This window comes from Bacillus sp. RSS_NA_20 (genome assembly GCF_020165915.1).
In the GTDB taxonomy this organism is placed as follows: Bacteria; Bacillota; Bacilli; order Bacillales; family Bacillaceae; genus Bacillus; species Bacillus altitudinis.
Map to the genome: position 1 here is coordinate 113,941 of NZ_JAIUKW010000005.1, position 230,686 is coordinate 344,626.

238 protein-coding genes, 1 pseudogene and 4 riboswitches (2 of these 243 running past the window's edge) are annotated in these 230,686 nt (G+C 40.9%); of the genes and pseudogenes, 194 read left to right on the plus strand and 45 right to left on the minus strand.

Annotated features, from left to right (window positions below; all coding sequences use genetic code 11):
- Nucleotides 1–58, plus strand: partial view of an anti-sigma factor domain-containing protein gene (locus LCD32_RS06135; protein WP_224563201.1) — the 3' portion only. 1,136 nt of this gene lie to the left of the window's left edge; only the last 58 of its 1,194 coding nucleotides appear in the window; the start codon falls outside the window, past its left edge; the stop codon is at nt 56–58.
- A gap of 39 nt (nt 59–97) precedes the next feature.
- Here the strand turns inward: LCD32_RS06135 and LCD32_RS06140 are convergent, their stop codons facing one another.
- Entirely contained in the window at nt 98–292 is a 195-nt protein-coding gene (locus LCD32_RS06140; RefSeq protein ID WP_008346135.1) for an alpha/beta-type small acid-soluble spore protein, read from the minus strand.
- A gap of 124 nt (nt 293–416) precedes the next feature.
- Nucleotides 417–1,133, minus strand: coding sequence for a DUF1836 domain-containing protein (locus LCD32_RS06145; RefSeq protein WP_057079628.1), 717 nt, complete (start codon nt 1,131–1,133; stop codon nt 417–419).
- A gap of 279 nt (nt 1,134–1,412) precedes the next feature.
- On the opposite strand from LCD32_RS06145, the gene htpX reads away from it, so the two are divergent.
- The 5 genes from htpX to LCD32_RS06170 all read left to right on the plus strand — a co-directional run bounded on the left by htpX (nt 1,413) and on the right by LCD32_RS06170 (nt 4,764).
- Complete coding sequence (gene htpX, locus LCD32_RS06150) at nt 1,413–2,312, plus strand: protease HtpX (protein ID WP_008346130.1); 900 nt, start codon at nt 1,413–1,415, stop codon at nt 2,310–2,312.
- A 143-nt stretch (nt 2,313–2,455) separates the two neighbouring features.
- Nucleotides 2,456–3,802 (plus strand): TrkH family potassium uptake protein, encoded by a 1,347-nt coding sequence (locus LCD32_RS06155; RefSeq protein ID WP_007498761.1) that lies wholly within the window; start codon nt 2,456–2,458, stop codon nt 3,800–3,802.
- 98 nt (nt 3,803–3,900) lie between these two features.
- On the plus strand, nt 3,901–4,428 hold the full coding sequence (locus LCD32_RS06160) for a DUF421 domain-containing protein (RefSeq protein ID WP_019743078.1): 528 nt from the start codon (nt 3,901–3,903) through the stop codon (nt 4,426–4,428).
- A complete protein-coding gene (locus tag LCD32_RS06165) occupies nt 4,425–4,589 on the plus strand; it encodes a hypothetical protein (RefSeq protein ID WP_008346124.1) in 165 nt (54 codons plus the stop codon). The genes LCD32_RS06160 and LCD32_RS06165 overlap by 4 nt, the downstream gene beginning before the upstream one ends.
- Nucleotides 4,582–4,764, plus strand: coding sequence for a hypothetical protein (locus LCD32_RS06170; RefSeq protein ID WP_058213829.1), 183 nt, complete (start codon nt 4,582–4,584; stop codon nt 4,762–4,764). Before LCD32_RS06165 ends, LCD32_RS06170 begins: the two co-directional genes overlap by 8 nt.
- Nucleotides 4,765–4,797: 33 nt before the next feature.
- On the opposite strand, the gene LCD32_RS06175 is transcribed toward LCD32_RS06170, so the two are convergent.
- The gene (locus LCD32_RS06175) at nt 4,798–5,817 is read right to left on the minus strand and encodes an acyltransferase family protein (protein WP_058213828.1); all 1,020 of its coding nucleotides are present in this window, start codon (nt 5,815–5,817) and stop codon (nt 4,798–4,800) included.
- A gap of 293 nt (nt 5,818–6,110) precedes the next feature.
- Here LCD32_RS06175 and LCD32_RS06180 point away from each other — a divergent pair, with 293 nt between their 5' ends.
- From LCD32_RS06180 to LCD32_RS19240, 3 genes are all read left to right on the plus strand, one after another.
- The gene (locus LCD32_RS06180) at nt 6,111–8,306 is read left to right on the plus strand and encodes a PAS domain-containing sensor histidine kinase (protein ID WP_035392271.1); all 2,196 of its coding nucleotides are present in this window, start codon (nt 6,111–6,113) and stop codon (nt 8,304–8,306) included.
- A gap of 1 nt (nt 8,307) precedes the next feature.
- Complete coding sequence (locus LCD32_RS06185; RefSeq protein WP_035700525.1) at nt 8,308–8,799, plus strand: methylated-DNA--[protein]-cysteine S-methyltransferase; 492 nt, start codon at nt 8,308–8,310, stop codon at nt 8,797–8,799.
- Between the two features lie 89 nt (nt 8,800–8,888).
- Entirely contained in the window at nt 8,889–9,023 is a 135-nt protein-coding gene (locus tag LCD32_RS19240; RefSeq protein WP_263485674.1) for a hypothetical protein, read from the plus strand.
- Nucleotides 9,024–9,047: 24 nt separating this feature from the next.
- Here the strand turns inward: LCD32_RS19240 and mtnA are convergent, their stop codons facing one another.
- Together mtnA and mtnK are read right to left on the minus strand one after the other, a co-directional pair.
- A complete protein-coding gene (gene mtnA / locus LCD32_RS06190; protein ID WP_007498751.1) occupies nt 9,048–10,109 on the minus strand; it encodes an S-methyl-5-thioribose-1-phosphate isomerase in 1,062 nt (353 codons plus the stop codon).
- Nucleotides 10,110–10,115: 6 nt separating this feature from the next.
- Nucleotides 10,116–11,309, minus strand: coding sequence for an S-methyl-5-thioribose kinase (gene mtnK / locus LCD32_RS06195; RefSeq protein ID WP_224563219.1), 1,194 nt, complete (start codon nt 11,307–11,309; stop codon nt 10,116–10,118).
- A 79-nt stretch (nt 11,310–11,388) separates the two neighbouring features.
- A riboswitch (SAM riboswitch) is annotated at nt 11,389–11,552 on the minus strand.
- Between the two features lie 163 nt (nt 11,553–11,715).
- On the opposite strand from mtnK, the gene LCD32_RS06200 reads away from it, so the two are divergent.
- The 6 genes from LCD32_RS06200 (at nt 11,716) to LCD32_RS06225 (ending at nt 16,752) form a co-directional block, all read left to right on the plus strand.
- The gene (locus LCD32_RS06200) at nt 11,716–12,906 is read left to right on the plus strand and encodes a pyridoxal phosphate-dependent aminotransferase (RefSeq protein ID WP_191218883.1); all 1,191 of its coding nucleotides are present in this window, start codon (nt 11,716–11,718) and stop codon (nt 12,904–12,906) included.
- A gap of 44 nt (nt 12,907–12,950) precedes the next feature.
- A riboswitch (SAM riboswitch) is annotated at nt 12,951–13,052 on the plus strand.
- Nucleotides 13,053–13,151: 99 nt separating this feature from the next.
- Nucleotides 13,152–14,369, plus strand: a complete 1,218-nt coding sequence (gene mtnW, locus LCD32_RS06205; protein ID WP_224563222.1) for a 2,3-diketo-5-methylthiopentyl-1-phosphate enolase — start codon at nt 13,152–13,154, stop codon at nt 14,367–14,369.
- On the plus strand, nt 14,370–15,065 hold the full coding sequence (locus LCD32_RS06210; RefSeq protein ID WP_206116157.1) for a 2-hydroxy-3-keto-5-methylthiopentenyl-1-phosphate phosphatase: 696 nt from the start codon (nt 14,370–14,372) through the stop codon (nt 15,063–15,065).
- Nucleotides 15,029–15,661: a methylthioribulose 1-phosphate dehydratase gene (locus LCD32_RS06215; protein ID WP_224563225.1), complete on the plus strand. Its 633-nt coding sequence runs from the start codon at nt 15,029–15,031 to the stop codon at nt 15,659–15,661. Before LCD32_RS06210 ends, LCD32_RS06215 begins: the two co-directional genes overlap by 37 nt.
- A 16-nt stretch (nt 15,662–15,677) precedes the next feature.
- On the plus strand, nt 15,678–16,208 hold the full coding sequence (locus tag LCD32_RS06220; protein WP_008346104.1) for a 1,2-dihydroxy-3-keto-5-methylthiopentene dioxygenase: 531 nt from the start codon (nt 15,678–15,680) through the stop codon (nt 16,206–16,208).
- Nucleotides 16,209–16,509: 301 nt separating this feature from the next.
- Nucleotides 16,510–16,752 carry an aspartyl-phosphate phosphatase Spo0E family protein gene (locus LCD32_RS06225; RefSeq protein ID WP_008346101.1) on the plus strand — a complete coding sequence of 81 codons (243 nt, stop codon included), beginning with the start codon at nt 16,510–16,512 and terminating at the stop codon, nt 16,750–16,752.
- A gap of 51 nt (nt 16,753–16,803) precedes the next feature.
- On the opposite strand, the gene LCD32_RS06230 is transcribed toward LCD32_RS06225, so the two are convergent.
- Nucleotides 16,804–18,303, minus strand: coding sequence for an ATP-binding protein (locus LCD32_RS06230; RefSeq protein ID WP_008346092.1), 1,500 nt, complete (start codon nt 18,301–18,303; stop codon nt 16,804–16,806).
- Nucleotides 18,304–18,507: 204 nt separating this feature from the next.
- Here LCD32_RS06230 and LCD32_RS06235 point away from each other — a divergent pair, with 204 nt between their 5' ends.
- Nucleotides 18,508–18,963 (plus strand): MarR family winged helix-turn-helix transcriptional regulator, encoded by a 456-nt coding sequence (locus tag LCD32_RS06235; RefSeq protein WP_003211701.1) that lies wholly within the window; start codon nt 18,508–18,510, stop codon nt 18,961–18,963.
- 184 nt (nt 18,964–19,147) lie between these two features.
- Here LCD32_RS06235 and motB read toward each other — a convergent pair whose 3' ends face one another.
- From motB to LCD32_RS06250, 3 genes are all read right to left on the minus strand, one after another.
- Nucleotides 19,148–19,915 (minus strand): flagellar motor protein MotB, encoded by a 768-nt coding sequence (gene motB / locus LCD32_RS06240; RefSeq protein ID WP_024719648.1) that lies wholly within the window; start codon nt 19,913–19,915, stop codon nt 19,148–19,150.
- The gene (gene motA / locus LCD32_RS06245; protein ID WP_008346088.1) at nt 19,908–20,702 is read right to left on the minus strand and encodes a flagellar motor stator protein MotA; all 795 of its coding nucleotides are present in this window, start codon (nt 20,700–20,702) and stop codon (nt 19,908–19,910) included. The genes motB and motA overlap by 8 nt, the downstream gene beginning before the upstream one ends.
- Nucleotides 20,703–21,265: 563 nt before the next feature.
- Entirely contained in the window at nt 21,266–23,371 is a 2,106-nt protein-coding gene (locus LCD32_RS06250) for an ATP-dependent Clp protease ATP-binding subunit (RefSeq protein ID WP_224563226.1), read from the minus strand.
- A 245-nt stretch (nt 23,372–23,616) separates the two neighbouring features.
- Between LCD32_RS06250 and LCD32_RS06255 the strand changes: the two genes are divergently transcribed.
- The 6 genes from LCD32_RS06255 to LCD32_RS06280 all read left to right on the plus strand — a co-directional run bounded on the left by LCD32_RS06255 (nt 23,617) and on the right by LCD32_RS06280 (nt 27,749).
- Nucleotides 23,617–24,657 carry a membrane protein gene (locus LCD32_RS06255; protein ID WP_041092377.1) on the plus strand — a complete coding sequence of 347 codons (1,041 nt, stop codon included), beginning with the start codon at nt 23,617–23,619 and terminating at the stop codon, nt 24,655–24,657.
- A 75-nt stretch (nt 24,658–24,732) separates the two neighbouring features.
- A riboswitch (PreQ1 riboswitch) is annotated at nt 24,733–24,777 on the plus strand.
- 158 nt (nt 24,778–24,935) lie between these two features.
- Nucleotides 24,936–25,592, plus strand: a complete 657-nt coding sequence (queC, locus tag LCD32_RS06260; RefSeq protein ID WP_008348090.1) for a 7-cyano-7-deazaguanine synthase QueC — start codon at nt 24,936–24,938, stop codon at nt 25,590–25,592.
- Nucleotides 25,593–26,033, plus strand: coding sequence for a 6-carboxytetrahydropterin synthase QueD (queD, locus tag LCD32_RS06265; RefSeq protein ID WP_224563231.1), 441 nt, complete (start codon nt 25,593–25,595; stop codon nt 26,031–26,033). It begins immediately after the preceding gene.
- Entirely contained in the window at nt 26,026–26,757 is a 732-nt protein-coding gene (gene queE, locus LCD32_RS06270; protein ID WP_079920434.1) for a 7-carboxy-7-deazaguanine synthase QueE, read from the plus strand. Before queD ends, queE begins: the two co-directional genes overlap by 8 nt.
- A 17-nt stretch (nt 26,758–26,774) precedes the next feature.
- The gene (queF, locus tag LCD32_RS06275; protein ID WP_003211403.1) at nt 26,775–27,272 is read left to right on the plus strand and encodes a preQ(1) synthase; all 498 of its coding nucleotides are present in this window, start codon (nt 26,775–26,777) and stop codon (nt 27,270–27,272) included.
- A gap of 258 nt (nt 27,273–27,530) precedes the next feature.
- Nucleotides 27,531–27,749, plus strand: coding sequence for a hypothetical protein (locus LCD32_RS06280; protein ID WP_025207245.1), 219 nt, complete (start codon nt 27,531–27,533; stop codon nt 27,747–27,749).
- Nucleotides 27,750–27,848: 99 nt separating this feature from the next.
- Here LCD32_RS06280 and LCD32_RS06285 read toward each other — a convergent pair whose 3' ends face one another.
- On the minus strand, nt 27,849–28,373 hold the full coding sequence (locus tag LCD32_RS06285) for a GNAT family N-acetyltransferase (RefSeq protein ID WP_035392243.1): 525 nt from the start codon (nt 28,371–28,373) through the stop codon (nt 27,849–27,851).
- Between the two features lie 133 nt (nt 28,374–28,506).
- Nucleotides 28,507–28,695 carry a YkvS family protein gene (locus LCD32_RS06290; protein WP_003211747.1) on the minus strand — a complete coding sequence of 63 codons (189 nt, stop codon included), beginning with the start codon at nt 28,693–28,695 and terminating at the stop codon, nt 28,507–28,509.
- Between the two features lie 167 nt (nt 28,696–28,862).
- Between LCD32_RS06290 and LCD32_RS06295 the strand changes: the two genes are divergently transcribed.
- The 17 genes and pseudogenes from LCD32_RS06295 to LCD32_RS06370 all read left to right on the plus strand — a co-directional run bounded on the left by LCD32_RS06295 (nt 28,863) and on the right by LCD32_RS06370 (nt 47,251).
- On the plus strand, nt 28,863–29,057 hold the full coding sequence (locus LCD32_RS06295; RefSeq protein WP_008348081.1) for a hypothetical protein: 195 nt from the start codon (nt 28,863–28,865) through the stop codon (nt 29,055–29,057).
- 306 nt (nt 29,058–29,363) lie between these two features.
- Nucleotides 29,364–30,017, plus strand: a complete 654-nt coding sequence (locus LCD32_RS06300; protein ID WP_017359441.1) for a cell wall hydrolase — start codon at nt 29,364–29,366, stop codon at nt 30,015–30,017.
- Nucleotides 30,018–30,130: 113 nt separating this feature from the next.
- Nucleotides 30,131–31,447, plus strand: coding sequence for a polysaccharide biosynthesis protein (locus LCD32_RS06305; RefSeq protein ID WP_224563235.1), 1,317 nt, complete (start codon nt 30,131–30,133; stop codon nt 31,445–31,447).
- 54 nt (nt 31,448–31,501) lie between these two features.
- Complete coding sequence (gene stoA / locus LCD32_RS06310) at nt 31,502–31,990, plus strand: endospore biogenesis thiol-disulfide oxidoreductase StoA (RefSeq protein ID WP_017367131.1); 489 nt, start codon at nt 31,502–31,504, stop codon at nt 31,988–31,990.
- A 295-nt stretch (nt 31,991–32,285) separates the two neighbouring features.
- Nucleotides 32,286–34,205 carry a heavy metal translocating P-type ATPase gene (locus tag LCD32_RS06315; RefSeq protein WP_125588968.1) on the plus strand — a complete coding sequence of 640 codons (1,920 nt, stop codon included), beginning with the start codon at nt 32,286–32,288 and terminating at the stop codon, nt 34,203–34,205.
- 104 nt (nt 34,206–34,309) lie between these two features.
- On the plus strand, nt 34,310–35,404 hold the full coding sequence (locus tag LCD32_RS06320; RefSeq protein ID WP_008348072.1) for a M24 family metallopeptidase: 1,095 nt from the start codon (nt 34,310–34,312) through the stop codon (nt 35,402–35,404).
- Between the two features lie 292 nt (nt 35,405–35,696).
- On the plus strand, nt 35,697–36,686 hold the full coding sequence (locus LCD32_RS06325) for a LacI family DNA-binding transcriptional regulator (RefSeq protein WP_039956480.1): 990 nt from the start codon (nt 35,697–35,699) through the stop codon (nt 36,684–36,686).
- A gap of 55 nt (nt 36,687–36,741) precedes the next feature.
- Nucleotides 36,742–37,596, plus strand: a complete 855-nt coding sequence (gene glcT, locus LCD32_RS06330; protein WP_017359435.1) for a glucose PTS transporter transcription antiterminator GlcT — start codon at nt 36,742–36,744, stop codon at nt 37,594–37,596.
- 202 nt (nt 37,597–37,798) lie between these two features.
- The gene (gene ptsG / locus LCD32_RS06335) at nt 37,799–39,898 is read left to right on the plus strand and encodes a glucose-specific PTS transporter subunit IIBC (RefSeq protein WP_073414319.1); all 2,100 of its coding nucleotides are present in this window, start codon (nt 37,799–37,801) and stop codon (nt 39,896–39,898) included.
- A gap of 93 nt (nt 39,899–39,991) precedes the next feature.
- On the plus strand, nt 39,992–40,258 hold the full coding sequence (locus LCD32_RS06340) for a phosphocarrier protein HPr (RefSeq protein WP_003211078.1): 267 nt from the start codon (nt 39,992–39,994) through the stop codon (nt 40,256–40,258).
- Nucleotides 40,258–41,976 carry a phosphoenolpyruvate--protein phosphotransferase gene (gene ptsP, locus LCD32_RS06345; protein ID WP_224563237.1) on the plus strand — a complete coding sequence of 573 codons (1,719 nt, stop codon included), beginning with the start codon at nt 40,258–40,260 and terminating at the stop codon, nt 41,974–41,976. Before LCD32_RS06340 ends, ptsP begins: the two co-directional genes overlap by 1 nt.
- Before the next feature lie 98 nt (nt 41,977–42,074).
- Nucleotides 42,075–42,317, plus strand: a complete 243-nt coding sequence (locus tag LCD32_RS06350) for a transcriptional regulator SplA domain-containing protein (protein ID WP_035700553.1) — start codon at nt 42,075–42,077, stop codon at nt 42,315–42,317.
- An 80-nt stretch (nt 42,318–42,397) separates the two neighbouring features.
- The gene (gene splB / locus LCD32_RS06355) at nt 42,398–43,426 is read left to right on the plus strand and encodes a spore photoproduct lyase (protein WP_007498710.1); all 1,029 of its coding nucleotides are present in this window, start codon (nt 42,398–42,400) and stop codon (nt 43,424–43,426) included.
- Between the two features lie 115 nt (nt 43,427–43,541).
- Nucleotides 43,542–44,564: pseudogene (locus LCD32_RS19350) on the plus strand (cache domain-containing protein); the annotation flags it as partial.
- Nucleotides 44,556–45,503, plus strand: a complete 948-nt coding sequence (locus LCD32_RS19355; RefSeq protein ID WP_370529227.1) for a methyl-accepting chemotaxis protein — start codon at nt 44,556–44,558, stop codon at nt 45,501–45,503. The pseudogene LCD32_RS19350 and the gene LCD32_RS19355, both read left to right, overlap by 9 nt.
- 76 nt (nt 45,504–45,579) lie before the next feature.
- Nucleotides 45,580–46,365 carry an SDR family oxidoreductase gene (locus LCD32_RS06365; RefSeq protein ID WP_007498705.1) on the plus strand — a complete coding sequence of 262 codons (786 nt, stop codon included), beginning with the start codon at nt 45,580–45,582 and terminating at the stop codon, nt 46,363–46,365.
- Nucleotides 46,366–46,378: 13 nt separating this feature from the next.
- Nucleotides 46,379–47,251 (plus strand): NAD(P)-dependent oxidoreductase, encoded by an 873-nt coding sequence (locus LCD32_RS06370; protein WP_224563240.1) that lies wholly within the window; start codon nt 46,379–46,381, stop codon nt 47,249–47,251.
- A gap of 114 nt (nt 47,252–47,365) precedes the next feature.
- On the opposite strand, the gene LCD32_RS06375 is transcribed toward LCD32_RS06370, so the two are convergent.
- Entirely contained in the window at nt 47,366–48,163 is a 798-nt protein-coding gene (locus tag LCD32_RS06375; protein WP_224563243.1) for a CAP domain-containing protein, read from the minus strand.
- Nucleotides 48,164–48,499: 336 nt separating this feature from the next.
- Here LCD32_RS06375 and LCD32_RS06380 point away from each other — a divergent pair, with 336 nt between their 5' ends.
- Both LCD32_RS06380 and LCD32_RS06385 read left to right on the plus strand, forming a co-directional pair.
- A complete protein-coding gene (locus LCD32_RS06380; protein WP_224563255.1) occupies nt 48,500–50,623 on the plus strand; it encodes a peptidoglycan D,D-transpeptidase FtsI family protein in 2,124 nt (707 codons plus the stop codon).
- A gap of 156 nt (nt 50,624–50,779) precedes the next feature.
- Entirely contained in the window at nt 50,780–52,606 is a 1,827-nt protein-coding gene (locus LCD32_RS06385; RefSeq protein ID WP_019743911.1) for a PAS domain-containing sensor histidine kinase, read from the plus strand.
- Nucleotides 52,607–52,631: 25 nt separating this feature from the next.
- Here LCD32_RS06385 and LCD32_RS06390 read toward each other — a convergent pair whose 3' ends face one another.
- Nucleotides 52,632–53,804 carry an aminotransferase A gene (locus LCD32_RS06390; RefSeq protein WP_019743910.1) on the minus strand — a complete coding sequence of 391 codons (1,173 nt, stop codon included), beginning with the start codon at nt 53,802–53,804 and terminating at the stop codon, nt 52,632–52,634.
- 294 nt (nt 53,805–54,098) lie between these two features.
- Between LCD32_RS06390 and LCD32_RS06395 the strand changes: the two genes are divergently transcribed.
- Complete coding sequence (locus LCD32_RS06395; protein ID WP_017359428.1) at nt 54,099–54,983, plus strand: cation diffusion facilitator family transporter; 885 nt, start codon at nt 54,099–54,101, stop codon at nt 54,981–54,983.
- A gap of 64 nt (nt 54,984–55,047) precedes the next feature.
- Here LCD32_RS06395 and LCD32_RS06400 read toward each other — a convergent pair whose 3' ends face one another.
- On the minus strand, nt 55,048–55,200 hold the full coding sequence (locus tag LCD32_RS06400) for a hypothetical protein (protein WP_017367142.1): 153 nt from the start codon (nt 55,198–55,200) through the stop codon (nt 55,048–55,050).
- A gap of 300 nt (nt 55,201–55,500) precedes the next feature.
- Between LCD32_RS06400 and LCD32_RS06405 the strand changes: the two genes are divergently transcribed.
- The 3 genes from LCD32_RS06405 to LCD32_RS06415 all read left to right on the plus strand — a co-directional run bounded on the left by LCD32_RS06405 (nt 55,501) and on the right by LCD32_RS06415 (nt 58,458).
- Nucleotides 55,501–56,040: an RDD family protein gene (locus LCD32_RS06405; protein ID WP_007498690.1), complete on the plus strand. Its 540-nt coding sequence runs from the start codon at nt 55,501–55,503 to the stop codon at nt 56,038–56,040.
- 125 nt (nt 56,041–56,165) lie between these two features.
- Nucleotides 56,166–57,476 (plus strand): MFS transporter, encoded by a 1,311-nt coding sequence (locus LCD32_RS06410; protein WP_224563258.1) that lies wholly within the window; start codon nt 56,166–56,168, stop codon nt 57,474–57,476.
- Nucleotides 57,477–57,549: 73 nt separating this feature from the next.
- Nucleotides 57,550–58,458 (plus strand): chemotaxis protein, encoded by a 909-nt coding sequence (locus tag LCD32_RS06415; protein ID WP_008348035.1) that lies wholly within the window; start codon nt 57,550–57,552, stop codon nt 58,456–58,458.
- Between the two features lie 88 nt (nt 58,459–58,546).
- Here the strand turns inward: LCD32_RS06415 and LCD32_RS06420 are convergent, their stop codons facing one another.
- Together LCD32_RS06420 and LCD32_RS06425 are read right to left on the minus strand one after the other, a co-directional pair.
- Nucleotides 58,547–59,008: a YkyB family protein gene (locus LCD32_RS06420; RefSeq protein WP_007498684.1), complete on the minus strand. Its 462-nt coding sequence runs from the start codon at nt 59,006–59,008 to the stop codon at nt 58,547–58,549.
- Nucleotides 59,009–59,227: 219 nt separating this feature from the next.
- The gene (locus LCD32_RS06425; RefSeq protein WP_098680880.1) at nt 59,228–60,124 is read right to left on the minus strand and encodes a helix-turn-helix domain-containing protein; all 897 of its coding nucleotides are present in this window, start codon (nt 60,122–60,124) and stop codon (nt 59,228–59,230) included.
- Nucleotides 60,125–60,237: 113 nt separating this feature from the next.
- Between LCD32_RS06425 and LCD32_RS06430 the strand changes: the two genes are divergently transcribed.
- Entirely contained in the window at nt 60,238–61,176 is a 939-nt protein-coding gene (locus LCD32_RS06430) for a DMT family transporter (protein ID WP_224563260.1), read from the plus strand.
- A 161-nt stretch (nt 61,177–61,337) separates the two neighbouring features.
- Here LCD32_RS06430 and LCD32_RS06435 read toward each other — a convergent pair whose 3' ends face one another.
- The gene (locus LCD32_RS06435) at nt 61,338–61,553 is read right to left on the minus strand and encodes a hypothetical protein (protein WP_008348016.1); all 216 of its coding nucleotides are present in this window, start codon (nt 61,551–61,553) and stop codon (nt 61,338–61,340) included.
- 165 nt (nt 61,554–61,718) lie between these two features.
- Here LCD32_RS06435 and LCD32_RS06440 point away from each other — a divergent pair, with 165 nt between their 5' ends.
- Nucleotides 61,719–61,895 (plus strand): hypothetical protein, encoded by a 177-nt coding sequence (locus LCD32_RS06440; protein WP_164999005.1) that lies wholly within the window; start codon nt 61,719–61,721, stop codon nt 61,893–61,895.
- Nucleotides 61,896–62,123: 228 nt separating this feature from the next.
- Here the strand turns inward: LCD32_RS06440 and LCD32_RS06445 are convergent, their stop codons facing one another.
- The 3 genes from LCD32_RS06445 to LCD32_RS06455 form a co-directional block, all read right to left on the minus strand.
- Complete coding sequence (locus LCD32_RS06445; RefSeq protein WP_008348012.1) at nt 62,124–63,401, minus strand: MFS transporter; 1,278 nt, start codon at nt 63,399–63,401, stop codon at nt 62,124–62,126.
- A gap of 73 nt (nt 63,402–63,474) precedes the next feature.
- Entirely contained in the window at nt 63,475–63,972 is a 498-nt protein-coding gene (locus LCD32_RS06450; protein WP_008348009.1) for a L,D-transpeptidase family protein, read from the minus strand.
- 156 nt (nt 63,973–64,128) lie between these two features.
- Complete coding sequence (locus tag LCD32_RS06455) at nt 64,129–64,986, minus strand: metallophosphoesterase (RefSeq protein ID WP_060781020.1); 858 nt, start codon at nt 64,984–64,986, stop codon at nt 64,129–64,131.
- A gap of 138 nt (nt 64,987–65,124) precedes the next feature.
- Here LCD32_RS06455 and fadH point away from each other — a divergent pair, with 138 nt between their 5' ends.
- From fadH to LCD32_RS06530, 15 genes are all read left to right on the plus strand, one after another.
- Nucleotides 65,125–65,889 carry a 2,4-dienoyl-CoA reductase gene (gene fadH, locus LCD32_RS06460; RefSeq protein WP_060781021.1) on the plus strand — a complete coding sequence of 255 codons (765 nt, stop codon included), beginning with the start codon at nt 65,125–65,127 and terminating at the stop codon, nt 65,887–65,889.
- Between the two features lie 64 nt (nt 65,890–65,953).
- Nucleotides 65,954–67,174 (plus strand): EAL-associated domain-containing protein, encoded by a 1,221-nt coding sequence (locus tag LCD32_RS06465; protein WP_060781634.1) that lies wholly within the window; start codon nt 65,954–65,956, stop codon nt 67,172–67,174.
- Nucleotides 67,175–67,435: 261 nt separating this feature from the next.
- Nucleotides 67,436–68,332: a manganese catalase family protein gene (locus LCD32_RS06470; RefSeq protein WP_007498675.1), complete on the plus strand. Its 897-nt coding sequence runs from the start codon at nt 67,436–67,438 to the stop codon at nt 68,330–68,332.
- Nucleotides 68,333–68,516: 184 nt separating this feature from the next.
- Entirely contained in the window at nt 68,517–68,759 is a 243-nt protein-coding gene (locus tag LCD32_RS06475; protein WP_003212254.1) for a YkuJ family protein, read from the plus strand.
- A 139-nt stretch (nt 68,760–68,898) separates the two neighbouring features.
- Nucleotides 68,899–69,414 carry a ribonuclease H-like YkuK family protein gene (locus tag LCD32_RS06480; protein WP_060781022.1) on the plus strand — a complete coding sequence of 172 codons (516 nt, stop codon included), beginning with the start codon at nt 68,899–68,901 and terminating at the stop codon, nt 69,412–69,414.
- A gap of 149 nt (nt 69,415–69,563) precedes the next feature.
- The gene (gene abbA / locus LCD32_RS06485) at nt 69,564–69,755 is read left to right on the plus strand and encodes an antirepressor AbbA (protein ID WP_008347999.1); all 192 of its coding nucleotides are present in this window, start codon (nt 69,564–69,566) and stop codon (nt 69,753–69,755) included.
- A gap of 146 nt (nt 69,756–69,901) precedes the next feature.
- A complete protein-coding gene (gene cbpB / locus LCD32_RS06490; RefSeq protein ID WP_007498671.1) occupies nt 69,902–70,345 on the plus strand; it encodes a cyclic-di-AMP-binding protein CbpB in 444 nt (147 codons plus the stop codon).
- A 96-nt stretch (nt 70,346–70,441) separates the two neighbouring features.
- Nucleotides 70,442–71,323 carry a LysR family transcriptional regulator gene (locus tag LCD32_RS06495; protein WP_007498669.1) on the plus strand — a complete coding sequence of 294 codons (882 nt, stop codon included), beginning with the start codon at nt 70,442–70,444 and terminating at the stop codon, nt 71,321–71,323.
- A 103-nt stretch (nt 71,324–71,426) separates the two neighbouring features.
- Complete coding sequence (locus tag LCD32_RS06500; protein WP_060781023.1) at nt 71,427–71,834, plus strand: DUF4275 family protein; 408 nt, start codon at nt 71,427–71,429, stop codon at nt 71,832–71,834.
- A 199-nt stretch (nt 71,835–72,033) separates the two neighbouring features.
- Nucleotides 72,034–72,510: a flavodoxin gene (locus LCD32_RS06505; protein ID WP_017367153.1), complete on the plus strand. Its 477-nt coding sequence runs from the start codon at nt 72,034–72,036 to the stop codon at nt 72,508–72,510.
- A complete protein-coding gene (locus LCD32_RS06510; RefSeq protein WP_008347991.1) occupies nt 72,500–73,393 on the plus strand; it encodes a WD40/YVTN/BNR-like repeat-containing protein in 894 nt (297 codons plus the stop codon). Before LCD32_RS06505 ends, LCD32_RS06510 begins: the two co-directional genes overlap by 11 nt.
- 16 nt (nt 73,394–73,409) lie before the next feature.
- Nucleotides 73,410–73,868, plus strand: coding sequence for a flavodoxin (locus LCD32_RS06515; RefSeq protein ID WP_008347989.1), 459 nt, complete (start codon nt 73,410–73,412; stop codon nt 73,866–73,868).
- A 109-nt stretch (nt 73,869–73,977) separates the two neighbouring features.
- A complete protein-coding gene (dapD, locus tag LCD32_RS06520) occupies nt 73,978–74,688 on the plus strand; it encodes a 2,3,4,5-tetrahydropyridine-2,6-dicarboxylate N-acetyltransferase (RefSeq protein ID WP_008347987.1) in 711 nt (236 codons plus the stop codon).
- Nucleotides 74,689–74,722: 34 nt separating this feature from the next.
- The gene (locus LCD32_RS06525) at nt 74,723–75,901 is read left to right on the plus strand and encodes an N-acetyldiaminopimelate deacetylase (protein WP_051005660.1); all 1,179 of its coding nucleotides are present in this window, start codon (nt 74,723–74,725) and stop codon (nt 75,899–75,901) included.
- A 50-nt stretch (nt 75,902–75,951) separates the two neighbouring features.
- Nucleotides 75,952–76,194, plus strand: a complete 243-nt coding sequence (locus LCD32_RS06530) for a YkuS family protein (RefSeq protein WP_003211408.1) — start codon at nt 75,952–75,954, stop codon at nt 76,192–76,194.
- A 24-nt stretch (nt 76,195–76,218) separates the two neighbouring features.
- Here the strand turns inward: LCD32_RS06530 and LCD32_RS06535 are convergent, their stop codons facing one another.
- The gene (locus LCD32_RS06535) at nt 76,219–77,028 is read right to left on the minus strand and encodes a mechanosensitive ion channel family protein (RefSeq protein WP_060781024.1); all 810 of its coding nucleotides are present in this window, start codon (nt 77,026–77,028) and stop codon (nt 76,219–76,221) included.
- 271 nt (nt 77,029–77,299) lie between these two features.
- Here LCD32_RS06535 and ahpA point away from each other — a divergent pair, with 271 nt between their 5' ends.
- The 3 genes from ahpA to LCD32_RS06550 all read left to right on the plus strand — a co-directional run bounded on the left by ahpA (nt 77,300) and on the right by LCD32_RS06550 (nt 79,638).
- Entirely contained in the window at nt 77,300–77,842 is a 543-nt protein-coding gene (ahpA, locus tag LCD32_RS06540; RefSeq protein WP_007498654.1) for a biofilm-specific peroxidase AhpA, read from the plus strand.
- A 275-nt stretch (nt 77,843–78,117) separates the two neighbouring features.
- On the plus strand, nt 78,118–78,576 hold the full coding sequence (locus tag LCD32_RS06545; protein WP_008345174.1) for a TlpA disulfide reductase family protein: 459 nt from the start codon (nt 78,118–78,120) through the stop codon (nt 78,574–78,576).
- A 480-nt stretch (nt 78,577–79,056) separates the two neighbouring features.
- On the plus strand, nt 79,057–79,638 hold the full coding sequence (locus LCD32_RS06550) for a hypothetical protein (protein ID WP_007498648.1): 582 nt from the start codon (nt 79,057–79,059) through the stop codon (nt 79,636–79,638).
- Between the two features lie 62 nt (nt 79,639–79,700).
- Here the strand turns inward: LCD32_RS06550 and LCD32_RS06555 are convergent, their stop codons facing one another.
- Complete coding sequence (locus LCD32_RS06555) at nt 79,701–80,618, minus strand: hypothetical protein (protein ID WP_060781025.1); 918 nt, start codon at nt 80,616–80,618, stop codon at nt 79,701–79,703.
- Between the two features lie 83 nt (nt 80,619–80,701).
- On the opposite strand from LCD32_RS06555, the gene LCD32_RS06560 reads away from it, so the two are divergent.
- The 6 genes from LCD32_RS06560 to moaD are packed head-to-tail and all read left to right on the plus strand — an operon-like array spanning nt 80,702 to nt 84,832.
- On the plus strand, nt 80,702–81,283 hold the full coding sequence (locus tag LCD32_RS06560) for a molybdenum cofactor guanylyltransferase (protein ID WP_205630553.1): 582 nt from the start codon (nt 80,702–80,704) through the stop codon (nt 81,281–81,283).
- Between the two features lie 29 nt (nt 81,284–81,312).
- Nucleotides 81,313–82,329 carry a ThiF family adenylyltransferase gene (locus LCD32_RS06565; RefSeq protein ID WP_060781027.1) on the plus strand — a complete coding sequence of 339 codons (1,017 nt, stop codon included), beginning with the start codon at nt 81,313–81,315 and terminating at the stop codon, nt 82,327–82,329.
- A gap of 9 nt (nt 82,330–82,338) precedes the next feature.
- Nucleotides 82,339–83,613 carry a gephyrin-like molybdotransferase Glp gene (gene glp / locus LCD32_RS06570; protein WP_060781028.1) on the plus strand — a complete coding sequence of 425 codons (1,275 nt, stop codon included), beginning with the start codon at nt 82,339–82,341 and terminating at the stop codon, nt 83,611–83,613.
- On the plus strand, nt 83,595–84,122 hold the full coding sequence (gene mobB, locus LCD32_RS06575; protein ID WP_060781635.1) for a molybdopterin-guanine dinucleotide biosynthesis protein B: 528 nt from the start codon (nt 83,595–83,597) through the stop codon (nt 84,120–84,122). Before glp ends, mobB begins: the two co-directional genes overlap by 19 nt.
- The gene (locus tag LCD32_RS06580) at nt 84,115–84,606 is read left to right on the plus strand and encodes a molybdenum cofactor biosynthesis protein MoaE (protein ID WP_008345161.1); all 492 of its coding nucleotides are present in this window, start codon (nt 84,115–84,117) and stop codon (nt 84,604–84,606) included. The genes mobB and LCD32_RS06580 overlap by 8 nt, the downstream gene beginning before the upstream one ends.
- Nucleotides 84,599–84,832, plus strand: coding sequence for a molybdopterin converting factor subunit 1 (gene moaD, locus LCD32_RS06585; RefSeq protein WP_008345159.1), 234 nt, complete (start codon nt 84,599–84,601; stop codon nt 84,830–84,832). Before LCD32_RS06580 ends, moaD begins: the two co-directional genes overlap by 8 nt.
- A gap of 47 nt (nt 84,833–84,879) precedes the next feature.
- On the opposite strand, the gene LCD32_RS06590 is transcribed toward moaD, so the two are convergent.
- Entirely contained in the window at nt 84,880–85,257 is a 378-nt protein-coding gene (locus LCD32_RS06590) for a hypothetical protein (protein WP_008345156.1), read from the minus strand.
- Between the two features lie 518 nt (nt 85,258–85,775).
- Here LCD32_RS06590 and LCD32_RS06595 point away from each other — a divergent pair.
- The 8 genes from LCD32_RS06595 (at nt 85,776) to lepB (ending at nt 94,089) form a co-directional block, all read left to right on the plus strand.
- Nucleotides 85,776–86,396, plus strand: coding sequence for a YIP1 family protein (locus tag LCD32_RS06595; RefSeq protein ID WP_224563263.1), 621 nt, complete (start codon nt 85,776–85,778; stop codon nt 86,394–86,396).
- Between the two features lie 20 nt (nt 86,397–86,416).
- Entirely contained in the window at nt 86,417–87,523 is a 1,107-nt protein-coding gene (locus LCD32_RS06600; protein ID WP_060781031.1) for an efflux RND transporter periplasmic adaptor subunit, read from the plus strand.
- Nucleotides 87,520–88,221, plus strand: a complete 702-nt coding sequence (locus LCD32_RS06605) for an ABC transporter ATP-binding protein (protein ID WP_007498627.1) — start codon at nt 87,520–87,522, stop codon at nt 88,219–88,221. Before LCD32_RS06600 ends, LCD32_RS06605 begins: the two co-directional genes overlap by 4 nt.
- On the plus strand, nt 88,208–89,401 hold the full coding sequence (locus LCD32_RS06610; protein ID WP_035392183.1) for an ABC transporter permease: 1,194 nt from the start codon (nt 88,208–88,210) through the stop codon (nt 89,399–89,401). The genes LCD32_RS06605 and LCD32_RS06610 overlap by 14 nt, the downstream gene beginning before the upstream one ends.
- 335 nt (nt 89,402–89,736) lie before the next feature.
- Nucleotides 89,737–90,492, plus strand: a complete 756-nt coding sequence (locus LCD32_RS06615; protein ID WP_060781032.1) for a DeoR/GlpR family DNA-binding transcription regulator — start codon at nt 89,737–89,739, stop codon at nt 90,490–90,492.
- Nucleotides 90,489–91,400, plus strand: coding sequence for a 1-phosphofructokinase (pfkB, locus tag LCD32_RS06620; protein ID WP_058213807.1), 912 nt, complete (start codon nt 90,489–90,491; stop codon nt 91,398–91,400). Before LCD32_RS06615 ends, pfkB begins: the two co-directional genes overlap by 4 nt.
- A 13-nt stretch (nt 91,401–91,413) precedes the next feature.
- Nucleotides 91,414–93,306: a PTS fructose transporter subunit IIABC gene (locus tag LCD32_RS06625; RefSeq protein WP_060781033.1), complete on the plus strand. Its 1,893-nt coding sequence runs from the start codon at nt 91,414–91,416 to the stop codon at nt 93,304–93,306.
- A 210-nt stretch (nt 93,307–93,516) separates the two neighbouring features.
- On the plus strand, nt 93,517–94,089 hold the full coding sequence (gene lepB, locus LCD32_RS06630) for a signal peptidase I (RefSeq protein WP_034647709.1): 573 nt from the start codon (nt 93,517–93,519) through the stop codon (nt 94,087–94,089).
- Between the two features lie 63 nt (nt 94,090–94,152).
- Here the strand turns inward: lepB and LCD32_RS06635 are convergent, their stop codons facing one another.
- Nucleotides 94,153–94,428, minus strand: coding sequence for a hypothetical protein (locus LCD32_RS06635; protein WP_008345136.1), 276 nt, complete (start codon nt 94,426–94,428; stop codon nt 94,153–94,155).
- Nucleotides 94,429–94,572: 144 nt separating this feature from the next.
- Between LCD32_RS06635 and LCD32_RS06640 the strand changes: the two genes are divergently transcribed.
- Nucleotides 94,573–96,192, plus strand: coding sequence for an ABC-F family ATP-binding cassette domain-containing protein (locus LCD32_RS06640; protein WP_007498620.1), 1,620 nt, complete (start codon nt 94,573–94,575; stop codon nt 96,190–96,192).
- A 40-nt stretch (nt 96,193–96,232) separates the two neighbouring features.
- Here LCD32_RS06640 and LCD32_RS06645 read toward each other — a convergent pair whose 3' ends face one another.
- From LCD32_RS06645 to mreBH, 3 genes are all read right to left on the minus strand, one after another.
- Nucleotides 96,233–97,465 (minus strand): aminopeptidase, encoded by a 1,233-nt coding sequence (locus LCD32_RS06645; protein ID WP_008345134.1) that lies wholly within the window; start codon nt 97,463–97,465, stop codon nt 96,233–96,235.
- 105 nt (nt 97,466–97,570) lie between these two features.
- Nucleotides 97,571–97,702, minus strand: coding sequence for a protein YkpC (locus LCD32_RS06650; protein WP_003210922.1), 132 nt, complete (start codon nt 97,700–97,702; stop codon nt 97,571–97,573).
- A gap of 74 nt (nt 97,703–97,776) precedes the next feature.
- Nucleotides 97,777–98,784 (minus strand): rod-share determining protein MreBH, encoded by a 1,008-nt coding sequence (mreBH, locus tag LCD32_RS06655; protein WP_039168654.1) that lies wholly within the window; start codon nt 98,782–98,784, stop codon nt 97,777–97,779.
- A gap of 276 nt (nt 98,785–99,060) precedes the next feature.
- On the opposite strand from mreBH, the gene LCD32_RS06660 reads away from it, so the two are divergent.
- The 5 genes from LCD32_RS06660 to ade all read left to right on the plus strand — a co-directional run bounded on the left by LCD32_RS06660 (nt 99,061) and on the right by ade (nt 104,342).
- A complete protein-coding gene (locus LCD32_RS06660) occupies nt 99,061–99,339 on the plus strand; it encodes an AbrB/MazE/SpoVT family DNA-binding domain-containing protein (protein ID WP_017359400.1) in 279 nt (92 codons plus the stop codon).
- A 144-nt stretch (nt 99,340–99,483) separates the two neighbouring features.
- A complete protein-coding gene (locus LCD32_RS06665; protein WP_007498613.1) occupies nt 99,484–100,773 on the plus strand; it encodes an ATP-binding protein in 1,290 nt (429 codons plus the stop codon).
- 27 nt (nt 100,774–100,800) lie between these two features.
- Nucleotides 100,801–101,643: a gamma-glutamylcyclotransferase gene (locus tag LCD32_RS06670; protein WP_224563276.1), complete on the plus strand. Its 843-nt coding sequence runs from the start codon at nt 100,801–100,803 to the stop codon at nt 101,641–101,643.
- A 37-nt stretch (nt 101,644–101,680) separates the two neighbouring features.
- Nucleotides 101,681–102,349 (plus strand): potassium channel family protein, encoded by a 669-nt coding sequence (locus LCD32_RS06675; protein ID WP_008345123.1) that lies wholly within the window; start codon nt 101,681–101,683, stop codon nt 102,347–102,349.
- A gap of 262 nt (nt 102,350–102,611) precedes the next feature.
- A complete protein-coding gene (gene ade, locus LCD32_RS06680; protein WP_224563278.1) occupies nt 102,612–104,342 on the plus strand; it encodes an adenine deaminase in 1,731 nt (576 codons plus the stop codon).
- A 100-nt stretch (nt 104,343–104,442) separates the two neighbouring features.
- Here ade and rnjA read toward each other — a convergent pair whose 3' ends face one another.
- Entirely contained in the window at nt 104,443–106,110 is a 1,668-nt protein-coding gene (gene rnjA / locus LCD32_RS06685) for a ribonuclease J1 (RefSeq protein WP_008345116.1), read from the minus strand.
- A gap of 5 nt (nt 106,111–106,115) precedes the next feature.
- The gene (locus LCD32_RS06690) at nt 106,116–106,325 is read right to left on the minus strand and encodes a DNA-dependent RNA polymerase subunit epsilon (protein WP_008345114.1); all 210 of its coding nucleotides are present in this window, start codon (nt 106,323–106,325) and stop codon (nt 106,116–106,118) included.
- Nucleotides 106,326–106,718: 393 nt separating this feature from the next.
- Between LCD32_RS06690 and LCD32_RS06695 the strand changes: the two genes are divergently transcribed.
- Nucleotides 106,719–107,498: a Cof-type HAD-IIB family hydrolase gene (locus tag LCD32_RS06695; protein ID WP_024719544.1), complete on the plus strand. Its 780-nt coding sequence runs from the start codon at nt 106,719–106,721 to the stop codon at nt 107,496–107,498.
- A gap of 38 nt (nt 107,499–107,536) precedes the next feature.
- Here the strand turns inward: LCD32_RS06695 and def (LCD32_RS06700) are convergent, their stop codons facing one another.
- Both def (LCD32_RS06700) and LCD32_RS06705 read right to left on the minus strand, forming a co-directional pair.
- A complete protein-coding gene (gene def, locus LCD32_RS06700) occupies nt 107,537–108,094 on the minus strand; it encodes a peptide deformylase (protein WP_008345111.1) in 558 nt (185 codons plus the stop codon).
- Nucleotides 108,095–108,206: 112 nt separating this feature from the next.
- Nucleotides 108,207–108,386, minus strand: a complete 180-nt coding sequence (locus LCD32_RS06705; protein WP_026050085.1) for a YjcZ family sporulation protein — start codon at nt 108,384–108,386, stop codon at nt 108,207–108,209.
- A gap of 235 nt (nt 108,387–108,621) precedes the next feature.
- Here LCD32_RS06705 and LCD32_RS06710 point away from each other — a divergent pair, with 235 nt between their 5' ends.
- The 5 genes from LCD32_RS06710 to lpdA all read left to right on the plus strand — a co-directional run bounded on the left by LCD32_RS06710 (nt 108,622) and on the right by lpdA (nt 114,823).
- Complete coding sequence (locus tag LCD32_RS06710; protein WP_041507359.1) at nt 108,622–109,290, plus strand: YkyA family protein; 669 nt, start codon at nt 108,622–108,624, stop codon at nt 109,288–109,290.
- A 567-nt stretch (nt 109,291–109,857) separates the two neighbouring features.
- Entirely contained in the window at nt 109,858–110,973 is a 1,116-nt protein-coding gene (gene pdhA / locus LCD32_RS06715; protein WP_007498599.1) for a pyruvate dehydrogenase (acetyl-transferring) E1 component subunit alpha, read from the plus strand.
- Between the two features lie 3 nt (nt 110,974–110,976).
- Entirely contained in the window at nt 110,977–111,954 is a 978-nt protein-coding gene (gene pdhB, locus LCD32_RS06720) for a pyruvate dehydrogenase complex E1 component subunit beta (protein ID WP_007498597.1), read from the plus strand.
- A gap of 108 nt (nt 111,955–112,062) precedes the next feature.
- Nucleotides 112,063–113,406, plus strand: coding sequence for a dihydrolipoamide acetyltransferase family protein (locus LCD32_RS06725; protein WP_008345100.1), 1,344 nt, complete (start codon nt 112,063–112,065; stop codon nt 113,404–113,406).
- 4 nt (nt 113,407–113,410) lie between these two features.
- Complete coding sequence (lpdA, locus tag LCD32_RS06730; protein ID WP_003211097.1) at nt 113,411–114,823, plus strand: dihydrolipoyl dehydrogenase; 1,413 nt, start codon at nt 113,411–113,413, stop codon at nt 114,821–114,823.
- A 327-nt stretch (nt 114,824–115,150) separates the two neighbouring features.
- Here lpdA and LCD32_RS06735 read toward each other — a convergent pair whose 3' ends face one another.
- Complete coding sequence (locus tag LCD32_RS06735) at nt 115,151–115,531, minus strand: hypothetical protein (protein ID WP_223255627.1); 381 nt, start codon at nt 115,529–115,531, stop codon at nt 115,151–115,153.
- A 318-nt stretch (nt 115,532–115,849) separates the two neighbouring features.
- Between LCD32_RS06735 and LCD32_RS06740 the strand changes: the two genes are divergently transcribed.
- Nucleotides 115,850–115,969 carry a GapA-binding peptide SR1P gene (locus tag LCD32_RS06740; RefSeq protein ID WP_003212464.1) on the plus strand — a complete coding sequence of 40 codons (120 nt, stop codon included), beginning with the start codon at nt 115,850–115,852 and terminating at the stop codon, nt 115,967–115,969.
- 43 nt (nt 115,970–116,012) lie between these two features.
- On the opposite strand, the gene LCD32_RS06745 is transcribed toward LCD32_RS06740, so the two are convergent.
- On the minus strand, nt 116,013–117,485 hold the full coding sequence (locus tag LCD32_RS06745) for an aminotransferase class I/II-fold pyridoxal phosphate-dependent enzyme (RefSeq protein ID WP_224563280.1): 1,473 nt from the start codon (nt 117,483–117,485) through the stop codon (nt 116,013–116,015).
- Nucleotides 117,486–117,675: 190 nt separating this feature from the next.
- Between LCD32_RS06745 and LCD32_RS06750 the strand changes: the two genes are divergently transcribed.
- Nucleotides 117,676–117,945, plus strand: a complete 270-nt coding sequence (locus LCD32_RS06750; protein WP_008345089.1) for a UPF0223 family protein — start codon at nt 117,676–117,678, stop codon at nt 117,943–117,945.
- Between the two features lie 226 nt (nt 117,946–118,171).
- Here LCD32_RS06750 and LCD32_RS06755 read toward each other — a convergent pair whose 3' ends face one another.
- Nucleotides 118,172–118,807, minus strand: coding sequence for a DUF1054 domain-containing protein (locus LCD32_RS06755; RefSeq protein WP_008345087.1), 636 nt, complete (start codon nt 118,805–118,807; stop codon nt 118,172–118,174).
- A 287-nt stretch (nt 118,808–119,094) separates the two neighbouring features.
- On the opposite strand from LCD32_RS06755, the gene LCD32_RS06760 reads away from it, so the two are divergent.
- The 5 genes from LCD32_RS06760 (at nt 119,095) to LCD32_RS06780 (ending at nt 121,862) form a co-directional block, all read left to right on the plus strand.
- Nucleotides 119,095–119,283, plus strand: a complete 189-nt coding sequence (locus tag LCD32_RS06760; RefSeq protein WP_008345085.1) for a hypothetical protein — start codon at nt 119,095–119,097, stop codon at nt 119,281–119,283.
- A 133-nt stretch (nt 119,284–119,416) separates the two neighbouring features.
- On the plus strand, nt 119,417–120,223 hold the full coding sequence (locus tag LCD32_RS06765) for an inositol monophosphatase family protein (RefSeq protein WP_224563282.1): 807 nt from the start codon (nt 119,417–119,419) through the stop codon (nt 120,221–120,223).
- Nucleotides 120,224–120,406: 183 nt separating this feature from the next.
- Nucleotides 120,407–121,285, plus strand: a complete 879-nt coding sequence (locus LCD32_RS06770; RefSeq protein WP_224563285.1) for a hypothetical protein — start codon at nt 120,407–120,409, stop codon at nt 121,283–121,285.
- Entirely contained in the window at nt 121,258–121,572 is a 315-nt protein-coding gene (locus tag LCD32_RS06775; RefSeq protein ID WP_224564532.1) for a sigma-70 family RNA polymerase sigma factor, read from the plus strand. The genes LCD32_RS06770 and LCD32_RS06775 overlap by 28 nt, the downstream gene beginning before the upstream one ends.
- On the plus strand, nt 121,569–121,862 hold the full coding sequence (locus LCD32_RS06780; protein WP_224563288.1) for an anti-sigma factor family protein: 294 nt from the start codon (nt 121,569–121,571) through the stop codon (nt 121,860–121,862). The genes LCD32_RS06775 and LCD32_RS06780 overlap by 4 nt, the downstream gene beginning before the upstream one ends.
- A gap of 44 nt (nt 121,863–121,906) precedes the next feature.
- Here LCD32_RS06780 and LCD32_RS06785 read toward each other — a convergent pair whose 3' ends face one another.
- Nucleotides 121,907–122,542, minus strand: coding sequence for a hypothetical protein (locus LCD32_RS06785; protein WP_017359387.1), 636 nt, complete (start codon nt 122,540–122,542; stop codon nt 121,907–121,909).
- 273 nt (nt 122,543–122,815) lie between these two features.
- Nucleotides 122,816–122,995, minus strand: coding sequence for a DUF5325 family protein (locus LCD32_RS06790; protein WP_008345070.1), 180 nt, complete (start codon nt 122,993–122,995; stop codon nt 122,816–122,818).
- A gap of 113 nt (nt 122,996–123,108) precedes the next feature.
- Here LCD32_RS06790 and typA point away from each other — a divergent pair, with 113 nt between their 5' ends.
- The gene (gene typA, locus LCD32_RS06795) at nt 123,109–124,947 is read left to right on the plus strand and encodes a translational GTPase TypA (protein WP_008345068.1); all 1,839 of its coding nucleotides are present in this window, start codon (nt 123,109–123,111) and stop codon (nt 124,945–124,947) included.
- 96 nt (nt 124,948–125,043) lie between these two features.
- Nucleotides 125,044–125,325, plus strand: coding sequence for a YlaH-like family protein (locus LCD32_RS06800; RefSeq protein WP_048002867.1), 282 nt, complete (start codon nt 125,044–125,046; stop codon nt 125,323–125,325).
- 29 nt (nt 125,326–125,354) lie between these two features.
- Here LCD32_RS06800 and LCD32_RS06805 read toward each other — a convergent pair whose 3' ends face one another.
- Nucleotides 125,355–125,585, minus strand: coding sequence for a YlaI family protein (locus LCD32_RS06805; RefSeq protein ID WP_008345063.1), 231 nt, complete (start codon nt 125,583–125,585; stop codon nt 125,355–125,357).
- Nucleotides 125,586–125,893: 308 nt separating this feature from the next.
- Nucleotides 125,894–126,511 carry a YhcN/YlaJ family sporulation lipoprotein gene (locus LCD32_RS06810; RefSeq protein WP_008345059.1) on the minus strand — a complete coding sequence of 206 codons (618 nt, stop codon included), beginning with the start codon at nt 126,509–126,511 and terminating at the stop codon, nt 125,894–125,896.
- Nucleotides 126,512–126,651: 140 nt separating this feature from the next.
- Between LCD32_RS06810 and LCD32_RS06815 the strand changes: the two genes are divergently transcribed.
- Nucleotides 126,652–127,974 (plus strand): PhoH family protein, encoded by a 1,323-nt coding sequence (locus tag LCD32_RS06815; protein ID WP_025207279.1) that lies wholly within the window; start codon nt 126,652–126,654, stop codon nt 127,972–127,974.
- Nucleotides 127,975–127,989: 15 nt separating this feature from the next.
- Here LCD32_RS06815 and LCD32_RS06820 read toward each other — a convergent pair whose 3' ends face one another.
- Complete coding sequence (locus tag LCD32_RS06820; RefSeq protein WP_025207280.1) at nt 127,990–128,472, minus strand: hypothetical protein; 483 nt, start codon at nt 128,470–128,472, stop codon at nt 127,990–127,992.
- 120 nt (nt 128,473–128,592) lie between these two features.
- On the opposite strand from LCD32_RS06820, the gene glsA reads away from it, so the two are divergent.
- The 5 genes from glsA to LCD32_RS06845 all read left to right on the plus strand — a co-directional run bounded on the left by glsA (nt 128,593) and on the right by LCD32_RS06845 (nt 136,575).
- On the plus strand, nt 128,593–129,522 hold the full coding sequence (glsA, locus tag LCD32_RS06825; RefSeq protein ID WP_224563291.1) for a glutaminase A: 930 nt from the start codon (nt 128,593–128,595) through the stop codon (nt 129,520–129,522).
- Between the two features lie 122 nt (nt 129,523–129,644).
- Complete coding sequence (locus LCD32_RS06830; protein ID WP_003212509.1) at nt 129,645–129,926, plus strand: YlaN family protein; 282 nt, start codon at nt 129,645–129,647, stop codon at nt 129,924–129,926.
- Nucleotides 129,927–130,136: 210 nt separating this feature from the next.
- Nucleotides 130,137–131,348 (plus strand): putative lipid II flippase FtsW, encoded by a 1,212-nt coding sequence (ftsW, locus tag LCD32_RS06835; RefSeq protein ID WP_007499829.1) that lies wholly within the window; start codon nt 130,137–130,139, stop codon nt 131,346–131,348.
- Nucleotides 131,349–131,427: 79 nt separating this feature from the next.
- Nucleotides 131,428–134,874: a pyruvate carboxylase gene (gene pyc, locus LCD32_RS06840; RefSeq protein ID WP_224563294.1), complete on the plus strand. Its 3,447-nt coding sequence runs from the start codon at nt 131,428–131,430 to the stop codon at nt 134,872–134,874.
- Nucleotides 134,875–135,141: 267 nt separating this feature from the next.
- Entirely contained in the window at nt 135,142–136,575 is a 1,434-nt protein-coding gene (locus LCD32_RS06845; protein WP_224563297.1) for a cryptochrome/photolyase family protein, read from the plus strand.
- 39 nt (nt 136,576–136,614) lie between these two features.
- On the opposite strand, the gene LCD32_RS06850 is transcribed toward LCD32_RS06845, so the two are convergent.
- Nucleotides 136,615–137,538 (minus strand): COX15/CtaA family protein, encoded by a 924-nt coding sequence (locus LCD32_RS06850; protein ID WP_024720295.1) that lies wholly within the window; start codon nt 137,536–137,538, stop codon nt 136,615–136,617.
- A 389-nt stretch (nt 137,539–137,927) separates the two neighbouring features.
- On the opposite strand from LCD32_RS06850, the gene cyoE reads away from it, so the two are divergent.
- From cyoE to ctaG, 6 genes are all read left to right on the plus strand, one after another.
- Entirely contained in the window at nt 137,928–138,845 is a 918-nt protein-coding gene (cyoE, locus tag LCD32_RS06855) for a heme o synthase (RefSeq protein ID WP_024720296.1), read from the plus strand.
- Nucleotides 138,846–139,123: 278 nt separating this feature from the next.
- The gene (coxB, locus tag LCD32_RS06860) at nt 139,124–140,191 is read left to right on the plus strand and encodes a cytochrome c oxidase subunit II (protein ID WP_008345042.1); all 1,068 of its coding nucleotides are present in this window, start codon (nt 139,124–139,126) and stop codon (nt 140,189–140,191) included.
- A gap of 188 nt (nt 140,192–140,379) precedes the next feature.
- On the plus strand, nt 140,380–142,251 hold the full coding sequence (gene ctaD, locus LCD32_RS06865) for a cytochrome c oxidase subunit I (protein ID WP_224563310.1): 1,872 nt from the start codon (nt 140,380–140,382) through the stop codon (nt 142,249–142,251).
- The gene (ctaE, locus tag LCD32_RS06870; protein ID WP_007499822.1) at nt 142,251–142,871 is read left to right on the plus strand and encodes a cytochrome c oxidase subunit III; all 621 of its coding nucleotides are present in this window, start codon (nt 142,251–142,253) and stop codon (nt 142,869–142,871) included. The genes ctaD and ctaE overlap by 1 nt, the downstream gene beginning before the upstream one ends.
- Before the next feature lie 2 nt (nt 142,872–142,873).
- Nucleotides 142,874–143,203, plus strand: a complete 330-nt coding sequence (gene ctaF, locus LCD32_RS06875; protein WP_003211520.1) for a cytochrome c oxidase subunit IVB — start codon at nt 142,874–142,876, stop codon at nt 143,201–143,203.
- A 30-nt stretch (nt 143,204–143,233) separates the two neighbouring features.
- The gene (ctaG, locus tag LCD32_RS06880) at nt 143,234–144,112 is read left to right on the plus strand and encodes a cytochrome c oxidase assembly factor CtaG (RefSeq protein ID WP_017367183.1); all 879 of its coding nucleotides are present in this window, start codon (nt 143,234–143,236) and stop codon (nt 144,110–144,112) included.
- Nucleotides 144,113–144,143: 31 nt separating this feature from the next.
- Here the strand turns inward: ctaG and LCD32_RS06885 are convergent, their stop codons facing one another.
- Entirely contained in the window at nt 144,144–144,509 is a 366-nt protein-coding gene (locus LCD32_RS06885) for a YugN family protein (RefSeq protein WP_008345035.1), read from the minus strand.
- Between the two features lie 161 nt (nt 144,510–144,670).
- Here LCD32_RS06885 and LCD32_RS06890 point away from each other — a divergent pair, with 161 nt between their 5' ends.
- From LCD32_RS06890 to coaD, 9 genes are all read left to right on the plus strand, one after another.
- Nucleotides 144,671–145,093, plus strand: coding sequence for a CBS domain-containing protein (locus LCD32_RS06890; protein WP_035392645.1), 423 nt, complete (start codon nt 144,671–144,673; stop codon nt 145,091–145,093).
- Between the two features lie 122 nt (nt 145,094–145,215).
- Nucleotides 145,216–146,259, plus strand: coding sequence for a CAP domain-containing protein (locus LCD32_RS06895; RefSeq protein ID WP_008345031.1), 1,044 nt, complete (start codon nt 145,216–145,218; stop codon nt 146,257–146,259).
- A gap of 109 nt (nt 146,260–146,368) precedes the next feature.
- On the plus strand, nt 146,369–146,782 hold the full coding sequence (locus LCD32_RS06900; RefSeq protein ID WP_046343473.1) for a YlbD family protein: 414 nt from the start codon (nt 146,369–146,371) through the stop codon (nt 146,780–146,782).
- 19 nt (nt 146,783–146,801) lie between these two features.
- A complete protein-coding gene (locus LCD32_RS06905; protein ID WP_017359376.1) occupies nt 146,802–147,050 on the plus strand; it encodes a YlbE-like family protein in 249 nt (82 codons plus the stop codon).
- A gap of 73 nt (nt 147,051–147,123) precedes the next feature.
- Entirely contained in the window at nt 147,124–147,531 is a 408-nt protein-coding gene (locus LCD32_RS06910) for a hypothetical protein (RefSeq protein ID WP_025207286.1), read from the plus strand.
- A 57-nt stretch (nt 147,532–147,588) separates the two neighbouring features.
- Entirely contained in the window at nt 147,589–148,038 is a 450-nt protein-coding gene (locus LCD32_RS06915; protein ID WP_007499807.1) for a YlbF family regulator, read from the plus strand.
- A 65-nt stretch (nt 148,039–148,103) separates the two neighbouring features.
- Nucleotides 148,104–148,376 carry a YlbG family protein gene (locus tag LCD32_RS06920; protein ID WP_008345023.1) on the plus strand — a complete coding sequence of 91 codons (273 nt, stop codon included), beginning with the start codon at nt 148,104–148,106 and terminating at the stop codon, nt 148,374–148,376.
- A gap of 312 nt (nt 148,377–148,688) precedes the next feature.
- On the plus strand, nt 148,689–149,246 hold the full coding sequence (gene rsmD / locus LCD32_RS06925) for a 16S rRNA (guanine(966)-N(2))-methyltransferase RsmD (RefSeq protein ID WP_007499805.1): 558 nt from the start codon (nt 148,689–148,691) through the stop codon (nt 149,244–149,246).
- Nucleotides 149,247–149,249: 3 nt separating this feature from the next.
- A complete protein-coding gene (gene coaD / locus LCD32_RS06930; protein ID WP_007499803.1) occupies nt 149,250–149,732 on the plus strand; it encodes a pantetheine-phosphate adenylyltransferase in 483 nt (160 codons plus the stop codon).
- A gap of 13 nt (nt 149,733–149,745) precedes the next feature.
- Here the strand turns inward: coaD and ylbJ are convergent, their stop codons facing one another.
- The gene (ylbJ, locus tag LCD32_RS06935; RefSeq protein WP_263485676.1) at nt 149,746–150,954 is read right to left on the minus strand and encodes a sporulation integral membrane protein YlbJ; all 1,209 of its coding nucleotides are present in this window, start codon (nt 150,952–150,954) and stop codon (nt 149,746–149,748) included.
- Between the two features lie 156 nt (nt 150,955–151,110).
- Between ylbJ and LCD32_RS06940 the strand changes: the two genes are divergently transcribed.
- Together LCD32_RS06940 and LCD32_RS06945 are read left to right on the plus strand one after the other, a co-directional pair.
- Complete coding sequence (locus LCD32_RS06940) at nt 151,111–151,890, plus strand: patatin-like phospholipase family protein (protein ID WP_025207288.1); 780 nt, start codon at nt 151,111–151,113, stop codon at nt 151,888–151,890.
- 4 nt (nt 151,891–151,894) lie between these two features.
- Entirely contained in the window at nt 151,895–152,923 is a 1,029-nt protein-coding gene (locus LCD32_RS06945) for a SepM family pheromone-processing serine protease (RefSeq protein WP_017359372.1), read from the plus strand.
- 33 nt (nt 152,924–152,956) lie between these two features.
- On the opposite strand, the gene LCD32_RS06950 is transcribed toward LCD32_RS06945, so the two are convergent.
- Nucleotides 152,957–154,204: a nucleotidyltransferase gene (locus LCD32_RS06950; RefSeq protein ID WP_411908495.1), complete on the minus strand. Its 1,248-nt coding sequence runs from the start codon at nt 154,202–154,204 to the stop codon at nt 152,957–152,959.
- A 206-nt stretch (nt 154,205–154,410) separates the two neighbouring features.
- Between LCD32_RS06950 and LCD32_RS06955 the strand changes: the two genes are divergently transcribed.
- The 3 genes from LCD32_RS06955 (at nt 154,411) to gerR (ending at nt 155,803) form a co-directional block, all read left to right on the plus strand.
- Nucleotides 154,411–154,929, plus strand: coding sequence for a YceD family protein (locus LCD32_RS06955; RefSeq protein ID WP_008345010.1), 519 nt, complete (start codon nt 154,411–154,413; stop codon nt 154,927–154,929).
- Nucleotides 154,930–154,950: 21 nt separating this feature from the next.
- Nucleotides 154,951–155,124: a 50S ribosomal protein L32 gene (gene rpmF / locus LCD32_RS06960; RefSeq protein ID WP_008354700.1), complete on the plus strand. Its 174-nt coding sequence runs from the start codon at nt 154,951–154,953 to the stop codon at nt 155,122–155,124.
- Nucleotides 155,125–155,263: 139 nt separating this feature from the next.
- Entirely contained in the window at nt 155,264–155,803 is a 540-nt protein-coding gene (gene gerR, locus LCD32_RS06965) for a sporulation-specific transcriptional regulator GerR (protein ID WP_017359370.1), read from the plus strand.
- A 44-nt stretch (nt 155,804–155,847) separates the two neighbouring features.
- Here gerR and LCD32_RS06970 read toward each other — a convergent pair whose 3' ends face one another.
- Nucleotides 155,848–156,327, minus strand: coding sequence for an N-acetyltransferase (locus tag LCD32_RS06970; protein WP_007499784.1), 480 nt, complete (start codon nt 156,325–156,327; stop codon nt 155,848–155,850).
- Nucleotides 156,328–156,538: 211 nt separating this feature from the next.
- Here LCD32_RS06970 and LCD32_RS06975 point away from each other — a divergent pair, with 211 nt between their 5' ends.
- The 59 genes from LCD32_RS06975 to LCD32_RS07265 all read left to right on the plus strand — a co-directional run bounded on the left by LCD32_RS06975 (nt 156,539) and on the right by LCD32_RS07265 (nt 218,960).
- Complete coding sequence (locus LCD32_RS06975; protein WP_263485677.1) at nt 156,539–157,432, plus strand: 2-dehydropantoate 2-reductase; 894 nt, start codon at nt 156,539–156,541, stop codon at nt 157,430–157,432.
- A gap of 65 nt (nt 157,433–157,497) precedes the next feature.
- A complete protein-coding gene (gene bshC, locus LCD32_RS06980) occupies nt 157,498–159,117 on the plus strand; it encodes a bacillithiol biosynthesis cysteine-adding enzyme BshC (RefSeq protein ID WP_224563328.1) in 1,620 nt (539 codons plus the stop codon).
- Nucleotides 159,118–159,244: 127 nt separating this feature from the next.
- Nucleotides 159,245–159,676: a division/cell wall cluster transcriptional repressor MraZ gene (mraZ, locus tag LCD32_RS06985; protein WP_003211163.1), complete on the plus strand. Its 432-nt coding sequence runs from the start codon at nt 159,245–159,247 to the stop codon at nt 159,674–159,676.
- A gap of 66 nt (nt 159,677–159,742) precedes the next feature.
- Nucleotides 159,743–160,675: a 16S rRNA (cytosine(1402)-N(4))-methyltransferase RsmH gene (gene rsmH / locus LCD32_RS06990; RefSeq protein ID WP_007499781.1), complete on the plus strand. Its 933-nt coding sequence runs from the start codon at nt 159,743–159,745 to the stop codon at nt 160,673–160,675.
- A gap of 36 nt (nt 160,676–160,711) precedes the next feature.
- The gene (gene ftsL / locus LCD32_RS06995) at nt 160,712–161,059 is read left to right on the plus strand and encodes a cell division protein FtsL (RefSeq protein ID WP_148942933.1); all 348 of its coding nucleotides are present in this window, start codon (nt 160,712–160,714) and stop codon (nt 161,057–161,059) included.
- Between the two features lie 7 nt (nt 161,060–161,066).
- The gene (locus tag LCD32_RS07000; protein WP_050827687.1) at nt 161,067–163,217 is read left to right on the plus strand and encodes a penicillin-binding protein; all 2,151 of its coding nucleotides are present in this window, start codon (nt 161,067–161,069) and stop codon (nt 163,215–163,217) included.
- A gap of 125 nt (nt 163,218–163,342) precedes the next feature.
- Nucleotides 163,343–165,262 (plus strand): stage V sporulation protein D, encoded by a 1,920-nt coding sequence (locus tag LCD32_RS07005; RefSeq protein ID WP_224563330.1) that lies wholly within the window; start codon nt 163,343–163,345, stop codon nt 165,260–165,262.
- Nucleotides 165,263–165,473: 211 nt separating this feature from the next.
- Nucleotides 165,474–166,949: a UDP-N-acetylmuramoyl-L-alanyl-D-glutamate--2,6-diaminopimelate ligase gene (locus tag LCD32_RS07010; RefSeq protein ID WP_144610138.1), complete on the plus strand. Its 1,476-nt coding sequence runs from the start codon at nt 165,474–165,476 to the stop codon at nt 166,947–166,949.
- A 136-nt stretch (nt 166,950–167,085) separates the two neighbouring features.
- The gene (gene mraY / locus LCD32_RS07015) at nt 167,086–168,060 is read left to right on the plus strand and encodes a phospho-N-acetylmuramoyl-pentapeptide-transferase (RefSeq protein WP_007499771.1); all 975 of its coding nucleotides are present in this window, start codon (nt 167,086–167,088) and stop codon (nt 168,058–168,060) included.
- A gap of 9 nt (nt 168,061–168,069) precedes the next feature.
- On the plus strand, nt 168,070–169,416 hold the full coding sequence (gene murD / locus LCD32_RS07020; RefSeq protein ID WP_411908501.1) for a UDP-N-acetylmuramoyl-L-alanine--D-glutamate ligase: 1,347 nt from the start codon (nt 168,070–168,072) through the stop codon (nt 169,414–169,416).
- Nucleotides 169,417–169,475: 59 nt separating this feature from the next.
- A complete protein-coding gene (gene spoVE, locus LCD32_RS07025) occupies nt 169,476–170,576 on the plus strand; it encodes a stage V sporulation protein E (RefSeq protein ID WP_039166797.1) in 1,101 nt (366 codons plus the stop codon).
- 198 nt (nt 170,577–170,774) lie between these two features.
- A complete protein-coding gene (gene murG / locus LCD32_RS07030; RefSeq protein ID WP_224563332.1) occupies nt 170,775–171,869 on the plus strand; it encodes an undecaprenyldiphospho-muramoylpentapeptide beta-N-acetylglucosaminyltransferase in 1,095 nt (364 codons plus the stop codon).
- A gap of 30 nt (nt 171,870–171,899) precedes the next feature.
- Nucleotides 171,900–172,811, plus strand: a complete 912-nt coding sequence (gene murB, locus LCD32_RS07035) for a UDP-N-acetylmuramate dehydrogenase (RefSeq protein WP_007499764.1) — start codon at nt 171,900–171,902, stop codon at nt 172,809–172,811.
- Between the two features lie 136 nt (nt 172,812–172,947).
- Nucleotides 172,948–173,727 (plus strand): cell division protein FtsQ/DivIB, encoded by a 780-nt coding sequence (locus tag LCD32_RS07040; protein WP_007499762.1) that lies wholly within the window; start codon nt 172,948–172,950, stop codon nt 173,725–173,727.
- The gene (locus LCD32_RS07045) at nt 173,724–174,413 is read left to right on the plus strand and encodes a DUF881 domain-containing protein (protein WP_007499760.1); all 690 of its coding nucleotides are present in this window, start codon (nt 173,724–173,726) and stop codon (nt 174,411–174,413) included. Before LCD32_RS07040 ends, LCD32_RS07045 begins: the two co-directional genes overlap by 4 nt.
- A 20-nt stretch (nt 174,414–174,433) precedes the next feature.
- Complete coding sequence (locus tag LCD32_RS07050) at nt 174,434–175,159, plus strand: DUF881 domain-containing protein (protein ID WP_007499758.1); 726 nt, start codon at nt 174,434–174,436, stop codon at nt 175,157–175,159.
- Nucleotides 175,159–175,527, plus strand: coding sequence for a small basic family protein (locus tag LCD32_RS07055; RefSeq protein WP_003210988.1), 369 nt, complete (start codon nt 175,159–175,161; stop codon nt 175,525–175,527). Before LCD32_RS07050 ends, LCD32_RS07055 begins: the two co-directional genes overlap by 1 nt.
- 159 nt (nt 175,528–175,686) lie before the next feature.
- Entirely contained in the window at nt 175,687–177,009 is a 1,323-nt protein-coding gene (gene ftsA / locus LCD32_RS07060) for a cell division protein FtsA (RefSeq protein WP_007499754.1), read from the plus strand.
- A gap of 33 nt (nt 177,010–177,042) precedes the next feature.
- Nucleotides 177,043–178,188, plus strand: a complete 1,146-nt coding sequence (ftsZ, locus tag LCD32_RS07065; RefSeq protein ID WP_007499752.1) for a cell division protein FtsZ — start codon at nt 177,043–177,045, stop codon at nt 178,186–178,188.
- 301 nt (nt 178,189–178,489) lie between these two features.
- Complete coding sequence (locus LCD32_RS07070; RefSeq protein WP_263485681.1) at nt 178,490–182,809, plus strand: S8 family peptidase; 4,320 nt, start codon at nt 178,490–178,492, stop codon at nt 182,807–182,809.
- Between the two features lie 249 nt (nt 182,810–183,058).
- Entirely contained in the window at nt 183,059–183,988 is a 930-nt protein-coding gene (gene spoIIGA, locus LCD32_RS07075) for a sigma-E processing peptidase SpoIIGA (RefSeq protein WP_017367198.1), read from the plus strand.
- Between the two features lie 59 nt (nt 183,989–184,047).
- A complete protein-coding gene (gene sigE, locus LCD32_RS07080; protein ID WP_007499746.1) occupies nt 184,048–184,767 on the plus strand; it encodes an RNA polymerase sporulation sigma factor SigE in 720 nt (239 codons plus the stop codon).
- A 143-nt stretch (nt 184,768–184,910) separates the two neighbouring features.
- A complete protein-coding gene (sigG, locus tag LCD32_RS07085; RefSeq protein ID WP_003211879.1) occupies nt 184,911–185,690 on the plus strand; it encodes an RNA polymerase sporulation sigma factor SigG in 780 nt (259 codons plus the stop codon).
- 150 nt (nt 185,691–185,840) lie between these two features.
- Entirely contained in the window at nt 185,841–186,779 is a 939-nt protein-coding gene (locus tag LCD32_RS07090; protein ID WP_017359359.1) for a sugar-binding transcriptional regulator, read from the plus strand.
- A 243-nt stretch (nt 186,780–187,022) separates the two neighbouring features.
- Nucleotides 187,023–188,267: an NAD(P)H-dependent oxidoreductase gene (locus tag LCD32_RS07095; protein WP_048002850.1), complete on the plus strand. Its 1,245-nt coding sequence runs from the start codon at nt 187,023–187,025 to the stop codon at nt 188,265–188,267.
- Between the two features lie 12 nt (nt 188,268–188,279).
- Nucleotides 188,280–188,711, plus strand: a complete 432-nt coding sequence (locus LCD32_RS07100; protein WP_008354650.1) for a transcriptional regulator GutM — start codon at nt 188,280–188,282, stop codon at nt 188,709–188,711.
- Nucleotides 188,712–188,728: 17 nt separating this feature from the next.
- Nucleotides 188,729–189,259, plus strand: a complete 531-nt coding sequence (locus LCD32_RS07105; RefSeq protein WP_003210918.1) for a PTS glucitol/sorbitol transporter subunit IIC — start codon at nt 188,729–188,731, stop codon at nt 189,257–189,259.
- A gap of 13 nt (nt 189,260–189,272) precedes the next feature.
- Nucleotides 189,273–190,283, plus strand: a complete 1,011-nt coding sequence (locus tag LCD32_RS07110; RefSeq protein WP_024720315.1) for a PTS glucitol/sorbitol transporter subunit IIB — start codon at nt 189,273–189,275, stop codon at nt 190,281–190,283.
- Between the two features lie 26 nt (nt 190,284–190,309).
- Nucleotides 190,310–190,666 carry a PTS glucitol/sorbitol transporter subunit IIA gene (locus tag LCD32_RS07115; RefSeq protein WP_007499733.1) on the plus strand — a complete coding sequence of 119 codons (357 nt, stop codon included), beginning with the start codon at nt 190,310–190,312 and terminating at the stop codon, nt 190,664–190,666.
- Nucleotides 190,667–190,794: 128 nt separating this feature from the next.
- A complete protein-coding gene (locus tag LCD32_RS07120; RefSeq protein WP_017367201.1) occupies nt 190,795–191,571 on the plus strand; it encodes an ABC transporter ATP-binding protein in 777 nt (258 codons plus the stop codon).
- A 79-nt stretch (nt 191,572–191,650) separates the two neighbouring features.
- A complete protein-coding gene (locus tag LCD32_RS07125; RefSeq protein WP_008344958.1) occupies nt 191,651–191,887 on the plus strand; it encodes a YlmC/YmxH family sporulation protein in 237 nt (78 codons plus the stop codon).
- A 212-nt stretch (nt 191,888–192,099) separates the two neighbouring features.
- Entirely contained in the window at nt 192,100–192,963 is an 864-nt protein-coding gene (gene pgeF, locus LCD32_RS07130; protein ID WP_034647880.1) for a peptidoglycan editing factor PgeF, read from the plus strand.
- A 6-nt stretch (nt 192,964–192,969) separates the two neighbouring features.
- Nucleotides 192,970–193,659: a YggS family pyridoxal phosphate-dependent enzyme gene (locus LCD32_RS07135; protein ID WP_058213870.1), complete on the plus strand. Its 690-nt coding sequence runs from the start codon at nt 192,970–192,972 to the stop codon at nt 193,657–193,659.
- A gap of 1 nt (nt 193,660) precedes the next feature.
- The gene (sepF, locus tag LCD32_RS07140) at nt 193,661–194,119 is read left to right on the plus strand and encodes a cell division protein SepF (protein ID WP_017359354.1); all 459 of its coding nucleotides are present in this window, start codon (nt 193,661–193,663) and stop codon (nt 194,117–194,119) included.
- A gap of 6 nt (nt 194,120–194,125) precedes the next feature.
- Nucleotides 194,126–194,407 carry a YggT family protein gene (locus LCD32_RS07145; RefSeq protein WP_017367203.1) on the plus strand — a complete coding sequence of 94 codons (282 nt, stop codon included), beginning with the start codon at nt 194,126–194,128 and terminating at the stop codon, nt 194,405–194,407.
- A 54-nt stretch (nt 194,408–194,461) separates the two neighbouring features.
- Nucleotides 194,462–195,238: an RNA-binding protein gene (locus LCD32_RS07150; protein ID WP_224563335.1), complete on the plus strand. Its 777-nt coding sequence runs from the start codon at nt 194,462–194,464 to the stop codon at nt 195,236–195,238.
- A gap of 26 nt (nt 195,239–195,264) precedes the next feature.
- Nucleotides 195,265–195,759 (plus strand): DivIVA domain-containing protein, encoded by a 495-nt coding sequence (locus LCD32_RS07155; protein WP_008344947.1) that lies wholly within the window; start codon nt 195,265–195,267, stop codon nt 195,757–195,759.
- A 356-nt stretch (nt 195,760–196,115) separates the two neighbouring features.
- Nucleotides 196,116–198,881 carry an isoleucine--tRNA ligase gene (ileS, locus tag LCD32_RS07160; RefSeq protein WP_224563337.1) on the plus strand — a complete coding sequence of 922 codons (2,766 nt, stop codon included), beginning with the start codon at nt 196,116–196,118 and terminating at the stop codon, nt 198,879–198,881.
- A 160-nt stretch (nt 198,882–199,041) separates the two neighbouring features.
- Nucleotides 199,042–199,416, plus strand: coding sequence for a TraR/DksA family transcriptional regulator (locus tag LCD32_RS07165; RefSeq protein ID WP_046527252.1), 375 nt, complete (start codon nt 199,042–199,044; stop codon nt 199,414–199,416).
- 94 nt (nt 199,417–199,510) lie between these two features.
- On the plus strand, nt 199,511–199,978 hold the full coding sequence (lspA, locus tag LCD32_RS07170) for a signal peptidase II (RefSeq protein WP_008344942.1): 468 nt from the start codon (nt 199,511–199,513) through the stop codon (nt 199,976–199,978).
- Complete coding sequence (locus LCD32_RS07175) at nt 199,975–200,889, plus strand: RluA family pseudouridine synthase (RefSeq protein WP_007499719.1); 915 nt, start codon at nt 199,975–199,977, stop codon at nt 200,887–200,889. Before lspA ends, LCD32_RS07175 begins: the two co-directional genes overlap by 4 nt.
- A 170-nt stretch (nt 200,890–201,059) precedes the next feature.
- Nucleotides 201,060–201,602, plus strand: a complete 543-nt coding sequence (pyrR, locus tag LCD32_RS07180) for a bifunctional pyr operon transcriptional regulator/uracil phosphoribosyltransferase PyrR (protein ID WP_007499718.1) — start codon at nt 201,060–201,062, stop codon at nt 201,600–201,602.
- 155 nt (nt 201,603–201,757) lie between these two features.
- Nucleotides 201,758–203,086 carry a solute carrier family 23 protein gene (locus LCD32_RS07185; protein ID WP_224563340.1) on the plus strand — a complete coding sequence of 443 codons (1,329 nt, stop codon included), beginning with the start codon at nt 201,758–201,760 and terminating at the stop codon, nt 203,084–203,086.
- A 130-nt stretch (nt 203,087–203,216) separates the two neighbouring features.
- Nucleotides 203,217–204,140 (plus strand): aspartate carbamoyltransferase catalytic subunit, encoded by a 924-nt coding sequence (locus LCD32_RS07190; protein WP_017367206.1) that lies wholly within the window; start codon nt 203,217–203,219, stop codon nt 204,138–204,140.
- Nucleotides 204,124–205,410, plus strand: a complete 1,287-nt coding sequence (locus tag LCD32_RS07195; RefSeq protein WP_224563344.1) for a dihydroorotase — start codon at nt 204,124–204,126, stop codon at nt 205,408–205,410. The genes LCD32_RS07190 and LCD32_RS07195 overlap by 17 nt, the downstream gene beginning before the upstream one ends.
- Entirely contained in the window at nt 205,407–206,501 is a 1,095-nt protein-coding gene (locus LCD32_RS07200; protein WP_224563347.1) for a carbamoyl phosphate synthase small subunit, read from the plus strand. Before LCD32_RS07195 ends, LCD32_RS07200 begins: the two co-directional genes overlap by 4 nt.
- Entirely contained in the window at nt 206,486–209,701 is a 3,216-nt protein-coding gene (gene carB, locus LCD32_RS07205) for a carbamoyl-phosphate synthase (glutamine-hydrolyzing) large subunit (protein ID WP_039166760.1), read from the plus strand. Before LCD32_RS07200 ends, carB begins: the two co-directional genes overlap by 16 nt.
- On the plus strand, nt 209,698–210,474 hold the full coding sequence (locus LCD32_RS07210) for a dihydroorotate dehydrogenase electron transfer subunit (RefSeq protein WP_224563350.1): 777 nt from the start codon (nt 209,698–209,700) through the stop codon (nt 210,472–210,474). Before carB ends, LCD32_RS07210 begins: the two co-directional genes overlap by 4 nt.
- Nucleotides 210,468–211,400 (plus strand): dihydroorotate dehydrogenase, encoded by a 933-nt coding sequence (locus LCD32_RS07215; protein WP_017359348.1) that lies wholly within the window; start codon nt 210,468–210,470, stop codon nt 211,398–211,400. The genes LCD32_RS07210 and LCD32_RS07215 overlap by 7 nt, the downstream gene beginning before the upstream one ends.
- Nucleotides 211,372–212,076, plus strand: a complete 705-nt coding sequence (pyrF, locus tag LCD32_RS07220) for an orotidine-5'-phosphate decarboxylase (protein WP_224563353.1) — start codon at nt 211,372–211,374, stop codon at nt 212,074–212,076. The genes LCD32_RS07215 and pyrF overlap by 29 nt, the downstream gene beginning before the upstream one ends.
- A 7-nt stretch (nt 212,077–212,083) precedes the next feature.
- Nucleotides 212,084–212,722 (plus strand): orotate phosphoribosyltransferase, encoded by a 639-nt coding sequence (pyrE, locus tag LCD32_RS07225; protein WP_224563356.1) that lies wholly within the window; start codon nt 212,084–212,086, stop codon nt 212,720–212,722.
- Between the two features lie 158 nt (nt 212,723–212,880).
- A riboswitch (SAM riboswitch) is annotated at nt 212,881–212,983 on the plus strand.
- Nucleotides 212,984–213,057: 74 nt separating this feature from the next.
- Nucleotides 213,058–213,204: a YezD family protein gene (locus LCD32_RS07230; protein WP_008344920.1), complete on the plus strand. Its 147-nt coding sequence runs from the start codon at nt 213,058–213,060 to the stop codon at nt 213,202–213,204.
- A gap of 45 nt (nt 213,205–213,249) precedes the next feature.
- Nucleotides 213,250–213,951: a phosphoadenylyl-sulfate reductase gene (locus LCD32_RS07235; protein WP_224563359.1), complete on the plus strand. Its 702-nt coding sequence runs from the start codon at nt 213,250–213,252 to the stop codon at nt 213,949–213,951.
- A 13-nt stretch (nt 213,952–213,964) separates the two neighbouring features.
- Nucleotides 213,965–215,029, plus strand: a complete 1,065-nt coding sequence (locus tag LCD32_RS07240) for an inorganic phosphate transporter (RefSeq protein WP_008344915.1) — start codon at nt 213,965–213,967, stop codon at nt 215,027–215,029.
- A gap of 57 nt (nt 215,030–215,086) precedes the next feature.
- On the plus strand, nt 215,087–216,223 hold the full coding sequence (gene sat, locus LCD32_RS07245; RefSeq protein WP_008344912.1) for a sulfate adenylyltransferase: 1,137 nt from the start codon (nt 215,087–215,089) through the stop codon (nt 216,221–216,223).
- A gap of 13 nt (nt 216,224–216,236) precedes the next feature.
- Entirely contained in the window at nt 216,237–216,830 is a 594-nt protein-coding gene (cysC, locus tag LCD32_RS07250) for an adenylyl-sulfate kinase (protein ID WP_008344911.1), read from the plus strand.
- Between the two features lie 28 nt (nt 216,831–216,858).
- Nucleotides 216,859–217,614 carry a uroporphyrinogen-III C-methyltransferase gene (cobA, locus tag LCD32_RS07255; RefSeq protein WP_224563362.1) on the plus strand — a complete coding sequence of 252 codons (756 nt, stop codon included), beginning with the start codon at nt 216,859–216,861 and terminating at the stop codon, nt 217,612–217,614.
- 43 nt (nt 217,615–217,657) lie between these two features.
- Entirely contained in the window at nt 217,658–218,476 is an 819-nt protein-coding gene (locus tag LCD32_RS07260) for a sirohydrochlorin chelatase (RefSeq protein WP_335622595.1), read from the plus strand.
- Nucleotides 218,457–218,960, plus strand: coding sequence for a bifunctional precorrin-2 dehydrogenase/sirohydrochlorin ferrochelatase (locus tag LCD32_RS07265; RefSeq protein ID WP_074042032.1), 504 nt, complete (start codon nt 218,457–218,459; stop codon nt 218,958–218,960). The genes LCD32_RS07260 and LCD32_RS07265 overlap by 20 nt, the downstream gene beginning before the upstream one ends.
- Nucleotides 218,961–218,991: 31 nt before the next feature.
- On the opposite strand, the gene LCD32_RS07270 is transcribed toward LCD32_RS07265, so the two are convergent.
- A complete protein-coding gene (locus LCD32_RS07270) occupies nt 218,992–220,701 on the minus strand; it encodes an NFACT family protein (RefSeq protein ID WP_074042031.1) in 1,710 nt (569 codons plus the stop codon).
- Nucleotides 220,702–220,866: 165 nt separating this feature from the next.
- On the opposite strand from LCD32_RS07270, the gene LCD32_RS07275 reads away from it, so the two are divergent.
- From LCD32_RS07275 to fmt, 9 genes are all read left to right on the plus strand, one after another.
- Entirely contained in the window at nt 220,867–223,542 is a 2,676-nt protein-coding gene (locus LCD32_RS07275; RefSeq protein WP_074042030.1) for a calcium-translocating P-type ATPase, SERCA-type, read from the plus strand.
- Between the two features lie 83 nt (nt 223,543–223,625).
- Nucleotides 223,626–224,501, plus strand: coding sequence for a YicC/YloC family endoribonuclease (locus LCD32_RS07280; protein WP_017359340.1), 876 nt, complete (start codon nt 223,626–223,628; stop codon nt 224,499–224,501).
- Between the two features lie 76 nt (nt 224,502–224,577).
- Complete coding sequence (remA, locus tag LCD32_RS07285; protein ID WP_008344898.1) at nt 224,578–224,847, plus strand: extracellular matrix/biofilm regulator RemA; 270 nt, start codon at nt 224,578–224,580, stop codon at nt 224,845–224,847.
- A 9-nt stretch (nt 224,848–224,856) separates the two neighbouring features.
- Nucleotides 224,857–225,471: a guanylate kinase gene (gmk, locus tag LCD32_RS07290; protein WP_007499680.1), complete on the plus strand. Its 615-nt coding sequence runs from the start codon at nt 224,857–224,859 to the stop codon at nt 225,469–225,471.
- 3 nt (nt 225,472–225,474) lie between these two features.
- Nucleotides 225,475–225,678: a DNA-directed RNA polymerase subunit omega gene (gene rpoZ / locus LCD32_RS07295; RefSeq protein ID WP_008344896.1), complete on the plus strand. Its 204-nt coding sequence runs from the start codon at nt 225,475–225,477 to the stop codon at nt 225,676–225,678.
- A gap of 115 nt (nt 225,679–225,793) precedes the next feature.
- Nucleotides 225,794–227,011: a bifunctional phosphopantothenoylcysteine decarboxylase/phosphopantothenate--cysteine ligase CoaBC gene (coaBC, locus tag LCD32_RS07300; protein ID WP_135008920.1), complete on the plus strand. Its 1,218-nt coding sequence runs from the start codon at nt 225,794–225,796 to the stop codon at nt 227,009–227,011.
- Nucleotides 227,008–229,416 carry a primosomal protein N' gene (gene priA, locus LCD32_RS07305; RefSeq protein ID WP_072367279.1) on the plus strand — a complete coding sequence of 803 codons (2,409 nt, stop codon included), beginning with the start codon at nt 227,008–227,010 and terminating at the stop codon, nt 229,414–229,416. Before coaBC ends, priA begins: the two co-directional genes overlap by 4 nt.
- A 15-nt stretch (nt 229,417–229,431) precedes the next feature.
- Nucleotides 229,432–229,914, plus strand: a complete 483-nt coding sequence (gene def / locus LCD32_RS07310) for a peptide deformylase (RefSeq protein ID WP_025207316.1) — start codon at nt 229,432–229,434, stop codon at nt 229,912–229,914.
- 5 nt (nt 229,915–229,919) lie between these two features.
- Nucleotides 229,920–230,686 carry the 5' portion of a methionyl-tRNA formyltransferase gene (fmt, locus tag LCD32_RS07315; protein WP_017359336.1) on the plus strand. It continues 187 nt past the right edge of the window, so only the first 767 of its 954 coding nucleotides appear in the window; the start codon lies at nt 229,920–229,922; its stop codon lies off the right edge, out of view.

Below are 230,686 nucleotides of genomic sequence, written 5' to 3' on the forward strand. Positions count from 1 at the left end.
GAAAAATACACCGCCTTCATACCGTGAAAACCGGGATGAGCCTACATATGAACAGTAAAAAAACGCCAGAATAGATCCGGCGTATTTCACCATGTCTTTATTTAGTTGAATGGCCCATTTGAGATTGCGCCTGCTGTACGAGTCTTTTTGTCATCTCGCCGCCAACAGAACCGTTTGAACGTGCGACTGTATCTGAACCGAGATTCACGCCAAATTCTTGAGCGATCTCGTATTTAAATTGATCTAAAGCTTGTTCTACTCCAGGAACAAGAAGTTGATTTCGATTTGCCATCACATATTCCTCCTTTCACCTCATGTTTGTTGCGCCTTCTTATTTTGAAAAAAACAGCCTGCAATTATGCTGGCAATTGCTGCACAAAAAAGCCGAGGTGATGAAGGTCACCTCGGGCTCAGTTTTAAGCCTTTTTCAGCTGAAGCGTATTCAACATCATTTCTTGCGCTGTGCTTTGCAAGTGAGAAGTGAAAACGGAGAACACGGTAGAACTGATAATGCCTTTAATCAAATGCCATTGCGGCTTCGTCAATTCTGTGAACTCTTCGTGGAGTTTGTCCGTCTGCTCTTCTGTCATTTCTCGTAAATTTGTTTCCTTTAATGGAAAATGTGTATGGTGATAAATAAAATCAAGGACGTGCGCATATGCTTCATAAAAACGGATGGGGCTGATAATATCATCCGTTCGATCTGTGATCGTATTAAATAAGGCAGATAAGATCGTACGAATAGAATCAAAATCAAATACTGATTTTAAATCCCGGACAATTAATAAAATAACGACTTGATCAATGGAGTACTTCTTGCCAAGCTCTGGATGGCCGATCATATCTTTAATATCGCGCTTGATCCAGTTTTGAATGGCTGTCGATTTAAGAGAAGTCAGTTCACACAAGTTGCCCAGCTCAACGATTTCGTTCGTTGAAAGCCCGTGCTCTGATTTTTGCTTCCGCCGTTCGAGTTTTTCAAAAAACGAAGGGATTCTTAATTCATCATATCCATGTTCCTTATCGCTTTTTACAGATAAATTCAAAAGCTGAAGCGGAGTCAGATCTCCCTCGCCTTTTAGAGAATACAGAAGTCTCGTCATGTCAATTCTCGTTAATTTAAAAGTCACCATGTTCCACCTCATTTTGTACGTCAAAAACGTGATTATTGATCTAATTCAACATCATAATCTCTTTTTAATGAAAATGCAAAATAAACTAAAATAGGACCGGTGCGTCACAATTTGTTCACTTGTTTGCGGATGCAAGTAGCGTAATCATTGAAATGACGAGGTTTGAGCCAGTATGATAAACATAGAAAACGATTCCTTTTTCCTTGCAATTTGAGACGTTTATTTTTATAATTTTATTAATAAGTTCAAATGAACTTAATATGACAGCGGAGGTTATGTATGGGTAAAAGAATATTTCTGTTTATATTAACGAACATTCTTGTTATCACTACGATTGGTATTGTCCTATCGGTTATTAGTGCAGCAACTGGTGTTGGTTCTTATATAGGAGCAGACGGAAGACTTAATATCCTTTATCTTCTTGTATTCAGTGCAGTTGTTGGTTTTGTAGGCTCGTTTATGTCACTAGCGATGTCTCGCTGGATGGCAAAAATGATGATGGGTGTGCGTGTGTTAAATCCAGAAAAGGATTCATTAACATATGATGAGCAGCAGCTTGTTGACCGCGTTCACAGACTATCAAGAGCAGCAGGCCTTTCTAAAATGCCTGAGGTCGGTATTTACCAATCATCTGAAGTAAATGCATTTGCGACAGGTCCTTCTAAAAGAAGATCGCTTGTTGCCGTATCAACTGGATTGCTTCATGAAATGGATGATGCAGCAGTTGAAGGGGTTATCGCTCACGAAGTCGCTCACGTAGCGAACGGTGACATGGTTACAATGACGTTACTTCAAGGAATCGTCAACACGTTTGTTGTCTTCCTTTCAAGAATTGCGGCATGGATCGCAAGCCGTTTCGTTCCACGTGAAGAGCTTGTGCCGATTGTTCACTTTATCGCTGTGATCGTCTTCCAAATTATTTTCTCTATCTTAGGAAGCCTTGTCGTATTTGCTTACTCTAGACATCGCGAATTCCATGCAGACCGCGGCGGTGCGGACCTTGCAGGAAAAGATAAAATGATTCATGCGCTCCGTTCACTAGAGGCGTATACATCAAGAATTAAAGATGATGATCAAGCAGCTGTTGCTACACTGAAAATCAGTGGTAAAAGAAAAGCTTCTCTTTTCTCAACACACCCTGATTTAAACGAAAGAATTAGAAGACTCGAAGCAAAATAAGAAAGATCAAAAGACATTCTGCGTAAGGATGTCTTTTTCTTTTTGATGAAAAAGTAAATAAAGCACAAAATACCTTTAAAATCTTCTCTCTTTTCATTAAAATGATATAGTATTCGAAAAGAAAGATAAAAGAAGGAATAACCATGAATCCAATGAAAAAACTAATCGACCGGCTGTCGGCTTTTCAGCTGATTGCCCTTTATTATTTTCTTGCTGTGACCGTGTCGTTCATTCTACTCAGTCTGCCAGTGGCTCACCAAGAAGGAGTCAAATGGACATTTATTGATGCGCTATTTACAGCTGTGAGTGCTGTCAGTGTCACGGGTCTGACTGTTGTCGATACGTCACAAACATTTAGTGTGACCGGGATGTGGATCCTTGCATTTGTTTTGCAAATCGGTGGTATCGGCATTATGACACTTGGTACATTCGTCTGGCTGGTTATGCGAAAAAGGATCGGCATTAAAGAAAGAAAATTAATTATGGCAGACCAAAACCAGAGCAACTTATCAGGAATTGTAAAACTCATGAAGCAGGTCTTATATTTAATCTTACTGATTGAGTTTGTAGGCGGTCTGATTTTAAGTATGTATTTTCTAAAGTATTACGATGTGCAAGGCGCTTTTTTACACGGATTTTTCTCTAGTATCAGTGCCACAACCAATGGGGGATTTGATATTACTGGAAATTCGTTAATTCCTTATAAAGATGACTATTTCGTCCAATTTATCACGATGCTGCTCATCATTTTTGGCGCTATTGGCTTTCCGGTACTTGTCGAAGTAAAGGATTATTTATTCAATCAAGACCGAAAACATGCATCGTTTTCATTGTTTACGAAAATTACAACGATCACGTTTGGTCTCCTTGTTGTCGTTGGGGCAATTGGGATTTATGCACTTGAAGCTCGGTTTACTTTTCTAGGGAAGAGCTGGCATGAAATCTTGTTTTATTCTTTGTTTCAATCAACAGCTACCAGAAGTGGCGGGCTTTCGACATTAGATATTACGCAATTGACAGAGCCGACACTGTTATTTTTATGTTTGCTGATGTTTATCGGGGCATCTCCAAGCTCGGTAGGGGGCGGAATTCGGACAACCACGTTTGCCCTTAATTTACTTGCTTTGTTTCACTTTGCGAGAGGAAATAAGTCCATTAAAATCTTTAAAAGAGAGCTTCATCAAGCGGATATTAATAAATCCCTCATGGTGACGATGATGGCCTTTATTTTAGTGTTTGGTGCTACGTTTCTGTTAACTTTATCAGACCATCATACACTTCTTGAAACTTTATTTGAAGTTTGTTCTGCCTTTGGAACAACGGGACTGTCGCTCGGAATTACGTCTGACTTGTCGGTATTTGGTAAGTGTATTATTATGGTGGTCATGTTTATAGGACGGATTGGAATTCCAAGCTTCTTGTATTTAATTGGCCGCCGGGAAAGTGAAGCGAATTATCATTATCCGAAAGAGCGTGTGATCATCGGCTAACCAGCATTCCTACTGAATGCTGGTTTTTTTATTTCCATTATATAACTGGCTAAATCACAAGGGATGTTCGCAATCTATAGGTAAGAGGTGAAAGAGACGTGCTGGATGTGTTATGGAAAGCAATTGTAATGCTGCTCGTTGGTACCTTGCTGCTGAGAATAGCAGGACCTAAATCCATTAGTCAATTAACGGTTCAACAGACAGTCATCATGATTTCAATTGGATCGATTATTATCCAACCCTTCATTGAGCATAATTTACTTGAAACCATTTATGCGGCCGCCATTTTTATTGTGGCGCTTGTGATTATGGAAAAGCTGTCGATCCAATTTGATTTTTTTGAAAAGTTGGTTTCAGGGAAGTCTGTGGTGATTTTAGAGGATGGAGAAATGCTTGATCACAAGCTGAAAAAAACGCGGCTGACAAGGGACCAATTCAAAATGCGCTTAAAGCAGCAGGGCATCACAGACATCAGCAGTCTCAAAAAAGCAACGCTAGAAGCGAATGGGCAAATTGGATATGAGTTAAAGCCTGAGGAAAAACCAGTGACAGTCAAACAAATGAAAGAGCTATTTGATCAATTGAGCGAAGAACTAAACATGTTAAAAAGGAATGATGACAGATGAAAAGAAAAACAGCAAAAAATGAAGCACTCACGAATAATATGACGCCTACAGAAAGCATGGCACACGATCAAGGACAAACACAATTTGACGAGCAATCAGAAGACCGCCAGGCGAACCGAAATTCTCATCAAGGTAAACAGGGGGGAGCATCTCGTGACTAAAAAACATGTGAAAAGTAAAGACATGAAAGACCATAAAAAACCGATGAACCCCGATATCTTGGAAGAGGAATTTGGCAGCGAGCTAGGAGATATAAACAGCAGTAAATGGATTGATACTTTAATGAAGCCTAAAAAAAACGATGTATGTCATACTGAACAGAAAAACAAAAAATAAATAGAAAAAAACGATCCTGAGAGATCGTTTTTTCTATTTAATATAACTGTTTTGTCTGCCAGTAATGCTTCGCATCAGACTGGTCATTTTGAGCTCGATGACTGGTTGTGCAACAGTTTTAACAAATGTACTAGATAGGGTAAAGGTTAAGAGGACCGTAAGTAGCAATAGAATCAATACACTTGCCGTATTTAGAGCCCAATCATCAAACCAAGTCGTTCTTAAAAGCTTAATCACAAAGCCATGAAGTAAATAGACATATAAAGTTCTTGTGCCCCATTTGGTAAAAAAGAACCGGCGGGTTGGGACTAATGCAAAGAAACTAAAGGTAGCAGCAAATGCAAGTAAATACCATGCCATTCGTTTCATCGCTGCAATGAGTCCTTCATCTCCAAGAGAAGCGTAAGACTGTGACCCAAATAAAAAGGAATAATCGAATTCATAAAAATAGCAAAACATGAACACGGCCATCAGTACAAGAAGTGCAGTCAGTTTCCCTTTGCTTGTTCGGATAAATTCAAAGTGCTGCTTTTTTAAATAAAAGCCAGCTAAAAACATCGGCAAAAAGACAAATGTACGAGATAGGCTGAGTGTATCGCTAATGCTGTCCACGTAACCGACAAGTAACGCCATCGATAAACTGACGATCATTGCCCAGTGGAATGGCAGTTTTGAAAAAGGAATAAGTAGTAAGTTCCAAAAGAATAAACTGATTAAAAACCATAAAGACCATTGCGGATCAATCGGATTTAAGTTAGAGATGCTTTGATCCTGTAAGAAATAATAATACACAGAATAGATGACCTGAAAAATCAAATATGGGATGATCAGCTTAACTGCGACTTTTTTCATAAAACCTGGTTTTCTAAAACCTTTGGCAAAGAAGCCAGACACCAATATAAAAGCGGGCATATGGAATGTATAAATAAATTTATATAAGTAGAGTATCCAGTCATTATCATGTATGAATGACCGTAACAAATGACCAAAAACAACTAGAAAAATCAGAAGAAATTTTGCATTATCAAAATAACTGTCTCTCGTGGATGTCATAACATCACCTTTCCTGCTTCATTTCGAACATAAACGTTCTAAGTGCACTGTTCCCTCATTTGCCCCATTTTAAAATACAAATTGGCTCATTTCGCTATTTGATGTGAAATTGTAGAGCGGTTGTAAAAGAAGCGTAAGAAAAGAGAATCGTTATACAATCGTGTCATCCAAATGAAACAAATGAAGCAAGCCTCGTGTAAAAAGTTCTCTTTTTTTATGAGTCGAATGAAGGAACAATGAAAATCTTGTAGAAATATTGTAGAGGAATGAGGCTGGAAAAGGAGTGTAAGAGAATGACTGAAACGCTCGATGGTGCGAAAAATATCAGAAAATTAGAAAAAGAAAACGAATATTTGCGAAATGAATTGATACAGCACAAAATGCTGTTAAATAAGACGTTAGATGCCATTTTTATATTTGATCAGCACCTCAACATTATTCAAGCCAATGAAGCGACATGTAGGCTTGTGCAAACACCGAAAGAAGACCTCCTCAATAAATCCGTTCTAGATTTCCTATACGGCATCCCGAAAAACAAAATTGACTGCTCACTTGAGATTTTTTTTCGAAAAGGAACGTTAAAAAGAGAGATCTCCATTCAACTTGAAAATGGAGAGACAAAATATATTGAATTTGTAGCAGAGCACGACGTGGTGAATCAACAATATATTGTCGTCATGCGTGATATTTCTTCAAAGAAAATATTAGAGCGAGAACGCTCGATGAATGAGCAGCTGTTTAAAGATTTATTTGATCGAGCGATTGACGGTATGGTCATTTTTGATCAGGATGGTTGTATGATTGACGCCAATCACTCTTTTTGCCAGAGCTTTGAACTTCAAAAAACAGATTTAACAGACCGCTACTTAAATGAATTTGTTGAAGAAGAAAACCTTCCAGCGCTCCAGCAGCTCTTAACTTCATTGAAAGAAACAGGGAAAGCAAAGGGAGAACTTCCTGTTACCCTTCAATCTGGGCAGAACAAATTATTCGAACTGACCATCACATCCAATGTGATGAGTGGTTTTTACATGTCCATCATGCGTGATATTACAGAAAAAAGATTAATGGAAGAAAAGCTGCTAAAAAGTGAAGAACGTTTTAGAGAAATATTCGAAAATGCGATGGATGCCATCATCATTTGGGCGGATGATGGAGAGATTGTCAGGGCAAATGAATCCGCCTGCCGAATTTTCGAATTACCGATGCAGCAGCTGATTGGCAAGAAACTCATGGATTTTCTAGTCAAATCTGATCGCAGATACCGGCCGACAAGAAGACGGTATATCAGGAATCTTGAAATCAGAGAAGAACTCCTCTTTAGAATGGCGAATGGCCAATTCAAAGAGCTTGAGTTCACCTCTAAGCATGCGGTATTAGAAGGGCAGCACTTAACCATTTTACGGAATGTCAGTGACAGAAAGCGAATGGAAGAGGAGCTGCGAGAAAGTGAGCTCAAATTCCGTAAAGTATTTAATGGCTCTATGGATGGCATTGTTCTTTTCGATAATCAATACCGAATTATTGATGTGAATCCATCCGCAAGTGAACTGCTTGGCCTCAAAGATGATCACTTAACGGAAATGAATCTTTTTCATATCCTTGCGCCATATCAAATTGAAAATTTGGCGCAGCCAGCTCAGGCGATGTCATTAGATGAGATGGACAATGAAGTTCCATTTGTGCTGAACCATCCAGATCAACGTATTTTGGAGTTTTCTTTTAAACGAAATATTATTCATAACATGAATTTGGCCATCTTTAGAGATGTGACTGAACGCAAGGAATTAGAAGAGCGGGTAAGAAAATCGGATACGCTTCATGTTGTCGGAGAGCTTGCCGCTGGAATTGCCCATGAAATTAGAAATCCAATGACGGCTTTAAAAGGCTTCATTCAGCTGCTCAAAGGAAACATTGAAGGGGAGTATTCGCTCTATTTTAATGTCATTACATCAGAGCTAAAAAGAATCGAATCCATCATTACAGAATTTTTGATTTTAGCGAAACCGCAGGCCATCATCTATGAAGAAAAAAATGTCGTGCAAATTGTCAAAGACACGATGGACCTTCTTCACGCACAGGCCAATCTTGGCAATGTGCAAATGCACTTAAATGTGCTGGATGATATTCCGCTCATCTACTGTGAACAAAATCAGTTAAAGCAAGTCTTTATTAACATTTTGAAAAATGCGATTGAAGTAATGCCTCAGAAAGGAAATGTTTACGTGAGCATTCAAAGGAAGGGGGAGGAGCACATTGTGATTTCTCTTCGTGATGAAGGCTGCGGCATGACAGAGGATAAACTAAAGCGTCTCGGAGAACCATTTTATACAACAAAAGAAAGAGGCACTGGACTTGGGTTAATGGTTAGTTATAAAATTATTGAAGAGCATCAAGGAACCATTGAAGTAGAGAGTGAAGAAGGGGTCGGAACAGTGTTCCATCTCACGCTTCCACTCCGGCAGCAGAAACAAGAAGGGGAGCTTTAATGTGTATTATACAGTCTATACCGCACCAATCGGGGCATTATACATACTAGAGAAAGATGGTGCCATCATTGAAGTGAAGTTTGATGATGAATCGTTTTTGGTCAAAGAACAGAGAGGCCATTTTAAACAAGAAGACACGCCTGTATTAAAAGAAGCGAAAAAACAGCTGGATGAGTATTTTAAGGGCGATCGGAAAGTGTTCGATCTCCCGCTTAAGCAAGCAGGCTCTCCGTTTCAAGAGCAAGTGTGGGAGGCACTTTCTACTATTCCGTATGGTGAATCAAAAAGCTATGCTGATATTGCAGAAGCGATCGGCAATCCAAAGGCTGTCAGAGCCATTGGACAAGCTAATAGACGCAATGCATTGCCAATTTTTATCCCGTGTCACCGGGTCATTGGAAAAGACAGGACTCTGACTGGCTATGCAGGGACGAAGACAGGGATGAAAGCGATCCTGTTAGAATTAGAAGGCATCCCATTTGTTCAAAAATAAATGAATTGACCTGTTCCAAATGTTTAGCGAGCGACATATCCTTTTATTAAGCTAAAAAAGTTGGTCTAGGGAAAAAGGAGGCTGCTAACATGTTATGGGGCAAAAAAGATAAAATGTACGCCGTCACATCACTATGTGTCAAAATGAAGGTGTTGACAGAAGAACAGAAAAAAGAAATATTAGCAAAAACGAACGAAACAAAAAAGCGCGGTGCTCTTAAATGATAAGAACCCCGCGCTTTTGTTTGATTAAAGTGACGCGCTTTCGGTGAATAGTGCATCAATCTCTTCTGTATAGTTGGAAGTGATAATGCCTTTTTCTGTAATGATACCGGAAATGAGATGGTGAGGAGTGACATCAAAGGCAGGGTTAAATACCTGCACGTCAGGAGGCGCAATTTGGATGCCGTTTAATTCCTTTACTTCCTGCGGGTCGCGTTCTTCAATCGGAATATCTGATCCATCCTGAGTTGACACATCAAAGGTCGAAAGAGGCGCTGCCACAAAAAATGGAATTTGAAAGTGTTTAGCTAAAATAGCCAGACTTAACGTTCCAATTTTATTTGCTGTATCACCGTTTCTAGCGATTCGATCTGCACCAACAATAACGGCAGAAATTTGTTTTTCTTTCATCGTATGGGCTGCCATATTATCCGTGATAAGCGTCACATCTACGCCGCCCTGCATCAATTCCCATGTCGTCAGACGAGCGCCTTGAAGGACAGGACGTGTTTCACATGCGTAAATGTGAAGATCGAGGTTTTTCTTTTTCGCTAAATAAAAGGGTGCAAGCGCTGTTCCATACCGGCTTGTGGCAATGGAGCCTGCGTTACAAATGGTCATAATTCGATCACCAGATTTAAAGAGCTGAAGAGCATTTTGACCGATTTGCCGACATGTTTCTTCATCTTCGATTTGAATTTGAATGGCTTCATGGACAAGATCAGTTTTGGCTGCATTCACCGAAGCAGCACGCTGAGTGCGCTGATAAAGCCGGTCTAATGCCCAGGCAAGGTTTACAGCGGTTGGACGAGCACTGTTTAAATATTCTTTTAGGCGAGCGACTTCTCGCTTAAAGAGATCAATGTCTTCTGTATCAATCTCTTGTGCACTAAGTGCGAGCCCAAAAGCCGCTGTAATGCCAATAGCAGGTGCTCCGCGCACTTTTAGCGTCACAATGGCATCATACACATCTTCTTTTGTATATAAATGCTCAAACACGGTTTCAGCAGGTAATTTTTGCTGATTCAAAATGTTGATACGGTTTTCTTCCCATTCGACGGAACGGGGAACTTCAAATTCTTTAGACAAAACTCGTCACTCCTTTACAGTTTGCTGGAATAATGCGACGAGGTCAGACGCTGTTTCCACTGCTTGATATTGTTTGATCAATGTTTTTCCTAGTGTAAGTGCTGCTTTTTTCTGCTGAATCCTTCTAGAATGTGATGGAATCGCATCGAGATCAGCCGCATGCGCAAGACCGATGGTTCGGCGAACAAGCTCACAGCCAGCAAAGCCGGTGGCCTCTTTTAAAATACGGTCAAAGGTTGTTTCTAAAAAGCTGTCCGATACACTAAACGCTTCAATACTGTCTTCTTTCCATGCTTTTGTGAACACTTCTTTGAATGTTGCCCACACATTGACGACATGATCAAAAAGGTGCTGCTGATCCTGCTCATTCTCATGAGATAAAGCATTGATGAACAAATTGGCAATAAAGTGACCGATATCGAATCCGAAAGGACCGTAAAAAGCGAACTCTGGATCAATGATTTTCGTTTCCGCTTCGTTTGCAAAAATACTGCCTGTATGAAGATCTCCATGTACCAGTGTTTCAGCAGAGGTTAAGAAGATCCGTTTCAATTCGGCTGCTTTTGCTTGCAGTTCAAGATCAGCCCATAGTGCTTCTGCCTCTTCCCTTAATTCCACTTCGAAGTTATTCGTTTCGCTGTCAAAGAAAGGATCTGTGAAGACGAGTTTCTCTGTAATGTCACAAAGATCAGGGTTTGTAAACTGCTTCACGAATTGTTTTTTGATTTTAGGATTTGTGGCAAAGTCAGACGTGTAAAATAGTGTTTTGCCTAAAAATTCTCCGACATGATCTGATAAATACGGATAATGTTTTCCGGCAATTAGCCCTTTTCTGACGATTTCAAGGTGTGATAGATCCTCCATTGCCGTCACTGCAAGAGCTGTATCCGAATAATAGACGGCTGGTACGAGATGTGGTGCATACTCTGACTGCTTGATGAGTGCTGCACTTTCAATTCTTGCACGGTCTAATGTCAGCGGCCAGCTTTCTCCAACGACCTTTGCATAAGGAAGAGCCTGCTTGATAATCAGTCCTTTTGCTTGTTTGTGATCATAAATATGAAAGACGTAATTTAAATTTCCGTCGCCAATTTCAGTACAGGTCAAATGACTGCTTTCTTGAATCAATCCAAGTCTAATGGCTAATGCAACTGCCGAACTCTCTGTTAATTCTTCATATGATGCCGTAAGTGTAACCAATTGCTTCCCCTCCAAATCATATAAAAAAGCCTCTTTCTCCTGAGAGAAAGAGGCTTGATGGCGTGTATGCTCGAAGCCTCTCTTATCTCTCAGCACATACGTCTGATGGAATTAGCACCGTGCCCTATAAGACAATAAATTGTCTTGGCGCTGTTCTTGCTGCGCCCCACTTCACAGTGGTATTAACGGTCGGTTGCTGTTGGGGTCAAAAGGCCAAATCCCTCGCCCAACTCTCGATAAGAGAAATCAATATGTAATTGTTTCATGTCTGCTTGCATTTCTTAATTCTAGATATTATCAGAGCTGCAGTTCACATGTCAATCTTTTTTCAAAATTGCTTTACAATTCATAAAACAATCCATTACAGTGATTGTATTGTCACGTAACTTGAATAGAAGGTGAAAAAATGGAATTCCAGCAATCGGATGTATTGAAACATTTACCGAAACAATTTTTTGCGTCGCTTGTTCAAAAAGTGCAGAAAAAAATGCAGGAAGGGGCAGATGTGATTAATTTAGGTCAAGGAAATCCTGATCAGCCCACTCCTCCACATATTGTGAAAGCGATGCAGGAAGCGGTAGCAAAACCTGAAAATCATCAATACTCCTCATTCCGCGGGACAGCGAAACTAAAAAAGGCCGCAGCTGCTTTTTATGAAAGAGAATATGGCGTCACGCTTGACCCAAAGACAGAGATTGCTATCTTATTTGGAGGAAAAGCGGGACTAGTCGAATTGCCGCAATGTTTACTGAATCCAGGTGATACGCTGCTTGTTCCAGACCCAGGATATCCTGATTACTGGTCAGGCGCTGTGCTTGCCGGAGCTCATATGGTCACAATGCCTCTTCTTGAACAAAATGATTTTTTGCCTGACTACCACCAACTGTCAGAAGAGGATAAGAATCAAGCAAAATTGATGTACTTAAATTACCCAAATAATCCGACTGGTGCGACTGCAACCCGGACATTTTTTGAAGATACTGTTGCGTTTGCGAGTGAAAATAAGATGTGTGTAGTCCATGATTTTGCATATGGCGGCATAGGATTTGACGGCGAAAAGCCCCTCAGTTTCCTGCAAATAGACGGAGCAAAAGAGACAGGTATTGAAATCTATACATTGTCCAAAACGTATAATATGGCTGGATGGAGAGTCGGTTTTGCAGCAGGGAATGCCTCTGTTATCGAAGCCATTGAGCTTTATCAGGATCACCTGTTTGTGTCACTGTTTAAAGCAACTCAAGATGCAGCAGCAGAAGCACTTTTAAGCGATCAAACGTGCGTCCAAGTACAAAATGATCGGTACGAAAAAAGACGAAACACTTGGATTGCTGCATGCAAAGAGATTGGCTGGGACGTCAGTGCGCCAAAGGGCTCGTTTTTTGCTTGGTTAAAGGTGCCTGAAGGATATACATCGGAAACTTTTTCTGATGTATTATTAGAAAAAGCACATGTTGTTGTTGCACCGGGGAATGGCTTTGGTGCTCACGGTGAAGGCTACGTCAGAGTCGGTCTTTTAACAAGTGAGGAGCGGCTAAAGGAAGCCGCTGATCGTATCGCTGCCTTGCAGTTATTTGAAAAAAAGCCATTGACAACGTAAAAAAATGGTGCGATAATTCAGGCAATATTTAAGAAAATTGAATATTCTTATCAAGAGTAGGCAGAGGGACTAGCCCAATGAAGCCCGGCAACCGACTTCCATGAAGCACGGTGCTAATTCTTGCAGCAAGCGCTGAGAGATAAGATTCGGATGAATGAGACGAAACCTCTTTAACGCGCTGATCAAGCACTTAAAGAGGTTTTTTTATTGACCATATACAGGACGCAATCGAAAGGGGATTCCTAGTGAGTGAACTACTGGCAACATACGTACTAACACATCGAGAGGATGAACAAATAGACCGAAAAGCAGAGCAGATCGCACTTGGGTTAACGGTCGGGTCATGGACGGACTTGCCGCAGCTCAAAAAGGAGCAGCTGAAAAAACATAAAGGCCGTGTGGTGAGCGTAAAAGAACAGTCCCCCGCAATTGGTGGTCTGTATCAATCAGAGGTGACCATTGCTTATCCTGAGGCGAACTTTTCAGCTGATATACCAGCGGTGTTTACGACGATTTTTGGAAAGCTTTCACTGGATGGGAAAGTAAAGCTCGTCGATATCGAATTTTCGGAAAGGTTTAAACGCTGTCTGCCAGGACCGGTATTTGGCATTGAGGGGATACGAAAGAAAGTAGGCGTGTTTGATCGGCCGCTATTGATGAGTATATTTAAAGGCGTAATCGGCCGTGATATGGAGGATTTAAAAGAACAGCTCCGCTTACAGGCTTTAGGTGGAGTAGACTTCATCAAAGATGATGAGATTTTATTTGAAAGCCCATTAGCGCCTTTTGAAGATCGAATCAAGGAAGGAAAAAAGATATTAAAAGAAACATATGAAGAGACAGGACATCGCACGCTTTATGCTGTTAATTTAACTGGTAGAACTTTTGATTTGAAAGATCGAGCAAGAAAGGCAGCCGAACTAGGGGCTGATGCGCTTTTATTCAACGTTTTTGCCTATGGACTTGATGTCATGCAAAGCTTAGCTGAAGACCCAGAGATCCCATTGCCGATCATGGCACATCCAGCAGTGAGCGGTGCAATGACATCCTCTCCAGACTATGGATTCTCGCATTCCCTTCTTTTAGGCAAATTAAATCGATATGCTGGCGCTGATTTAAGTCTTTTTCCCTCTCCTTATGGATCAGTCGCCCTTCCGAAAAAAGATGCCTTTGGCATTTTCGAAGCATGTGTGAAAGAGGATACAGTTCAACAAACATTTCCTGTTCCTTCAGCAGGCATTCACCCGGGAATGGTGCCGATCTTAATCAAAGATTTTGGACTTGATCATGTCATTAATGCAGGCGGGGGAATTCACGGACATCCGCGGGGAGCAATCGGAGGAGGGAAAGCCTTTCGTTCGATCATTGATGCGGTGGTCAAAAAAGAGTCTATCGAAGAAAAAGCATCAACTTGTCAAGACTTACAAGCAGCACTTGATCTTTGGGGAAGGGTAGCAGAATAAATGAAAAAACCAATTGTATGTTGTGATTTTGATGGCACGATTACGAAAAATGATAATATCATTCGCATCATGAAGCAGTTTGCTCCAAAAGAATGGACGAAATGGAAGGATGGTGTTCTAGCAAAAGAGATCACGATCCAAGAAGGCGTCGGACAGATGTTTCAGTTACTGACGAGTGATCAGAAAGAAGCCATTCGGTCATTTATTTTAGAGGATACAGAGATTCGTGAAGGATTTGAACAGTTTGTCGATGATGTCAAAAAAGCAGACATTCCTTTCTATGTACTCAGCGGCGGTATGGACTTTTTTGTCTATCCCATCCTTGAAGGGATTGTCGAACAAGAGAATATTTATTGTAACCATGCATCATTTAAAGAAGACCATATTCAAATTGAATGGCCGCATACTTGTGATTCAGAATGCCAAAATGGCTGTGGCTGCTGCAAGCCTTCCATTATTCGAGAGCTGACGCAGGAAGATGATTTTATTATCATGATTGGTGATTCAGTGACTGATATTGAGGCAGCGAAACATGCGGATCTCACGTTTGCACGTGATTATTTACTGAACGAATGTAAAGAGCTAGGGCTCGTACATAAAGAGTATGAAACATTTGTTGATCTAAAAGCGCAATTTGATCAAATAAAGGAAGTGAAGGAATGGCAGACGAGAAGAGTAAACGCTGGAAGGAACTAGCAGACGTCAAACGTGAATTGGCACAAAGAGACTGGTTTTACGGAACGAGCGGCAATTTATCGATAAAAGTGTCGGATGATCCCATCTCGTTTTTGGTGACGGCAAGCGGCAAAGATAAAAGAAAAGAAACCGACGAAGATTTTGTTCTTGTTGATGCAGCAGGTCAGCCGGTTCATCCGAATGAGCCGCTCAGGCCATCAGCTGAAACACTGCTTCACACATACGTTTATGAGCGGACGAAAGCAGGATGTTGTCTTCACGTCCACACGATCGATAACAATGTCATTTCTGAGCTGTATGGCGATAAAGGAGAAGTTCGTTTTAAAGGCAACGAAATTATTAAAGCGCTTGGTTATTGGGAAGAGGATGCAGAAGTCACTGTTCCTATTATTGAAAACCCAGCTCATATTCCGCACCTTGCAGAGCAATTTGCAGTGCACCTGACGGACGATGCTGGTGCTGTACTCATTCGTAATCATGGCATCACCGTTTGGGGGAAAACCGCATTTGAAGCCAAACGAGTCTTAGAGGCTTATGAATTTTTATTTACCTATCATTTGAAAGTAGCGCTTTATCAAAAGCAGCTTGTTAAATAAAAAGGAGGAAACACACATGGCGACCATTTACATTCATAATGAAGAGAACACGTTACTTGAGAACGAACAAGAGGTCCGGGCGTATTTAGAACAGCAAGGGGTCATTTATGAACATTGGGATATTGAAAAACTACCAAAACAGTTATCAGAAAAGTACGATTTAACAGATGATGAAAAGGAAGAAATTTTAACTGTGTTTCAAGAGGAAATAAAGAGTATTTCCGAGCGAAGAGGATACAAAGCGCAGGATGTGATTTCATTATCAGATGCGACCCCTAACCTTGATGAACTGCTTCAAAACTTTAAACGTGAACATCATCATACAGATGATGAAGTCAGATTTATCGTGAGCGGTCATGGAATTTTTGCCATTCAAGGCAAAGATGGTGTCTTTTTTGATGTGAGACTGAATCCAGGTGATTTAATTTCTGTGCCTCCGAATATTCGTCACTACTTTACACTTCAAGAAGATCGTCAAGTCGTCGCAGTTCGTATATTTGTCACAACTGAGGGCTGGGTGCCAATTTACGAAGAAGAAACGGTTTAATAGTGGGAGCTGATCATTTCGCATGAGGCGGAAGATCAGCTTTTTTTTAGGAAAATAGACATAAAATGAGAGAGAAAATAGTTGATTTTGGTCTTCTGCATAGGATAAAATTCTGTTTAATCAATGTGTCAGTCCTGTCCAATTTTGAAGTTTACCCCCAGAATTCATTGGGTAAAAGGTCTTTAGGCTGTAAAAAATTAAATAAAATAAGCATATTTAATTTAATTTACAAATAAAGTATAATTTTGGTGTCGGATCATTTAGAGCGTAGACAGACGAATTCAGAGCGGGAGCTGAGATCATGAATATTTATGTACGGAAAGAACAGCTATTAATGTCAATTGATGAAAAGAGAAGACAAATGGTAGAAGCTGCTCAAGTAGAAGGCTATACAGGTGAGACGACAATTAAATATAGTCAAGAACTGGACAACCTGATGAATGAGTATCAGTATCTTCTTTTTCATGAACAACAATCTGTTGCTTCCTTTCATGATCTTGTATCACAAATGAGTCTCCTTTCTGTTAATCGTCCTTCTTATTGACATCAAAAAACCGGTCTTGCCATTAGCAAAACCGGCTGAATGCTTCAGCTATTAGTGTGCAGAAGGGAGCATGATGATCACGGTTGTTCCTTTATTCACTTCGCTCTCGATATCGATTGTCCCCCCATACATCGAAATAATTCGTTTACACACAACAAGCCCAAGACCTGTTCCTTTTTCCTTCGACGTAATAAAAGGGAGGAAGATATGTTTCAGCATCTCTTCTGGTATACCTTCACCTGTATCTTTCACTTTTATGATGACCTGTTCTTTTTCAGCCTCAATGACAATCTTCAAATGACCGCCATTTGGCATCGCTTCTAACGAGTTTTTCGCTACATTTAATACAACTTGTTTAATGTGATCCTTCGTGCAATACACGCCAACATCTTGAATGGTATTGATTTGCAAATCAACCTCGACATTATAAAGGTTCGCCTCAGAAAATACAATTGGCATGATTTCACTGACAATTTCTTTCACAGAATTATTTTGCCACTTTTCAGCCGTTGGTTTTCCAAGCACAAGAAACTCACTGACGATTTGATTAATCCGTTTAATTTCTTCCTCGATGACAGAAAAATAAAGCTGATCCTCTTCTGAACGATACTTCTTTTGCAAAAGTTGAATAAACCCGCTAATGCCTGTTAATGGATTGCGAATTTCATGGGCTGTACTTGCCGCGAGTGTTCCAATGAGTTCAAGTTTTTGTGCTTCATTTTGGTGGCGTTCCTGCTGGGTTTGCCGTCTTAAAATGATATATTGGACGAGTGTGAATAAGATATTTAAGAGAATAAATGCACTGGATAAAGGAAACAGCATCACAGACAGTACTTCACTTGTTGTCGCACGCTGCGGAAAAACCTCCAGCTTCCAGCTGTTTTCATCTAAATATGTAGACACGGTACTATCACTTTCAGATGCTGGCTGTGGACCACTTGTAAACACAACGTCTCCATTTTGATTCAGCATCTTAAAATGAAGCTCTGGGTTTAATACATTCATAATATTTCTTAAATAATCAATTTGAATCGCAGCGACTAGCACATCCGTGACTTCGTCGTTTTCATTCAAAACAGGGACACAAATGGAGAGAATCCGCTGCTTAGTAATGCGGCTTACATAGTTATCTGTGATGACGGTCTGTTTTGTGACTTGAATACGTTTAAAGTAATCTCTAAATGACAGGTTGATTTTTTCCTTTAATGGTGTGGTGCTGGCTGTGACATTTCCTTTTTGGTCTAGGAGATACAGGCCTGAAAAACGAGGTTCTTGTTTATAGATTTTCTCTAGGATGTTTTGTACTCTTTTCGTTTCAAGCGGCTGGTCAAATCCCATGGCAAGGGAAGTTAGTCTTGCTTCTGTTTCACTGATTAAATAATTCATTTGGTTTTTGTGAATATTTAACATAAGTGTAGCGGTTTGTTTGTTTTTTACATCAATTTTCTCAGTTTCTTTTTCGTAGATAAAATAACTAATGATGAGGGTTGGAATCACGACCAAAATAAGGTAAAGCTTGATCTTCTTCCAAAACCCTTTCAGTATACTCATGATTCATCGCTCCAACGTATTACCTAATAGACTTATTATAGCATTGAACCTATCTTTATTACGATGACTTGTGAGATTTTTAAAAAATTAGGTGATTCGTTCTGGTCTCTTTTTCATGCTAAAAATGGTTCAACATGTTGACATTTTACTTATTGTTTATTAATGTCACATTAGTGGGTTGCATTTCATAAAGGATGATAAAAAATGGAAAATCATAATGTTGAGAAATCTTTGAAATTATTTATTGTACTATCACGTGCCTATCGCTCCATTAATCACCACATGAACAAACATATTGTGAAGCACGGTCTGAATCCGACTGAATTTGCTGTATTAGAATTGCTGTATCATAAAGGTGATCAGCCGCTTCAGCAAATAGGTGATAAGATCTTACTCGCAAGCGGAAGCATCACGTATGTGGTTGATAAATTGGAGAAAAAAGAACTCCTTAGCCGGAAAGCTTGTGCAGAAGACCGCAGGGTGACATTTGCACATATTACGGAGCAGGGAAGAGCGTTGCTTGATGACATCTTCCCAGATCATGCAAAAGAGATTCACGAGATGATCAGTGTGCTTAGTGAAGAGGAGAAGGATGCCTGCATCGATATGCTCAAACATGTAGGACTTCGTGCCAAGCATTTATATGATCATAAAGAATAAACAAAGGAAGCCGTTGGCTTCCTTTTTAGTATGTAAACTAGACTAATCCGCGCATATGGTGTCAGTCCTACGCACCGATAAACGACAAGAGCTTTCAATCGCGCTCATAAGAAAGACAAAGGACTAAAATAAACATCATTTTAGCCCTTTGTCATGATCTGAAAGGAAGCTGCTGGCTTCCTATTTATTTTGCTTTTTTCTCAATTGGCAAAATAAGAACTTCGACGCGTCTGTTTTTACTTCTGCCTTCTGCGGTATCGTTAGAGGCAATCGGTTTAAATTCACCGTAACCTTTTGTGCTAAAGTTCTCTTGGTCTAGGTTGCTGTTTTCAAGGAGAATATTTAAAAAGTTGACCGCACGAATGGCGCTTAAATACCAGTTGGATTCAAATTCAGAATTCCGAATCGGAACGTTATCTGTATGTCCGCTAATGACGATGTCACGAGCAGGGTTAATGACGAGCAGCTTGGATATTTCTTTGGCTAACGGAACATCCTGCGAGCGGATCACCGCTCGCCCAGAATCAAAGAAGATGCTGTCTTCAATTGTAATAAGCAGACCTTCATCCGTCAGCTTTGTTTCAAGCTTCGAACCAAGTTTTTTATCCGCAATGAATGAATCTACTTGCTTTTTAACCTTTGTTAATACCGCTTGATCACGAGCTTTCGCTTTTGCTTCTTCTTCTTCATCTTCTGCGGATTTTTTGGTTTGATTGCTGTTTTCTGTTTCTTCGGTGCTCTGCATGCTTGATTGGTCCATTACGCCAGTGCCGCCAGTAAAGACAACATTAAACGATTTAGCCATCTGTTCATATTTTGCCGCATCAATGGAGCTAGATGCAAACAGCACAATGAAGAGGGCGAGAAGAAGCGTAAGAAGATCGGCGTAAGGGATCAGCCAAGACTCATCTACATGGTCTTCATGATCATGTTTTTTACGTTTCCTAGCCATTCTGTTTTTCTCCTTCTTCAATGACAAGATTTGCACGTTCTTTTGCTGGTAAGTACATCAGAAGTTTTTGCTCAATGACCTTTGGAGACTGGCCTTCAAGGACAGAAAGAATCCCTTCAATCATAATGAGACGAAGCTTTACTTCTTCTTTTGATTTACGCTTCAGCTTGTTGGCAAATGGATGCCACAACACATACCCTGTAAAAATCCCTAGCAGTGTGGCGACGAATGCAGCACTGATCGCATGTCCAAGTGCTTCAATGTCTCCCATGTTTGCAAGTGCGGCAATAAGTCCGACAACGGCACCAAGTACCCCTAGAGTCGGAGCGTATGTACCAGCTTGTGTAAAGATTAATGCGCCTGACTGATGTCTCTCCGACATGGCATCGACTTCTTCTGTTAAGACGTCGCGAATAAATTCAGCACTTTGACCGTCAACCGCCATGCTTAAGCCGTTCTTTAGAAAATCGTCATCGACTTCCTCAAGATTTGCCTCTAATGCCAAAAGACCTTCACGACGAGCAATTTGTGCCCAGTTTGAAAATAGAGGAATCATTTCTTGTATCGTTGGAAGCTTGCTATCTTTGAAAATTTTGCCGAATAATTTTGGTGTTTTCTTAATTTCACTAGATGGGAAGGCAATGACAACAGCTGAAATTGTCCCAACCACAATGATCAATATAGCCGCCGGGTTGATAAGAGCGGTTAGACTCACACCTTTCAAAACCATACCGACACTCAGTGCAATAAATGCTAAAATAATACCAATTAACGATGTTTTGTCCATTATCTCACCAAATCCTTTAACTATCTTTTTCTATAGTTAATATCGGTGTCTTCTAGAAGGGTTTTAGTCAGAATATAAAATTAAGACAGTTTATGTGAAGAAATTTTGACGAAAGCGCTTTCTGAAAGCCGTAAAAAAAGAAACTCCCTCATATAAAAGGGAGTTTTCAGCGTGTAGACAAACCCTCGCATTCTTTGTCAGTCCTGCGCTCTGGTGCTCACGAATGCCAAATTCGCTCCGCGCCAGTACTCGTCCTTCCTAAGGCTGCAAAGGTTTTCTATCACGCTGAAAAGAAGACAAAGGGCTAAAATCAAGTTCATTTTAGCCCTTTGTCAACAATCTGGAAACTTCATCTTTTTTGAGCTGTTTCATCTAAGAGCAATTCTTTTAATTTTTCTTCATGTATGATTTTGATCAAATCGTAGTTCCAATTGATCATGTGATCCATGTGATCCACCTCTTTTTCTTTTATCGTAAAGGAAAAGAGGCGGGGGAGCGTCGGCGCTCAGATGGAATTTAGACACTGCAACATGATGGAGCTGAAGATCCTCCTTAGGATGTACTTAGCTCTTTTTCACAACAATTTCGTCATGTTCAACATCGACTGTAAATCCAGTAAGTTGTTCTTCTTCAAGCAAGATGTCCGTCATTTGATCCTCAACATGCTCTTGAATCGTTCTTCGTAACGGACGAGCCCCAAATGCTGGATGATAACCAAGTTCAGCGATTTTTTCTTTCGCTTCGTTTGTGACGTGAACAGTTAGATTTTGTTCTTTTAACTGCTCTGACAAATCTTTGAGCAGAAGATCCACAATTTTGACTAAATCGTCTTTATCTAATGAATCAAACTGAATGATGCTGTCAAAACGGTTCAAGAATTCCGGTTTGAAATAAGCGCTCAGTGAATCAATCAATGATTGTTCTTCGATGGCTTCTTCTTGTTCAGACTGGAATCCGACTTTGACTGCTTTTTTATCTGTGCTGCCAGCGTTACTTGTCATAATGATGACTGTGTCTTTAAAGCTGACGGTTCTGCCTTGGCTGTCTGTTAGACGGCCATCTTCCATGATTTGAAGGAACATATGCTGGACATCAGGGTGCGCTTTTTCGATTTCATCGAGCAAAATGATGCTGTATGGTTTTCTGCGAACCTTTTCCGTGAGCTGGCCGGCTTCATCATGTCCAACGTAACCAGGAGGAGAACCGATGATTTTGGACACGGAGTGTTTCTCCATGTACTCACTCATATCTAAACGAATGATCGCTTCTTTTGAGCCAAATAATTCTTCCGCTAATGTTTTAGACAATTCGGTTTTCCCGACGCCTGTTGGTCCAACGAAAAGGAAGGAGCCAGTTGGTCTGTGTTTTGATTTTAAGCCGGCTCTGCTTCTTTTTACGGCTTTCGCCACTTTTTCAACGGCATGTTCCTGACCAATGACGCGGGCTTTTAAGCGCACATCAATTTCTTTCATTTTTGTTTGTTCGTCTGCTTGCAGTTTGCCGACAGGGATACCTGTTTTTTGTTCTACAATCGACTGAATGTCCTCAGCTGTGACGACATGTTCTTTGTCATTTGTTTTGTTTTGCAATCTCGCTTCAATCGCTTCTTCTTCGTCTCGAAGCTTCGCTGCTTTTTCATATCGTTCTTCATTTAAAGCAGCTTGTTTTTCAGCGGCAATTTGCGCAAGACGGTTTGTTAATTCATCTTCACTTGCTGCATCAATGGAGAGATTCGCTTTTGAACCTGCTTCATCCATTAAATCAATGGCTTTATCCGGCAAGTGGCGGTCTTGAATATACCGCGAAGATAATTGAACACACGCTTTAATCGCTTCGTCAGAATAGGTGACGCCATGATAGGCTTCATACTTATCTTGAATGCCTTTTAATATCTCGAATGCTTCATCCTGTGTTGGCTCATCAACCATGACGGGCTGGAACCTGCGTTCAAGGGCAGCATCTTTTTCAATTTGACGATACTCTTTTAATGTTGTCGCACCTACTAGCTGCAGTTCCCCTCGAGCTAGAGCTGGTTTCAAAATGTTTCCGGCATCCATTGACCCTTCGGCAGAGCCTGCGCCTACAAGAAGATGAATTTCATCAACGAATAAGATGATATTTTTACGGCTTTGCAATTCTTTGATTAATTGCTTCATCCGTTCCTCAAATTGACCACGTACACCTGTGTTTGCCACAAGTGAAGAGACATCTAATAAATAAACTTGTTTGTTCTTTAATTTACTTGGTACATCTCCATTTGCAATTTTTAGTGCTAGTCCTTCGGCTATGGCCGTTTTACCAACACCAGGTTCACCAATGAGGACAGGATTGTTTTTATTTCTTCTATTTAAAATCTCAATGACTCTTGTGACTTCTTCATCACGGCCAATGACAGGATCGATTAAACCAGCATGTGCGCCATCCGTTAAGTTCCGGCCAAGCTCATCGAGTAAGCCTTTTTGTTTAGGCCGCTCTTGGCTCGTCGCATGTCCTGCTTGCTCAGAGAAGAATGAACCGCCTCCGAAAAGGTTAGGACCCATTTTCATTTTTGACTGTTCCATCAAAGAGGTATAGCAGTCTTCACATAAAACCATTTGGCTACGGGACGAATTTACTTGCATATTCAGGCGAATAGTTGCTTCATTTACTTGACAATGTTGACAACGCATAAGCCATGACCTCCTTAAAATAAAGTTTGACTTTATTTGACCAATGAATGTTAAATAAAATGGTCTGTTGTTTGACCATCTTTGACTATAGTATACTCTGACCTATTTTGACTTTCAACTGTTTTGCTCATAGCTGAATGAAAAATCCTTTTTTGCATTTAAACATGGTTTGTCCTTCTTTTCAAGGAACTTGTCTCATAGGATAAAAAAGAGACAATCGAAAGTGATGGGTGCGGAGGGGTCATATGAAACGTTCAAATGAATCCGCTTTTCAGCTTGCCTTTGTATATGTAGGAACAGTGGTTGGAGCTGGGTTTGCGACAGGGAAAGAAATCGTAGAATTTTTTGTTCGTTTTGGCTGGATTGGATTGATCGGGATTTTGATTAGCGGTGTTATTTTTACCGGCCTTGGCGCAAAAATGATGCTGATTTCCAAACGAATTGAAGCGGAATCTTATCAAGATATGAATCGGTTTTTATTTGGAGCTGCTGCGAGTCGATATATTAACATCGTCATGTTTTTTATCTTACTAGGTGTGACGTCAGTGATGATTTCTGGCGCAGGCGCTATTTTTGAAGAACAACTTGGCATCTCAAAAGAATATGGTATTTTTTTAACGATTATTTTAAGTGTCATTGTCCTTTTTAAAGGGTCAAAAGGGTTATTTGGTGTCAATGTACTTGTCGTTCCCATGCTGATTTTCTTTTCGCTGATTGTGTTTCTAGACTCATTTGTGTTTAGTAGCGGTGAAAGCCACGTTCTGGGGCTGCAAATGGGAGAGGGCGAATGGATGTTGTCTGCGATTTCATATGGTGCATTTAATTTAGCGCTGTCTCAAGCCGTATTAGTGCCGGTCGCAAACGAAATGACATCCGAAGCCGTTATCAAAAAAGGAGCGGTGCTTGGGGGACTGATGCTGACACTCATTCTGCTCGCCTGCTTTTTATCTCTTTCTTCATTAGATATGCTGGAGTCTTATGATATCCCGATGGCCCAAGTGGTGTATCAAGTCGCAAACTCCATTCATCTCATCTATTTATTCGTGATCTTTGGTGAAGTCTTTACATCCGTTATAGGGAATTTATACGGTCTCGAAAGACAGGTGAGGGCGTATATCCGATTGAACAGTATGTATACGATATCCTTTATTTTGCTTTGCTGTTATGTGATCAGTAAAATTGGATACGGCACACTCATTTCAACGGTTTACCCTGTTTTTGGCTATGTCAGTATCTTTTTTATCCTCTTTCTTTGTCTGAAAAAAGTGCCTGCATCAGGTGATTAAGTAAAGAAGGGATAGCTTGTACATCAATTATGTGGTACACTATCCTCTGTGAAAATTGAACAAAAATCCGTGAAAACGGGAGAGGTTCTAGCAAAACCCTCTATAAAAAACTAAGGACTTGCCGTATCCTTGGATGTGGCATTTTTTATTTTTTATGGCTGGGACACCTCATACACATGTAAAGGTGTCTTTTCTTTTGAGAAAAATAGGGGTTTTCATGAACCTTTCAGATGCAGCTTTGTGCGGTGGTACGGGTCTGCAAAAGGAGGATAAGGAAAATGAAAAATGAAAAAGCGGTCGTTGTCTTTAGTGGGGGACAGGACAGTACGACATGTTTACTATGGGCACTTCAACAATTTAAAGAGGTTGAAACGGTAACCTTTCATTATAATCAGCGTCATCAAGAAGAAATTGATGTCGCCAAAAGAATTGCTGACAAGCTAGGGGTGAAAAATCATCTATTAGATATGTCTCTTTTAAATCAGCTTGCACCCAATGCCTTAACAAGAGATGACATTGATATTGAAGAAAAAGAAGGAGAACTGCCTTCCACATTTGTTCCGGGGAGAAACTTAGTTTTCTTATCCTTTGCATCCATTCTTGCGTATCAAATTGGAGCACGTCATATTATCACGGGTGTGTGCGAGACAGACTTTAGCGGCTACCCAGATTGCCGAGATGAGTTTGTGAAATCTTGTAACGTCACGGTGAATTTGGCAATGGAAAAACCATTTGTCATCCATACGCCGCTCATGTGGCTGAATAAAGCTGAAACGTGGAAACTGGCTGATGAACTGAATGCGCTAGATTTTGTGAAAAATGAAACACTCACTTGCTATAATGGCATCATTTCTGATGGCTGCGGGGAATGTCCTGCATGTAAGCTTCGGAAAAATGGCTATGACACTTATATGGACATGAAGGAGGCGAACTAAATGCTTTCTCAAATCTATCCACAGACGAATCATCCATTTTCGTTTGAATTAAATAAAGATATGCATCTATCGGCAGCCCATTTTATCCCGAGAGAAGATGCTGGCGCTTGTAGCCGCGTACATGGTCATACGTATACGATTAACATTACGATTGCAGGAGATCATCTAGATGATTCAGGTTTCCTTGTGAATTTTAGCACACTAAAAAAACTCATTCATGGACAGTACGACCATACACTGCTCAATGACCATGAAGAATTCTCATCGAATGATCCATACGCGATGCCAACCACTGAGGTTGTCGCAAAGACTGTGTATGATAAAGTGGCCGCATATTTAACGACTTTAGCGAACAAGCCGACATGTGTTCAAGTTTTTGTCAGAGAGACACCAACAAGCTACTGCATTTACCGTCCGAAACGAGTTGAGCTCAATGACTAAAGCGATTCCTGTCTTAGAAATCTTTGGTCCAACCATTCAAGGAGAAGGAATGGTCATTGGCCAAAAAACCATGTTTGTCAGAACGGCTGGCTGTGACTACTCTTGCAGCTGGTGTGATTCATCTTTTACATGGGATGGATCAGCTAAGCATGATATTCAGTGGCTTCAGGCAGAGGACATTGTAAAAGAGCTGAAGAGAATAGGTGGAAAGGCATTTTCTCATGTCACCATTTCAGGTGGGAATCCTGCGCTTTTGAAACAAATGGAATCACTTATTGATTTATTGCATGAAGAAGGAATTGATACGGCGCTTGAAACGCAGGGAACGATGTATCAAGATTGGTTTTTGAAGATAGATGATTTAACCATTTCTCCAAAACCACCAAGTTCAAATATGAAAACAGATTTTACGAAACTAACGCGTATCATAGATGAATTGAAAAATGGAAACAGATTGCATCATGCAAGCCTGAAGGTCGTCATCTTTGATGATCTTGATCTAGCCTATGCAAAGGATGTCCATGCGAAATACCCAGACCTTCCTTTTTATTTGCAGGTGGGAAATGATGATACAACAACAGCTGATGATGCGTACCTATTGACGCACTTATTAAAGAAATACGAAATGCTTGTAGATCAAGTAGCGCAAGACCCTGATTTGAATCGTGTGAGAGTCTTACCACAACTGCACACGCTATTGTGGGGAAATAAACGAGGCGTATAGAAAGGAAGAGAGACAAAATGACGACAAGAAAACCAGAAGAATTAGAAGGTGTCACTTTACTAGGAAACCAGGGGACCAATTACTTGTTTGACTATGCACCACAAGTGCTTGAAACGTTCCCGAATAAACATACGAATAGAGATTATTTTGTGAAATTCAACTGCCCAGAATTCACATCACTTTGCCCGCAAACAGGGCAGCCAGATTTTGCGACCGTGTATATCAGCTACATCCCAAATGAAATCATGGTCGAAAGTAAATCATTAAAATTATATTTGTTCAGCTTCCGTAACCACGGTGACTTCCATGAGGATTGTATGAATATTATCATGAACGACCTCATTGAATTAATGGACCCAAGATATATCGAAGTATGGGGAAAATTTACACCAAGAGGCGGTATTTCAATTGATCCGTATACGAACTATGGAAAACCTGGGACAAAGTATGAAGAGATGGCATCGTATCGTATGATGAATCACGATATGTATCCAGAAACGATTGATAATCGCTAATAAATAAGAAAAGACATGTGGATGACATGTCTTTTTTTATGGAATAGATCATGATGACACATAAAAAAAGAGAAGAGTCATGTCACTCTTCTCATACCAATAGGAATAGAACTTGCTAGGACGGCTGGGGGCTACCAGCTCGTATGTATAGTATACACGACAGAACGTATGTTTGTAAAGGTGTATCGTGCTTTTATTCTTGATATATTTACTTTAAGATAAAATTGAAATGAGCGAATGGTAATGGGGGCGTTTGTGTTGGCAAACAAAGAAGACAAAACAGAGAAGCTGCTAATGGAATTGAGGGAAGAGCTTCAGGTGCTTGAACATCAAAACAAAGAACGATATAAATGGAGTGCCTCCACATTACTTGGAGTGATCGCCCTTTTAATTGATAAAGGCGTGATAACACCTGAAGAAGTTGACATGTACAAAACAAAAGCGGAAATGCAAACCTTTCACGCGCAAAAAGACTGACGCCTTCATCAAATGATGTAAGAGAAAATAAGAAAAAGACATAATAAATTGATGATTCAATTTATTATGTCTTTATTTCTGCAATTCTTTTTCATCGTATTAAACGAGCTTATACATTAATACATCATCCCAGTATTCATGATCATTTATTTTAAATTCATTGATTTTACGCCCTTCTTCTAAAAAGCCCATCTTTTTATACAAAGAAATAGCTTTTTGGTTTGTGGAGAAAACGGCTAAACTAACCTTTTCAATTGAAGGGTTCTTTTCTGCCCAATTTAATAATGCTGTTAGTAACATTTCCCCTATGCCTAAACCTCTATAGCTCTTATCAACCATCAAGCCGAAAGAACCAACGTGAGAAGTTCTTTTTCTATTTGATGATTGTTCAAAGGCTATCCATCCAATGACTTGATCGCCAGTTTGGGCAACTATGTACGTCTCATTTTCGTTTTCTATTCTTTTCTGTATCCATTCCTTGTGTTCTAACAAGGTTTTTTTGTATTCTTCCGGCGTTGTCAGTAAATAATCTGACTCAGCAATCACTGATTTTTGAATTTCTAAAGTAGTTTCAGCATCTTCTATTTTTCCAAAACGTACAATGATATCATTTGAATGTTGCATATTAGTTTCTCCTATCTAGAGCTAATATTGCATCAGATCACTTTTTTTACATAAAACATAAAAAGTAAGGTATTGTGATCAGCTCTGCTTCGTATATCCTTATGTAACGGTAGGCTGAATTGAGGATTGCAAATTAATGTACGGAGTCTTTGATGATTTTATAGTTTTTATGATTAACGACTGTTAGTGAATCCAGTTCTAAATCTCTATAGTTGTCCATAATGGTGACATCCACAATAACAGAGTTTTCATTCACTTTTTCAACTACACCTGTTAAACCATTTCTAAATTCGATCACATTCCCAATTTTTGCAATCTTCAACCGATCCCTCTCCTTTAAAAACAGATTTCATTCCCTATTAAAAAGTATTTTGCAATATTTTCATACCAATGTAAAGGATAAAGACGTTTTTCTTTCGTTTTCGTTGTACGCTTTGAAAACGAATGGTATATTTAATATTTGATCAAGGCTGAAAAGGAGCGATTTTTTTGACTGAAGAACACATCAACACAATACTAGAATCATTACGGAATGGTACTGAAAAACAAGTGACCATTCAAAAGGATGATTTTTTAACATTTCGTTCTGTATTGGTCAATCAAGATGATTTTAAACATTTTCGCGGAATCGCCAAGCATGGTGGAGATGTTATTTTTGAATATCTTAAAGAAGCAAGAAGCTAAAGCTTTTTCTCATTCATGAGAAAAAGCTTTTTATTTTGGTTCTTTTGTCACACTTCAAACCAGCTTGATACATATGAAAAGAAAATGTAATAACCCATAATCAGGAGCATAAGGATGATTATAGGCTAAAAAGAGACTATATTAAACGCTTACATTACCAGTTCATGCGTATTTCAACTAGGACATGCCATTTAATGACGGAATTTGGACAGGCATGAAAATCTTTGTGCGTGAAAATAGAAGAAGCTCTTGTTAGAGTGGACAAGTATCTTACAGCCTACATTGATTAAAGGAGGAATGAGGCGAATGATCAAAATTCATACAGCTCTTTTTGCCATCCTTATGCTCATCTCAGCGATCAAGATGGACAATATACAAGAGCAAGAAGGCACATTAAGTCAGAAACTTGGACAAGCACCTGTAAAGCATCAGCTTTCATATATAGATCAAGATGAAAAGCATACCGTGATCCCAGCGTTTTCAGAGGAGAAACATCAGCCTAAAGTGAAAATGCTAAGCACGTCAACAGAGGAAAAGGCATCAAAACCGAAGCCGAAGAAAAAGGAAACGGCAAAGCCAGCAAGCTCAAGAAATCAATCACACTATTCTAATGAAGAAATGGACTTGCTTTCTCGGTTGGTACATGCCGAAGCAAAAGGTGAATCTTACGCAGGGAAAAAAGCGGTAGCAAGCGTCGTCTTAAACCGCGTAGAACACCGCTCTTTTCCTGACAGTGTCAGAGGCGTGATTTATCAGCGAAATGCCTTCCAGCCAGTATCAAATGGAAGTATCAATGATAAGGCAGACCAGGATTCCGTAAAAGCAGTGAAGCAGGTTGTCAAAGAAGATGACAGAACAACAAAGGCGATTTATTTTTATAATCCAAAAACGGCGACAGATAACTGGATTCGTTCTCGTAAAATTGTAGAACGCATTGGCCGTCATGTGTTTGCAGTGTAAAGAAAAGCAGCGATCAATCAGTCGCTGTTTTTTTGTCTTCAATTATTAAAATATTTTCAGGACTTGTCTCATAGAATGTGAAAAGAATTTGCTTTTAGACAAGGGGAGGCTACATGAATCGATTTGTAAAAGGGGTCATTCTGCTATCTGTCGCAGCTTTCATTGCTGAGTGTATCGAGTTTTTAGTCAATATGATTTTAGCGAGAGAGCTTGGAGAACATGGAATGGGTTTATATATGAGCATCCTTCCGATCATCATGCTTGTGCTTGTGATCGCCAGCTTAGAGCTGCCAGTCTCCATTTCTAAATTCATTGCAGAATCGCATGAGCGGCTTCATAAAAGTATGCTTCGCCATGCATTTAAAATGACGCTTGTGGTGACATGCACAACAACGGCAATAGCAGCCATTGTACTGCCTTTCATTCCTGTATTTCAATCGTATCATCCGCTGATGAAGGGCCTGGTTCTGTCACTCATTCCAATCATCGCTTTTACTTCCATTGCACGCGGCTATTTTATGGGCAAGCAGCAAATGGGCAGAATTGCTCTAGCCAATATGCTGAAAAAAACGATCCAGCTTATCTGTTTGTTTTTGTTTTTTCATTGGTATTCGTTTGATATTGAAACAGCGGTGCTTATCGCGATTGGTGTGATTGTTGCAAGTGATCTCGTCGTCTTTATCTATTTATATTCCCAATACGTCATGGCGAAAAATGCTGTGAATGTCAGAGCGGTTGAGTTAAGAGGAATTGACGTCAGAAAACGTTTGTTAGCAGTCTCCATTCCGACAACAGGTATGCGTATCTTTCATGCTATTGCCAATGCGGTTGAACCGTTTTTAATCAAAGGAGCCCTCGTTGCAGCGGGCATTTCTGGTACGCTTGCTGTAGATCATTACGGAATGCTTGCTGGCGTAGCGATGTCGATCGGTTTTTTTCCGGCGTTTATCGCTCATTCCATTATGATTGTGATGATTCCGAATGTATCAGAAGCCTATGCCTTGGGGCAGTATGATCTCGTGAAAAAACGTGTCAGACAAGCGATTCTCATTACGTTTGGATATGGGGTGCCAGCCGTGATGATCATGTATTATTTCGCTTATCCGCTCACGCAGCTCTTTTTTGACTCACCTCAAGCAGCCGTCTACTTGCAGCTGCTATGGCCTTACTTCTTATGCCACCTGTTCGTGATGCCGTTTCAAGCTTGCTTAATTGGTATGGGTCTTATTAAAGATGTGTTCCTACATAATATATGGGTGCACATGGTGTCGTTCTCTATGGTGTATTTCCTAGGATCCATCGAATCCTTAAATATGATGGGTGTTATCTTAGGAATGAACACGGGGATGCTGCTATTAACGGCTTTGCATTATGCGACGATTTGCAAGGAACTCGGCGTCTCCATGTTTCTTACATTGAAAAAAGCTTGAATGTCATGTGCAGCTAGCGGGCAAGCTATAGGAAAATCAGGAAGGAAGATGCTGATGAATCGTAAATATCTACCCGCCAGTCTTCTCATGATGACCCTTCTTTTATTTCTGATGAACATAGAGGCTGAAGCAAAAGAGCCTGTCATGGCGCCGAGGATAGAAGCTCCTACATTAACAGGTGAAACGCAGGTGATCCCGGTGAAAGGGAAGCGGACCATTCTGCATTTTTGGACAACGTGGTGCCCATCCTGCAAAATGGAGCTTCCAGCCTTTGAACAGATTGTGAAAGAAAATCAAAGTGATGTAGACATACTGACTGTTAATTTACTTGGTGCTGAGCAAAGCAAGCATGCTGTTGCCCAATTTGTGAAAGACAGAAAGTTTACATTTCCGATCGTTCTCGATGAGCACGGCGAAATGATGAAGAAATACCAAATCATGACGATCCCGACGACTTTTTTCATCAATGAAAAGGGTGAAGTGGTCAAAAACCATGTAGGTCCGCTGACGAAAAAACAAATCAAAGAGTGGACAAATTCTTAGAACACAAGCTTTCTGTAAAGAACCAATGGTCGATCCGTTGGTTCTTTTTTGTGTTCAATTACCTTTCAGATGAATAAAATGTGCTCAGAAAGAGGAAGAAATGTCGGTTGCTAATAACGATAATTATTATCAAAAAGAAATTATAATAATTATTAATTGAAAATTGATCAGAACCTGTTATAATGAGTTACAGACCTATAAAAAGCTTGAAATAGCAGAAAATATAGATGATAAACGGAACGGGCAACGATTGATAATGTGAAAATCATTATCAATTAGAGAGGAGAAAGTAATCATGAATGAGAATACAGCACTTTATCAAACGACAGATCAAAAGGGATCCAACTCGCTCTTTCAAAAATGGGCACAGCACGGAGAATTAATCGCAGCAGGCATTTCGGGGATTCTCATCTTGATTGGATGGTTTCTAAAGGATGAAACGATGTGGAGTATTCCTCTTTTCATTCTTGCTTTTGTTATTGGTGGTTTTGCAAAGGCAAAGGAAGGAATTGAAGAAACCATTTCATCCAAGACATTAAATGTAGAACTTTTAATGATATTTGCTGCGATAGGCTCAGCGATCATTGGCTACTGGGCAGAGGGCGCCATTTTAATTTTTATTTTTTCGCTCAGCGGTGCGCTAGAAACGTATACGTCAAATAAAAGTAAAAAAGACTTAACGGCCTTAATGAGCATCGCTCCAGATGAAGCCACTTTAATTGAAGAAGATGGAACCACCATCCAAATCGCTGCTTCTTCACTTACGCCAGGCGATCGTATTTTAATCAAAGCGGGCGAACGAATTGCAGCAGATGGTGTGATTATGAGCGGAAGAACAAGTGTAGACGAATCTGCCTTAACGGGTGAATCGGTGCCTCAGGAAAAAGGGCAAGGGGAAGATGTGTTTGCAGGAACAGTGAATTTAAATGGTTCATTAACAGTAGAAGTAACAAAACATAATGAAGAAACACTTTTTCATAAAATCATTAAGCTGGTGGAATCTGCACAAGAAAGTGTATCGCCAAGCCAAGCGTTTATTGAAAAATTTGAAGGTGCATATGTAAAAGGTGTGCTCATCACTGTAGCGATTTTAATGTTCCTACCTCATTTTGTACTTGGCTGGAGCATGAGTGAAACGTTTTACCGTGCGATGGTGTTTATGGTGGTTGCTTCGCCTTGTGCACTTGTTGCCTCAATTATGCCAGCAGCTCTTTCACTCATCTCAAACGGTGCAAGAAACGGTATGCTTGTAAAAGGAAGTGTCTTTTTAGAAAAACTGGGCACAAGTACGATGATTGCATTTGATAAAACGGGTACGATTACAAGTGGAAAACCAGCTGTTGAAAAAGTGGTTTTGGCAAAAGGGCAGGATGAATCGACCTTTTATCAAGCGCTCTATCAAATTGAAAGTCAGTCAAACCATCCATTAGCTAAAGCCATTTCTGACATGGCAAAAGAGCATCATACAGAGCGGGCAGACCACGTAACCATTGAAGAAACATCAGGTTTTGGTGTGGAAGCACAATTAAATGAGGACACATGGCGGATTGGGAAGAAAGATTTTGCCGGAAAAGCTTCAATGGATCGTGACATTGAAGAGAATGGTGATGTTCTTTCATCCAAAGGATATACAGTTGTCTATGTTCAAAAAAATCAAGAAGTTGTCGGCTGTCTCGGTTTGAAGGATCAAATCAGACCTGAAGCCAAAAAAATGATTCAGGAGCTGAATGATTTAGGCATCCAAACCGTCATGCTCACAGGGGATCAGCAAAAAACAGCTGAAGCGATTGCAGAGGAAGCAGGCATCCAAACCGTTGTCGCTGAATGTCTTCCAGATGAAAAGGTACACGAAGTCAATCAACTGAAAAAACAAGGTGATTCGATCATTATGGTCGGAGATGGAATCAATGATGCACCTGCACTCGCCACAGCAGATGTTGGCGTCGCAATGGGCGGAGGCACAGATGTTGCTTTAGAAACAGCAGATCTCATTTTAATGAAAAATAACTTAAACAACTTGACAAAGATGATCCGTCTTTCAAGAAAGATGAACCGAATCATTAAACAAAACATCATCTTTTCATTAACTGTTATTTGTTTGTTAATCTGTGCGAATTTCTTACAAGTTCTTGATTTACCTTTTGGTGTCATTGGGCATGAAGGCAGTACGATTTTGGTTATTTTAAACGGACTTCGTTTGCTTCGTGCTTCTTAAGCAAATCACAAAAGCGCACTGGCTTTAGGTCAGTGCGCTTTTGTGCGAAATACAGTGAAAACTGATACAATAGATCAGTAGTCAAACGTGTGAGGAGGATCACGATGAATCGAATGAAAAACTTGTCTTCTTGGCTTAAGAAAAAAGACATTCAAGGTGCATTTATACATACAAAGGAGAATGTATTCTATCTATCTGGATACTTCACAGAGCCGCATGAAAGAGTGATGGGGCTGTTTGTTTTTCAGGAAGCAGATCCATTTTTCATTTTGCCTAAGATGGAAGTTGAGCAAGCAAAAAATGCGGGATGGGCTGGAGATCTTATTGGATATGAAGACCATGAAAACCCCTTTGATTTCATACAAAAGGCACTAGAAAAACGAGGAGTAAAAGCGACTCGCCTAGCGATTGAAAAAGAATCCATTCCTTTGCAAAGAGCAGAGCAGCTTCAAGCTATCACTGGGGCAGAAACATTCGTCCGGGCAGAAGATGTGCTCAATCAGCTAAGACTAATTAAAGACGAAGCTGAAATTGAAACATTGAAAAAAGCTGCTCAATTGGCAGACGAAGGCGTCAAAATTGGGGTTCATGCCCTAAAAGAAGGGGTGACGGAAACCGAAGTTCTTGCTGTCATCGAATATGAACTGAAGAAAAAAGGCATTCAGGGCATGTCCTTTTCAACCATGGTACTATTCGGAGAAAAATCAGGAGAACCTCATGGAAATCCGGGACAGGCAGCCTTGAAAAAAGGTGATTTTGTTTTATTTGACCTTGGCGTGATTGTGGATGGCTACTGTTCAGATATTACAAGAACCTTCATCTATCAAGAAGCGTCTGAACAACAAAAGGATATTTACAACACCGTCTTGAAAGCCGAATTGGCAGCACTTGATATGAGCCAGCCGGGTGTGAGAATTGGTGATCTTGACTTAAAAGCAAGAGGGCTGATCGCAGAAGCAGGATATGGCGAATACTTCCCGCACCGTCTAGGGCATGGACTCGGGGTTTCTGTTCATGAGTTCCCTTCTATGAGTCAAGCAAATGATGACCTTCTAAAAGAAGGGATGGTTTATACAATCGAGCCGGGTATTTATGTACCAGGAGTCGGCGGGGTTAGAATTGAAGACGATGTTCTCATTACAAAAGATGGCCCAGTCACCTTAACCAATTATCCAAAAGAGTTGACGATCATCAAGTAATGAAAAAAATCACGATGGACGTCCAAGTATTGGGAGCGTCATCGTGATTTTTTTGTCACTCTTTGCGATCCTTATCAACAAAAAAATCATCAATTGATTGAAACGGCTTGATTTTATGTTCTTTTCCTAAAGGATGTAGTGCGAATCGAGCAGAAAACAAAATAGTCAAACATAATATGATCCATATGATAATACCCATCTTGAATTCCCCTTTCCACCCAGTGATTTGTTCAGCTCACATACATCTTAAAGTATGAAACGCTTACCATATCAAGAGAAAGTAGGAGAAAAAATGCCTAACATAAGGGATATTGCGAAAAGAGCGGGTGTATCTGTTACCACCGTATCACGAGTGATGAATGATCATCCTTATGTCAAAGAAGAAAAGCGAGAGCGCGTACTTAGTGCGATGAAAGAGCTCAAATATACACGGAATATTCAGGCAGTGCATTTAGCAAAGGGCTATTCCAATATGCTTGGAATTGTGCTTCCGACAATTGATCACTCCTATTTCAGCGGAATTGTCACAGGGATTGCAGAGAAAGCACAGGAGCGCGGAATGCATTTTGCCTTGTTTCAAACAGGATATGACCCATTAAAGGAAAAAGAAGCATTAATGAGCTTAAAAGAGCAGCGTGTGGATGGTTTAATCTTTTGCTCAAATGCGTTAAGTGATCGAGACATTTTAAAGTGGCAGGAATCTGGTCCTATTATTTTTTGTCATCCTACTCCGCATGATACATGTTCATCGGTATCGATTGCGCATGATCAGGCTTTTAAGGAAGGGCTTGAACACTTAGCGGCATGCGGTCATGAGCGAATCGCAATCGTTCTTGCTAGAACAGAAGGGGAGAATAGCCAAGTTCGCATTCAGACTTATCAAGAAATGATGCGGTCGCTTGGGCAGGACATTGATGAGGAATGGATCATTGAAGGAAAACTGACCATTTTTGATGGCAAGCAATTATTTACAGAATGGAAAGAGATGAAAAATCGTCCGACAGCCTTACTGATTACAAACGATGATGTCTCAGCAGGTTTTTTACTAGAAGCACAGCGTCACCAAATAAACGTTGGAGAATCACCAGCCATACTTGGCTTTCAAAACGATCAATTGAGTGAAGCATTGGGGATTTCTAGTATAGACATTCCCCTCAAACAAATGGGGCAGGAAGCATTTGACTTGTTCAATCGAGCGTTACAAGGAGAGGCACCAGAAAAAAGGGTGCTGTCATATCGACTCGTTGAGCGCACAACGACTATTTTAAAAAACAATCGTTGACGCACGTTTCATCTGTTTTGTACGATAAGAAGGATTGAATAAGAAGGAGGTGGGGATGTTCATGGAATCCTTCACCGTTGATAAAGCGTTAAATAATAATGTCATCATCGCAAAACACCCTTCTTTAGGCGAAGTGGTCCTGATTGATAAAGGGATCGGCTTTGGGAAAAAATCGGGTGACGTTCTCGATCAAGCGGCATTTGAGAAAATGTTTGTGTTAAAGAACACAAAAGAGCAAACAGAATACAAACAATTGCTGCACCACATTAATGAGGACATGATTGAGCTTGCCAATGACGTCATTTATCATATACGAGAAAAAATGGGGCATCGCTTAAATGAGCATATTCACATTGCTCTGACAGATCATATTGCCTTTAGTTTTAAGCGAGTTAAGCAAGGCTATGATATCACCAATCCTTTTATGCTTGAAACGAAATCCTTATACCCGAAAGAATACGAGGTCGCAAAGGAAGTCGTGGAACTGATAAATGCGCGACCAGATGTTGAAACAAAGCTGCCCGAAGGAGAGATTGGGTTTATTGCGCTCCACATTCACTCTGCTTTAACGAACCGGCCTTTATCCGAGGTCAACCGTCATTCGCAGCTCATGACACAAATGGTCCAAGTCATAGAAGATGCATTTCATATGAAAGTAGATAGAGAAAGTATTCATTATTTACGCTTACTCCGCCATATTACGTTTTCGATTGAGCGTATTAAACGGGAAGAATCATTAGAGGAGCCAGAAAAGTTGCTTCATCTATTGAAAAATGAATATCCTTTATGCTACAATACTGCTTGGAAAATGATCAAAATTTTGCAACATGCATTGAAAAAGCCTGTACAAGATGCTGAAGCTGTCTATTTGACACTTCACCTGTACAGATTGACGAATAAAATTTCATAGTTTCCTTGAAACGTGTAACTGATTCGATCAGGCATGAGTGACTTAAGGTAAATACAGGATAAGATCCTGTTATTTGCGCAACCTTATATCACCATGCCTTTTTTGTGTTCTGAAAGTGAAATGTAAACGGTTAATTATGAAATGTACGTCAATATGTGATTGAAATGTATGTTGTAAGCGAAAACAAAAGGAGGTTCAACCAGTGTTTAAATCACTTTTTGGTGTGTTGCAAAAAATTGGACGAGCACTTATGCTTCCAGTTGCGATCCTTCCTGCTGCTGGTATTTTACTAGCACTCGGAAATGCGATGCAAAATCCGCAGTTGATTGATGTCGCTCAATTTTTAAGCAATGATACAATTCAGCTTGTTGCTAGTGTTATGGAGAATGCGGGGAATATTGTCTTCTCGAATCTTCCACTCCTATTTGCTGTAGGGGTTGCCATCGGTCTTGCCAATGGAGACGGTGTGGCAGGGATTGCCGCGATCATCGGTTACCTTGTCATGAACGTGACGATGAGCGCCGTATTAATGGCCAACGGTTCTATTCCATCCGATTCAGTCAAATTGGCTAAGTTCTTTAAGGAAAGTCATCCAGCATATGTGAATATGCTCGGCATACCGACCTTGTCTACCGGCGTTTTTGGCGGAATTATTGTCGGGGTATTAGCGGCTTATATGTTTAATAAATTTTACAAAATTGAGCTCCCGCAATATCTTGGCTTCTTTGCTGGTAAGCGTTTTGTTCCAATCGTTACGTCGATTTCAGCACTTATTTTAGGGCTTTTGATGCTCGTCATTTGGCCGCCAATCCAAGGTGCATTGAACTCATTTTCAACAGGACTGCTTGCAGCGAATGAGCCGCTGGCTGCCTTTGTATTCGGTGTCATTGAACGGTCATTAATTCCGTTTGGTCTGCACCACATATTCTACGCACCATTCTGGTATGAATTTTTTAGCTATAAGAGCTTATCAGGAGATATTATCCGTGGTGACCAGCGTATTTTCATGGCGCAAATCAAAGATGGTGTTCAGCTGACAGCCGGTACATTCATGACAGGGAAATATCCGTTCATGATGTTTGGACTTCCAGCAGCAGCACTTGCGATTTACCATGAAGCAAAACCTAAGAATAAAAAACTTGTAGCAGGAATTATGGGATCAGCGGCCCTTACTTCTTTCCTAACAGGGATCACTGAACCGCTTGAATTCTCATTCTTGTTTGTTGCACCGATATTATTTGCGATTCACTGTGTATTTGCTGGATTATCCTTTATGATAATGGATATTCTAAACGTGAAAATCGGGATGACCTTCTCAGGAGGGTTAATCGACTTCTTCCTATTTGGTATCCTGCCAAATAGAACCGCTTGGTGGCTTGTCATTCCAGTCGGTCTCGTACTGGCTGTTATTTACTACTTCGGATTCAGATTTGCGATTCGCAAGTTTAATCTGAAAACGCCAGGACGAGAAGATGAAGCAGCTGACGGTGCAAGCAGCGCTCAATCTGGAAAAGGCGATGACTTACCTTATGAAATTCTTGAAGCAATGGGTGACCAAGAAAACATTAAACACCTAGATGCTTGTATTACGCGTTTACGTGTCACTGTAAATGATCAGAAAAAAGTGGATAAAGACCGCTTGAAAAAGCTTGGCGCTTCAGGTGTCCTTGAAGTAGGGAATAACATCCAGGCCATCTTTGGACCACGCTCTGATAATTTAAAAACACAAATGCAAGACATTATTGCAGGACGCACACCTCGACCAGCGAAAGATCCTTCTGCAAAAGAAGAAGTCAGTCAGCAGGTTGAAGAAGTCATTGCAAAACCGCTTCAAAACGAACAAGGGGAAGAAACGTTTGCTTCACCAATTACAGGGGAGCTGCATCCAATTACAGATGTGCCAGATCAAGTATTCTCAGGGAAAATGATGGGTGACGGTTTTGCTATCTTGCCAAAAGAGGGAACAGTGGTTTCACCAGTAAGAGGAAAAATCTTAAATGTGTTCCCAACAAAACACGCCATCGGCCTCCAGTCTGATGGTGGACTTGAAATCTTGATTCACTTCGGTATTGATACAGTCAGCCTCAAAGGAGAAGGATTTGAAGCATTTGTACAAGAGGGAGACCAAGTAGAAATCGGTCAAAAACTTTTAGAGGTTGATATTGATAAAATTAAGTCAGAAGTACCATCTTTAATGACACCAATTGTATTTACAAACTTAAGTGAAGGACAATTTATTGACCTTCAAGAATCCGGTGAAATCAAAGCTGGTCAAGAAAACATCATGAAAATTTCAAAATAATTTTCATAACTGCCGTTCTTGTTAGATGACAAGCTCGGCAGTATGATATAATATTGTGGATGTATGAAATGTATAAAAAGGAGATTGATAAAAATGGCTCAACAAACATTCAAAGTAACTGCAGATTCTGGAATTCACGCACGTCCTGCAACAGTTCTTGTACAAACTGCTAGTAAATATGATGCTGATATCAACTTAGAATATAATGGTAAAACAGTGAACCTGAAATCTATTATGGGTGTAATGTCTCTAGGAATTGCGAAAGGTGCTACAATCACAATCTCTGCTTCTGGTTCTGATGAAAATGATGCACTTGCTGCACTTAAAGACACAATGAAAAGTGAAGGCCTAGGCGAGTAATGCAACAACTGAAAGGAATCGGTGCTTCAGCAGGCGTTGCGATTGCAAAAGCATATCGTCTGGAAGAACCAGATTTAACAGTTCACCAAAAAGACATCAACGATCCAGAGACAGAAGTGAAGCGTTTTGAAGAAGCAATTTATGTTTCTAAACAAGAACTTGAAGCAATTAAAGAACATGCGCTAAAAGAGCTTGGCCAAGACAAAGCAGATATCTTTTCTGCACACCTTCTTGTGTTAAGTGATCCAGAGCTGCTAAACCCAGTAAAGGATAAAATCAATTCTGATAAAGTAAATGCTGAATTTGCTTTAAAAGAAACAGCAACAATGTTTGTCACGATGTTCGAAGCAATGGACAATGAATACATGAAGGAGCGTGCAGCGGATATTCGCGACGTTACAAAACGTGTCACTGGTCATTTGCTAGGCGTTGACATTCCAAACCCAAGTATGATTTCTGAAGAAGTCATTATCATTGCTGAAGATTTAACACCTTCTGATACAGCTCAGCTGAACAGACAATTCGTCAAAGGTTTTGCGACAGATATCGGTGGTCGTACTTCTCACTCAGCGATTATGGCAAGATCAATGGAAATCCCAGCAGTTGTTGGGACAAAAGAAGCAACAAAAACAGTGAAAAACAATGATCTAATCATTGTTGATGGTATTAGTGGAGACGTCATCATTCAGCCTTCTGAAGATGAAGTGAAAGCGTATCAAAAAAAGCATGAAGACTACTTAGCTCAAAAAGCGGAATGGGCGAAACTTGTTGACCAACCAACGGTCACAAAAGACGGCGTTCACGTAGAGTTAGCTGCGAATATTGGAACACCTGAAGATGTGAAAGGTGTACTTGAAAATGGCGGCGAAGCAGTTGGATTGTACCGTACAGAATTTTTATACATGGGCAGAGATCAGCTCCCAACAGAAGAAGAGCAGTTCGATGCGTATAAAACCGTTTTAGAGAAGATGGAAGGCAAGGCTGTGGTTGTCCGCACACTAGATATTGGTGGCGATAAAGAACTTCCTTACTTGCAGCTTCCAAAAGAAATGAACCCGTTCCTTGGCTATAGAGCGATCCGCCTTTGCCTTGAAGAGCAGGAGATTTTCAGAACACAGCTACGCGCGTTACTTCGTGCAAGTACATATGGAAACTTGAAAATCATGTTCCCTATGATCGCGACGTTATCAGAATTTAGAGAAGCAAAAGCTATTTTACTTGAAGAAAAAGAAGCATTGGTTGCTGCTGGTACAGAAGTATCTGATTCAATTGAAATCGGAATGATGGTAGAAATTCCATCAACAGCTGTTATCGCAGATCAATTTGCAAAAGAAGTAGATTTCTTCAGTATTGGAACAAATGATTTGATTCAATACACAATGGCTGCTGATCGAATGAACGAACGAGTGTCTTATCTTTACCAGCCATACAATCCAGCTATTTTACGCCTCATAACGCTTGTGATTGAAGCAGCGCATAAAGAAGGTAAATGGGTTGGCATGTGCGGTGAGATGGCAGGAGATGAAATCGCAATCCCGCTCCTACTTGGATTAGGATTAGATGAATTTTCAATGAGCGCAACATCGATTCTTCCAGCAAGAACGCAGTTAAGCAAGCTTTCTAAGGAAGAGGCTGCATCATTTAAAGAGCATATCTTATCACTGAGCACAACTGAAGAAGTGGTTGATTTCGTGAAAAAAACGTTTCAACATAACTAGGTGATGTAAACCAGACAGGTCAAACTGTCTGGTTTTTTTGTCGAATTTTATCATAATCAGTCATATCGCTTGCAGAGAAGGGCATCCTAACATAAAAAATGGAGGTGACCAGTTTGTCTTTCTCTAACTATAAGCCGGGTGATCAAGTATATGTCATTTATCGAAATCCACATGCAGCCAATGTCGCACAAATTAAAGAAGCGGAAATCGTTTCACATCCTTACAATGAGCAAGAGCTTGCGCTATTTCTACTTGAAACATATCACCCATTAGCCCCTGATGATGCCGTATTTCCAACATACGAAGAAGCAGTAGCCCTTTATCAAGATCTGTTTGAATAAGGGAGATTTTAGAAAGGATAGAAGCCATCCTGAGAGGTTAAAGTAACGGTATGAACCTATAAGGTAAGGATGTGCTAAATATGATCAAACCGTTCGTTCCTCAGCTTGTGTATATTGAACCTCGGGCGCTAGAGTACCCATTAGGACAAGAGCTGAAAGAAAAATTTGAAGGTATGGGAATTGAAATTAGAGAAACAACCTCACACAACCAAGTGAGAAATATTCCGGGGAAAAATGATTTACAAAAGTACCGTAATGCAAAATCGACGCTCGTTATCGGCGTGAGAAAAACCTTGAAATTTGATACATCTAAACCATCTGCAGAGTATGCCATTCCGTTTGCGACAGGATGCATGGGGCATTGCCATTATTGCTACCTGCAAACGACGATGGGGAGTAAGCCGTACATTCGCACATATGTCAATGTAGAAGAGATCTTAGATCAGGCTGAACAGTACATGAACGAGCGTGCACCTGATATCACGCGATTTGAAGCCTCGTGTACATCTGATATCGTAGGAATTGACCATTTGACTCACACACTCAAACGAGCGATTGAATACTTTGGTCAAACCGATCTTGGCAAACTACGCTTTGTTACGAAATTTCATCATGTAGACCATTTGTTAGACGCAAAACACAATGGGCGAACAAGATTCCGCTTTAGTATCAATGCCGATTATGTCATTAAATATTTCGAACCTGGAACATCACCACTCGATCAGCGGATTGAAGCGGCTGTAAAGGTAGCAAAAGCAGGCTATCCACTGGGCTTTATTATTGCCCCTATTTACATTCATGAAGGGTGGCAAGAGGGATATAAAGTCTTATTTGAAAAACTCGATGCAGCTCTCCCTGAAGAAGTGAGACAAGATATCACCTTTGAAATGATTCAGCACCGTTTTACAAAACCGGCGAAGCGTGTCATCCAAAAAAACTATCCAAAAACAAAACTAGAACTAGATGAAGAAAAGAGAAGATATAAGTGGGGTAGATATGGAATTGGAAAATATATCTATCAAAAAGATGAAGAACAAGAACTTAGACAGACATTAGAATCATATATCGAACAGTACTTTCCGTCTGCAAAAATTGAATATTTTACTTAAAACAAGTCATTATGGCTTGTTTTTTCTATTTAAATTTTCTTACAACTATTGAATGCGGTACCAATTTTGCCGATATACACATTAAGATGCGAAAGTAGGATGTAGGGGTGATGAGATGTTTAAGAAACTTCAAGTGAGAATAGCTGTTTTCATCTCAGTTATTTTAATTTTAACCGTTGTCGCAGTTCAAGTGGGTTCCAATTTAGTATTAAGACCACTGATTGAACGAGATGCGAAAACAACGACATCAGCAACGGCAGAAAGCATGAGAGACATCATAGCACTAAAGCTTGAGAATTACGGTGATACGATTAACCAATTGGCAACAAGTACACTTACTGAAGAATTTGCACAAAAACAAACAAAGCAGACATTGGCATTTGAAAACGATGAATTAAAAGGATTGCAGGAGCAGGATGAACTCATCTCGCTTGCCTATATAGGAACAAGTGATGGTAAAATGTTTGCTTTCCCGGAGTCCGATTTTGGTGAAGGGTATGATCCGTCTAAACGAGACTGGTATATTCAAGCGGCTGAAAAGCCTGACGAAGTCCTATGGACAGATCCGTACATTGATAAAGCAACAAGTGAAATGGTCGTTTCAGCCACGAAGGCGATCGTACGAAATGGGAAAGTAGTCGGTGTCGCTGGACTTGACTTGAAACTGGCTTCCATTCAGTCCTTTATAAATGAACAAAAGATTCCTTACATGGGAACGGCTTTCTTAGTTGACGGCACAGGGACCATTTTGGCACATCCAACAGAGCAAGGAAAAAATATCTCAAAAGTCGCTTCTGTGAAAAAAGCGATCGATAACTCGGGTATTGATAATGACAAACAGCTGACCGTCATCTCAAAAATTAAAGAGGCAAACTGGACGATCGGTGTGAGCTTCGAGAAAAAGAAACTTCTTTGGATCACTGAACAAATGAATCAGACAAGTATCATTATTTCTGTCATTGCCATTATACTTGCCATGATTCTAAGCTACTTATTGGCTAGAAGCATTACAACACCAATTAAACGCCTCATCGAGCATGTTCGTAAAGTGTCTGAAGGCGATTTAACCAGCTCGCTTGAGTCGAAGTCTCAGGATGAGATAGGTTTCCTGACGAAAAGCTTTAATCAAATGACTGAAGGTATCAGGGACTTAATTGAAAAAGTGAAAGAGTCTTCAGATCAGGTTGTGAAATCAACGGATGAAGTGACCCAAATTTCAAACGAGACCTTGCTGTCTAGTGAACAGATTGCAACGGCTATTCAAGAGGTCGCTGTAGGAGCGACGAAACAAGCATCAGAAGCGGAAACCATTAATGAAAAATCAGAGCATTTGTATGAAAAAGTTCGTCATATGGGTGAGCTTGCCACGCAAATGCAAACCAATTCAAAATCATCGGAAGATGCAAGCTATAGAGGACTTGATGCTCTTGGTCTGCTCGTCCAAAAATCAACACAAGCGAATGAAGAATCGAAGAAGGTAGAGCAAATGCTGCTTGACCTTGAGCATAAAACAAAAAATATTGAAAACGTCGTAACAGCGATTTCTGAAATCTCAGATCAAACGAATTTACTCGCACTGAATGCAAGTATTGAAGCAGCGAGAGCAGGAGAAAGCGGAAGAGGATTTGCTGTTGTTGCAGAAGAAGTCAGAAAGCTGGCTGAACAATCTGCAGAATCAACGAAACATATTAGTGAAACCGTAAAACTCATTCAAGATGAATCGAAAAAGGCAGCTGAAGCGATGACAGCAGCAAGCAAAATGAATGAAGAACAAGGTGATGCCATCAATTCAACAGGAGAAGCACTCAGCAGTATCACAATGGAAATGCAGGCACTTGTCGGCTCCATTGACAGCATTCATACACAAATAAATGAAATGACTGAAGAACAGCAGAAAATGAATGATTCCATTCAAAGTATTGCGGCCATTTCACAAGAATCCGCCGCTTCAGCTGAGGAAGTACATGCTTCCACAGACGAACAAGTACAAGCTTTAGAAAGAACGAAAACTTCAACAGAAATGTTGAACGAATCAAGTCAGGCACTGCGTCAGGCAGTCAATCGGTTTAAACTATAATCTTGCAGAAAAGAACCTTGCCATGTGAGCAAGGTTCTTTTTGTATGATAAAATATGAACAGAGGAGGGTGCCAACATGCATGTTAATCTATCTGGCAAAAAAGCATTGGTCGCAGCAAGCAGTCAGGGTATCGGTAAAGCCATTGCCTTTCATCTTGCAAAAGAGGGAGCAGATGTGATGCTCTCGGGAAGACATGAGCAAACGCTGCAAGAAGCGGTCAAAGAATTATCCCCGCTTGTAAAAGGGAAGCTGACGTATCAAGTATGTGATGTATCTGACGCCGAGCAAATTAAAGCGCTTGTCGTCGCAGCAGCAGGTGATGAAAAACGTCTTGATATACTCGTGAACAATACAGGCGGTCCTCAAACAGGAACACTTGAAACCTTAACAGATGAAGATTGGATGGAATCATTTCAGCTTCATTTACTCAGCTATATTCGGTTATTAAAAGAAGCCTTGCCGTATTTAAAAAAACAAGGTGCACGCGTGTTAAATATTGCATCTATGTCGGTCAAAGAACCGATCCCAGGCTTGATGCTGTCAAATACATTTAGACCGGCCATTACCGGCTGGACAAAAACAGCTGCCCAGGAGCTTGCCAAAGATGGTATTTTGATCAATACCTTAGCCCCGGGGAAAATTGAAACAGAGCGCGTGAAACAGTTGGACAAACACCGTGCACAAGAGGAGCAACAATCGGTTGAAGAGATCAAAGCACAAGCTGAACGTATGATTCCGCTGGGCCGTTACGGACAGCCAGAGGAATTTGCAGCATATGCGGCTTTTCTTTTATCTGAAGCCAATACATATATGACAGGTCAAACCCTCATCATTGATGGTGGATTGACAAAGTCTCTATAAGGAGGAATTCTTGATGGCACAAATCAAAACAGTTGGTTTTATTGGAATCGGTGTAATGGGACGTAGTATGGCAGGGCATTTAATGAATGCTGGCTACGAAGTTCTCGTTTATACAAGAACAAAAGCAAAGGCAGACACATTGATTCAAAAAGGTGCTCTTTGGAAATCGACCGTAAAGGAGATCGCAAAGGAGGCAGATGCCGTCATCACAATGGTCGGGTATCCATCAGATGTAGAAGAAGTCTATTTAGCAGAAGGTGGACTCGTGGCACATGCTGCGCCTGGTACATACCTCATTGATATGACCACATCGAAACCTCAGCTGGCAAAAGAAATTGAAGCGAAAGCGAAGGAAAAAGGACTATTTGCATTAGATGCGCCGGTCTCTGGCGGAGACGTAGGAGCCAAAAATGGCACGCTTGCCATTATGATTGGTGGAGAAAAAGCAGCCTATGAAGCGTGCCTGCCGCTATTTCAGCAAATGGGAGAAAATATTCAATATCAAGGACCTGCAGGAAGTGGTCAGCATACAAAAATGTGTAACCAAATCGCTATCGCAGCAGGGATGGTAGGTGTGGCTGAGGCAATGGCTTATGCTGAAAAATCAGGACTTGATCCAGAGCAGGTACTTAAAAGCATCACAACAGGAGCAGCCGGCAGCTGGTCTTTGTCAAACCTTGCACCAAGAATGCTGAAAGGTGATTTCGAGCCAGGATTTTATGTGAAGCATTTTATTAAGGATATGGGCATTGCACTTGAAGAAGCAGAGCTGATGGGAGAAGAGATGCCAGGCCTTTCACTAGCGAAGTCATTATATGAAAAGCTCAGCGAACAGGGCGAAGAAAACAGCGGAACACAAAGCATCTATAAATTATGGGTGAAATAAAAAAACTGCCCCGCCTAGGTGGAACAGTTTGTAGCGTGTAAACAAGCCCTCACATGGCTGAAAAAAGAAGACAAACTAAAAACCTGTCCCGAATAGAGACAGGTTTTTTTGATCTTATTTTCCGATGAATTGCTGCGTCCAGTAGTTACCAGATTTCACATAACCTACACCGATATGTGTATAGTTTTTGTTTAAAATGTTCGCTCTGTGACCTTCACTGTTCATCCAAGCTGTTACTACTTCTTGAGGTGATCTTTGACCTTGCGCAATGTTTTCACCTGCTGTTTTGTACGTGATACCAAATTGCTTCATTTGATCAAATGGAGATCCGTAAGTTGGGCTTGTATGAGAGAAATAGTTTTTATCTTTCATATCTTGTGATTTAGCGCGAGCAGATTTGCTTAATTTAGAATCAACAGAAAGAGCTTTTAAGCCTTGTTTTGCACGCTCTTTATTTGTCAGCTCAACCACTTCTTGTTCAAATGCATTTAAGCTGCTGTCTGCTTTTGTTGCAGTTGTGTCTTTTTGATCAGATTTTGAGCTGTTGTTCGTTGTGTTTTCTTTTGCTGGTGTGCTTGGTTTAGAAGTAGCTGGTTTTTTCACTGATTCTTGTTTTTGCTCATTTTTTGCTTTGTTTACTTCTTTCACCACTTTTGTACCAGTAACAGGTTGACCACTTTTGATCAGCTTGTTTAATAGAGCTTCGATCTCTTTTTGATTTGAAGTGCTTAGCTTGTTTACATCTGAAGAGATATGTAATTTTGCAGCTAATGTATGAAGATCAATGGCTTGATGCTGTACGTTTATGACTTGTTTCAGGTTAGGCTCTTTCGCATCAGCTGAATGCCCTCCAGTGAACGTGATCAATGCAGCAGCTGTCAGCGCTGAAAAAATGAATGATTTCTTTTTCATTTTGTAACTCCTCCTAAAATCTTTGTTTTGTTTTCTCACAGAAAATCATAACATGGACTTTTTGTTATAAACGTACCAGCATCCTCCATTGACAACGCCCATTTGTCATTTTTGTTAAAGTCATAGAAAGAATCTCCTCATATCAATGAATGGAGAATCTTTCTATTTAAAGAAAACGACATAAACATACCAATATTTTAAAGTGTTAGTATATTTTTTTGCAGAATAGGGATTGACAGCTTTTTTTCACTTGTTTCGCTGTAACAACTATTACAAAAGTGTTACAATAATGAGTGGTAATTGTAAAAGATTGAAAGGATGAGAGGAGCTACATAAGTGGGAGAGAAACAGCATCAAGGTGCTGCCGAGCAGAAAAAAATGAAGCGCCGGAACGCCTGGAGAATTAATCTCTTTTTCTTCGCTGTATTTAGTTTATTTGCTGGACTTGTCATCAAGCTCGGTGTGCTGCAAATCGTCAATGGTGAGGATTATAAAAAGCAAGCCAACCGAACTGAGGTCAAAACAGCATCATACCCGTCTCCAAGAGGAAAAATGTATGACGCGAGAGGAAGAGTCGTTGTTGATAACGAAAGTGTACCTGCCATCGTTTATACATCAGAAAGCGGTGTGAAAGCGGAGGATAAGATTAAAGTAGCAAGAAAACTTGCGACTTATATAAAAATGGATACAGATTTTTTGAGAGAGCGTGACATTCGAGATTTTTGGCTGGCCAGCCATCCGGAAGAAGCGGATAAGCTCATTTCAAAAGCAGAGCAAAAGAATCTTAAATCAAAAGATGTCTATCCACTTCAAGTAGAGCGTGTGCCTAAGAAAGAAGTCAAGGCGATCGAAAAAGATGCAGAGGAAAAAGCAGTTGCAGCGATCTATCGCAGGTTTACAGGCGGATATGCCTTTGAACCTCAAATCGTGAAAGCGATGGACCCGAACGAAGAGAAAAAAGGGGACGAAAAAGTTGCGCTGCTTGATGAAACAAAAGAATCAAAACAGACATCATCCGTAAGTTTGACATACGAAGAGATCTCACTTGTATCAGAGCATCTTGATGAACTGCCTGGTGTAAATGTCATCAATGACTGGACAAGGAAATATCCGTATGAAAAAACCCTCTATAATGTCCTTGGCGGTGTCACCACCCCAGAGCAAGGTATTATAAAAGAGCGTGAAGATTACTATATGGCAAGAGGTTACTCGAGAAATGACCGAGTAGGAAAAAGTTATTTAGAATATCAATATGAGGATTTTCTCAATCCAGAAAAAGCAACTGTTCAATATACACAGGTCGGCGGCAAACTGCTTGATGAAATCAAGCGGACAGAAGGACGAAGAGGACTTGACCTTGCACTCACATTTGATATGGAGCTGCAAAAGGAAGTCGACAAAATCGTTGAATCAGAGCTAAGATCCGCTAGTGCAAGAAACTATATGATGGACCGTGCCTTTGTTGTGATGATGGACCCTAACACAGGTGATGTTCTCGCGATGTCAGGGAAGAAAATGGACGGCAGGGACGTCACAGATTATGCGATCGGAACATTTACGACACAGTATGAAATGGGCTCTGTTGTCAAAGGAGCTACTGTCCTATCTGGTTATCAAGATGGCATGTCACACAACCAATCCTATACGGATACACCGCTGTATTTTGCGGGAAATGGAAAACCGAAGAAATCATATACCAATCTTGGCTGGGTTAATGATCTTCGAGCGCTACAAAAAAGTTCAAACGTCTATATGTTTCATGTAGCGATGAGAATGGCAGGGATCACCTACCAAAAGAATGGGCCATTACCGGCAAGACCTGAACACTTACAAAAAATGAGAAACTACTATGCGCAATTCGGTCTTGGCGTAAAAACAGGCATCGATTTGCCGCAGGAATCAAGCGGAATGCAGACGCATCCTAAGACAGTCGGCGGACTTTTGCTTGATGAAGCGATTGGTCAGTATGACACATATACACCACTTCAAGTCGCACAATACATGTCGACCATCGCAAATGGAGGTAATCGTATTCAGCCAAGAGTGGTGAAAAGTGTTCACTTTCCAACGAATAAGGAAGAAGTAGGCCCTGTTGTGAAGAAATATGAGCCGAAGGTGCTGAACACCATTAACAACTCGAAAGCAGATATCGACCGCGTCAAAATGGGACTAAAAATGGTCACATCAACAGGCGGGACTGCCGCTGGCCGGTTCGGTCAGCATGATGTCGCAGGGAAAACGGGTACAGCCCAAACCTTCTACTATGGTGCCAACCGGAGCTGGTGGGGGAATGCCACGTACAATTTAACCTTTGGAGGATATTATCCTTCTTCCAATCCGAAAGTGGCATTTAGTGTCGTCACACCGTATGTATCAGATAAAGATCCTGTCATTAAAACCATTCCAAGTAAAATTGTTGATAAGTACGTTGAATTACAAAAGAAATATGAAAAGCAATAAACAGCAGGGAGCACAGCAAGAGAAAGTGCTCCCTTTTTGCTGAAAATATGGACGTTTCACACGAGATTGGGAGGAAAATACGGTTTTTCTAGCGAATCCTTTTTATACATCAAACTAAGGACAACCCTAAAAAAATTAAAGGAGGGTCGGACGACGATGGAACAAAAAATGAAAGATTCGAATCAGCTGTACTCGAATATTGATTTACATGCCGTTCTTTCTTCTAATGGCCGCTTTCTCTACATTTCTTCCAATTGTAAGCAGCTTTTGCTCTATGAACAAAAGGATTTACTAGGGTGTTTTTTGAAAGACTTTGTTCATACCGAAGATCAATTTCTCGTCGAAAGTTATTTCTATAATCAGCACATGCTAGAGATTTGCCACTTTAGACTGCTTAGAAGTGATCTTACAGCTGTATGGGTAGAAGCAAGCATTGATTTTGTTGCTTGTGATGGGTTAGACAACGATTTGAGTAGAGAAATGATCCTGAAAATGAGGGTAATGAATACAGAGCCTCAAAAAGCAGTATTTCAACCAACAGAAGTGTCAGAACAGTCGTTAGGCAGTCTACCGGCTTTCCAAGATGTCAGTGAAGCTGAAAATCTGATTGCCATGCTGCCAAATCCGTTATGTATTACGGCACTTGGGAAAATTGTGTATGCCAACGATGCGATGCTGCAATTAATGGGTGTATGTACAAAAGATGAAATGATCGGCAAGTCTGCGTTTGATTTTATTGCCGAGGAGTACCATGACATTGTGAGAAGCCGAATCAAAAGACTGCAGCAAGGCCTTCCAGTCGGAATGATTGAACAAATATGGAAAAGGAAAGACGGGAGCATGATTCATATTGAAGTGAAGTCATCTCCGGCAATTTATCAAAATCAACGGGCAGAACTTTTACTATTAGTGGACATCTCTTCCCGTAAAAAATTTCAAACCGTTCTTCAAAAAAGTAGAGAGCGGTATCAGCTGCTTATCCAAAATTCCATTGATACCATCGCCGTCATCCACGATCATAAATGGGTATTTATGAATGAATCAGGTATTAAATTATTTGAAGCCGAACATTACGATAAATTAATCGGAAAAGATATCTTTCATCAAATCCATTCATGTGATCAGCAAAAAGTCAAAAAGAGCATATCACGTATTATCGAAAGAGCATCAGATTCTGAGATTGTGACGATGAGCTGCCATACGTTTAAACACCGGTTGATTTATACAGAAATGGTTTGTATCCCTACCACATTTTTTGGTGAAACAGCCGTTCAAATTATTTTAAGAGATATATCTGAACGAAAACAAACAGAAGAACTCATGCTGCGCTCTGAAAAATTATCAATCGCAGGTCAATTGGCAGCAGGCATTGCACATGAAATAAGGAATCCACTGACGGCGATTAAGGGCTTTTTACAGCTCATTAAACCAAAAACAAAAGACCGTGATCAATATTTTGAAATTGTCTTCTCTGAGCTGAGCCGGATTGAAATCATCTTAAGTGAGCTACTAATGCTTGCAAAGCCGCAGCAAACGGCATCCATGCAGACGCTTGATTTGAAAAAAATCATTAGCGAAGTCACCGCTCTGCTAGAAACACAGGCCAACTTAAATGGAATTTTGATGAACACAAGTGATATTGAGGAGGATCTCCTGATGAATGGGGATCAAAACCAGCTGAAGCAGGTGTTTATCAATTTAATCAAAAATGCCGTCGAATCCATGCCAGACGGAGGGAAGGTAGACATTACCGCCAAAGCCGAAAAAGAAGGGATACTTGTCACGATTAGAGATGAAGGAATTGGTATTCCTGAATCGGTCATGAAGCGGATCGGTGAACCTTTTTTAACGACAAAAGAAAAGGGAACAGGGCTTGGGCTCATGGTGACATTTAATATTTTAGAAAATCACAACGGAACCATCCGGGTAGATAGCCACCCAGAGAAAGGGACTGTGTTTCACATCATGTTTCCCGCAAAATAAAAACAACGGCAAGAGAGCCGTTGTTTCATCCGTCTGTTGACTGTATGGAACGCTTTTCAAGAACAAATTGTTCGAGACGGTCAAGTCCTTCTTTTAACGTTTCAAGTGAATATGCATAGGAAAGGCGCACATATCCTTCTCCGAGTGAAGAGAAAGCAGAACCAGGTACGACCGCAAGTTTTGTACTTTCTAACAACTCCATGCAAAAATCAAATGAACTCATCCCAAACGATTCAATGGAAGGGAAAATATAAAAAGCGCCGGAAGGCTTAATGACCGGAAGCCCCATAGAAATGAGTCGATCATATACATAGTCGAGTCTTTTCTTATATTGCTCTCTCATGATCAGTGCATCATCCACACCATTTGTCACTGCTTCAAGTGCCGCCTTTTGTGAGATAGCCGAGGCACAAGACACGTTATATTGATGTACTTTTAATACATGTTTAGCAATAGGAGCGGAAGCAAATAAAAAGCCGATTCTCCATCCGGTCATGCTATGAGATTTTGACAGTCCATTGATGACAATCGTCTGTTCCTTTAAGAAAGAAGCAATGGAATGATGTGGACGATCAAATGTCAGCTCACTATAAATTTCATCAGATAGAATAAAAATATCCTTTCCTTCAAGAAGCTGTGCAATTTCTTTCAATTCTTCTTCTAATAGCGTGACCCCAGTTGGATTTGAAGGGTATGGAAGGACAACACACTTTGTCTTTTCCGTTAATGCATCTTCAATCAGCTTGGCATTTAATTTAAAACCGGCATTTGTTGTGTCGATATGCACGGGCACCGCACCGCACATCCGAATGATCGGTTCATAGCCAGGGTACACAGGGCCGGGCAGGATGACCTCATCGCCTTCAGTCAAAATGGTTCGAAACGCAGCATCAATTGCTTGACTCGCACCTGTTGTCACAATGATTTCTGTCTCTGCATCATAATCAAGATGGACTTTCTTTTTGATGTATTGCTGGATCGCTTGTCTTAGCTCTAAAAATCCAGCGTTATGAGTATACGAGGTGAAATTCTCGTCAATGGCTGTTTTGGCAGCTGTTTTGACATGATGCGGCGTATAAAAATCGGGCTGACCTATGGTCAATGAAACGACATCCTCATATGAAGATACGAGATTTGAAAATGTTCGAATGCCTGAAATTTCAATATCCTTTACTCTTGGATTCAGCAAATGCTCCATTTCTCATCACCTTAAAAATTTATGGTTTTATCCTATTTTACCATTCACTGCATAAATGTCACCTGCGGAAAGGCTTCGGATATCGTTATATGTAGTCTATTCTCCTATCCATCACAGCATGAGTGATAGATGAAGAAAGAGCAACATTTATTATAGCGTAACCTGCTCGGAAAATACAGCTCTGCTTAAGATGATTAGAATAAGGCAAAACGGTATAAACTGAAAGAACGAGAGAATCAAGTCATGGGAATTGCTTTCACAGGCATACGATCTCCTGAAGGAGGACGATAATAGATGGATCAATCAGCAAAGACATCGAAAATAGCCTTTTTATCCGTCATGAGTAATACGTTTGTTGTGGTCCTTAAAATCATTGTAGGGGTGTTAACTGGATCTGTTGCGGTTTTATCAGAAGCCATTCACTCTTTTCTCGATTTAATGGCCTCTTTTATTGCATTTATCTCTGTTCGTATTTCAAGAAAGCCGGCAGATTCAAAACATCCTTATGGACATGGGAAAGTTGAGAATATTTCTGGAACGATTGAAACTTTGTTGATTTTTGTTGCTGGGATTTGGATCATTTATGAATGTGTTCATAAATTAATGCATCCTGAGCCTGTTAAACTGCCGGTACTTGGTATTGTGGTCATGCTAATCGGCGCACTTATCAATTTTGTTGTGTCGAGAGTTGTGAACAAAGAGGCAGAGCGAGTACATTCTGTTGCCATGAAATCGAATGCACTGCATCTTTTAACAGATGTGTTTACGTCACTAGGGGTTGCCATTAGTTTATTGCTTGTTGCATTAACGGACTGGTATTTCCTCGATCCGATTATTGGAATGGTGCTAGCGCTCTATATTATGCGTGAAGCGTTTAAACTCATGAAGGAAGCCTTCCCGCCGCTTGTCGACGCCCGGTTAACCCCGGAAGAAGAACAAGCAATAGAGGCCATCATTCAAACATTCAGCCAAGAATTTATTGAATATCATGACTTTCGAACAAGACGATCCGGTGCTGAAGAATATATTGATTTTCATTTGATTGTTCATGGAAAAACAACCATTGAAGATGTTCACCAATTATGTGATCGAATTGAAGAGAACATTCAGCAGGCGTTTCCGCATGCACAAATCTTTATTCATGTAGAACCTGAAAGTGAAAGAAGCACACAAACGTAAAAAAGGCGATACCACCTCTTTGAAGGTTGTATCGCTTTTTTTACGCTTCATCTATGAAATGAAATCAATATCCATAAGCAGTATCGTAATCTTCATACCAAGAGATATAAGCAGCATCTTCATTAGATAAACCATGTTTCATATCTAAAAAATCAGCTTCGCAAATATCTTCAATCACAGTCATTTCGTTGTTCTTTAATAGTACGACAGTTCCCATCATGAACACCTTTCTTTAAAAAATCCTTGACTATTGTACCATGTGAAACGTGATTGTCAACAGAAGAATCGAAATGAGAGGAAAATATCACAAAATGTTAAAAAATCAGGCGTTGAAAGAACTAGATGTGCCATAATTTTCGTGAATTTTCAGTATTTATTCACATAAATCATCATTGAAAAATGATCTAAAATTCATGTAAAAATGTAAAGCTCCATTGATCTTGCGATATTCATAAGATATAATAACGAATGATTATAAGAAATTTATAGAAAACATACATAATAAAGGAGAAATAGGATGGAAACAAACATGTCAGAAGCACCTATTCAAGAAGAAAAACATCCTGAACTAGCTGGAGTAGGTTATCGTTTTCTTGCTCATCTTTTAGACGGTGTCATTATTAGTGTACCATTTTCAATCATTGTATTTATTCTCGCAACACTCTTTTTTGTCTCAAGCCCTGAGGCGGCATTTTTAATGTATGATGATAGCTATTACTATTCTTCAACGGTGATCACGGATGAAGAATGGGCAGTCATTGTGGGCCTTCTCTTTTTCTATGGCGTAACGACCTTAATCGGTATCGCGGTGACTTGGCTTTATTATGCGATCATGGAATCATCAAAGTTGCAAGGAACTCTTGGCAAGATGGCTCTTGGCATCAAAGTGACAAAAGTAACGGGTGGAAAAATAACATTCGGGCGCGCGACAGGCCGCTTTTTTGCAAAAGGCTTTTTGTCTCCAATCTTATTCATTGGCTACATCATTGCGTTTTTCACAGAAAAAAAACAAGCACTTCACGACTTGATTGCAAGTACCATTGTCGTAAAGAAATAATGAAGAGAAGCACCTCTGCTAAATAGTAAGGGGTGCTTTTTGTATAGATTGCTTGTATGGAAGAGGGAAACGTCACATAAAGTAGAATGATAGTGAAAATAAAAGCAGAGAAGGGAGTCAATCTATTGAAAAGAGGGAAAATGACTGTTCAGAAAAAAGGGGCAAGCTTCGGGCTCTTTTTCACAGCACCTGTTTTGGCCTGGGCATTGTATGATTTTGCAAATACGATATTTTCATCGAATATGATCACCATTTTCTTCCCATTTTACTTGCAGGAGACGATAGGCGACAGTGCGAGGATGGATCAAATCGCCAGTACATTTATTTCTTATGCGAACGCACTTGCAAGCTTTTTCCTCGTCATTTTTACGCCTTTATATGGTGTGCTGATTGATCGTACAGGGAAAAAGAAGCGGTATATCACGGTGTTTACCCTGATTTGTATTACCTGTACCTTTATGATGGGGATCTTTGCTGGGATTGATTTCTCAAGCGAATGGTTTGGTCTTCCTGTCTCCTTATTGGTGGTGGTTACCTTGTTCGTCATCGCCAAATTTTTCTATCACTCTAGTCTTGTTTTTTATGACACCATTTTGCCCGATCTTGGGACAAAGGATGAAATCCCCCTCATTTCTGGATTCGGTATTGCTGTCGGCTATTTAGGTACACTTGTCGGCCTTTCTGTTTATTTACTTGTAGGAAATGACCAGTTTCATGAAGCATTTATTCCGACAGCCCTTTTATTCTTTCTCTTTTTTCTGCCCTTTCTCTTTATTATAAAAGATTCTCAACCTCTCCCGCAGCAAGAGAAAAAGTCGTCTTTTTTCAGCGGGTATAAAGAGATTATTCGTACATTTAAAGAGATGAAGCAGTACAAACCGGCCTTTATTTTTATGATCGCTTTCTTTTTTATGAATGATGCGTTGCAGACAGCGATTGCGATGATGGCTGTTTATGCAAAAATTATCATTGGTTTTACCGCAGGTCAATTTATTTTGCTGTATCTTGTGTCCACGATTTCAAGTATCATTGGCTCGTTTCTATTCGGATATGTCACAAAGGCCATCGGGGCAAAGCGCTCGATTACAGTCGTGTATGTCATTTTAATTGTGGCGCTCATTCTAGCTGTGACAGCGACAACGGAATGGGTCTTCTGGGTAGCAGGCAGTTTATTCGGCATTTCACTTGGCGCGAGCTGGGGATCATCACGAATCCTCATTATTGAGCTGACGCCTAAAGAAAAACGAGGGCAATTTTTTGGTCTCTTTGCGTTTTCGGGAAAGGTGTCTTCAATTGTTGGTCCCATCATTTATGGCTCCGTCACACTGCTATTTGCAGCACATGGGAATCTCGCAAGCCGTCTTGCATTAGGGTCTTTGCTCATCCTTGCAGCCATAGGACTTGTGATTCATCAATTCGTGCGAGAGAAAGCGTAAAGAAACGTCAACTTTTTACCCATGCTGCCGATATAAAAAGTACAATCTTATATTGAAGAATAGAGGGATTTCCGTGGCTTTAAACAAACAAGAAATTTTACTTGACTCTGGTACTAATGAATTGGAAATTGTGAAGTTTGAAATTGGTTCAAATCAATTCGGCATTAACGTCATGAAAGTAAGAGAAATTATTCAGCCAGTTGAGGTGACAGTTGTACCGCACTCTCACCAAGATGTAGAAGGGATGATTAGTTTACGAGGCGAGATTTTACCAGTCATCAATCTATTTTCCTTTTTTAATGTCGAGTCAGATCAGTCAGAACAAGAGAAATACATTGTGACTGAATTCAACCAACGGAAATTTGTGTTCCATACAGGAACGGTATCACAAATTCACCGCGTCAGCTGGGAAGAGATTGAAAAACCAACTGCACTCAATCAAGGAATGGACCGTCATTTAACAGGGATCATCAAGCTTGACGAGAAAATGATTTTCCTTCCAGATTACGAAAAAATCATCTATGATATTGAATCCGCATCTGGTGTAGACACATATCATATGTTTGACGGTGAGAAAGACGAGAGAAGAACAGGGAAGAAGCTGTATGTTGTTGAAGATTCTCCGCTTCTTATGCGCTTATTAACAAATGAATTAACCGAGGCAGGCTATAAAAACATTGTGACCTTTGAAGATGGAAAACAAGCATATGACCATGTCATGGATCTTGTCAGTAAAGGCATTAGTGTGACAGAAGAAATTGATATGATTATTACAGATATAGAAATGCCAAAAATGGATGGACATCGATTAACAAAGCTGCTGAAGGACAATCCTTTAACACAGTCCATTCCAATTCTCATTTTCTCTTCATTAATTACGGACGATCTGCGTCATAAAGGGGAAACCATCGGTGCAGATGATCAAATTAGTAAACCAGAAATTCATCAGCTGATTGAAAAAGTAGATCATTTTATTATCTAAAGAAAAGAAGACAAAGAGCTAAAATAAACAATATTTTAGCCCTTTGTCCATAAACAGAAAAACCACTCGCTTTGAGTGGTTTTTCTGTTTAAAAATAACTTTCCCCGAGCCGTTTGAAGACGGGTTTTGTATAATGTGATTTTTGTTTTGTGGCGGCAGGTTTTTCTTTTAAACCGACATACGTTTGAAGTATTTGTTTCGCTCGATTTAATGACATATTCGCTTTCGGATTGCGATATGATTGATTTAAATTTCCTAAGTGTGGCAAAAATTCGAAGTCTTCTTTAGTTGGTGGCAGATGAAAATAATAATCTCCAATTTCAATCAGCACGTCGGACTGTTGTTGACTATATCTGGGATTGTTAGAGAAATGTAGGCCCACTTTTCTTCCTTTACCTTCTTGCAATAGTTTTTGCAGCGCACGTTTTTTCAAAAGATAAAGAAACTTGGGATTTGGTGCGGTTTTAGCATGGCGGTTAACAGTATAAATGGCTTTTGCGATGTTTTCTGCTGTAGGTTCTATGTCTTTAGTATGAGCATAATCGTCCATTTTTTCTCTCCTTTGTCTTTCGTCTTCCTGTGCTTAGTATAAATTATACGTTTTTATTAGTAAATTGCAAATAGACTTATTGTAAAAAGCATTAGATTTTCATCACTCTTATTTACAATAGCCATTCATGATGATTCTGAAACGTGAAGAAGAACAATGAATGAATCCTTCTTAGCAAGAGCATCATCATTTATCCGGTATCCTTTCCAACTAGGCGTTTCAGTTGGATGTAAACGATGCCTTTGATTTTCTATATGATAAAGGTGTTGTATTTTTTATTCTTTTAAAAATACTAATAAAATAGCTAGTGCTGCTGAAGCCAACTTGGTAGGCGATTTCTGTTATGTTTAAGTCCGTCTTTTGAAGCAAAATGAGGCTTTGTTGAATTCGATATTCATTCACATAATGTATAGGAGATTTCTTTAAAATATCATTGAAATATCTACAGCATTCAGAGCGGCTTAATTGTCCTTCACGAGCGATATCTTGAAGAAGAACCTTTTCATGATAATGTTCATGAATCCAATTCAGCATATGTTTCATACGTTCATTTCTATCGTGCTTACGTACATCATATGTCAGTTGAAAACGATTTTGTAAAAGGCATTTCCAAATCGTGATGAGCTGTATATTAAGTTCGAGTTCATAATATGCCGGAGTTTGTTCGATTAATCGTTGAATGATTTGTATACATTGATAGATTTGGTTTGGCCATCCGTCTTTTCGGTTGAATAAAATAAAAGGTGTTTGACTTGCATGCATATATGGATGAACGAACGTGGTGAATAACTCATTGGTTGTGATGAAGTGAGGTGAAACGTTTAAACAAATATAAGTACATGTCGTCCCATTTGCATCCTTTGCCATGTGTAAACAGCCACTGTTGATGAATACACCATCTCCTTGCTGAATGTTCAATATCTTCTCGTTAATGTGAAACTCAGCCTCTCCCTCCAAAATAAAGACGAATTGAAATTCGTCGTGCCAATGAAGAGGGATATATCCGCTCATATGATCACGAATCTTTGTATGATATAGAGCAATAGGCCATGTGGTGGTTGAATGCTCCGTTAATTCTTTCAGATTGTTGTCAATAAGAAAATGATGATTGTGCATGGTTCTCCTCAATATTCTTTTATTTTTATGTTCAATTGATATATCAATATGTAAAAAATTGAACTACTATCAACTATATTATCATGATTTTTTTAGAATTGAGGAGAATAAAAATGAAGAGGAGAAAGGGAATTTTTCTTGTACTGATAGGAGCTATCTGTTGGGGAGTAGGAGGAACCGTTTCACAAAAATTGTTTCAGCAATATGGAATTGACGTCAATTGGCTGGTCACTGTCAGGCTGCTCATTTCAGGCGGGTTGCTTTTATTTGTTCATTACATGACGAAAGAACGCACGCAATTGATTGGCGTGTTGAAAATGAAGAGTACGGCCATTCAAGTGCTGATATTTGGACTAATGGGCATGTTAGCTGTTCAATATACTTATATGGTGTCCATTCATCATGGGAATGCTGCGGTGGCTACATTGCTACAATATACAGCACCTGTCATGATTATCGTGTATCTAGTATTTCGCCGGCAATCCACTTTTACAAAAAGAGATATGTTGACGGTCGCATTGGCTTTGGTTGGCATGTTTCTCTTATTGACGAATGGTTCCGTTTCCACATTAACTGTTCCAGCTGTTGCGGTATTTTGGGGAATACTATCAGCCGTGGCATTGTCCTTTTATACGTTATATCCAATCAAGCTGTTAAAACAATTCGATTCACTTGTTGTTGTTGGCTGGGCGATGCTTATAGGGGGAGCTGCCCTTAGCTTGGTCCATCCTCCATGGAAGGTGAACCTGTCTCAATTACCTTTTGAAGCGTATATTTATTTATTATTTGTCATTGTATTTGGAACGATGATCGCATTTTGGTTTTACATCGAAAGTTTGAAGTATTTATCTCCGAAAGACTCAAGCTTAATTGGAAGTGTCGAACCCCTTGCAGCAGTGATAACCACTGTTTTCTGGTTAAAAGAGCCATTTGGTCTTTTCCAGTGGATAGGGACAGCGTGTATTGTATACATGATATTATTCATGGCATTATACCAGCCTAAAATAAGAGGGGAAAAGAAGAAATTGGGTTCATTGATAGATGATAGGTAAATTAAATATGTGAAATGTATATAAAGTGAACTATTAAACATAGATAACTACCTATTTTAAAATAAATGGGTAGTTAATGACTTATATGAGAACGGGATTGCCGGATAAAATCTACCATATGCAAGACAATCATGGTCGAACATATGGCTTAAGATCATGGACTATTTCGTATGGCTAGAATAAGCACAGTAAAAACAGCCGTTAAAATCAGTTTCACTCGTCATTTTTTTGGCTTCATCCATGGCGCTTTCACTGTTCATGTGCAGACCAATCAACGTACGACTTGCTGCATCACCTAAAAATGCGCAGTCTTCTGTATGTACAACGTATTGTCCTTGATCATTTTTTGTATGAATAAAATAATAGCTTTTTAGCATACCCCTCACCTCCAACCTGACTATATTACTATAAAACTTCCAATATTGTAAAGAATTTTTATTGAAAATGTTGCATTTATACACATTCCTTTTATTTCATAAAAAGGAAAATTGGTTGTAAGATAAGAAGATCAAAGTCAATGAGAACAGAAAGGACGGTTTAGATTGAAAGGTATTTTAACGCCTTTATTGGTCGCTTTTGTCGTTGGAGGCATTGTGTACATGGTAGATGATCGGCCGATTCATCCTCTTCTTCTTTTTCTCATCTTATTTATTAGCATTTATACAGTCGATAGAATCGTTCATTTTGCTTCAAATCATTTCGATGAGCAGAAAAAATAATCGTCGTTTATCTTGTTACTTCCATGAAAAAAGGACTTTCTATAGAAGAAAGTCCTCAGCGTGTAGACAAACCCTCGCATTCGTTGTCAGTCCTGCGTGCTGGTGCTCACGAATGTGAAATTCGCTCCGCGCCAGTACTCGTCCTTCTTAGACTGCAAAGGTTTTCTATCACGCTGAAAAGAAGAAAAAGGGCTAAAATAATGTTTATTTTAGCCCTTTTTGCTTCATCTATTGTACTCCTTGCCCTTTTAATTCACGCTGCACATCTAAGTCAGCAGCTTCTCTGCTGAACTTTGGCAGTGTAATGAAGTAAAAAAGGAAGACGAGTAAAATAATAATACCCATTCCGTAATAAATGTAAGAAACATTGGTGATGAGCTTTGGAAATAACACGGCAATTAAACCTAGCGTCATTGATTGTGCAAACATGGTAAGCGGATCAACCCACCCTGATACGCGTCCCATCAGACGAGGGTGAACAATTCTTGGGAGCCAGCCTCCAATGACAATGTTGACTGGACCAATACATGTACCAATGACAAATGATGTGACATAAAATAACCATAATGTATGGGTAGAACCAAGGACAAAAATTAAAATACCTGCAACTAGAATTGGAATCGACATGAGATATTGCATCTTTACCTTTTTCGCAAGAATAGAGCCAAGTAAGCTTCCAACTAGAAGTCCGGCACCGATTGCGATCGTAAAAAAGGATGTATGCAGTTCAAAATGGTCCGGTGAAAGACCGTATTTCATTGTAAACATCGGAAGAACGGCAAATGCGCCATTCACAAGACCAAAAACAAAAAAGCCGAAAATTAAAGAAGCCAATAATTTATTTTTTAAAATATAGAGAATGCCTTCTTTAAAATCTTTTAGAGACGTCTTAACGGTCATGCCTTTCCAGCCTGCTTGTCCATTTGGCTGTCGTGCTTCAATTGGAATATTGCATGATCGAATGAGAATACCGGAAATAATAAAACTGACCAAATCAATGGTAATAGCACCGTGAAGTCCAATCGTTTTATACATAATGGCACCTATTCCAACACCAAATACCATAAACAAACTAAACAGCATCTGATTTAAACCAGCAGCTTTTGCATATTGATCTTTATTTAAAATGGCCTGAACGAGAGAGGCTTCAGCTGGATAGAAGAACTTCGTAATGGCGCTTCGTATAAACAAGATCAAGAAAATAAGCGGCAGTGAATTAAAATAAATGACGATAAATAAAACGATCGTCAGCCCAGCTCGTATCCAATCACAATTCTCTGCGACTTTTTTACGATCAAAACGGTCTGCGACCACACCGACCATAAAAAAGACAAAGATCGTAGGCAGTGAATACATTAGCTCTGCTAAAGTGGCGTAAGCGGGCTGATGACTAAAATGATCGAGCAAATAAAAGGCAAACGCCATATTGCCTACTGTTGTCCCCATTTGCGAGGCAAGTGCTGCAAAAAAGAGACGAACAAAATTTCTGTTTTTAAAAATATCCATAAATACGCTCCTTAACCTGAAGATCCCACTTTCTATCATATAAAATTTTAACCATTCGTACAATTGATTTCTCCTACTGGCTAATGGTCACAGGTGTTCCATTTGGAACTATTGAAGCAAGTTCGATGACATTCTGATTGTACATGCGAATGCACCCTCTAGACACAGCTTTACCAATTGAAGACGGGTTATTCGTTCCATGGATGCCGTAATGAACTTTTGAAAGGCTCAGCCAATAGGCGCCAAAGGGACCTCCTGGGTTTGGCTGTCTGTTGACAATATAATAAGAACCTGTCGGTGTCATGTTTAATATTCTGCCAGTTGCGATCGGGTATGAGCGCAAGAGCTGTGATCCAGAAAACAGTACGAGACGTTTCGCTGAAATTGACACAGATATGCGGTAAGGGATCGTGTTAGGATCCGGTAACCCAGGGATGATGATGACTTCATTTTGTTCTGGCTCGCGGGCTTGAAGTGACGGATTTGCAGCCTTTAAAGCATCTGTCGTTGTTCGAAAATCAAGTGCTATAGAAGCAAGTGTTTCTCCACTTTTTACCGTGTATCGCAGCACGAAAGCACACTCCTTTTACTCAAATAAAAGAAGCCATGATCCCCGCCTCACATATACTATATGGACGGGATCAGGCCCAATAAGGTTTCTCCTAACATTTGTCATGAGAATGATCTTTGTTTATACATATGCAGGAAAAGGTGATTTGGCTTCTCTTTACACGTGAGATGTTAAGGTGAAAAAAGTGATTTCAGGTTTGGCTAAAAACCGAAGCGGCAGTCTAGTTGTCCCAAGCCCGCGGTTGACATAGATACGGTGCTGATAGCTACCGTATAAGCCTTCGACATATGTACGCCCAAAAGGTGCTGTGAGAATCGGTCCATAGAAAGGAAGCTGTATTTGACCACCATGCGTATGCCCAGAAAGCTGCAAGTTAATAGGTATTGTTTCAAGCTCTAGTGCGGCATCAGGCTCATGCACAAGCAATAACGTAAAGAGATCAGAAGAGACTTCTCGTTTAATGAAATGGTAATCAGGCATACTCATCATGAGATCATCCAGTGTAGCAATCTGTATGCGTCCGCCTTCTTTTTCTAAGTGAAACACTTCATTTTTACATAATGTAAAACCGCAAGCTTTCATCGTTTCCTCATATAGATCAATGCCAAATGGTCCGTAGTCATGATTTCCGCATATGGCAAACTTTCCAAACGGAGCATCAAGCTTAGACAAAGAGGCTTTGGCTTTTTCATGTTCTTCAATCGATGCTTCAAAATCAACAAGGTCACCTGTAAACACAATGAGATCTGGAGATGCAGCGTTGATTTTTTGGACAACAGTCTCTAAATCTTTTGCCGGAAATGTATCACTTAAATGAACATCACTAAATTGAGCAATTTTAAACTGGTTAAACGAAGCCGGTAGCTGAGCATCATGAATGGTGAGTGATACGGTGTCGATCATGCGCGGCTCAATGTACCGAGCATAGCCATAACCGGATGTGGTCGCCAAAAGACCGAGAATACTCGCACCAGCTGCTCCTTTTAAAAACTGCCTGCGGGAAAGTTGCTTCATATAAGTCTCCTTTAAAAATAAAATTAAGTATAGCATGATTTTTGATGAATCTCCCATATGGTGCATGGAGGGGAAATCATGATATGATAAACGGATAATGAATGAATAGTCATTCAAAACCACAAAGGGGGAGAACAAATGACGAAGCAAACAGTGATTGTCACAGGGGGATCAAGCGGAATGGGGAAGGCGATGGCGACTCATTTGGCACTCGGGGGCTGGAATGTTGTGATTACTGGAAGAACAGAAGAGACCCTTGAAACAACGGCAAATGAAATCAAACAGCAAGGTGGTTCGATCGCTTATTTTCAAATGGATGTGCGACATCCAGAAGATGCTGATCAAATGGTAAAGTTTGCGGTAGATACATTTGGTGATGTGGATGCAATTATTAATAACGCGGCAGGCAACTTTTTAGTTCCAGCAGAAAAACTGTCTCCTAACGGCTGGAAAGCGGTCATAGATATTGTGCTAAATGGCACCTTTTTTTGCAGCCATGCAGTGGGCAACTATTGGATTCGTCAAAAGAAAAGCGGAAGTATGATCAACATGGTCGCCACATATGCATGGGGGGCTGGTGTTGGTGTAGCGCATTCAGCAGCCGCAAAAGCAGGCGTACTGTCTCTTACTCGAACGCTTGCAGTCGAATGGGGAAAGCAATATCGCATTCGCGTAAATGCCATTGCGCCGGGGCCCATTGAAAGAACAGGTGGTGCAGATAAACTGTGGGAATCTGAAGAGGCTGCCCAAAGAACATTAGATAGTGTTCCGCTCGGTAGACTTGGCACACCAGAAGAAATTGCAGAACTTGCGAGTTTCTTATTATCTGAGCATGCATCTTATATTAATGGAGATTGTATCACGATGGATGGGGGGCAATGGCTCAACCAATCACCATTTTGAATGACCGTGTAAGACCTGCTTTTGATATGGTATAATCACACAAAGAGAGAAGCAGGTGATGAAAATGGTCGATCCATTGGATATTTTAACGAATATTGAAGCTGTTTTCCCGCACTATCAAGCGATCTTCAGTGCGGAGGAACAAAAAGTGATAGGCTATGAGATTCTTGGAAGAATGAAGCTTGAGTCGGGAACAGTTAGTCTAGGCTCCTTCTTTACGGATTCATCTATTCCTGACGAATATAAATTGGAAGTAGATCACAAAGTATTAAGTCAAGCGCTTGATCTCTTCACAACCGCAGATGAAGATTTGCTCATCTTTATTAATCATGATGCGAATGTCCTCATGCTTGATCATGGCGAAAGTTTTTTAGAACTTTTAAAAGAATATGAAGCAAAGGGTATTCAGCTTAGCCGGTTTGTCATTGAAATTACTGAACATACGTTTAGCGGCGACATTGAACAGCTTTACCATACGTTAACGTATTATCGTACATATGGGATCAAAATCGCCGTATCTAATATAGGAAAAGAAAGCAGCAATCTTGACCGGATTGCTCTGCTTTCACCTGATCTATTAAAAATAGATCTACAGGCTTTAAGGGCTTCGTCTCCATCTCCTTCCTATGAATATGTGTTATACAGCATTTCACTTCTTGCAAGAAAAATAGGAGCGGCTTTAATCTATGAAGATATTGAAGCGAATTTTCAGCTGCAATATGCATGGAGAAATGGCGGAAGATATTTTCAAGGCTTCTACCTTCACGAGCCTGCGGCAGAATTAATTGACCGGAACAAACGAAAAGAAAAGCTTAAAGAAGAATTTCAGCAATTCATTGCCCATGAGAAAAAGAAACTCCAAGCTGTCTATGAACATTCTGAAACCTTTTATAAGCGAATACATCAAGCCGTCAGTACGTTAAAAAAATCATGCAGCACAAATGATGAACTTATACAAAAACTGGCACATGAACTAACCGATTGCAGCTTTCGCATTTATATGTGTAATGAAGAAGGGTTTCAAATCACTGGGAATGTGTTTAAGAAAGAGAAAGAATGGCTGTTTCAGCCAGAGTATATAGAGAAAAACTGGAGCTGGCGCCCTTATTTTCTAGCGAATATTCTTCAAATGAGAATTAGCGGAAAAGGATTCTTCAGCGATATCTACAGTGATTTAGAAACTGGAGAACGAATACGTACGTTTTCTTATCCGTTAGAGGGAGACGTGTATTTGTTTGTAGATCTTCCGTATGCTTATCTATATGAGCAGGAAGGATTAATTTAAAAACAGCCGTCATGGCTGTTTTTTTTATTAGAAAAAAGATAGAAAAAATGGTTGACAATGAAACTGATAATCATTATCATTTAGTTATAGAGAGAAGCTACTCTCTGTTCCCCAACCCCTCTATCAGATCAAGATCCAAAAAACTTGGCGCTACCCCCGCCAAGTTTTTTTTGTGCGCCAATCATTCCCTTCATGCATAGGACATCCCAATTCATCCATACACCTTAAATGATGATAGTTAGACAGTAGGAGGGAAAAGTCATGATCAAACGTGACAAGCGGCTGCTGATTGATTTACCAATGCCTGATCACCCAGATGCAAATGGTGCAGCGGCTGTGCAAGAATTACTCGGCGGAAAATTTGGTGAAATGTCCACATTAAATAACTACATGTTTCAATCGTTTAACTTTAGAGGGAAACGAAAGCTCAAACCATTTTATGATCTTGTATCAAGTATTACAGCTGAAGAATTCGGTCATGTAGAGCTTGTGACAACTGCAGTCAATCTCATGATTACGGGAACCACCCATGGGGGCGATCCAGATACGACCCCGATGAAAGCGGCTGTTGATAAACGAAATACGCAGCATTTTATCCAAACGGCACAAACAGGCTATCCGTTTGACTCCATGGCAAAGCCGTGGACAGGTGAGAATGTGTTCTCAAGTGGTAATCTGATTCTGGATCTTCTTCATAACTTCTTCCTAGAGTGCGGAGCTCGTACGCATAAAATGCGCGTATATGAAATGACGGATCACCCTACGGCAAGAGAAATGATCGGTTATTTACTTGTCAGAGGCGGCGTACATGTTGTGGCGTATGCAAAAGCCCTTGAGGTAGCGACAGGAGTAGATGTTGGGAAGATGCTGCCGATTCCAAATCTCGACAATAAATACTTTGATTCTGCAAGAAAGTTTGAAGATCAAAATGTTCATACAAAGCTGTATACATTTAGTGACACGGATTATAAGGATATCAATCAAATTTGGAAAGGAAACCATCCGATTGATGGAAAGCCGCTGACAGTTATTGAGGGTACGCCAAAAGGTGCACCCGTGCCAGATTATAGAGATTTGCCGGAAGAGTTTGCTCCAGGTATTTCAAAAGAAGATTTTGACGAAATTGCGAAACGCCTGATGAGATCGGCCGGTTTATAAAAAACAAGATGCATGAGATAAGAAAAAAGACTCAAAATAAAAAAACAGATTCTTTTTCTTTTTTTGAATTCAAGAGGAAAAATATCATCTGAGAACACTTTATGGTATGATGCTTTGTAGGACTTGTGTATAATCAATACGGGTTCATCTTGAGTTGTTTTTTTGAAAGGAGTCTTTTTTTAGAATGTCACAATTAATGGGTATCATTACAAGGCTGCAAAGTCTTCAAGAGACAGCAGAAGCTGCAAACGAGCCGGCACAGCGTTATTTCGAAGTGAACGGTGAGAAAATCTGTAGTGTTAAGTATTTCGAAAAGAATCAAACGTTTGAATTGACTGTTTTTCAACAAGGGGATAAGCCAAACACTTTCCCATTTGACAACATTGATATGATTTCGATTGAGATTTTTGAGCTTCTACAATCCTAAGCTGAATCGTATGAAATGTTTTTTCTAAGAATTCCTTCGTTGATTGCGGAAGCATACACTTCATAAGTGATGAACAAATGGAAGATGATCATTCAGTGCAATATTCGGATAAGAGACCATTAAAAAGGAGTTCCTTTCTGTGAGTGATTCTTTTTTCTTTAATCTCTCTGAAGAGCATTTAGCGTTTTCTGATGTTGTCATGAGAATGAAAGACTTTATTCAAAAAGACCCGAGATCTGTTTATGTACTATCAATTGGTACGGACTCTCAGGTCAATCAGAATGTCACAACATTTATGACTGCCATTCATCTTCACCGGATCGGCAAAGGAGCTTGGGGCTGTCTCACGCAACAAGTGTTGAATCGGCCTGTACAAAGTCTTAGAGAAAAAATTTCATTAGAGACAGCGTTTAGCCAAAAGGTATGTTCAGACATCCTTGAGGGACCTTTAACAGAACTGATGGATTTGCTTCTTCCGTTTGCTGAGGAAGGGGCAGACCTTCGTTTTGAAGTCCATCTAGATATTGGCAAAAAAGGAAGTACAAAAGAGCTGATCCAGGAAATGACCGGAATGATCACAGCCATGGGAATTGAAGCAAAAATAAAACCCGACTCATACGCAGCATTTTGCTACGCCAATCGATACACAAAATAAATTCCGTCATTTTTCTCCAAACGTTGTCGAAACGTGCGGTTGACGATTCGATTCTAGTTCCTTATTCTAGCTGTATAGAGAGGAAGCAGACATTCAAACGCCTGCTAATCAATATAAAAGCATATATGAAACAGGGGGCCTGATGTTGAATGAGCGTCATCGAAAATCGTTTTAATGAAGAAGAGAAAAAGCTATTATTAAACGTATTACTGAATCAGGAATATGCTGTCGAATTACTAAGCAGTGAGATCAATGATATAGAATGTGGAACAAAAAATGTCGACGACAATACGTATAAGAAATTGATCACATTGTATGACAGAGTAAGGTTTGAGAATTAATATCGATTGAACATTCTATTAGATACTCTACGCTGAGTATCTTTTTTATGCAGAAAAAAATCTTTCGACAAAATTCGTTTTAGTTTATGCTTAATGTTAAAGGGGAATGTATGATTGATGATTGAGAGAAAAGGGGTCGAAGAAACATGATAGAGATAGAACCGGCTCAATTACTTGAGTCAACAGTAGCTGAGCATATGATTGATGCAGATAAAGTGGCACACGTTCAAATTGGAAATAATCTTGAACACGCCCTATTGGTCCTGACAAAAACAGGATATACAGCCATACCTGTTCTGGATGCTTCTTATCACCTTCATGGGTTAATTGGAACAAATATGATTATGGATAAAATCTTTGGCTTAGAACGAATTGAATTTGAAAAGCTCGACCAATTGAAGGTAGAAGAGGTCATGCTATCAGATATTCCAAGACTGAAAACGACCGATCCTGTTTTAAAAGGCGTTCACGCTGTGACGAATAATGGGTTTGTTTGTGTGGAAAATGAGGAGCAAGTATTCGAAGGAATTTTCACTCGGCGTGTTGTATTAAAGCGCTTAAATGAGGTCATTCATTCCGCAAAAAAATGAGCTGCAGCCCAGCTTATTTTTTTTGCCTTCATAAGCTATTATTTATATAATGACTATATAAAATAAGAAAAACTTATCAAGAGAAGGAGGGCGCCCATGCAGCTTCAAGAGTTACATATGCTTGTTGTACTTAGTGAGGAATTGAATATGAGAAAGGCTTCAGAGCGGCTCTTTGTCTCTCAGCCTGCCTTATCTCAAAGGCTGCAAACGATTGAAAAAGAGTGGGGAACCAAAATCTTTTTTCGTTCACAAAAAGGCTTGACAGTCACTTCAGCTGGCGAACAGATTATTCAATTCGCCAAAGAGGTCACGACTGAGCAGGATCGAGTGCGAGAGAGAATTGACGAGCTTGAAGGAGACATTCACGGTACACTCAAGCTTGCAGTTGCGTCCATTATTGGTCAGCACTGGCTGCCAAAGGTGTTGAAGCGGTATGTCGAGAAATACCCAAATGCCAAAGTATCTCTTGTGACAGGCTGGAGCAGTGAGATGCTTAAAAGTCTGTATGAAGACCATGTCCACATCGGCATCATTCGCGGGAATCCTGATTGGAAGGGCACAAAGGAATACTTAATGACCGATCATTTATATTTAGTCGATTCTGTCATCAAGGACGTGGATGAGTTAATTGAGACAGAACGCCCGTTTATTCAATTTAAAAGTGATAGCACCTATTATCAAGAAATTCAGCACTGGTGGCATCAAAAGTTTAAAGTGTCGCCAAAACAGACGATTCTTGTGGACCAGATTGAGACATGTAAACAAATGGCCTATCACGGTATCGGCTACGCCATTTTGCCTTCGGTCACCCTATATGATCATGAGAAAAGCGTACACAAAACCCCGCTCGTAGACGCAAATGGAGAGCAAATCGGACGTGACACGTGGCTGTTAGGATATGAAGCCTCTTTTCAGTTAAAACAAGTTCAAGCATTTGTTGGTGTGGTGAAAGAAATGCTTGAAAGTGAGGCAGTGTAAGTACTTCTGGAAGAGGAGGTGCTTTTTTAGGATAAGTAGTTTGATTAGGTTTCTAATAGATTTACTTGTTTCATACTGAAAAAGAAGAAAGCTGGAAGAAATGATGAGAAATCAACGAAAAAAGAAGATGGATATACCGAAATGGGGAACTTATTTACGCGAGAGATGGCGTGGACGTTTTGCAAGTCATCTTTCTTTAGAAGAACAAAAAGAGATTGGGATGGATGGCTTCCTATGGCACTTATGTAGCTGGGGAAAAGTTGAATGCCTTGAAAAAGAGGCAGCGATCAACGCCTTTCATCAGCAATCAAAGCATACATGTACTCTTTTTTATCAATTTGCTCAAGAAGCGTATCTGTTTGAAAACGCCGCTGACCTGTCAGTAAAGGAATTGCCGTATACAGACGGACACATGGACTATAGTGATCTGTATGTCATGGATTGGGAAGAAAATTGGACATTTGTGATGACGCACGAAACCGATTGCGGTCCATATTTTATTCAGAAATAAAAAAAGAGTACATCACAAAGAGATAGAGTGATGATCAATTAAAGCCGCCTTCCAATTGGAATGAGCGGTTTTTTGATGTACGTCATGTGTATTTTGAACAGCACCTTTTCATAAAACATTTGACAATGAAAATCATTATCATTTAAAGTGTACATATAATAATTGAAAATGATTATCATTTAGATGAGGTGACCAATAGATGAAAGCACTAATTGCATTTGCGAGTATGTCTGGCAATACGGAAGATATGGCAGCGATCTTAAAACAAACGCTTGAAGGAAAAGGGATAGAGACAGAGATGATGGAATTTGACGACACAAGTGCAGAAGATCTTTCTTCATACGATTATGTCATGATCGGCTCTTACACATGGGGTGACGGTGATTTACCTTATGAAGCTGAAGATTTTTATGAAGAGGTCTCATCCCTTGAACTTTCTCACATCAAAGCGGCGGTATTTGGATCAGGCGATTACAGTTATCCGAAGTTTTGCGAGGCTGTTCATACCTTTCATGACATGCTGAAATCGACAGGTGCATCCGTATTTCCTGAAACATTGAAAATGGAACTTGCGCCAGATACAGATGAAGATGTGGCGTGCTGTGAGGAGTTTGCAACGAGCTTTTTAACGTGGGCATCATTGTCTGAGAAAAGAGTTGAAAATCATGTTTCATAAAGGTGCGACAGCTGTTGCTGCGTCTAAAAGTGGCGGCTACTTTGTTGCTGTCAAACGAGAAGGTATTTTTCATTACAGTGTGGAGGGCGGATGGCAGCAGCTTTTTAAGCTCAAGCATAAAATCCACGCTATCAGTTATATTGGTCCGTATTTGTTCGGAGTTGGTGAAAATGGAACTGTCATACGATCAGGAGATGAGGGCCACACGTGGGCGCTATCATCTTTTCCGACAAATGCAGTTGTTTGGTCTATTACAGGACGCAAAGATGGGTTTGTATGCGCACATGGAAAGCATAGTATTTATGTGTCAACCGATTTCGGAATTTCCTGGGAAATTATGAAGCCATTTGCTCATGTAAATCAGCCCCCTGTGATTCGCTCATTATGTGTAGCCGGTGATTATCTTTATATTGGAACACAGATTCATGAGGTGCATGGAGGAATATGGGTGTATGACTTGCAAAGTGAACAGATTTTTCTCCTAAACAGAGAAGAGCACCGAATGACTGCTTCTATGTTGCTTTGCGGGGAACACCTCCTTGTCTGTGCGATGGGCTCTAAAAAAGGGAAAAGAGGATCTGTTCAAATTTTAGACTTACATACAAATATGCTGCATGATATTCAATCACAAGCTTTTGCGCGAGAGGAATCATTTTTGGATGTGTCAGAGGATAACGGCATTGTGTACGTGACCACCTCACAGGACGAGCATGGATTTTCTAAGGTATATCAGCTTGATATAGAGCAAAAAGAGCTCAAGTGGTTTGATACGATCAAAGGGCACGGTTTTCGTGTCGCCAATCAAAAGGAGAATTTTTTCTGTGCGGGTTTATATGAAAGTAAGTTTGTCAGGCCTTATGAGGAACCTGCACTGATTCATTAATAAGGAGGAAGAAAAAGTGACGAAAAAAGTTTTATTGGTGTATGCCACAATGTCAGGAAATACAGAAGCAATGGCTGATTTAATCGAAAAAGGATTAAAGGAAGCTGGGGCTAGCGTGGACCGGCATGAAGCGATGGATATTGATGCTGAACTTCTTCATGATTACTCGCACATTCTGTTAGGTGCATATACTTGGGGAGATGGTGATCTTCCAGATGATTTTATTGATCTATATGAGGAAATGGAAGAGCTGGATTTGACGGGTAAAGCATTTGCTGTATTCGGTTCTGGAGATACATCTTATGAACATTTTTGCGGAGCTGTGGATTTAATTGAAGAAAAAGTGAAAGAACTGGGCGGTGATATCGTCCTACCATCCATCAAAATTGAGCTGAATCCAGAAGGAAACGAGGAAGAGGAATTGATTTCTTTTGGTAGACAATTTGTTCATCTTCACCAGCAAGAAGCGGGATAAAGAGGCCCGCTTGTTTTATTTGCCAAGGCGCAGACGATTCTTTCACTTGTCATTAAAACTCTCCTTTGGTACAGTAATGAAGTATAAATTAAGAGGAGGACATACATACATGAAACAAATGGACGCTAATGAAATTATTTCATTTATTCAAAATAGTACAAAATCAACACCTGTGAAAGTCTACATTAAAGGGGACTTAGAAGGTATTGAATTTGGTGAACATGCAAAAACATTTATCACAGGTAACACTGGTGTTGTCTTCGGTGAGTGGAGCGAAATTCAAGAAGCTCTAGCATCAAACAAAGACAAAATTGAAGATGTTGTCGTGGAAAATGACCGTCGTAACTCTGCGATTCCTATGTTGGATTTGAAAAACATCAAAGCACGTATTGAGCCAGGTGCAATCATTCGTGATCAAGTGGAAATTGGCGATAATGCAGTCATCATGATGGGTGCTTCTATTAATATCGGTTCAGTCATCGGTGAAGGTACGATGATTGATATGAACGTTGTTCTTGGCGGCCGTGCGACAGTAGGTAAGAACTGTCATATCGGTGCGGGATCTGTTCTTGCAGGTGTTATTGAGCCGCCTTCTGCTAAGCCAGTTGTAGTAGAAGATGATGTTGTCATCGGTGCAAACGCTGTTGTTTTAGAAGGTGTGACAATTGGAAAAGGTGCAGTTGTAGCAGCTGGAGCGATCGTTGTGAACGATGTCGAGCCTTACACGGTTGTAGCAGGTACACCTGCAAAGAAAATCAAAGACATTGATGAAAAAACAAAAGGTAAAACTGAAATCAAACAAGAACTGCGTCAGCTTTAATTGACACAATTCGCAGCTGAAGACATAGACGTGGATGATATATCCACGTCTTATTCGTATAGAGGAAAGGAAGCGAGTTCACTTGTTAAATCGTGAGCAATTAATATCCATTCGAAGAGATTTGCACCAAATTCCTGAGCTTGGTTTTAAGGAATTTAAAACACAAGCTTACCTCATCAAGCATCTCGAATCGTACCCAACAGATCGAATTGAGATGGAAACATGGCGGACTGGACTTTTTGTGAAAGTAAAAGGGACAAATCCTGCGCGTGTCTTTGCGTATCGTGCAGATATGGACGGATTATCTATCCCTGAAGAAACGGGCTACCCATTTCAATCGGTACATGAAGGCTACATGCATGCATGTGGACATGATCTTCATATGACCATTGCTCTTGGTATCATTGATCATTTCGTGCATCAGCCAATCAAAGAAGATCTGCTATTTATTTTCCAACCGGCAGAAGAAGGGCCAGGCGGAGCTGAACCAATGCTTGCAAGTGATGTTCTAAAAAAGTGGACGCCAGACTTTATTACAGCGCTGCATATTGCACCTGAATATCCAGTCGGCACGATTGCAACAAAGCCGGGCCTATTATTTGCTAATACGAGTGAGCTTGTGATCGATCTTGAAGGAAAAGGCGGGCATGCCGCATACCCTCATTTAGCAAATGATATGGTGGTGGCTGCAAGTGCACTAGTAGGGCAGCTGCAATCGGTGATTTCACGTAATGTGGACCCTCTTGATAGTGCCGTCATTACAGTTGGCACGATTACAGGTGGCACTGCTCAAAATATCATTGCGCAGCACGCAAAGCTTGATGGAACCATTCGCACGCTCTCGCCAGAGTCTATGGAAAAGGTGAGAAAACGAATTGAAGCACTTGCAAAGGGAATTGAAATTGGCTATGAATGCAAGGCGACAGTTCGATACCCTTCATCTTATTACGAAGTGGACAATTCAAAGGATTTGACAGAAGAATTTATGTCATATGTAGCCGAAGAAGGTCTTGCGAACGTCATTGAATGCAGAGAAGCGATGACAGGAGAAGATTTCGGCTACATGCTGAAAAAATACCCTGGGTTCATGTTTTGGCTAGGGGTAGATTCAGAATATGGTCTGCACCATGCAAAACTCACGCCTGACGAAAATGCGATTGAAACAGCTGTGAACGTCATGACGGCTTATTTTAAAAAGCAAGCAGGTGAATGAATAATCAAATGGTCTCCTGTACACCTTATGAACAGGAGGTGTTCTTGATTATGACAAGAATTGGTGTAGAACCATCTTTATCCGATGTAGAAGAACTTTTGAAGCAAAAAGGGTATGATGTCGTACGAATTCAAAATGAACAGCAAATGGATCAGTGTGACTGTTATGTGGTCACAGGGTTAGATTCAAATGTTCTTGGCATTTCAGACACAACGACAAAGGCATCTGTTATTACAGCGTCAGGTATGACGGCTGATGAAATTTGTCAAGAAGTAGAACAGCGTGTTCAATAAAACTAACAAAAAAGAACCAGGATATTATGATCCTGGTTCTTTTTGCTCTTTGGCTAGATCGAGTGCTTCTTTCATTTTTTTGCGTAGAATTCGTTCGACACGCCACTGCTCCATCGTTTCAGTTTTTGCAATGATGCGAAGGACGAGGGATGAGGAGCCAAATGATTCCACTCCAACGACTTGAGGACCTTCGATGATTTGCGGCATGCTCTCACGAACTTCATCACAGGCTGTTTGCAAAGTGCTGATCATCTGATCCACATTTTCATCTGGGGATAATTCGATATCAACGAGTGCCTGCATCGTCCCTCGTGAATGATTGCTTACATTCAGTATACTTCGGTTCGGAATGAAATGAAGAGTGCCATCAAAGCTTCTAAGCTGTGTTGTTCTCAGTCCAATTTGTTCAACGATCCCATCGAAACCAGCAACCGTTATATACTCGCCGACATCAAATTGTTTTTCGAGCAGTATGAAGAAGCCTGTCACAATATCACTCACTAATCCCTGAGCGCCAAATCCAATGGCAAGTCCTACAACACCTGCGCCAGCCAGCAAGGCGGTTGGGTTATAGTGAAATAAGTCGAGGATCATCACAACTAGAATAAAAATCAGCAAGTAGGCGAAAATATTTAAGGTAAGACTTTGCAGCGTTTGAGCTCGTGATAAAGAGACATCGTGCTTCTCAGAGAATGCTGAATAGGCACGCTTAATCATCTTATTTCCAATCGCTCTGATGATAAAATAAATCACAAAAATAGCAATGAGTTTTAGCAAAATCATACTGATATTCATGATGATGGAAACCCAATCTACTTGTTCAAGTGCTTTCATGATCTTCAAAACCTTTCTATGTATGTGCGAAATGAGAAGCTAATCATTTGTTCCCTTATGCAAGTCATGTTAAACTTTTAATAGTTGGAGCGAGAGATTGTGACAAATCGTTAATTAAATTTATTATTAATTAATATTGACTAAAAATCGCTTAAGTATTATAATTATATTTGTGAAGTTATTAACTAAATGAGAATTCAACCTGTTGATTCTCATTTTATATACAGCTAAGAAGTCTGTATAAAGATATTATTTTTGGAGGGATTTACATATGGCAGAGCGTTTTGTAGGAAAACAAGCTCCACGTTTTGAAATGGAAGCAGTACTTGCTAATAAGGAATTTGGTAAAGTGAGTTTAGAGGAAAACATCAAGAATGACAAATGGACAGTTCTTTTCTTCTATCCAATGGATTTCACTTTTGTTTGTCCAACTGAAATTACAGCAATGAGCGATCGTTATGATGAGTTTGAAGATTTAGATGCAGAAATCATCGGTGTATCTACTGATACAATCCATACGCATCTTGCTTGGATCAACACAGATCGTAAAGACAATGGTCTTGGAGAATTAAAATACCCACTAGCTGCTGATACAAACCACACAGTATCTAGAGAATACGGTGTTTTAATTGAAGAAGAAGGAATTGCACTTCGTGGTCTATTCATCATTAACCCAGAAGGCGAACTTCAATATCAAACAGTATTCCACAACAATATCGGTCGTGATGTAGATGAGACACTACGTGTTCTTCAAGCATTACAAACTGGTGGACTTTGCCCAGCGAACTGGAAGCCTGGTCAAAAAACACTTTAATTGATAGTTGAAGAAACAGTCTAACTGGTGTTAGACCTTCAGATTGTTGACAAAGGGCTAAAATGAACTTGATTTTAGCCCTTTGTCTTCTTTTCAGCGTGATAAAAAACCTTTGAAGTCTAGGAAGAACGAGTACTGGCGCGAAGCGAATGTGACATTCGTGAGCACCAGCACGCAGGACTGACAAAGAATGCGAGGGTTTGTCTACATGCTGGGGTCTAACTGATGTTAGACTTTTTTGTTTCGAGACATACAATGGATGGAGGCGCTTCAAAATGAAATTACGTCAACCAATGCCGGAACTAACTGGTGCAAAAGAATGGTTAAATGGAGAAGTAACAAGAGAAGAATTAATTGGTGATAAACCAACATTGATCCACTTCTGGTCAGTTAGCTGTCACCTTTGTAAAGAGGCGATGCCGCAAGTGAACCAATTCCGTGATGAATACAAGGATCAACTAAACGTGATCGCAGTTCATATGCCACGTTCAGAGGATGACCTAGATCTAGAAAAAATCAAAGAGGTTGCAAATGAGCATGAAATCACTCAGCCAATCTTTGTAGACAGCGACCATAAATTAACAGAAGCATTTGAGAACGAATATGTACCAGCTTACTATGTATTCGATAAAACAGGTGCTTTACGCCACTTCCAAGCTGGCGGAAGCGGTATGAAAATGCTTGAAAAACGTGTCAATCGAGTTCTTTCTGAGTCTGAAAAGGCTGCAGAATAGGCTTTCCCCCCATGAATGGGGGTTTTTTCATGGGGAAAAATAGGAGACATATTGCATGGATGAATATGATTGTAGGTGGAATGCCTAAGAAAAGAGAAAATGAGGGATTTCATTAAAAAAATTTCCTAAAATAAAAAGGTATTATGACCTATTTACATTTTTATTTTGAAATGAAAATGTAAAGATTTTAACTTTTTACTATTCAGAACGTTTTTGCACAAAAGAAATTTCAGTTTGGTAAATAACTATATAAATCAAGTAGTATAAGCATTTATTCAAAATTTTTACAATATTTTAAAGGTGGTCAAAAGCCTATAGTGGCAATGAAATGGGTGCCGATTTTTCTTCTTTGGCAAAATTTTAGTTGGAAATACCTATCTGATAGCAAACTGTAAAATGATAAAAAAATAGTTGATAAAATTAGTTTTCTAATCTAATATTTACTATAGAATATTTTTTATATGATGAGGGGGAAATCCATTGTTTAATGAGAGGGAAGCGTTACGTTTACGATTGGAACAATTAAATGAAGCAGAAGTAAAGGTCATCCGTGAATATCAAATTGAACGAGATGCGATTTACGCAAAACTAAGAGAATTAGACCGTCAAGGTACAGGTCTCGTCACAGATACAAAAAAAGAAGTACGTACAGAGAGAAAAACAGATTCACTGCCTGTATTAGCTGAGCTGGCTGCACAAGAAATGAGAAGCTACAATCAGCCTGCGCAAACGCAGTCAAACGTTACATCATCTTTAGGAACAGGTCAGCTAAATGGTGCACCTGTAGGTATTCCTGAAGGATCTACAAGACGCAGAAGAGGCACAGCTAGACCTGGATCAAAGGCAGCTAAGCTTCGTGAAGCTGCAATCAAAACATTAAAGCGTCATAATGCGGCGATTAAAAGCTCTGAACTTCAAAAAGAGATTGAAAAAGAGAGCGGTCTTGAAATTCCAAATATGACAACGTTTATGCAAAGCTTAATTAAAATGTACCCAGAAGTGAAGAAACCTTATCGCGGACAGTATATTTTAGAAGGCGACATTCAAACAGAAGACGAATAAATAAAAAAGAAACTGCTGGGCGTAAATGCCAGCAGTTTTTTCTTGCGTACGTGATGAATGGATCACTTTTTTTGATCAACTGTATAGACAATCTTTCGTTCTTTGGGCATGTTGTCGCGCTGTTTTTTAAATCCATCGATCTTCACTGTCATAACCTCTCCACTCCGCTGCACCGCATCAACTTTTGCCTGGAGCGTTTCTACTTGTTCGTTTAGTTTCTTCAAAATCGGTCCTATTTCTTCGGTTGTTTGCAAAATAGGGTCTTGTGAGAACGGCTCGGCATTTGTTTGGGCTGACTGGTCGATATCAGCAAAATGAGAAGCGATCCATTCCTCGCTTTCGGCTAACTGTTTTTGGTAGCTCGTGAGCGTTTCATAAAAAATGGCCTCTTTTGCTTTTTCGATTTGCAGTAATTTTTCTTGTGTTTCATAAAAACGCTCCTGTAGATGCCGGACGCCTTCTTGTAATAAATGAAGCTCTGCGTTTTTATCGCCTAGAGTTTGCTGCAGTTTTTCAATCACAGCGGATAAAGTATTTCCTTTTTTCTCCTCTTTTGCAAGCTGTTTATCTTGGTCTAGTAATCGCTCCTGTAGTTGCTGAGACATTTCCTTATATTTTACAACCTTCAAATGCAATCGGTGCTTTTCCTCTGTTTCTTTTCGTCTATGATAGGTTTCCTTTTGCAGCATTTCATGAAGAAGGACGATTTTATGTAATAATTCCGATTTGCTATAAGAGAGATCCTGTATTTTAGATGATGCTTCGTCTTGGTCAATGGTCATTTCATCCAATTGTTGTTTTAATTGAGTGAAATCCTTTTTCATCTCATGATATTCTTGAGATAGCTTCTTGTTTTTAGCATACGTATACGTGGACTTTAAATCTGAAATCATCTGTTGATATTTGGCCGTTTCAGCTTTTAAAAATAGATTTTCTTGAGACAGATCATGGAATAGGGGAGAAGCATGGCGCCGGTTCATAGGTAGACCCTCCTTATTCATGTTATCAATAAAGTATGCGAAATGAGTGCGATTAGAACAACCATATCAAAGGGGATGAGATGATGAGAATAGTGAATGTGATACTAGCTGGAGGTGCTTCTAGGCGTTTTGGAGAGCCAAAAGCAAGTCATGTCTATCAGGGGAAACCACTATATGAACATGTGAAAGAGCAACTTTTGAAAGGGGAAACCATCATCATCAGTCACCCGAAGCTTCTGCCTTTTTTCAAAGCAAGAGGGGAACAAGCTGTTTGGTTAGATGATGAACAGGTGCGTGGGTATGGCCCGCTTGCAGGCATATATACCGCTATGCAAAAGCAAGAAGCAGAGTGGTATTTAGTGACGGCATGTGATATGCCATTCATACGAAAAGAGACAACCGTCGCTTTATCTTCTTATTGCCATGAGCATGTAGATGCTGTGGTCCCGATGGTGCAGGAAAGATTACAGCCGTTATTTGCGCTTTATCACCGCCGCAGTCTTCCGTTTATTTCTGCGTGCTTAAAAGAGAATCAATTAGCTATCAAAGATTTATTACAAAAACTTCACGTCCAGGTTGTTCCAGCCGACGAACTGAACGTGGCACCAAATGAATTTCACAATATCAATAAAAGAAGCGATTTACCTGAAAACGGTATGATATGATACATAAAAACGAGAAGGAGAGAACAATATTGAACGAGCGATATTCAAGGCAAATCTTGTTCCCTCCGGTAGGCGAAAAAGGGCAGTCTGCGCTTTCCGAAAGTCATGTCCTTATTGTTGGAGCTGGTGCACTTGGAACAGCATCTGCTGAAGGGCTTGTCCGATCTGGAATTGGTACTTTGACGATTGTAGATCGTGATTATGTCGAATTCTCAAATTTACAGCGGCAGCAGCTGTACACTGAACACGATGCAAAGATGCATGTGCCAAAAGCGGCAGCGGCGAAAAAACGTCTCCAAGAGATCAACCATGAAGTGACCATACACGCCATTATTGGAGATGCAGGAGTAGAGCTGTTAAGACCTTTATTCCGAAAGGCAAATATCGTCATTGATGCGACTGATAATTTTGAGACAAGAATGGTGATGAATGACTTATCATTAGAAACAAATACGCCTTGGATTTACGGTGCCTGTGTGAGCAGTCAGGGAATGTATATGACCATTTTGCCGGGCAAAACACCTTGCTTATCCTGTGTGTTTACCTCAGTGCCTGTTGGGGGTTTGACATGTGATACAGCTGGTATTATTTCTCCTGCTGTCCAAATGGTGTCGGCTTATCAGCAAACAGAGGCATTAAAATATTTAACTGGGCATGAAGAGCAAATGGAGCGAAAGTTTGTCACGTTTGATTTGTGGCAGTCGTCTTCGTTTAAAATGGATGTATCTCGTACGAAGCAGGAGAGCTGTCCATCTTGCGGCATAAATAGAACGTATCCATATTTAGATGAACAGCGAAAAAAAACAGCGATTCTTTGCGGGCGTGACACCATTCAGATCATATCGAAGGATTTAGAAAACCTTTCATTTCAGCATGTAAAAGAGCGTCTGTCATCTATTTGTGAGGTGGAAGTGAACGATTTTTTAATTCATATACGCTATGAAACACACCGTATCGTTTGTTTTAAAGGAGGACGTGTATTAATCCATGGGACAAATGATGAAAGAGTAGCCAATTCATTACTAGCAAGACTGCTAGGCATATAGGAGTGAGAAGTGATGGAAAGACGACAGCCAATTCCAGTAGAAGAGGCAGTAAAGAAAGTCCACCAATTTCAAAAACATGGACAAGTCGAATGGGTTCCTTTAAAGAACAGCCTTGGAAGATGGATTGCAGAGGATATTTTAGCAGACCATGATGTTCCTGCCTTTGATCGTTCTCCGTATGATGGTTTTGCACTTCGAGCAGAAGATACAAAGGATGCATCGAGCGAGCATCCGGTTGAATTTGAGGTCATTGATCATATAGGGGCAGGTATTGTTTCTGCAAAAACGATCGGTCCTTTTCAAGCGATTCGCATCATGACAGGAGCGAAGATTCCAAAAGGAGCAAATGTTGTGATCATGCTCGAATTGACGAAAACGTTTGAAAAAGACGGTAAATCAATGATGTCACTTAAAAGACCTCTGAAAAAGGGGGACAATATTTCTCGGCAAGGAGAAGAGACCCTCAAAGGGAACGTCATGATCAAAAAAGGCTCAAAAGTTACCCCAGGCGTGACGGCGATATTGGCAACGTTCGGATATGCGGTTGTGCCAGTCGTCAAAAAACCGGTGATCGGTATCATCTCAACAGGTACCGAGCTCCTACAAGTAAGTGATGCCATGGTGGACGGTAAAATTAGAAATAGTAACCTAAGTATGGTGTACGCTCAGGTTCTTGAAGCTGGAGGAGAACCGCTTGATTTAGGCGGTGTATCCGATGATTTTGATCAAAGCTATGAAGCCGTAAAAGCAGCCTTAAGCAAAGTTGATATGCTCATCACAACAGGTGGTGTATCGGTAGGTGATTTTGACTTTTTACCTGCTATTTATGAAAAACTAGGTGCAGATGTGTTGTTTAATAAAGTGGCGATGAGACCTGGAAGTGTGACGACCGTTGCTGCGTTGTCAAATGGTCAATTGCTTTATGGGCTGTCAGGAAATCCGGCTGCCTGTTTTGTTGGCTTTGAACTATTTGTCAAACCGATCATTTATAAATGGTGTTTGAAAGAAAATCCATTTCCCGTTTTTGCTGAGGCGAAGCTGACACATGATTTTCCAAAAGCCAATCCATTCACTCGATTTGTTAGAGCATCACTTGATTTCGCTGGCAGCCAGCTGAGTGTGACGCCAACCGGTCTTGATAAATCTAGTGCGGTGACATCTATTGCTCATGCTGATTGTTTCATTGTTTTGCCTGGAGGAACAAGAGGGTTTAGTGCAGGTGACCAGGTCAGCGTTCTGCTATTTCACCACGAAGGCGGTGCTCCATGTTGGATGACAAATTAATCATTCTACAAGTCGTGGGCTATCAAAATAGTGGTAAAACGACGCTGATCGAAAAATTATGTCAGCTGGCGGATGAAGAAGAAATGCAGCTAGGCTGCTTCAAACATCACGGACATGGCGGAAAGCCAGACCGTCTGTTCAAACAAAAAGATACGGATCGATATGTTCAAGCGGGTGCATTTGCCGCTGGTGTGGAGGGAGAAGGTGAATGTCACTTTTTCATGCAGCACATGACATTCGCACAACTACTCAACATGTGTCAGCATCTTCCTTTAGATGCCATCTTGATCGAAGGATACAAACAGGCGCCTTACCGCAAAATCCTGTGTGTCAAAGACGAACAGGAACTCATTGATCTTTCGACACTTTCTCATATACAAGCAGCCATTTATTTCAATAAAGAAATACAATTCACTGAGAAATACCCGTTTCCTGTGTTTTCAGCATTTGACAAGCGCGGGATCACATTTGCTTTTAATTTATTGAAGGGGGAAGCCTCGTATGAATGAACTTTTTAAGATCACAAAAGAGCCGATTGATGTGAATGAATTGATTCAGCATGTCACAAGACGCAAAGCGGGAGCCATTACGACATTCATAGGCACGGTAAGAGAATGGACAAATGGCAAAAAAACGCTGCGTTTAACATATGAAGCATACATACCAATGGCGGAAAATATGTTGAGTCAAATTGGACAAGAAATTAAAAAACGCTGGCCTGATACAGAAGCTGCCATTGTGCATCGTATTGGCACTCTTGAGATATGTGACATTGCAGTGGCAATAGCTGTTTCATCACCTCATCGGAAAGCTGCATACGAAGCCAATGAATATGCGATTGAACGAATAAAGGAAATAGTTCCTATTTGGAAAAAGGAATACTGGGAAGATGGAGAGGCTTGGATAGGTGATCAGCTTGAAACCGTTTCTTACCCTGAAGGAAAACCTAGTACTCTCCAACTTAACGAGAAAGAAGGGAAGCGGCATGATTAGCGTATTATTGTTCGCCGGCCTTGCTGAGAAGGCCGGTAAACAACAAATCATCATTCAAAAAGATCAAACAACGGTTGATGAAATTAAAATAGAATTACAGGAGGTATATGGAGTTGATACTGCACAAAACGTGATGGTTGCAGTCAACGAAATATATACGAGGGGAAATGCTGAAGTGCGTAGCGGGGACACTGTTGCACTCATTCCTCCTGTAAGTGGTGGATAATAGATATTAGAGGATTTGGTTATGGCCAGCGGCTGTAACCAATTTTTTTATGTGTGAAAAGATTGTAGAGGTACTTGGGTATGATCTTCGTAAATAAAACATCCCCGACGTGCTTTAGAAATGTGAGGATCGAGCTGTTGAATGAGATCATACAATTCGCTGATTCGTCTCACATTGAAATCTGTTTGAGCTTGAAGCTGTTCTTTTAGTTCTTTTGTGCTCACGATGCTTCCCTTTTTTTCTTTAATAATATCTACACACCTTGCTGCGTAGTATATTTTGTCATTAGAAGGTCTGCTCTCTTTCATATCAAGTAATTTGAGCTCATGATAAATCAGTTCTCTTTCCTTTCTAAAGTATTGCCATGCTTCTTGTTCCTTTTCATAAAGTAAAATCAATTGCATTTTCAATTTTTCTCTTAACATTCACTTGACTCCATTTCCACTATCATTTAACCTACCTCTATTTTACATTATATGAAAAAATAACATTTGATCAAGTAAAATCCTTTTATTTTTATTTTTTTAATATGAAAGTATTGATACTAAAGGCTCATCTGTTCTATAAAAGGCGCTAAACATAGTCCTATAAAGCCGGGATTCATTGAAATTACTAGGAATATTTTAACAAAAAATTGTTGTGTCTAACTGAGACCATCTGAATCCAAAGGAAAAGGATATTTATTCCGAAAGACATGTTGTTTACTTCATAAACTATTTTTCAGTCAGTAAAATCATGATTTTTTCATATGAATATGGTCGGATCAAGGTATCATTTGAAAGATGTCGTTCATGAAAATAGAATAATAGATTCAATCCTATCACTATGAAAATAAGAAAATCAAATGATCTATCACTTATTGGCAATCTTTTGATAAAATAGAAACAACAAGAGTATGAAAAAACGATTCCATACTTACAGCACATGGAGAGGATGACATTTGATGAAAGAAACAACGCAAAAACCCACAATTATAGGCGTAAGCACAAGACCATCAGAGTATTTAAAAAGAGTGTGGGAGCAGCCATTCGTTTGGTGGCCTTTATCATGTGTGCTTGTATTAACAGTTGTTGTCACTTATTTGTCTCAGCTAGTGAATGAAGGATTGTGGGCAGATTTAATTTTACCAATCCCTTTCGTTTATGTGATCACGCTCATTGGTCTGGTCATTGGGATTGTCATTAATACTGCCGTATACAAGTTCATCGTCTTTTTAGCAAAAGGTGATGCAACATTTCATCAGCTGTTTTCAGGTGTACTGTATATCACGCCTATTACGATCATTGGTACGATTATTTCTCATTTGGCGATCATTTTTTTTCATGTGCCAAAAGATATCACGGTTACCTCATTAAACGCATTCATTCGAATGTCTGGTCCATGGCATGCCGTGTTAGCCAATATCGATCTTTTTGTGATCTGGAATCTTGTTTTAACAGGCTTTTTATTGATCAAAGTCGGCCGCATTTCGCCAAGAATATCTTGGATTATTGTGAGTGTCTTTTATGTATTATCTTTAATTTTTCAATATGTAGGAACTACGATCACCATCAACATGCAGTAAGCTGGAGGTAGAATGTTTTTATGAGAAAGAAAATCATTATCGGATCCATTATCATTATTGTGATTGGTCTATTCATTGGATTTAATATTGCAAAAAACCAATCAAAGCCTGCCTCTACGGCATCATTTAAAACAATCCAACTTGCATCAAAAGAAATAACTTCTACGGTGATGACGCCTGGAACACTTTCATTCTCGGAGGAGCAATTCATTTATACAGAAGAGGAGAAGGGAAGCCTGAATCATATCGCTGTGAAAGAAGGAGAAAAGGTGAAAGTTGGAACACCGCTCCTTACATATGAAAATAAGGAACTGGAGCTTGAAGAACAGCAGCAAGCACTTGCAGCTGAATCAAGTACATTAAAGCTTGAACAATTACAAAGTAGACTCAATACATTAGATGAAAATCAGGGGAAAAAGGCGGGCTCTGATTCGAAAAACGAGCGAGATCAGCTTGAACTCGAACTCAAAGCCGCTGAATTAGAGCAAAAACAAGCGGAGCTTAACCAAGAAAAAATAAAGGCACAAATAGAAGATTTAACGATACATAGCAAAATTGAAGGAACAGTCATCTCCATCGAGCAAGATGCTGGCGCAGGGAAGCTAGAAGAGAGACAGCCGGTGATCCATATTGGCAATGAGAAAAAAATGATCGTACGAGGCTTAATCACTGAGTATGACGCCATGAAAGTCAAAAAGAAACAAAAAGTAAAGGTAACGTCTGATGTCATTCGCGGAAAGAGCTGGCAAGGAGTGGTGAAAAAAGTGGGCGCTGTGCCTGCCCAGTCAACAGCAGAAACAGCTGCTAGTGATCAAACCGTACAATATCCAGTCGAAATTGAAATAAAAGGGAAAAAGCCGGATGCAAAACCAGGCTTTAAAATGATCATGGAAATTGAAACGGACAAGCGTCAAGTGCTCACAATTCCTGAAACAGCCGTAAAAAAAGAGAAAGATGGATCATACGTTTATGTTGTTGAAAAGAATGCACTGAAGAAAGTAAAAGTGACATTAGGTGAAACGTCAGGTCAAGATCTTGAAGTGACGAAAGGTTTAACAAAAGAAGATCAAATCATTGCAGAGCCATCAGATGATATGTATGACGGAATGGAAGTGAATGCTGAATGATTCAGCTTTCAAACGTGACAAAAAGCTACGAAGTCGCTGAGGAGACATTTGATGTATTAAGTGATGTGAACCTCGTCATTGGTAAAGGCGAGTATATGTCCATTATGGGCCCGTCCGGTTCTGGAAAATCAACGTTAATGAATATCATTGGCTGTTTGGACCACCCGACCTCCGGACAGTACCATTTTCAAGGTATGGAGCTGTCGGCAGCAAAGGATCAAGAATTGGCAGTGATTCGAAATCGATCCATTGGTTTTGTTTTTCAACAATTTTATTTACTGCCTAGATTAAATGCGAGGCGAAATGTTGAACTTCCGATGATTTACGCTGGTATCAGTCAAAAGGAAAGAAAAGAGCGTGCGGAAATGGCACTTGAAAAGGTTGGTTTGGCAGATCGAATGAAGCATATGCCAAACGAGTTGTCAGGGGGTCAAAAGCAAAGAGTAGCCATCGCACGTGCGATTGTCAATGAGCCGAAGCTCATCTTGGCAGATGAACCAACAGGCGCTCTTGATTCAAAAACGAGCGGCTCGATTATGGAACAGTTTACAAAGCTCAATGAGGAAGGAACAACGGTTGTGCTCGTTACTCATGAAGAAGAAATAGCTGCGTATACAAACCGGATAGTCGTTGTAAGAGATGGACGCCTCGTTCAAGATAGATTGATACAAGGAGACGCAATGAATGAAACTCTTTGAAAATATCAAAATAGCGCTGAATTCTGTCCTAGCTCATAAATTGCGTTCTATTTTAACAATGCTTGGCATTATTATTGGGGTTGGATCAGTGATTGCAGTCGTTGCCATCGGTCAAGGCGGAGAGCAAATGCTGAAAGAATCAATTTCAGGGCCAAACAATACCATTGATATGACCTATACACCCTCTGATGAGGAGTTAAATGCGAATCCGAATGCGTTATTTGAAGCCACATTTACTGAAGAAGACATTCAAAGTGTTCAAGCATTGAATGGGGTTAAACAGGTTGCCTCCTCCACGGCACAAGGCATGCAATTAAGATTCCAAGATACAACAATAGATGCAACGGTCAATGGAATTAATGAAGGCTACACGAATGTACATTCATTACATATAGCAGAAGGACAGGACTTACGTGAAATCGATTTTAGGAGCGGAAGAAGGGCAGCTGTTATTTCAGAAGGGATACAAAAAGAATTGTTTAATGGAGAGAAGGCAGTAGGCGAGTTGATTTGGATGAATGGACAGCCGGTTGAGGTGATCGGAGTTTTAGCAAAACAGGAAGGTCTGTTCTCATTTGATATGAATGAAATATATGTCCCTTTTGCAATGCTGACAACTGCATTCGGTGTGAAAGAATATGATAAGTTGTCTATTCAAGTTGCACATGCTGATCAAATGAAAGAAGTGGGAAAGAGTGCGGCTGCACGCTTAAATGAAAACCATCATACAGAAGATGCTTACGAAATGATCAATCTGGAAGAGATTGCAGCAGGCATTGGTCAGATTACGTCTGTCATGACAACAATCATTGGCTCAATTGCTGGTATCTCATTACTTGTCGGCGGCATTGGTGTCATGAATATTATGCTCGTATCTGTCACAGAAAGAACAAGAGAAATCGGAATTCGAAAGGCACTTGGGGCAACTAGGGCTCAAATACTCGTTCAGTTTTTAATTGAGTCTGTCGTCCTTACACTGATCGGTGGGTTACTTGGAATCGCGCTTGGCTTCGGAGGTGCTTCACTTGTGTCACTGTTTGCAGGGTGGCCTTCTCTTGTATCGTGGCAAATCGTATGTGGAGGCGTCCTATTTAGTATGCTCATTGGTATTATTTTTGGACTGATTCCTGCCAATAAAGCAGCGAGGCTCGATCCGATTGAATCACTTAGATATGAATAATCCTAAAGTTAACGTACGAGGTGCTGACAAGAAGGTAGAACGAGATATATTGCCTGCTGCTCCCCACCTGAAGCTTTTATGCAAAACGCATAAAGGCTTTTTTTCGTTCAATTGAATGAAATGAAAAATGATAGAAATGCTAATATCATGACTTTCTTCTCAATGTCACATATTTTTCAGTTTACAAATGGTACATATAAAGGTAAGATGACCATTGTGAAAGATTTTGATAGTTATTGAATGTATTTGATTGTTTTGTATTGATAATGTTGAAAAAAGCGATTACAATAAAGGTGCGCGCAAAATGAATACGTTTTCAAAAGGGGGTGTTTTCAATGCTAACACCAGAAAGACATCAACTCATTATCGACTATTTAGAAGAAAACGATGTCATCAAAATACAGGACTTAATGATTATGACGGATGCGTCTGAATCTACAATTAGAAGAGATTTGTCAGCCCTCGAAGAAAAAGGCTTTCTTAAAAGAGTTCACGGAGGAGCAGCTAAAATATCTAGTATTCGTCTTGAACCGGATGTGTTTGAGAAATCTGCCAAAAACCTTCATGAAAAGTCATTGATTGCAGAGGCAGCTGCATCACTTTTAAAACAAGGCGATTGTATTTACTTAGATGCTGGTACGACAACACAGCAAATGATTGACTTTATCGATCCAGATCAAGATATCGTGGTGGTGACAAATGGTGTCATGCACATTGAAGCACTCATGAGAAAAGGCATTTCTTTTTACCTGATAGGCGGATCAGTGAAACATCGAACAGGAGCCATGGTGGGAGCCGCAGCTTTGACAGCTATGGAAAATTACCGTTTTGACAAGAGCTTTGTTGGGACGAACGGCATTCATCCCGAGGCAGGGTTTACAACACCTGATCCAGAAGAAGCGCTCATTAAAAAAAGAGCCATGAAGCAGGCGAAAAAAACCTACATCTTAACAGATGCCTCAAAGTTTGGCGAAATATCGTTTTCAACCTTTGCTAGTTTACAGGAAGCGACCATTATCACAAACGACGCAAAAGAGGATTCATTCGATAATTACCATGAAAAAACGGTTATAAAGGTAGTGAAAACATGATTTATACAGTTACTTTAAACCCATCAGTTGATTACATCGTACACGTGGAGGATTTTGCGGTCGGCGGTTTAAATCGTTCAACCTATGACAAAAAATATCCAGGTGGTAAAGGAATCAATGTCTCAAGGCTTTTAAAACGGCACGGTGTTGAATCAAAAGCACTTGGATTCATTGGCGGTTTTACAGGCAAATATATTCAAGACTTTTTACAAAACGAACAATTACAAACAGCCTTTCATGAGGTGTCAGAAGATACACGTATCAATGTGAAACTAAAAACAGGCGAAGAAACAGAAATCAACGGGCTCGGTCCAAGTATTACTGAAGCACAGTTCGATTCGTTTTTATCCCAATTCACTTCATTAACAGAAGGCGATGTCGTTGTATTAGCAGGTAGCATTCCTTCTTCACTGCCTCATAACACATATGAGCGCATTGCTGAGGTATGTGCGAAGCAAGGGGTAAGAGTCGTACTTGATATTTCTGGAGAAGCCTTAAAAAAAGCAGCAGATCTGAAACCATTCTTAATGAAACCAAACCATCATGAGTTAGGTGAAATGTTTGAAACCAGTATTTCATCTGCAGAAGAAGCCATTCCTTATGGGAAAAAGCTGTTGGAACAAGGTGCTGAACATGTCATTGTATCTATGGCTGGAGACGGCGCTCTCTTATTCAGTAAGGAAGGGATCTTTCAATCTAATGTTCCAACAGGCAAGCTGATCAACTCAGTTGGTGCAGGGGATTCAGTCGTTGCAGGATTCTTAGCTGGCGTTTCTAAAGGCCTTTCCATAGAAGAATCATTTAAGCTTGGCGTCACATCAGGAAGTGCTACAGCATTTTCTGAGGAACTTGGAACAAAAGAGCTTGTCGATACATTATTGCCACAAGTAAAAGTCACACGCATTTAAAGGAGGAGTCATCATGAAAATTACAGAACTACTCACGAAGCATACGATTAAGCTTCAATTAGACAGCCAGCAAAAAGAAGCCGTTATTGAAGAACTGGTCACTGTATTAGATACAGCTGGTAAATTAAATGATAAAGAAGGCTACAAAGCAGCTGTTGTTAATCGTGAAAAACAAAGCTCTACGGGAATCGGAGAAGGAATTGCGATTCCTCATGCGAAAACAGCAAGTGTGAAAGAACCTGCCATTGCATTTGGTCGTTCAACAGCTGGTGTAGATTATGAATCATTAGACGGACAGCCAAGTCATCTTGTCTTTATGATTGCAGCAACTGAAGGCGCAAACAACACGCATTTAGAAGCACTTTCTCGTTTATCCACACTTCTCATGCGTGAAGAGATCCGAAAGCAGCTTCTTGAAGCGGCTACTGAAGATGAAATCATTGAAATTATCAATACACATGATAAAGACGATGAAGAAGAAGAGGAAGTCAAAGAGGAACCGACTGCACCGGGAAAACCTGCTAAAATTTTAGCGGTGACAGCTTGTCCAACAGGCATCGCGCATACATTTATGGCCGCAGATGCTTTGAAAGAAAAAGCAAAAGAAATGGGCGTTGACATTAAAGTTGAGACAAACGGCTCTAGTGGAATTAAACATGCCCTGACAGCAAAAGAAATTGAAGAAGCGCCAGCTATTATTGTGGCAGCTGATAAACAAGTTGAAATGGAACGCTTTAAAGGCAAACATGTCATTGAAGTACCTGTGACAGCTGGAATTCGCCGTCCGCAAGAATTGATCGAAAAAGCCATCAACCAAGATGCGCCGATTTATAAAGGTTCAGGCGGCAGTTCTTCAAAAGATGAAAATGAATCGTCAGGTAAGGGAAGAAGTGGATTCTATAAGCACTTAATGAGCGGTGTAAGCAACATGCTTCCGTTTGTTGTTGGGGGCGGTATCCTCGTTGCGATTTCATTCTTCTGGGGAATTAATTCAGCTGACCCTAAAGATCCTTCTTTCAATTCATTTGCAGCTGTATTAAAAGGAATTGGCGGAGATAATGCACTTGCCTTAATCGTTGCTGTATTAGCTGGATTTATCGCAATGAGTATTGCAGACCGTCCAGGTTTTGCACCAGGTATGGTTGGCGGATTCATGGCCTCTGCAGCAGGTGCTGGATTCTTAGGCGGATTGATTGCTGGTTTCCTTGCTGGTTACATCGTGGTGCTGCTCAAAAAAGTATTCACTTTTGTACCACAGTCGCTCGATGGTATTAAACCAGTTCTGCTCTATCCATTGTTCGGTATTTTCTTTACAGGGATTATCATGCATTACATCGTCAACACGCCTGTTAAAATGGTCATGGACGGATTAACACACTGGCTTGAATCACTTGGTACTGGAAACCTTGTATTAATGGGGATTATTTTAGCTGGTATGATGGCCATTGATATGGGTGGTCCGATTAACAAAGCGGCCTACACATTTGGTCTTGCGATGATTGCTGCTGGCAACTATGCACCGCATGCTGCGATTATGGCAGGCGGAATGGTGCCGCCGCTAGGAATTGCCCTAGCGACAACAATCTTTAGAAACAAATTCTCTAAACGTGACCGCGAAGCAGGTATTACATGCTACTTCATGGGAGCTGCGTTCATTACGGAAGGGGCGATCCCGTTTGCAGCGGCAGATCCTCTGCGCGTCATTCCTTCAGCTGTGATTGGTGCAGCAGTTGCAGGTGGATTAACAGAATTCTTTAGAGTGACGCTTCCTGCACCGCACGGCGGACTATTCGTTTTCTGGGTAACAAACCATCCAGTTCTTTACATCATCAGCATCTTAATCGGTGCCATTGTTACAGCGCTACTTCTCGGAATTCTAAAAAAACCAGTCCGACAAGAAGCTTAATTTGAAAAGAAGCATCGTGAAGAGCGGTGCTTCTTTTTGTTTAATCATCAGCAAATTAGGAAAAAATATCTAATTGAATGGTTGTCTTGTGAATTTTTAAATGACATGTGATAAAGTAAAGTTATTCAATTCGCGTTTCAAGTCTTTTAGCAGAAAGTCTTAGGAGGAAGCAGTATTTTGAACGAAGAAAACAAACAAAACGAAAATGACATTCAATCTGATGGGAAACAAGCCAAAAAAGAGAAGAAAAGTTCTCTGTTTGAATGGATCAAAGCTATTTTAATTGCACTTGCCCTCGTCCTCATCATCCGTACGTTTATTTTTGAGCCGTATGTGGTGGAAGGAGAGTCAATGGAACCAACCCTTCATGATGGAGAAAAGCTGTTTGTCAACAAAACCATCAACTATCTCGGTGGAGTCAAACGTGGTGACATCGTGATTATTAATGGAAAAGACGGTCAGAAAATTCATTATGTCAAACGATTGATCGGCCTTCCAGGCGACACGATTGAAATGAAGGATGATACGCTTTACATTAATGGTAAAAAAGTAGATGAGCCTTATTTAAAAGAGAACAAGGCGCATGCCAAAGAGTATGAGGTACATTTAACAGGAGATTTTGGTCCAGTGAAAGTACCGAAAAACGATTACTTTGTTATGGGTGACAACAGACTGAATTCTATGGACAGTCGAAATGGACTCGGACTCATTGAAAAGGATCGGATTGTCGGCACATCAGAATTTGTTTTCTTCCCATTTGGCGATATTCGACAAACACAATAAATACACCTTTCTCATTGCGTAAGAAAGGTGCTTGAATGGACGACCCTTCCTGTAGGGTCGTTTTTAATTTGGTGTGAGCATCGTGACAATGATGACAATGGCCAAAACAGAAGCGAAAACGGACCCAGTAATCGCCAAAACAGAACGGAATAATCCAATTTTCACATTGTCTTTTCCGCGCTTTTGTAAAAAGCGTTTTGAAAAGATGTGGACCAGTGTGTAAATGAGGACAAGCCCAATATAAAGGCCAAAGTCTCTTGCATTAAAGCCTGTTGCCGATAAATAAATGCCCATAAAGAAAATTAATAAACAGTATTCCATGAGTGTGAGTAATCTCAAATCGCCCGAACTCCTTCAACAAAAACATTCCCACTTATTATACCATATTGGACAAAAAGCCTTTGTTCTTAGCGAGAGACGTTTCTATCAATCGTTATTCATGTTATACTTCATATTGATGAATGAGTGATGGAGGATTAATAAATGATTGCAGTGAATAATGTTAGTTTGCGATTTGCTGATCGTAAATTATTTGAAGAAGTAAATATTAAGTTCACTCCTGGCAACTGCTACGGACTAATTGGTGCCAATGGAGCTGGTAAATCAACGTTCTTAAAGATTCTTTCTGGAGAAATTGAAGCTCAAACGGGCGATGTTCATATGAGTCCTGGTGAACGTTTAGCGATTTTAAAACAGAACCACTTTGAATACGAAGAGTTTGAAGTGTTAAAAGTCGTCATCATGGGTCACAAACGTCTATATGATGTGATGCAGGAAAAAGATGCGATTTATATGAAACCTGATTTCTCAGATGAAGACGGGATTCGTGCAGCAGAGCTTGAAGGTGAGTTTGCTGAGTTAAACGGATGGGAAGCGGAAAGTGAAGCTGCGATCCTATTAAAAGGTCTTGGCATTCCAGAGAGCCTGCAATCGAAGAAAATGTCTGAGCTTGGCGGATCTGAAAAGGTAAAAGTGCTTTTAGCACAAGCTTTATTCGGTAAGCCTGACGTTCTACTTCTCGATGAGCCAACGAACCACTTGGACTTACAAGCCATTCAGTGGTTAGAAGAGTTCCTCATTAACTTTGAAAATACCGTCATCGTCGTATCGCATGATCGTCATTTCTTAAACAAAGTATGTACGCATATTGCAGACCTTGACTTTGGAAAAATTCAAGTGTATGTCGGAAACTATGATTTCTGGTATGAATCAAGCCAGCTGGCATTAAAACTCAGCCAGGATGCCAACAAGAAAAAAGAAGAACAAATTAAGCAGCTTCAAGAATTCGTTGCTCGGTTCAGTGCGAACGCATCTAAATCGAAGCAAGCGACATCAAGAAAGAAATTGCTTGATAAGATTTCGCTAGATGACATTAAACCATCTTCTCGTAAATATCCTTATGTTCATTTTGCGCCAGAGCGTGAAATCGGAAATGATGTCCTTCAAGTAGAAGGTCTATCAAAAACGATTGACGGTGTAAAAGTACTTGATAACGTCAGCTTTATTATGAATCGTGAGGATAAAATTGCGTTCTTAAGCCGTAATGAACTTGCTGTCTCTACTTTATTTAAAATCCTTGCTGGTGAAATGGAGCCAGACAGCGGCACGTTTAAATGGGGCGTGACAACATCTCAAGCCTTTTTCCCTAAAGACAACAGTGAATATTTTGAAGGAAGCGATTTAGATCTTGTTGATTGGCTTCGTCAATATTCTCCTAATGATCAAAGTGAAAGCTTCCTGCGTGGTTTCTTAGGCCGTATGCTTTTCTCTGGGGAAGAAGTGAAGAAAAAAGCAAGCGTCTTATCAGGTGGAGAAAAGGTTCGTTGTATGTTATCAAAAATGATGCTGTCTGGAGCGAATATTTTGCTGTTAGACGAGCCGACGAACCATTTAGACCTAGAGTCCATCACAGCGCTGAATAACGGTCTAATGAGCTTTAAAGGGGCTATGCTCTTCTCATCTCATGACCATCAGTTTGTTGAAACAGTTGCAAATCGGATTATCGAAGTGACGCCAAATGGCATCGTTGATAAACAAACAACTTATGATGAGTTCTTATCAGATCAAGAGATTCAAAAAAGACTACAAGAGCTGTATGCATAAACATAAAGAAAAGACATCCACATGAGGATGTCTTTTTTCTTTAAAAAGCCCAATTTCCATTACGGAAAATCGGTTCACGTTTACCATCTTTTGTGATTCCATCAATATTCATTTCCTTTGAACCAATCATGAAATCGACGTGTGTAATACTGCTGTTCACACCAGCTGCGTCTAGTTCCTCACGTTTCATCTCTTTACCGCCTTCGATATTAAATGCATAACCGCTGCCAATGGCAAGGTGATTGGATGCATTTTCATCGTAAAGTGTATTGTAATAGAGGATATTTGAGTTAGAAATTGGTGAATCGTCTGGTACAAGGGCAACCTCACCTAGATAATGTGAGCCTTCATCTGTTTCAACGAGAGAGGTTAAAATGTCTTCGCCCTCTTTGGCTTTCACATCTACAATACGCCCATTTTCAAAGGTTAACGTAAATTCATCGATAATGTTTCCTGCATAACTAAGTGGCTTAGTGCTAGAGACAGTCCCGTTTACACCATCTTTTTTAGGTACGGTAAAGACCTCTTCTGTTGGCATATTGGCCATGAATGATACGCCGCGTTCACTTACGCTGCCAGCACCTACCCAAATATGCTGCTCTGGAAGTTCAATCGTTAAATCTGTACCTGGTGCTTCATAGTGCAGCTTGTGGTAGTGACGTTCATTTAATACTTTTACTTTTTCATTTAGTGATTCATCATGCTTTTTCCACGCTTCAACAGGATCTGGCTGGTCAGCACGGGCGACTTTAAAGATTTGGTCCCATAATAATGCAACAGCTTCTTCATCTGCATGCTCAGGGAAAATCTTTTTCGCCCAATCTTTTGATGCAGCACCGACGACTGTCCATGCAACTTTGTCAGATTGAACGTATTGACGATATGTATGAAGTGCTGAACCTGCAGCTTTTTGCTGTGAAGCAATTTTTTTCGAGTCAATGCCACTTAGAAGATCAGGGCTTTCTGACAAGATCGTAATAAAAGCACCGCCACGTTTTGCGATGGTTTCCATCATCTGTGCTTCCCATTCTGGAAATTGCTCAAACACATCTTGTGGGGCATGTTCATATTTTAAACGGGTCAGAACACCATCACTCCAGCGGATATGTACGTTTTTCGCTCCGCGCTCATATGCGTGTTTTGCCACAAGGCGGACAAGGTCTACAGATTCAGTGAACGCAGATACGACCACTTCTTGACCACTTTGAACATTTACACCTACTTCAACGATGGTTTTTGCATATTGATCTAGTTGTTTTTCGAATGAACTCATAAAAACCCTCCTTTAGTCATGTTCATCATATCAGATTTAAGACCGAAAAGGAAAATGGGGAGCCGTCCCGAAGCAAAATAAAAAAGCCGCTTTCGTGCGGCTTTTTTAGCGGTTCAGTTGTTTCACAGGCTGTGCATTAGAAGGGGGCATATGTGAAAACGATAGGCTCATTCCTCCTAAAATAATACCGGTTAAAATGACTGTGACAACGACCCGTTTACCTAAATCAAGCAACATGTTCTTCCTCCTTCACGTTTATCCATTCATCACGATATGATCGAAATGATGAAAAAAGAAGTAGAACATGAAGATTATTTTAATGTTTTTTGCAATTTGTCGATGACTTCTAATGAACGACCTGTTCCAATTGCGACAGATTCAAGAGGATTTGCTGCGATATGAACTGGGACGACAATTTCTTGAGAGAGCCATTCTTGAATGCCGTTTAATAGTGCACCACCGCCAGTTAGAATGACGCCTCGATCTACGATATCACCACTCAGTTCTGGAGGGCTGTCTTCTAATGTAGCCCGAATCGCCTCTAAAATATGAAGAAGTGATTCACGCATAGCACCTTGAATTTCTGTTGATTCAAGTGTAATTGTTTTTGGAAGACCTGTGACAAGGTCGCGTCCACGTACTTCTAATGACTCAGGTTCGTGTTCAATGAGTCCATAACCAATTTCCATTTTTACCTGTTCAGCTGTCCGTTCACCGATCAGTAAATTGTATTTCTTTCTCACAAAAGTAATGATATCTTCATCCAGTTGATCTCCGCCAATTCGGATCGAGTGGCAAGAGACAACCCCGCCAAATGAAATGATCGCTACCTCTGTCGTTCCTCCGCCAATGTCTACAACGACGTTGGCAACAGGCTCGTCCACCGGGAGATCAGCACCGATTGCAGCTGCGACGGGTTCTTCAATTAAATGCACATGCTTTGCCCCGCAATTTTTGACAGCATCGCTGATCGCGCGGCGTTCGACTGCTGTTGAGCCTGAAGGTGTACAAACAACCACGGTCGGCTTTCTAAAGGTAAACCCAATATTTTTTCCTGCTTTTTTCATAATTTGTTTGAGTAAATCGGTTGTCATATCATAATCAGCGATGACACCATCTTTCATCGGACGGATCGCTACAATTTTTCCAGGTGTTTTCCCAATCATCTCTTTTGCTTCTGCCCCCACTGCAAGGACAGTTTTTGTTTCCGTATCTACTGCCACAACGGATGGTTCATTGAGAATAATTCCTTTATTTTTACTGTAAACCAATATGTTAGCTGTTCCTAAATCAATTCCAATTTCGGCATTTTGAAACATGTTTTCACCCAATCTCTATTTTTGCTGTTTTAAACAATTTTACATTTAAAAGTTCAGAGGGTTGAGGTCATTTGTGGGGGTGTGTGATCACCTTGAAATGAATCTGTAAAATTCAAGTCTCATTTTGACATTCACAATAAATTTTCCCTTTGGTTTTTCGATTTTGAAAAAAAATTTTATGCAGGAGAAACCTTTTAAGAATCTCTTACGTCTACGATATATCAATTGGTGAAAAACAGATTGATCTTGAGCTAATGAAAGAAAGAGGGAACGAAATTGAAATCTATCGGAGTTGTAAGAAAAGTAGATGAACTAGGGCGTATTGTGATGCCAATCGAATTGAGAAGAGCACTTGATATCGCTATTAAAGACAGTATGGAATTTTTTATAGATGGAGATAAAATCGTCTTGAAAAAATATCAGCCAGAGGGCGTCTGCCTGATGACTGGTGAGATTACTTCTGAGAACCACGAGTATGGAAATGGTCAAATTACATTAAGCGCTGAAGGCGCAGAACTACTGCTAAAAGAGCTTCAAGAAGCCCTTCAGCAGTAAATAAAAATAGCCTGTTCTCTCCCATTGTGCTGAGAGCAGGCTTTTTTTTCTAAAAAAGTTCCTTAAAAATGCCGCATCTCCCTCAAAAAATAAGTGGAAAATGGTACAATTGACAAAGAATCTCAGGGCGGCAGGTGGAATTATTTGAACAAAACATATCAAGTACGGATCCTGTTATCCGTTCTTGCATTTATATTAATTTTGAGCTGGGATTTCTTTTATTATCTTAGCGGCTATCACATTAATTGGCCGCTCGATCTAGCCTTTACAGTCGTTGTTTTGGCCGGTATTTGGACCATCTCAGGCTATGTGGACCGGTTGAATTTGCTTGTATCAGATTTAAATAAACGAGAAAAAGAAGCACACGAACTGACAGAGCGGCTGAATCGAATCACAGATAACTTGCAAGAAATCGTTTTTGAAACCAATGAAAAAGGTGAAATCATTTTTTTAAATCAAGCATGGAAACAAATGACGGGTTACGACATAGAGGAGTGTCTAGGTACGATGTACAATCAGTACTTTGATCAAGAAGAGCATGTCGTTCAGCATTTGTTGTCTGTGATCAAAGAGCATAAGGATGAGGGGCGGGTGGAGCTGCAGCTTCTCCATAAAGAAGGAAAAAAGGTATGGGGAGATGTGCATTATAAGCTTTATTTCGATGAACAGCACCAGTTTACTGGAGGTATTGGAACGGTTGCAGATATCACGAAACAAAAGCAGGCAAAGCTTGAACTTGAAAGATCAAATCAGCAATTGCAAATGCAGGCACAAAAGCTGGCTGTTGCAGGGCAAATAGCCGCTGGCATTGCCCATGAAGTCAGAAATCCGCTCACCTCAGTCAATGGATTTTTGCAGCTGATGAAAACGCAATATCCTGAAAGAACCGATTATTTTGATATCATCTTTTCTGAAATTAAACGCATTGATTTTGTTTTAAGTGAGCTGCTTGTCTTAGCAAAACCTCAATCGGTTCAATTTCAAGAAGTACAGCTCCATGATTTGCTAGAGCAGGTGATTACGTTATTAAAGACCAATGCCGTTCTTTCAAATATTGATCTCAAACAGCCATTTAAAAAGCAGGATGCTGGCACGATATTAGCAGACGCCAATCAAATGAAGCAACTGTTCATTAACTTAATCAAAAATGCGATCGAGGCGATGCCTGAAGGCGGCAATATATACATATCAACAGAAAAAGTGATGAATGAATGGAAAATCACGATTCAAGATGAAGGAAAAGGAATGTCCGAAGAGGACATTCTGAAAATATATGATCCTTTCTTTTCGACTAAAAAAGAAGGTACAGGACTTGGTTTAACGATCTGTGCGACGATCTTAAAAGATCACCATGGAAGAATGGATGTAAAGAGTGAGCTCAGCAAAGGGACGGCTTTTGATATTTACTTACCTGTGTATCAAAAAAGCAGATAGTAGCAAGGTGAGAGGATGTGATGTGTGATGACGAAAGAGACAAAGACGTTATTTGTGTATGGGACACTTTTAAAGCACGAAAAGTATCACGAGACATTGATGAAAGAAAGCAGTCCATTAGCAGCATCTGCTTGGATAAAAGGGAGACTGTACGATACAGGTGAGGGTTACCCTGTGTGTGTTGTCTCGGAACAAAACACAGTATATGGAGAATTGTATGAGGTCAGTGATGAAACGCTGCATAAGATAGATGAGCTAGAGGAAGGGTATGACCAGCAGGAAATAGAGGTTATGACAGACCAGGGGCCAAGGTCAGCCGTTGCTTATACAATATGTAAGCAGAAGGCATCGAGCCTGAAGGAGATTGAAAGCGGCTGCTGGAAGTCATATCAACTATGGGAGCGCAAACCGTCTTCCTTCTATTATTTTGCCTATGGGTCCTGTATGGATGATGCAAGGTTTAAGCTTGCGAAAGTGGAACATTATTTCAAACAAATCATCGGCGGCGGCACACTTGATCATTTTACCACAAGGTTTACATTGGTGCGCCCTGATGGATCAAGAGCAGATATGGTAGAAGACGGTGGAGAAACAGAGGGTGTTCTATATGAAGTACCTTTTGATGCCATTCGTTATTTGTACAAACGAGAAGGTGTAAATGAAGGAACTTATCGTCCAGCATTTGTCGATGTCACAGTAGGTGATCAAGTGTATGAGGACTGCTTAACGTTTCTCGTTTTAAAAAAGAGCGAAGAAATTGCGCCTCCTGGTCATTATCGCAGTGAAATCGAAAAAGGAGCAGACCTTTACTTAAGTGAAGCATTCCGTAAAAAAATACGGTCACATATGGATTCATTAATCAAACCGTAGTAAAATGCATGGTAAGTGATATAAAAGGAGTCTGAACATGAAAAAGGAATATGCAGTCATTGGTCTTGGACGCTTCGGCGGAAGTATCTGCAAGGCGCTAAGCGAAGAAGGACTTGAAGTCATGGCCATGGATATGAATGAAGATCGTGTGAACGAATATGCTAAAATTGCATCACATGCCGTGATTGGTGATTCGACGGACGAATCTGTCCTAAAAAACCTAGGCATTCGCAATTTTGATCATGTGATCGTGGCGATAGGTGAAAATATTCAGGCGAGTATTTTAACAACGATTATGCTGAAAGAACTTGGTGTCAAAATGGTCACAGTGAAAGCTCAAAATGACTACCATGAAAAGGTTTTGAATAAAATTGGTGCGGACCGTATTGTCCATCCTGAACGAGACATGGGCAGACGGATTGCACATAAAATTATTTCTAACAACGTGCTTGATTATTTAGAGCTGTCAGATGAGTACAGCCTTATTGAAATCGTCGCCAACAGCAGACTCGCCGGGCACTCTTTGTTAGATCTCGACATTCGTGCAAGGTACGGGATCAATATCGTGGCAATTAAGCGCGGGAAAGAAGTGATCGTTTCACCGCTCGCAGATGAAATGATTCAAAAAGAAGATATCCTCATTGTCATTGGGGCAGTGGCAGATATCGGGCGCTTTGAAAAACGGGAAATGCAGAACGACTATTAAACACTCCGAGAAGGGGTGTTTTTTGCTTTAGAAGTGTACGTATGGGGCGGACATTGTGGGAGAGAACAAAGTGGAAATGAGCCGTTTACTTTCTAAAAGAACAGCAAAATAGAACATGGTTATTTTTCAGCCAATTATCACTATTCAGAAATAAAAATCAATCTTTTGATATGGTTGATTTTCTCTAAATGTCATTGACTGGACAAACAGATTCGTTTACGATAAGAAACATTATATTGTTTACTCGGAGGAGGCAGTGTCGTTGGATAAGGAGCTTTTCAGACATCAAATTGAGGTAGCTGCAAAGAGAAAAAAAGCAGCCCTAGTGATTAAACATGCGAAGGTTATGGACGTGTTTAACCAGGAATGGATAGACGCTGATGTCGCTGTTGAAAATGGAAAAATAGTAGGAATTGGGGAGTATGAGGGAGAACAGGAGCTGGATGCAACAGGTCAAATGCTTGTTCCCGGTTTCATTGACGGCCACGTTCATATCGAATCCTCGATGGTGACTCCTGCTGAATTTTCCAAAGCTGTCGTTCCTCACGGCGTGACAACTGTTGTAACAGACCCGCATGAAATTGCCAATGTATCCGGTGTTGCAGGTATCCGTTTTATGCTCGAAGAAGCGAGAAAAGCTGCTTTAAATATATATTTCATGCTGCCATCCTGTGTACCGGCAGTCAGCTTTGAACGATCAGGTGCTACACTAAAAGCAAAAGATTTAAAGCCTCTTTATCAGGAGAAAGAAGTGCTTGGTCTTGCCGAAGTGATGGATTATGTCGCGGTTGAACAAGCGGAAGAAGATATGCTTCAAAAACTGCTTGATGCTCAACATGAACATAAACTCATTGATGGCCATCTAGCAGGATTAACGGACCGATTAATTAATGTGTACCGAACAGCTAATGTCCAAACGGATCATGAGGTGACAACAGCTCAAGAGGCCCTTGAACGTGTCAAAAGAGGCATGTATGTCATGCTCAGAGAAGGCTCTGTTGCTAAAAACGTGAAAAACGTATTACCTGCTGTCAATGAGAAGAATGCGAGACGCTTTTTCTTTTGTACGGATGATAAACATTTAGATGATTTAATGGCTCAAGGAAGTATTGATGAACAAGTACGGATGTCGATACAAGAAGGATTGGACCCCTTTTTAGCATATCAAATGGGAAGTTTAAACGCAGCGGAGTGTTTCGGTCTTAAAACAAAGGGAGCGATTGCACCAGGCTTTGACGCGGACTTTATGCTCATTTCTGACTTACATGAGGTAGGAATTACAAGCGTCTTTATCGCAGGAGAATTGGTCTCTGAACATGGAGAATATTTGCCAAGTGTCGACAAGATCACGCCAAATTCTTCGCTCATGCAATCGGTACATGCAGTGGACGTTCAAGAGAAAGATCTAACGCTGCCTATAACAGATCACCAAAAGATGAATGTCATTCGCATTATACCGAATCAGCTTGAAACGAAATTAGAAAAAATATCTCCTTCTGGAAGCGATGGACAATTTACGAGTGATATTGATCGAGATGTATTAAAAATAGTGCTTGTCGAACGCCACAAAGGTCTATCTGAAATTGGGATAGGGGTTGTCAGCGGATTCGGCTTAAAAGAGGGGGCAATTGCAACAACAGTTGCCCATGACTCGCATAACTTAATTGCCGTTGGAACAAATGATGCTGATATGATCAAAGCCATTGAGACGTTAAAAGAAGCAGGGGGCGGTTTGACCGTTGTAAAAGACGGAGAAGTTCTTCATACGCTTCCATTACCGATTTCCGGTTTATTATCAGATCAACCTGCACATACGGTCAATGAAAGCCTTCATGCACTTCATGATGCTTTAAAGGAAACAGGCTTTGTCTTAGACTTTAATCCGTTTTTGACATTATCCTTCTTGGCACTGCCAGTCATTCCTGATGTGAAAATGACAACACAAGGATTGTTTGATGTGAGAAGTTTTCAGCATCTCCCGATTCAATCGTAAAACAATGACTGAACCCGCACGTATCGTAAAGATATGCGGGTTTTTTTTATTGCGCATAAAAAAGAGACACAGCCAATTGGCTGTGTCTCCCTGTACGTCATTACACTTCCATAATAATCGGTAAGATCATTGGGCGGCGTCTTGTTTTTTCATAAAGGAAAGGAGCAAGAGTGTCAGTAATCTCGTTCTTAATTTCTGACCATTGAGTCGTCTTGCGTTCCATTACTTTTTCAAGATGCTTTGAAATGAGATCTTGCGCGTCATTAATGAGGTCTCCAGATTCTCTCATGTAGACAAAACCTCTTGAGATTAAATCAGGACCTGCAGAAATTTTGAATTCTTTCATATCCATGCTGACAACAACAATGACAAGACCTTCTTCTGAAAGAATGCGGCGGTCTCTTAACACGATGTTGCCGATATCACCAATACCGCTACCGTCGATATACACGTTGCCTGATGGAATTTTGCCAGCGACACTTGCTTCGTCACCTTTCAGTGCAAGAACTTCACCGTTATCCATGATAAAGCAGTTTTCCTCAGGAATTCCGCAATCATTCGCAAGTTTAATATGCGTTTTTTGCATGCGGTACTCACCGTGAATCGGCATGAAGAATTTAGGTTTAATTAAACGGAGCATCAGCTTTTGTTCTTCCTGCCCGCCGTGTCCAGAGGTATGAATATTATTGAGTGAGCCATGAATGACTTCAGCACCAGCACGATAAAGCTGGTTAATGGTACGGCTTACGCTAATATTATTACCTGGGATCGGAGAAGACGAGAAGACAACAGTGTCTCCAGGGTTAATTGAAATCTGGCGGTGCGTACCGTTGGCAATACGAGAAAGAGCGGCCATCGGTTCGCCCTGACTACCAGTACAAAGAATGGTTACTTTGTTTGCTGGAAGGCGGTTGATTTCATTGTGTTCAATGAACGTGTTTTTTGGACATTTGATATATCCGAGCTCTTGTCCAATATCAATGGCAGACTCCATGCTACGCCCAAACACAGCGACTTTTCGGCCGTTGGCAACAGCTGACTCGATAACTTGCTGAAGTCTGTGAATGTTAGATGCAAATGTAGCAAAGATAATACGACCATCTACTTTTCTGAAGATGTCATCAATGCTTTCACCTACACGTCTTTCGGACATCGTAAATTCTGGAATTTCACTATTTGTACTGTCAGATAGAAGACAAAGAACGCCTTCTTTCCCGATCTCAGCCATTTTCGTTAAATTGGCAGGCTCGCCAACAGGAGTAAAGTCAAACTTGAAATCGCCTGTATGTACGATGTTACCAGGAGGTGTCTTCACGACAATTCCATAAGAATCTGGGATACTGTGCGTCGTTCTAAAGAAAGACACAGCTGTTTTTCTAAATTTGATCGTATCTTCTTCTTCAAAGATGTGAAGTTTGGTCTGTCTTAATAGACCATGCTCTTCCAATTTGTTACGAAGTAGGCCGATTGCGAGTTTGCCTCCGTAAACTGGAATATTCACTTGCTTGAGAAGATAAGGGATACCGCCGATGTGGTCTTCATGTCCATGAGTAATAAAAAGACCTTTGATTTTATCTTCGTTTTTAACTAAATACGTATAGTCAGGGATGACGTAATCAATTCCTAGAAGTTCATCTTCAGGGAACTTAATACCAGCATCAATCAAAATGATTTCATCTTGAAATTGAACGCCATACGTGTTTTTACCGATCTCGCCTAATCCGCCGAGCGCAAAAACTGCCGCCTGATCGTTTTTTACAAATTTCATTCCTCTCATAGCTCCAATACTTTAAAATTTTCACTTTCTCGTTCATAGTCTAAAAAAGCACCGTCTACAGGCTGAATGAATTCAATATTGTAGTTATGTTTTTTCAACTTATCGCGTACGTCTCTTTCAGAAACCGCTTCAACGTATAGTGAATCTGTGTGTTCTCTCACAGGTACCTCAGTCGTACTTGCCTGAAAAAATACCTTATATATCATCCAAATCTCTCCTTAAATACCGTATGTTACACTCGCTTATTCTATTATATTAAAAAAACGCGCATAAGAAAAGTCTCAGAGAAAAAAGGACCTTCAGCAAATGTGCGGAAGATCCTTTTAAGCAATCGATTTTTTACGAAGCATGTCCTTCCATTGTCTTCGAATTTTCTTGCGCAGACGACGAAGCATCGCGGATCGCCTCCTTTCGGTATGAGTTCATTCAGCCATTTGTTCCGTTCTCTCTATATACTTGTATTATATGATGTTTCCACTTAATGTTACATGGTTATATGTGGGAAATGGGCGTTTTAAGAGGAAGTGGTTTCGTCAGTGAAGATCTTTCTGTATGATGAAGGGGAGAGGGTATACATAACAAGAGACAGGAGACGAGATATGAATAAAAAAGTCATCTTCTTTGATATCGACGGTACTTTATATGACCATGATAAAAAAATACCTGAATCAACGAAGCGAGCTGTTCGTTTATTAAAAGAAAAAGGGCATCATCTCTTCATTGCATCTGGCCGTTCGCCTTTTCTCATTCAGCCTATTTTAGAAGAAATAGGGCTTGACTCATTTATTGCTTATAACGGTCAGTATGTCATGTACGAAGGAGAAGTCATTTACGGCAATCCGCTTAAGCAAGAGCTGATGGATAAAATTTATGAAACAGCGGATCAACATGATCATCCGCTTGTTTTCATGGGAGAGAAGACGATGAAGGCGTCTGTGCCGAACCATCCATTTATCCATGAAGGGATTGGTACTTTAAAAACAGAGCATCCCGAGCACGATTTGTCATTCTTTAAAGAAAACGTCATTTATCAAATGCTGCTATTTTGTAAAGCAGAAGAGGAACATCTATATGAAGCGTTCCGTGAAGAAATTGATCTCGTCAGGTGGCATGAGCTGTCTACTGATGTCCTGCCAAAAGGTGGATCAAAGGCTGAAGGAATTAAACGAGTCATTGAAAGACTTCCGTACGATCAAAAGGACACAATTGCCTTCGGTGACGGGCTGAACGATCGAGAAATGATTTCGTTTGTTGGAACAGGTGTTGCGATGGGGAATGCAGTCAATGAATTAAAAACATTAGCTGACTTTGTCACCAAACCTGTAGATGAGGATGGCATATTCCACGCTGTGACTGAATTAGGCCTTATTGATGAATAAAAAACAAGACCCGCTGATGGACGGGTCTTGTTTTTTTATTATGATCTGCCGATCGCAACCGCGTTGTCTGGCTCGGCGAATGGATGATCTTTTTGAATATGATCATAAAACATAATGCCATTTAAGTGGTCAATTTCATGCTGAAAAACGATGGCCGGAAACCCTTTGAGGCGAATATCAATGTCTTCACCTTCAAGCGTTGTACCTTTCACCCTGATTTTTTCATAGCGCGGGACGAATCCAGGGATGGCTTCATCAACAGATAAACAGCCTTCTCCAGTAGCTAAATAAGCTCTTTTGACTGAATGGCTAACAATGCGAGGATTGAATAATGCATAGCTGTAAAGTTCTCCGCCCTCGTCTTCACAGTGAACAGCGATCATTCGTTTACTGATATTGATTTGCGGAGCTGCTAGGCCAACACCGGGTCTAAGTTCATATTTTTCAGCAATGTCTGCATCCTGACTGTTTTTGACAAATTCAATCATGTCAGCTAATTGCTGTTTTTCTTCTTCTGTTGGCGGGAGTTCGACCGCTTCAGCTGTTTGTCTTAAGACGGGATGCCCGTCTCGTACGATATCATCCATGGTAATCACAAAACTTCACTCCTATTTCCTTTGTATGTAAAGTATATAAAATGATACACGACATATGCAATGAAATAAAGAAGACCGGTCGTATGAGACCGGTCAGAGGCTTATTCAGCCATTAGCAGCAGCCACCGCCGCCTAAGAATGCTGCGCCAACAATGATCAATAGAATGAATAGGACGACGATTAAAGCGAATGTACGTCCACCACCGTAACCGCAACCGTATCCACCACCATAACTTGGATAGCAACAACCGCCGCCGTATCCATAACCGTAACCGCCGTATCCACCATACATACTTCCATGACTATAATTAGACATACTTTTGACCTCCTTTGGAAATACACTCGGCCTCTCATAAGTGAAGGCGAAGCGTGTAATATAAACTATGTATGAATGCACTATTTGTATAGTCATGAGCCTAGAGCATGAAAAAAATCTTCTTTCCCCTCAAAAAACCAACCTCTTTCCTTGTCACAACCGCCCTGAAAAATTATAGTGGTATGTGGAGATGTAAAGGGGGACCTTGTAATTGAAACAGATGAAAAGAAGAATAAAAGCAGGTGCAACTTTAGCGGGGATATGCACCCTCTTGCTTGCGGGCTGCGGAGGTCAAAATCCGCTTTATGAGATGCAAGATGCCATGACGAAAATGAGCGAAAAAGAAGCATCCTTTGAAAAAGAACAAGGCGCACTGCAAAGCTATGAGAAAAAAGAACAGCAGTTGTATAAAAAAATGATTCAAACAACAAAAGACCACACAAAAACAGTCTCAAACTTGTCTGATCAAGCATTAGCATCGGCAGAAAAGCGTGAAGAACATTTAAAAACAGAAAAAGACAGCATGGATCAATCGAAAAAAGAATTTCAATCTGTAAAGGAATTCGCTGGACAGATAAAAGATGCGGAAGTAAAAGACAAAGCAGAACAAACAGTCAAATCAATTGAAAAAAGATATGCATCGTATGATCAGCTTTACCGTGAGTATCAAAAGGCGCTGAAACAAGACAAGCACTTGTATGAATCCTTAAAAAGAAAAGACTTAGGATACGCCGAACTGAAATCCAAACTGAAAACAGTCAATCGTTCCTATAGTAAAGTGAGAAAAGAAAGCAAGAAGTTCAATCAATATACAGATCAATTGAACGAATATAAACAAGCTTTATACAAAACAGCTCAGAAAGAATCACAAAACAGTTAAAAACAGTACTTGCATATTTGCTAGCTCTGTTTATCGCTGCTACTCACAAAGTGCCTGCGTGTCGTTACTCGTTTTTCCAAGATGTCAAACTGAAAAGAAGAGAAAGGGTTAAAATGAAGTTCATTTTAGCCCTTTGTCCATCACGATCAAAAGAGCTGAAAATAGCTCTTTTTTTATTTTTCGACAAAAACAAACATGTGCTATTGTAGTACAGTGATCCACTCTATACTAGTACAGTTTGTGCTGTTGATTAAACAGATTGATACAGGTCACCATAAAAAGTAAAGCGAATACATTTATTTAAATAAAGCCGTTAAATCAATTGACGGACTATTTTTCTTGTTGTAAACTATTCCTTGTTAACAGAAGTTGTATTAGTTTTTTGTGAACTATCGTTAATACAGTTAGAAAAACTCAAAAGCAAGCGATCATCCAATGTTTCGACAATGATCTTTGTGGCTATTATATACAGGAGTCATATGAGCATTTTGGGTTATCCTATATCTGTATGTATAAATGGATTCACGACAAATTGACTGTTAAAAGAAAGGAAGAGGTGACTTTAGAATGGCTGCAAAAACAAAAAAAGCAATTGTTGATAGCAAAAAGCAATTCGATGCCATCAAAAAGCAGTTTGAAACGTTCCAAATTTTAAACGAAAAAGGCGAAGTCGTAAACGAAGCGGCAATGCCAGATCTTTCAGATGACCAATTAAAAGAATTAATGCGCCGTATGGTGTTTACACGTGTATTAGATCAACGTTCAATTTCATTGAACCGTCAAGGACGTCTTGGCTTCTATGCGCCAACAGCTGGACAAGAAGCTTCTCAGCTTGCAACTCACTTTGCACTTGAGAAAGAAGATTTCATTCTTCCAGGATATCGTGATGTACCACAATTAATCTGGCACGGTCTTCCACTGACAAAAGCATTCTTGTTCTCTCGTGGACACTTTGTTGGAAACCAAATGCCTGAAGATGTGAATGCACTTTCTCCGCAAATCATTATCGGTGCACAAATCATTCAAGCTGCTGGTGTAGCTCTTGGTTTGAAAAAGCGCGGTAAAAATGCTGTTGCAATCACTTACACTGGTGATGGTGGAGCTTCACAAGGTGATTTCTACGAAGGTATTAACTTTGCAGGGGCTTACAAAGCGCCAGCGATTTTTGTTGTCCAAAACAACAGATATGCGATCTCTACACCTGTTGAAAAGCAATCTGCTGCACAAACGATTGCACAAAAAGCAGCTGCAGCTGGTATCGTAGGCGTACAAGTTGACGGTATGGATGCATTAGCTGTATACGCAGCGACTGCAGAAGCTCGTGAGCGTGCTGTAAATGGTGAAGGTCCAACATTAATTGAAACTCTTACATTCCGTTACGGCCCACATACAATGGCTGGTGACGATCCAACAAGATATCGTACAAAAGAAGATGAAAATGAGTGGGAGCAAAAAGATCCATTGGTACGCTACCGCAAATTCTTGGAAAACAAAGGCCTTTGGTCTGAAGAAGAAGAGAATAAAGTCATCGAAGATGCAAAAGAACAAATCAAACAAGCAATCAAAGAAGCTGACGAACAGCCTAAGCAGAAAGTCACTGATTTGATTGAAAACATGTACGATGTGAAACCATTTAACTTGGTTGAACAGCTTGAAATCTACAAACAGAAGGAGTCGAAGTAAGCCATGGCGCAAATGACATTGATTCAAGCGATCACTGATGCGTTACGCACAGAACTGAAAAATGACGAAAACGTTCTTGTTTTCGGAGAAGACGTTGGTAAAAACGGCGGCGTATTCCGTGCGACTGAAGGATTGCAAAAAGAGTTTGGTGAGGATCGTGTATTCGATACTCCACTTGCTGAATCTGGTATTGGCGGTCTTGCAATTGGCCTTGGACTACAAGAATTCCGCCCAGTAATGGAAATTCAATTCTTCGGATTCGTTTACGAAGTATTAGATTCTGTTTCTGGACAAATGGCTCGTATGCGTTACCGTTCTGGTGGACGCTGGCATTCTCCAGTGACAATCCGTTCTCCATTTGGCGGAGGAGTTCACACACCTGAGCTTCACGCTGATAGCTTAGAAGGTCTTATTGCACAACAGCCTGGTATCAAGGTTGTTATTCCTTCAACACCTTACGATGCAAAAGGACTATTAATTTCTGCAATTCGTGACAACGATCCGGTTGTATTCCTTGAGCATATGAAACTTTATCGTTCTTTCCGTCAGGAAGTTCCTGAAGAAGAGTACACAATTGAAATCGGTAAAGCTGACGTGAAACGTGAAGGTTCTGACCTTTCAATCATCACTTACGGTGCAATGGTTCACGAATCACTTAAAGCTGCTGAAGAACTTGAAAAAGAAGGCGTTTCTGCTGAGGTCGTTGACCTTCGTACAGTGAGCCCGCTTGATATTGAAACAATCATCGCTTCTGTTGAAAAAACAGGTCGTGCGATCGTTGTTCAAGAAGCACAAAAACAAGCTGGTATTGCAGCAAACGTAGTAGCTGAAATCAATGATAGAGCAATTCTTAGCCTAGAAGCACCAGTACTTCGTGTAGCTGCACCTGATACTGTATTTGCTTTCTCTCAAGCTGAGAGCGTATGGCTTCCAAACCATAAAGACGTGCTTGAAACAGCTAAGAAAGTTCTTGAATTTTAATTAAATGACAGAGGGGAAAAGAATTTATTTCTCTTCCCCTTTATCAATTACATGACCGTGTAATGTTGACAGAACAAGGGTTTAACATAATCTAGGAGGCGAAAAACAGTGGCATTTGAATTTAAACTTCCGGACATCGGAGAAGGTATCCACGAAGGTGAGATCGTTAAGTGGTTTGTAAAACCAAACGACGAAATCAATGAAGATGACGTTTTAGCAGAGGTACAAAATGATAAAGCAGTTGTAGAAATTCCTTCACCTGTTAAAGGAAAAGTATTAGAATTAAAAGTTGAAGAGGGAACAGTTGCAACTGTAGGACAAACAATCATTACGTTTGATGCACCTGGTTACGAAAATCTTCAATTTAAAGGCAGCGAAGAAGAAGGCGAAGCGAAAACTGAAGCTCAAGTACAAGGTACTGCTGAAGCTGGTAACGAGCCTGAAAAGAAAGAAGTTGCTCAAGAAGAAGCGGCAGCAGCAACTGGTGCTGGCGCACAAGAGCAAGTAGATGCTGATCCTAACAAACGCGTTATTGCTATGCCATCTGTACGTAAATATGCGCGTGAAAAAGGCGTTGAAATTTACAAAGTTGCAGGTACTGGTAAAAATGGCCGCGTGCTAAAAGAAGATATCGACAGCTTCCTTAATGGCGGTTCTGCAGCAACTCAAGAAGCAGCACCTCAAGCAGCTGAAAGTGCGAAAGAAGAAGCGGCTCCAAAAGCGGCAGCAGCTCCAGTTCTAGAAGGAGAATTCCCAGAAACTCGCGAGAAAATGAGCGGAATCCGCAAAGCGATCGCGAAAGCAATGGTGAACTCTAAGCACACAGCTCCTCACGTAACATTAATGGATGAAGTTGATGTAACAAACCTTGTTGCACATCGTAAACAATTCAAACAAGTTGCAGCTGATCAAGGAATCAAGTTAACTTACTTGCCTTACGTTGTAAAAGCTCTAACTTCTGCTTTGAAAAAGTACCCAGTACTTAACACTTCTATCGATGATAAAACAGATGAAGTTGTTCAAAAGCATTACTACAACATCGGAATTGCAGCTGATACTGAAAAAGGCTTGCTTGTTCCAGTTGTGAAAAATGCAGATCGCAAAGCGATTTTCGAAGTATCTAACGAAATCAACGAGCTTGCAACAAAAGCACGTGATGGTAAATTGGCTCCAGCTGAAATGAAGGGTGCATCTTGCACAATCACAAACATCGGTTCTGCTGGTGGACAATGGTTTACTCCAGTCATTAACCACCCAGAAGTAGCGATCCTTGGTATTGGCCGTATCGCTGAAAAAGCGGTTGTTCGTGATGGCGAAATCGTTGCAGCTCCAGTCTTAGCTCTTTCCCTAAGCTTTGACCACCGTATGATTGATGGAGCTACTGCGCAAAATGCCCTTAACCACATCAAGCGTTTATTGAATGATCCACAATTAATTTTAATGGAGGCGTAAATTCATGGTAGTAGGAGATTTCCCAATCGAAACAGATACTCTTGTCATCGGTGCAGGTCCTGGTGGATATGTAGCTGCTATTCGTGCTGCACAGCTAGGACAAAAAGTAACAATCGTTGAAAAAGGAACACTTGGCGGCGTATGTCTAAACGTCGGCTGTATCCCTTCAAAAGCATTGATCAATGCTGGACATCGTTTCGAGAATGCAAAGCATTCTGAAGACATGGGTATCAAAGCTGAAAACGTAACAGTTGATTTCACAAAAGTTCAAGAGTGGAAAGCTTCTGTTGTAAACAAATTAACAGGTGGAGTTCAAGGTCTTCTAAAAGGAAATAAAGTAGACATCGTCAAAGGTGAAGCTTATTTCGTAGACAGCAACTCTGTACGTGTCATGGATGAAAATTCAGCGCAGACTTATACATTTAAAAATGCAATTCTTGCAACTGGATCTCGTCCAATCGAATTGCCTACATTTAAATACACAGACCGCGTGATCAACTCAACTGGTGCTTTAGCGCTTAAAGAAGTACCTAAAAAGTTAGTTGTCATCGGTGGTGGATACATCGGTACTGAGCTTGGTACTGCTTATGCGAACTTTGGAACAGAAGTTGTCATCCTTGAAGGTGGAGACGAAATCCTTCCAGGTTTTGAAAAGCAAATGAGCTCATTAGTGAAACGTAACCTGAAGAAAAAAGGAAACGTTGAAATTCACACAAACGCTCTTGCAAAAGGCGTTGAAGAAAAATCTGACGGTGTCACTGTTACTTTCGAAGTAAAAGGTGAAGAAAAAACTGTCGATGCTGACTACGTACTTGTGACTGTTGGTCGTCGTCCAAACACAGATGAGCTTGGTCTTGAGCAAGTTGGTGTTGAATTGACAGACCGCGGAGTTGTCAAAACTGACAAACAATGCCGTACAAGCGTTTCAAACATCTATGCAATTGGTGACATCGTTGATGGACCACCACTTGCACACAAAGCTTCTTACGAAGGTAAAATTGCTGCTGAAGCAATCGCTGGAGAGCCAGCTGAAATTGATTACCTTGGTATTCCTGCTGTTGTATTCTCTGAGCCAGAACTTGCAACTGTTGGATACACTGAAGCAGAAGCAAAAGAAGAAGGAATCGATATCGTTGCAGCGAAATTCCCATTCGCAGCAAACGGACGTGCACTTTCTCTTGATGCAACTGATGGCTTCATGAAGATGATCACTCGTAAAGAGGATGGTCTTGTGATCGGTGCACAAATTGCAGGTGTTGGCGCTTCTGATATGATTTCAGAGCTTAGCCTTGCAATTGAAGCTGGTGTGACAGCTGAAGATATCGCAATGACAATTCACGCTCACCCAACTTTAGGTGAAATCACAATGGAAACGGCTGAAGTAGCAATCGGAAGCCCAATCCATATCGTAAAATAATGAACGTTGAAACCCTCTCCACACGGAGAGGGTTTCAGATTGTTGACAAAGGGCTAAAATGAACTTGATTTTAGCCCTTTGTCTTCTTTTCAGCGCGATAGAAAACCTTTGCAGCCCTAGGAAGGACGAGTACTGGAGCGGAGCGAATTTGACATTCGTGAGCACCAGCACGCAGGGCTGACAAAGAATGCGAGGGTTGGTCTACACGCTGAAGCCCTCTCCACACGGAGAGGGTTTTTTTATGTATGTGAAACCTCGCTGAAAACGAAAAACCCTCATGAGCTGAGGGCTTTTTTCATATGGATATATAAGTGCAAAGTCGAACCGTTAATTTGTATTCACTCGATCTAATGCTTGGCATATGGGTGATAAGATATCCTCTTTACTTCGGACATTACCTTCCACCTTCACAATGACCTTTTCATTATTGACAAGTAAAATAGCCGGCAGTTCGTCTACTTCATTTTTCCAGCCTTTACGATCTTCTTTGACAATCATCTTGGACATTTCCTTCGGATATTCATTTTTTAAATCGAGCACTGCGTCATAATAAGGACTTTCTTTATCAAGATTTTCTGCATCAGTAAAAAAGAGAATTCTTGGCTTTTGAATATGACTGACCTGGTCTGTCTGATTCGGTATGATATACGCAAATGAGCATGAACTAAGTACAAAGAGCATAGGGAATATAATGAGAAGGGTCCTCATAAAATTCAATCTATTCACCTCAAAATCCTTTGGGGTTGTACCAACATTTTTAGGAGCCAGTTCCCTGTTAGTCACTCTAGTGTATCACGTCCTTTTTGACAATTTTCGATTGTTACTCAATTGTTACAGAATTGATATGAAGCAAAATACATTTGAAACGTTTCCTCAATATGATGAGAAAAAAACATATTTTTATAAAAAATGATTAATTGTGTCATACAATTAACCGTTGACAACTTAAATGTGACATCATATTATAGAGATATGAAATAGATTAAACGCTTTCAAACTTTGAGTAAAGAAAAGGGGAATGTACAAGTGGGTACAATTATTTGTCAAGATTGCAATGAAACCATTGATCAATTTGAAAATGAAAAAGTGACAACACTTTATGGAACATGTGGTCACTGTCATTGCTGTGATGAAGCCTCTGAATAAATAAAAAAGCATGCAGCTCCAATTGGGGCTGCATGTTTCTTTTTTATAAAATGGCTTTTTGTTCTTTAATGACACGAATCATATCTAGTGTGGAATCTTCTGGTCCTTGAACAGGAAGACCGATTTCGATATTTTTAAAGATATAGGAGATATTTTCTTCTGTGATGATTTCTCCTGGTATAAAAATAGGAATACCAGGCGGATAAACCATGACAAATTCTGCAATGATCCGGCCAGCCGCTTCTTTAAATGGAATGACTTCCGTTGTTGCGTAAAAAGCGTCACGGGGCGTCATCGCAAGCGAAGGGATTTCAGGCAGTAACACTTCTGTCACGGCTTGTTTGCCGCCTTGACGTGCAGAGGTGGCCGCAATTTCCTTCATAGCCGTTACAAGTGTATCAATCGTCTCATCACAATCGCCAGGCGTCACGATACATAAAATGTTGTATAGGTCAGAGAGCTCTACTTCAATTCGGTAGCTTTCTCTTAGCCATTTCTCCACATCATGGCCATTGAGTCCAAGGTCTTTAATGGAGATGATTAATTTTGTTGGGTCATAATCGTAAGTAGAAGGTGAACCGAGAATTTCTTGACCAATACAAGTAATACCTTCAATTTCGTTTAAACGAGTTCTTGCTGATTCAGCTAATCGAATGGCTTCATCTGCAAGTGCCTTTCCTTCAGTCGCTAATCGCTTTCTAGCGACATCCAGGGAGGCTAAAAGTAAATAAGAAGTAGACGTAGTTGTCAGCATGCTTAAAATAGATTGTACTCGATCCTTTGAAACAAGCTCTTCTTTTATATTTAAAATCGAGCTTTGGGTGAGAGAGCCACCAAGTTTATGCACACTTGTTGCTGCCATATCAGCTCCCGCCTGCATCGCAGACAATGGAAGCTCATCGTGAAAATGAATATGCACACCATGTGCCTCATCTACAAGAACAGGTACGTCATATGAATGAGCAATGTCTACAATGGTTTTTAAATCAGCTGAAATGCCAAAATACGTTGGGTTAATCACAAGCAGCCCTTTCGCATCTGGGTGTTTAGTCAGCGCTTTTTTAGCTGACTCTGGCGTGATGCCATGAGAGATGCCAAGCTCTTTGTCAATTTCCGGGTGAATAAAAACAGGTACTGCACCAGAAAATACAATAGCAGACATAATCGACTTATGGACATTACGTGGAACAATAATTTTGTCTCCAGGACCACAGACGGTCATCACCATTGTCATGATCGCGCCGCTTGTTCCTTGTATAGAGAAAAACGTATGGTCGGCACCAAATGCTTCTGCTGCAAGCTCCTGTGCTTCTTTGATCATTCCTCGAGGCGAATGTAAATCATCAAGAGGTTCTATATTAATAAGGTCAATGCTTAATGCATTGTCTCCAATGAATGCTCTAAATTCAGGGTCCATTCCGGCTCCTTTTTTATGGCCTGGAATGTGAAATTGGACTGGATTGGTTGAAGCGTGTTTTTTTAGTCCAGTGTATAAGGGTGTATCATGTTGTGACAATTGCTTTCCCACCTTCATCGAAATACCTGCTATTATTATCCCAATAACAGCAGATTTCATTGCATAAAACAAAAGAATTATATTATGAACTGATCGGAATGTAAAGCATAAAATCAATCGGATTCTGATCAAACAGATGCTATAATAAAAGTTCAAATAAGAAATGTGGATTAAAGTGAGGGACAAGTAAATGGAATATCAATATCCAATGGACGTCGACTGGACAACTGAAGAAAAGATGGCGGTCATTTCATTTTTTCAAGCCGTTGAAAAAGCCTATGAAACAGGAATTGCGAAACAAGCGTTACTAGAGGCTTATAAACGATTTAAAGAAGTTGTACCATCAAAAGCAGAAGAAAAGACGCATTGTGCGGCGTTTGAAAAGGGAAGTGGGTATTCCCCTTATCGAACAGTAAAAAGCGCAAGAGAGGCTGAAGAAACAGCTATGATACGGATGTAAAAAACGAGCCAATATAGGCTCGTTTCAGCGTGTAGACAAACCCTCGCATTCGTTGTCAGTCCTGCGCGCTGGTGCTCACGAATGACAAATTCGCTCCGCTCCAGTGCTCATCCTTCCTAGACTGCAAAGGTTTTCTATCACGCTGAAAAGAAGACAAAGGGCTAAAATAAAGTTCATTTTAGCCCTTTGTCAACAATCTGAAACGAGCCAACATAGGCTCGTTTTTTTATACAGATTCTTTTTGTGTAAAGCGGTATAGATAAGTTACTGTGCGGAAGGCATCTTCAATTTTTGATAAGAATTCTTCATTATTCATTTGAACAACTTCTTCTCTAGGAAGCTGGATGCCGCAAAGGAGTTCGGCCTTTTTGACTGTTTGAACACGTTCAAATAGTGTTCTCAGCTGTTCAGCATCAAGTTCGCTGTGGCGGAGGACGTCCGGTTTCATATGATCCTTAGACCAAACAAAGTCTTGCGGTATTTTCTTTTGGATCGTGTCCAGCTCTTTTTCGAATAATTGCCCATATTCACCTTTTACTGGAGATTCATAAATGAGCGCAAACCATACAAATACATGAGTTTTCCAAAGCCCAATTTGAAAATGAGGGAGCTTTTTATACCCACGCTTACTGTTAGCGAAAGCCACCCAAGTGTCATTTGGCGGGTTGACTGATCTTCTAGCATGTTTTGCCACGTGGACAAACATTTCGTCTCCTGTAATAGAAGAAAGAAGCGGTGCAAAATGTTCACCAAGTGCTTCAAGCTTTGGACGGACTCTCTCTTTTAATACGGTCATACGTTCATCTAAACCGTCTACTGTGAATGTTTCAAAATCTTCATCTCTAAAACGCATTTCACTCATGTTATGCCTCCTGTATCTTTTCGCTGATCATATTTTATCATAGCTTGGGTCAAGCTCAAAAAAAGATGCACTTTAAAGAGAAAGATAGCAGGGATCTTGGTTCGGCGTTTAAAAACATCGATTTTGTGGTACATAACAAATAGGTAAAAACACAATTTTCAGAATGTCGTTGCGGTTATGCGATCGCTTCATACGATATAAGCAAGAACCATTTCTCTTATCGATTGTATTTTTTATCAATGAAAACTGACAAGGAATGAATCATTCTCTGGAAGGGGCGTTGACCAATGAAGCAAATCGTGAAGCATGGGTATAGACAAGAGAAGAAGAATCGCATCGCTGTGTGGAGATTAGAGGTTGATTATGAGCTTTCTACGCTTCATGAAGCCATCGAGCAAAAAGATGATATCCAGGTAGAACGCAGCAAACGAAAGCTTGAGCGCCTAAGAAAAGAATGGGAGCAGCTTCAAGGGTAAAACAAGGTGAGGTAAAAACGAACCAATTCATCGGTTCGTTTTTGTATGAAGCTGCTTTTTTCTTGCTTTTACGTACATAATATCAGTATGCTAATACAAATAGGTACTACATAGAAAAGAGGTTTACAGTCCGATGACAAACTGGGTGGAAATTGACCGACTTGCAAAGCTTTGGGTAAAAGAAGCGGGTAGCCGCATTAAAGCATCCATGCAGGAAGGTCTATCAATTGAAACAAAATCAAATCCAAATGATCTTGTCACAAACATCGATAAAGAAACAGAACGTTTCTTCATTGAAAAGATACAGTCGACATTTTCAGATCATCATATTTTAGGAGAAGAGGGCCAAGGGGAAGAAGTGACCTCTCTTGACGGGATAGTATGGATCATTGATCCAATTGATGGCACCATGAACTTTGTCCATCAAAAACGAAATTTTGCCATTTCAATTGGGATATTTGAACATGGTGTGGGGAAAATCGGTCTTATTTATGACGTCATTCATGACGAGCTCTATCATGCAGTCAAAGGAGAAGGGGCGTATATGAACGATACCTTACTCCCGCCTTTAAAAGATGTCGCCATTGAAAAAGCCATTGTCGGCATTAACCCAACATGGGCGATTGAAAGCCCCCATTTTGACGCTAAGCCGTTTGCCCGTCTCGTACGCGATGTGAGAGGAACAAGAACGATTGGATCAGCTGCACTTGAACTGGCTTATATTGCAAGCGGAAGAAGCGACGCATATGTCACGTTAAGGCTAGCGCCATGGGATTATGCGGCTGGATGTGTGTTACTTGATGAGGTAGGCGCTGTTTACTCGAATATTCACGGAGAACGCTTGACGTTTCTAGAGAAAAATAGCATTGTTGCTGGAAATCGATCCGTCTGTGAAAAAATCTTGCATGATTACATAAAGGGAAGCGGAAATAAACAATAAACAACATCACTTCATGAGAATGAAGTGATTTTTTGTATTTGATGAAACTTTTTGACAAGTCAAATGTCTATACGAACGAGGCCTTAATTTGAAGTAAAGGATTGTGTAGCGATGTTTGATTTGTTTAGTGATTTATCCCTCCATTTTGAAAGGTTTTTTATTTTAAATGAGTACAGTATCCACATGATTCAATGGTGTGTGCTTGGACTATTTGTCCTTTTCATTACACTTCCCATATGGAAAGAAAAGAAGAGTAGTTATGTATTTTATGCTGGAATCGTATTAAGAGTAGTTCTGCTAGGGAGTATGACACTTGAGATGATCCACCAAGTGCAAGCTAGACAGTATACGATCGAAACATTTGAAGTGCTGACAGATTTCATGCAATTTCTCATCTATGGATATGTCTTGCTTGCATCACTTTTCTATGTGATTTCTCTTCCTTATTTAAAAAATAAAGGCATGTTTTTTGCGTTTGATTTATCTGTGTTACTTCTGCCTTTATGTCAAACGGTATTTATTGTGTTAGTTGAAAGCAAAAAGTTCTTTCTTAGCGGTGATACGGAGCTGATATGGAGAGATTTGATCATCATTTTGCTTATGATTGGCTTTGCCGCTTTGGTACTTCACCTTTTCTTTCGCTTGTTTTGGCATCGGCAGTGGAAAGAATTGCTGTTTTTCTATGGCTTGATTTTCGCTGTGCTGCTGTATATTTTTTATCCTTCTATCTCGAAGCATGAGCTGCAATCTTCGTTTAAATCCATTGTGATTTTAGTAGCGGCCGCAGGAAGCTTTATGACATTACATTTGTTAGGTGCGTTACTACAAAACAAGGTGAAGTTGAGACAGTGGGGTGCTTGGGGAATTGTCGTCTTTTTTATGCTGATGCTGAACCCGATCCTAAATCTCCCACATATCATGTTTCAATTTACTAAAACGGAACTGACAGATACTTTCTCAGAAGAATATCGCCCTTTATCTGAAGCAAGTGCGAAAGCATTCGCTTCAAAGTTTGTACCAGCGGACACTACATTATATTCAACGACTATCGCCGAAAAGTAAAACGAACTTTTACGGATGTAGAAAAAGCTGATTTTTTAGAGCAGCAGATATTCATGACACCTGAAGACCATTTAGAAACTCAAGCTGATATTCAAAGGCTGTGGAGCCAGTTCAATCAATTGAAGGATTCTTACCGAGAAGTCCTCATTTTAAGAGATATTCAGGAATTATCGTATGAAGAAGTAGCGGAAATTTTGAATTGGACTTTACCTAAAGTAAAGACAACCCTTCATCGAGCAAGATTAGAGCTGAAACGAAAGCTACATTGTGAGGAGTTCAACAAATGAGCTGTTATTTGATTGAAGAACTATTACCACTTTATATAGAAGGGGACACGAGTGAAGAAACAAATCAATTAGTGAATGAGCACTTACGTTCATGCAAAAAATGCCTTCATCTATATGAAGAAATGAAAGAACCAGTCTCTATTGCAAAGTCAACAGATATCATACCGTTCATAGATGAAAAAGAAGAAAAAAGAAAGTTTGAAAAGCGCTACTATGGAAAACTGTTATTAAGGGCAAGTATCGTTTTTAGTATCGTCTATCTCATCATGCTCTTGATCTATTGGATATAAGAAAGAACCCCCATCTGGATGAACCGGATGGGGGTTTTTTGAGCTTAGTTCAATTTTTCTTTAGCAATTTGAACTGCATCATAGAACGTTTTTAATTGCTCTTGAGGAATTTTCTTAAGCAATTGGTTGAAAACAAGTAATTCAGTAGAGCTGAATCCAAGACCTTTAGCGATTTTAGAATCAATTACAACGTTTCCTTTTTTGTCTAGAACAAGTGCATCACCAGCAAGATCAGCAATTCTGATCACTGATTTGAAAAGCTTTTCGAATTTAGTTGCTTCTTCTTTAGTAAGACCAAGTTCAACAGCTTTTTCTGCATCAAAAACTAATTTTCCTTTTTCGTTTTTAGTGATGCTTTCACTGAAAACGATTGTAAGAACAGCTGCGCGATCTAAGAATTTCTCAGCAGTCGCCGCTTCTTCTTCAGTCAGACCGAGCTCAACAGCTTTTTTCACATCAAATGTGTAGTTGTTGTCTTCCTCAACAAATGAATTGATGAGAATGCTGATAACACGCTCGTTTTTCTCCAATAAATCTTTAATAATTTGTTGCTGCTCAAAAGGAATCCCTTTGAAAGTTGCAGCACTTGCTTGCCCAGGAGCTACTGTTGTGAAAGTAAAAATGATAGCTAAAGCGAAAAATACAACAGAGCTGAGCGATTTGCTCAAAAACTTCTTCATGCTTCTTTTCTCTCCCTTTTCTGTTAAATTTTGTTGCAAGAACAGCATACCATGAGAAACTTTGTGGAAGAATAGGAAAAATGTAACTTTGTGTTTGATTTTGGAGAACTATAAAAGTTCTTGTCGAAAAATGGAGGAGTTCAGATTGCTTAGATTTGCCAACACTATATGAAATTTTTAGTTGAATCATTAGTGTTACATAGGTGGTTGGTCTTGTTTTTACCCAAAATAAAAGCCTTCTACATGTAAAATGTAAAAGGCTTTTCATAAATTTTATGATTGCACGTTTAATTTTCGTTTTAATGTAAATCCTGTACCCATGAAAATCATGGCGAACACAATACTTAAGCATGTTCCCAGTATGCTTTTTTCTGCAACAGACACTCCAATAAACGCCATACTGACGACGGCAAGTAATGCACATAATAATAGAAGCCATTTGATTTGTTTCATTTGTCTCCATCCCTTTTTTTAGAGTTAATATAAGTTTACAGAAAAACGATCGGCATTTAAAGGGGATTGTGATATAATATGAAAGTTATCTAATTATTTTAGGAGATGAAAATGTGAAACTTCGAAAAGACCTTCGCAACATCGCAATTATTGCCCACGTTGACCATGGTAAAACGACGCTTGTTGACCAATTGCTCCATCAAGCTGGTACTTTCCGTGCGAATGAAAATATCGCTGAGAGAGCCATGGATTCAAATGATTTAGAGCGAGAGCGCGGTATTACGATCTTAGCTAAAAATACTGCGATCCATTATAAAGATACACGCATTAATATTTTAGATACACCAGGACACGCCGATTTCGGTGGTGAAGTTGAGCGTATCATGAAAATGGTAGATGGTGTACTTCTCGTTGTGGATGCATATGAAGGTTGTATGCCTCAAACACGATTCGTGCTAAAAAAAGCACTTGAGCAAAACTTAACACCAATTGTTGTTGTCAATAAAATTGACCGTGACTTTGCTCGTCCAGCTGAAGTAGTTGATGAAGTCATTGACTTGTTCATTGAATTGGATGCAACAGAAGAACAGCTTGAATTCCCAGTTGTATATGCATCAGCAATCAATGGTACAGCAAGTAACGATGCTAGTAAGCAAGATGAAAACATGGAATCGTTGTTTGAAGCGATTGTCAACCATATCCCATGCCCAGTCGACAACCATGAAGAGCCGCTTCAATTCCAAGTGGCGCTACTTGATTACAATGATTATGTTGGAAGAATTGGAATTGGCCGTGTATTTAGAGGAACGATGCAAGTAGGACAGCAAGTTGCTCTAATGAAAGTGGATGGCAGTGTAAAACAATTCCGCGTGACGAAGATTTTTGGTTTCCAAGGGTTAAAACGAGTGGAAATCAATGAAGCGAAAGCTGGAGATCTTGTCGCAGTATCTGGTATGGAAGACATCAACGTAGGAGAAACAGTCTGCCCGGTAGAACACCAAGAGGCTTTGCCGATCCTTCGTATTGATGAGCCGACACTTCAAATGACATTTGTTGTGAATAACAGCCCATTTGCAGGCCGTGAAGGAAAGTACGTGACATCACGTAAAATTGAAGAGCGTTTAGAACAGCAGCTTCAAACAGACGTAAGTCTTCGTGTAGATCCAACGGATTCACCTGATGCTTGGGTCGTATCAGGACGCGGTGAGCTTCACTTATCAATTCTGATTGAGAATATGAGACGTGAAGGATTTGAACTGCAAGTATCGAAGCCAGAAGTTATTGTAAAAGAAGTAGATGGTGTTCGATGTGAGCCTGTAGAGCGTGTTCAAATTGATGTACCTGAAGAGCATACTGGCTCTGTTATGGAATCAATGGGTGCAAGAAAAGGTGAAATGATTGACATGATCAATAATGGTAATGGTCAAGTTCGCCTGATCTTTACAGTTCCATCACGTGGTTTAATCGGATATACAACTGAATTTCTTTCATTAACTCGTGGTTTTGGTATTTTGAACCATACGTTTGACAGCTACCAGCCGATGCAGTCTGGTCAAGTTGGCGGACGCCGTCAAGGTGTACTTGTTTCAATGGAAACAGGTAAAGCAACTGCTTACGGAATCCAAGGCGTTGAAGAGCGCGGTGTGATTTTCGTTGAGCCGGGTGTTGAAGTATACCAAGGAATGATTGTTGGTGAGCATAACCGTGAAAACGATCTTGTTGTCAACGTGAGCCGTATGAAACAACAAACAAACGTACGTTCAGCGACAAAAGATCAAACGGTTAGTATGAAAAAACCACGTATTATGTCACTTGAGGAATCTCTTGAGTACTTAAATGAAGACGAATACTGTGAGGTTACACCGGAATCGATCCGTTTAAGAAAGAAAATTTTAGATAAAAACGAACGTGAGAAAGCTGCGAAGAAGAAAAAGCTAGCAGGATTATCTTAATTCCATGAAGAATTAAAAAGATAGAACCCTGAAAGATAAGGGGAGGGAATCTTTTTGAATGATCAGGAAGTAAGTGAGAATCTATCCTTTTTCGCGATGCTGTTTCGTGTCGATGAAAATCCGCAAACAGGGATGTGGCTCCTATATGGCACCATCCTTGTTTTAGCGATTGTTGTTTTTAAACTCGGATTTGCTAGACGTTTACCGATTTTAAAAGCACTTGTCATTTATTTGTTTTTGATTTTTGGTTGCACGTTTCTCACATTTCTAGGTATCTTCTTGCCAGTCGCAGAAGGCCTGGTTGTGGCAGCTGTCATTTTGATTATTTATAAAATACGACTGCATCGTGCGAAAAAAGAAGGAACAGTAAGTACGTAAAAAAGACCTGAACTTGTGTCAGGTCTTTTTTATGTCTTCTGTTCTTTTTTTCCTTTTTTCTTCTTTTTCTCTTTCGTCGCAGGATCTTGATAAAGAGAGAATCTGCCAGTTTTGATGCGTGCCTCTGTCTTTACTTTAATTCTTTCTTGGCAGTCATCGCACATATATGTATGAATCGGTCGATTTCTTAACCGTTTAGCAACAAGTGTATCATCATTAATGGTTTCAAGCTTTTCACATAATGAGCACTTCACTCTCATCATTTTCACCTCACTTTGGTCATGCCTTCATTATAGCATGTTTTTTGAGCCACTTAAAATCAGTATAAAAAAGGCTTATATCACAAGAGATATAAGCCGCAGCGTGTAGACAAACCCTCACATTCGGTGTCAGTCCTGCGCTTCGGTGCTCACGAATGTCATATTCGCTCCGCGCCGATGCTCGTCCTTCCTAGGGCTGCAAAGGTTTTCTATCACGCTGAAAAGAAGGCAAAGAGCTAAAATAAAGTTCATTTTAGCCCTTTGTCAATAATCTGAGGCTATATCACAAGAGATATAAGCCGTTCTCATTATTTCTTCTGATTCATATGATGGTTTGATTGATCGTTTTGGTTTTTTTCTAATTGCTTTTGATCTTGTTGTTTGAGCTGATGATTCGGATCATTCGTTGGATCTGTTTCGTTACGGTCGATTTCATTTCGAGGCATTTCTGGCATAACACGTCCCACAATGGCTGCTAGTTCATCCATAATTCCGCTTACTGGCCTGCCTGCTTGTATTTCTTTACCCATTTCCTTTAAACGGCTCACTGTATCTGGATCAGCGACGACAACAGCATTCGCACCTTCTGGGTCATTTTTCAGAGCTTTGGCGACTGAATATTTAATGGTTTCAACTTTGCTTCTATCTAAATCATCTTTTACATCAATGCCAACGACAGCGTACTTGCCGATGACGATCGCTGTTGCGTCATTTACATCTGCTACATGCTCAGTCACATTCACTAGGTGTTTTGCCACATCTGTTGATGGGCGGGCTTTGTCAGTGTTTTTCTTGGATGAGTCTGATACTCTTACTAAATGCTTGTTTCCGTCTTGATGTTCTTGTGCCAAAGGCTTCTCTTGATGTTGGCAAGCGCCTAATAAAAGAATGGTTTGAACCATGAATAACGTCAAAAATAGTCGCATGTGTATTCCCTCCTTCACAAACTGCATGATTTATTTTATTGTTGAATTAACCTTCTAACTTTATTCATGAAAACATATATTTTAACAATCGTTTTTGGAAAGACAAGGATGAATGAAACCCCGATCAGGAGGCGAAGGACCTGAGTAAAATTTATGTATTAGACACAAATGTGTTATTACAGGATCCGAATTCAATCTTTTCATTTGAAGACAACGAGGTTGTGATTCCGGCCGTAGTGTTAGAAGAAGTAGACTCGAAAAAAAGATATATGGACGAGGTTGGGCAAAACGCACGACGTGTCTCACGTTTAATCGACGGGTTGAGATCGAAAGGGAAACTGCATGAAAAAATTACGCTGGAGTCAAAAGGAACGCTGCGTATTGAGCTGAATCATCGCTCTTTCCATGAACTTCAAGAAATTTTCATCGAAAAAACAAACGATAACCGGATTTTGGCTGTTGCGAAGAATTTGAGCTTAGAGGAAGAAACAAAACCGGATGGCCGGCCTGTCATTTTGGTCAGCAAAGATGTCCTAGTGCGAGTAAAGGCGGATGCCATTGGTCTGCAAGCAGAGGATTTCTTAAGCGATCGTGTGCTGCAAAATGAAGACATTGATAACGGCTATCACGAGCTCTATATTCCGACTGAGCAGCTGAATACATTTTATAAGCAAAATCAGTTACCAATAAAAGACGTCACCCAAACGCCATTAAACCCTCATCAATTTGTTATTATGAAGGGAAATGAGGGTGGTTCTGCTTTGGGGATGCTTGATCAAAAAGCAGAGCATGTAAAACGGCTTATTTATGACCAAGAACATATTTGGGGAATTCGCCCAAAAAATGTCCAGCAAACGATGGCGCTTGAGTTACTTTTACGCCGCGATATTCCGCTTGTGACACTTATCGGAAAAGCGGGAACAGGAAAGACACTGCTTGCACTTGCTGCTGGATTAATGCAGACAGAGGACCTCGGCATGTTTAAAAAGCTCATCGTGGCCCGCTCCATTGTTCCTGTCGGTAAGGACTTAGGGTATTTGCCAGGCGAAAAAGAAGAGAAGCTCAGACCGTGGATGCAGCCGATCTATGACAACCTAGAATTTTTATTTAACACAAAAAAACCTGGTGAACTCGATGCGATACTAGCGGGCATCGGTTCAATTCAAGTGGAAGCTTTAACGTATATTCGCGGGAGAAGTATCCCTGATCAATTTATCATTATCGATGAGGCGCAAAACTTAACAAAACACGAAGTAAAAACATTATTAACGCGGGTTGGTGAGGGAAGTAAAATTGTGCTGATGGGAGACCCAGAGCAGATTGATCACCCTTATTTAGACAGCTTAAATAATGGGCTCACATATGTCATTGAGCGTTTCAAAGGGCAGCAAATATCTGGACATGTCAAGCTTGTCAAAGGAGAAAGGTCTGGACTTGCACAGCTTGCAGCTGATTTATTATAGTCCAGACCCGCTATCTTATGTAATGATTAACTCTTTGACGCCTTTAATCGGCTGAGTGATGTTGGACTGATCCTCGAAATAAACGTGGATTGGTCCTTCTTCTGTTATAGGTTTTCCATTTTGGCTGAAATGGGCAATGCTATCCATCGCCTTAGAGAGCGGAACAGCAATTGTTTCTGTTTCTGTGACAAATTCACACGTCTCCGCTTGTTCGAGCGGTTCTGCATTTTTTATCATGTCGCCAAGTTTCATCCCGAAGCTGCCTGTGACAAGTCTTTCTTTTTCGTATTTTTTCTCTGTTTTTAATGTGGGTGGAAGTGTTTGACCTTCTCTTATGACCCGCTCTTGATCAAGCTCCTGATCTAGCTGCTGCTCTTCGTTTGTTGCACTTTTCTCAAAAAATGAATCCATTAAAAATTTACGGTCATCAAAAATCCATACACTCGGATCAATGGTGATCTTGTATTGTACGTTCCCCTTGATTTGAATAATGCTCATGTTCAAGACAACCCCTTTCCAACATAAATTATAGAAGTTTTCGCCCGCTTTGTCACTTTCATAAACATGCACTTCCTTGTACACACTACGATTAGACGAAAAATAGGGAGGATTTTGGGCATGGCATGTCGTGACAATGAAGAGCTTCAGCGATTTGTAGAAGAGGCAAAAAAGGTGGCCAAAAATGGAAAGGTAGCATCCTATATTCCGGCACTCGGTAAAGCGGATCAATCGGATTTATCTGTCGCTGTATACCATGTGAGTAATACGTGCCACTCAGCGGGAGATGTTGATAAACGATTCACCCTGCAAAGTATTTCAAAAGTATTAGCACTGGCGCTCGTGCTCTCAGAAGAAGGACCGAAAAAAGTGTTTCAATATGTTGGACAAGAACCGACTGGCGACCCGTTTAATTCGATGATTAAACTAGAGACAGCAAGCCCCAATAAGCCGCTGAACCCAATGATTAATGCAGGAGCGCTTGCCGTTACAAGTTTAATAAGAGGGGCAACGCCGCAAGATCAGCTGAACCGGCTGCTTGGTTTTATTAGAGAGCTTGCCAATGACACCACCATTACATATTGCAAAGAAACCGCTGCATCTGAATTTGAAACATCAATGATTAACCGCGCAATGTGCTATTATATGAAGCAATATCATATCATTAAAGGGAATGTAGAAGAGGTGATGGACGTCTATACGAAGCAGTGCGCCGTCATGATGAATAGCCTGGATTTGGCGAAGATCGCGTGTGTTTTTTCATTAGATGGCAGGCATCCAGAGACAGGAAAGCAAGTCCTTTCGAAAGATGTGGCTAGAATTTGTAAAACGTTTATGGTCACATGCGGTATGTACAATGCGAGCGGGGAATTTGCGATCAATATCGGAATCCCTGCTAAAAGTGGTGTTTCAGGCGGAATTATGGGGGCGGCGCCATACGACTTTGGGATAGGTATATTCGGGCCTGCTTTGGATGAAAAAGGGAATAGTATTGCGGGTATTAAGCTGCTTGAGCTCATGAGTGAAAAATATGAGATGAGTATCTTTTAATGACGAATGGCTTCTTTTTATTTTTACAGAGCGAACTGTACAAATCTGCTTGCAATTTTGGGCGTTTCGCTTTATGATAAATAGAAGAATTAGGTACTCGCCTGGGGAACGGAGGGATACTTTTGGCGTCAGAAATTTTAGTCGATCATCGGCAAAAAGCACTGGCTTTATTAAAATTGGATGCAGATAAAATTTTAAAATTGATCCAAGTGCAAATGGACAACTTAACGATGCCGCAATGTCCTCTTTATGAAGAGGTTTTAGATACTCAAATGTTCGGATTATCGAGAGAAATTGATTTCGCTGTCCGGCTTGGATTAGTTGATCAACATGAAGGCAAAAAACTACTCGATAAACTTGAGAGAGAATTATCCGCACTTCATGATGCGTTCACAAAAAAATAATGATTGAAAACTCAAACTTCCACAACATAAGTTTGAGTTTTTTTGTCCGCCTTTTTATTTTGATTGATGCCAAACGGACTTGATTGTCTCATGAAAGACGAACAATATAAAGAGGTAAAACGGGATCAAACGGAGAAAATGTAGTAGAATAAGAACAGCTAAGAGAAGAGAATATCAAGCAGTAGAAATAGACGTTAGGAAGAGGATTATATGTTAAAGAGAATGCTAAAATCGTATGACTACTCATTATTGTTCGCCATTATATTAATTAGCGCATTCGGCTTGGTGATGGTGTATAGCTCAAGTATGATTACATCTGTGATCAGATATGATGCTGCGCCAGATAATTTTTTCAAGAAACAGCTTTTATTTATGATTGTTGGGGCGGTCATCTTGATGTTTACAGCCCTCATTCCGTATCAGCTGCTCTTAAATAAAAGATTCCAAATTGTGATGCTTTTGTTATCTGTGTTTTCTCTCATTTATGTGTACTTTGGCGGTCACATTGCAGGGAATGCTAGAAGCTGGATCAAATTTGGACCTTTTAGTCTTCAGCCAGCGGAATTCGTGAAGATCGTTGTCATCATTTATCTTGCTGCTGTCTATGCAAAGAAGCAGCATTATATTGACCATATTTTAAGAGGGGTGACACCTCCAATTGTGGTTGTCTCCATCCTATGCGGATTTATTATTTTACAGCCAGACTATGGGACAGCTTTTATCATTGGTATGATTGCCCTTGCGATGATTTTATGCTCAGGGTTTAGCGGTAAAACGCTGGCCAAGCTGCTCGCTTTATTTAGTGCGGTGATGGTTGTTGTGACACCGTTTATTATTCTTTTTTGGGATAAAATTTTCACGCAGAATCGTCTTGGACGTTTTGAGAGTTTCCAAGATCCATTTAAAGACGCAGGCGCTTCTGGGCATCAATTGATTAATTCATATTATGCGATTGGATCAGGCGGCTTTTTTGGGCTTGGTCTTGGAGAGAGTGTACAAAAGTATGGATACCTTCCAGAACCGCATACAGATTTTATCATGGCAATTATCTCGGAAGAGCTTGGTTTTTTCGGTGTATTTTTTGTCCTTGCTCTCCTTGGTTTTATTGTCGTGAAAGGTTTTTACATTGCGAGAAAGTGTGAAGATCCGTTTGGAAGTTTGCTTGCAATAGGAATTTCTTCAATGATTGCCATCCAAACGTGTATTAATTTGGGCGGTGTTTCAGGTCTCATTCCGATCACTGGGGTCACACTTCCGTTTATCAGCTACGGGGGATCCTCTATCATTTTACTGAGTGGATGTATGGGAATATTGCTGAATATCAGCATGTTCACTGAATATAAAGAGCGTTATAAAAAGAAAAAATCAATCAGCAAACCATCGATTCAAAAAAATGGATTGCAGAAAACTTTGAATCTTTAGAAAACAAAAGTGTACAGTTTTCATTTCTTCCTTTATTATAGAGTACATATAAAATTTTAAGGGATATGGAGGAGTGAGAATGTCACAGAGAACAATTCAAAAGGTTCTAGTTGCAAACAGAGGGGAAATCGCTATCAGAGTCTTTAGGGCCTGTACGGAGCTCAACTTACGTACAGTGGCCATTTACTCCAAAGAAGACTCGGGCTCTTATCATCGCTATAAAGCCGATGAAGCATATCTAGTTGGAGAAGGGAAAAAGCCGATTGATGCCTACCTTGATATCGAGGGGATCATCGAAATTGCAAAACGAAATGACGTGGATGCGATTCATCCAGGATACGGATTTTTATCTGAAAACATTCATTTTGCAAGACGATGCGAAGAGGAAGGCATCCAATTCATCGGCCCAACTTCTCAACATTTAGATATGTTTGGAGATAAAGTAAAAGCGAGAGATGAAGCGAAAAAAGCTGGAATTCCAGTCATTCCAGGAAGTGACGGGCCAGTTGATTCGGTCGAAGAAGTCGAAAAATTCGGTGAAGAATACGGTTACCCGTTTATTATTAAAGCTTCACTTGGAGGCGGCGGCCGAGGTATGCGGATTGTCAGATCAAAAGAGGAGCTGAACGAAGCCTATGACCGTGCAAAGTCAGAGGCGAAAGCGGCTTTTGGAAATGACGAAGTATACGTTGAAAAGCTGATTGAAAATCCGAAACATATTGAAGTGCAGGTGATTGGAGACAATCACGGCAATATCATTCATTTATATGAGCGTGACTGCTCTGTTCAAAGGCGTCATCAAAAAGTCATTGAGGTTGCACCAAGTGTGTCCCTTTCAGATCAATTGCGTGAAGACATCTGTGAAGCGGCTGTTCAGCTGGCCCAGAATGTATCGTATATCAATGCAGGGACTGTAGAATTCCTAGTGGCAAATGGTGAGTTTTATTTTATTGAAGTCAATCCTAGGGTCCAAGTGGAACACACGATCACAGAAATGATCACAGGTGTCGATATCGTCCAAACCCAAATTCTTGTCGCAAAAGGACATGACCTCCACAGCAAAGAAGTCGGGATACCAAAACAAGAAGATATCTTTACACATGGATTCGCCATTCAATCAAGGGTCACAACAGAAGATCCTTTGAATGACTTCATGCCAGATACAGGAAAAATCATGGCTTACCGTTCAGGCGGTGGTTTTGGAGTACGTCTTGATACAGGAAACAGCTTCCAAGGTGCGGTGATTACACCTTATTACGATTCACTGTTGGTCAAGCTGTCTACTTGGGCACTTACATTCGATCAAGCTGCGGCTAAAATGGTCCGAAATTTACAAGAATTCAGGATTCGTGGCATTAAAACAAATATCCCGTTTCTTGAAAACGTTGCAAAGCACGAGAAGTTTCTAAGAGGGGAATATGATACATCGTTTATTGATTCAACACCAGAGCTATTTAACTTCCCTAAGCAAAAAGACCGCGGAACGAAAATGCTTACTTATATTGGTAACGTTACCATTAATGGGTTCCCTGGTATTTCGGAAAATAAGAAGCCTCATTTTGATCAACCAAATGTGCCGAAACTTGCTGTCCATGAAACGATTCCTTCTGGAACAAAACAATTGTTAGACAAGCATGGACCTGAGGGGCTCGCCAATTGGGTGAAAGAGCAAAGCAGTGTACTTTTAACGGATACAACTTTTAGAGACGCACATCAATCCCTGCTTGCAACACGCTTTAGAACACACGACTTAAAGAAAGTTGCGCAGCCAACAGCAGGTTTATGGCCAGAGTTATTCAGTATGGAAATGTGGGGCGGCGCGACATTTGATGTGGCATATCGTTTCTTGAAAGAAGATCCTTGGGAAAGGTTGAAAGAGCTTCGTCAAGAAGTGCCAAACACTTTGTTCCAAATGCTATTAAGATCATCAAACGCTGTCGGATATACAAACTATGCGGATAACGTGATTAAAGCATTTGTAAAGGAATCGGCAGAGGCAGGCATTGACGTCTTCCGTATTTTCGACAGTCTAAACTGGGTCAAAGGCATGACGCTTGCCATTGATTCTGTTCGTGAATCCGGCAAAGTGGCAGAGGCAGCGATTTGTTATACAGGTGATATTCTTGATCCATCACGTCCGAAATATGATTTGAAATATTATGTCTCTCTTGCGAAGGAGCTTGAATCCGCAGGCGCTCATATTTTAGGCATTAAAGATATGGCGGGATTATTAAAACCGCAGGCGGCTTATGAACTTGTATCTGCTCTAAAAGACGAGCTCACGATTCCAATCCATCTTCATACACACGATACGAGTGGAAATGGACTCTTCACCTATGCAAGAGCGATTGATGCAGGTGTTGATATTGTTGATGTTGCTGTCAGCTCTATGGCGGGGCTCACATCACAACCAAGTGCGAGCTCATTATATTATGCTTTAGACGGACATGAAAGAAAGCCCGAAATGAATGTTCAAGCGGTTGAACGTCTTTCTCAATATTGGGATTCCGTCAGAAAATATTACCATGAGTTTGAAAGCGGAATGAATTCACCGCATACAGAAATTTATGAGCATGAAATGCCTGGTGGCCAGTATAGTAACCTGCAACAGCAGGCAAAAGGGGTCGGCCTTGGCGAACGCTGGAATGAAGTAAAAGAAATGTACAGACGTGTAAATGACATGTTTGGTGATATCGTGAAGGTAACACCGTCTTCTAAAGTGGTCGGAGATATGGCGCTTTATATGGTGCAAAACGATCTGACAGAAGATGATGTTTATGAAAAAGGAGCAACACTGGATTTCCCAGATTCGGTTGTTGAATTGTTTAAAGGCTATTTAGGACAGCCTCATGGCGGATTCCCAGAAAAATTGCAAAAGCTGATTTTAAAAGGGGAGGAGCCGCTTACTGTCAGACCGGGTGAGAAACTGAAACCAGTGGACTTTGAAGAAATCAAAAAGCAGTTCAAAGAATCACATGATCTGACGTTGACAGAACAAGATGCCATTGCATATGCTTTATACCCGAAAGTCTTTTCTGAATTTGTTCAAACAGCAGAAAGCTATGGAGACATCTCTGTTCTTGACACACCAACCTTCTTCTACGGCATGAGACTTGGTGAAGAAATTGAGGTGGAAATTGAAAAAGGGAAAACCCTCATTGTCAAACTCGTGTCCATTGGAGAACCGAATCCAGATGCTACAAGAGTGCTTTACTTTGAGCTGAATGGACAGCCGCGTGAAGTGGTCATTAAGGATGAAAGCATCAAATCCTCCGTTCAAGAAAAAATGAAGGCAGATCGCTCAAATCCAAATCACATTGCGGCATCGATGCCAGGCACTGTGATCAAAGTGCTTGTTGAAAAAGGACAGAAAATTTCTCAAGGTGAGCATTTGATGATCAATGAAGCGATGAAAATGGAAACGACGGTACAAGCACCGTTCTCAGCAGTCGTGGATGAAATTCATGTCACGAATGGAGAAGGGATTCAAACTGGAGATCTGTTGATTGTCTTAAAGCCTGAATAATGAGTGAGACAAACCCTTGCATTCTTTGTCAGTCCTGCGTGCTGGTGCTCACGAATGTCACATTCGCTCCGCTCCAGTACTCGTTCTTCCTAGACTTCAAGGGCTTTCTATCACGCTGAAAAGAAGACAAAGGGCTAAAATAAAGAGCATTTTAGCCCTTTGTCAACAATCCAAGACACATCCACTGCGATGTGTCTTTTTTTGAGCGCATTAAAATGTGCAGCAGTCCGCTAGAGTGATTACACTATAGAATGAGGTGAAGAAAGAGTGGAAATTGTCGTGATTTGGTTTCGCCGAGATATGCGATTGGATGATCATATCGCCTTATCAAAAGCGATCACATATGCAAAAAAACATCAGTACCGATTATTTGCTTTTTATCATCTAGATCCATTTTTTACAGAAATGGAACTGGATTTGAACAACGAACATTTCTTTCAAAACTTGGCCAATTTCGTCAAGGAAGCGAGAGAATCTCACATGTATGTTCATCTCATTCATGATGATATTTTGTCCGCTTTTCAAAAGCTCATGAATGCTTATGACATCAATGCGGTCTTTTTTAATGAGGACGAAGTAGGAAATGGTCGAACACGTGATGAGCAAGTGACCCGTTTCTTAGAAGAAAAGGGTATTCATGTGTCAAAGTGGCAAGATACGCATCTGCATGGGGCGAGAGATATTTTAAAAGCGGATGGGTCTCATTATCAAGTGTTTACTCCATACTATCAAGCGTGGCGGAAGCAGGAGAAGCAGTCTGTGATAAAAGTTGACAAATCATTTCTGAGCAGCAAGCATACGATTTGTGATGAGTCACTTTCTGAAAAGGGAGATGAGAAACTAAGGGACATCATCAAGAAATGTACAAGGAAATTCGATCAGATTGGGTCAGACAAAGCGAGAAGCACGCTAGACGGCTTTATTCAAGAAAGATTGACGCGTTATCACGAGAAACGAGATATTCCGTCTGTTTTTGGGACGAGCAAGCTGTCTCGGTTCTTAAAAACCGGGACCATTTCTATTCGCACGATCTTTCATGCTGTCAATGAGGAAGAACTTTTTGAAGATAAGGGCAAGGAAACATTTATCAAAGAGCTGGCATGGCGTGATTTTTATCATATGATCTTTGCGCATTATCCAGAGATGAAAGAAAAAGAAATCAACTCCTCCTTTCAACATATAAAATGGAATGATGATGAGACACTTTTTGAAGCTTGGTGTAAAGGACAAACAGGCTTCCCACTCGTTGACGCAGGGATGAGACAGTTAAATGAAGAAGGCTGGATGCATAACCGTTTGAGAATGGTGACGGCTTCATTCCTGACAAAAGATTATTTCATCGATTGGAGAAAGGGCGAAGCGTATTTTGCGAGAAAACTTGTCGACTATGATGAGGCTTCGAATATTGGAGGATTTCAGTGGGCAGCCTCTGTCGGAACAGATGCGGTTCCTTACTTCCGTATTTTTAACCCAACGACCCAGTCGAAACGATTTGATCCAAGCGGAGAATATATTAGAAGGTATGTACCAGAACTAAAGCATGTGAATGAAAAATGGATTCATGAACCGAGTAAAATGCCGATAGATGAGCAAATGAAATCGGGATGTGTGCTAGGGGATACATATCCTCTGCCTACAGTCGATCATCAAGAAAGACGGAAAAAAGCCATTTCGCTATTTGAAGAAGCGAAACAAACATAAAAGAAATCCCCCTTTTCGGATGAAAGGGGGATTGTATGTTTATCTGAAAGGCTCTCTATTTTCATATTTAAACCGGGCAATGAGTAAGCAGAAGTAGCATAGTACCCCAAACAAACAAGAAATAAAGAATGAATGAGCAAGCGCATAACCGAGTGCGAGCTGAGAATAAACAGACATCACACCTGAGATCGCTTGAAGTGTAATCAGAATGGCTGAAATGATCCATCCATAATACAGCTGCTTTTGTTCTTTATAATGTTTAAGGGCATGGAACATCGCAACAAATATCCAAACGAATAAAAGAAGGGCTGCTGCTCGGTGAGACATTTGAACCCATTGATTAAAATACGCTGGAAGTGCGCCGTCTTTTGAACAAAATGGGAAGACAGAGCATGCAAGACTTGATTTTGTATGTCTCACATAGGCGCCCGTATACACCACAATATACGTATATGTGATCAACCCATAAATATGGAACTGCATTCTTTTGCCGATATGAAGCGGCTTCACAAGCTTTGTTTCAGATCTGGTGGCTTCAAACACAAGCAGTGCCAGCAGTAAAACGGAAGCAAAAGAAATCAGTGAAATACCGAAGTGCAGTGCCATGACAAGTGCGTTAGAACCAAACACGACTGCGAGTGCCCCTAACAGCGCTTGAAGCAGTAAGAATATAATGGACATGATGACCAAGAATTTGGTTTCACGGAATACTGGACTGATTTTTTTCCAGCATAAGACCGCCAGTGCCAGTACAAGAATGGTGGAAACTCCTGTTGACATGCGGTGGCTCCATTCGATAATGGAAGCAGGGTTCATTTCTGGAAAGAAACGACCGTGGCAAAGGGGCCACTGTCTGCCGCAGCCAAGACCGGAGCCAGTTTTCGTCACAAGCGCACCGCCAATCAGAACGATCAGCATCACAAATGTTGTGACAACGCTCAATAACCTTAAAGCAAATTTCATCAAATGATTTCACCTTCTCTAAATAACTTCTGATCTAAATGAAAACCTCACATGCTCTCAAGTTTAAGCCAAATGCGTGTTCTGTTGCAATTCATAATGACCAAAGTTCACAAAAAAATGATATGTTAGTTCACAAAGTTTACAGATTTAGAGTGCTTGATCTTTCTTTGACAGTCTGATAGAAATAGAGGAGAGAATATTTCATTTTGCACCGCCTTCTGAAACGCACATCCTAATAAATTCACGAAAAGTTCACAAATAACTTCAAGTTTGTCGTTTATTATTTAATAGGATGTTTTTTTACAGCTCTTTATCTTGTATGATAGAGTTGTAACGATTTTACGTTTTATTCGTTCGTTTGAAGGTTTGGGCAAGGGAGGTTATACACATTGGCAAATTCCAAAACAGCCGCGGAAGCAGCTATTCATGGACAAATAGAAGAAACAACCGCTTTAAAAGATTTTCTTGCTCTTATTAAAATGGGCATCGTCAATTCCAATTTCATTACAACTTTTACTGGAATGTGGCTTGCTTTTTATTTTACAGGTATGAGTTTCCTTGGGAATCTTGATATTGTGCTGTTAACAATGATTGGTTCTTCTCTTATTATTGCCGGTTCATGCGCCATTAATAATGCGTTTGACCGTGATATTGATATACTAATGGAAAGAACAAAAACAAGACCGACGGTGACAGGTAAAGTTCAGCCAGGTCAAGCGTATGCATTTGGTATTCTGCTTGTTGTACTTGGACTGATTATGCTTCTGATGACAACTGTTACATCAGCAGTGATTGGATTTATCGGTGTCTTTACTTATGCAGTTCTATACACGATGTGGTCTAAACGCCATTACACCATTAATACAGTCATTGGGAGTGTATCTGGTGCGGTTCCGCCATTAATCGGCTGGACAGCTGTTACAGGCACCATCGACACAACGGCTTGGGTCCTGTTTATGATTATGTTCATCTGGCAAATTCCACATTTCTTATCACTTGCGATTAAGAAAACGGAAGATTACCGCAAAGCAGGTATTCCAATGCTGCCAGTTGTTTACGGCTTTGAAGTCACAAAACGCCAAATCATCATTTGGACAGCATGTCTTCTTCCGCTTCCATTTTTCTTAGGTGGATTAGGATGGCCGATTGTCGCACTTGGCACATTGCTGAACATTGGATGGCTCGTCATTGGTCTTATGGGCTTTAAAATGAAAGATATCATGAAGTGGTCTACACTCATGTTCGTTTATTCATTAAACTACTTAACGATCTTTTTCGTTGCGATGATTATTATTACACTATTCTAGAGTGAAATACACTTTGATCACATCAAAACAATGGCTATATCTTATAACACAACATTTTCTTACAACTATGACAGCCGCCTGATATTCAGTTCTATTTAGGCGGCTTTCTGTTTATACATAGATGGTATTTTGAGTAAAAACATCATTTTTTTATGAAAAGAGGAAATGTAAGTGCTTTTATAAGAGGCGGGGGTTATGGATGGGTGAAAGGTGATTTTATAAATAAGAGGTAAAACCGAAAGGCAAAGGAGATCAAGCAAAAGGGGTTGGGACAAATTATGATAAGAAAATGGCGTGTTTATTCACTGTTTCTCTTACTGACGCTCGTTTTGGCGGGCTGCGGTGAACCATACTTATCAACACTCAAGCCAGTTGGGGAAGTAGCAGATAAACAGTTTTTCCTAACGGTACTGAGTACACTTATTATGGTTCTTGTCGTTATTGTTGTATCGATCATTTTCTTTTACGTCATCATTAAATTCAAACGTTCTAAAGTGGGAGAAGATACGATTCCTAAACAGGTAGAAGGGAACCGTAACCTCGAAATTACGTGGACAGCGATTCCGATACTTCTACTCATTATTCTCGTTGTACCTGTTGTGGCATACACGCTTGAGCTAGGGGATACAAGCGCCATGGATAAGAAAAAACGAGATCCTGAAAAAACACTTGTTGTGAATGTAAGAGCCAGCTTATATTGGTGGGAATTTGAATACCCTGATTATGGGATTGTGACAAGTCAGGAATTGATTGTTCCAACTGACCAAAAGGTTTATTTTAAGCTGAAAGCATCCGATGTGAAACACTCTTTCTGGGTTCCATCGGCTGGGGGTAAAATTGATACAAATACAGACAACGAGAACAAGTTTTATTTAACATTTGACTCAAAACGAACGAAAGATGCTGGAGAATATTTCTATGGGAAATGTGCGGAGCTTTGTGGTCCATCACATGCTTTAATGGACTTTAAAGTTAAAACGCTTTCTCAAGATGAGTTTTTAGGCTGGACGAAAAAGATGGCAGATTATAAGAAGCCTGCATCTACGTCAGATCTAGCCCTTGAGGGTGAAAAACTCTTTAAAGAGAAAAACTGTTTAAGCTGTCACGCGGTAGAGCCTGGAGATGAACGGCCAGAGGCGGCAAGGACTGCACCAAACCTTGCAACCTTCGGAGAGCGGACAAAAGTAGCTGGAATTAAAGACATGAACAAAGAAAATGTCAAAGCATGGCTGAAAGATCCAGAGAGCTTTAAACCAGGTAATAAGATGACAGGGACGTACCCTAAACTAAATGATTCAGAAGCAGATGCACTCTACGAGTATTTAAAAGGTCTTAAAATACAGTAAATGCCTTGAGCAGCTTGAAGTGGTGCACATTCAAAAGGGTATACGATCTATGTGAAGTTTTTGTTAAGAGCTCCCGAATAAGTCTCTACATCCAAGAATAAGTCATCTGTCAGATATAGTCTGTTTTTAGAACGTGAAGATAGACATTGATATGAAAAGGGGCAAATGGGAGATAAGAGGGGGATTTCATGGTGAGTACAATAGCTAAAAAGCGGGGGTTTGGCGCTGTCTTATGGGATTACTTAACGACGGTTGACCACAAAAAAATTGCCATACTATATTTAGTGGCAGGGGGATTTTTCTTTTTAATTGGTGGCCTGGAAGCGATGATTATCCGTATTCAGCTAGCCATCCCTGAAAATGATTTTGTGAGTGCAGGGTTTTACAATGAAGTCATGACGATGCATGGAACAACGATGATTTTCCTTGCAGCAATGCCGCTTTTATTTGCATTAATGAACGCGGTTGTACCCATTCAAATTGGTGCACGTGACGTAGCGTTTCCATTTGTGAATTCACTTGGTTTTTGGTTGTTCTTTTTCGGAGGAATTTTCTTAAACCTTGGATGGTTTATGGGCGGAGCACCTGATGCAGGCTGGACTGCCTATGCGTCGCTCACGCTGAATTCAGAAGGGCACGGCATGGATTTCTATATTTTAGGGTTGCAGATAGCGGGTATTGGTACGCTAATTGCCGGAATCAACTTTCTTGCAACGATTATTAATATGAGAGCGCCAGGTATGACGTATATGAGAATGCCGCTCTTTACCTGGACGACGTTTGTGGCATCTGCACTAATTTTATTCGCATTCCCGCCGCTGACAGCAGGACTTGCGATGCTGATGCTTGATCGAATGTTTGATACGAGCTTTTTTAATCCAGAGCTCGGCGGAAATACAATCATCTGGGAGCATTTGTTCTGGATTTTTGGACACCCAGAAGTGTATATCTTGATTTTGCCGGCATTTGGGATTTTCTCTGAGATCATTCCGGTGTTTGCAAGAAAAAGATTGTTTGGTTATTCGTCCATGGTGTTTGCGACTGTATTAATTGGTTTCCTTGGATTCATGGTGTGGGCGCATCACATGTTCACAACAGGACTTGGTCCAATTGCCAATGCGATCTTTGCCGTAGCCACAATGGCGATTGCGGTGCCAACTGGAATTAAAGTGTTTAACTGGTTGCTCACCATATGGGGCGGTAATGTGAAGTTTACAACGCCGATGCTATATTCAGTTTCGTTCATACCGTCATTCTTACTTGGCGGTGTAACCGGCGTCATGCTTGCAGCAGCAGCAGCGGATTATCAGTTCCATGACACGTACTTTGTTGTGGCGCATTTCCACTATGTCATTATCGGTGGTGTGGTCTTCGGTATTTTAGCTGGTGTGCATTATTGGTGGCCGAAGATGTTTGGGAAAATACTGAATGAGAAGCTTGGGAAAATTGGCTTTGTGCTGTTTTTCGTCGGTTTCCATTTAACGTTCTTTATCCAGCATTTTCTCGGTCTTTGGGGCATGCCGCGCCGAGTCTTTACATTCTTGCCAGGTCAGGGTCTAGACCTTGGGAACTTGGTCAGTACGATTGGGGCACTGTTCATGTTTGTAGCAGTTGTGATCATGCTGATTAATATTATCTGGACGACAGCAAAAGGAGAGCGTGTATCGGGCGATCCTTGGGGAGATGGAAGAACGCTTGAATGGGCAGTATCTTCACCTCCGCCAGAATATAACTTTAAGCAGCTGCCTCTTGTACGGGGACTTGATCCATTATGGATTGAGAAAATGGATGGTAAAAAAGGAATGACAGCATCTGAACCGCTCGATGATATTCACATGCCGAATAATTCCATCTTGCCTATCATTATCTCATTCGGTCTATTTGTGTCAGCGTTTGGTTTTATGTATCGTCAAGAACACAGCTGGGGTCTACCGGTGATCTTCATTGGTCTTGGGATCACGTTTGCGACCATGCTCGTTCGCTCTCTTAAAGATGATCATGGATACCATATTCACAAAGAAGATTTGACGGATGACGATGACAAAGGGGTGAAAGCATAATGGAACCACAAAAAATGACAGCGGAAACCTTTCCGGCTTCTCCTGAGAAAGCCACGTTAGAAGGAAAGAATAAGTTCGTCGGGTTCTGGTTGTTTCTTGGGGGAGAAACGGTCCTGTTTGCATCTTTGTTTGCCACTTATTTGGCGCTGAAAAATTCAAATGCAGGCGGCGCAACAACAACTGAAATGTTTGACCTCACACTTGTCTTTATTGCCACAATGCTTCTGTTAACGAGCAGTTTAACGAGTGTGTATGCTATGTATCATATGAAAAACTTTGCCTTTAAAAAAATGCAGCTTTGGTTAGGTGTAACCGTTCTTTTAGGTGCTGGATTTTTAGGGGTAGAAATTTATGAGTTTTATCATTATGTGCATGCGTATGAATTTACCATTACGAGCTCTGCACTTGGCTCTTCCTTCTATACGCTTGTTGGAACACACGGGGCTCACGTCGCATTTGGACTTTGCTGGATCACCGCTCTGATGATTCGGAATATGAGACGCGGACTCGATTTATACAATGCACCAAAATATTATGTGGCGAGCCTTTATTGGCACTTCATTGATGTTGTGTGGGTCTTCATCTTTACCGTTGTATATTTAATGGGAATGGTGGGATAAGAATGGGAAATAAAAACACAAATCAGTCCAAAGTCGATCTTGTCTATCGGAAAAAGAAAAATGCCGAAGAAATGAAGCATCAGCTCATTTCTTTCGGCTTGATGATTGGTTTAACGTTTGTTGCCTTTTTAACAATCGCCTCTGAAGATGTCGGAAATTGGTTCGCTGTCCCTTTTATTTTACTGCTTGCAGTGATTCAGGTAGCTTTTCAGCTTTATTATTTTATGCACATGAACCAAAAAGGGCATGAAACACCCGCGTTGTTTCTTTACTCAGGTGTGTTTGTCGCGTTTATTACCGTTTTAGCCTTTTTGACCATTATTTGGTGGTAAGCTCGCTTTGCCCTTGAAGGAGGCGCAGCAATGGAAAACTTAGAGATATTTGGATTTCGTGCATTATGGAGTCCTTACTATTTGACATGTATTGTAGCAGCAGCCGCTTTTTATCTGCTTCTCGTGACGAAGGGAAAGCACCGTGCGACGGTGAAAGAGAAAACGCTGTTTCTCACGGGGCTTGTGTTGCTTTATGCAGTGAAGGGGAGCCCGATTGATTTAATGGGGCATATTATGTTCAGTGCGCATATGGCGCAAATGGCAGTGCTCTATTTGGTCATCCCGCCGCTTCTTATTACAGGTTTACCTGCGGCGATTTGGGAGCGGATCATTCAAACACGGGGCATTCAGCCGATTTTCCGCTTGTTTTCTAAGCCGTTGATTGCCTTGCTCGGATTTAACGGGTTGTTTTCGCTGTATCATATTCCGCTTGTGTTCGATTTTGTTAAAACAGATCCGTTTTATCACGCATTGATGACGGTTGTCATTTTTATCGCTGCCTTTTTCATGTGGTGGCCGCTTGTCCATAAAGTGCAAAGTCAGCCGCAGATTACAGGCATTTTAAAGCTTGGATATATTATGGCAGATGGGATTTTAATGACACCTGCCTGCGCACTCATTATGTTTAGTGAAGCGCCTATCTATGCCACTTATTCAGATGCCGGCGCATGGATACAAGCACTGCACCTATGCGTACCGAGTGATATGCTTGCTGGTCTTGCGCTTACGGGACCTGACATGTTTCATACATTGCCGCTGCTAGAAGATCAGCAGCTAGGTGCTATTTTGATGAAAATCATTCAAGAGATTGTATACGGATCGATTCTTGCTGTTGTCTTCTTTGACTGGGCGAGAAAAGAAAGAGCGAAAGATGCCGTACCAGATGCGCTCATTCCGAAATATGAATAAATGAAAAGCACAGCCGCAGGGGCTGTGCTTTTTATGCTTCAGCAGTTATCGCTTCTAGTTTTTCTTTTAATTGGTTCAGCGTTTTTTTGCTTGATTGAATAAGAGATTTAGGGAAGTCTTCGCCTTCTCCATATTCAACACCATGTGGATAATAGTGTTTTCCAAGTAAAGGTGTCAGCAGCTGGATGTGGGCTTTTTTGGAGCCAACATCTCCTTCAGTGGCGTAGCCAGAGATCCGTAAGTAAAACGTCCCCTCTACCATGTTATACTTCCTGTCGTACGTCACACGCTCATAATCCCATTGATCGGCTCGTACAAATCCTTCACTTTCCATAATGAAATCTAATTTATTTAAGTCAGCTGATACCTTTTCAATCCCCGTACCTTCAAACTTCACCCAAAACCCCTCCTTATAAAAATTCCCTTTACTGACAATCATAGTATGAAAGCGTTAAACTTTCAACTGTGAAAGGTATGTTCTTTTATAAGCTGGTTACAGTAATAAAGAAAATAACGGATGGAGGAATCAACGTGAAAACGAAAAAAATCAAAGATATCATGACGAAAAAAGTAGTGACGTTGCGAAAGGACGACAATGCGTATGAAGCGGCAGTCAAAATGAAAGATGCTGACATTGGTGCCATTCCAGTAGTCGACGGAGATCAGCTTGTTGGTATTGTCACAGACCGCGACCTTGTACTTAGAGGTATTGCTGAGAAAAAGCCGAACTCACAAGAGGTTGGTGTCCTCATGACGAAGGAAGTTTTGACAGCTGAAGAAGATGCAACCCTAGAAGAAATTGTCCGGTTGATGTCAGAACATCAGCTCCGCCGTATCCCGGTTGTCAAAAATGGGGCACTCACAGGAATCGTAGCCCTTGGGGATTTATCAGTTGAAGATTTATCAAACGATCGTGCAGGTGATGCTCTGACGGAGATCTCTCAACAAGACCAGGATCATGGCCAAGGATTTCTTCATTAGGAGGGGCATATTTTAAATTCGTGTTAAATAGGCTGTATTGTCGTTGATAAATGGAGCAAGTTTTGTTTAAATGACAGTAGAAGGTACTTTTTGTACCTTGCCAATTTAACGGAGGTGTTTATTTGAAAACTGTGCTGAAAACACTCTTCATCCTCCTGATTATATCTGGAACGTACGTTCTGTTTATTCAATATGGATCTTCACCAGAAAAAGAAAACAGCAATGAGCCGAAGGTGTCTAATGAAGAAACATCTAGCGATAAGCCGATCAACATTCCGAAAAAAGGGCTCATGTCCTTTATGGGGAAGTCTTCAAACGAAGTGCTTAAACAGCTAGGGGAACCAGATCGCATTGATCCTTCCGCATATGATTATGACTGGTGGATATACAATCAATCGAAGAAACACTATATTCAAGTAGGGGTAAAGGACAGTAAAGTGGTGACCTTGTTTGCGACAGGGGATGGGCTGAATGTTGAGCCGTTTAAAATCGGTCAAGCCACAAGTGAAGTGTTTAAAAAAACACAAATCGCTCCTTACATTCATGTAGAGGACGAGGGAAATTCATATCGCTTTGAATTCTCAGAAGATGATATGAATACCAGGCCGACGGTGAAAGTGGGAGATGATGTGTATGTCCAGCTCTACATGGATAAGTTTGAAAGCACTCTTTCGAGCATTAGAGCCTTTAACGCAGATACATTTGTCAAACAAAAGCCGTATGAAGTCGTCTATCGAGGCCAATTAATTGAACCTGAGGCGATATCAGGTGAAAAATGGAAGGATATTGAAGCGTCGAGTCAAAAACAAATTTTTGATATGACCAATATTATCCGCCATAAGTACAAACTGCCGACCTTAAAGTGGGACGATGAAACCTCTGAAGTGGCATTCATGCATAGTGAGGACATGAAAGATCATCATTATTTCTCCCATGAATCTAAAAAATACGGCACGCTGAAAGACCGGTTAGAAAGAGGCGAGGTCGCATTTCAGCTTGCGGGGGAAAACATTGCATATAATTATGTTGATGGCCCTGCAGCTGTAGAAGGCTGGCTGAATAGCGAAGGTCACCGGAAGGCATTGTTAAATCAAGATTACACGCACCTTGGCGTTGGTGTGAAAGAAAAGTACTATACACAAAACTTCATTAAGAAAACGTCTTAATCCTCTAAACAGCTGCGCACAGATAGCGGCTGTTTTTTTATGAAAAGGGCTCACCAAAATAGACCCAGATGTATATAGTATAGTAGGCATTTGTATGGGGGGTGAGGATATGACAAATAAGCAAAAGCAAACATCCATTGATGAATTTAAACAGTTCGTCAGACGCCATCCGAAATTAATTCAAGAAGTGCAGACGCAAGAAAAAAGCTGGCAAAGTTTATACGAGAATTGGGTCATGTTTGGTGAGGAAGATGATATGTGGTCTCCTTACCGGCAAACACAAACGGAAGAAGCAAAAGAAGAAAAAGCCACTAAGCAAAGTGAACCGGGAAAAGCAGATTTTATGTCTAAAATGGTTTCTGCTGTGAAAAAAATGGACGCTGATCAAATGAATGAACAAATTAATAAAATGAGCCAGTCTATTTCCTCTTTACAAAGCTTACTCGGTCAATTTTCATCAAATGGCTCAAAGAAGGGTTCATCTGGAGGCAGCCAGCACCCATTCTCCTTCAGGAAAGATTAATTGAAAGGGGATGCTTTTGGTGCGGAGAGAAGTACAAGAGTTTGTCATGGCCGAAGAGGATCGAATCAAATTCATCAGGCAGCGCCCACTCTGGTATAGACAGTTAACGCGGCATCCTGAAAATGTCACTTCGTTTGAATTAGATAAAATGAACTTTTACGAAAAAACCATTCCTCATCGTGTGAGCCAGTTGAGCAATAGTGTCCAAATGGCTGAAATGATGATCCAGATGTTCCAAGCAATGCGCAATCAAAATGGAGCCGGGTGAGGCTTTTTTTGAGTTGATTAAGATGTCTATTTCATGAGCATCCTATGAAAGTAGACGAAAGGAGAATCAGAACATGAAATGGATGCTGTCAATATGCGCATTGCTTTTTCTTCTCACCGGATGTCAAAGTCAACATGATCAAGAGCAAGTAACTAGGCAAGAACCAGCAGTACCAGTCATGCAGCAAACGCAAAGTGAAATGAAGCAGCAAGGCTTTTTAAAATACAAAGTGCAGGGATCTGTTGTGTATATAGAAAGTACACTTCAAGATTTTCACCTTGAACCTTCACCCCTGAAAAAGGATAAGAAGACAGGGTATTTTACTGTGTATGTAGATGGGAAACGGGCAGGAAACGAATATACTGCGGCGTTTGTGGTCAAGCACCTTTCAAAAGGAAAGCATAAAATGACCGTTGTGCTAAATTCTCGTCACCCTGAATATAAGCAGAAAAGAGAGACGTGGGATGTATTTGTCACGTAAAAGCATTTTCTGATCCATAGGTTTCGTGGTAAACTATGAATTGGAGGTGCAACATTTATGTATGCGACAATCGAATCTGTGGAGCTCCAAGAGGAAGCAAATCAATTGGCTGCCATGATTCTTCAGTCGGAGGAGGCTGAACATTACCGCAACTGCTTTAAGCGTCTCCAGCAAGACGAAGAAGCCCAACAAATTATTGCCCATTTTACAAAAGTAAAAGAGCAATATGAAGATGTGCAGCGGTTCGGCAAATACCATCCGGACTATAGAACGATCTCAAAAGAAATGCGTGAGGTCAAAAGAAAGCTAGATCTTCACGATACAGTGGTTGATTTCAAAAAAGCAGAAACAGCAATTCAATCCATCTTAGATGAGATTAGTATTGAAATCGGTCAAGCTGTATCAGCATATATTAAAGTTCCAACAGGGAACCCATATTTTGATGGTCTATCATCATGCGGCGGTGGCTGTGGATCAGGAGGCAGCTGTGGCTGTAAAGTATCTTGACGAGACTTGAACGTCTCGTCTTTTACATAATGAACGGAAAGAATTGAAAAGCGGCAGGTGAAAAGATGGATACCAAACGTCAAGGGATGGTCGTTTGGCTGCATTCGTTAAAGCAGTCAAAAGCGCTAAGGAAATTTGGGAATGTTCACTATATTTCAAGGAAAATGAAATATGCAGTGATTTATTGTGATATGAATGATCTTGAGCGCCACATGGCAAAGCTCAGTTCATTGCCATTTGTGAAACGTGTTGAGCCTTCCTATAAACCTTTTATTAAATTAGAGTACGAATCGAAATTGGACAAAGCAAAAGAGTATGATTATAAGGTGGGCTTTTAAAGACACAAAAAAACCCCCGCGGCATCACCCGCGGGGTCCTTCTATTCTTAATGATTCATTAAGGAGAAGGCAAAGGGAGAGGAGAAACCGGAGGAAGAACTTATGGGGAAACGTAAGTCTTCTCCGCGGTTGGCAACAGCACCACATCAGATGCTGTTAACAGTAGTATGACCCTCTCTTTTGTGATCTATACATAGAAAATGAATGGAATTCAGTGCATTGTCCCATGTGGAGTGGATATGGTAAGATAATGTTGAATTTTTTGTCATCAAACAATATTCAATAGATGCAAGCAGAAAAAGTGGTGGAAAAATGAGAGTGATTTCTGGAACAAAAAAAGGCCGCACGCTGAAAGCCGTACCCGGCCAATCAACAAGACCAACAACAGATAAAGTAAAAGAATCCATTTTTAATATGATTGGACCGTATTTTGATGGGGGATGGGCCCTTGATTTATTTGCTGGAAGTGGTGGTTTAGGAATTGAAGCGCTTTCTAGAGGATTCGATCATTGTATATTTGTGGATCGAGATATGAAGGCGATTCAGACGATTAAAGGCAACTTGAATCAATTGTCGCTGATGGATCAAAGTGAAGTGTTTCGAAATGATGCAAACCGTGCACTCGCCGCTGTAGTGAAGCGAGAAGAATCTTTTCAAGCCATCTTCCTTGATCCGCCGTATAAAGATCAAAAGTTGAAAGCACTTCTTGATACGATTGATGAGCATTCCTTATTAGCAGATGATGGCGTCATTGTGTGTGAGCATGATAAAGATGTGACACTGCCAGAGGAAGCAGGACAGCTGCATATCTCAAGGCAGGAAATGTACGGAATGACTGGCATTACGATCTATAGAAAGCGGGGAAATTAAAGCATGGGGAATATAGCCGTTTGTCCGGGTAGCTTCGATCCAGTCACATTGGGCCATTTGGATATTATCAAAAGAGGGGCGAAGATTTTTGATGAAGTATATGTGTGCGTCCTTAATAACTCGTCAAAAAAGCCGCTTTTTACTGTTGAAGAGCGATGTGAACTCATTCGTCAAGCAACAAAGGAGCTACCAAATATCAAAGTGGAATCCTTTCATGGACTGCTCGTTGATTATGCGAAACAAAAAGAGGCGAAAGTCATTTTACGCGGACTTAGAGCGGTGACGGACTTTGAATACGAGATGCAAGGGACATCAATGAACAAAGTGTTGAATGATGACATTGAAACGTTCTTTATGATGACGAATAATCAATACTCCTTCTTAAGTTCAAGCATTGTTAAAGAAGTAGCGAAATATCATGGATCAGTCAAAGAGCTTGTACCGCAAGAGGTCGAAGCTGCGCTGAAAGAGAAATTTAATGGATGAGTGCATTGTGCACTCATCCATTTTTTAATTTCTGATAATAGAGTGCAATATACACGATCAGACTGAACAAGGTGATGAGAGGACCAGCAGATACAAGCTGATTCCATAACACGCTGCTAAACATCACGACTTGCTCGCTTGTTTCAAATGCCCCTGCTGGAAGCGCCATGTCTGCTTTAGAGACATAAAGGGGTTTGAATAACAAAAAGGCAAAGACGGCTGCGTAAATACCGTGAAGCAAACGGGCGAAGAAAAACGGTTTAAAGCGTATATCGGTGGCTGCCAAAATCCCAGCTACCTGAGCTTGAACGGAGAATCCGCTAAATCCTAAAATAAAGCTGACCACAATTGTTTTAGCGAGCAGGGAAACCTCTTGTGACCCTGTGAGCTGACTTCCTAATGTGATTTCAAATAGACCCGCAATCATGGCTAGATCTAATTCCGGCGGAAGGTGCAGCGTTTTCAGTATAGAGCCGATCCCGATAGAGAGAAGATCTGTTACATGAACGACAGCGAGCATTTGACTAAAGACAGAAAATAAAATGATAAAGCCGCCAATCATAAAGAGCGTTTGAACAGATGACATGACAGCGTCACTTAATATTTGGCCAAGTGGTCTTTTTTCTGCGAGTCTTGCCATATGAAGAGCGCTGAATGCTTCTCGAATTGGAGGCAATAAAAATCCTTTTCGGCTTCTGAGGTGCGCATCATGACGTGCTTTATATCCGCGCATCGTCACCCCAACCGCGAGATTTCCTAAATAATGTGCACAGGCTAACACAATGCCTAAAGCTGGGTGATGAAAAAATCCTACAGCCACTGCTCCAAAAATGAACAAAGGGTTTGAAGAATTGGTAAATGACACAAGGCGTTCTGCTTCAATTCTTGTCAGCTGTCCTTCCTGCCGAAGTCTTGTCGTCAATTTAGCGCCAGAAGGAAAACCAGAGGCCATTCCCATCGCCAGCACAAATCCGCCGACACCAGGCACCCGAAAGATAGGCCGCATAAATGGCTCTAATAATACGCCGACAAATCTGACAATTCCGAAACTGATTAATAGCTCGGACAAAATAAAAAAAGGTAGCAGCGATGGAAAAACCACTTCCCACCACATTGCAAGTCCATTTTTCGATGCTTGCAAAGAGGCTTGTGGATGTGTAATCACAGTGGCTGTTAAAAAGATAAAAAAAGCAGCGATGAACAGAGTGTTCCATTTTTTCATGGAGATGTCGCCCCTTGCCGTTATAATCTATTGGCGAGCTCGTGATTAAAGAAAAAGAGATGCTAGCCGAGCCTGTCTTCTATTACTATACGATGAGAAGGGGCATGTTTAGACCTATAGATTCGTATATATGCATAGAAAGAGGAGGGTGGATTCATGAAACGACCGATTATCGGGCTTGCGCTGGGCTCCGGGGGTGCCAGAGGGATGGCGCATATCGGGGTTTTATCTAGTCTTGAGAAACAAGGAATTCAGGTGGATATGATCGCAGGAAGCAGTATTGGTGCTCTTGTGGGGAGCTTTTATGCAGCAGGACAAGACGTAGAAAAAATGAAAAAACTTGCACTTGTCTTCAGAAGAAAGTATTATGCTGACTATACACTGCCAAAAATCGGTCTGTTAAAAGGAAATCGAATTTTGCAGCTGATTCACACGTTTACATATGGGAAGAATATTGAAGAAATGCGCATGCCTCTTGCGATTGTCGCCTGTGACCTTCAGACAGGGGAGAAGGTTGTGTTCAAAGAAGGGTCTGTCTCACAAGCAGTCAGGGCAAGCATTAGCATTCCGGGTGTGTTTGTTCCGCATGAAATAGGCGGCAGGCAATTGGTGGATGGAGCGGTAGTGGACCGCATTCCTGTCTCTGTTCTCAAAGAAATGGGGGCAGATCTCATTATCGCCTCTGATGTATCAAGGGTGAAAAAAACAGAAAAGGCAACGAGATTATCGGATGTCATTATGCAAAGTTTGGACATCCTTCAAAATGAATTGGTTCGTCACCAAACCATTCATGCAGATCTCATGATTCGGCCGAAGCTCGAGACCTTTAGCTCTAGTGCGTTTACACAGGTTCAAGAAATGATTGAAGCAGGTGAACTCGCCGCCGACCAACTAAAAGGAAAACTGAAAGATGTCATTGATAAATGGGAGTGTTAATCGAATGAAAAAATTAAATATTCGCTGGCTCAGCTTTTTTGCTGTTGTTCTAGTCTTATTTGGCTTAACTTTTGTGAAACTGCCCTATTACGTCACAAAGCCAGGTGATGCCACAGAAATTGCGCCACACATTCAAGTAGACGGAGGATATGGCGAGAAGGGCAGCTTTTCTCTTATGACCATTAAAGTAGGTCCAGCCAATCCATATACGTATTTGCTTGCAAAAATGAACAAGTATGACGAAATCGTTCCAGAAGAAAATATTAAAGCGGACGGAGAGTCTGATGAGGATTATATGAAACGGCAGCTGCAGCTCATGAAAAGTTCTCAAGAAAATGCGATGATTGCCGCTTATACAAAAGCGGGAAAAAAAGTAGATTATACGTTTAATGGGGTATATGCGAGCTATGTGATGAAAGGAATGCCTGCATATGGGAAGATTGAAGTTGGTGATAAGATCAAAAGTGTCGACGGCCATACATACGAGTCAGCAGATAAAATGGTTTCGTATATCAGCAGTAAAAAAGCAGGCACGACTGTCCGTTTTGTACTTGAACGTAATGGCAAAGAAATCACGCAGAACGTGACGTTAAAACCATTTAAAGAAGAGCCAAAACGAGTGGGAATTGGCGTATCACTATTTACAGACCGTCATGTGAAAGTGTCTCCTTCTGTGAAAGTGGATATTGAAAACATCGGCGGTCCATCGGCTGGTTTAATGATGTCACTTGAAATTTACAATCAGCTGACAAAAGAAGATGAAACACATGGCTATGCGATCGCAGGAACTGGAACGATTGATGCAGATGGTACAGTCGGACCGATTGGCGGAATTGATCAAAAGGTTGTTGCAGCAGACAAAGCAGGGAAAGACATCTTCTTTGCACCGAATGATAAAGGTGACCCAAACTCTGACTACAAAAATGCAGTCAAAACAGCAAAAGATATTAAAAGTGATATGAAAATCGTTCCTGTGGATACCATGCAGGACGCACTAAACTATTTAAACAAATTAAAAGAGAAAGCATCATAAAAAAGAGCAGCCTGACTTGCAGGCTGCTTTTTTCTATCGAGATGAAAAGAGTCCGCTCTCTTCATCATATCGAATCGGTGATGTTTTAAACTCTGCTTTTGTTAACTCTGTTTGCATGGGTTCACAGATGGGAAGGCTGAACACCCTTGAAGCGCGAATATCAAGATCAAGGGCGGGATGTGAAAAGGAAGACAGTTTACTCACAAGTGGTACATCCAACTCTTTTTTTACAAGAGACAAGTACTGTTGTCCTTTCCTTGTCATTCCAAGTAAACGAATATAGGGCGCTTTTTTCTCTTCAAGCAGCGCGTGCATCGTCTTTTTCTTCACGTTCATTAATAGATGCGTATTCATCCGCTGTAACCTTGTCCACGTATATCGTTTTGTTTTGACAAGTGATAGATACTCTTCGTAGGAAGACGCAAGTGTCATGGCTTTTTGCATGCGGTGTTCAATGCCCTCTTCAATTTCATAGATGCCCTCTAGTTCACTCGTATCCATTGTATGAAAAACATGTTTCAGAAAGCGAAAATAGGCTTCTTGCGTATGTAAAAGACCATATGAAGAATGATAGTCGTGTAATTGCTTTAAAGTAGCGTCCGGGAGATAGGGCGTGACTGCTTGAAATGAGCTCTGTTCTTTTAATGCTTTTCGGATACTTGTGGCGCTTGCGATTTTTTGGTTGTTAGGCAGTTCTTCATCATGATAATCAGATGCAATTCTTTGAGACGTAAAAGGCTGCATGTGAGGAGCTCTCTCTAAGATGGCTTTAACATAATGAAAGCCTAAAATGTTATTTGGTTTGGACAAATCCAGTAAGTGTTCAGAATGAATGGCCTCTTGAAACGCACCTGCTGCGGCGGCGGGATAACTAAGACCTTCTTTCACCTTTTCTTTTGTTAAAAGATCAATCTCTGCCTTTTTTTCATACCAAGCGTGTGCTGTGCGCTCAAATGCGTTGATCTCTCCATCCTCACTACCGAAAAAAAGAGAATGGCATTTTAATGCATCAAGGATGGACACAGCGCCATTGGCGAAGGTTTCTGCCTTTTGTACGGCATATATGTATGGAAGCTCACACACAATGTCTACGCCGTTTTGCAGTGCCATTTTTGTGCGTGCCCATTTTGAGACGATGGCAGGCTCCCCGCGCTGGAGGAAAGAACCGCTCATGACGGCAATGGCAACATCTGAGGAGGTTTGTTTTTTCGCCTGATTCACATGATAGGCATGCCCATAATGAAATGGATTGTACTCGACAACGACTCCCACTGCTTTCAATAGATGTTCCGCCTTTCTTGCTATGGTTAAATGGTCTGTGCTACAGTAGCATAAGGGAAAAATGAAGACCATTTTTTTCAGTTTAGGCATTCCGAGAACTGATGTCAAACAGCCCTTTGACGTCATGAAGGACTGTAAAGAAAAAATATTGACAAATAGCATGATGAAAGCTATAATCATGTTTGTTGCTCTTAGAGGTGATACAATTGAAATGGACAGTTTATCAGTTACATCAAAAAGCTAAAAACAGCTTCGATTTTCATGAGACGGTTGACTTAAATGAACTTACTAGCCTTCATTCAGATATACGTCGTATTTCACCAGTAGAGGTGAAAGGGACTGGAGTGATCGAATCAAAGCAAGTCGCATTTGATTTAACCATCACAGGTGAAATGACATTGCCTTGTTCAAGAACGCTTGTTGATGTAAATTATCCATTTGCGATTTCAACAAAAGAACTATTTGTACTTCATAAGACAGACGATATAGAAGATGAAGACGTATCTGTTGTAGAAGACGATATCATCGACTTAACGCCTATAGTCAAGGAAGAAATTCTTCTTGAAGTGCCCATGCAAATCTTTTGCGACCAAGCTGACGTAAAAGGTGCTGCACCACAGGAAGGGAATGACTGGGCGGTCATTTCGGAAGATGCACATCAAAACCGAATTGATCCTCGTCTGGAAGGCTTGAAGAAGCTCTTAGAAGAAAATAATGAATCTTAACTCTTTAAGGAGGTGGGAATAATGGCTGTACCTTTTAGAAGAACTTCTAAAATGAAAAAAAGATTGCGTCGTACGCATTTCAAACTACAAGTACCTGGTATGGTAGCTTGCCCAGAATGCGGTGAAATGAAAATTTCTCATCGTGTCTGCAAATCTTGCGGAACATACAAAGGCAAAGACGTAAAAAGCAACTAATGCTTGATAAAAAAACGTGAGGGAATCTTCCCTTGCGTTTTTTTATTGATCTATTTTTTAGGTTTCTCTCCTGCAAATAGTCTATCTACTCTAGTAAGCGCATATGATGTGGTATTCAGATTCAAGGGGGGATGATGAGTTGACGATTACACGGCAGGACGCATGGACACAAGATGAAGATTTACTTTTAGCAGAAGTTGTCTTAAGGCATATCCGAGATGGAGGTACCCAGCTTTCAGCATTTGAAGAGGTTGGAAAAGCATTGTCAAGAACAGCAGCAGCATGTGGATTCAGGTGGAATTCTTACGTCAGAAAGCAGTACCAGGCAGGCATTGAGCTTGCCAAAAAACAGCGAAAAGAACTGCGTAAAAAAATTGGTATCCATTCTTCGGGTTTACCGCAGCATGCGTTCACCATAGAAGAGAAGGCATCTTCTGATCAGACTGAACTGACGCTTCGAGAAGTAATTCGGTTTCTAGAGCAGCTTGAGAAAGAACCATCTGGTCCAGCTTATTTACGGGAGGAGCTGAAAGATGCACAGCATCAATTAAAATCACTCACCGAAGAAAATGAACAGCTGAAACGTCAATTAAAAATGACAGAAGAAGATTACCGGGCACTTATTGGTATTGTTGAAAGAGTCAAACAGAATATCAGCTTAAAAGATTACGCAAAATAAGAAAACGCCCCTCACAGATGGAAAGAGGGGCGTTTTCTTAATGATTAAGCGGACTCACCTGTGTTCTTTTGAATATGTGCAGGCTCCCAAATGAGTGGGTTTTCTCCTTTATCGCGTTCCATATCATATTTCACCGCTTCAAAGCCCATTTTATCCCAAAAACCGGCAGATTTAACGCGTGGATTCGTTCGAATTGGAAGGCCGAAAGATTTTGCGAAATCAACAAGCGCTTCGCCGTATCCTTTACGCTGATATCCTGGCAGCACTTCTAGCTTCCACAGCTCTAGATAATCATGATTATGGTCAAAATACGTCGTCGTCGAGCCGTCTACTTGATAGAGGCTCATACGTGCCACAAGCTTATCTCCAAAGTAAATCCCATAAAATGGAGAGTTGCTGTCATTTTCAATCATATTACTCTCTAGGTCTTCAAGCATGGAAAGTTCTTGTATGCCATATTCCTTAAATTGTTTAAATTCCTCTAATGTTTTGTAGTTAATCAGAAGACGTTTTACTTGTGTCATGTGATCTTCCCCCTTACACACATAATGTCGACAGTGATGTCATTGAAGGCGTTTTCATCCCATCCGCCTAAAAAAAGTTTTTACAATTATTATTATAGTTTTTTAATTAAAAAAATTCAATCATAGCGCGTTATCTGCTTTTTGCATCGTAGCACGAAACTGGTAAAATAGTTGATAACATGAAGTAAACAGAAAAAGGGAAGTGCGGCAATTGAAAATTGGAATCATTGGCGGTGGTGCGATTGGTCTGCTTTGTGCCAGTTATTTATCAGAGCATCATGACATCACCCTCTTTACAAGAAGAAAACAGCAGGCAGAAGAAATTCGAGCATTCGGCATTGAACGAATGGTGAGAGGGGAAACCATTCAATCAGCTGTTGGAGCCGATACGGGAGTCAAAGGAATATTTGATTTGCTGATTGTGACAGTGAAGTATCATCACCTGCAAGATGTTCTAAGTGAATTATCAGGACTGCCTCGTCAGCGGATCTTATTTTTGCAGAACGGAATGGCCCACCTCGTCGATTTAAAGAACTGGAAAACGGCACATCAGTTATATATTGGTGTAGTAGAGCATGGCGCAATGAAGGTGTCTGATCGCGCAGTAAACCATACAGGAATTGGTGTCATCAAGTGGGGAGCATTTCTGCATGAGGAAAAAGAACCTATGGGTAGTGAACTATCAACGTGCGATTTTCAAATGGTTTATACAGATGAATGGAAGAAAGTACTGGAGGAAAAGCTGCTCGTCAATGTGTGTATTAATCCGTTGACGGCTCTATTACATGTGAATAATGGGGAATTGGTATCGAACCCATCATATGAACATATGATGACATGTGCATTTGAAGAAGCGGTTTCCATTCTAGGGTTGCTTGAGAAAGATCGTCTATGGGCTCATGTGAAATCAATTTGCCATCAAACGGCTGCCAATCAATCGTCAATGCTACAAGATATCGTCAAAGGCCGCCAAACTGAAAGAAAAGCAATCATTGGCTACCTTTTAAAAAAAGCTCAAGGTCAAGGGATGACGCCGCCATTCCTCACTTTCTTGAATAGAAGCTTGGAAGTATTGGAAAAAAAGCAAACAAAATCTTTTGAGTGAGCTCATTTACATGCTATACTTTTTTCGGGAAACTAACTATTTATTGAAGAAAGGAAGTTCTAAACATGCAATTGACTGAACTTTCCATCCGAAGTCAGAATTTATTCATACGTGATTATATAGAAGAAAAAAAAGAGATGACTGCTTTTTTTGATTATGATATACATTCTGAGCACACATGGAAAAAGAGATACGACGATCTCATGGAAAGGAGCTTCCCGCGCGAGGCTTTAGCGGATTATATGAGCGCATATCATGCAAAATTTGATTCGGCTGCGATGCGTGAGAATATTGAGAAGATCCGTGATGAACGGAGCGTCATGGTGGTTGGAGGACAGCAGGCAGGCTTACTGGCAGGTCCGCTTTATACCATACATAAAATCATTTCCATTATTCAGTTTGCCAAAGAAAAAGAATCAGCGCTTGGCGTTCCTGTTATTCCGGTCTTTTGGGTAGCGGGTGAAGATCACGACGTAGACGAAATTAACTTTGTGTACACGTCTGGCGAAAAAGGCCCAGTCAAACAAAAGCTTCCATTACATCATGTGAAAAAAACAGCTGCGAAAAGAACACCTCTCCACCAAGAGAAAACAGAGAGATGGCTTCGTGATGTATTTTCAACCTATGAGGAATCTGCTTACACCAATGACTTGTTTGATCAGCTTCTTCGATGTTTACGCAAATCAGAAACGTTTACTGATTTCTTTGAGTGGATTGTTTGCGATCTATTTGAAGAAGATGGACTGCTGTTATTGAATTCAGGAGACTTCGGCGTGAAGCCACTTGAACGTACGTTATTCAAGCAAATTGTGGAGTCGAGTGATGCGATCGTGGCTCACTTAAATAACACGCAGGCTGCCATGGAACAAGCGGGGTATCAGCCGATTATTGAAGCTGGTGACCATCAAGCCAACTTGTTTTACGAATATGATGATGAGCGTTTCCTCATTGAACAAGAGAATGGCCAATTTTCTATATCCGAAGTGGGGCTTACTTGGACAAAAGATGAGCTTTTGCAGGAAGTCGAGGAGCACCCAGAGCGGTTTAGCAATAATGTGGTGACCCGTCCATTGATGCAGGAAACCCTTCTTCCAACGCTTGCTTTTATGGCTGGACACGGTGAAGTGAACTATTGGGGTGAGCTGAAAGGCATCTTCGAGTACTTCGATGTCAAAATGGCACCCGTTCTTCCAAGACTGCACGTCACCATTCTTGAAAGGCACATTGATAAGAAGCTGCCGATAAGAGAATTGTCGGTTGAAGAAGTGCTGACAAAAGGCGTGAAAGAAAAGAAGGATGCGCACTTTCAGCAAAGTCTTCCAGACAGCTTTGTTCAATCGGTTCAACATGCCAAACGTGAATTAGCGAATGTTCACGAGGCAATGAGACAAGAAGCGCTAGAGATCGAACCAAGCTTTGAACAGCTATTAGATAAAAATGCCAAATTTATAGAAGACCAGCTTCAATTTGTTTATCAAAAGGTTGCAAAGCGTGTGGAAGAGAAGGAAGGATACATCCTTCGAGATTTTGAACGGATTGAAAATAGTTTAAAACCACTCGAAGCACCACAAGAAAGAATTTGGAATATCATGTACTTTTTAAACAAATATGGTCCAGAATTCTTCAAAACGTTCAAAAATCTGCCATTTTCATTTCAAAACAAGCAACAAATTGTCAAACTTTGAAATAAAGTTTTAATGAACCCTGACTAGTTCAGGGTTTTTTTTTATGTAGAAACAGTGTAAAATAAGTTTTGTGGAGAGAAGTGGTGGATAGTGGAGAGTATGGGTGAGAAAGTGGGGCTCTAATATCATGTTCATGGGTGAATACCAACATACGATTGATACAAAAGGGCGCATGATCATCCCTGCTAAATTTAGAGACGGTCTCGGAGAACAGTTTGTGCTGACGAGAGGGCTTGATCAATGTTTATTTGGCTACCCTATGAGTGAGTGGAAACTAATTGAAGAGAAACTCAAAGCGCTGCCGCTAACGAAAAAAGATGCACGTGCGTTTACCCGGTTCTTCTTCTCCGGCGCAGTTGAATGTGATCTGGACAAGCAGGGGCGGATTAACATCGCATCCAACCTACTCCAATATGCAAAACTCGAAAAAGAATGTGTGGTCATCGGCGTTTCAAATCGAATTGAGTTGTGGAGTAAGTCGATCTGGGAACAATATACAGAAGAGCAAGAAGATTCTTTTGCTGAAATTGCTGAAAACATGATTGGATTTGATATATAATAATCCCTTGTGCAGCAAGCTTTCTACACATTCATTTCTATTTGAAAAAGGTGGGACCATATCATCATGTTTCAACATGAGACAGTATTATTAAAAGAAACAGTTGACGGTTTAAACGTCAAAGAAGACGGTACATATGTGGACTGCACGCTAGGCGGCGCAGGTCATAGCTCATATTTACTATCTCAATTATCAGAAAAAGGTACATTGATTGGGTTTGACCAAGACGATGCTGCACTGGATCATGCACGAGAGAAGCTCGCACATGTTAAAGCGAACATTCTTTTCATAAAAAGCAACTTCCGATATTTAAAAGAACGTCTGAATGAACAAGGAATTACAAGCGTAGACGGTGTGATTTTTGATCTTGGGGTTTCATCACCTCAGCTTGACACACCAGAGAGAGGCTTTAGTTATCACCATGATGCACCTCTTGACATGCGAATGGATCAAACCGCTGCTTTGTCGGCAAAACAAGTGGTGAATGAATGGCCATTTGAAGATCTAGTTCGGATTTTCTACAAATATGGGGAAGAAAAATTCAGCAAGCAAATCGCACGCAAAATTGAAGAAGCTAGAAAAAAAGCGCCAATTGAAACAACAGGTGAGCTTGTCGACATTATTAAAGAAGGAATTCCCGCACCTGCAAGACGAAAAGGCGGACATCCAGCGAAAAGAGTGTTTCAAGCGATCCGAATTGCCGTAAATGACGAATTGAAAGTATTTGAAGAAGCACTAGAACAAGCAATAGAGTTACTCAATCCGAAGGGGAGAATTTCTGTCATTACATTCCATTCACTTGAAGATCGGATTTGTAAAAGTACATTTAAAGAAATGTCTTCTCTTCCAGAACTTCCGCACGGACTACCAGTGATTCCAGAAGGACTTGAACCAAAACTGAAGCTGATCACGAGAAAACCAATCGTTGCATCAGAACAAGAGCTGGAATATAACAACCGTGCCCGTTCAGCGAAGCTCCGAATTGCAGAAAAAAAGTAAACGACACCATAGATGATGATAAAAAGGAGGTTTCTTATGAGTAATTTGGCTTACCAAAGAGAAGTAAAGCAACATCAAACCGAGCAACAAGGTCAATCGGTTGTGATTAGAAGAAGAGGTTCTATTACACTTGGTGAAAAAATCTTACTTGTCATGTTTGTCATGGCTCTCATGTGCAGCTCGATCCTCATCATTTCTAAAGCCTTTGCTGTTTATCACGCAAATATCGAAGTGCAGAAGCTAGAACAGCAAGTGTCTTTAGAATCGAAAAAGATCACTGAACTGCAAAAGCAAAAAGATTTACTAAGCGAACCAGAGAGAATCATTGAAGCCGCTAAAAAAGCCGGCTTAAGCATATCGAAAGATGTTAAGAAGGTCGATTAACATGGCGATGCCTAAAAAGAATAAAATGATGAACAGAGGCGCGGCAATTGCGAGTATTTGCTTCGCCCTGTTTTTCTTTATCATCCTTGCACGTTTTATTTATATTCAGATTACGGGAACCGTCGATGGACAAGTGTTAGCTGCAAAAGCCAATGAACAATATCAATCGAAAAAAACACTTGAAGCCAAAAGAGGGTCCATTTTAGACAGAAATGGCAATGTGATTGCGGAAGATACATCTGTGTATAAGCTAATTGCAATCATGAGCAAGAAAATGACGGTCGATCCAAAGCATCCGATGCATGTCGTTGACAAAGAAAAGACAGCAAAAGAGCTGTCAAAGGTCATTGATATGAGTGAGAGTGAAATTTTAAAGCGTCTGAATACAAAAGATGCATTCCAAGTCGAGTTTGGTAAAGCCGGAAAGGATATTAGTTTTTCAACTAAGGAAAAAATTGAAAAGCTAAAACTTCCTGGGATCGCCTTTGAAAAAGACACAAAGAGGTATTATCCAAACGGCATGTTTGCTTCGAACTTAATCGGTTATGCTAGATTAGATGAAGCCACCAAGGAAATGTCAGGCGCAATGGGTCTAGAAAAGGCGCTGAATAAATATTTAAAAGAAAAAGATGGCTATGTAACGTATAACAGCGACAGAAGCGGATGGGCACTTCCGAATAGTAAAGAAGACATCGTTGCCCCGAAAGACGGGAAAAACGTCACGCTGACCATCGACCAAAAAATTCAGGCATTTCTTGAAGAAAGTATGACGCAGGTCGCTAAAAAATATAAGCCGAAGAAAATCATTGCGACAGTCGTTGATCCGAAAACTGGAAGAGTTCTTGCAATGGGACAGCGGCCAAGCTTTAATTTAAATGAACTCGACATTACGAATTATAACAACGATGTCATTTCTTACGCATTTGAACCAGGTTCAACGATGAAAATTTTTACACTCGCTGCTGCTATCCAAGAAGGAGTGTACCAAGGCAGTGACAAGTATCAGTCTGGTACTTATAAAGTAGGCGGCGGTCTTGTAAGAGACCATAACAACGGAAATGGCTGGGGGAAAATTGATTTTCATGAAGGTGTTCTTCGTTCTTCAAACGTAGCTTTTGCGAAACTGGCAAAAGAAAAGTTAGGTTTCACACGCTACGAACAATACTTGCAAAAATTCCATTTCTATGACAAAACAGGCATAGACTTGCCGAACGAAGCGTCTAGTAAAATCAATTTCAGATACGAATATGACAAAGCATCGACTGCTTATGGTCAGGCGTCCGCGATTACCCCAATTCAGCAAATTGAAGCGGCGACAGCCATTGCAAACGGTGGAACGATGATGAAGCCATATGTAATCGATCATATTACAGACCCGAACACAAACAAAACAATTTTACAGCACGAACCAACAGTAGCTGGAAAACCAATTTCTTCTGATACAGCGAAGCAAGTCCGTGACATTTTAGGTGAGGTCGTTTCCTCAAAAATTGGCACAGGACAGCCATATCAAATCAAAGGTTTTGATGTCGCTGGGAAAACAGGTACAGGACAAATTGGCGGTGCTGGCGGCTACCTTCAAGGGAGAAACGATTACGTCTTTTCATTTATGGGAATGGCACCAAAAGATGATCCGAAGCTGCTCGTTTATGTGGCTGTCCAACAGCCTCAGCTATCTGAAACACAAACAGGCTCTGCCCCTGTTTCAGAAATCTTTAACCCTGTGATGAAAAATAGTTTGCTCTATTTAAATATCGCACCAACAAAAACAGATGATAAAAAATCTGGCAAACAGAAAATAAAACAAGAAACAATGCCGTCATTCCTAGATTTAGAAGTGAAACAGGCAGAAACAGAAGCAAAAAACAAAAAGTTATCACCTGTTGTCATTGGTGACGGTCTATCCATTAAACGCCAATGGCCAAATGCGGGCTCTGAATTCTCTGAAAGCCAGAAAGTCTTTTTGAAAACAGCAGGGAAAACCATTAAAATGCCTGATATGACAGGCTGGTCCAGAAGGGAAGTTCTTCAATATGCGTCTATTTCAGGTGTGCATATTGAAACAAATGGACAAGGATATGCTGTCAAACAAAGCGTGAAAAGTGGAGCGGAGATTTCAGATAAAGTCGTCACAGTGACCTTCAAAAGTCCAAATTAACTTGAAAACCTAGCAAATCATTTGCTAGGTTTTTTTCTTTTGCTTGAGCGATGGACGAGATCGTTCTATAAAAAGACGAGCCTGCATATGATGAAAACAAGCCATATGTAAGGAGTGAACCGGGCGTGCGAGTGTCAAGTGTAACAGTGAGAAAACGATTGCTTTTCGTGCTGCTGTTTGGGGTGATCATTTTTTTCATCATAGATACTAGATTAGGATATGTGCAGTTTATTATGGGCGAGAAGCTGACAAGTTTAGCGAAAGATTCATGGAGCCGTAACCTTCCATTTGAACCAGAACGAGGAGATATTTTGGATCGAAATGGGGTGGAGCTGGCGACGAACAAAAGTGCTCCCTCTATTTTAGTCGTGCCGCGGCAGGTGAAAGACCCAGCAGAAACAAGCAAAAAATTAGCAGCAGTGCTGAATATGTCTGAGGAGAAAGCGTACAAGCATGTCACCAAGAAAACGTCTATAGAACGAATTTCCCCAGAGGGGAGAAAAGTATCTCATGAAAAAGCAAAAGAAGTCAGAGAGCTTGATTTAGATGGAGTCTATGTAGCAGAGGACAGCATCAGACATTACCCGTTTGGAAGTTTCTTATCTCATGTATTAGGTTTTGCTGGAATTGATAATCAAGGCTTACTTGGGCTAGAAGCGTACTATGATGATGACCTAAAAGGTGAAAAAGGCTCTGTGAAATTTTATTCTGATGCAAAAGGGAAGAAAATGCCAGATGAAGCAGATGATTATACACCGCCTAAAGATGGGCTTGATATGAAATTAACCGTTGATTCAAAAGTGCAAACCATCATCGAACGAGAACTAGACAATGCTCAGGCAAAATATAACCCAGATGGCATGATTGCCATTGCCATGAATCCGAAAAATGGTGAGGTTCTGGGAATGTCGAGCAGACCTGACTTTGATCCGGCTGACTATCAATCAGTTGATTCAAAAGTATTTAACCGAAACTTACCGGTGTGGAGCACATATGAGCCAGGATCGACGTTTAAAATCATTACACTGGCAGCTGCCCTGGAAGAAAATAAAGTAAATTTAAAACGTGATCATTTTTTTGACAGCGGATCTGTGACAGTGGATGGCGCAAGGCTCAGATGCTGGAAAAAGGGAGGACATGGATCACAGTCGTTTCTAGAAGTGGTACAAAACTCTTGTAACCCAGGATTTGTCGAGCTAGGCGACCGTCTTGGAAAAGATAAACTATTTTCTTATATTAAAAATTTCGGCTTTGGTCAAAAGACAGGAATCGACCTTCAAGGAGAAGGTAGAGGAATTTTGTTCCCGCTTGATCGTGTTGGTCCTGTAGAACAGGCAACAACAGCATTTGGTCAAGGTGTATCTGTTACGCCGATTCAACAAGTAGCTGCAGTGGCAGCCGCAGTAAATGGAGGAACGCTTTACACGCCGTATATTGCAAAAGAATGGATCGATCCAATTACAAAAGAGGTAGTGAAAAAGCAATCACCAATTGCCAAGAAGAAAGTCATTTCAGCGGAGACGTCTAAAGAAATCAGGTATGCCCTTGAAAGTGTAGTCGCTCAAGGAACTGGTCGGAATGCATTCGTTGAAGGATATCGGGTGGGCGGAAAAACAGGAACAGCACAGAAAGTAAAAGACGGAAAGTACATGGAAAATAACCACATTGTGTCATTTATCGGGTTTGCACCTGCGGATGATCCAAGCATTGTTGTATATGTAGCAGTAGATAACCCAAAAGGCACGATTCAATTTGGTGGGACAGTAGCAGCACCTATTGTGGGCCATATTATGCGAGACAGTCTGCCTGAAATGGGCGTGAAAAAAAGAAAAGGACAAATTGAAAAGAAGTATCAATGGCTGGACACAAAAACCATTGAGGTACCGAATCTTGTAGGAGGATCTGTTTCTGACCTTGAATCACTCCTGATTAATCTAAAGATTGATGCTTCAGGAACTGGCAGTAAAGTGGTGAAGCAATCGCCTGCTGCCGGCACAAAGGTCAAAGAAGGTTCCACGATCCGATTATACTTAAATGATGAATAATAAAGAATGAACAGAGGGTAGCCGCACTCATTCGGCTGCCTCTTTTTGTTGAAAGAGAAGGGTCGCTTTAAAAAAAGAGCATAAAGTGTGCTTTTTCCAAGAGAAACTTAAGGAATACGCTGGATGTATCCTTTTTTTTACGATAAAATATAGACTGTGTGTTTTTTTCACAAGACATGCACGTGAACGAATTTGAGAGGTTTGATATGAAATGAAATTACAAGAACTCCTTACATACTTTAAAAGTGAAAACAATGAACTGATAAACGAAAATCCGGAGATTACTTCCATTGAAATGGATTCAAGAGAAGTGAAAAAAGGGAGTCTTTTTGTCTGTATAAAAGGCTATACAGTAGATGGACATGATTACGCTGAAAAAGCAGTGAAAAGCGGGGCTGCAGCGATTGTAGCAGAACACCCACTTCACATAACAGATGTACCAGTCATTATTGTAAAACACTCTCAAAGAGCACTTGCAAGAATAGCAGATGCTTTTTACGAACAGCCAACTCATAAACTCAATCTAATTGGTATTACAGGAACGAACGGGAAAACGTCCACAACACACATGATTGAGCAAATCATGAGAAAAGCCGATAAAAAAACAGGTTTAATCGGTACGATGTATATGAAGGTAAACGATGAAATTCTCGAAGTGAAAAACACAACACCTGAGAGTGTCACCCTTCAGAAAACCTTTAAGCAGATGCTTGATCAAGACGTAGATACGGCCATTATGGAAGTATCATCACATGCTTTGCATCTTGGACGTGTTCATGGATGTGATTATGATATTGCCGTCTTTACAAATCTTACCCAAGATCATCTGGACTACCACAACACAATGGAAGAATATAAACATGCAAAAAGCTTGCTCTTTTCCCAGCTCGGAAGTGCCTTTCAGCATGATAAGCCGAAGCATGCCATTTTAAATGCAGATGATGAAGCGTCTAGTTATTTTGAAAAAGTCACAGCTGCTGAAATTATGACGTATGGCTTAGAGCAAGAAGCAGATGTAATGGCAAAGAACATTCAAATCAAACCAAAGGGAACACAATTTGATTTGATCACCCCAATCGGCACAAAAAATGTGACGGTTGCCCTTATTGGGAAATTCAATGTGTATAACATTTTAGCAGCTGTATCAGTAGGAATTGTATCAGGCTTAACGTTTGAAACGATCGTTAGTGCCATTGAAGAACTTGAGGGAGTCAAAGGAAGATTCGAACTTGTGAATTTTGATCAAGACTTCCCAGTCATCGTTGATTATGCGCACACACCTGACAGTTTAGAAAATGTACTGACTACGTGCAGAGAATTAACAGAAGGTAGAATTTTCTGTGTAGTTGGCTGCGGGGGCGACCGTGATAAAACCAAGCGCCCTCAGATGGCCCAAATCGCTGTGAAATATGCAGATGAGCCTGTTTTTACATCAGATAATCCAAGAAGTGAAGATCCATCAGCCATTTTGAAAGACATGGAAAATGGCGTGCCAAACGCCTATTATCACAGCTTTGTGAACCGGAAACAGGCCATCTTTTTTGCCATTGCTAATGCAAAAAAGGGCGATACAGTCTTAATAGCTGGAAAAGGCCATGAGACGTACCAAATCATTGGTGATCAAGTCTATGACTTTGATGATGCCAAGGTGGCAGCGGACGCTATTTTAGATCTAAACAAATCTTAAAAATGATGAAAAGAGTGTAATGAAATGAAGCATTTTGTACAAAAACAACATACGAAAGACACGAATGAATATCATAATAATGAATGCTATTTTCTAATGGAAAACGGCTTTGGAAATTCGGAAGGAGTAAAGAACAATGCTTGAACAGGTGATATTGTTTACAATCATAATGGGATTTTTAATCAGTGTTCTTTTATCCCCGATTTTTATTCCGTTTTTAAGAAGGCTTAAATTTGGTCAAAGTATTAGAGAAGAAGGACCTCAGTCTCACCAAAAGAAATCTGGTACCCCAACAATGGGTGGAATTATGATTATCTTTTCTATTACAATTACAACGATCGTGATGATTAACAAATTCTCTGAGATTAGTCCTGAAATGTTTTTATTGTTATTTGTCACCCTTGGCTACGGATTATTAGGATTTTTAGATGATTATATTAAAGTAGCGATGAAGCGAAATCTTGGCTTAACATCGAAACAAAAACTAATCGGGCAAATTGTGATTGCTGTGATTTTCTATGCAGTCTTCCATTATTATGAGTTTGCAACGACTATTCGCATTCCAGGAACAGATGTCAGCTTTGACTTAGGATGGGCATACTTTATCCTCGTCGTTTTCATGCTTGTCGGTGGTTCTAATGCGGTAAACCTTACGGATGGACTTGATGGTTTATTATCTGGAACAGCTGCTATTGCATTCGGAGCTTTTGCCATATTGGCTTGGAATCAATCTCAGTATGATGTGGCGATCTTTTCGGTAGCAGTAGCAGGCGCTGTCCTTGGGTTCCTTGTCTTTAATGCGCATCCTGCAAAAGTATTTATGGGTGATACGGGATCGCTTGCTTTAGGCGGTGCCATAGTGGCCATTGCCATTTTAACAAAACTTGAGATTTTACTCGTCATTATTGGAGGAGTATTTGTTGTTGAAACGTTATCCGTTATCCTTCAAGTCATCTCCTTTAAAACAACTGGAAAAAGAATCTTTAAGATGAGCCCGCTTCACCACCACTATGAGTTAGTTGGCTGGTCTGAGTGGAGAGTAGTTGTCACCTTCTGGACAGCTGGTTTATTGCTTGCTGTTTTAGGAATTTACATCGAGGTGTGGTTATAATTGAATAGGATGCAAATGTTAAAAGACGAACACGTACTAGTACTAGGGCTTGCAAAAAGCGGATATGCGGCAGCCTCAATTCTTCACGAACACGGAATAAACGTGACGGTCAATGACCAAAAAGCTTTTGAAGAAAACGAGCCTGCTCAGTTACTTTCTGAAAAGGGGATTGATGTCATTTGTGGCAGTCATCCTCTTCGTATGTTCGACGATAAAGAAATTACGATTTTAATTAAGAACCCTGGAATTCCTTATGAGAATGTGATGGTTCAAGAGGCGCTTCGCCGAAAAATTCCAGTTTGGACTGAAATAGAATTGGCGTATCATTTGACCTCATCTCCTTTTATTGGGATTACCGGATCAAATGGAAAAACGACCACGACCACTTTGATTTATGAAATGTTGAAAAAAGACAGCCAAAAAACATTGGTAGCAGGTAATATCGGAACGGTCGCAAGTGAAGTTGCCGCGCGTGCAGCGGGCGATGAATGGATCGTAACTGAGCTCTCTTCATTTCAGTTAATGGGAACCGTTGAATTCAGACCTAAAATCAGCTTAATTTTAAATATTTTTGACGCACATTTAGACTATCATCACACGCGTGAAGAATACGAAAAAGCAAAACAGAAAGTGTATGCACATCAACAAGAAGATGACATAGCTGTGGTTAACCTAGATGATCCATCTGTTGTCAAACTAGCAGAAGAGTCGAAAGCGCAAAAAGTGTTTTTCTCAGTTAAAGAGCCGGTAGCACATGGAGCGTTTATTAAAGATGGTGCCATCTACTATATGAATGAACATGTCATTGACCTCAAGGATGTTGTTCTTCCTGGTGAGCATAACCAAGAAAATATTCTAGCAGCTATTTGTGTTGTAAAAAATGCAGGCTGCTCAAACGAAGCGATTGCGCAAGTTCTTACTACATTTAGTGGAGTGAAGCATCGTTTGCAATTTGTGGAGACGATTCAAAATAGAAAATTTTATAATGACAGTAAAGCGACCAATATACTGGCAACAAGTAAAGCTTTGTCTGCCTTCAAGCAGCCGACCATTTTACTAGCAGGTGGACTGGATCGTGGCAATGAATTTGATGAATTAAAACCTTTTATGAAGAATGTAAAAGGAATAATTACATTTGGTGAGACTGCGCCTAAGTTTGTGAAGCTTGGTGAAGAGCTGGGAATACATCACGTAAAACATGTCGATAATGTTGAACAAGCAGTACCTGCGGCGTTTAGCATATCTGAAGAAGAAGACGTGATTTTATTGTCTCCAGCTTGTGCAAGCTGGGATCAGCATAAAACATTTGAAGAACGAGGAGACATGTTTGTAAACGCCGTGCATATGCTTAAATAAGGGCTTGTCTCTCATATGACTGACAGCCCAAATGAAATTATGCTTGGGGTGTCGGTCTCTTGACGAATAAGAAAACTTCTCCGGATTTTTTGCTTGTTGTCATTACGTTACTTTTATTGACGATTGGTTTAATTATGGTGTACAGCGCAAGTGCTGTGTGGGCATCGTATAAATTTGATGATTCGTTTTATTTTGCAAAAAGACAGCTTTTGTTTGCCGGAATCGGAGTTATCGCAATGTTTTTCATTATGCGGGTCGATTATTGGACGTGGCGGACTTGGTCAAAGATACTGATTGCAGTGTGTTTTCTCCTACTCGTGCTTGTCTTGATTCCTGGTATCGGTATGGAGAGAAATGGTTCAAGAAGCTGGATTGGTGTCGGTGCGTTTAGTATTCAGCCATCTGAATTTATGAAGCTTGCGATGATTGCGTTTCTTGCAAAATTCTTATCTGAAAAACAAAAGAATATCACATCCTTTCGTAAAGGTTTCGCCCCAGCACTAGGCATTGTGTTTTCTGCATTTGCCATCATTATGCTACAGCCGGACCTAGGTACAGGAACGGTTATGGTTGGAACCTGTATTATTATGATATTTGTTTCAGGTGCAAGAATCGCTCACTTTATCTTTCTCGGTCTTTTAGGGCTTAGCGGATTTGCCGCACTTGTCTTATCAGCACCCTATCGAATAAAACGAATTACATCTTATTTAAATCCTTGGGAGGATCCACTTGGCAGCGGGTTTCAAATTATTCAATCCTTATATGCTGTCGGTCCAGGCGGTCTGTTTGGAATGGGGCTAGGTCAGAGTAGACAAAAATTCTTCTATTTGCCTGAGCCTCAAACAGACTTTATCTTTGCTATATTGTCTGAAGAACTTGGATTTATAGGTGGATCACTCATTTTGCTGCTCTTTAGTGTTCTATTGTGGAGAGGCATTAGAATAGCCCTCGGTGCACCAGATTTATATGGAAGTTTCTTGGCAGTGGGCATCATCTCAATGGTTGCCATTCAAGTAATGATTAATATCGCAGTTGTCACAGGTCTCATCCCTGTGACGGGCATCACACTCCCATTCATAAGTTATGGCGGTTCATCACTGACATTAATGCTGATGGCAATTGGCGTACTTTTGAATGTAAGCAGGTATGCTAGATATTAATGTGCTGATAGTTCATGAAACCATATAGACTTTTATTTTGCAAAAGTATGAAAAAATGATTTGAAGAGTGAAAATGGCAGTTTCTGTTTCGAAAACGTGATGATTGACTCTTCTTTACAGGTTTTGACGGAGCCCTGTTGTTTAAAACAGGGTTTATACTTTGTTCAGAGCAGAAAAAAATTGAGGGGAAATGGTATAATGCGTATAGTTATTAGTGGAGGCGGAACAGGCGGGCATATTTATCCTGCTCTAGCTTTTATTAAAGAAGTGAAAAGACTGCATCCTGATGTGGAATTTTTATATATTGGCACTGAGAATGGGCTTGAAAAGAAAATTGTAGAAAGAGAAAATATCCCTTTTAAATCAATTGAAATTTCAGGTTTTAAAAGAAAGCTTTCCTTTGATAATGTAAAAACAGTGATGAGGTTTCTAAAGGGCGTCCAAAAAAGTAAATCTTATTTAAAAGAATTTAAGCCGGATGCTGTTATTGGAACAGGTGGTTATGTGTGTGGTCCAGTTGTTTATGCTGCGTCTAAGCTAAAAATCCCAACGATCATTCACGAACAAAATAGCCTGCCAGGCATCACAAATAAGTTTCTGGCACGGTATGTGAATAAAGTAGCCATCTGTTTTGAAGAAGCAAAGGAACACTTTCCTTCAGAAAAGGTTGTTTTTACGGGAAACCCAAGAGCCTCTGAAGTCGTCTCTATTAAAGAGGGAAAATCTCTTAAAGAGTTTGGGCTGGATGAGAAGAAAAAAACGGTTCTTATTTTTGGCGGGAGCAGAGGTGCAGCTCCAATCAATCGAGCAGTGATTGACATGCAAGATGAATTAAAGGCAAAGAACTATCAGCTTTTATATATTACAGGTGAGGTTCATTATGAAAAAGTGCTGAACGAATTAAAAGAAAAAGGTGAAGCACCGAATATGATCACAAAGCCTTTCTTGCATCAAATGCCGGAGTATTTAAAATCAATTGATGTCATTGTTGCAAGAGCGGGAGCCACAACGATTGCTGAAGTGACGGCACTTGGAATTCCGACTATCTTAATTCCAAGTCCATACGTGACCGCAAATCATCAGGAAATTAACGCTAGATCACTTGAAAAACATGACGCTGCGATCGTTTTAAGAGAATCAGAGCTTTCTGGAGATCGCTTGCTTCATGCAATTGATGAAATTGCTGGTAATGACGAGAAACTACATCAAATGAGCCGTTTAACAAAAGAACTTGGAGTACCAGATGCGGCCACACGTTTATATAATGTGTTAAAAGAAATTACGACTTCATGATGAATGATATGAGGTAAGGCGGAGGGTAATATGGAGAACTTGAAGAATGAATTATTAGAAGCGCAAGTTGGTAAAGTACTTGAAAATGAACCGCTTGCAAATCATACGACAATGAAAATAGGCGGACCGGCCGATCTATTAGTCATCCCTAAAGATGTCGATGCTGTCAAAACAATTATGGATCAGGTGAAAAAACATGATACTCAATGGACGGTCATTGGGAGAGGATCCAATTTACTTGTCCTTGATAAAGGAATTCGCGGGGTCGTTTTAAAGCTGGGCGCTGGGCTTGATCACTTAACTGTCAATGATGAAGAAATTACAGTTGGTGGAGGCTATTCAGTTGTAAGACTCGCGACGTCTCTTAGTAAGCAGGGGCTGTCAGGATTGGAATTCGCAGCTGGTATTCCAGGATCTATTGGTGGCGCTGTTTATATGAACGCAGGGGCACATGGATCTGACATTAGCAAGATTCTTGTGAAAGCGAGAGTCTTATTTGAAGATGGAACGATCGAGTGGTTAACTAATGAGCAAATGAATTTTAGCTATCGAACTTCTGTGCTTCAAAAGGAACGCCCTGGAATTGTTCTCGAAGCAGTGTTCAAGCTTAAACAGGATGAACGTGAGAAAATCACAAAGAAAATGCAGCAAAATAAAGATTATCGTAAGGAAACACAACCGTATAATAAACCATGCGCCGGCAGTATTTTCCGAAATCCATTACCTGAGTATGCAGGACAGCTTGTAGAAAAGGCGAATTTAAAAGGATATCAGATTGGCGGCGCTAGAATTTCTGATATGCACGGAAACTTTATTGTCAACGCTGGTGGGGCGAAGGCTCAAGATGTGCTCGACTTAATTCAGTACATTCAAAAGAAAATCAAAGATGACTACAATGTAGAGATGCATACAGAAGTAGAAATTATTGGTGAAGCAAATTAAAGGCTACTACTTATGAATGATGGTATCACAGGAAAACAAACGGCATTTTTTCATGCCGTTTGTTTTCTAATCAATATGAGATAAAGAATGATCCAAAGGTGCGGACAAGCAGCTTTGAATGAGGTGAAGAGTATATATGCGGCCTGATCATGAAAATGAAAAGATCGTCAATATAGAAGAGCGAATCCCTAAAATTAAAGAACAAAGGAAGCAGAAAGCGAATCGGAGATTAATCTCTTTTATTTTGCTGTTTTTTATCATGGTTTTAATTATTGTCTATTTGCAAACACCAATCAGTAAAATTTCTTCTTTAACCATTACCGGTAATGAACATGTACCAACAAAACAGCTCGTTAAACTTTCGCAAATTAAAGAAGGCGAGACAGAGTTTTGGAATTTAAATAAAGATATGACAGCAGACCATATAAAGCAAAATAAATTGATTAAAAGTGTCAGTATCAAAAAACATTTCCCTAATAAGGTCAGTATTGCTGTCAAAGAGTATGCAAATATTGCGTATCTGCAAAAGGGACATTTTTATTATGAGCTTCTTGAAAACGGGACGGCTTTGCCAGATGAAGTAACACCAAGTCACGCAGGACCTATTTTTGTCGATTGGGACAATAAAGAGAAATTGAAGCAAACAGTGAAAGCTCTAAATCAACTGCCGGCTTCTATTCAGGAACTAATCTCAGAAGTATATTACGTACCGACTAGCTCCAATCAGTGGCTCGTTAAATTTTATATGAATGATGGAAACACCGTTATTGCATCAATTAAAACATTCGCAGATAAAATGACGACGTACCCTGCCATTGTCAAAGAGCTTTCGTCTTCTGAGAAAGGTACGATTCATATGGAAGTAGCTACGTATTTTGAAGCTTTTAAATCTAAGAAAAAGGAAGATGAACGTTGAGAGGCAAAACCGTCATATTCTCAATTGTAATGCTTGTTCTTGGATTTCTGATTTCTTTTTCATACCAATATACGAAGCAGCATCGAGCAGATGTCAATCGAACAGAACAATGGAAAAAAGAATATTCTTTGAAAAGTCAGCTAACAAAGCAAGAAAAGGCGAATCAAAAACTTGAAAAAGAACTTTATCGTCTTCAATCAAAAGTCCAAGAAACAGAGTTTGGTTTGAAAAATGAAAAAGAGCAGTATTTTAATGTTTTGGAAGATGTTGAGAAATACAGAATGTTTACAGGAGAAATAGGTGTAAAAGGGAAAGGGGTAAAAGTATCTCTGGAAGATGCATCTTATATCCCGAGTGGACAAAATGTCAATAATTACATTGTGCATGAGAGCCACATTTTCCATGTGATAAACGAACTATTTATATCAGGGGCATCTGCTGTAGCTATAAACGGACAAAGAATCACACACCAATCATACATACATTGTAACGGTCCAGTCGTCACGGTTGATGGTGTTCAACATCCAGCACCATTTGTCATATCTGCTATTGGAGATCCAGCTGTTTTGATTCCTGCATTAAACATTGCAGGCGGGGTGGTTGATCAGCTGACAAGTGATCATATTTCCATGACGATTGAAAAGAAGGATATTCGTATGAATCCTCTTCTAAGAAACAAAGATTAAATGTGAAAAGGTGAGTGGTGTTGAGGAAAAAGAAGCCATTACTTAGTTTGACAGTCCTGATGGTCATATTTGGCATCATGGTCTCGATCCAGTTTAACTCTCTACAAAAGCCTAAAGTTCGCGATACTCGAGACGTTTGGGAATTAAGAGAGGATTTATCTGCATCTAAAAGTAAAGAACTGGATTTATTAAAAGAAATTGATAAATATGATGAAATGCTAAAAAAGTATGGCAACCAAGAAGATCAATCAAAAGAAGCACAATTAACAAAAACGTTGAAGGATTTGAAAGAAAAGGCTGGTTTTACAGAGGTAACGGGTGAAGGAGTCGAAATAGAAATTACTCAGCTTTTTTCTAAGGAACTTACCGGAGAAGAAGTCAAAAATATACCACCTGATCTTCTGAAAAAATTAATCAACGAAGCCAATATGTTTGGGGCAAAACATATTTCCATTAATGAACACCGGGTGATTAACACCAGTGTTATTCGAGATATTAATGGTACGACGAAAATGGATGGTTACAGCATAGATGGTGATACAGTCACGATTAAGATGGTCAGCGAGCAGGCCGATAAATTATACAGCCGTTTAAATGTATCAGATATTGGTGATTTGTTTGCTCAGGAAAATTTCAGTTTGAGTATTAGACCGCCGAAGAAAAAAATTCATTTAAAAGCATTTGACGGTACAATTCAATTAAATGAATTGAAGCCTCTTGACGATGTAAAGGAGGGAAAATCTTAATGTGGCTTCCTGTACTTGGTTTAATCATAGGAGTTGCGATCGGTTTCTTAACGAATTTTACGATACCGAATGAGTATTCTAACTATCTTTCCCTCGCTGTACTTGCTGCGCTTGATACATTGATTGGTGGAATCAGAGCACATCTGCAAGGGGCATACGATGAACTAGTGTTTGTATCAGGTTTCTTCTTTAATATTATACTCGCAATAAGTTTAGCTTTTCTGGGCGTCCATCTTGGTGTAGACTTGTATTTAGTCGGAATGTTTGCATTCGGTGTTAGATTGTTTCAAAATATCGCCGTTATTCGAAGAATTCTACTAACAAAATGGACAATTTCTAGAGAAAAAAAGAAAAAAAGTGAGTCATAAAAAAGGATATACATATGATGTAACGAATATTTTCAGTAATCCTAATAAAAAATGTTGATTTTTTAAGTTTTGTTACACACTTGTAAAAACACATTCATTGTATTGTTGTTCAGCAAATAATAGAATAGAAAGTATTGATATGTGAGGAGGTGCCATAGAATGAACAACAATGAAATTTACGTCAGCCTTGACATCGGTACATCCAATATAAAAGTCATCGTCGGAGAAATGGCGGATGATTCGCTTAACATTATAGGTGTTGGAAATGTCCCTTCAGAGGGGTTAAAAAAAGGATCGATTGTTGATATAGATGAAACAGTTCATTCTATTAGACAAGCATTTGAACAGGCTGAGAGAATGGTAGGTTTTCCTTTACAAAAGGCGATAGTCGGAATTAACGGAAACCACATTCATATTCAAAATACGAGCGGCGTGGTCGCAGTGTCTAGTGAAAATAAAGAAATACATGCTGAAGATGTGAGACGTGTCTTGGATGCTGCACAGGTAGTATCTATTCCGCAAGAACATCTCGTAGTAGACGTCATTCCGAGACAATTTATCGTCGACGGAAGAGATGAGATCACAGATCCGAAAAAAATGCTAGGTGTAAGGCTAGAAGTGGATGGATCGTTAATCACTGGTTCTAAAACGATTCTACATAACTGGCTCCGATGTGTAGAGCGGGCTGGTATTGAAATTATGGATATTTGCTTGCAGCCACTTGCATCGGGTTCAGCAGCGTTATCGAAAGATGAAAAAAATCTAGGGGTAGCTCTTGTCGATATTGGCGGCGGCTCTACTACGATATCCGTATTTGAAAACGGGCATCTCTATTCTACTCACAGTATCCCATTGGGCGGAGAGAACATTACAAAAGATTTGTCTATAGGACTTAGAACTTCCACTGAAGAAGCTGAACGAATCAAAAAGCAATTTGGGCATGCATTCTATGATGAAGCATCGTCTGAGGAGACATTTGAAGTTTCCGTCATCGGTACGGACCAAAAACAGACGTATACACAACTTGAAGCAGCCAATATCATCGAAGCGCGATTGGAAGAGATTCTGCTTTTTGTGGCAGAGGAATTACGCAATATGGGTGTCCATGATTTGCCTGGCGGATTCGTTCTAACAGGTGGACAGGCAGCTATACCAGGTATCCTTTCTCTGGCACAAACGGTCTTACAAAACAATGTAAGAATCGCAAGTCCTAATTATATTGGGGTCAGGGAACCTCAATATATGACAGGAGTGGGCTTGATCCATTTTGCTTATCGCAATGCAAAGATTCAGGGCAGACAGGTTGGATTCCAAATGCCGGATGAAGCATTTCATGAAGTAGGCGCGTCCATGGAGCCGGTTTCTTCTACACCACAAGTAAAAGAAGCTCAGCCAAGACCGAAAGTGAAACAAAAAGCGCAACAAGAGACAAATAAAAAACCGGGCAAAATGAAAAAACTATTTAATATGTTCTGGGAATAGAACTAGATTTTCGACGGATTAGGAGGATTCAGCATGTTGGAGTTTGAAACAAATATAGACGGCCTAGCATCAATTAAAGTAATCGGTGTAGGTGGCGGCGGAAATAACGCTGTCAACCGAATGATTGAAAATGACGTACAGGGTGTCGATTTTATTGCAGTGAATACAGATGCACAGGCGTTAAACTTATCAAAAGCAGAAACAAAAATGCAAATCGGTGCTAAGCTGACAAGAGGGCTTGGAGCAGGTGCGAATCCTGAAGTCGGTAAAAAAGCTGCTGAAGAAAGCAAAGAACAAATTGAGGAAGTCCTAAAAGGCGCTGACATGGTCTTTGTGACAGCCGGTATGGGCGGTGGAACTGGTACGGGTGCTGCACCTGTCATTGCGAAAATCGCAAAAGATTCTGGAGCCTTGACAGTTGGAGTTGTGACTCGTCCTTTCACATTTGAAGGAAGAAAGCGTCAGCTTCAAGCAGTTGAAGGGATTGCTTCTATGAAAGAAGCAGTTGATACGTTAATCGTGATTCCAAACGATCGCCTGCTTGAAATTGTCGATAAAAACACGCCAATGCTTGAAGCATTCCGTGCAGCAGATAACGTGTTAAGACAAGGTGTTCAAGGGATCTCAGATCTCATTGCAACACCAGGTTTAATTAACCTTGACTTTGCTGACGTGAAAACGATCATGTCTAACAAAGGTTCAGCTCTTATGGGAATTGGTGTCGCAACAGGCGAAAACCGTGCTGCTGAAGCAGCGAAAAAAGCCATTTCTTCACCACTTCTTGAAACAGCGATTGATGGAGCACAAGGTGTTATCATGAATATTACTGGTGGTACGAACCTTAGTCTTTATGAGGTACAAGAAGCAGCGGATATTGTTGCATCAGCCTCTGATGAAGATGTCAACATGATCTTTGGATCTGTCATTAATGATAACTTGAAGGATGAAATTGTGGTCACAGTCATCGCAACCGGTTTTATTGAGCAAGAGCCGGAAGTGACAAAACCTCAAAGAAATCCATTAGGACAAGGATTAAAGCAAAATCAATCCATTCCACAAAAGCGTGAAGTAAAACGTGAAGAACATCAGCAAACATCATCACAACCAAGACAAAATACACAGTCAAGTGATGATACATTGGATATCCCAACGTTCTTACGTAACCGCAATAAACGATAAGCAAGCACGATTCAACCCCTTCCTTTGGAAGGGGTTTTTTTTATGTCGTCATGGTGAGAAGATCCTGCGTTTGATTGATATAAAAGTCTTGTTTTCGCGTGTTATTTGGAACTATTGTATGTGTTTTGGCTTGAGTCTCTTAAGTCAAAAGAATCATTTTTAATTTCCTTTACAAAAAACGACAAAATGTTGAACTTTATTTGACTACATTAATGAGAACACCATGAATCTTGTCATGATCAAAAAGAAGGGGGAGGGGCAGGATACACACTGTTTGACCATTTGAGGAGGAGGGATTTTATTGAAAGTGAAGTTTCGTAAAACCGCCGTCTATCGTTTCATGAGTCTTTTGGTGATTGGTATTTTAACGATGACAAGCTTTGGGATGGTTCAAGCAAAATCGACTTCTACCTCATATCAGGAGGAAGCTGTTTCCTCTAAGACAACAAAAGCCAAGATTTCTTCGAGATTAAAGAAGCAGTTTCAAAAGGAAGATAAGGTGACCTTCTTAGTCAAAATGAAGGAACAAACGAATGTACAAAAAGTAGCAAAAGAAGCTGTATCAAAAGCAAAAAAACAAAAATTAACCGCGGCTAAAACGCAGTACACAAAAAGATCAGCCGTTGTATCTAAGCTGAGAGCAACATCTGATGAAACGCAGCAAGCGCTCCTAGCGTATTTACAAAAGGAAAAAAAGAATAAGCAAGTGAATGATATTCATTCCTACTATATTGTGAATGGTCTAGCTGTGACGGCAACAAAAGAAGTGATGGAAAAGATTGCTTCTTTTCCAGAAGTAGCTCAAGTGCTGCCGAATGAAACACGTCAACTTCATCGTCCTGTTGATTTGAAGCATGCTAAGCCAAACAAACAAATCAAAGCAGTAGATGGAGTTGAATGGAATATTGCTCAGGTGCATGCACCAGAAGCGTGGGATTTAGGCTATGACGGGACTGGAACCGTTGTGGCAAGTATTGATACTGGTGTCGAATGGGATCATCCTGCGCTAAAAGAAAAATACCGCGGGTTTGATCCTGCTCGTCCGAACGAACCATCTCATGAACTGAATTGGTATGATGCCACGACAGGCTCTGAAGTCCCTTATGATGACTTGGAGCACGGGACCCATGTGACAGGCACAATGGTTGGTTCTGAGCCAGATGGAAAGAATCAAATTGGGGTCGCACCGGGAGCAGAATGGATTGCAGTGAAAGCTTTTTCAGAAGATGGCGGTACAGATGCTGATCTGTTAGATGCCGGTGAGTGGATTTTAGCCCCGAAAGATCAAAACGGAAATCCTCACCCAGAAATGGCACCTGATGTTGTGAATAATTCGTGGGGCGGTGGGCCAGGTCTTGATGATTGGTATAAAGATGTAGTGAATGCTTGGAGAGCAGCAGACATCTTTCCAGAATTTTCAGCCGGTAATACCGATTTATTCAATCCGGGCGGTGCGGGTTCGATTGCAAATCCCGCTAACTATCAAGAAGCCTTTGCTACAGGCGCAACAGACCAGGACAACAAGTTAGGGTCTTTCTCCCTTCAGGGTCCTTCTCCATATGGCGTAATGAAACCAGATATTGCTGCTCCGGGAGTAAACATTCGTTCTTCGATCCCGGGAAAAGGATATGAGGATGGATGGAATGGTACATCGATGGCAGGTCCGCATGTCTCAGCTGTTGTTCTTCTTCTTCGCCAAGTGCAATCAGACCTTTCTGTGGATGAAATTCAGCAAATTCTTATTGACACAGCGAAACCACTGACAGATCAGCAATTTCCTGAATCCCCTAACAACGGCTATGGGGCAGGGTTAGTTGATGCAAGAGAGGCGATTACTGCTTTAACCAATGGAATCGGTACGATTGAAGGTCAGGTGACAAAAGAAGGAGAAGATACAGAACCACCTGTTTTTTCACATAAAGGTCCGAATGAAATTTTTGCTGCAACGCCAACCCCATTGACCATCACTGCAGAAGATGGGATAGCAGTGACAAATGTTTCTTTGACTTACCGAGTAGATCAAGGTGAATGGGAGACGCTGAAAGCCGACCGCACAGATGGAAATCATTTGAAAGGAACCTATACGGTGCAGCTCCCTGAACTTGAGGGGGAAAACGTGACGTACCGATGGATTGTGAAAGATTTTGGAGAAAATGAAGCGGCATCAGATTCTTATACACTTCCAATTAAAACATCCATCACCACTGGTTACTCACAAGATTTTGAAGCATGGCCAAGTGGATGGTTCAGTGGTGGAACAAAAGATCCGTGGCAGTGGGGAAAACCGTCCACAGGTCCAAAACAAGCATTTAGCGGGGAACATGTCTACGCCACCAATTTAGATAGTCCTTATGAAAATAAAACGGACGCCAATTTGTCTATGCCGCTCATTGCTGTACCAGATTCAGGTTCTTCCTACCTGCAATATCAATACTGGCATGATCTCGAAGCCAATTATGATTATGTGCATGTCTATGTACAGCCAGAGGGTGAAGACGCCGTTCAAGCGACAGCTTATACGGGGAAAACAAATGCGTGGACAGCAGGCGAAGTTGATTTATCTGCTTATAAAGGTCAAAAAGTGAGAGTCCTGTTTCAGATAAGAACAGATGGCAGTGTCACAAAAGATGGCTTTTATTTAGATGATGTGAAAATCACAGATGAGGCTTTGCCTCAACAAGCCAAGAACCAGCTGGGTGTGATCAAAAAAGAAAAATCCACAAGCCAGAATAAGAAATCAGTTGATCCAAAAAAGGCAAAGCCTGCTAAAGTAAAAAATAAACATGTACAAATTCAAAAGCAAAACAGTCATGATGCTCCATCTATTCAAGCTCTTCCAATGAGAGCGCAAATCAGTGTTCTAGAAAGCGGAAAATCAACTTCCACCGATGAAGCGACAGGGAAATATCAGCTGTCTCAAGGAGCAGGAGAATGGACAGTGAAAGCGGAAGCTTACGGCTTTGAATCACGGTCCCAAAAAGTCAAAGTGGCATCAAAAGAAACAGCAGAAGCGAATTTCTCCTTACAGCCGCTAGAGAAACGAACGATCTCCGGCACGGTCGTCAATGAAACAACTGGTGAAAAGGTGAAGAATGCAACTGTTTATCTTGTGGAGGACGCAAAAATTGAGCCGGTGAAAACAGATGAATCCGGTGAATTTTCTCTAGAGGCATTAAGTGGTGTCTATACAGTCAAAATTTTTGCAAAGGGGTTTAAAGGCTATACGTTTACAGCGGATGTGACGGAAAAGCCGCTTGAAAAGTCAGTGAAACTTGAGCCTTTTATCGGTTTTCCGGGAGAGATTGGCTATGATGATGGAACGGCTGAAAATGCACGGGCTTTCTACGATCCTGGCAATGGGTGGGCTGTGAAGTTTTCATTAGAAAAAGGAAAAAAACAAGCACAAGTCACAGGTGGTCTTTTCCGGTTTTGGACATCAGAATGGCCAGCTCCTGGAGGCGATGAATTTGCTGTTGAAGTATATGATGCTTCTGGGAAGGGTGGCGCACCAGGTGAGAAAATCGCAGGACCTTTAAAAGCAAATGCGCTGCGTAATGGTGAATGGACAAAAGTAGATTTAGAAGATCAAGCCATTACAGTGGATGGCGATTTCTATCTTGTTTATATTCAAACGAAAAAGAATACCGAATCTCCGGGACTTGCCACAGATGAAGATGGCCCTAATGCTGAAAGAAGCTGGCAGCTGACGAGCGGTGCTTTTTCTCCTTCTCCGAAAGAAGAGGGGAATTATATGATTCGTGCGCTCGTAAACTATGAAGCAGATGTACCAGAAATCACTTCTCCAAAGGAAGGAACCATTACAAATCAAGGTGAATTGACGATTGAAGGCACGGCCTCTCCGGGTCTCGATGTGGCCATTTATCAAAATGATGAAGAGGTGGCCAAAGTCAAATCAGATGAGTCGGGTACTTTCAAAGAAAATGTATCTGTTCCAAGTGGAGAGCATGTCTTCACGGCGGCGACTGTAACGGATAAAGGCTCAACAAAACATTCCAAGCCAGTCAAGGTGATCATCGATCAAACAGCACCGACATTGACCATTGATACACCGAAAAAAGGCGACAAGTCTAATAGAGAATCACTCACGGTAGAAGGGAAAGTAGCGGATGATTATCTAGACCAAGTCACAGTCAATGGAAAAAAAGCGAACGTAAAGGATGGGGCATATTCTGCAAGGGTGCTACTTGAAAATGGGAAAAATACAATCAAAGTGACAGCAAAAGATGCGGCTGGAAACAAAACGACTAAAAAGGTCGACATCGATGTACAATATGATGCACCTGTCATTTCTGAATTAACGCCAAAAGAGAATATGAATCTATCATCAGGTGAATCGGTTAAGATTTCATTTAAAAGCAGGGAAAAGCTAGATGCCACCTTTGTTCTTCATATGCCGCTGACAAATGCTAGATCAAAACTTCAAAACACAACTGAACTGCCGATTCGTGAAGTAGCACCGGGAACGTATGAAGGCTACTGGACGGCGACATCTATTGCAAAAGCAAAAGGTGCAGTGATTGAAGTCATTGTCAAAGATGATTATGGAAATGTCACAAGACAGAAGGCAGAAGGAACACTCACCATCAATGAGAAAGAATGACAGCGAAAAAGACACGACTCTTCGGAGCGTGTCTTTTTTTGTGCAATTGATAGAGGAGACACATGTCCAACAAATCATTCTGATGTTCTCTCTGTCTCATACGTCGACAAAAACGATAACAATCCACCAAAAGTTCTCTATCATCCCCTACAAGAATTGACAGACTTCCATCCGATGACTGTTTTATACTGGTACAAACAAGTGCAAGTACTGCTTTTGATTCTTTGTTTCAGATGAAAGGAGCAGAAGGTGGTCATTTATTTAGATGTCATTTGGCTGTTAAACTTTTGTTTTGATCTATTGCTGCTCTTACTCACGGCATTTATTCTCAAACGACAAGTGAAAAAAAGGCGATATATGTTAGGAGCTCTCATTGGATCGAGCATTGTTCTCTTGCTCTTTACGCCATTTGCAATGATTGTGTCGCACCCTTTAGGCAAACTGCTTTTTTCTGTCTTGATCGTGCTTGGAACCTTTGGCTTTCAAAGATTTCGTTCCTTTTTTCAAAACCTGTTTGCTTTTTACTTTGTCACATTTTTGATGGGAGGGGGCATGATCGGGGTTCATTCGTTTTTGCAGACAAATACAGTCATTCAAGATGGACTGCTTATTTCACAAAATGATGGATTTGGTGATCCCATTAGCTGGCTTTTTGTTCTCACTGGCTTTCCGGCCATTTGGCTGTTTTCAAAGAAACGATTAGGAGAGGTTGGTGCGAAAAAAAGACAATATGACGAACAAGTACTTGTGGAGATCCACATTCAAGGAGAAACGATCCGCTTAAATGGTCTGGTCGATTCTGGAAATCAGCTTTATGATCCATTGACGAAAACACCTGTCATGATCGTCCAGCTCGATCAGCTCACATCTATTTTCGGAGAGCCATTTATAGAAAAAATGAAACAGTTTCATCCTGTTGAAGTGATGCAAAAGCTTGATGACCATTTTCCGCTGCTTGATCGTTTAAGACTCGTTCCATATCGCGCAGTCGGTCATGATCACGGGTTTCTACTATGCTTTAAACCAGATACGGTCGTCCTTTATACAAAAACGCATATGATCCAGCCAGCGAAGTGTTTTGTTGGGATGAGTCTAAGTGGATTATCAGCAGATCAGGAATTTCAATCCATCATTCATCCAGAGATGTTAGACGGAAAAATGATACAAGGGGTGTCGTAGTTTTTTTGTGATGTCTTTTATCTTACGAAGTCAACTGGACATTTAGAAGGGAGAAGAAGATGAAAAAATTAAAATTTAAACTCACTTACTACTGGTATAAACTCCTCATGAAGCTAGGGCTAAAGAGTGATGAGATTTATTATATTGGTGGAAGTGAGGCACTGCCTCCGCCATTATCAAAGGATGAAGAACAAGAATTGCTCGTTAAATTACCAAAAGGTGATCAAACAGCACGAGCCATTTTGATTGAAAGAAACTTGCGATTGGTCGTTTATATCGCAAGAAAATTTGAAAACACAGGCATTAACATTGAGGATTTGATTAGTATCGGAACGATAGGCCTCATAAAGGCAGTAAATACGTTTAATCCAGAAAAAAAGATCAAACTGGCCACATATGCGTCTAGATGTATTGAAAATGAGATTTTGATGTATTTGCGTCGAAATAATAAAATCCGTTCAGAAGTATCGTTTGATGAGCCGCTTAACATTGACTGGGACGGCAATGAATTGCTTTTATCAGATGTACTTGGGACAGATGATGATATTATCACCCGGGATATTGAAGCAAATGTCGATAAAAAATTACTGAAAAAAGCGTTAGAACAATTAAACGATCGTGAAAAACAGATTATGGAACTACGATTCGGTTTAGTTGGTGGTGAAGAAAAGACCCAAAAAGATGTTGCCGACATGCTTGGTATTTCTCAGTCCTATATTTCAAGGCTCGAAAAAAGAATTATTAAACGATTGCAAAAAGAATTTAATAAGATGGTCTAAAAAAATTTTTTTGAAAGCTTTATCCCTGTACTGTCAAAGGGATCACCATTTTTTCACATCTTTCTCGTTATAGACCGTGCATATTTTTCCATCCCACGGAGATACTGAACTTTGTACAACAGCTCCTGTAGGGAGGGAAAAAAGTGTCCAGAAATAAAGTGGAAATCTGCGGAGTCGACACCTCCAAACTGCCTGTTCTGAAAAACGACGAGATGAGAAAATTATTCAGACAGCTGCAAGATGAAGGTGACGATACAGCAAGAGAAAAGCTAGTCAATGGCAATTTGCGGTTGGTTTTAAGTGTGATTCAGCGTTTTAACAACAGAGGCGAGTATGTTGATGATCTCTTCCAAGTAGGCTGTATCGGATTAATGAAATCAATTGATAATTTTGATTTAAGCCACAATGTCAGATTTTCAACTTATGCGGTCCCTATGATCATAGGAGAAATCCGTCGATACTTGCGCGATAACAACCCTATCCGGGTGTCTCGTTCACTAAGAGATATTGCCTATAAGGCGCTTCAAGTCCGTGAGAGACTGATTAGTGAGACAAGCAAGGAACCAACGGCAGAAGACATTGCCAAAGTGTTAGAAGTCCCTCATGAGGAAATTGTTTTTGCCCTAGATGCCATTCAAGATCCTGTTTCTTTGTTTGAACCGATTTATAATGACGGAGGAGATCCGATTTATGTGATGGATCAAATTAGTGATGAACGGAACAAAGATACACAATGGGTAGAAGAATTGGCCTTAAAAGAGGGAATGCGCAGATTGAATGATCGAGAAAAAATGATCCTTCGTAAACGCTTTTTCCAAGGCAAAACACAAATGGAAGTGGCAGAAGAAATCGGTATTTCTCAAGCACAAGTATCAAGGCTTGAAAAAGCAGCAATCAAACAAATGAATAAAAATATTTTTTAAAGCCGCCGCTAATGTGCGGCTTTTTTCATTCTTTTTAGAGAACCCATCTGTAGTATTGACTCTGTTATTTTTTTCATTTAATCTGTTTTTAACAAATGTTATTTGAAATATCATTTGTGAGGGAATAGAGAAGCGGAAAGAAGGGTTATTATGACATTCCATGATGAAAGAAGGCTGCTCATTAAGGTTGCGCATATGTACTATGAAGAAGGCGCCACTCAATCTAAAATTGCAGAAGCTGTTGGGGTTAGCCGTTCGCTCATATCGAAATATTTGGCAAAAGCACGTGAAGCAGGAATCGTGGAAATCATTATTCATGATGAAGTAAATCAACAATATGGTTCGTTAGAAAGAAAAATAGAGCGAAAATACGGGCTGCGAGAAGTCGTGTGTGTGGAATCTCTCAGTCAAGAAACAACAAAAAGTCGGATAGGAGCTGCGGCTGCGGGCTTTTTATTAAAAGTCATGAAGGATGGACAAGTCATCGGTTTTTCATCAGGGACCACCTTGCATGAAATGGCGAAAGCGCTTACGTCTGTTCAGCATTTTCCGTCTGTGACATTTGTTCCGCTTGTCGGAGGCGTCGGAAATGAAGATGTTGATATTCATGCCAACTATATTATTGGAAGATGCTCAGAAGCACTCAAATCCAAATGTGAGTTTTTACATGTGCCTGTCATGCTTGATACGAAAGAAGCGAAAGATGTACTCATTAGACAGCCGTCGATCAAAAAAGTCATTGAATTAGGAGAATCATCAAATATCGCGGTCGTAGGAATAGGCGGGGTTCCGCAACATTCAACGATGGTGAAATCCTATATGACAAGTGGTGAGGAAGATATCTTGCAAGCGAAAGATGTCGCGGGTGACATTTGTTATAACTTTATTGATCATACAGGTGAAGTGTATCCGCATCCGTGGAACGACCGGGTGATGGGGATCAGTCCTCAAAAACTGAAAGAGATCCCGCTTGTGATTGGTGTCGCTGGAGGAGAAGAAAAAATTGAAGCGATCAGGGCAGCGTTAGAAGGTGGATTAATTCATGTGTTAATTACAGATGAACAAACCGGAGATGCCCTATTAAAGTAACTACCTAAGCCGATTAGGTAGTTTTTTTGAGTCTTTAGACTCAAAAAGATTGAAAATTTTATCGATTTTATCTTGACACAAAGTTGACACATCATATAAACTAAGTTCATAACAAATGATAAATAAAATAACAAATGTTACAAGAAACAGATTTTTGTTAATTTTTATAACATTTGTTAAAAGTTTCAGATTATTTTTCTAGCAATCTATTGTGAAGCAAGAAAACCTGAAAGGATGATTTAGATGTCAATTTATCAACAATTGTTAGCACGAGAACGCAGCGGAGATCCAATCAAAGTTGGGATAATCGGGGCAGGCCAAATGGGGTTTGGACTCATTTCACAAATTTCTAAAATTCCAGGCATGATTGTCGCAGGTGTTTGTGATATTCATCTTAGTGCAGCTGAGAAAGCAGCGAATTTTTACAAGCAGCATGCGAAACCACATCAAATGGTCGTCACAAATGATTACAGAGAAGTGATTCAATCAGATTCTGTGGAAGTCGTTGTGGATGCAACAGGTGTTCCAGAGGTCGGAGCAAACATTTCTTTGGAAGCGCTTAATTCAAAAAAACATCTCGTTCTTTTAAATGTAGAAGTCGATATAACGATCGGTTTGGTCATGCATAAATTATTCACGAATGCAGGACTTGTGTACTCTGGATCAGCTGGAGATGAACCAGCAGCAACGCTAGAACTATATGAATTTGCAAAAACAATGGGGCTTGAAGTATTGGTTGCTGGGAAAGGTAAGAACAACCCATTCTTCCCAGAAGCAAACCCAGATACGTGTAAAGCTGAAGCAGATAGTAAACATATGAGTGCCCACATGCTGGCAGCATTCCAAGACGGAACAAAAACGATGGCAGAAATGAACCTATTAAGTAATGCAACAGGACTTTTGCCTGATAAAGTCGGCATGCATGGAGTAGAAGCGAATTTAGAAAATGTAGCAGATAAATTAAATCAAAAACAGCAAGGCGGCGTACTGGATAACTTCGGAGTCGTTGAATATGTAAACGGACTGGCACCAGGTGTCTTTGTCATCGTCAAGAGTGATCTTGAGCCAGTAGATGAAGAACTTCGCTACTTAAAAGTTGGAAAAGGTCCTCACTACACACTGTATCGTCCTTTCCACTTAGCAAGTCTTGAAACACCAGTGACGATCGCAAAAGCAGTCTTACAACATGATTCTTCAATCCATCCAATTGGTGTACCAGTATCAGAAACTGTCGCTGTGGCGAAAAGAGATATTAAAGCAGGAGAAACACTTGATGGTATTGGCGGATACTCCGTAAGAGGTGTACTTGAAACACATCAAGACATGAAATCGAACGGCCACATCCCAATTGGCTTAATCAGTGGAAAAGTGGTAGCGAAAAAAGATATCAAATTGGGGCAATTCCTATCTCATGATGATGTAGAACTTGATGCAAGCACAACGGTCTGGAAGCTGCGTTCATTACAAGATCACTTATTTCAATCATAAGGACGTGAGGCTATGGAAAAATTAGCAATCGTACTTTGTATCATTCTGATTGTGCAGTATGGTTTATCGTTTATTCAAATCAAGTACTACCGCAAAAGCATGGATTCACTGATTGACGACTATAAAGGGAAACAAGGCTATCACTTGTTTTCAGGAATGGAGCGGCGCAAATTTGGTCCTGGAGCCATTGCGCTCATCATTGTCGATGAATCATACATCATTCAAAAGTGTCATGTGCTGGGTGGCGTCTCGATTTTGTCTAAATTTAAGGAACTGCCTTCCTATGAAGGAAAACATGTGGGGGCTGTGCTTGATGAGCATCACATGATGAAACAAACATTGAAAAAGCGCAAAAGGGGACCAGCTGTCATGCAAGCACTCTCCATGGCAGCGGAGCAGGCGCTTGTCTCGATTTCTAAAAAAAATATAACAAATGTGAACTAAGAAAGGGGAGATGAAACATGGAATGGATTCAATGGTTTGGAGAGCACTTTATCGGGATGTTTGAAGCCGGCGGAAAGCAGTTCATGGGTCTTGTTACAGGTATCGTTCCAACGCTTGTTGTGTTACTTACTTTCACTTATGCTGTCATGAAGTTTATTGGAGAAGAGCGAGTGAATAGAGCGATTCAGTTTGCAGCGAAATATACCATTTTGCGCTATACGTTAATGCCGATCTTATCCGTTCTTATTTTGACAAACCCAATGGCTTATACGTTTGGCCGCTTCTTACCTGAAAAACAAAAACCAGCATTCTATGATTCAGCTGTTTCATTTGTTCATCCGGTGACATCACTGTTCCCGTATGCCAACGCAGGAGAACTGTTTGTCTACTTAGGAATTGCGAACGGGATTAAAGAAGCTGGATACTCTATGTCAGAGCTGGCTGTTCGTTACTTCTTAGTCGGGATCGTTGTCATTTTACTTCGCGGAATCATTACGGAATGGATCACAAAGTACTTAGCAGGAAAAATGAAAGCGAATTCACAATAGGGGAGGGTTAGACATGACAAACCACAAAGTATTTGTTGCAAAAGGTGCTGGCGGATGGGGAAAAGGATTAGAGCTTGAACCAACCGGTAAAAGAAGAAAGGTCGTTTCCATTACAGGAGGAGGCATTCACCCAGTTGCACGTAAAATTGCAGAAATGACAGGGACAGAAGCATGTGATGGTTTTAAAAATTCTATACCAGAAGATGAAATGATGTGTGTTGTCATTGACTGCGGAGGAACAGCGCGAATCGGACTTTATCCAATGAAACGCATTCCAACTGTCGATGTGCTGGCATCCTCTCCTTCTGGACCGCTTGCAAAACACATTACAGAGGATATCTTCGTATCAGGTGTCACAGAAAAAGATATTTCCTTTGCGGAAGCATCTGATAGTGAAGGGAATGTAGAAGGTCAAGAAAGCAGCGGCCCAATTGACAAAGAGAATTTCAAAGAAACCTATTCAAAATTGAAAGAGGAAAATATAGAACGTCAAGAAAAAGGGAATTTCCTCATGAGATTCTCAAGAGGAATCGGAAAAGTAACCGGCACATTCTATCAAGCTGGTCGTGATTCTGTTGATATGCTCCTTAAAAACATTATTCCATTCATGGCCTTTGTCAGTATGTTAATTGGAATTATCAATTATACAAAAATCGGTGATCTGATTGCCCATTTCCTTTCACCTTTGGCAGGATCTTTATGGGGGCTCTTACTGCTCGTTGTTGTCTGTACCTTACCGTTCCTATCGCCTGTCTTAGGACCTGGGGCAGTCATTGCACAAGTCATCGGTGTACTGATTGGTAGTCAAATTGCACTAGGAAATATTCCGCCTCAATTTGCTCTTCCAGCACTGTTTGCGATCAACGGTCAAGTAGGGTGTGACTTTATCCCGGTGGGGCTATCACTTGGTGAAGCGAAGCCGGAAACGGTACAATATGGGGTACCAGCTGTTTTGTATAGCCGTCTCATTACAGGCGTTCTATCTGTTGTGATCGCATACGTTGCCAGCTTCGGTATGTATTAAACGTATTAAAGGAGGAATCGAGATACATGGTAACACAATCTGTCGTAAAAGAAATTGGGATCTTAGTCCCGCAGTTTAAAGAAGATAAGCTGATTGTTTTATTTGGACCAGCAGCGCCGCAGGAATTAAGAGATATGTCTGTCATTCATGAGTTTGAACACTTAGAAGAAGAGCCGCTGAAATTAGGCGGAACGATTCAAGTGGGCGACCAAACGTATACCATTACTGCTTTAGGCAATAAAGCAAATGACAACTTTAAGGAACTCGGCCATATTTCGATCTACTTCCAAGAGCCGTTTGATGATGTATTACCGGGAGCTGTCTTTGCATCCCCGCATACGTTTCCTGATATTAAAGAAGGCGTACGAATTGAAATTTCGTAACCATGCAAAAAAGCTGTTCCTTTTAGGGAGCAGCTTTTTTGCGTTAGGTTTACTGATTGAAACATTTGCGATATGCTGTAGACGTTATTATTTGTATATTCAGAATTTTTATTCAGGGGGAAAAGATCGTGTCGCTTGACTTGAAGGATGTTTCTTTAAAACGAAATGGAAAATGGCTGCTTCGTTCTATTGACTGGCAGGTGAAAGACCAGGAACACTGGGTGCTTTATGGTTTAAATGGTGCTGGGAAAACGGCTTTATTAAATATGCTTTGCTCATATTATTTTCCAACGTCAGGTGAGATGACGGTGTTAGGCCATGTGTTTGGCAAGGAAGCGCTTGGTGAAAAACTAAGGAAGAAAATTGGTCTCATCTCTGCTGGTCTTGAAAAGAAGCTGCACAGAGATGACAATGCATTTGAAATTGTTTTGAGCGGGGCATTTGCTTCCATCGGACTTTATGAAACACCGACAGATGAGATAAGAGAGAAGGCGATTGATTTATTAAAAACATTTGGCTCGTTTCAATATGCCAATCGCACGTATGAAACCCTCTCGCAAGGGGAGAAACAAAAAGTGCTGATCGCAAGAGCTTTAATGAATGATCCGAAGCTTCTAATATTAGATGAACCTGTGACGGGTCTTGATTTCTTAGCAAGAGAACAAGTGCTGGAGACGATCTCATTGATTGCATCAAAACCAGATGCGCCCACATTGCTTTATACGACCCACCATGCAGAAGAGATTCTCCCGATTTTTCAGCACACCTTATTATTAAAAGAAGGTACTGTTTTTCATAAAGGGGAGACAAAGCAGATGATGACAAGTGACTTGCTTTCTTCCTTTTTTGAATGTCCAGTTGAAGTCATGTGGCAAAACGGCCGCCCTCACTTAAGTAAATTGTAGATAAGAGAAACTATTGGTCTGCTTCCCTGCTTTTCCATCATACATATTATAGTAGAAAACGAAAGGCGGGGAAGGACAGATGATCAGTATTTCTGAATTCCAAATCAAAGATGTCGTCGATGTGTCCAGCGGAAAAAAATTAGGTACTATTGGAGACATCGATATCAATGTCACGAGCGGTAAAATACAAGCGATTATCATAGGCGGTACAGGTAAAATGATGGGATTTTTCGGAAAAGAAGAGGAAATGATTGTCCCGTGGCGAAATATAGTAAAAATTGGCGAAGATGTGATACTTGTCCGTTTGTCTTCTTAAAATTCGTATAACTCCTCAATGAATCATTCAATGATCCTTAACATAAGCTCTCCATTCTCAGCAATCAATGTCTTTTTCGGGTAAAAAGATTACGTTTTCATATCAATTTGAAAAAAAACCTGTAGAAAGGGCACATTTGAGTGTAATATTTAATGAATCCCACTAACTGTCTTAGCAGGTCTTGTGGTAAAATAGGAGCGATATAAAGAGAGATGAATGAAAGGTGGGAGGCAGCTTTGATAGACAAATATGACCCCTTTCAGCAGAAATCACCTGATGCAATGCTGATTCATGATTGGACGAACATGACATGTTCTGGAAAAGAGATATTGGCCGGTTTTACGACAAAAAATGGCGGCTTTAGCCTTTCTCCATATCAATCAATGAACACTGGACTCCATGTAGGAGATGATGCTTCTAGTGTCCAAATGAATCGTCAAGTCATTGCAGATGCTACTGCTGTGCCGCTCTCTAATTGGGTGTTTGCTGACCAAACACACGAGGATCGCATCATGAAAGTCACAAAGGAACAAAAGGGAAGAGGAAGTCTTCAGTATGATGAAGCACTCTCTAGAACAGATGGTTTATACACCTCTGAACCAAACATCATGCTCGCTCTTTGTTTCGCTGACTGTGTTCCGCTTTATTTTCTAGCGCCGCAATCTGGGCTGATTGGAACGGCTCATGCCGGCTGGAAAGGAACCGTCAAACAAATTGGCGCCAACATGGTTGATGCATGGGTTCGCCAAGAAGGCGCTGATGCCGATCATATACAAGTCGTCATTGGACCATCCATTGGCAGCTGCTGCTACATAGTAGATGATGTTGTCATAGATCAAGTGAAACAGCTTCCTTTTTCAACAGAGGATGTGTATTCCGAGATGTCACAAGGACAATACAAAATTGACTTAAAAACACTAAACAAAAACGTATTACTTCATGCAGGATTAAAAGAAGAAAACATACATGTCAGTTCGATGTGCACAAGTTGCAATGAGCAGCATTTCTTCTCACACCGGCGTGATCAAGGGAAAACAGGACGTATGATGTCTTTTGTCGGGTTTAAGGAGGCATAAGTGCAATTGAATGTACGAGAGAATCTCAGACAAATAAATGAACATATCAACGAAGCATGTAAAAGAGCAGGTAGACATCCAGACGATGTATCGGTTGTCGCTGTCACAAAATATGTCTCGATTGAACGAGCATTAGAAGCAAAGGATGCCGGCATTTTGCACTTTGGTGAAAATCGTGACCAAGGGTTACTTGAAAAACAGGCAGCCATAACCGATGAAAACATTAGCTGGCACTTCATCGGCAGTTTACAGACGCGAAAAGTGAAATCTGTCATTCAGACCATTGACTACTTACATTCGCTAGACAGAATGTCCCTTGCGAATGAAATTGAAAAAAGAGCGGATCACACGGTTTGCTGTTTTGTACAGGTGAACACATCACTTGAGGAGTCAAAACACGGCTTACAAAGCGAAGACGTGATTCCATTTGTCAAACAGCTCGCTGATTTCAAACATATTGAAATTGCTGGACTCATGACGATGGCTCCATTTACAGATGATCATACTGTGATACGAAACTGTTTTAAAACATTAAAAAGCCTTCAACAAGAGGTAAAACAACTGAACCAAGTAAATGCACCTTGTCAGCATTTATCGATGGGCATGTCAAACGATTTTGAAATCGCAATTGAAGAAGGTGCGACATTTGTTCGGATTGGCTCTTCACTTGTTGGAAATGAAACAGGAGGTGCGTGACATGAGCATAAAAAATAAGTTTAAAAGCTTCTTCACACTCGATGATGAAGAGTATGAGTACGAATATATTGATGAAGAAAGAGAACCAGCACAAGAAGAAAAAAACACAAAAGATAAAGCGGCATTTCAAGAGCGTCCTCAGGCAGGAAAACAAAATGTCGTCAGCTTGCAAAGCGTGCAAAAATCCTCTAAAGTGGTGTTAAGTGAGCCACGTGTTTATGCAGAGGCTCAAGAGATTGCAGATCATATTAAAAATCGGCGTGCAGTCGTCGTCAATTTGCAGCGCATTCAGCACGATCAAGCAAAGCGAATCATCGACTTCTTAAGCGGAACGGTTTATGCAATCGGTGGAGACATTCAGCGTATTGGCTCGAATATATTCCTCTGCACTCCTGATAATGTGGATGTATCTGGCACAATATCAGAGCTATTGACAGAGGAAGAACCTCAGAGGTGGTAAACCAAAGTGATTCTATATTACATTTTTCAGTTTCTACAGACTGTATTAACGATTTACTCATTCGCGATCATTATTTACATCTTTATGTCATGGGTACCATCTGCAAGAGAAACAGCGATTGGCCGCTTCTTGACAAACATTTGCGAACCGTATTTAGAACCATTCCGTAAAATTATTCCGCCAATTGGCATGATTGACATCTCGCCAATTGTGGCATTGCTTGTGATTCGTTTCGCATCATTGTATGGACTAACTGGTCTTTATAATATGATTGTACGATTCATGTAGACAGGCTGCCGGGCTTGGCATCTGCCAGGCTCTTTTACATAAAAGGGGAACAAAATGAGCGATATTTATCAACATTTTAGAAAAGACGAACAGCCATTTGTCGACCAAGTATTAGGCTGGAAAAACATCGCACTCGATCAATATCGAATGAAATTAACAGACTTTCTTGATCCGCGTGAGCAGTTCATTACCCAGTCCGTGATTCAGCATTCTGATGAACTTGGTCTCATGTTTTTTGGCGGGTATGAGGAAGCAGAGCGGAAAAGGGCTTTGATCTATCCTGACTATTTAGCACCGACCATACAGGATTTTGAACTGACTTATTTTCAGGTGAACTATGCGAAAAAGTTTATTTCGATAGAACACCCCAACCTTCTCGGTTCGCTCATTGGGATAGGCCTGAAGCGTCAAAAATTCGGTGATTTGTTGTTTTCAGAGGACAACGTGCAATTTATTTGTACAAGCGATGTTGCCGATTTTGTTCGGGCTCAGCTGACGCATGTGGGCAGAGCATCTGTTTCATTAGAGGAAATTAGCAAGGCAGATCTTCAGCCAGTCATCAGCAAAACCGATATCAAAGAAGATACGATTTCTTCACTGCGGCTTGACGCTGTATGTGCTGCTGTCAGCCGTCAGTCTCGGCAAAAAGCACAGCTTTTGGTCAAAAATGGTCTTGTCAAAGTCAACTGGAAAGTCACTGAAGACCCTTCCTTTACAATTGGTGAAGGTGATCAGCTCTCTGTCAGGGGATTTGGCCGCTTTAGCTTAAAAACAATTGATGGGAAGACAAAAAAAGATAAATTCAAAGTAACATTTGAGCTTCTGACATAACGAATTTGAATCTGGAGGTGGCAAGATTGCCATTAACACCTAATGATATTCATAATAAAACGTTCACAAAAAGTTTTCGCGGCTATGACGAAGATGAAGTAAATGAGTTTTTAAGCCAAGTACGTAAAGATTACGAGATCGTACTTCGCAAAAAGAACGAGCTTGAAGACAAAGTCAACGAGCTTGATGAAAGACTAGGCCATTTTGCAACAATTGAAGAAACATTAAACAAATCCATTCTTGTGGCGCAAGAAGCAGCAGAAGACGTGAAGCGTCATTCTGATAAAGAAGCGAAATTGATCATTCGTGAAGCTGAGAAAAATGCAGACCGTATTATCAACGAAGCGTTATCAAAATCAAGAAAGATTGCTATGGAAATCGAAGAGCTCAAGAAACAGTCGAAAGTCTTTAGAACTCGTTTCCAAATGCTCATCGAAGCTCAGCTTGATCTTCTGAAAAATGATGATTGGGATCATTTGCTGGAATATGAAGTTGACGCTGTCTTTGACGAAAAAGAATAAGCGCATCATCTTGACATGACGTGCTCATGTTGCATATAATACCATCATAAATTAACAAGAGATAAACGTTTGAAAGGGACACTCGCAGCGGTTACATGCGTAATAAAGCGAATCAGGGACGGTGGAAGCCTGACATTACGAAACGCTGCAACGAGATCACCCCTTTAGTTCCTTTTCTGAAATGAATGAGTAAGAAAAGGCGTCTGATCACGTTACGATTTTAGAGTGGATAAGCGGCAATTTCAAAGCGCTTGTCTAAAAGGGTGGTACCGCGAGACAAGCCTTCTCGTCCCTTATGGGATGAGAGGGCTTTTTTTATTGTTTTTTAATACGAATTTGCATGTGGAGGAATAGGTATGAACTACAAAGACACCTTATTAATGCCAAAAACAGAATTCCCGATGAGAGGGAACCTGCCGAACAAAGAGCCTGAAATCCAAGAGGAGTGGGCAGAAAAAGACATCTATCAAATGGTTTTAGAGCGGACAAAAGGACGCCCGACCTTTATTTTGCATGATGGACCTCCATATGCGAATGGTGACATTCATATGGGGCACGCACTCAATAAAATCCTCAAAGATTTTATTGTCCGTTTTAAATCAATGAATGGATTCCATGCACCGTACGTACCGGGCTGGGATACACATGGCTTACCGATTGAAACAGCCCTTACGAAAAATAAAAAAGTCAAACGCAAAGAAATGTCGACAGCAGAATTCCGTAAACTATGTGAGGAGTATGCTTGGAAACAAATCGAAGGTCAGCGCAATCAGTTTAAACGTTTGGGCGTAAGAGCAGACTGGGACAATCCATATGTGACATTGAAGCCTGAATACGAAGCGCAGCAAATTCTTGTCTTTGGTGAAATGGCGAAAAGAGGCTATATTTACAAAGGTCTTAAGCCTGTTAACTGGTCTCCATCAAGTGAATCAGCACTTGCTGAAGCAGAAATTGAATACAAGGACAAACGTTCACCATCGATTTACGTATCATTTAAAGTGAAAGATGGCAAAGGCGTACTTGAAAACGGCGAGCAGTTCATCATCTGGACAACAACACCTTGGACACTTCCTGCAAACCTTGGCATTTGTGTACATCCAAACCTAGAGTACAGTGTGCTTCAAGTGGGTGCTGAGCGATATGTCATCGCATCTGAACTAGTTGAACAAGTGGCAAAAACACTTGGCTTTGAAGAGTACGAAGTTGTGAAAACGTTAAAAGGTAAAGAATTAGATAAGGTCGTTGCAGCACATCCAATTTACGATAGAGATTCTCTTGTGATGCTTGGCGATCACGTCACAACAGATGCAGGAACAGGCTGTGTTCACACAGCGCCAGGTCACGGGGAAGATGACTTTATTGTAAGTATGAAGTACGGTCTTGATGTGTTATGTCCAGTAGATGAAAAAGGTGTGATGACAGAAGAAGCACCTGGTTTTGAAGGACTATTCTACGAGGATGCCAATAAAGCCATCACAGAACAGCTTGAAGCAAAAGGCGCATTGAAAAAGCTCGACTTTATCACGCACTCCTATCCGCATGACTGGAGAACGAAAAAACCAACAATTTATCGTGCAACTGCTCAGTGGTTTGCTTCCATTAAAGATTTCAGAGAAGCGCTATTAGATAATATTAAAGAAACGAAATGGGTTCCAGCTTGGGGCGAAACGCGCCTGTTCAATATGGTGCGTGACAGAGGTGATTGGTGCATTTCAAGACAGCGTGTATGGGGCGTTCCAATCCCAGTCTTCTATGCTGAAAATGGTGAGCCAATCATCACAGATGAAACGATTCAGCACGTCTCTCAATTATTTAGAGAACATGGCTCGAATATTTGGTTTGAAAAAGAAGCAAAAGAATTATTGCCTGAAGGCTTTACACATCCAGGCAGCCCGAATGGTGAATTTACAAAAGAGCAAGATATCATGGATGTATGGTTTGATTCTGGTTCTTCTCACCAAGCGGTATTAGAAGAACGAGATGACCTTGTTCGTCCAGCAGACCTTTATCTTGAAGGTTCTGATCAATATCGCGGCTGGTTTAACTCATCTTTATCTACAGCGGTTGCTGTCACAGGAAAAGCGCCATATAAAGGTGTTCTCAGCCATGGCTTTACGCTTGATAAAGAAGGGCGCAAGATGAGTAAATCATTAGGCAATACGATCGATCCGACGAAAGTGGCGAAGCAGCTTGGTGCGGAGATTCTTAGACTTTGGGTATCTTCTGTCAACTATCAAGCCGATCATCCAGTGTCTGACGACATTTTAAAACAAGTCGCAGAAGTTTATCGTAAAATCCGTAACACGTTCCGCTTCTTGCATGGTAACCTGTTTGACTTTGATCCAGCAGTCAATGCAGTACCAGTCGAAGAGCTTCGCGAAGTGGATCAATATATCTTAATCAAATTAAACAAATTGATTGATAAAGTGAAAAAAGCTTATGATGATTACGAATTTGCGGTTGTCTATCATGCCATCCACAACTTCTGTACGATTGAGCTTAGCTCTTTCTATCTCGATTTTGCAAAAGATGTGGTATACATTGAGCATGCGGATCATCCAGACCGCCGCAGCATGCAAACGGTCTTCTATGAAACATTAATGGCGTTAGTGAAGCTGACAGCACCAATTCTTCCGCATACAGCAGATGAACTATGGAGCCACTTAAGCTTTGTTGAAGAGCCAAGTGTTCAGTTAACAGATATGCCAGAAGGTGTGGCTGTTCCTCAAGCAGAAGCGACAGAAGTGAAGTTTGACCGCTTTATGGAAGTACGTGACGATGTGCTAAAAGCGCTGGAAATTGCGCGTAATGAGAAAGTCATCGGACGTTCACTTGAAGCAAGTGTGACCCTTTATGCAACAGAGGAAGTGAAAAACCTTCTTGCATCCATTAAAGAAGATGTGAAGCAGCTCTTTATCATTTCTGAATTAACAGTAGAAGATGAGAAGCATGCAGACGCATCAGCGTCTGAATACACATCAGGACGAATTGTCGTTCAAAAAGCAGAAGGAGAACTGTGCGAACGCTCCCGCATTATTTCAAAAGATGTTGGCGCAAATCCAAAATACCCAACATTGTCGCTTAAAAATGCTGAAATCGTGGAGAAATATTACCAGAATTAACAGCGTGATATCACCAACTAGCGCCCCGCATATAGCGGGGCGTTTTTGATATAGAGAAAATGACAGCGTTTAGAACGAAAGGAAAAATCTTATGGCTTTAAAGTGAACAGGCGGGGCAACAATATGATTATCACGACAGGGCAGGAGTTGAAACAGCGACATGAATGGCGATCTAGAGACGATTTACATGGAACTCCTTCAAATGAGAGAAGAACTGCAATCGAAACTGTTTGAATATGCATCATTGCGTTCACCCGCTGAACATGTCACTTTCGATCAAGCAAAAACGACCACGCTTCTTTATCACATCAAAGAAGAACTGCAAGATGTTTCGCTCGCGATTGCAAAAATTGAACAAGGAACTTATGGCATATGTGAGGCGACAGGGCATACAATGCCCATTGAACAAATGAGTATTCTTCCGACAGCTCGTACGACTGACGACTTTTTATATCATAAGCAATACGAGAAAAAAGCATTCACCCCTTATCCTCACGAATCAAACGATTCTCATTTTGAAGCCTTCCACATGTAGGGAGGTTTTTGTCTGTCAACTAAAGTTTCTTTACTCCATCCTGTTTTCTTGATAAAATGCTTAAAGACCAAAGTATGAAGATGGAGGAACGTGTGTGTTCTATTACATAATCGCATTCGTGATAATTTGTTTAGATCAATTAACAAAATGGCTCATTGTCAAACATATGATGCTCGGTGATTCTATTCCTGTGATTGATGGCTTCTTTTACATCACATCCCACCGAAATTCAGGAGCCGCATGGGGGATTCTCCAAGGACAAATGTGGTTTTTCTATGTGATCACACTCGTTGTTATTGCAGGAATTGTTTATTATTTGCAAAAACATGGACAAAAGGACAAGCTACTTGGCGTAGCGCTTGCCTTAATGCTTGGCGGAGCGATTGGAAACTTTATTGATCGTATTTTCCGTCAAGAAGTGGTTGATTTTGCTCATTTCGTATTTGGGGATTATCATTATCCAATCTTTAATATCGCAGATTCCTCTCTATGTGTGGGGGTCATTCTGCTCTTTATTCAAATGCTGTTAGATGGAAAGAAAAATAAGGAGTCAACTACATGAATCAAGTAAACATTGCCGTTTCAGAAGAACAAACGAGTGAACGGCTTGATAAATTTTTAAGCACAACTGAACCAGAATGGTCAAGAACCCAAGTCCAGCAGTGGGTGAAAGATGGGCTCATCGAAGTAAATGGAAAACAAGTGAAGGCCAATTATAAAGTACAAGCTGGAGATCAAATCAAAGTAGAGATTCCAGATCCAGAAGCACTAGATGTAGAAGCGGAATCAATGGATCTTGATATTTATTATGAGGATGAAGATGTACTAGTGGTCAATAAACCAAGAGGAATGGTCGTTCATCCAGCACCAGGACATGTGACAGGTACTCTTGTCAATGGCCTCATGGCTCATTGCAATGATTTGTCAGGCATTAATGGTGTGATGCGACCAGGAATTGTCCACCGGATTGATAAAGATACGTCAGGGCTTTTAATGGTCGCAAAAAATGATATGGCGCATGAATCACTCGTCAATCAGCTGGTGGCGAAAACGGTCACTAGAAAATACACAGCCGTTGTTCATGGTATCATTCAGCATGATACTGGAACGATTGATGCACCAATTGGTCGAGACAAAAAAGATCGCCAAAGCATGACGGTCACAAAAGAAAATGCAAAGCAGGCAGTCACTCATTTTGATGTGATGGAGCGCTTTAAAGACTTTACCGTTGTAGAATGCCGTCTTGAAACAGGAAGAACCCACCAAATTCGTGTTCATATGAAATACATTGGTTACCCACTTGCCGGAGATCCAAAATATGGCCCGAGAAAAACGGTTGATTTCAATGGACAACTGCTGCATGCAGGCGTGTTAGGATTTGATCACCCTAGAACAGGAGAATATATGGAGTTTACAGCTCCAATTCCAGCTGATATGCGAGGCTTTATCGATTCATTAAGAAATAACGATTGACAGGCCGTTCTTTTTTTGAAATAATAAACGAAGAAATTGAGATTCTTTAAAACAGTCCAGAGAGGCTGAGAAGGATAACGGATCAATTTGTGCACGAGTATGCACAAATGAGCGCCCCTCTCTGCCCTTTGCAGAAGGGGCTTTTTATTTGTCAAAAAGAGGTGTAAAAGATGGAACAAAAAGCAGTCATTCTTGATGAACAAGCGATAAGACGAGCGCTTACCCGTATTGCACATGAAATGATTGAGCGCAACAAAGGGATGAAGGATGTCATCCTAGCCGGGATCAAGACAAGAGGTATTCATCTTGCAAAGCGCCTTGCAGAGCGCATCGAGCAAATTGAAGGAAACCCAGTGACTGTGGGTGAACTTGATATTACGCTATACCGTGATGACCTGACAAAAAAGACAGAGAACCAAGACCCGCTTGTCAAGGGTGCAGACATTCCAGCTGACATTAATGACAAAACACTTATTGTCGTGGATGATGTTCTGTTCACAGGCAGAACGGTGAGAGCAGCAATGGATGCGCTTGTAGATGTAGGAAGACCATCTTCCATTCAGCTGGCTGTTCTAGTCGACCGGGGACACCGGGAGCTGCCGATTCGGGCAGATTATATCGGAAAAAACATCCCGACATCAAAAGCAGAGACAGTCATGGTTCAGCTCAATGAAGTAGATCAAAACGACCTTGTCGCTATATATGAAAAATAACCTTTTTAAATGCATTCCAGAGAGTTTGCAAAGAGGGCAATAACAGAGACACCGAGCACACGGCTAAAGTGACGTGTACGGTTTTTCTAGGCCTCTTTGCGCATACTCGCAAAGAGGCTTTTTTAATGAAAAAGGACACATCTAGGAGGAAAATCATGAGTCAGCAAAAAGCCAATTTAGGCATTCGAGATATCCCAAAACCGTTCACATGGCTGTCACTCAGCCTGCAGCACTTGTTTGCCATGTTTGGTGCAACCATTCTTGTACCAAAGATCATTGATATGAGCCCAGCCGTTGCGCTCATCTCAAGCGGGGTTGGAACCATTGTGTACTTAATCATCACAAGAGGGCAAATTCCGGCGTATCTTGGATCGTCCTTTGCCTTTATCGCCCCTATCTTGAATGTAAAAGCCACCGGCGGCCCTGGAGCCGCAATGGTAGGTGCCTTTATGGCGGGTGTGGCATATGCACTCATCGCATTATTTATCAAATGGCTCGGCACAGGCTGGCTAATGAAGCTTCTGCCGCCTGTCGTTGTAGGACCCGTCATTATGGTCATCGGACTCGGACTCGCTGGAACAGCTGTTAACATGGCGATGTACGTGGATCCGAATGCAAAGGAGCTTGTTTACAGCCTGAAGCACTTAATGGTTGCAGGCTTCACACTCGCTGTCACCATTATTAGTATGATTTTCCTAAGAGGATTCCTTAGCTTGATTCCAGTCTTAATCGGCATTATCAGCGGCTACCTCTTTGCCTTAACACAAGGCATTGTGAACTTCCAGCCGGTCATTGCTGCAAAATGGTTTGCTGTTCCAGACTTTGTTGTACCATTTGTCGACTATACACCCGCTGTGACCTTAAGCATTCTCACAGTGATGGTGCCGGTTGCCTTTGTGACCATGTCTGAGCACATCGGCCATCAAGTTGTGTTAAGCAAGGTGGTCGGGCAGGATTTTATTAAAAAACCAGGTCTTCACCGCTCCATTTTAGGAGACAGTGCGGCGACGATCTTTGCGTCACTCATTGGTGGACCTCCAACAACGACTTATGGAGAAAACATTGGCGTCCTTGCCATCACAAAAGTGTTCAGTATTTTCGTCATCGGCGGAGCAGCGGTGTTTGCAATCTGCTTCGGCTTTGTTGGGAAAATTTCAGCATTAATCAGTACAGTACCGTCCGCGGTTATGGGAGGCGTTTCGTTCCTGCTCTTTGGAATCATTGCTTCAAGCGGACTGCGAATACTGATTGATCATAAAGTGAATTTTGAAGAAAAGCGCAATCTCATTATCGCATCAGTTATCTTAGTCATTGGAATTGGCGGGGCATTTATTGAGGTGAAACAAATCAATCTGAAGCTGTCAGGAATGGCACTCGCTGCAATTACTGGCGTCCTGTTAAACATGATTCTGCCGCATCAGAAGGCAGAAGATGATGAGTCAAATGAATCGAATACCGAAAACCTTTTAAAAGAAGTCCAGTGAGGCTGACAAGGGTTCTAAACGGAGCAGAACGTGCGAAAGCACCCCTGCTTCTTTTGGAGAACCCTAAGCTGCCGAGGCTTAGGGTTTTTTTGAACCTGAAAGTGATGAAAAACTAGAGGGGGCAGAAAAAATGAATGATTTATCGACAATGAGCAGCTTATCAAAGGAAGAGATTTTACAGCTGATTGAAGAAGCATGTGCATTGAAAAAAGGGAAACAGGAACATGGTTTAGCAGGTGAATTTGTAGCGAACCTCTTCTTTGAACCAAGTACAAGAACGCGTTTTAGCTTTGAGGTGGCAGAGAAGAAACTTGGAATGAATGTGCTGAACCTAGACGCAGCAAGTACCTCTGTTCAAAAGGGAGAGACCCTTTACGATACAGTGAAAACACTTGAATCCATCGGAGTCAAGGCATGTGTCATCAGAGACAGTACCGACGAATATTACAAAGAGCTGATTGGGAAGGTCGGGATTCCAATCATTAATGCTGGAGATGGCTGCGGTCAGCACCCTACCCAATCATTGCTGGATTTGATGACGATCTTCGAAGAGTTTGGCGGTTTTGAAGGCTTAACCATCTCGATTCATGGTGATATCAAACATAGCAGGGTGGCAAGATCCAATGCTGAAGTCCTCGCAAGACTAGGAGCGACAGTGCTCTTTTCAGGACCAGCTTCCTTCCAAGATGAACAAAATCCTCATGGAACGTATGTCGAGGTGGACGAAGCCATGAAGCGGTCTGACGTGGTGATGCTGCTGAGAATTCAGCATGAAAGACACTCAGAAAAGATGGGCAACGAGGGTTACTTATCGACTTATGGATTAACAGTAGACAGGGCAAGCAAAATGAAAGAAAGAGCGATTATTATGCATCCAGCACCAGTAAATAGAGGTGTTGAAATAGATGATTCATTAGTAGAGTCAAAACAGTCAAGGATTTTCAAACAAATGGAAAATGGTGTGTATATCCGAATGGCTGTGTTAAAAAGGGCTTTTCAAAATAGCAGACTACATCAAAAAGGGAGAGATTCTGTCTATGTCATATCTCATTAAAAACGGTTTTATCTTAACAAGTACTGGGGAAAGAGTGCAGCAGGATATTAGGGTAGAAGGAAAAGTGATTCAAGCAATGGGTCACTTAGAAAGAGAAGACGGAGAAGAAGTCATTGATGCAGCAGGGCTATTTGTATCACCAGGTTTGATTGATCTGCATGTGCATTTAAGAGAGCCAGGCGGCGAGAAAAAAGAAACCATTGAAACAGGTTCTAAGGCAGCAGCAAGAGGCGGGTATACGACCATTGCAGCAATGCCGAATACACGACCAGTTCCAGATACAAAAGAACAAATGGAGTGGCTGATGAATCGAATCAAAGAGACCTCATCTGTAAGAGTTCTTCCATACGCTTCCATCACGACGAGACAAATTGGCGAAGAGATGACAGACTTTGCATCGTTAAAAGAAGCGGGCGCTTTTGCCTTTACGGATGACGGTGTAGGTATTCAAACCGCAGGCATGATGTACGAAGCAATGAAAAAGGCAGCAAGCCTTGATCAAGCCATAGTGGCGCACTGTGAAGATAACTCACTCATTTATGGAGGATGCGTTCATGAAGGAGACTTTTCAAAAGCAAATGGGTTAAACGGGATACCGTCAATTTGTGAATCGGTGCATATTGCAAGAGATGTCCTCTTAGCAGAAGCAGCGAATTGTCATTATCATGTATGCCATATCAGCACAAAGGAATCCGTCCGAGTGGTACGCGATGCAAAAAAAGCAGGCATTCGTGTGACGGCTGAGGTCTCGCCACATCACCTGCTCTTATGTGATGAAGACATCCCAGGTCTTGACACAAACTATAAAATGAATCCGCCACTCAGAGGAGCAGAAGATCGCGAGGCACTGATCGAGGGGCTTTTAGATGGCACGATTGATTTTATCGCCACAGACCATGCACCGCATACAGAAGAAGAAAAGAACGAAACGATGCAGAGGGCACCTTTTGGGATTGTCGGACTTGAAACAGCGTTCCCGCTTCTGTACACACGTTTTGTGAAAACAGGGGAATGGACATTAAAAGAACTTGTTGATTATATGACCATCAAACCAGCAGAAGCCTTTGCTCTTCCATACGGAAAGCTGGAAGAAGGTCAAATCGCTGATATCACACTGATTGATTTAAACAAAGAAATGGCAATTGACAAAAAAAGCTTCTTATCTAAAGGACAAAATACACCGTTTGACAAATTGACTGTATCAGGATGGCCGGTCATGACACTTGCATCTGGGAAAGTCGTTTATGAAGAGGGGAGACTAGTAAAATGAAGAGACGCTTAGTGCTAGAAAACGGAACAGTATTCGAAGGAACAGGCTTTGGCAGCTTAGAACCGTCAGTCGGAGAAGTCGTCTTTAACACAGGGATGACAGGCTATCAAGAGATTTTGTCTGACCCGTCGTACTGCGGACAAATTGTCACACTCACTTACCCGCTGATCGGCAACTACGGCATTAACCGTGATGATTTTGAATCGATCACACCGTTTGTGAAAGGGCTGATCGTGAAAGAGCTTTGTGAAAAGCCTTCAAACTGGCGCTCTTCATACTCACTTGATGAGTATTTAAAAATGAAAAATATCCCGGGTCTTAGCGGCATTGATACACGCAAGCTCACGCGCATGATCCGAAGTGCAGGTACATTAAGAGGAGCTTTTGCAGGACCGGATGAACAAGTAGAAGACGTTGTAAGCCGCCTTCAAACGATGCAGCTACCAACAGATCAAGTAAGCCAAGTATCTGTGAAAAATGCGTATCCAAGCCCAGGAAGAGGCAAAAGAATTGTGCTTGTCGATTTCGGCATGAAGCACGGCATTTTGCGCGAGCTCAATAAGCGAGATTGTGATGTCATTGTGGTGCCATACAATATCACGGCAGATGAAGTATTACAGTTAAAACCAGATGGCATCATGCTTTCAAACGGACCTGGAGACCCAGTCGATGTACCAGAAGCAGTTGAAATGATTCAGCAGCTGATTGGAAAGGTACCACTCTTTGGTATCTGCCTAGGACACCAGTTATTCGCGCTTGCGTGCGGCGCAAGTACAGAAAAAATGAAATTTGGGCATAGAGGATCCAATCATCCAGTCAAAGAACTAGCAACTGGCAAGGTAACCTTGACGTCTCAAAACCATGGCTACACGGTTAGCGCCATTAATGAAGACGTGCTTGAAGTCACACATATTGCGCTAAATGACAATACCATTGAAGGATTAAAACATAAAGAAGCACCAGCATTCACTGTCCAGTATCACCCAGAAGCATCACCGGGTCCAGAAGATGCGAACTACTTATTTGACGAGTTCATGAACATGATTCATACAACTGAGAAAGAAGGGGAAGAAGTATGCCAAAACGCGTAGATATCAAAAAGATTTTAGTGATCGGTTCAGGTCCAATCATCATCGGTCAGGCAGCGGAGTTTGACTATGCAGGCACACAGGCTTGCTTAGCGCTAAAAGAAGAGGGCTATGAAGTCGTTCTTGTGAACTCTAACCCGGCGACGATCATGACGGATACAGAAATGGCCGATAAGGTATACATCGAACCACTGACACCAGAATTTTTAACACGAATCATTCGAAAAGAACGTCCTGATGCGATTCTGCCAACACTTGGCGGACAAACTGGATTGAACCTTGCTGTTGAATTATCAGATCTTGGTGTACTCGCTGAATGCGGTGTTGAAGTACTAGGCACAAAGCTGTCAGCTATTCAAAAAGCAGAGGACAGAGATTTATTCCGTAATCTAATGAATGAATTAAATGAACCTGTACCAGAAAGTGAAATCATCCATAACCTTGAAGAAGCGATGGCATTCACAGATCAAATCGGTTTCCCGGTCATTGTTAGACCAGCCTATACACTAGGCGGCACAGGCGGCGGAATTTGTACAAATGAGCAAGAATTAAAAGAAATCGTCGAGAATGGACTGAAGTTAAGTCCGGTGACACAATGTTTGCTTGAAAAAAGTATCGCAGGTTTTAAAGAAATTGAATATGAGGTCATGCGTGACAGCGGAGATCATGCCATTGTGGTTTGTAACATGGAAAACTTTGATCCTGTCGGCATCCACACAGGTGACAGTATCGTTGTGGCACCAAGTCAAACGCTAAGTGATCGTGAATATCAGCTGCTTCGTAATGTGTCACTCAAGCTGATCCGTGCACTTGGCATTGAAGGCGGATGTAACGTACAGCTGGCGATTGATCCAGACAGCTTCCAATACTATATTATCGAAGTAAACCCGCGCGTGAGCCGTTCTTCTGCTCTTGCGTCTAAAGCAACTGGATATCCAATTGCAAAACTTGCAGCGAAAATCGCAGTCGGCCTAACACTTGATGAAATGATGAACCCAGTCACAGGTAAAACATATGCAGCGTTCGAACCAGCACTCGACTATATCGTTTCAAAAATCCCGCGCTGGCCGTTTGATAAGTTTGAATCTGCTAACAGACGACTTGGAACACAAATGAAAGCAACGGGTGAAGTCATGGCAATTGGCCGCACATTAGAAGAGTCTCTTTTAAAGGCTGTTCGTTCACTTGAAGCGGATGTGCATCACATTGAATTAAAAGACGAAGCGGACATTACAAACGAAGTGCTTGAAAAGCGGATTATCAAAGCAGGAGATGAACGTCTGTTTTATATCGCTGAGGCGCTAAGAAGAGGCTATACCGTCGAACAGATTCATGAATTCTCGAAAATTGATTACTTCTTCCTTCATAAACTGGAAGGCATCATCGCTTTTGAAAAGACACTAAAAGAAAACAAAGGCAATGTAGACGTTTTAAAAGAAGCGAAAGAAAAAGGTTTCTCAGATATTTATATTAGCCGCGAATGGAATATGAATGAGGCAGATGTCTATAACCTAAGAACAGAAGCAGGCATCGTTCCTGTGTATAAGATGGTGGACACATGTGCGGCAGAATTTGAATCAGAAACACCGTATTTCTACAGCACATATGAAGATGAAAATGAATCCGAACGAACAGATAAGAAAAGTGTCATCGTGCTAGGTTCAGGTCCAATCAGAATCGGACAAGGGGTTGAATTCGATTATGCGACCGTTCATTCAGTGTGGGCAATCAAACAAGCAGGCTATGAAGCCATTATTATTAACAACAACCCTGAAACCGTCTCAACAGACTTTAGTATTTCAGATAAGCTCTACTTTGAACCACTCACTGTAGAAGATGTGATGCACATCATCGACCTTGAACAACCAGAAGGTGTCGTTGTTCAGTTTGGCGGACAAACAGCGATTAACTTAGCAGATGAATTATCAAATAGAGGGGTTAAGATTCTTGGAACTTCGCTTGAAGACCTTGACCGTGCGGAAAACCGTGACAAGTTTGAACAAACATTAGAAACACTCGGCGTGCCGCAGCCAAATGGTAAGACAGCAACGTCTGTGCCAGAGGCAGTAGCGATTGCGAATCAAATCGGTTACCCCGTGCTTGTCCGTCCTTCCTATGTATTAGGCGGCCGTGCAATGGAAATTGTGTATCAAGAAGCTGAGCTCCTTCACTACATGGAGAATGCGGTGAAAGTCAATCCGCAGCATCCAGTGCTCATTGACAAGTATTTGACAGGAAAAGAAATTGAAGTAGATGCTGTGTCTGACGGAGAAACGGTTGTCATACCAGGCATTATGGAACACATTGAAAGAGCCGGCGTTCACTCTGGAGACTCCATTGCGGTCTACCCGCCGCAAACTTTGTCTGAGGACATCAAAGCGAAAATCGCAGAATACACGATTAAACTCGCAAAAGGCCTTAACATCATTGGGCTTTTGAACATTCAATTTGTTCTATCAAAAGGTGAAGTGTATGTACTTGAAGTGAATCCGCGTTCAAGCCGGACTGTCCCATTCTTAAGTAAAATTACAGGCATTCCAATGGCGAACTTAGCTACAAAGGTTATTTTAGGAGAAAAACTGAAAAACTATGGCTACCAAGAAGGGCTTCATGTTGAGCAAGAAGGCGTATATGTGAAAGTTCCAGTCTTCTCTTTTGCAAAACTAAGAAGAGTAGATATTACACTAGGGCCTGAAATGAAATCAACAGGTGAAGTCATGGGGAAAGATGTCACAATCGAAAAAGCCCTCTACAAAGGATTGATTGCATCAGGCATTCAAATTCCAAAAGACGGAACGGTTCTCCTGACAGTGGCTGATAAAGATAAAGAAGAAGGACTTGAGATTGCAAGAAGATTCCATTCCATCGGCTATCATATTTTAGCAACAGAAGGAACAGCGAATTACTTAAAACAAGCTTCCATTCCATCAAGTGTTGTCGGCAAAATAGGAGAAGAAGGAAAGAATCTGCTGGATGTCATTCGAAATGGTGAAGCCCAATTTGTCATCAACACCTTAACAAAAGGAAAACAGCCAGCAAGAGACGGCTTTAGAATTAGACGTGAATCTGTTGAAAATGGTGTCGCTTGCTTAACGTCACTAGATACAGCGGAAGCAATTTTAAGAGTGCTAGAGAGCATGACATTTAGAGCAGATGAAATGCCAGAAGTGAAAACGAATGCTGAGGTGACAGTAACGATATGAAAAAAGCATACTTGACGGTCGTCTCGAACCGAGAGATCGCTGATCATATTTACGAAATGACATTAAAGGGTGATCTTGTTGAATCCTTTCAAACAGCTGGACAGTTTCTTCATATAAAGGTCAGTGAATCCATGACACCGCTGCTGAGAAGACCGATCAGTATTGCCAACATTCATGCCGAAAAGCAAGAAGCAACCATCATTTACCGCGCAGAGGGAGAGGGCACAAAGCTTCTTTCCCAAAAGCGGGCGGGAGAGTCAGTCGATGTGTTAGGTCCGCTTGGAAACGGCTATGACCCTTCAGTCGTTCAGGCCGGACAGACCGCATTATTAGTCGGTGGAGGAATCGGTGTGCCTCCGTTATATGAACTGTCTAAGCGGTTAACGGAAAAAGGCGTCATCGTAAAACATGTTCTCGGTTTTCAATCGAAAAAGGATGTATTTTATGAGGAGAAGTTTCAAGCACTCGGAGATACGTTTATCGCAACCGTTGATGGGACATATGGTTCGAAAGGTTTCGTGACAAATGTCATTGAAGAGAATGAGCTGGACTTTGATGTCTTGCTTTCCTGTGGACCGACACCTATGTTAAAAGCACTAAAAGACTCTTATCCCGATAAGCCTGTCTATATTTCAATGGAAGAACGAATGGGCTGCGGAATCGGTGCATGCTTTGCTTGTGTCTGTCATACCGATCAGCACGAGAAACCGTATGTTAAAGTTTGTCTGGATGGACCTGTTTTTAAAGCGGAGGAGGTGGCGCTATCATGCTAAACATCGAATTACCCGGCTTATCTTTAAAAAATCCAATCATTCCTGCATCAGGCTGTTTTGGATTTGGAAAAGAATTCGCATCATTATATGACCTTTCCTTGCTGGGCGGCATCATGATTAAAGCCACGACCCTTGAACCGAGATTTGGCAACCCGACACCGAGGGTAGCTGAGACAGGAGCCGGTATGCTGAATGCGATTGGTCTCCAAAATCCAGGTCTAAAAGGCGTGCTTGAACATGAATTACCTTGGCTTGAGCAGTTCGATACCCCTATTATTGCCAATGTTGCTGGATCACAAGTTGATGATTATGTTGAAGTAGCAAAGCAAATTAGTCAAGCAAGCAATGTTCACGCCCTTGAACTGAATATCTCGTGTCCGAATGTGAAAACAGGCGGAATTGCCTTTGGGACCGATCCAGAAATGGCGGCTACATTGACAAAAGCCGTTAAGGAAGTTTCCTCCGTTCCTGTTTATGTGAAACTGTCACCTAATGTAGCCAATATCGTTGAGATTGCTAAAGCGATTGAATCGGCTGGAGCGGATGGACTCACCATGATCAATACCTTGATTGGAATGCGTTTAGATTTAAAGACAGGCAAACCCATTCTTGCCAATAAAACAGGTGGATTATCAGGTCCTGCTGTAAAACCTGTTGCCATCCGAATGGTGCATGAGGTCAGTCAGGCCGTTTCTATTCCGATTATTGGGATGGGCGGGGTGCAAAGCGCTGAAGATGTACTTGAATTTTTACTAGCTGGCGCAAGTGCGGTAGCTGTTGGGACAGCCAATTTTGTGAACCCATTTATTTGCCCGGAAATCATTGATGAACTGCCGAATGTATTAGCGGCTTATGGGTATTCATCTGTAGAGGAATGCATCGGAAGGAGCTGGAAACATGAAGCACTTGCCCATCATCGCGCTTGATTTTCCATCAGGACAGGAGGCGCACGCCTTTATAGATCGTTTTGAAGGCACTCCATTATTCGTAAAGGTCGGCATGGAGCTGTTTTACCAAGAAGGTCCTGCCATTATTGACGTACTGAAAGAAAAAAATTGCCGTATTTTCCTTGATCTGAAGCTTCATGACATTCCAACAACTGTGCAAAAAGCGATGAACAGGCTTGCTGCACTTGGTGTTGATTTGGTGAATGTGCATGCAGCCGGCGGGAAAAGAATGATGCAGGCGGCCGTAGAGGGGCTTGAAAGCGGAACCCCTGCCGGGCAAAATCGCCCGGCTATTATTGCAGTGACCCAGCTGACAAGCACGTCAGAAGATATGATGAAAAAAGAATTACTAATTGACCGCCCATTGCAAGAGGCGGTGCTTCATTATGGACAATTGGCATATGAAAGTGGACTTGATGGTGTGGTGTGCTCTGTTCATGAATCAAAACAGCTTCATGAACAAATCTCTCCTTCCTTTCTCACTGTGACGCCAGGAATTCGCTTACCAAATGATCAAACGGATGACCAAAAGCGTGTGGCGACACCTGCCTTTGCCAAAGAACAGGGTGTTTCACAGATTGTTGTGGGAAGATCGATCACAAAAGCCACAAACCCAGTGGAAGCTTATCAACAAATTTTGAAAGAGTGGGAGTGACTGCCGGATGAAAACGAAAATCGCGAAGCATTTATTACAAATCAAAGCTGTCTCTTTAAAACCAGACGAACCATTTACATGGGCGAGCAGTATCAAATCACCGATTTACTGTGACAATCGCCTCACCTTGTCTTATCCTGAGGTCAGAGGAGACATTGCGGAAGGTTTAAAAGACTTGATTCTCACTCATTTTGAAGGAGCGGAAGTTGTCGCAGGTACAGCTACAGCTGGCATTCCTCATGCGGCATTAGCAGCTGATCGTCTGAACGTACCGATGTGTTATGTAAGAAGTAAACCAAAAGCACACGGAAAAGGAAATCAAATTGAAGGAGCCGTATCACCTGGCCAAAAAGTGGTTGTCGTAGAAGACCTCATCTCAACTGGAGGCAGCGTTCTTGAAGTTGTGGCTGCTTTAGAAGAAGAAGGCTGTGACGTACTCGGAGTTGTTGCGATCTTCACTTATGGACTGCCAAAAGCAGCTGCGGCTTTTCAAGAGAAAAACATTCCCTATGTCACGCTGACAGACTATGACACACTGACAGAAGTGGCACTTGAGCTAAAAGCAATCGAGCCTTCTGCTATGAATAAACTAAAACGCTGGAGACAGGATCCTTCGTCTGAATCTTGGATGGAAGAAACGGTCTAAAAAGCTTGTCTTGTTTTAAAAAAGCTGTGCTGCACTGCACAGTTTTTTATTTGGTTAAAAATAGTAAAATAGACTCAAATTTAAATAAAAACTAATCCTATCAATAAAGTCGGGTTGACTTTTGTTTGAATTGTGTTAATATTTAATACAAATTAAAACTCTTATCCAGAGAGGTGGAGGGACTGGCCCGATGAAGCCCGGCAACCTGCGATTTGCAAGGTGCTACTTCCTGCAAAATGATTCTATTTTGAAAGATAAGGAAATCGTGAGCTTCCTCATCTTTCTTTCGGACTGAAAGAAAGTTTTTTTATTTTAACGGTGAGGAGGAAGAGGAGATGGAACTGAAACAAAACCAGGATGAGGACTTAGTGAAGCATATGCAAGAGCTGATTGGGGATATGAAATTCGGTTCAATTACGTTGATCGTTCAGGACGGTCAAGTGATTCAAGTGGAAAAAAATGAAAAAATCAGATTAAAGTAGTGCGGAGAATAGCAATAGAAGCAGTACTCCGGAAGGGGAGAAACAATGTTAACTTATGAAAATTGGCAAGAGCCGTCCATTACATTTCAAGAGGACGATTTGTATAAAGGGGCCCTATCTGTGCTGAAATGGGCGTACGGCCACTATGGTGATCAGCTCGTTTATGCATGCAGTTTTGGCATTGAGGGCATTGTCCTGATCGATCTTATTGCGAAAGTAAAAAAAGATGCAAGAATTGTCTTTTTAGATACAGGTCTGCATTTCAAGGAAACATACGACACCATTGATGCAGTTAGGGAAAGATATCCCGGGTTAGACATCGTGCTGAAAACACCTGAGCTGACGGTGGGAGAGCAGAATGAGCAGCATGGTGATAAATTATGGGAAACGAATCCTCAAAGCTGCTGCCATATGAGAAAGGTCATTCCGTTGCAAGAGGCACTATCTGGCTATCCGGCATGGCTGTCTGGTTTAAGAAGAGAGCAGTCGCCTAAACGAGCAGGTACGAACTTCTTAAATAAGGATGAAAAATTCCAATCAGTCAAAGTATGTCCGCTCATTCACTGGACGTGGAAGGACATATGGAGATATGCGTCTAGAGAGGATCTTACTTATAATCCGCTGCACGACCAAGGATATCCAAGCATCGGGTGTGCACCTTGTACACAGCCGGCATTTACTGCTGATGATTTGCGTTCTGGAAGATGGTCAGGGACAGCAAAGACTGAGTGCGGATTACATGAGTAAGGGAGCATAATGTATGGAAATCGCCGCAATTTTATTTAGCTTATTCTTTGCTTTAAATATTGGCGCAAGCGGAGCAGCTGCTTCGATGGGCATCGCATATGGTTCAGGTGCGATCAAAAAGCCAATATACGCGCTCAGCGTTTGTGCGGTTGGAATATTAGCAGGTTCAGTGATTGGCGGCGGTGAGGTCGTCAAAACGATCAGCTCCGGGATTATGCCGGAATCTGTCATCACACTTGAAATTGTGTGTATCATCATTGGCTCGGCCGCATTATCACTTTTCATAGCGAATCTCTTGGCCATTCCTTTATCCACAAGTGAGGTCACAGTAGGAGCTGTGGTCGGTGTGGCAGCCGCATATAAAGTGCTGTATGTGAAATCGATCTTAGTCATTGTCTCTTTTTGGGTGATTATTCCGATTGTTGCCTTTGTTTTTACCTTTGCTGTTGTCAAAATCATCAGATTGTTCCCTAAACGGACGTTATCCAAAAAAGGTACATTGATCTTATCTGTTGTTTTGATTATCAGTGGGTTTTTAGAAGCATTTTCAGCCGGCATGAACAATGTCGCCAATGCGGTCGGCCCGCTTGTCGCGTCAGGTGTTTTATCAGTCGGGCAAGGGACCCTTTACGGCGGAATCTTTGTGGCCATTGGGGCGCTGCTTCTAGGAAGAAGGGTACTAGAAACAAACGGAAAGAAAATTACACGCTATCAAACGGGTGAAGGCATTCTATTATCGAGCACCGGTGCAGGACTTGTCATCGTCAGCTCTATATTCGGACTCCCTGTTCCCCTTACTCAAATTACCTCATCGTCCATTATTGGGCTAGGTATGGCAAAGGGTGGACCGAACATTTTTCATAAACATGTTGTGAAAAAAATGCTGAAGGTATGGGTTGTGTCACCTTTCTTATCACTTAGTCTATCTTATTTGCTGGTAAGCCTTTTCTTAAAAGGAGACTATTACTCTATCTTTATCATGATGAGTGTACTGCTAGCTTCATTAGGTGCACTGAGTCTTATGAAGGCAGTTAAAAATGAGAGCAGCTCGATTCATGAACAGGGCGGCGGGATTTAAATATAAATCCGACTATTAACATCTAATAAATATGAACATTGAGAGGAAGATGAACAAATGAGTTTAACACCACATGGTGGCGTATTAATTAATCGAGTAAATGAAGAATTTGATCTAAGCACAGCTGCGAAAGAAATTGAGCTGGATGCCATCTCTTTTGCAGACCTTGAACTCATCGCAATTGGCGGGTATAGTCCAATTGAAGGGTTTTTAACGAAAGCTGATTATGAAGCAGTTGTCAGCAGTATGCGACTAGCAAGTGGTGTCGTTTGGTCTCTTCCGATTACTTTGCCTGTCACAAAGGAAAAAGCAGCGGAGATCAATCAAGGTGACATTGTTCGTCTATCGTATAATGGAACAGTATACGGGGTCATTGAGGTGGAAGATCAATACACACCTGATAAGGAAAAAGAAGCAGTGAATGTGTATAAAACAGATGACCGCAATCACCCAGGCGTGAAAAAATTATTTGAACGCGGTGACACGTATATTGGTGGTAAAATTACACTGACAAAACGCAGTGAAAAACCTTTCCCGCAATTTACGTATGAGCCAGAAGAAACAAGAAAACATTTTAAAGAAAACGGCTGGAAAACCATTGTCGGTTTCCAAACGAGAAACCCAGTCCATCGTGCGCATGAATACATTCAAAAGACAGCACTGGAAACAGTGGATGGTCTATTTCTAAATCCACTTGTTGGTGAAACAAAATCTGATGATATTCCAGCAGATGTAAGAATGAAAAGCTATCAAGTGTTACTGAACGGTTATTACCCGAAAGACCGCGTCTTTTTAGGTGTTTTTCCTGCTGCCATGCGTTATGCTGGACCAAAGGAAGCGATTTTTCATGCGCTTGTGCGTAAAAATTATGGCTGTACACATTTTATTGTCGGCAGAGATCATGCGGGTGTTGGTGATTATTACGGCACATACGAAGCGCAGGAGCTATTTGAACAATTTACAAGCGAAGAAATTGGGATCACACCATTAAAATTTGAGCACAGCTTTTACTGCAATACATGTGAAGCCATGGCAACACCGAAAACATGCCCACATGATAAAAGCGAACATGTCATTCTCTCAGGTACAAAGGTTAGAACGATGCTGAGAAATGGTGAATTACCACCGAGCACGTTCAGCCGAAAAGAAGTCATTGAAACATTAATCGAAGGATTAAAAACGACGGTATCTTAAAGGAGGATATGACATGAGCAACGAACATATCGTGTGGCATGATTCATCTATTACTAAAAAAGAATATCAACAGAAAAACAACCATACAAGCGGAATCATTTGGCTGACAGGTCTAAGCGGTTCAGGTAAATCAACGATCGCCAACGCAGCGGCTCGAGAGCTGTTTGAACAGGGGTACCAAGTGACAGTCCTTGACGGCGATAACGTACGCCATGGACTCAATAAAGACTTAGGCTTTTCAGATGACGACAGAAAAGAGAACATTCGGCGCATCGGTGAAGTGGCGAAATTATTTGTTGAGCAAGGAACGATTGTTATTACTGCTTTTATTTCACCATTTCAAGAAGACCGCCAAATCGTAAGACAGTTAGTCGAAGACGGAGAATTTCACGAAGTGTTTGTGAAATGTGATCTGAACGTGTGTGAAGAGCGTGATCCAAAGGGGTTATATAAAAAAGCAAGAAACGGCGAAATTCCATTTTTCACGGGAATCGATTCACCATACGAAGAGCCAGCTGCGCCTGAGCTCGTCCTAGATACAGGTGAATTATCACGCGAGGAGTCAAAACAGCGCCTTGTTGATTATGTAAAGGATAAAACGAAATAATCGCCTGATGGCAGGGGGAGAAAGCAAGATGGGGAAAGTATACATTGTTGGTGCCGGACCGGGTGACCCAGACTTAATTACGCTAAAGGCCCATAAGGCAATACAGCAGGCAGATGTCATTTTATATGATCGTCTTGTCAATCAAGAGATTCTTGCCCATGCCAAACCGGAGGCGGAGTTGATCTATTGCGGCAAACTGCCGAATCATCATACGATGAGACAGGAAGCGATTAATGAAGCGCTTGTTGCTTATGCGAAGGAAGGGAACATAGTCGTTCGTCTAAAAGGCGGTGATCCCTTTGTATTTGGCCGTGGCGGTGAAGAAATCGAATGCTTAGCTGAGCATGGTATTCCATATGAAGTTGTCCCAGGGATTACTTCTGGCATTGCAGCCGCTGCTTATGCAGGCATTCCAGTCACGCACCGAGAATTCAGCTCAAATGTTGCGTTTGTAACAGGGCATTATCAAAAGGATGAACATTTTGAAGAAAAGTGGGAAGCGCTGGCGACGGGGATTGATACCCTTGTCATTTACATGGGCGTCAAAAACGTGGAAAGAGTCCAGCGGCTGCTTTTGAAGAATGGGCGGAAGCCTGAAACCCCAGCTGCGTTTATTCACTGGGGAACGACCACAAGGCAAAAGACGACTTGCTGCACGGTGGCGACACTATCTGAAACGGTTGAAAAAGAAGGGATCGAGCACCCAAGTTTAATCGTGGTAGGAGATGTCGTTCACTTTCATCAAAAGTTGAACTGGTTTGAACCAGCACTGATTGAGAAATGAAAACAAAGATGAAAAGACACGTGTAGACATCGTGTCTTTTCGTCTGAATAAAACTAAGGTCGCAAGGAGGAGTCAAATGAAACAAGCTGTCCTTTATGTTGGGCATGGAAGCAGGGTAAAAGAAGCACAGGATAAAGCCATTTCTTTTATGAAAAGCTGTATGCCGTTAGTGGAAGCAGATATCCAAGAAATTTGTTTTTTAGAGTTGACGGACCCTTCAATCGAAGAAGGGTTTGAGACTTGTGTACAAAAAGGAGCAACCCACATTGCGATCGTCCCGCTCCTCCTTTTAACTGCCATGCATGCCAAATCAGATATTCCAGATGAGATTGTGAAAGTACAAAAACGTTTCCCACAAGTGAAGGTGACATATGGAAGACCTATAGGCGTGAACCAAGAAGTCACGAAAGCGGTTATCGCAAGGATTGAAGAAGCAGGATACAAGGGAGAGCACGCAAAAATTCTCTTAATTGGCCGCGGAAGCTCTGATCCAGATGTAAAGCGGGATGTGTTTGGCATTGCAGATGATGTCCGTAGCATGTTGCCTTGTGCAGAGGTTTTTCCGTGTTTTATTACAGCGTGTGAACCGAATTATCGTGACGTCTTAGCACAGTTAACAGTAGATGACGATACGCCTGTCTATCTCGTGCCTTATCTTTTATTTACTGGCATTTTAATGAAAGAGATTGAGAGTGAAGCGAATCAGGCGAGAGAGCGGTTGCGAGATGTCCGTGTCTGCCGATATATTGGGTTTCATCCCCATGTAAAAGCAGCTTATATTGAACGTGTGCAGGAAACCATCTTAAACAAAGAGGATGCGTTTCGTTTTCAAGGAGAAAGCCATGCTTCCAGTTCATCTTGATCTAACCAATAAACATGTGCTGATTGCCGGCGGTGGAAGGATTGCGGCTAGAAGGACGAGTGCGCTATGCATGGAGCCATGCAGCATAACCATTGTAAGCCCTGACATTTGTGATGAAATGACGAATCTCATTGAGACATATCAGCTGACTTGGAAGAAAAAGAAAGTTGATGCGGAAGATGTAAAGGATGCATTTTTGATTGTCGCTGCTACAGACGACCCTTCAGTAAACGAGTGGATGACGCAATCAGCGCTTCCTCATCAGCTCGTCAACTGTGTGAGCCAGTCAGAGCTAGGCAATGTAATTGTGCCAAAGGTTGTAAGGGCAGGAAAAGTGACAATCTCCATATCTACGAGTGGTGCAAGCCCAGCCCGCACTAAACAGCTGGCTGAGGCCATTGAGACCTTGCTTGAACAAGAGGATGTAGATGCACTCGATGAGCTCTATATAGAAAGAAAAAAACGACAAAGAAAGAGCCGATAAAATCTCATCCAAAGATTTAATCGGCTCTTTTTTATTTTCTCAGCTTTAGGACAACATCCTCATCAGGCGTCACAAATAATGTTTGCTGCTGATCATACGTGACAAAGCCCGGTTTTGCTCCGTTTGGTTTTTTCACATGCCGGATTTTCGTATAATCGACAGGGACGGAGCTTGATTCTTTTGCCTTCGAGAAGTAGGCAGCAATTTGTGCCGCTTCAAGCAAGGTTTGTTCATCAGGTGCTTTGTGACGAATGACGACATGTGATCCAGGAATATCCTTTGTGTGCAGCCAAATCTCATCACGAGCTGCCGCCTTTGTGGTCAAATATTCGTTTTGCTTGTTGTTTTTTCCAACGAGAATCGGAACACCTTGAGAGGACTCATATGCTTCAAGCTGAATGGCCGATGGTTTTTTCTTTTTGGCGTTGCGTTTTTGTTTGGGACGCAAATATTTTCCTTCCACCAGTTCTTCTCTTATTTCCTCTAAATCTTTTGGTGAGGCAGAGGACAGCTGCTGGATCAGCTCGTCAAAATATACAATTTCTTCATGTGTTCGCTCAATTTGTTCATTTACGGCCTCTACTGCATTTTTTGCCTTTTGGTATTTTGTAAAATACGCTTGTGCATTTTCAGAAGGGGTTTTGTTTGTTTTGAGCGGGATCGTGATCTCTCCGCCTTCTTCATCATAATAATTGATGACAGTCGCTTCTTTATCCCCTTTTTTAATTGCATATATATTGGCAGTAAGCAATTCACCATAAAGCTGGTACTTATGCGCATTTTGAGATTCTTCAAGCGTTCTTTTTAGTTTTTTTAGCTTGTTTTCATTTTTCTTTTTTTCATTCGCAACAAAACGTTCAAGATCAGCCGCCTGCTGTTTGACTCTGTCTCTTTCAGCTTTTCCGAAATAAAAGCGGTCAAGTAGCTCACTAAGAGAATCAAACGTCTTCATGTCACCATCGACGTGCTGAAGTTCTAATAAATAAAAATACTCTTTCCCGTCTTTTCTCGTGAGCTGAGGGGTAAAAGAATGCGCCTGAATGAGCTGGAACATCTCGAGCAATGTACTTGGAATCGTTTCCTGATTGGCAAGACCGGCCCGGTGGACAGCTTCCTTAGCAAACAGCGGAGAAACCCCGGAGAATGTATCGACAATTTGATTGGCGATTTTCCCTTCTTGAAAACGTAAATGCTTCAAAATATCTTCCTTCGTCACGTCAAAAGGATTCAGCTTTTGCTGTGCCGGCGGCAGAAGATATTGATGTCCTGGTAGCACCGTTCGATAGCTGTTCACAGATGGAGAAAGATGTTTCAGTCCGTCAATGATCTGCTCCGTTTCGTCCTCCACGAGAATCAAGTTGCTGTGCCGGCCCATAATTTCAATATATAGCTTACGGGTTTGTTCATCGCCAATTTCATTTCGGCTTCGCACGTGCAGCACGATCACCCGATCTAACCCAATTTGTTCAAAACGTTCAATGAACCCACCCTCAAGATGTTTTCTGAGGAGCATACAGAACATTGGCGGTTCGCTCGGATTATCATCATGGTGCTCAGTGAGCTGTACTCTTGCATAACTCGGGTGAGCGGATAAAAGCAGCTTATGATTCTTCCCCTTTGACCGGATATGAAAAATCAGCTCATGCTTGTATGGCTGATGTATTTTCGAAATTCTTCCGCCAGTTAATGTTTCTTGCAATTCATTAGTCATACCGTATGTAAAAATGCCGTCAAATGACATGTTGGATACACCCTCTTCTTTCACACAAATCTACTGAAAGAACCTTACGTTTTCTCGTTCTTTAGGCAGTCTTATTATTATAGCATGATTTAGGACGAGTCTGAATAAACTGGCTTATAGAACACTGCATAAGAGAGAGAACAAAAGAGGAGTGGACGAGGTCAAATGAATTGGCATGAACTGAACCAAACCGATTTATTAAAAACAATGAATACATCGATAGGTGACGGACTGTCAGAAAAAGATGTGCAAAAGCGGCTTGAAAAGCATGGGCCAAATGAATTGCAGGAAGGGAAAAAGGCGTCGGCGTTCGTTATTTTTTTAGCGCAATTTAAAGACTTTATGGTGTTAATCCTGCTTGCGGCAACGATTATTTCTGCCTTTTTAGGTGAATACATTGATGCTGTGGCGATTGTGGCGATTGTGCTGATAAATGGTGTGCTTGGCTTTTATCAGGAACGCCGTGCGGAAAAGTCCCTCCAAGCACTAAAGGAATTATCAACGCCGCATGTCTATGCAAGGAGAAACAATGAATGGGTCAAGATCCCGTCCAAGCACCTCGTGCCGGGAGATATTGTGAAGTTTTCAAGTGGGGATCGAATTGGCGCAGATATCAGATTACTAGAAACAAAGAGTTTGGAAATCGAAGAATCTGCCCTCACTGGAGAGTCCATCCCAGCGGTCAAACATGCGAGTCCGCTCTCGCGAGATCATGTCTCGCTTGGAGATTTGACGAACATGGCCTTTATGGGGACGCTTGTCACAAGAGGAAGCGGTGTAGGGGTTGTCATTGGTACAGGGATGAATACGGCGATGGGACAAATTGCCGGTATGCTGGATTCAGCAGGTAATATGGAAACACCGCTGCAAAGACGCCTTGAGCAGCTGGGAAAAATTTTAATTGTGGCTGCATTATTTTTAACTGTGCTTGTGGTTGTTCTTGGTGTGGTGCAAGGTCATGATTTGTATCATATGTTCTTAGCGGGTGTATCTCTCGCTGTTGCTGCGATTCCAGAAGGGCTGCCGGCGATCGTCACTGTCGCACTTTCCCTAGGTGTGCAGCGGATGATTAAACAAAAATCCATTGTCAGAAAGCTGCCGGCTGTGGAAACACTTGGCTGCGCCTCGATTATTTGCTCAGATAAAACAGGCACAATGACACAAAATAAAATGACAGTGACACATGTATGGGCAGAGGGGAAAACGTGGAATATTTCTGGCACTGGGTACGAGCCGTCAGGTGATTTTACCTTAAACGGGGAACTTGTCCATGTAGACAAACATCCAAGCCTGCAAAAGGTGCTATTATACGGAGCACTTTGTAATACATCGACCATCGTTGAAAAAGACGGCGAGATGAGACTTGATGGCGATCCGACAGAAGGAGCACTTCTAACCGCTGCGCGTAAAGCGGGTTTTACAGAGCAATTCATCGAAGCGGGATTTCGTGTGGTGGAGGAATTCCCTTTTGACTCTGAAAGAAAAATGATGTCAGTCGTCGTGGAAACGAATCAGAAGGAGCGGTATGTCATTGCCAAAGGGGCGCCAGATGTGCTGATGAACCGTTCAAGTCATATGATGCACGGCGGACGCACCGCCTCATTTTCAAAGGCCCACCGGCAAGAAACAGAAGCTGCCATTCAAGGTTTAGCAAGACAAGCGCTTAGAACCATTGCAATTGCATATAAAAAAGTAAGCCTGGCAGAAAAAATCACATCTGTTCAGCAGGCAGAAACTGGCCTCACATTTATCGGTCTAGAGGGCATGATTGATCCACCTCGTCCTGAAGTGAGACGAGCGATTAAAGAATGCCGGGATGCTGGCATTAAAACAGTAATGATTACAGGCGATCACGTAGAAACGGCTAAAGCGATCGCTAAAGATTTAAGTCTCTTACCGAAGCAAGGAAAGGTGCTTGATGGAAAAGCTCTGGATCAGCTAAGCGACAAAGAGCTGGAGCAAACAGCAGAAGATGTGTACGTCTTTGCCCGTGTATCACCTGAGCATAAACTGAGAATTGTGAAGGCCTATCAAAAAAATGGCCATATTGTCGCGATGACAGGTGATGGGGTGAATGATGCGCCAGCGATTAAACAAGCGGATATCGGCATATCCATGGGGATTACCGGAACAGACGTTGCCAAAGAAGCTTCTTCTCTTATTTTGCTTGATGACAACTTTGCGACCATTAAATCCGCTATTAAAGAGGGCCGGAATATTTATGAAAACATTCGCAAATTTGTCCGCTATTTGCTGGCATCGAATGTGGGAGAGATTTTGGTCATGCTGTTTGCGATGCTTCTTGCGCTTCCATTGCCTCTCGTTCCAATTCAAATTTTGTGGGTAAACCTTGTCACAGACGGCTTGCCGGCTATGGCACTTGGAATGGATAAACCAGAAGGCGATGTCATGAAGAGAAAGCCGCGCAACATGAAAGAGGGGATTTTTGCAAGAGGGCTTGGTTGGAAGGTCATATCAAGAGGGTTTCTGATCGGGATTGCCACTTTGTTAGCCTTTATGTTTGTGTATCACCGTGATCCGAACAATCTTCAATATGCGCAGACGGTTGCATTCAGCACACTCGTTTTGGCGCAGCTCATTCATGTGTTTGACTGCCGCAGTGAACGGTCTATTTTTGAACGCAATCCATTCGGGAATATGTACTTGATCGGCGCCGTTGTGTCTTCCCTTCTGCTGATGCTTGTGGTCATTTATTATCCGCCGCTTCAGCCGATTTTCAAAACGGTGGCAGTCGCACCAGTCGATTGGCTTCTGATCATCGGTATGTCTGCATTGCCAACTTTTTTACTGGCAGGATCACTTTTGACAAGAAAAAAATAATTGGTTATGGTATAATTTTGAGGTAATAGTGTCTGCTATTACCTTTTTCATTTTATTAATATGAAAGAATTGGGTGTTTTCACATGATACGCAGTATGACGGGATTCGGCCAAGCGAGTAAAACGGATGGTGAACTGACAGTGTCAGTTGAGCTAAAATCGGTCAATCACCGTTTTAAAGAGGTTCATGCCCGTTTGCCGAGGCCGCTTTTATATTTCGAAGATACATTAAAAAAAATCATTCTTCGTCACGTGCAGCGCGGTCGAATTGAGCTGTTTGTTACGATTGAAGGCGGTAAACTTGCAAGCCGGTCTTTACAGATTGACTGGCCGCTGCTTGATGAATATATGAAAGCCGCAAAAGACCTTGAGGACCGCTATCATATTTCAGGTATTCAGCATGCACATGACTTACTGAAGCTGGAACAGGCTGTTCAGGTGGAAGAGTCAGTCAGCCGTAATGAGCAGCTGGAGCATTTGCTGATAGACACTTGTGAAGAAGCTGTCAAGGAGCTTTGCTTTATGAGAGAGCAGGAGGGAACATCACTTCAAAAAGACTGTGAACTCAGGCTGTCTGAACTCGAGGCATTTACAGAAGAAATCAAAGTGTTTGCACCAGAGGTTGTGAGTCAGTACAAAGAACGATTGAATCAAAGATTGCAAGAATGGATCGGAGAGGCGCTTGAAGAGAGCAGGCTGATCACAGAGGCGGCCATTTTTGCTGATCGCTGTGACATTACAGAAGAGATTACCAGGCTGAAAAGTCATTTTCAGCAGTTCCAGCAAATTTTGACGCAAGGTGGCGCTGCCGGACGAAAGCTTGACTTTCTTGTACAGGAGCTCAACCGTGAAGTGAACACGATTGGATCTAAAGCAAACCATCACCATTTAACAAAGCTGGTGGTTGAAATGAAAAGCGCTATTGAAAAAATAAAAGAACAAGTGCAAAATATAGAATAGTCATTGTGTATGCTGTTTACAGTGCGTCTCTTTCGGCGAGACTAGAGACGTTTATATTACAGGGGGACGAAAGAAGATGACCATAAAGTTGATCAATATCGGATTTGGAAACATCATTTCAGCGAATCGGATGATTTCGATCGTCAGTCCGGAATCAGCACCGATTAAACGAATGATACAAGACGCAAGAGATCGAGGCATGCTCATTGATGCGACATACGGAAGAAGAACCCGTGCTGTTGTCATTATGGACAGTGACCATGTCATCTTATCTGCCGTTCAGCCTGAGACTGTCGCGCAAAGACTTTCTGTAAAAGAAGAAATCATAGATGAAGGGCAGGGGTAATACGCCATTATGAAAGAAAGAGGACTTTTAATCGTTCTCTCTGGACCTTCGGGAGTTGGAAAAGGAACGGTCAGACAAGCCATTTTCTCCCAGGAAGATACGAAATTTGAATACTCTATTTCTGTGACAACCCGCAAACCGCGTGAAGGTGAGAGAAATGGTGTTGATTATTTCTTTAAAACCAGGGAAGAATTTGAACATATGATTGAAAACAAAAAGCTGTTAGAATGGGCAGAGTATGTTGGGAATTACTACGGCACGCCTGTTGACTATGTAGAACAAACATTGAGCGAAGGAAAAGATGTTTTCCTTGAAATCGAAGTGCAAGGTGCACTTCAAGTAAGAGAAGCATTCCCAGAAGGTCTCTTTATTTTCCTTGCACCGCCAAGTCTTTCAGAACTTCAAAACCGCATTATTACACGCGGGACAGAATCTGAGGATCTCATCCGTAACCGAATGGCTGCTGCAAAAGAAGAAATTGAAATGATGGATGCTTATGACTATGTCGTTGAAAACGACGATGTCGAGCTTGCATGTGAAAGAATTAAAGCGATCGTCCTTGCAGAGCACCTGCGAAGAGACAGAGTCGCACCAAGATATAAAAAAATGCTGGGGGTAGAATAAACCATGTTAGATCCTTCAATTGACTCATTGATGAACAAACTTGACTCAAAATATACACTTGTCACAGTGTCTGCACGCCGTGCACGTGAAATGCAAATCCATCAAGATCAACAAATCGAAAACACAAAATCCTATAAATTTGTAGGGAAAGCTCTTGAAGAAATCGATGCTGGTCTTTTGACATTTGAAAAAGAAGAGCAAGAATAACATCGCTTCTGCTATGCAGATACGATACGTTCAAAAAAGTCAAAACTATGATTGGTTTTGACTTTTTTGAATTGTAGACGAATTTGTGAAAAAGGCCGTTAAGGGGGACAAACAAATGTTACAGTCGAAAAATATTTTACTCGGCGTCAGCGGAGGAATCGCCGTATATAAAGCAGCTGCACTCACTAGTAAACTCGTACAGGCAGGCGCAAACGTAAGAGTGATTATGACAGAATCTGCCCGTGAGTTTGTGTCTCCGCTCACCTTCCAAGCCCTATCTCGGCATGAGGTGTATGTGGATACATTTAAAGAAAATAATCCAAAAGTCATAGCGCATATTGATGTAGCTGACTGGGCCGATCTCATTCTTGTTGCCCCTGCAACAGCACATACCATTGGTAAAATGGCCGCAGGACTTGCTGATGATATGCTCACAACGACCTTGCTTGCTTCAACAGCTCCTGTATGGGTTGCACCGGCTATGAATGTGCACATGTATGACCATCCAGCTGTCAAGCGAAACATCCGCACTTTATATGAAGACGGCTACCGGTTTATAGAGCCAAGTGAAGGCTATTTAGCATGCGGCTACATTGGAAAAGGACGCTTAGAGGAGCCTGAAAAAATTGTTGAACACATCCGTGCGTTTTTTGATGAGCCAACCAGCTTGCCGCTTTCAGGCAAAAAAGTCGTGGTCACAGCTGGTCCTACACGAGAAGTGATCGACCCTGTTCGTTTCCTTTCAAATCGATCTTCTGGGAAAATGGGCTATGCCATTGCAGAAGCTGCCGAGCAAATGGGGGCTGATGTCACGCTCATTTCAGGACCTGTTTCGTTAACTGCACCTGAGCATGTGAATGTGGTGCAAGTGGAATCGGCTGAGGAGATGTATCAAGCAGCGTTAGAGGTGTACGAGTCAGCAGATATAGTGATTAAATCAGCAGCCGTTGCCGATTATACGCCTGTCACGACGTATTCTCATAAAATGAAAAAACAAGACGGTGAACTAGCGGTTGAATTTAAGCGGACGAAAGATATTTTAAAAGAGCTTGGGAAAAGAAAAGAACATCAGGTGCTAGTCGGCTTTGCAGCTGAGACGCAGGATGTAGAATACTATGCAAAAAAGAAAATCGAATCCAAGCATTTAGATATGATTGTCGCGAACAATGTTGCAGCAGAGGGCGCAGGCTTTGGCACAGATACGAATGTCGCAGCATTGATCAAAGCAGACGGAACAAAAAAAGAGCTGCCAATGATGAGCAAAAAAGACCTTGCCTTTGAAATCTTACAGGAGGCAAAGCAGCTGCTGCCAAAAGAGCGTGATCGAGCATGATTGCTGAAGTGATCGTCGATGTCACAACGAAAGCCATTGACAGGCCATTTGACTATCGTGTGCCAGACCGCTTTAAAGGCCTTGTCAAGGCTGGTATGAGGGTAGTGGTTCCTTTTGGCCCAAGGAAAATTCAAGGGTTTGTGACAAAAATCAAAGAAGAAACAGACGTACAGTCAGGAAATATCAAGGACATTGTCGATTTATTTGATTTATCTCCTGTTCTGACAGATGAGCTATTGGAGCTTTCCCACTGGCTGACGGAAAAAACATTGTCCTATCATATTACGGCGCTTCAATCGATGCTTCCAGCAGCGATGAAAGCAAAATATGAAAAAGAAATTCAGGTGTTATCAGCTGAGGAACTTCCGCAGTCATTGAAAGAGCTTTTCGGTCAGCAAGAGAGCATCCTTTACGCTGACATTCCGCCTGAACAGCTGAAGCCTATTCAAAAGCATGTCCAAAAAGGTCATCTAGAAGTCAGATATCACGTCTCACAAAAATCCGGAAAGAAAAAGGTGCGGACACTTCAGGTAGCAGTTACGAAAGAAAAACTTGAAGAAAAGCAGGAACAGTTAAAGAAAAATGCGGTGAAACAGAAGGCGCTGCTTACCTTTTTATTTCAAGCGAATGAAACGACGTTTTTAGCAAAAGATTTGCAGCAGCAAACAGGTGCTAGTTCTCAAACGATAAAAGCCTTGATTCAAGAAGGTCTGTTAACAGAAAGCTATGAAGAGATTTATCGAGATCCTTATCGGGATAGGGAGTTTACACCATCTACTCCTCTTGATCTCACAACAGAGCAAGCAGAAGCGGCAAAACCCATTCATCAAGCAGTGAGCGATGAAAAACATGAAACGTTTTTACTGCACGGGGTCACAGGAAGCGGTAAAACCGAAATTTATTTGCAGACGATTGATCATGTCCTCCAAAAGGGAAAAGAAGCGATCGTCCTAGTTCCTGAAATTTCATTAACGCCTCAAATGGTCCAGCGTTTTAAAGAGCGCTTCGGCTCCAATGTGGCTGTCCTTCATAGCGGCTTATCGACTGGGGAAAAATACGATGAATGGCGGAAAATCCACCGCAAGGAAGTCAAACTTGTCGTTGGCGCAAGATCGGCTGTTTTTGCCCCGTTTGAGAATTTAGGAATGATCATTATAGATGAAGAACACGAATCTTCATATAAACAAGAAGAAATGCCTCGGTATCATGCGAAAGATGTGGCCATTGAACGAGCAGGGCGGCACCAATGTCCGGTTGTATTAGGCAGTGCAACGCCTTCACTTGAGTCATATGCGCGTGCGAAAAAGGGTGTGTATACACTGCTGACGCTCAAACGGCGCGTCAATCAGCAGCAGCTGCCGCACGTTTCTTTAATTGATATGAGAGAAGAATTAAGAAACGGCAACCGCTCCATGTTCTCAGAAGAATTAATGCTCAGGTTAAAAGAAGTACTTGAAAGGAAAGAGCAGGCGGTTTTATTTCTCAATAAAAGAGGTTATTCATCCTTTGTGATGTGCCGGGATTGCGGATATGTGGAACAATGTCCTCATTGTGAGATCTCTCTCACTTATCACCGCTTTCAAAAACGGCTGAAGTGCCATTACTGCGGTCACGAAGCTCCTGTACCTGCAGAATGTCCAGAATGCCATAGTGAGCATATTCGCTATTTTGGTACAGGCACGCAGCGTGTGGAAGAAGAGCTGACGAAGGTATTGCCAGAAGCAAGGGTCATCCGAATGGATGTAGATACAACCTCTCGGAAAGGTGCGCACGAAAAGCTTCTTACGTCCTTTGGTAATAAAGAAGCAGACATTCTGCTTGGGACGCAAATGATTGCAAAAGGATTAGACTTCCCAGATGTTACACTTGTCGGTGTCCTTAGTGCGGATACGTCTCTTCACATCCCTGATTTTCGTTCAAGTGAAAAAACGTTTCAGCTTCTTACACAAGTAAGCGGACGTGCGGGACGTCATGAAAAAGCGGGGTCAGTCATTATTCAATCATATACACCTTCGCATTATAGTATTGAATTAACCAAACAGCATGATTATGAAGCCTTTTATGAGCAGGAGATGTTGCACCGTCGTCATCAGTCCTATCCGCCATTTTATTTTTTGGCGATGGTGACTGTATCACATGAAGAAGTGACAAAGGCAGCGCATGTCACAGACAAAATTGTTCAGTTCCTGAAAATGAATTGTGCACCGAATACAAGAATTCTCGGTCCTGCTGCTTCTCCGATCGCTAAGATCAAAGATAGATATCGATATCAATGCGTGATAAAATACAAAAGGGAAAATGAACTGGCAAGTTTATTACGAAAAATACAAGATCATTATCAAAAAGAAATGGAACAAAAACAGTTGATGATATCAATCGATATGAATCCATATATGATGATGTAAAACGGAGGTCTTTTCGTGGCAATCAAACCGATAGTCTTACATCCTGCAGACGTGCTTGAAAAACAAACAGAGCTTGTTGATACATTCGATAAAAAACTCAAAAAACTGCTGGATGATATGTATGATACAATGCTTGAACTAGATGGAGTCGGCCTAGCCGCACCACAAATCGGCATCTCAAAAAGAATCGCCGTGGTCGATATCGGAGAAGATTCTGGGAGGATTGACTTAGTAAATCCTGAGATTCTTGAAGTGGAAGGGAGCCAGACAGACATTGAAGGCTGCCTGAGCTTTCCATCTTTGTACGGAACGGTTGAAAGACCAAATTATGTGAAGGTGAAAGCCTTTGATAAGAAAGGCAAACCATTTACAATAGAAGCAGAAGGATTTTTAGCAAGAGCTTTATTGCATGAAATTGATCACTTAGACGGCGTATTATTCACGTCGAAGATCATTCAAACGTATACAGAAAAAGAACTTGCGGAAATGGAAGGGTGAAGAAAATGGCACGTATCGTATTTATGGGAACCCCTGATTTCTCAGTACCTGTGCTGCAAACACTTATAACAGAAGGATACGAAGTTGTCGGGGTCGTCACACAGCCAGATCGCCCGAAAGGCAGAAAACGAGTGCTCACGCCGCCTCCTGTAAAAGTAGAAGCCTTAAAACACGGCATTCCAGTTTTACAGCCTGAAAAGGTACGTCTTGATGAAGAAATTGATAAAGTGCTTGCGTTAAAGCCAGATTTGATCGTAACAGCAGCATTCGGACAAATTTTGCCAAAAAGATTACTTGATGAACCTGAATTTGGCTGTATCAACGTTCATGCCTCACTGCTGCCAGAACTAAGAGGCGGTGCACCGATCCATTATGCGATCCTGCAAGGCAAAAAGAAAACAGGCGTGACGATCATGTATATGGTAGAAAAGCTTGATGCAGGTGACATGATTAGCAAAGTAGAAGTAGAAATTGATGAATTAGACAACGTCGGAACACTGCACGATAAATTAAGTGTGGCTGGTGCGGCCTTATTAAAAGACACAGTTCCAAATGTGTTAAGCAGGTCTATCTCGCCAATTCCGCAAAATGAAGAGGCAGCAACGTATGCACCAAATATTAAGCGGGAGCAGGAAAGGTTAGACTGGACCAAGCCAGGAGAAGAGCTTTACAACCAAGTTCGCGGCTTAAATCCATGGCCAGTTGCCTATACTGAATGGAACGGTGCTAACTTAAAAGTATGGGAAGCGAAAAAAGTTCCGCTTCAAGCACC

What these genes read in the sequence shown, in the direction of transcription:
- LCD32_RS06465 (WP_060781634.1), top strand. Translation starts at nt 65,954, where the DNA reads ATGGTCGATCCATTGGATATTTTAACGAATATTGAAGCTGTTTTCCCG.
- ctaE (WP_007499822.1), top strand. Translation starts at nt 142,251, where the DNA reads ATGGAACCACAAAAAATGACAGCGGAAACCTTTCCGGCTTCTCCTGAG.
- LCD32_RS06400 (WP_017367142.1), bottom strand. Translation starts at nt 55,200, where the DNA reads ATGGGAACTGTCGTACTATTAAAGAACAACGAAATGACTGTGATTGAA.
- ctaG (WP_017367183.1), top strand. Translation starts at nt 143,234, where the DNA reads ATGGAAAACTTAGAGATATTTGGATTTCGTGCATTATGGAGTCCTTAC.
- LCD32_RS07165 (WP_046527252.1), top strand. Translation starts at nt 199,042, where the DNA reads ATGAATGGCGATCTAGAGACGATTTACATGGAACTCCTTCAAATGAGA.
- LCD32_RS07230 (WP_008344920.1), top strand. Translation starts at nt 213,058, where the DNA reads ATGGAACTGAAACAAAACCAGGATGAGGACTTAGTGAAGCATATGCAA.
- sigE (WP_007499746.1), top strand. Translation starts at nt 184,048, where the DNA reads ATGAAAAAATTAAAATTTAAACTCACTTACTACTGGTATAAACTCCTC.
- LCD32_RS06235 (WP_003211701.1), top strand. Translation starts at nt 18,508, where the DNA reads ATGGAAAATCATAATGTTGAGAAATCTTTGAAATTATTTATTGTACTA.
- mobB (WP_060781635.1), top strand. Translation starts at nt 83,595, where the DNA reads ATGTTGGATGACAAATTAATCATTCTACAAGTCGTGGGCTATCAAAAT.
- LCD32_RS06765 (WP_224563282.1), top strand. Translation starts at nt 119,417, where the DNA reads ATGACAAACTGGGTGGAAATTGACCGACTTGCAAAGCTTTGGGTAAAA.
- LCD32_RS06420 (WP_007498684.1), bottom strand. Translation starts at nt 59,008, where the DNA reads ATGGACGATTATGCTCATACTAAAGACATAGAACCTACAGCAGAAAAC.
- lpdA (WP_003211097.1), top strand. Translation starts at nt 113,411, where the DNA reads ATGGTAGTAGGAGATTTCCCAATCGAAACAGATACTCTTGTCATCGGT.
- LCD32_RS07175 (WP_007499719.1), top strand. Translation starts at nt 199,975, where the DNA reads ATGAATCAAGTAAACATTGCCGTTTCAGAAGAACAAACGAGTGAACGG.
- pdhA (WP_007498599.1), top strand. Translation starts at nt 109,858, where the DNA reads ATGGCTGCAAAAACAAAAAAAGCAATTGTTGATAGCAAAAAGCAATTC.
- LCD32_RS07210 (WP_224563350.1), top strand. Translation starts at nt 209,698, where the DNA reads ATGAAAAAAGCATACTTGACGGTCGTCTCGAACCGAGAGATCGCTGAT.
- LCD32_RS06590 (WP_008345156.1), bottom strand. Translation starts at nt 85,257, where the DNA reads ATGTTAAGAGAAAAATTGAAAATGCAATTGATTTTACTTTATGAAAAG.
- mreBH (WP_039168654.1), bottom strand. Translation starts at nt 98,784, where the DNA reads ATGTTTCAAAATGCCGAAATTGGAATTGATTTAGGAACAGCTAACATA.
- LCD32_RS07185 (WP_224563340.1), top strand. Translation starts at nt 201,758, where the DNA reads ATGAGTCAGCAAAAAGCCAATTTAGGCATTCGAGATATCCCAAAACCG.
- LCD32_RS06455 (WP_060781020.1), bottom strand. Translation starts at nt 64,986, where the DNA reads ATGAAGCAACTTTCCCGCAGGCAGTTTTTAAAAGGAGCAGCTGGTGCG.
- LCD32_RS07100 (WP_008354650.1), top strand. Translation starts at nt 188,280, where the DNA reads ATGGAAAAATTAGCAATCGTACTTTGTATCATTCTGATTGTGCAGTAT.
- LCD32_RS06910 (WP_025207286.1), top strand. Translation starts at nt 147,124, where the DNA reads ATGAAATGGATGCTGTCAATATGCGCATTGCTTTTTCTTCTCACCGGA.
- LCD32_RS07195 (WP_224563344.1), top strand. Translation starts at nt 204,124, where the DNA reads ATGTCATATCTCATTAAAAACGGTTTTATCTTAACAAGTACTGGGGAA.
- LCD32_RS06445 (WP_008348012.1), bottom strand. Translation starts at nt 63,401, where the DNA reads ATGGATATTTTTAAAAACAGAAATTTTGTTCGTCTCTTTTTTGCAGCA.
- rpmF (WP_008354700.1), top strand. Translation starts at nt 154,951, where the DNA reads ATGGCTGTACCTTTTAGAAGAACTTCTAAAATGAAAAAAAGATTGCGT.
- moaD (WP_008345159.1), top strand. Translation starts at nt 84,599, where the DNA reads ATGATTAGCGTATTATTGTTCGCCGGCCTTGCTGAGAAGGCCGGTAAA.
- LCD32_RS06810 (WP_008345059.1), bottom strand. Translation starts at nt 126,511, where the DNA reads ATGCGACTATTTTTGACGTTATTCATGGTTCAAACCATTCTTTTATTA.
- LCD32_RS07265 (WP_074042032.1), top strand. Translation starts at nt 218,457, where the DNA reads ATGCTTCCAGTTCATCTTGATCTAACCAATAAACATGTGCTGATTGCC.
- cbpB (WP_007498671.1), top strand. Translation starts at nt 69,902, where the DNA reads ATGATAGAGATAGAACCGGCTCAATTACTTGAGTCAACAGTAGCTGAG.
- LCD32_RS06675 (WP_008345123.1), top strand. Translation starts at nt 101,681, where the DNA reads ATGAAAAAGGAATATGCAGTCATTGGTCTTGGACGCTTCGGCGGAAGT.
- LCD32_RS06940 (WP_025207288.1), top strand. Translation starts at nt 151,111, where the DNA reads ATGAAACGACCGATTATCGGGCTTGCGCTGGGCTCCGGGGGTGCCAGA.
- LCD32_RS06500 (WP_060781023.1), top strand. Translation starts at nt 71,427, where the DNA reads ATGAGAAATCAACGAAAAAAGAAGATGGATATACCGAAATGGGGAACT.
- LCD32_RS06555 (WP_060781025.1), bottom strand. Translation starts at nt 80,618, where the DNA reads ATGAACCGGCGCCATGCTTCTCCCCTATTCCATGATCTGTCTCAAGAA.
- LCD32_RS07125 (WP_008344958.1), top strand. Translation starts at nt 191,651, where the DNA reads ATGATCAGTATTTCTGAATTCCAAATCAAAGATGTCGTCGATGTGTCC.
- LCD32_RS06365 (WP_007498705.1), top strand. Translation starts at nt 45,580, where the DNA reads ATGCATGTTAATCTATCTGGCAAAAAAGCATTGGTCGCAGCAAGCAGT.
- ptsP (WP_224563237.1), top strand. Translation starts at nt 40,258, where the DNA reads ATGCAACAACTGAAAGGAATCGGTGCTTCAGCAGGCGTTGCGATTGCA.
- LCD32_RS07190 (WP_017367206.1), top strand. Translation starts at nt 203,217, where the DNA reads ATGAATGATTTATCGACAATGAGCAGCTTATCAAAGGAAGAGATTTTA.
- LCD32_RS07040 (WP_007499762.1), top strand. Translation starts at nt 172,948, where the DNA reads ATGCGGCCTGATCATGAAAATGAAAAGATCGTCAATATAGAAGAGCGA.
- LCD32_RS06505 (WP_017367153.1), top strand. Translation starts at nt 72,034, where the DNA reads ATGAAAGCACTAATTGCATTTGCGAGTATGTCTGGCAATACGGAAGAT.
- LCD32_RS06650 (WP_003210922.1), bottom strand. Translation starts at nt 97,702, where the DNA reads ATGTTGCTTGATTTAGGTAAACGGGTCGTTGTCACAGTCATTTTAACC.
- ctaD (WP_224563310.1), top strand. Translation starts at nt 140,380, where the DNA reads ATGGTGAGTACAATAGCTAAAAAGCGGGGGTTTGGCGCTGTCTTATGG.
- LCD32_RS06735 (WP_223255627.1), bottom strand. Translation starts at nt 115,531, where the DNA reads ATGAGGACCCTTCTCATTATATTCCCTATGCTCTTTGTACTTAGTTCA.
- murD (WP_411908501.1), top strand. Translation starts at nt 168,070, where the DNA reads ATGCAAATGTTAAAAGACGAACACGTACTAGTACTAGGGCTTGCAAAA.
- LCD32_RS07275 (WP_074042030.1), top strand. Translation starts at nt 220,867, where the DNA reads ATGAATTGGCATGAACTGAACCAAACCGATTTATTAAAAACAATGAAT.
- LCD32_RS07090 (WP_017359359.1), top strand. Translation starts at nt 185,841, where the DNA reads ATGACATTCCATGATGAAAGAAGGCTGCTCATTAAGGTTGCGCATATG.
- mraY (WP_007499771.1), top strand. Translation starts at nt 167,086, where the DNA reads ATGCTTGAACAGGTGATATTGTTTACAATCATAATGGGATTTTTAATC.
- LCD32_RS06430 (WP_224563260.1), top strand. Translation starts at nt 60,238, where the DNA reads ATGAAGAGGAGAAAGGGAATTTTTCTTGTACTGATAGGAGCTATCTGT.
- gmk (WP_007499680.1), top strand. Translation starts at nt 224,857, where the DNA reads ATGAAAGAAAGAGGACTTTTAATCGTTCTCTCTGGACCTTCGGGAGTT.
- pdhB (WP_007498597.1), top strand. Translation starts at nt 110,977, where the DNA reads ATGGCGCAAATGACATTGATTCAAGCGATCACTGATGCGTTACGCACA.
- LCD32_RS07010 (WP_144610138.1), top strand. Translation starts at nt 165,474, where the DNA reads ATGAAATTACAAGAACTCCTTACATACTTTAAAAGTGAAAACAATGAA.
- pyrE (WP_224563356.1), top strand. Translation starts at nt 212,084, where the DNA reads ATGAAAACGAAAATCGCGAAGCATTTATTACAAATCAAAGCTGTCTCT.
- LCD32_RS06805 (WP_008345063.1), bottom strand. Translation starts at nt 125,585, where the DNA reads ATGAGAGTGAAGTGCTCATTATGTGAAAAGCTTGAAACCATTAATGAT.
- LCD32_RS07000 (WP_050827687.1), top strand. Translation starts at nt 161,067, where the DNA reads ATGCCTAAAAAGAATAAAATGATGAACAGAGGCGCGGCAATTGCGAGT.
- remA (WP_008344898.1), top strand. Translation starts at nt 224,578, where the DNA reads ATGACCATAAAGTTGATCAATATCGGATTTGGAAACATCATTTCAGCG.
- LCD32_RS06780 (WP_224563288.1), top strand. Translation starts at nt 121,569, where the DNA reads ATGAGCTGTTATTTGATTGAAGAACTATTACCACTTTATATAGAAGGG.
- LCD32_RS06750 (WP_008345089.1), top strand. Translation starts at nt 117,676, where the DNA reads ATGGAATATCAATATCCAATGGACGTCGACTGGACAACTGAAGAAAAG.
- coaBC (WP_135008920.1), top strand. Translation starts at nt 225,794, where the DNA reads ATGTTACAGTCGAAAAATATTTTACTCGGCGTCAGCGGAGGAATCGCC.
- LCD32_RS06175 (WP_058213828.1), bottom strand. Translation starts at nt 5,817, where the DNA reads ATGACATCCACGAGAGACAGTTATTTTGATAATGCAAAATTTCTTCTG.
- stoA (WP_017367131.1), top strand. Translation starts at nt 31,502, where the DNA reads ATGAATCGTAAATATCTACCCGCCAGTCTTCTCATGATGACCCTTCTT.
- dapD (WP_008347987.1), top strand. Translation starts at nt 73,978, where the DNA reads ATGAAACAAATGGACGCTAATGAAATTATTTCATTTATTCAAAATAGT.
- LCD32_RS06800 (WP_048002867.1), top strand. Translation starts at nt 125,044, where the DNA reads ATGCTGTTTCGTGTCGATGAAAATCCGCAAACAGGGATGTGGCTCCTA.
- LCD32_RS06760 (WP_008345085.1), top strand. Translation starts at nt 119,095, where the DNA reads ATGAAGCAAATCGTGAAGCATGGGTATAGACAAGAGAAGAAGAATCGC.
- coaD (WP_007499803.1), top strand. Translation starts at nt 149,250, where the DNA reads ATGGGGAATATAGCCGTTTGTCCGGGTAGCTTCGATCCAGTCACATTG.
- LCD32_RS06945 (WP_017359372.1), top strand. Translation starts at nt 151,895, where the DNA reads ATGAAAAAATTAAATATTCGCTGGCTCAGCTTTTTTGCTGTTGTTCTA.
- LCD32_RS06670 (WP_224563276.1), top strand. Translation starts at nt 100,801, where the DNA reads ATGACGAAAGAGACAAAGACGTTATTTGTGTATGGGACACTTTTAAAG.
- LCD32_RS07055 (WP_003210988.1), top strand. Translation starts at nt 175,159, where the DNA reads ATGTGGCTTCCTGTACTTGGTTTAATCATAGGAGTTGCGATCGGTTTC.
- motA (WP_008346088.1), bottom strand. Translation starts at nt 20,702, where the DNA reads ATGGACAAAACATCGTTAATTGGTATTATTTTAGCATTTATTGCACTG.
- LCD32_RS06320 (WP_008348072.1), top strand. Translation starts at nt 34,310, where the DNA reads ATGAATCGAATGAAAAACTTGTCTTCTTGGCTTAAGAAAAAAGACATT.
- LCD32_RS06390 (WP_019743910.1), bottom strand. Translation starts at nt 53,804, where the DNA reads ATGGAGCATTTGCTGAATCCAAGAGTAAAGGATATTGAAATTTCAGGC.
- ftsL (WP_148942933.1), top strand. Translation starts at nt 160,712, where the DNA reads ATGAGTAATTTGGCTTACCAAAGAGAAGTAAAGCAACATCAAACCGAG.
- LCD32_RS06785 (WP_017359387.1), bottom strand. Translation starts at nt 122,542, where the DNA reads ATGAAGAAGTTTTTGAGCAAATCGCTCAGCTCTGTTGTATTTTTCGCT.
- LCD32_RS06470 (WP_007498675.1), top strand. Translation starts at nt 67,436, where the DNA reads ATGATCAAACGTGACAAGCGGCTGCTGATTGATTTACCAATGCCTGAT.
- LCD32_RS06370 (WP_224563240.1), top strand. Translation starts at nt 46,379, where the DNA reads ATGGCACAAATCAAAACAGTTGGTTTTATTGGAATCGGTGTAATGGGA.
- LCD32_RS06580 (WP_008345161.1), top strand. Translation starts at nt 84,115, where the DNA reads ATGAATGAACTTTTTAAGATCACAAAAGAGCCGATTGATGTGAATGAA.
- LCD32_RS06385 (WP_019743911.1), top strand. Translation starts at nt 50,780, where the DNA reads ATGGAACAAAAAATGAAAGATTCGAATCAGCTGTACTCGAATATTGAT.
- LCD32_RS06220 (WP_008346104.1), top strand. Translation starts at nt 15,678, where the DNA reads ATGGCGACCATTTACATTCATAATGAAGAGAACACGTTACTTGAGAAC.
- sat (WP_008344912.1), top strand. Translation starts at nt 215,087, where the DNA reads ATGAGTTTAACACCACATGGTGGCGTATTAATTAATCGAGTAAATGAA.
- LCD32_RS06530 (WP_003211408.1), top strand. Translation starts at nt 75,952, where the DNA reads ATGACAAGAATTGGTGTAGAACCATCTTTATCCGATGTAGAAGAACTT.
- bshC (WP_224563328.1), top strand. Translation starts at nt 157,498, where the DNA reads ATGCAATTGACTGAACTTTCCATCCGAAGTCAGAATTTATTCATACGT.
- LCD32_RS06525 (WP_051005660.1), top strand. Translation starts at nt 74,723, where the DNA reads ATGATATATCCACGTCTTATTCGTATAGAGGAAAGGAAGCGAGTTCAC.
- LCD32_RS06755 (WP_008345087.1), bottom strand. Translation starts at nt 118,807, where the DNA reads ATGAGTGAAATGCGTTTTAGAGATGAAGATTTTGAAACATTCACAGTA.
- LCD32_RS06215 (WP_224563225.1), top strand. Translation starts at nt 15,029, where the DNA reads ATGGCAGACGAGAAGAGTAAACGCTGGAAGGAACTAGCAGACGTCAAA.
- LCD32_RS06610 (WP_035392183.1), top strand. Translation starts at nt 88,208, where the DNA reads ATGAAACTCTTTGAAAATATCAAAATAGCGCTGAATTCTGTCCTAGCT.
- LCD32_RS06615 (WP_060781032.1), top strand. Translation starts at nt 89,737, where the DNA reads ATGCTAACACCAGAAAGACATCAACTCATTATCGACTATTTAGAAGAA.
- LCD32_RS07095 (WP_048002850.1), top strand. Translation starts at nt 187,023, where the DNA reads ATGTCAATTTATCAACAATTGTTAGCACGAGAACGCAGCGGAGATCCA.
- LCD32_RS06560 (WP_205630553.1), top strand. Translation starts at nt 80,702, where the DNA reads ATGAGAATAGTGAATGTGATACTAGCTGGAGGTGCTTCTAGGCGTTTT.
- LCD32_RS06325 (WP_039956480.1), top strand. Translation starts at nt 35,697, where the DNA reads ATGCCTAACATAAGGGATATTGCGAAAAGAGCGGGTGTATCTGTTACC.
- LCD32_RS06770 (WP_224563285.1), top strand. Translation starts at nt 120,407, where the DNA reads ATGATTCAATGGTGTGTGCTTGGACTATTTGTCCTTTTCATTACACTT.
- LCD32_RS06425 (WP_098680880.1), bottom strand. Translation starts at nt 60,124, where the DNA reads ATGCACAATCATCATTTTCTTATTGACAACAATCTGAAAGAATTAACG.
- LCD32_RS06405 (WP_007498690.1), top strand. Translation starts at nt 55,501, where the DNA reads ATGGAAACAAACATGTCAGAAGCACCTATTCAAGAAGAAAAACATCCT.
- rsmD (WP_007499805.1), top strand. Translation starts at nt 148,689, where the DNA reads ATGAGAGTGATTTCTGGAACAAAAAAAGGCCGCACGCTGAAAGCCGTA.
- carB (WP_039166760.1), top strand. Translation starts at nt 206,486, where the DNA reads ATGCCAAAACGCGTAGATATCAAAAAGATTTTAGTGATCGGTTCAGGT.
- htpX (WP_008346130.1), top strand. Translation starts at nt 1,413, where the DNA reads ATGGGTAAAAGAATATTTCTGTTTATATTAACGAACATTCTTGTTATC.
- ftsZ (WP_007499752.1), top strand. Translation starts at nt 177,043, where the DNA reads ATGTTGGAGTTTGAAACAAATATAGACGGCCTAGCATCAATTAAAGTA.
- ftsA (WP_007499754.1), top strand. Translation starts at nt 175,687, where the DNA reads ATGAACAACAATGAAATTTACGTCAGCCTTGACATCGGTACATCCAAT.
- LCD32_RS06285 (WP_035392243.1), bottom strand. Translation starts at nt 28,373, where the DNA reads ATGCAACATTCAAATGATATCATTGTACGTTTTGGAAAAATAGAAGAT.
- LCD32_RS07110 (WP_024720315.1), top strand. Translation starts at nt 189,273, where the DNA reads ATGACAAACCACAAAGTATTTGTTGCAAAAGGTGCTGGCGGATGGGGA.
- murB (WP_007499764.1), top strand. Translation starts at nt 171,900, where the DNA reads ATGGAGAACTTGAAGAATGAATTATTAGAAGCGCAAGTTGGTAAAGTA.
- LCD32_RS06790 (WP_008345070.1), bottom strand. Translation starts at nt 122,995, where the DNA reads ATGAAACAAATCAAATGGCTTCTATTATTATGTGCATTACTTGCCGTC.
- LCD32_RS06970 (WP_007499784.1), bottom strand. Translation starts at nt 156,327, where the DNA reads ATGACACAAGTAAAACGTCTTCTGATTAACTACAAAACATTAGAGGAA.
- glsA (WP_224563291.1), top strand. Translation starts at nt 128,593, where the DNA reads ATGGCATGTCGTGACAATGAAGAGCTTCAGCGATTTGTAGAAGAGGCA.
- LCD32_RS06305 (WP_224563235.1), top strand. Translation starts at nt 30,131, where the DNA reads ATGAATCGATTTGTAAAAGGGGTCATTCTGCTATCTGTCGCAGCTTTC.
- priA (WP_072367279.1), top strand. Translation starts at nt 227,008, where the DNA reads ATGATTGCTGAAGTGATCGTCGATGTCACAACGAAAGCCATTGACAGG.
- ftsW (WP_007499829.1), top strand. Translation starts at nt 130,137, where the DNA reads ATGTTAAAGAGAATGCTAAAATCGTATGACTACTCATTATTGTTCGCC.
- LCD32_RS06625 (WP_060781033.1), top strand. Translation starts at nt 91,414, where the DNA reads ATGAAAATTACAGAACTACTCACGAAGCATACGATTAAGCTTCAATTA.
- cobA (WP_224563362.1), top strand. Translation starts at nt 216,859, where the DNA reads ATGGGGAAAGTATACATTGTTGGTGCCGGACCGGGTGACCCAGACTTA.
- LCD32_RS07215 (WP_017359348.1), top strand. Translation starts at nt 210,468, where the DNA reads ATGCTAAACATCGAATTACCCGGCTTATCTTTAAAAAATCCAATCATT.
- LCD32_RS06340 (WP_003211078.1), top strand. Translation starts at nt 39,992, where the DNA reads ATGGCTCAACAAACATTCAAAGTAACTGCAGATTCTGGAATTCACGCA.
- LCD32_RS07235 (WP_224563359.1), top strand. Translation starts at nt 213,250, where the DNA reads ATGTTAACTTATGAAAATTGGCAAGAGCCGTCCATTACATTTCAAGAG.
- LCD32_RS06920 (WP_008345023.1), top strand. Translation starts at nt 148,104, where the DNA reads ATGGATACCAAACGTCAAGGGATGGTCGTTTGGCTGCATTCGTTAAAG.
- LCD32_RS06375 (WP_224563243.1), bottom strand. Translation starts at nt 48,163, where the DNA reads ATGAAAAAGAAATCATTCATTTTTTCAGCGCTGACAGCTGCTGCATTG.
- LCD32_RS06695 (WP_024719544.1), top strand. Translation starts at nt 106,719, where the DNA reads ATGAATAAAAAAGTCATCTTCTTTGATATCGACGGTACTTTATATGAC.
- abbA (WP_008347999.1), top strand. Translation starts at nt 69,564, where the DNA reads ATGAGCGTCATCGAAAATCGTTTTAATGAAGAAGAGAAAAAGCTATTA.
- LCD32_RS06890 (WP_035392645.1), top strand. Translation starts at nt 144,671, where the DNA reads ATGACGAAAAAAGTAGTGACGTTGCGAAAGGACGACAATGCGTATGAA.
- fadH (WP_060781021.1), top strand. Translation starts at nt 65,125, where the DNA reads ATGACGAAGCAAACAGTGATTGTCACAGGGGGATCAAGCGGAATGGGG.
- LCD32_RS06210 (WP_206116157.1), top strand. Translation starts at nt 14,370, where the DNA reads ATGAAAAAACCAATTGTATGTTGTGATTTTGATGGCACGATTACGAAA.
- LCD32_RS06250 (WP_224563226.1), bottom strand. Translation starts at nt 23,371, where the DNA reads ATGCGTTGTCAACATTGTCAAGTAAATGAAGCAACTATTCGCCTGAAT.
- rsmH (WP_007499781.1), top strand. Translation starts at nt 159,743, where the DNA reads ATGTTTCAACATGAGACAGTATTATTAAAAGAAACAGTTGACGGTTTA.
- mraZ (WP_003211163.1), top strand. Translation starts at nt 159,245, where the DNA reads ATGTTCATGGGTGAATACCAACATACGATTGATACAAAAGGGCGCATG.
- LCD32_RS07200 (WP_224563347.1), top strand. Translation starts at nt 205,407, where the DNA reads ATGAAGAGACGCTTAGTGCTAGAAAACGGAACAGTATTCGAAGGAACA.
- queD (WP_224563231.1), top strand. Translation starts at nt 25,593, where the DNA reads ATGCTTTCTCAAATCTATCCACAGACGAATCATCCATTTTCGTTTGAA.
- LCD32_RS07280 (WP_017359340.1), top strand. Translation starts at nt 223,626, where the DNA reads ATGATACGCAGTATGACGGGATTCGGCCAAGCGAGTAAAACGGATGGT.
- LCD32_RS07150 (WP_224563335.1), top strand. Translation starts at nt 194,462, where the DNA reads ATGAGCGATATTTATCAACATTTTAGAAAAGACGAACAGCCATTTGTC.
- LCD32_RS07115 (WP_007499733.1), top strand. Translation starts at nt 190,310, where the DNA reads ATGGTAACACAATCTGTCGTAAAAGAAATTGGGATCTTAGTCCCGCAG.
- LCD32_RS19355 (WP_370529227.1), top strand. Translation starts at nt 44,556, where the DNA reads ATGACTGAAGGTATCAGGGACTTAATTGAAAAAGTGAAAGAGTCTTCA.
- ahpA (WP_007498654.1), top strand. Translation starts at nt 77,300, where the DNA reads ATGGCAGAGCGTTTTGTAGGAAAACAAGCTCCACGTTTTGAAATGGAA.
- LCD32_RS06820 (WP_025207280.1), bottom strand. Translation starts at nt 128,472, where the DNA reads ATGAGCATTATTCAAATCAAGGGGAACGTACAATACAAGATCACCATT.
- LCD32_RS06300 (WP_017359441.1), top strand. Translation starts at nt 29,364, where the DNA reads ATGATCAAAATTCATACAGCTCTTTTTGCCATCCTTATGCTCATCTCA.
- LCD32_RS06510 (WP_008347991.1), top strand. Translation starts at nt 72,500, where the DNA reads ATGTTTCATAAAGGTGCGACAGCTGTTGCTGCGTCTAAAAGTGGCGGC.
- LCD32_RS06475 (WP_003212254.1), top strand. Translation starts at nt 68,517, where the DNA reads ATGTCACAATTAATGGGTATCATTACAAGGCTGCAAAGTCTTCAAGAG.
- ctaF (WP_003211520.1), top strand. Translation starts at nt 142,874, where the DNA reads ATGGGAAATAAAAACACAAATCAGTCCAAAGTCGATCTTGTCTATCGG.
- LCD32_RS19240 (WP_263485674.1), top strand. Translation starts at nt 8,889, where the DNA reads ATGTTATGGGGCAAAAAAGATAAAATGTACGCCGTCACATCACTATGT.
- LCD32_RS07270 (WP_074042031.1), bottom strand. Translation starts at nt 220,701, where the DNA reads ATGTCATTTGACGGCATTTTTACATACGGTATGACTAATGAATTGCAA.
- LCD32_RS06705 (WP_026050085.1), bottom strand. Translation starts at nt 108,386, where the DNA reads ATGTATGGTGGATACGGCGGTTACGGTTATGGATACGGCGGCGGTTGT.
- LCD32_RS06595 (WP_224563263.1), top strand. Translation starts at nt 85,776, where the DNA reads ATGAAAGAAACAACGCAAAAACCCACAATTATAGGCGTAAGCACAAGA.
- LCD32_RS06200 (WP_191218883.1), top strand. Translation starts at nt 11,716, where the DNA reads ATGGAATTCCAGCAATCGGATGTATTGAAACATTTACCGAAACAATTT.
- LCD32_RS06645 (WP_008345134.1), bottom strand. Translation starts at nt 97,465, where the DNA reads ATGAGTTCATTCGAAAAACAACTAGATCAATATGCAAAAACCATCGTT.
- rpoZ (WP_008344896.1), top strand. Translation starts at nt 225,475, where the DNA reads ATGTTAGATCCTTCAATTGACTCATTGATGAACAAACTTGACTCAAAA.
- pyrR (WP_007499718.1), top strand. Translation starts at nt 201,060, where the DNA reads ATGGAACAAAAAGCAGTCATTCTTGATGAACAAGCGATAAGACGAGCG.
- LCD32_RS06145 (WP_057079628.1), bottom strand. Translation starts at nt 1,133, where the DNA reads ATGGTGACTTTTAAATTAACGAGAATTGACATGACGAGACTTCTGTAT.
- LCD32_RS06545 (WP_008345174.1), top strand. Translation starts at nt 78,118, where the DNA reads ATGAAATTACGTCAACCAATGCCGGAACTAACTGGTGCAAAAGAATGG.
- LCD32_RS06225 (WP_008346101.1), top strand. Translation starts at nt 16,510, where the DNA reads ATGAATATTTATGTACGGAAAGAACAGCTATTAATGTCAATTGATGAA.
- LCD32_RS06435 (WP_008348016.1), bottom strand. Translation starts at nt 61,553, where the DNA reads ATGCTAAAAAGCTATTATTTTATTCATACAAAAAATGATCAAGGACAA.
- glcT (WP_017359435.1), top strand. Translation starts at nt 36,742, where the DNA reads ATGTTCATGGAATCCTTCACCGTTGATAAAGCGTTAAATAATAATGTC.
- LCD32_RS06850 (WP_024720295.1), bottom strand. Translation starts at nt 137,538, where the DNA reads ATGAAATTTGCTTTAAGGTTATTGAGCGTTGTCACAACATTTGTGATG.
- pyrF (WP_224563353.1), top strand. Translation starts at nt 211,372, where the DNA reads ATGAAGCACTTGCCCATCATCGCGCTTGATTTTCCATCAGGACAGGAG.
- LCD32_RS06140 (WP_008346135.1), bottom strand. Translation starts at nt 292, where the DNA reads ATGGCAAATCGAAATCAACTTCTTGTTCCTGGAGTAGAACAAGCTTTA.
- ylbJ (WP_263485676.1), bottom strand. Translation starts at nt 150,954, where the DNA reads ATGAAAAAATGGAACACTCTGTTCATCGCTGCTTTTTTTATCTTTTTA.
- LCD32_RS06180 (WP_035392271.1), top strand. Translation starts at nt 6,111, where the DNA reads ATGACTGAAACGCTCGATGGTGCGAAAAATATCAGAAAATTAGAAAAA.
- queC (WP_008348090.1), top strand. Translation starts at nt 24,936, where the DNA reads ATGAAAAATGAAAAAGCGGTCGTTGTCTTTAGTGGGGGACAGGACAGT.
- LCD32_RS06690 (WP_008345114.1), bottom strand. Translation starts at nt 106,325, where the DNA reads ATGATATATAAGGTATTTTTTCAGGCAAGTACGACTGAGGTACCTGTG.
- LCD32_RS06350 (WP_035700553.1), top strand. Translation starts at nt 42,075, where the DNA reads ATGGAGGTGACCAGTTTGTCTTTCTCTAACTATAAGCCGGGTGATCAA.
- LCD32_RS06315 (WP_125588968.1), top strand. Translation starts at nt 32,286, where the DNA reads ATGAATGAGAATACAGCACTTTATCAAACGACAGATCAAAAGGGATCC.
- queF (WP_003211403.1), top strand. Translation starts at nt 26,775, where the DNA reads ATGACGACAAGAAAACCAGAAGAATTAGAAGGTGTCACTTTACTAGGA.
- LCD32_RS06165 (WP_008346124.1), top strand. Translation starts at nt 4,425, where the DNA reads ATGAAAAGAAAAACAGCAAAAAATGAAGCACTCACGAATAATATGACG.
- pgeF (WP_034647880.1), top strand. Translation starts at nt 192,100, where the DNA reads ATGAATGAAAGGTGGGAGGCAGCTTTGATAGACAAATATGACCCCTTT.
- pyc (WP_224563294.1), top strand. Translation starts at nt 131,428, where the DNA reads ATGTCACAGAGAACAATTCAAAAGGTTCTAGTTGCAAACAGAGGGGAA.
- LCD32_RS06605 (WP_007498627.1), top strand. Translation starts at nt 87,520, where the DNA reads ATGATTCAGCTTTCAAACGTGACAAAAAGCTACGAAGTCGCTGAGGAG.
- sepF (WP_017359354.1), top strand. Translation starts at nt 193,661, where the DNA reads ATGAGCATAAAAAATAAGTTTAAAAGCTTCTTCACACTCGATGATGAA.
- splB (WP_007498710.1), top strand. Translation starts at nt 42,398, where the DNA reads ATGATCAAACCGTTCGTTCCTCAGCTTGTGTATATTGAACCTCGGGCG.
- cysC (WP_008344911.1), top strand. Translation starts at nt 216,237, where the DNA reads ATGAGCAACGAACATATCGTGTGGCATGATTCATCTATTACTAAAAAA.
- LCD32_RS07105 (WP_003210918.1), top strand. Translation starts at nt 188,729, where the DNA reads ATGGAATGGATTCAATGGTTTGGAGAGCACTTTATCGGGATGTTTGAA.
- pfkB (WP_058213807.1), top strand. Translation starts at nt 90,489, where the DNA reads ATGATTTATACAGTTACTTTAAACCCATCAGTTGATTACATCGTACAC.
- LCD32_RS06900 (WP_046343473.1), top strand. Translation starts at nt 146,369, where the DNA reads ATGACAAATAAGCAAAAGCAAACATCCATTGATGAATTTAAACAGTTC.
- queE (WP_079920434.1), top strand. Translation starts at nt 26,026, where the DNA reads ATGACTAAAGCGATTCCTGTCTTAGAAATCTTTGGTCCAACCATTCAA.
- LCD32_RS06600 (WP_060781031.1), top strand. Translation starts at nt 86,417, where the DNA reads ATGAGAAAGAAAATCATTATCGGATCCATTATCATTATTGTGATTGGT.
- LCD32_RS06495 (WP_007498669.1), top strand. Translation starts at nt 70,442, where the DNA reads ATGCAGCTTCAAGAGTTACATATGCTTGTTGTACTTAGTGAGGAATTG.
- LCD32_RS06395 (WP_017359428.1), top strand. Translation starts at nt 54,099, where the DNA reads ATGGATCAATCAGCAAAGACATCGAAAATAGCCTTTTTATCCGTCATG.
- murG (WP_224563332.1), top strand. Translation starts at nt 170,775, where the DNA reads ATGCGTATAGTTATTAGTGGAGGCGGAACAGGCGGGCATATTTATCCT.
- motB (WP_024719648.1), bottom strand. Translation starts at nt 19,915, where the DNA reads ATGGCTAGGAAACGTAAAAAACATGATCATGAAGACCATGTAGATGAG.
- LCD32_RS06230 (WP_008346092.1), bottom strand. Translation starts at nt 18,303, where the DNA reads ATGAGTATACTGAAAGGGTTTTGGAAGAAGATCAAGCTTTACCTTATT.
- LCD32_RS06155 (WP_007498761.1), top strand. Translation starts at nt 2,456, where the DNA reads ATGAATCCAATGAAAAAACTAATCGACCGGCTGTCGGCTTTTCAGCTG.
- LCD32_RS06255 (WP_041092377.1), top strand. Translation starts at nt 23,617, where the DNA reads ATGAAACGTTCAAATGAATCCGCTTTTCAGCTTGCCTTTGTATATGTA.
- rnjA (WP_008345116.1), bottom strand. Translation starts at nt 106,110, where the DNA reads ATGAAATTTGTAAAAAACGATCAGGCGGCAGTTTTTGCGCTCGGCGGA.
- LCD32_RS06535 (WP_060781024.1), bottom strand. Translation starts at nt 77,028, where the DNA reads ATGAAAGCACTTGAACAAGTAGATTGGGTTTCCATCATCATGAATATC.
- coxB (WP_008345042.1), top strand. Translation starts at nt 139,124, where the DNA reads ATGATAAGAAAATGGCGTGTTTATTCACTGTTTCTCTTACTGACGCTC.
- LCD32_RS06915 (WP_007499807.1), top strand. Translation starts at nt 147,589, where the DNA reads ATGTATGCGACAATCGAATCTGTGGAGCTCCAAGAGGAAGCAAATCAA.
- LCD32_RS07240 (WP_008344915.1), top strand. Translation starts at nt 213,965, where the DNA reads ATGGAAATCGCCGCAATTTTATTTAGCTTATTCTTTGCTTTAAATATT.
- ileS (WP_224563337.1), top strand. Translation starts at nt 196,116, where the DNA reads ATGAACTACAAAGACACCTTATTAATGCCAAAAACAGAATTCCCGATG.
- LCD32_RS06640 (WP_007498620.1), top strand. Translation starts at nt 94,573, where the DNA reads ATGATTGCAGTGAATAATGTTAGTTTGCGATTTGCTGATCGTAAATTA.